This is a genomic window from Curtobacterium sp. 1310 (assembly GCF_017834105.1).
Lineage (GTDB): Bacteria > Actinomycetota > Actinomycetes > Actinomycetales > Microbacteriaceae > Curtobacterium.
The window spans coordinates 346,029-574,776 of record NZ_JAFICY010000001.1 but is presented as its reverse complement, the minus strand read 5'-3'; the positions used below and the strand labels follow the sequence as shown (position 1 = coordinate 574,776).

Here is a 228,748-nt window from a genome sequence, read left to right as displayed (position 1 = left end):
GCAGTCGTTCATCTACGACGCCTCGCAGCACTACCAGGAGCAGGGCATCCCCCTCGTCATCTTCGGCGGCAAGGAGTACGGCTCCGGCTCGTCGCGCGACTGGGCGGCGAAGGGCACGAACCTGCTCGGCGTCAAGGCGGTCATCACCGAGAGCTTCGAGCGCATCCACCGCTCGAACCTCATCGGCATGGGTGTCGTCCCGCTGCAGTTCCCGGCGGGTGAGACGGTCGAGTCGCTCGGTCTCGACGGCACCGAGGTCGTCTCGATCTCGGGGCTCACCGAGTTGAACGAGGGCCGCACGCCGAAGACCGTGCACGTCACCGCGGAGCCGAGCGAGCACTCGCCGGCCGGCAAGCAGACGGTCGAGTTCGACGCGGTCGTCCGCATCGACACCCCCGGTGAGGCGGACTACTACCGCAACGGCGGCATCCTGCAGTACGTGCTCCGTTCGCTCGTCTGATCCCTTCCACGAAACGCAACCGAGGCGGTTCCGCGCAGCGTCACAGCGCTGTGCGGCACCGCCTTCGTTGCGTTCTGCGGAGTGCGACCTAACGGACGGGAGGCGCGTGGCGGGGCCGCCACGCGCCTCCCGTCCGTGTCCCGGTCGCGCGGATAGTGTGGGGACCTGCCCCACGAAAGGAGCGCCCGTGAGCCTGCTGAGCAGCATCACGTCGCCGCGCGACCTCAGGCGTCTGTCCGACGCACAGATGACGGAGCTCGCCGCCGAGATCCGACGGTTCCTCGTCGCCGAGGTCGCGAAGACCGGCGGGCACCTCGGACCGAACCTCGGGGTCGTCGAGCTGACGCTCGCGATGCACCGCGTGTTCGACTCGCCGCACGACCCGTTCGTCTTCGACACGGGGCACCAGTCCTACGTGCACAAGCTCGTCACCGGGCGGCAGGACTTCTCGAAGCTGCGCGAGCGCGGCGGGCTGGCCGGCTACCCGCAGCGGAGCGAGTCGGAGCACGACATCGTCGAGTCCTCGCACGCGTCCTCGTCGCTGTCCTGGGCTGACGGGATCTCCCGCGCCTTCCGGCAGACCGGGCAGGACGACCGCACCGTCGTGGCGGTCGTCGGCGACGGCGCCCTCACGGGCGGGATGACGTGGGAGGCGCTCAACAACATCTCGGACAGCAACGACCGCCGCCTGGTGATCGTGGTCAACGACAACGGTCGGTCCTACGCGCCGACGATCGGGGGCATGGCGCGCTTCCTCAGCTCGGTGCGCACCCGCCGTGAGTACCGGGCGCTGTTCGAGAAGTCGCAGGCCGTCGCCTCGCGGTTCGGTGCGCCGGGTCGTGCGTTCTACCGGGGGGTCCGTGGCGGACTCCACGGGTTCCTGGCGCGGTTCACCAACAACGAGGCGCTCTACTCGAACCTCGACATCAAGTACATCGGGCCGGTCAACGGTCACGACCAGCGGGCCGTCGAGGCGGCGCTCCGGCAGGCGAAGGCCTACGGCGCGCCGACCATCGTGCACGCGATCACGGAGAAGGGCCACGGCTTCGAGCCGGCGCTCCGCGACCAGGCGGACCAGTTCCACGCCGTCGGGCACATCGACCCCGAGACGGGGGAGTCGCTCGACGTGTCGTCCGGGCCCTCGTGGACGTCGGTGTTCGCCTCGGAGCTGGCGTCGGTCGGTGCGGCCGACGAGCGGATCGTGGCGGTCACCGCGGCCATGCTGCGACCGACCGGGCTCCACCGCTTCCAGGAGCAGCACCCCGACCGGGTGATCGACGTCGGCATCGCGGAGCAGCACGCCGTGACGACCGCCGCGGGGCTGGCCTACGGCGGGCTGCACCCCGTCGTGGCGCTCTACGCGACCTTCCTCAACCGGGCGTTCGACCAGGTGCTCATGGACGTCGCGCTCCATCGTGCCGGCGTGACGTTCGTCCTCGACCGCGCGGGCATCACCGGGCCGGACGGGCCGTCGCACCACGGGATGTGGGACCTCGCGCTGCTGCAGGTCGTCCCCGGGATCCGCATCGCCGCACCGCGCGATGCCGCGACGCTGCGCGAGGAGTTCCGCGAGGCCGTCGCCGTGGACGACGCCCCGACGGTGCTGCGCTGGTCGAAGGGATCCGTCGGACCGGACGTCCCGGCGATCCGTCGGCTGCACGACGGCGTGGACGTCCTGCGGGACCCGTCCGAGGGGCAGGAACCCGACGTCCTGTTCGTCGCCGTCGGCTCGATGGTGCCGGTCGCCCTCGAAGCCGCCGGGCTGCTCGAATCGCAGGGCATCGGCGTCACGGTCGTCGACCCCCGGTGGGTCGTGCCGATCCCGACCTCGCTCATCGACCTCTCGCGCGACCACCGGCTCGTCATCACGATCGAGGACGGCGTCCGCGTCGGTGGAGTCGGGACCCGGCTGCGGCAGGACCTGCGTGCCGCCGGGGTCGACACCGGGGTGAACGAGCTCGGGCTGCCGGACGAGTTCATCGACCACGCCTCGCGGTCGCAGATCCTGTCGGACGTGGGGCTCACGGCGCAGGCGATCGCGCGGGACGTCATCGACCAGGTGGTCGGCACGAAGCTGCCCCAGGCGAAGCCGGCGCGGACTCGGGAGTCGGCCGACCACTGAGGTTGGTGCGGCGTCGGTCGGCGCGGCACCGGCGCGAGTCGCGGCACCGTTCGTCCTGCCGGCGCGTGGTTCGGCGTGCCGCAGCACAACCGGAAGCACCTCGCGCCACGGGTTCCCGTGGCGCGAGGTGCTTCCGGTTGTGCGGAGTGGCCGAGCCGGCGGCTAGCGCGAGGCGGGGCCGACGATCGCCGGGGTGTGGAACGTGCCGCCGAAGACGCGCTCCGAGGCGCCGGAGCGGTCGAGGTAGGGGCTGATGCCACCGGCCTGGAACGGGTAGCCGGCGCCGAGGATCAGACCGAGGTCGATCTCCTCGACGTGCTCGACGACGTGGTCCTCGAGCATGCGGTGCACCTCGTCCGCCAGGGCGTCCTCGAACCGCTGCTGCATCGTCGCCGCGTCGACCGGCTTCGCGTCCTTCTTCGACGGTGCGACGAGCTTCACGGCGGCGGGGTCGTACCCGGTGACGGTGCCCTTCTTGTCGCGGGTCAGGATCGTGCCGTGCTCCGCGATCCGCTTCAGGCCGTCACCGGGGTAGAAGCGCTCCGGCCACGCCGCGTGGTGCGAGTCGAGCACGTGCGCACCGACGGGCAGGCCGACGAGCTCGAGCAGCTCGAACGGCGACATCGGCAGGCCGAGCGGCGCAGCACCCTCGGCGACGATCTCGAAGGGCGTGCCCTCCTCGACGCCGCGCATCGCCTCGCCGAGCACCCGAGCGAGCACGCGGTTGACGACGAAGCCCGGCTGGTCGGCGGTGATGATCGCGGTCTTCTTGAGGGTCTTCGCGACCGCGAGTGCGGTGACGAGCGCTTCGTCCGAGGTCTTGTCGGCCCGCACCACCTCGAGCAGCGGCATCACGGCCACCGGGTTGAAGAAGTGGAAGCCGACGAGGCGCTCCGGGTGCTCGAGCACCGACGCCATCTCGTCGACCGACAACGACGAGGTGTTCGTCGCGAGGATCGCGTCGGGCGCGATGACCTGCTCGATCTTCCGGAAGACGTCCTGCTTGACCGACATCTCCTCGAAGACGGCCTCGATCACCCAGTCGGCGTCGGCGAACGCGTCGTACGACACCGACCCGCTGACGAGCGCCGTGATGCGGTTCGCGTCGTCGGGGGAGATGCGGCCCTTCTCGCGGAGCTTCTCGACCTCACCGGCGATGCGCGCGACCCCGGCGTCCACGCGGGCCTGGTCGACGTCGGTGATGACGACCGGGACGCCGAGACGGCGGGCGAACAGCAGCGCGAACTGCGACGCCATCAGCCCGGCGCCGAGGACGCCGACCTTCGTGATCTTCTTCGCCTCGACGCCCTCGGGAGCGCCGACGGGCTTCTTCGCGCGCTTCTGCACGAGGTCGAACGCGTACATCGACGCGGCGAACTGGTCCCCGGCGAGCAGGTCGGCGAGGGCGTCGTCCTCGTCGGCGAAGCGGTCGTCGAGCGAGCCCGACTTCGCTGCGGCGACGAGGTCGAGCGCACGGAAGGGCGACTTCGGGACGGCGCCGATCTTCGAGGCCACCTGCTGGCGCGCCACCTTGACCACGGTGCCCCAGGCGGCCTTCTCGAGCATGCCGGGTTCGTTCGCGCGCTTGACCTTCGTGCGGCCGCTGACGACCCCGTCGGCCCACGCGACCGCGGACGGCAGGAAGGTCACGGAGGGGATGAGCGCGTCGCCGATGCCGAGCTCGACGGCGGCCTTGCCGTCCATGAGCCGGTTGTTCTTGAGCGGGTTCTCCACGATGACGCGGAGCGCCTTCTCGGGACCGATCAGGCGGGGGAGCAGCGTGGCCCCACCCCAGCCGGGGATGATGCCGAGGAAGACCTCGGGCAGCCCGATGCCCTGCGCCGCCGAGGAGAACACGCGGTAGGTGCAGTGCAGGGCGATCTCGAGCCCACCACCGAGCGCGATGCCGTTCACGAAGGCGAACGACGGCACACCGAGGTCGGAGAGCTTGCGGAGCGTCGCGTGCCCGAGGGCGCCGAGCTCGTGGGCGACCTCGCGCGAGGGGAGCGCTGCCGCCTGCGACAGGTCGGCGCCGGCGGCGAAGCAGTACTCCTTGCCGGTGATCGCGACCGCCTGGATGCTCCCGGCGGAGGCCGCTGCGCGCAGCGTGTCGAGCACGTCGGACAGCTCGCGCATGGTGCGCGGGCCGAGGGTCGACGGGCGCTTGTAGTCCTTGCCGTTGTCGAGCGTGACGAGGGCGAGCGTGCCACCGGACGGCAGCGGCACGTGCTTGACGTACGAGTGGGTGACGACCTCGTCGGCGCTGAGCTCGGTCAGCTGGTCGATCGGGGTGGTGGTCATCGTCAGGCCGCCTTCCGTGCCGCGCTCTTGCTGAAGTTCGGGTTCTCCCAGATGACGGTGCCGCCCTGGCCGAGGCCGATGCACATCGTCGTGATGCCGTACCGGACGTCCGGCCGCTCGGCGAACTGGGCCGCGAGCTGGTTCATGAGCCGGACGCCGCTCGACGCGAGCGGGTGCCCGACGGCGATCGCGCCGCCCCAGGCGTTGACGTTCGCGGAGTCCTGGGCGATGCCGTAGTTGTCGAGGAAGGCGAGCACCTGGACGGCGAACGCCTCGTTGATCTCGAAGAGCCCGATGTCGTCGATCGTCAGCCCTGCCTTGCGGAGCGCCTTGTCGGTCGCGGGGACGGGCCCGACGCCCATCACCTCGGGCTCGACGCCCGCGAAGGCGAACGAGACCATGCGCATCTTCGTCGGCAGGCCGTGCTGCTTCGCGCCGTCCTCGGAGGCGAGGAGGCTCATGGTGGCGCCGTCGTTGAGACCGGCCGCGTTGCCGGCGGTGACCCGTCCGTGGGGCCGGAACGGTGTGCGCAGCGCAGCCAGGGCCTCCAGGGTGGTGCCGGGACGCGGCGGCTCGTCCGCCGTGACGATGTCCCAGCCCTCGCCGGTGTTCACCTCGACCGGGACCACGTCGGGCTGCAGCTTGCCGGCCGCCCACGCGGCGGCGTAGCGCTGCTGCGACTGGACCGCGAAGGCGTCCGTGCGCTCCTTCGTGATGGCGGGGAAGCGGTCGTGCAGTCGCTCGGCGGTGCTGCCCATGACCAGCGCGTCGGTCGCGACCATGCGCTCCGCGACGAAGCGCGGGTTCACGTCGGCGCCGAAGCCCATCGGGTGGCGGCCCATGTGCTCGACGCCGCCGGCGATGGCGACGTCGGCGGCGCCGAAGGCGATCGCGCCGGCGAGCGTGGTGACGCTCGTCATGGCACCGGCGCACATGCGGTCGATGGCGTAGCCCGGGACCGACTTCGGCAGCCCGGCGAGCATGCCGACCGTGCGGCCGAGGGTCAGGCCCTGGTCGCCCTGCTGGGTGGTGGCGGCCACGGCGACGTCGTCGACCGCCGCGCCGTCGAGCTGGCTGTTCCGGTCGAGCAGACCGCGCATCGCGTGGACCGCGAGGTCGTCGGCGCGGGTCTTCCAGAACACCCCCTTCTCACCGGCTCGTCCGAACGGTGTGCGCACACCGTCCACGAACACGACGTCTGCTGCTCTGGCCAATCCGGGCCTCCAGATCCTCTTCGATCGAGTCGGGGCACGTTCCGCCCCGACCGGCCGGGCCGAGCCCGGCGACGGTACCGACGCTATGCCCGCCGCCTGGGCGAGCGCATGCCGGTTGGGGTGTTCCTACGAGCCGGTGTTGCTCTCGGCAGCAGGCTGCTGTGCGGCGTCGACAAAGGCGTGCGCGATGATCGACGCCGTCTCCTCGACCTGCCACGGGCGGGCGTCGTGCCCGGCAAGGGCGGCTCCGACGGTCTCGGTCGCGATCGGTGTCGGCGGTTCCCAGGACACCACCCGGAGGGTCTCCGGGGTGAGCAGGTTCTCGACGGGGACGTCGAGCTCCTCGGCACGCGCGACGACGGCGGCGCGAGCGGCCTTGTAGCGGCGGTCGGCCTCGGGGTTGCGGTCCGCCCACGCGCGGGGCGGCGGGAGCGTGGCCTCGCCGGTGCCGCGGAGCTTCGGCAGGTCCTCGGTCGTGCGCCCCTCCTCGACGGCGGCCCACCAGCGGTCGAGTTCCGACCGGCTCGCTCGGCCGGTGAAGGCCTTCACGGCACTCAGCTCGGCCTTCGAGGTCGGGTTCGCCGCCGCTGCGGCGACGATGGCCGAGTCGGGCACGATGCGACCCGGGGCGGTGTCGACCTGGCGGGCGTAGGCGTCGCGTGCGGTCCAGAGCGACCGGGCGATCGCGAGGGCCCGGGCGCCGCGGAGCGCGTGCATGCCGGACAGGCGACGCCACGGCTCGGCCTTCGGGGGCTTCGGGGCGCGGGTCAGGACGGCGGCGAACTCCTCGGCGGCGATCCGCGACTTGCCGGCGGCGTCGAGCACCGCGGCGAGGGCGTCGCGCAGGTCGGGGAGCAGCTCGACGTCGAGCGCGGCGTAGACGAGCCAGGCCTGGGGGAGCGGACGCGTCGACCAGTCGGCGGCGGAGTGGGCCTTGGCGAGCGTGATGCCGAGGAGCTGCTCGACCACCGCGCCGAGACCGACACGGGGGAACCCGGCGATGCGGGCACCGAGCTCGGTGTCGAAGATGCGGGTCGGGACGAGGCCGACCTCCTGCAGGCAGGGCAGGTCCTGCGAGGCGGCGTGGAACAGCCACTCCTCGTCGACGATCGCGGCCTGCAGTTCCGCGAAGTCACCGATCGCGATCGGGTCGAACAGGAAGGCGCCCGCACCGCGGCGGAAGACCTGGATGAGGTAGGCGCGCTGCGAGTACCGGTAGCCGCTCGCACGCTCCGCGTCGACCGCGACCGGGCCGTGTCCGGCGGCGATCGCGTCGACCGCCTGCAGGTACTCGTCGCGGTCCTCGATCACGCGCACGGTGGCGTGCGCGTCCTCGAACGCGGGGTCGGCCGAGGCGCCCGACACGGCGTCGCGGGCCTGGCTGGCGGGGTCGGTCACTTCGTGGTCCTCCTCGGAGCCAGCAGGGTCACGCCGTCGGACGCCGGAGGGAGCCCCGCGAGCATCGCGACGATCTCCTCCCAGGCCTCGACGTGCGCGGTCAGGTCCTCGTCGCGGGGCGTCCACGAGGCCCGGAGCTCGAGCTGTGCGCCGTCGCCCTGGGCCGCGAGGTCGCCGTAGCCGCGCGAGATGATCTTGGTCGCCGTGCCCGACGCCCGGTCGTACGTCGCACCGTGGGCAGCGAGCGCGTCGACGAGCCAGCTCCACGTCACGTCGGCGACGAACTCGTCGACGCCGATCTCCGGTTCGAGCGGTGCCTGGGCGAAGGTCACGACGCGGAACGCGCCGCCCCAGCCCTCCGGTTCTGCGGGGTCGTACAGGGCGATGAAGCGGCCGGTCCCGAGGTCGGAGTCGATGCCGTGCACGGCGCCCGACACGTCCGCCGCGAGGGCGATCGAGTGCGGTGCGATGCGTGACGGCGAGGGGATCTCGGTGACGGTCGTCTCGGTGCGGGTCCGGCCCGGTGCGACGAACGCGCGCAGGCGTTCGAAGGCCTCGGGCTCTCGGGATTCGGACACGCTTGCAGACTAGGCTCCGGACCATGTCCCGATCAGCGCGACCCGCCGAGGACGTGGCCCAGGAGACCGCACGATCGGCCGGGGTCGTCGCGCTCGGCGCGGGCATCGCGGCCGCTGCGGTCACCACCGCGGTCATCGGCGGCTTCGTCGCCGCCGTCGCCCGAGCGGTCGTCACGCCCGACCGGAAGCGCGTCGAGCGTGTCCCGATCCACGCGGTCGACACCGGTCGGATGACCGTGACGCTCGAACGGACCGCCGACACCGAGCTGCAGGGGCGCTACAGCCTGTGGTTCGGCGGCGGTACCGGGCACATGCGTGTCGGCGAGGTGCTCGGCACGACCGACACCACGGTCACGCGTCGCATCATCGCGATCGACGCCGGCGACCCGACCGCGGCTCGGCGCGGGCGCTGGGGCGGGTGGTTCTACCTCACACCAGGCGAGCTCGACGTGCCCGTCGAGGACGTCGACATCCCGACACCGAACGGCGCCGCGCCGGCGTGGGTCGTCCGCGCCGACGACCCCGACGCGCCCTGGGCCGTGCTCGTGCACGGTCGAGGGGTCACCCGCGCCGAGACGATCCGCGCCGTCCCGGTCTTCCGCGCCGCCGGCTACTCGGTCGTCCTCGCGTCGTGGCGGAACGACGGCGTCGCCCCGCGCAGCGAGGACGGACGCTACGGCCTCGGCAGCACCGAGTGGGAGGACGTCGACGGCGTGCTCCGCTGGCTCACCGCGCAGCAGGCCCGGAGCGTCGTGCTCATGGGGTGGTCGATGGGCGGCGCGGTCGTCCTGCAGACCCTCGTGCGGTCGCGCTTCGCCGGGCTCGTCGACGGGATCGTGCTCGAGTCGCCGGTCGTCGACTGGCACGCGGTGCTCGAGTCGCAGAGCCGGGTCCTCAAGCTGCCGCGCCCGGTGCGCAAGGTCGCCCAACGCATCCTCCGCACGCCCGTGCTGCACCACGTCGCTGGGCTGCACCACCCGGTGGACCTCCGGGAACTCGACATGGTCGCCCGAGCCGACGAGCTCGACGTGCCGATCCTCATCCTGCACAGCGACGATGACGGGTTCGTGCCGTCGTCGGCGTCGCACGAGCTGGCGCGGGTGCGGCCGGACATCGTCCGGCTCGAGGTGCAGACGACCGCGCGGCACACGAAGCTCTGGAACCACGACGCGGACTGGTTCGACGCGCGGATCCTCGCGTGGCTCACCGAGGTGGTGCAGCCGACGGACGCGACGAGCGCGCGGTAGACGCGACCGACGGTCGGACGGGAGGCACGGTGTCAGCTGGCACCGTGCCTCCAGGCCGTCCTGGGTCAGGGTCGGTCGTCGTCCTGGTCGTGCCGCAGACGTCGCGCGATCGTCGTCGCGAGGACCGCGGTGCGGTCCGGTGTGAACGCGACGGTCGCGACCACTCCGGGAGCGTCGAGAGCGCAGAAGGGGAGGTCGTCAGCGTCGAAGCGTGCCACTGCGGCGACGAAGGACTCGAGGTCGAGGACCGTGAACCCCCGCTCGGCGGCCAGACCGTACTTGGTCGCGAACGTCTCCGCGGCCGCTCGAGCGCCCTGCTCGAAGAGTCTGACGCGGTCGTCGGGCGCGAGGAGTCGGACGAGTTCGAGGGCCCGGTCCGCGCCGGGTGCCGCGGTCGCGGCGAGCAGCGTCGCGAGTTCAGCGGCGCTGATGGTCTCGACCCCGGCGGTACGGTCGGTGACCGTAGCGGACAGGAACGCGCCGTCCGACGCCCGGAGCAGGACCGTGAGGACCTCGTCGCCGAGGTCGACCTGCCGGACCAGCACCGGGTCGTGCCCGAGCTCGTCGAGGGGCGTCACGAGGGCATCGTCGCGGGGCGTCCCCGCTCGTCTGCTCCGGCGGAGTGCGCGGGCGATCGCGGCGGCAGGGGCGTCGTACCCGAGCACGTCCGCGTCGTCCGGCACGGCGTCCAGGATCTCGTGGGCTCGGGTGGGACGTCGAGGCGTCTGGGGAGGGTCAGGCGGAGCAGTGGCACGCTCGTGCCGGAGGTCGTCACGTCATGCCTCCACGAGGATGCGGGGAGCAGCCGGAGCGTGTCGGCTGTGGCCGTGCCGACTACCGGACACCGTGACCTCCGTCGCCCTCGTCCGCGGCGCGGATGAGCTGGTCCGGCCGGGGGAGTTCGGCCGGCATCTCCGTCGTGAACCACGGGAGCTCGAAGGAGTCGATCCGGCCGTCGAGCATCCACACGAGGACTTCACCCGCGAGCGGTGCCTCGTCCGTGCGGTAGGCCAGCGATCCCGGCAGACGACCGTCGGGCAAGTCGGCTCGGGGTGTCTCCGCGAGCACGACGTCCCAGATCCTCGGAGCTGTCTCCTGGACGGCTCGCACCGCCTCGGCCTGCTGTCGGAGTTCCGCCGCTCCCGGCGCGGGGAGCGTGTCGAGGAACGCGAGCAGGAGCGACTGGACGCGGTACGCGGCGAGGTCAGCGTCTCGAGTGCCGATCGAGGGTACCGCGACCTCCGGACCGAACAGTCGCTCGAACGCTTCCGAGACGCCGATGACCGAGGGATCCAGGACCACGGAGGCCTCGCCGCTGTGGAAGAAGTCGATGCGGAGGACCGCCCGGGCCGGGTCAGCCGCGGCGCCGAACGGGACGCCGAAGAACTCGCCGTCGATCAGCTGGTCGTTGTCACGGACGAGCGTCAGCATCTCGTCGTGTGAGAACCACAGGCCAGGTGGCGGTGCTGCTCTGAGACGACGGTCCCACTCGTGCACGTTCACCGTCGATCCCGAGCGCACGACGATGTCGAGATCGGTGACGAGCCACCGGAGCGGTGGGACGGTCAGCGATGTGAAGACGTCGTGGAACGCGGGGAGCAGGTGTTCGTCCGACGGCCGTGTCCGGAAGGACAGAAGGCCGCTTTCGGTCTCTGGGTGGTGAAGCCAGATGGCAGGGCCCCCGCCCGGCATGATGATGATCCTGGTCGGGGGCGTCTCCGGTCCGATGTAGTGCCACGACTCGAACTCGGGGTGCGGTCCGGCGGTCAGACGCGAGCCGTCGGAGAACGTCATCGACAGCGTCGAGCCCGTGGCGTGCGCCTCGGTGACCACGAGCGTGTGCAGGCGGAGAGCCGGCACCAGCCCCGACTTGTCGCCCTCCGGATCGATCATCGTTGCGGTGTCCGGTGACCCACCAAGGGAGAACGGACACTCGAGGATGACGGTGGCGCCGTTCGAGAGCAGGAGTCGGAGCGCGTAGTCGACCCAGATGGCGTCGATCGTCTCTCCGACGAGGAGCAGGGGGACGTCCTCGATGGCCAGTTCGCTCATCGTTCGCTCTTCCGCGGGCGGTCCGGATTCGTGCGTGCTCGCTCAGAAGGTTGAGCGGCCAGCTCGTGCATCCGCGCGTCCGCCTCAGTCTTGTAGATCTCACCCCAGGCGATGCTCGCAGGCGAGTCATGGGCAGGCTGGTCGACGTCAGGCAGACAGATCTGCACGAAGTGCGGGAAGGCGGGGAACGTCCAGAGGTCTTCGTCCTCGAACCGACTCCACAGCAACAACTCGCTGATGCCGAGCGGGTGACCGAGCTCCTGACCGTGGACGGGTGGATCGCAGCTGACCATCAGCGCATGACGACCGTTCGGGAGCTCGACCGGTCGTTCGACCTCGCACCGGAAGACGGACGAGAACCGCAGGCTGTCCATGGACGAGAGGAAGAACACTTCTTGCATGTCAGAACTCCGGTCTGATGCTGAGATACACGATCAATCGAACAGCTTCGCCGACGCTATCCCCGGTCGGTGCCGAACTTCTTCGAAAGCCGGAAGCCAGCGACGGATGCCGTGATGTGCCTGGATGGCTTTCTCCAAGATCAGCGGCGAGTCGATCGCGCGACGGGGAATCTCCTTCGACTCGGATTCTGTCGCATGCCGAACCTCGGAGCCGCTGAAATTCGTGATCTTGACGCCATCGAGTTCGGCAGCCCCGTAGGTGAAGGCAGGCAGATACCGCTCAGAGTCGGCGGCAGCGTGTCCGATCATCTCCCACATTCCTGGTCGAAATCGGGAGTCGAAGATCAGCCGGGAAAACAGCGGTTCCGACCCCGTCAGATCGTCGAGTCTGAGCGACGGGTCCTCGTCAGTTCCGAAGATTCGGTCGAGGATGATGACGTAGAGAGCAGATATGTACTCGCTTACGACCTGGCCGGCCGAGCGGCGCTGGTCGTCGACGGGAATCGTGAACACGTCGCCGATGGACACGTCGGAGACGCTCCTCGCATTGTTCAACATCAAGCGACCGATGCTGTGGTGAGCCTCGAAAGCCCTCTCCAGTACCATTGGCGAGGCGATCGCGAGACGTTGACGCTGGCCCCGGTACAAGCCGAACTCAGTCCGGGAAGAGTTCCGACGATGATGGCATCGGCACCCAGCGCACCTTCTCGAGAGCGGGATTTCTGGGTGCCACACCGGCAGCCATCATCAGGAACTTCTCGATGAGCATGGGCGATCGCGTCGTTCTCGGAGGGATGGTAGCGGCTTCTTCGGCGGTCGCCGCGCGGGTCCTCGTCTCATCGAAGCTCGTAAGTCGGACGCCCCCGGTTTCTGGCAGCCCCCAGGTGGAAGCGGGCAGATACCGCCGATTGTCGGTCTGCGCCTGGGTGACCACTTCCCACATTCCCGGCCGGAATCGCGCGTCGTGGGTCCAACTGGCCACGATCGGCGGGTGCATCAGCGCGGCGAGCGCATCGGGGATCGCGACCGGATGCCGAACGAGGTGGTCGAAGACAACGACGAAGACCGCACCCTCGCCGACATGCAGAACTTGACCGACATAGGCGCGATCGTCGTCAATCTTCACACTGAAGACGTCGCTGACCCTGACCTCCAGGACGTCCTTCGAAGCACTCAATACGGATCCCCTCCTGCTGCTTGGTAGCGCGCCTCGCGCATCTGGTGTCGTTTGTTCTCGAGCAACCCATCAGGATTGCCCTTGTTGGTCGGACCGCCGAGACGCCCACGAGGCGTCGTGTCCGTTGTCCGTGAGCCAGTCCTGCACCGCCGTCACGAGGGACTGTGCGTGCAGCGTGCCCCAGCACGTGTTGCACCCCGACTCGTAGTCGGCCAGGGCGTTGCGGAACGACGACACCGCGCCGGACAGGGAGTCGTCGGCACCACGGGTGCTCGAGGCGAACGATCGGAGATCGGCCGGCACCGCCGACGACGTGCCCCCGCTGCCGCCACCGCCCGCCGGGATCGTGCGACTGCGGACCGAGACCGCATCGGCCTGGAGCTGGGGCTCCGGCTCGGGTTCCGGGGGCTTCGGGTCGTCCTCGGCGCCGAACCACGTCGACACCTCGTGCGCGGCACCGACGAAGAAGTTCTCCTCGCGCTCGCGCTTCCGTGCCTCCCACGCCTTGGCGTCGGCCCGTCGTCGGTCCTCCTGCTTCGCCGCCTCGCGCAGCTCGTCGACGAAGCCGACCAGGGACGACAGCGCGTCCGAGAGCTTGCTCGCGCTGCGGGAGGCGATGCCGGCGTTGTCGGCGAACACCTGCGAGAAGTACCCGCGGAACTCGCGTCCCGCGCTCGTCACCGCAGCGGCACGCGTCGCAGTCTGTCCGTTGATCGCGGACGCCAGGTTGCGCGCCGCGGTCGTCAGTGCGTCGGCGTCGCCGTACGAGTACCCCGTTGGATCGTTGCCGTGGACCTTCGCCATGTCGTCTCCCCCCGATGACACCTCGATCTTGGCACGGGAGGAGCGCGGATGACCATCGGAAGAAATGTCGTACGCGACCATCGAACGGACGGGAGGCGCGTGGCGGACCCGCCACGCGCCTCCCGTCCGTCGGTCAGCTCGGTCTCAGGCGGCGACGGCCGCCTGCACCTGCCGCTGCACCCGACCGAGCATGCCCACCATGCCCCGGATCCGCAGCGGGCTGACCGCCTCGGTGAGCCCGAGCGTCAGCGGGTAGTCCACCGGAACCGCCAGGACCTCGGGTGCGGACAACCCGGACAGTCCCTGCGCCAGGATCGACGCGAAGCCACGGGTGGTCGGTGCCTCACGGGGCGCCGTCGCGTGCATCCGGACCACGTCCGGCGCATCACCTTCGGCACCCACGGTGACGGTGATGAAGACGGGGGACTGGCACTCCTCGACCCGCTCGAGCTCGTCCTCGTGCCCCTGCAGCCGCTCGGGCAGCGCGGGGAGCTCGTCGGAGAACTCGAGGAGCAGCTGGAGGCGGTCCTGCTGCGAGAGTTCGAGGAAGTCGTCGCGGATCTCGGCGAGGGGACGGGGGAGTTCGGTGCTCATCGGGTGGGAACGGTACCCGGCTCGGTGCCCGTGGCGATCGGGACGCGCACGGCGCTGCCCCACTCGGTCCACGAACCGTCGTAGTTGCGGACGTTGTCGTAGCCGAGCAGGTGCTGCAGCACGAACCAGGTGTGGCTCGAGCGCTCGCCGATGCGGCAGTAGGCGATGACCTCGTCGGCGCCCCCGATGCCGGCGCCGTCGCGGTAGACGGCGTCCAGTTCCTGCCGGCTCTTGAACGTGCCGTCGGGAGCGGCCGCGGTGGCCCAGGGGATGTTCACGGCGGTCGGGACGTGTCCGGCGCGCAGGGCGCCCTCCTCCGGGTAGTCCGGGGCCGTGGTGCGCTCGCCGGAGTACTCGGGGGCGCTGCGCACGTCGATGAGCGGCTTGCCGAGGTGCTCGAGCACGTCCTCCTTGAAGGCGCGGACCTGTTCGTCGCGGCGCTCCACGACGGGGTACTCGACCGGGGTGACCTCGGTACGGTCGGTCGTGACCGCGCGGTCCTCGGCGATCCACTTCGCCCGGCCACCGTCGAGCAGCCGGACGTCCTCGTGGCCGAACAGCGTGAACACCCAGAGGGCGTACGCGGCCCACCAGTTGTTCTTGTCGCCGTAGATGACGACGGTGGTGTCGCGGCCGATGCCCTTGCCGCCGACGAGCCGGGCGAAGGCCTCGCCGTCGATGTAGTCGCGCTGGACGGGGTCGTTGAGGTCGGTGTGCCAGTCGATCTTCACCGCGCCGGGGACGTGGCCCGTCTCGTAGAGCAGGACGTCCTCGTCGGACTCGACGACCACGAGGTCGGGGGACCCGGCACCGGCGTCGAGCTGCTCCTGGAGCCACTCGGTCGACACCAGGCGCTCGGGGTGGGCGTAGGCGGCGAACTTCTCGGACGGGTCGACCGGTGCGGTCATCGGGGGTACCTCCAGGCTGCGGGACGAGCGGGGCGGGCGAGGCATAGGATCGGTCCTCGGTGCCCGCGGGCAACGGTACGCGGACGTACCGACCGCCACCTGCAACGTGACACCGCACGACATGCTTCCCGGAGGGGCCACACTTGCCTGCACACCTCGTCGACCGTGATCCGCAGGTGACGCCGCAGCAGATGGCCGCCGCGCTCGTCCCGCCGCCGCAGTTCGCCGACGCGTCGTTCGCCAGCTACCGGCCGGACCCCGAGTACCCGTCGCAGGCGGCGGTGCGCGACGCGGTCGAGGCCTTCGTCGCGACGCGGCCGGAGCCAGCGCGGCGCGGACTGTTCGGCCGCCGCCGCGAGCCGGTCCAGCCGGCGCGCTCCGGCGTGTACCTCGACGGCGGGTTCGGTGTCGGCAAGACGCACCTGCTCGCCGCGGCCTACCACGCGGAGCCGTCGCGGAAGACGTTCGGTACGTTCATCGAGTACACCGCGCTCGTCGGCGCGCTCGGGTTCCAGGGCACGGTCGACCTGCTCCGTGGGACGTCCCTGGTGTGCATCGACGAGTTCGAGCTCGACGACCCGGGCGACACGATGGTGATGACCCGACTCATCAAGGAGCTGTCCGAGTCGGGCACGCGTTTCGCGGCGACGTCGAACACCCCGCCCGGTGCGCTTGGCGAGGGCCGGTTCGCCGCGCAGGACTTCCTGCGCGAGATCCAGGCGATGTCCGACCGGTTCGAGACGATGCGGATCGACGGGCTCGACTACCGCCGTCGGGCCGTGGACGAGTCGGCGCGGGTGGTCGGGGACGTCGTCGGTGCACTGCCCGGTGGTGCGACGACGCTCGACGACTTCCGGGCGGTCGTGGACCACCTGGCGACCGTGCACCCGTCGAAGTACGTCGCGCTGGTGGACGGGCTCGACGCCGTCGGGCTCACCGACGTGCAGGCGTTCACCGACCAGACCGACGCACTGCGCTGGGTGGCGCTCGTCGACCGCCTCTACGACGCGCAGGTGCGCATCGTCGCGTCCGGTACGCCGCTCGACCAGGTGTACCCGCAGGCGATGCTCGACGGCGGCTACCGCAAGAAGTACCTGCGGGCCGCGTCGCGCGTGGTCGCGCTGTCCCGCGCGGCCGACTGAGCCACCGTCGGACGGGAGGCCCGTGGCGACACCGCCACGGGCCTCCCGTCCGACGCGCGCGTCCGTCCGGCCCTCGCGGCGTCCCGTCAGCGGTGTCGGACCCGTCATCCGGTGTCCGGAAACACACCGTTCACACGGGAGCCCCACGCGTTACACCCGCGAAACACATCGTGCTCCCTCGCGAAACGTCGCCTCGCCAGACTCGTCAGCACCCGAGGGCGGTCCCGAGAGCCGCACTGCAATCGCGAGAGGTGAACAGATGCTTGATCAGGGCAACACGGCATTCGTGTTGATCATGGCGGCGCTGGTGTTGTTCATGACACCCGGCCTGGCCTTCTTCTACGGCGGCCTGGTGAAGGCCAAGTCCGTCATCAGCATGATGATGATGTCCTTCGGAGCGATCGCCCTGGTCGGCGTCCTCTGGGTGCTCTACGGCTACGCGATCGCCTTCGCGAACCACGGCGAGGGCACGAACGTCGCAGGCATCGTCGGGTTCTTCAGCATCGACTGGAACCAGATCGGCCTCGGCCAGGCGTTCGAGGAGGCCAAGGCCTCGACGATCAACGCTGCGTACCCGTCGATGGCGTTCGTCGGCTTCCAGGCCACCTTCGCGATCATCACCGTCGCCCTGATCTCCGGCGCGATCGCCGACCGCGCGAAGTTCGGCGCGTGGATGATCTTCGCCGGCGTCTGGGTCACCGTCGTCTACTTCCCGGTCGCCTCCTGGGTCTTCAACCTCACCTCGGGCATGTTCGCCACGTGGGGCGTCATCGACTTCGCCGGTGGCACCGCGGTGCACATCAACGCCGGCGCCGCAGGTCTCGCCCTGGCGCTCGTGCTCGGCAAGCGCGTCGGCTTCGCCAAGGGCGCGCACAAGCCGCACAACCCGCCCTTCGTGCTCCTCGGTGCAGCCATCCTCTGGTTCGGCTGGTTCGGCTTCAACGCCGGCTCGGAGGGCGCCGCCGACGGCATCGCCGCCCTCGCCTGGGTGAACACGCTCGCCGCTCCGGCCGCCGCGATCCTCGGGTGGCTCCTCATCGAGAAGCTCAAGGACGGCAAGGCCACCTCCGTCGGTGCTGCCTCGGGTGCCGTCGCCGGTCTCGTCGCGATCACCCCGGCCTGCGCCGCGCTCACCCCGGGCTGGGGCATCCTGCTCGGCTTCCTCGCCGGTGTGGTCTGCTGCTTCGCGATCGACCTCAAGTACAAGCTCGGCTTCGACGACTCGCTCGACGTCGTGGGCGTCCACCTCGTCGGCGGCATCTTCGGCACGCTCTACCTCGGCTTCTTCGCCGACGACACCGGTCTCATCTACTCGGGCTCCTTCGAGCAGCTCGGCAAGCAGGCCGTCGCAGCCGCAGCCGTCCTGGTCTACTCGTTCGTCCTGGCCTTCGTGATCGGCTTCGCCATCGAGAAGACGATCGGCTTCCGCGTGAAGACCGAGGACGAGGTCGCCGGCATCGACACCGCGGTCCACGGTGAAGAGGGCTACGTGCTCTACGAGGAGCGCGACGAGACCCCGGTCGCGGTCCGCTAGACACCGCACCACCCGCATGACGACGGGCCCCGCGCACACAGCAGGCGCGGGGCCCGTCGTCCTGTGCGGTGCCGGTCACAGTGGTCGCGACCACGGCGCGTGGCGCCTGCCACGCACGGGAGGCGCGGTGCGGGGCGGACCCGCACCGCGCCTCCCGTCCGGTGGTCGCGACCACGGCGCCTGGTGCGCCGTGCTGTCAGGTCACCAGGCGTAGTCCTCCGGCGAGGTGTCGTGGCCCGGGAAGATCTCGTCGAGCCGGTCGAGGGCGCGCTGGTCGAGTCGGATGTCGACGGCGCGCACCGCGGACTCCCACTGCTCCATCGTGCGCGGGCCGGTGATCGGCGCCGTCACACCGGGCTGGTGCAGCAGCCACGCCAGGGCCAGCTCGCCCGGGGTGTGACCGAGCTCCTTCGCGAGCGACTCGTACGCGGTGAGCTGGTCGCGGTGTCCCTCGACGTACTCCGCGCTGCGGCCGGACAGGCGCCGGGAGCCGTTCTCGGTCTTCTCGATGACCCCGCCGAGCAGTCCGCCCTGCAACGGCGACCACGGGATGACCCCGAGGCCGTACTCACGGGCGGCGGGCAGGACCTCGCGCTCGACGTCGCGCACGACGAGGTTGTAGATCGACTGCTCGCTCACCAGGCCGAGGCTGCCCCGGCGTACGGCTGCCTCCTGCGCCTGCGCGATGTGCCACCCGGCGAAGTTCGACGATCCGACGTAGAGCACCTTGCCCTGCTGCACGGCGACGTCGATCGCCTGCCAGATCTCGTCCCACGGGGTCGCCCGGTCGACGTGGTGGAACTGGTACAGGTCGACGTGGTCGGTCTGCAGCCGACGGAGGCTCGCGTCGAGCGACTGCCGGATGTTCAGCGCGCTCAGCTTGCCGCCGTTCGGCCAGTCGGTCATCTCGCCGTAGACCTTCGTCGCGAGGACGGTCTTCTCGCGTCGACCGCCGCCCTTCGCGAACCAGCGGCCGATGATCTCCTCGGTGGCACCCTTGCCCACCGAGCCGCCGTAGCCGTTGGCGGTGTCGAAGAAGTTCACGCCGAGCTCGTGCGCCCGGTCCATGATCGCGTGCGAGTCGTCCTCGCTGGTCTCCGGTCCGAAGTTCATCGTGCCGAGCACCGCTCGTGACACCGACAGCCCTGTCCGTCCGAGGTGTGTGTAGTCCATGCCTCCGGTCTACGCGGGTGCGGGTGTGCGAACCAGGCCCTGCGGGTGCCGGTCATGCGCCCGGCGTAGAACGGGACGAGCCGTCCTCCACGGAGCGCGGCCGATGGACCCCACACGGAAGGACGCACCATGCCCGCGAAGGACGAGATCCCCAGCACCCTGCAGCGGTCGCCGGAGCACGCGCAGGACATCTTCGCCGAGACGCTCGACTCGGCGAACGAGACGTACGGTCCGGGAGAGCGCGCACACCGCACCGCCTACGCCGCCGTCAAGCACGAGTACGAGAAGGTCGGCGACCACTGGGAGGAGAAGGACTCCTCCGGTCCGTCGGACTCCGGCGCGGAGGGCACGCGCGGCTCCGGGGAGACCCAGGGCGGCGTCGACGCGAACGCCTCGAAGGCGCACCTGATGGAGGTCGCGAAGCGCCTCGATGTCAGCGGCCGTTCGAAGATGGACAAGGACGAACTCGTCCAGGCGATCAAGCGGGCGAACGACCGGGCGACGGCAGCGGCGCGGCGGTGACCGGACCGGCGACGGTCGCGTGGGGGTGACCGCGCCGGCAACGGCTGCGGTTGCGCGGCGTCCGGACCGGCTGTCGACTCGTTCGTGCATGCTCCGCCCGGCATGCGCCGTGGACCGAGGGGAGTAGCGTGCCGCGGGTGAACACGCCAGCACTCCGTGGCAGCCGGATCCTCGGCTTCGGCCACCACCAACCCGACCGGGTCCTCACCAACGACGAACTGTCGACGATGGTCGACACGAACGACGAGTGGATCACCACCCGCACCGGCATCAGGACCCGCCGGATCGCGGGCCCCGACGACAGCGTCGTGTCGATGGCGATCGAGGCCGGTCGGATGGCCGTCGCCGACGCCGGTCTCGAGCCCTCCGACATCGGGCTCGTGATCGTCGCCTCGACCACGCACCGCGAGCGGTCGCCGTACACGGCCGGACGGGTCGCCGCGGCGCTCGGGATGGCGAACGGTCCGGCACCCATCGACATCAACACGGCGTGCAGCGGCTTCGAGTACGCGATGGCCCTCGCCGACCAGTCGATCCGCGTCGGCGCCTCGGACACCGCCCTCGTGATCGGCTCCGAGACCCTGTCCAGCATCGCCGACTGGACGGACCGCTCGACATGCGTGCTCGTCGGCGACGGTGCCGGAGCCGTGGTGATCGGTGCTGCCGACACCGCGGAGATCGGACCCGTGTCATGGGGGAGCGTGCCGCACCTCAACGAGGCCGTGCTGGTCACGCGCGACCCCGAGTACTTCACGCAGCAGGGTCGGTCGATCTACCGCTGGGCGATCACGGAGGCCGAGGGACACGCCCGCGCGGTCGTCGACGCAGCCGGAGTGACGCTCGACGACATCGGCGTCCTCGCCTTCCACCAGGCGAACCTCCGCATCATCGAGCCGCTGGCCGAGGCACTCGGCGGCGGGGACAAGTACGTCGTGCGGGACGTGGTCGAGTCCGGGAACACCTCGGCCGCGAGCGTGCCGCTCGGGCTGTCGAAGGCGTGGCACCGCGGGGAGCTGCCGGAGGACACCCTGGCGCTGCTGTTCGGCTTCGGCGGGGGCTTCGCGCACGCCGGGCAGGTGGTGCGGACGCCGAAGCGGCGGTCGTGACCCGGTGACGCGCTGACGGAGGCGGCCCGTCGACGGACGCGGACCGCGCACGGATGGGAGGTGCGGTGCACGCTGGCACCGCGCCTCCCGTCCGTCAGCCGCTCGCCGTCAGCCGTGCGACGTCAGCCGCGCTCGCCGCGCCCGTCGGGTGCCTCGCGGTCGTGCTGGGGGTCACGGTGCGGCGTGTCCGCCCAGAGGTCCTCGTCGTCTCGCTCCTTCCGGCGCCACGGCAGCACTCGACGTTCCTTCTCGTCCGTTCGTCCGTCGCCGGCCGCTCGGTCCTTCGCCCCACGGCCGCGCTCCTTCGTCGGCTTCGTCTCGAGGACGACGGTGAAGTGCCGCGGTGGCAGTCCGAAGCCCTCGCGGGACGCCTGGACGACCTTCTTGCCGAGTGCGTGGTTGCCCAGGCCGCCGACGGCCGCGCCGATGCCGAACGGCAGCGCACGGCCGAGGACCGAGGCGCCCTGCCGCGCTGCGAAGCGCTTGATGAACTGGTCGCGGACCTTGCCACCGATGCCGCTCACCACCTGCTTCGGCAGGGAGGCCGTCACCATCTCGCCCCAGAACGCCGAGCGTGCCTGGCCCCCGGTGGCTTGACCGGCGAGCTGCTTGACGAGTTGCGTCCCCGGAGCGCCGAGGATGAGGGCCATCACGAGGGTGCGCGAGCGTTCCGGATCCTCGAGGGCGATGCCGTGCACCTCGGTCACCGACTGCGCGAAGAGTGCCGTGGCTTCGAGGAAGCCGACCGTCTCGGCACCGCTGAGGCCGAGCGCCGCTGCCATGCCGACACCGGGGATCACCGCACTCGCTCCCACGGCAGCGCCACCCGTGGTCACCGCCGTGAGGTACTGCCGCTCGAGGATCTGGATGACCTCGGCGGGGCTCGCATCCGGGTGGCGACGCCGCACGGCGTTCACGTGCGCGACCACCACGGGACGCTGCACGGCGATGACGCGGTCGAGCATCTTGGTCCACCCCGTGGGGTTCTCGGGTGTGGGGGTGCGGTCGTCGCGGGTGTCGGACTGGACCGGGGCGGGCGGCATCGGCACGATCGCCCCGTCGTTGTGCTGTCGGGCCATGACGCAGAACGTACGCCGACGCGGTGGGAGCTCCGCACTCGCAGTACGCCGCGCGCGCCGGCTCGGTGGTCGTGCAGGTCGTCGTCACCGGCACGGCACACCCGCTCGGAGGAGCTTCGCGCGCAAGCGCTCGGGTTCCATCAGGTCGGCCCAGACGACCCGGACGACCGTGCGGACCTCGGGGAACGACCGGATGAAGTCCTCGCGCTGCTTCTCCTGCCAGTGTGCGGCGGCGGCGTCCGCACCGTCGCCGTACTTCGCCCGCCCGTCGACCTCGACGACGACGCCCTGGTCCGGGAACCAGAAGTCGACGACTGCCGTCCGGTCTCGCGCACGGCTGAAGACGTGCTGCTGGACGGGCTCCGGCGTCCCGAGCAGTCGGAAGCGCACCCGGCACACCGACTCCGCCGGGGAGTCGGACAGCGCCGACCCCATCCCGAGCGCCGCCGCCGCCTTCGTCCGGCCCTTCGGTCCCATGAGCGTGCGTTCGTGCTGTAGACCTTCCGGCGTCGCCAGTCGCCAGCGCAGCACGTGGTCCACGACGGGCAGCGCGTGGAGCAGCGGGCGCGAGGCAGCGAGGTCGACTGCGGTTCGGCCCGGGGTCGTCGTCGGCCGACCACGAGCATCGTGGTCCCGAGACAGCGGACGACCTGCGCCACCGTGTCGGACGAACCAGGACGTGACCCGTGTCCCCGTTGCCGTCGGGTCGACGACGTGGACGCGCGGAGGCCAGTCGCCGACGACGGGCAGACCGAGGACCGCACAGGCCGATTCGTGGCTGAGGACATCGTGCTCCCGGAGCCGGGGGAGCGAGGCTCGGACGAGGAGGACGTGTCGCTGCTCAGGACCGAGCGCGGCGGTGGTGCCGCGGACGACGAGCACGCCCGGTCGTACACGTTCGTACGCCCCTCGTGCCGTCGCCCGCTCGAGTGCCCGTCGTTCGGCATCGGGCAGGCGTGCCGTCCGCACCAGTTCGACCTCGTCAGCTGTCCTCATGCGACGAGGATGCTCGACGGCCGATCAGGCCAGGGCTCGATCGGCGCACTCCGTGGAGGAGCCAGGTCGGACTCGTGCCTGTGCAGGAACGAGCCTGGTCGATACAGGCGCATGCTGCGACGGAGCACCTGTCGATCGACGCGCGGAATGTCGAACGATGCCCGCGCACAGAGTGCGGGCGCATGGGGCGACGTTGCGCGTGACGATCGACGCGTGTGATGTCGAAGAACGCGTGCAACCGTGAGAGCCCGCCCCAGCCCCGCCGCGCTACCGCCGCGCGAGCTCCGCGCGCAGCGGCAGGTCCTGGTCCTCGAGGATGAACTGGGCGCCGACGGCCGTGCGCGCGTGCACGACGACCGGGGCGAGCAGGTTCACCGTCGTGCCGGACGCCCCCGGGTTGGCGACCACGAGGAGCATCGCGTCGGCGGGGTCGGTCAGGCCGATCAGGGCCGCCTGCTCGTCGGTGAGCTCGGGCGCGTAGTCGGGCAGGTGCACCGCGGCGTCGAGCAGGAACAGCCGCGCGTCGTCGCCGTGCAGGGCGAAGAGCCCCTCGGCACCTTCGACGGGCTCCAGGGTGAACACGGGTGCCGGCGACAGCCCGAACGGGGGCGTGGGGAAGGTCAGGTCGATGCTCATCGGAGGTAGTCCATCAGGGTCGGCTGCAGGACCTTCGCGGTGACGGCGAGGGCTGCCTGGTAGGTGGTCTGCTGCACCTGCAGGTCGAGGACCGCACCGGCGAGGTCGAGGTCCTCGATGCCGGCGCGACGGGTCTCCAGCGCGACGGACGAGGTCTTCAGCGCGTCCTGCGCGCCCAGTGCCGCCGCGTGCCGCACACCCACGTCGGCCTGCGCCGCACGGAGGGTGTCGAGCGCCGCGTCGACGTCGTTGAGCTTCGGGTTCACGTTCACACCGTTCTGCAGGTCGGCGACGATGCCGTCGATCACCGCGAAGGCCGACGTCGCGCCGGAGCCGAACGCCGCGGCCCCCGGGGTGTCGACCCGCACGGTCTGGGCGTCGCCGACGCGTCGGGACACCGCGGTGGTCGCAGCGGCGAAGCCGTCGGCGCTCGTGTAGGCGGTCGCCTCGGTCGAGGAGCCGGCGAAGACCGACCGCGTGCCGTAGGTCGTGTTGGCGGCGGACTCGAGGTCGGCCTTGAGCGCCCGGAACTGCGTGATGAACGCGTCGCGGGCGGTGTCGTCCATCACACCGGAGTTCGCGGCCTGCACGGTCAGGTCCCGCACCGTCGTCAGCACCGCGTGGGCGCCGGACAGGGCGCTGTCGGTCGTCGCGAGCCAGCCCACTGCGTCGTTCGCGTTGCGCGTGTACTGCGCGGCGGCGGCCTGCTCCTTCCGCACCTGCATCGACGAGCCGGTGCCGACCGGGTCGTCCGACGGCTTCGCGATCGCCTGCAGCGTGGTGGCGCGCTGCGTGGCGTCGGCGACGCGGGCGGCGTTCGCCTGCAGCCGCTCCGTCGCGGCCGTGATCGACATCTGGGTGGTCACACGGGTGATCACGGTCAGCCCCTCCCGACGAGTCCGACGCGGTTGATGAGCGTGTCGAGCATCTCGTCGACCGCGGTGAGGACGCGCGCTGCGCCCTGGTAGGCGTGCTGGTAGCTGAGCAGGTTGACGTTCTCCTCGTCGAGGTCCACGCCGGCGCCGGACTGCTGCTGCGTGCGCGCGCTGGTGAGGGCGAGTCCGGTGAGCGTCGCCTCCGACGAGGCCGTCCGGGAGGCGCTGCCCACCCCCGCCACGAAGCTCGCCCAGGTGCTGTCCGCACCCCCGGCGACCGTGCCGAGTCGCGAGAGCGTGTCGGCGAACGAGTCGTCGAGTTGTCCCGCCGCGTTCCGCGTCGCCAACCCGTCGCCGCCGGTCGGGACGACCGAGAGGCCCTGCGCGGCCGGGGTGCCCGCGGCGAGGGCGAAGAACGGCGCTCCGGTGGCACCCGAGGGCGTGGTGCCCTTCGCGTGCTCGGTGTTCACGGTCTCGGCGAGTCGGGTCGCGACCCGGTCGTACGCGGCCGACGCCTCGGCGATGGCGCCACCCGTGCCGCCGGCAGCGGGGGCGAGGAGTGCGAGCGCGCCACCGATCGAGCCGCCGTCGAGCGTCACCGAGCCGGCACTGCCCGAGGTCCAGCGGAGGGACACGGCAGCGCCGTCGCCCAGACGCGCGCCACCCTCGAGCGCGACGGTGCGGACGGTGTCGCCCTGCACGAGCGGGTTGCCGCCGAGGAGGACGTCGACGGTGCCGTCGGTGTTCGTCCGGACCGTGCCACCGGCGAGTCCCGCGATCTGCTGCGTGAGCCGGTCGCGCTGGTCCTGCAGTTCGTTCGCGCTGCCACCGGCGGCGAGGGCCGACCGGATCTGCACGTTCAGCCCGGCGACCTGCTCCGCCGCGTCGTTGAGCTGGTCGACCTGGGTCGCGGCCGTCGAACGAACCGTCGTCCACTGCGTGTCGAGCGCCTTCGAGCCGGTGGCGAGGGCGGTCGCGACGGTGGTCGCGGCGGCGATCACGGACGAGGCGGCGCCCGCGTCGTCGGGGTGCGCGGCGAGGTCGCCCCACGCGGACCAGAAGACGTCGAGCTGTGCCGACAGGCCGTTCTTCCCGGGCTCGTGCAGGCCGTCCTCGATCGCCGAGAGCCCGGTCGCGCGGGTCTGTGCCCAGGCCGACGAGCCGGTCGCCGCACGGAGGCCGGCGTCGAGCGTCAGGGAGCCGAGGCGTGCGATGCCGTCGACGGAGACGCCCTGCCCGGCGAGGGCAGCGGTGCCGTGCACGAAGCCGGTCTGCACGGCGGGGACGGACGATTGCGTGACGCGCTGGCGCGTGTACCCGGCGGTGCCGGCGTTGGCGATGTTCTGCCCGGTGACGTCGATGCCGGCGCGCGCCGCGGTCAGGCCGGAGTAGGCGGTCGCGAGGGATCCGAAGGTGCTCACCACGGTGCTACAGGGTCCCCTCGAACAGGCGTGCGCCGTCGGGACGGGAGCCGGAGCTGCCCGAGGCGTCGTACGTGGACGCGTCGCCGACCGAGCCGGCGAGGGTCTCCTCGGTGGCCTGGGCAGCCGTCCGGAGGAAGCGGTCGTTCTCGTCGCGGAGCGCGCCGATGTGCGTCGTCAGCTCGACCATCGCGGCGAGGTGCGTCGCGAGGATCTCGCCCCAGGGGCCGTTCGGCGCGGCGGCGACCACGTCGCGCAGGGGAGCGTCGGGGTCGACACCCCACTCCTCGGCGACGGCGGCACTCGACGCGGCGCGCTCGAGCCCGGTGCTGCGGAGCCGTTCGAGGACCTGCTCGACCTCGCGGCTGGCGTGCGACACCCAGCGGGAGCGCCCGGCGGCGAGCAGGAGCTGCTCCTCCTCGAGCTTGAACGTGAGCAGTTCGAGCAGTTCGCGCTCGCGCCAGAGGACGGCGGACAGGTCGTTCACGCTCATGGCTCCTCCCGGTTCGGGATCGGTGTCGGCGACCAGCGGGTCGTGCCGGTCCGCCTTCCGGTGGACAGCGGGGACTATCGACGCCGGGCGGTCCGTCGTAAGCGGACCGCGGCGGTGGAAGCGAGCACGAGGCGGGCCGGTGCTGCTCGGCGGAGCGGTGCTGCGCCTCCCGGCCGTGCGCTCCCGGGGGACGCACCGTCACCCAGACCGGGGGACAGAACCGGCGGTTCGTGCCGGTTTGTCCGCCGAAGTGCGGACCGCTGGAACCCCGCGTCCCCCCGCACTGGGGACGTTCACAGCCTGCACCGGTGACTTCCCAGCCGATACATTCGAACCGCACCGCGGGGGACACTCCCGCACCGCGTCGCAGGGGCGCGGGTGCACCGCCCGGAGGGAACCGGGTGGTTCTTCGTCGACCGCACCGGCCTCCCGAGGGCCGGTGTCCGTCGCGCCCACGGACGGGTCAGTCAGCACGTCGACCAGGGGAAGCCAATGGACCGGAACGCACGCAACGCGATGATCGTGGAGCACCTGCCGCTCGTCGGCTACATCGTGTCGGACGTCCGTGCGCGGGCCACCCACCTCGACCGTGACGACCTGGCTGCCGTGGGCTCGCTCGCACTCGTCGCCGCCGCCGAGGCCTTCGACCCGGAGCTCGGCGTGCCCTTCGGCGCCTACGCCCGTACCCGGATCACCGGTGCGCTCGCGGACGACATGCGCTCGTCCGACTGGGCGTCGCGCGGCACCCGGAAGCGCATCCGCGAGACCCTCGCGACGCAGGAGGCACTGTCCGCCCGACTCGGTCGCTCGGTCGGCGTCCAGGAGATCGCCGACGCGATGGGCGTCGACCGCCAGACGGCCGCCGATGCCATGTCCGACGCCGCCCGGACGGTCGGCACGATCGACGAGACCGTGCACGACGTCATCGCGTCCGAGGACCCGCTGCCCGGTGAGGACCTGCTCGAGGCCGAGAAGCGCCGCTACCTGCGCGCCGCCGTCGCCGCGCTGCCCGACCGGATGCGCTACGTCGTCGAGAACGTCTACTTCGGCGACCGCTCGGTCACCGAGGTCGCGGCCGAGCTCGGGATCACGCACTCCGCGGTGTCGCAGCAGCGGTCCGAGGCGATGCGGCTCCTGCGGGACGGCCTCGCCGAGCACTACGGCGACGGCACCGCGGTCGAGCCGGTGTCGCGCACGACCGCCGCGCGGCGCAGTGCGTACCTGGCGCGGGTCGCGGCGAACGCCGCTGCCGGGGTCGCCCGCGCCGTGCAGGACGCGTCGGTGCCGACGGCAGTGGCAGCCAGCTGATCTTCGGCGGGACGATTTCCCGCCGACACCTAACGACCTCGGCGGACCTGCCGAGAGTCACGGATGTCAGCCCATGGACGGGCAGACACCACCACCCAAGGATTCACGGAGGAAACCACCATGGGTATGTCCATCAACACCAACCTCTCGGCACTCAACACGTACCGGAACCTCAACTCGACGCAGAACGACCTGTCGAAGTCCCTCGAGAAGCTCTCGACGGGTCTCCGCATCAACCGTGCTGCCGACGACGCTGCCGGTCTGACGATCTCCGAGGGACTCAAGTCGCAGGTCGGTGGCCTCACGGTCGCCGCCCGCAACGCGCAGGACGGCATCTCCGTCGTGCAGACCGCTGAAGGTGGCCTCACCGAGACCCACTCGATCCTCCAGCGCATGCGCGACCTCGCCGTCCAGGCGGGTAACGACTCGAACAACGAGACGTCGCGGGCGGCGATCTCCACCGAGGTCGGTCAGCTCCAGAAGGAGCTGTCCCGCATCTCGGAGTCGACCAACTTCAACGGCCTGAACCTGCTCGACGGTTCGAACAGCAAGATGAAGTTCCAGGTCGGCGCGAACGGTGACGCCAGCAGCCAGATCACGGTCGACCTGACCAAGGCGAACGTGGCCGACGTCGCGAAGTCGTTGTCCGTTCTCAACGGCCAGGAGTTCACGCCGGACGCCGACGCAATTGCGACGCTCGCCGGAGGTACCTTCACCTCGAAGGCGGGCGACACGACGACGGTGATCACGACCGACCCTCTGGCCAAGGGCTCCGGCGACGCGGGCGCGTTCAAGGACACCGGTGAGTACGCTGCTGCTCTGAACGCCGACGCGAAGTTCTCGTCTGCGTTCGTCGCGGTCGCGAACAAGGAAGGCACCAAGGTCACCATCAGTGCGAAGGACGGTGGCGACGTCACCTCCGGCGTCGAAGCCCTTGGCGATGGAGCGAAGTCGACGGCCGGGATCGCCTTCGGCACGGCAGCTGAGGCTCAGGCCGCCATCACCACGATCGACTCGCAGATCAAGCTGGTTTCGGCCGCTCGTTCGGAGCTCGGTGCGGTCCAGAACCGCTTCGACCACGCCATCAACGTGACGAACGTGGCCAAGGAGAACCTGACCGCTGCTGGTTCGCGCATCACCGACGTCGACATGGCGCAGGAGATGGTCAAGTACACCCGCGACAACATCCTGAGCCAGGCCGGCACCTCGATGCTCGCGCAGGCGAACCAGAGCACCCAGGGCGTGCTCTCGCTCCTCCGCTAGCACCACCGACGCCGTCGTCCGGAGGAGTTCGAGTCCTCCGGACGGCGGCGTCACCACACCCACGACCACCCCCGACGACAGGGAGCCCCGCGATGTCGACGTCGTCCGTCTCGGGCAACAGTCTCGCGATCGACGGTCTGGTCAGCGGTCTCAAGACCTCCGACCTGATCAACTCGCTGATGACCATCGAGCAGGTCCCGCAGACCCTGCTCAAGAACAAGCTCACCGACACCAACTCGTTCGTGTCGTCGCTGCAGACGATCAACTCGCTCGTGCAGACGCTCGCGACGAAGGCCGGCGACGCCGCCAAGGCCACGTCGCTCGACGTGTACGCCGCGAAGAGCTCGTCCACCGGGGTCACCGTCGCGACCGACGCCACGGCCTCGGCCGGCTCCGTCAGCTTCCAGGTCGGGTCGACCGCGGCGGCACACGTCGGCGTCACCGCCGCGATGTCGACCTGGGCGTCCGCAGCCGAGCCGCTCACGCTCGTCGGTGCCGACGGGAAGAAGACCACCGTCACACCGGCCTCGGGATCGCTCGACGACGCGGTCACCGCGATCAACAAGGCCGGCGCCGGTGTGACCGCGACGAAGGTCGCGGCCGGGACCGACGCCGACGGCACGAAGCTCTACCGCATGCAGCTCAGCGCGACGAAGACCGGCGCAGCGGCCTCCTTCACGCTCTACCGCGGCTCGTCCGACGACGTGACGGCCGGTACCGCGACGAACGTCTTCACCCAGCCGGGAGCCGCCGTCGTCACCCAGGGCAAGGACGCGAGCGTCACACTCTGGGCGGGGACCGCCGCCGCGCAGACGGTCACGAGCCCCACGAACACGTTCGACGACCTGCTGCCGGGGCTCGACGTCACGGTCACGCAGACCACCACCGACCCGGTGACCGTCACGGTCGCGCAGGACACCACGAAGGCCCAGGCCGTCGCGTCCGGGCTCGTCGACGCGCTCAACGCCATCACCTCGTACTACGCCACGAACACGGCGGTGACGAGCACCACGAGTCCGACCACCGGCACCACGTCGACGAAGGCCGGCGTGCTCACCGGAGACGGCACGACCCGCGACGCGGTGCAGCGCCTCACCACGACGATGTCGACGCCGGTCAACGGGAAGTCGCCGTCGTCCATCGGCATCGTCATCCAGAAGGACGGCACCTTCAACTTCGACGCCGCGGTCTTCCAGAAGGCCCTGGCGGACGACCCGCAGGGCACCCAGGCCATGCTGTCCGGCGTCGCGACGAACGTCGGCGCCGCAGCGACGGCCGCGTCGGACAAGTACACGGGGTCGATCACGACCTCGATCACCGGGCAGCAGTCGGTCGCGAAGGACCTGACGACGCAGATCGACAACTGGTCGGACCGGCTCACCGCACGACGGGCGACGCTGCAGGCGCAGTACTCCGCCCTCGAGACCAGCCTCAGCAAGCTCCAGTCCCAGTCGGCGTGGCTCTCCAGCCAGCTGGCATCGACGTCGAAGTGACGGGAACGACCATGAACGCCTTCGACCTGCAGTCCGCCGCCTTCCGTCAGGCCGCACAGCCCCGCACGGTGACCGACCAGCGCCGAGCGCAGTACACGAACGAGGCCGTGCTCTCGGCGACGCCCGCGCAGCTCGTCACGATGCTCTACGACCGGCTGCTCCTCGACCTGCACCGCGCCGAAGCCGCGCAGACGACGTCCGACTGGGAGGCCGCGCGCGAGCAGCTGCTGCACGCCCAGGCCATCGTCGGCGAGCTGTCGTCCACGCTCCGCATCGACGTGTGGGACGGCGGCGAGGGGCTCCTCGCGATCTACAACTACGCGTCGACGTCGTTGATCACCGCGAACGTGCACCGCGACGTGCAGGCGACGCGCGACTGCATCCGGATCCTGGAGCCGCTGCGCCAGTCGTGGCACGAGGCCGCCGCGGCCCTCCCGACGACCCAGGCGCCGCAGGTCGGCACCGGGGGAGCGCTCGGTGTCGCCTGACCCGCACCCCACCCCCGCCGCTGAGACCGCCGACGTTGCGTGGGCCGCGGTGCTCGACGCCCTCGAGCACGAGCTGACCACGATCGACGCGACCACGGACGGCACCGCAGCGATCGTCCTCGACGCGACCCCGTGGGTCGTCCCGACCACGCTCGGACCGGTGCCGCGCGCGCTGGTGGGTCGTGCCTCCCGGCTGCTGGCCGCGCAGCGCGACCGGATGTCGACGCTCGAGACCGAGCGACGGCAGACCCTGGAGCACCTCGGCGCGCTCCGTCAGGTCGCGGCGACGGACGAGCCGCGCGGCTCCGTGTACCTGGACGCCTCCGCCTGAGGCGCGCCTGCTCGAGCGAGCACGACGACAGATGCGTCGTCGCACGACAGCGGTTCCGTCGTGTCGGTCGTGGGCCGTCGCGCACCTCCGGCCGGGACGACAGATGCGTCGTCGGACGACAGCGGCTTCGTCGCACCACAGCGGAGCACGCGACGAGTGTTCAACGAGCCCCGCCGCCGCAGCCAGCCCCCGCCCCCCGTTCGGGGCGAGCCCTAACGTCCCCAGCGCCGCCGCCGACAGCGCCCTCCGAGCACGGATCGCTCACTCGTTCGGCCACGGATCGGCCACCGCCAATCGGCGACGTCGCACGACGTCGCACACCGAGGGGACGGGCCACCCGTGTTCGATTCCGTGACGAGCGTCGCGCTGCAGAGCGCGCTCGACGGGCTGTCGCTGCGACAGCGCACCATCGCGAACAACGTCGCGAACATCAACACGCCGAACTACCACGCCGAGAAGGTGCGCTTCGAGGACGCCCTCGCGCAGTCGATCGTGCACGGTGACGGGCACGCGACCGCGACCACCGCGCGCAGCCTCGAGCCGACGAACGAGATCGGCAACAACGTCAACCTCGACCAGGAGACCCTGTCGAACGTGGACACGGTCCTGCGCTACCAGTTCGCCACCCAGGCGGTCGGCGGCGAGGCGACGGCCCTCCGCGCCGCGATGCGGACGAACTCGTGACGACCTTCGACGCGATCGGCATCGCGAGCACCGGCATGACCGTGCACCGGAAGTGGCTCGACGCGATCTCGGACAACATCGCCAACGTCAACACGGTCCGCTCGATGGACGACTCCGCGTTCCAGGCCCGCTACGTCGAGGTCCAGGAGGGCGCCGGCACGTCGGGCGCCTACGTCAAGGGCGCGGCGTTCGGCAGCGCCGCCGGACGCGTGACCTACGACCCGGACAACCCGCTCGCGAACGCGGAGGGCTACGTCCGCATGCCGGACATCGACCTCGGCACGCAGATGGCGGACCTCATCATGGCCCAGCGCGGGTACCAGGCGAACGCCGCCGTGGTCGACCGTGCCAAGACCGCCTACGAGGCGGCACTGCAGATCGGGAAGAACTGATGCCCATCGACGCACTGAACGGTGTGACCACCAACGCGATGACCCGTGCGTTCGCCGGCGCCACGGACGCTGCGACCGGTGCCGGAGCGCTCGGCGGTGCCGCGGGCGCCGGCGCGGTCCAGCCGACCACCGGCGGCGACGGCTTCGCCGCGAGCCTCGGCAACGCGGTCGACGGGCTCCAGCAGCTGCAGAGCGACTCGAAGACCCTGGCGCTCAAGGCCGTCACGGGCAACCTCGACGACATCCACGACGCCACCATCGCGTCCACCCGTGCCCAGGTCACCCTCGAGCTCGTCACCGCCGTCCGCAACAAGGGCGTCGACGCGTTCAACGAGATCATGCGGATGCAGGCCTGATGCCCGCCGCGATGCAGAACACGTGGGGGCGGCTCGTCGCCTACGTGAAGGGCTTCTCCGCCGCGCAGCGCACCATCGCGCTGATCGGCGTCGCCGCACTCGTGCTCGGTGGGATCGCCCTCGCCAGCTGGCTCGGCAAGGCGTCCTACGCGCCGCTCTTCACCGGACTGGCCGCAGCCGACGCGAGCTCGATCACCGACCAGCTGACGACCGACGGTGTGCCGTACCAGCTGACCGACGGCGGCGCGACGATCCTCGTTCCGCAGGACAAGGTGTACTCGGAGCGGCTCAAGGCGGCGTCGAACAACCTGCCGTCGTCGAACGAGGGCGGCTACTCGCTCCTCGACAAGATGGGCGTGACGAGCTCGGAGTTCCAGCAGGACGTCACCTACAAGCGGGCGATCGAGGGCGAGCTGGCGAAGACGATCTCGTCGATGGACGGCGTGAAGGCCGCCACCGTGCAGCTCGCCATCCCCGAGAAGACCGTCTTCGTGTCCGAGGAGAAGGACCCGACGGCGTCGGTGTTCGTCGCGACCGAGAACGGCGCGCAGCTCACCACGGACCAGGTGCAGTCGATCGTGCACCTGACGAGCGCCGCGGTCGAGGGGATGCAGCCCACCGACGTCTCCGTCGTGGACCAGAAGGGCCAGACCCTCTCCGCGGTCGGTACCGGAGCGACAGGCAGCGGCGCCGACCAGGCCGCCGACTACGACGCGGCCACCCGGAAGAAGATCCAGGACCTGCTCGACACCACGCTCGGACCGGGCAACGCGAGCGTCGTGGTCTCGGCGACGATGAACCAGCAGTCGGGCACCCGGACGTCGGAGAGCTTCGCACAGCCGAAGGGCGGTGCAGTCGCCCTCAACGAGTCCAGCTCGACGGAGGAGTACGGCTCCGGGTCCGGTGCGGGCGCCGGTGCGACCGGCGTCCTCGGTCCGGACAACATCGCGGTGCCGAACGGGACCGCCGGCGGCACCACCACGAACGGCACGGCCGCCGGTGACGACGGCTACAAGAACGAGTCGGCGACGAAGAACAACGCCGTCGACAAGACCACCGAGACGACGCAGATCCCCGCCGGTGGTGTCGAGCGGCAGACCATCTCGGTCGCCCTGAACTCGCGCGCCGACTCGGTGCAGAACGCGAACCTGCAGAGCATCAACGACCTGGTGTCCGCCGCCGCCGGAGCCGACAACGCCCGGGGCGACCAGGTCCGCGTCGCGATGATGGACTTCGACGACTCCGCGGCGAAGGACGCCGCCAAGGCCCTCGAGGAGCAGCAGCAGGCCGAGCAGCAGCAGGCCATGTGGTCGGCCATCCGCACCGCCGGCATCGTCGTCGCCGTCCTCGCCGCCGCGATCGTGCTCGCGATCGTGCTGGCCCGCCGTGCCCGCCGTCAGTCGCGCGAGGCCGTCGACGTCGGTGAGCTCGACGCCTTCGCCGGTGAGACGTTCGAACTGCCCCTCGGTACCGACGACCTGGCGATCCCGGCCGTCGAGCCGCGGACGGTCGCGCTGCAGACGCTGCCCCACGACGACGCCCCGACCGAGGTGCTGACGACGGACGAGATCAGCGCCGAGCGTCGCCGGCAGGAGATCTCCGCGCTGGCCGAGCGCGACCCGAAGCGCACCGCCGACCTGCTCCGCGGGCTCCTCGACGACCGGTCGCCGGTGTGAGCGCGCTCGTCCCGGTCCCCGCCGGCGGGGGCACCACCGACCGCGCCCTGACCGGCGCGCAGAAGGTCGCGCTCATCCTCATGCAGATGGAGACCGAGCGCGCGGCCGAGGTGATGAAGCAGTTCACCGAGCTCGAGGCCGAGGAGATCAGCGCCGAGATCGTCCGGATGCGCCGCGTGGACGACTCCGTCGTGGACCGCACGATGAGCGAGTTCCACCGCATCACGCAGCGCGGCCGCGTGCAGAAGCGCGGCGGCAAGGACGCCGCGCTCGGGCTGCTCGAGGCGTCGTTCGGGTTCGAACGCGCCGCGGGCGTGATGGACCGGCTGGCCTCGAACCTCGCCGGGCAGTCGTTCGAGTTCCTCGACGACGCCGAACCCGGCCAGGTCGTCAGCCTGCTCGAGGGCGAGCTGCCCCAGACCATCGCCCTCGTGCTCGCGCACCTGCAGCCCGGGCAGGCGAGCGCGGTGCTCGCCGGGGTCGACGACCGTGTCCGCACCGACGTCGCCCAGGCCTTCGCGACGATGGGCACGGCGACCCCCGAGGCCGTCGGGATCGTCGCCGGCGTCCTCCGCCAGCGCGCCGGTGCCGTGGTCTCGCCGCGCGAGAGCGTCGAGGTCGTCGGCGGCATCGCGCCCCTGGTCGAGATCATCAACCGCTCGGACGTCGCCACCGAGAAGGCCGTGCTCGACGGCCTCGAGGCGCGCGACCCGGAGCTCGCGGAGGACATCCGCTCGCGGATGCTCACGTTCGAGGACATCGTCAAGCTCGAGTCGCGCGACATCCAGCAGGTGCTCCGCGGCATCGACTCGAAGCTCCTCGCGACCGCCATGAAGGGTGCGCCGACGCCGGTCGTCGAGACGATCCGCGCGAACGTGTCCGAGCGCAACCGCGAGCTGCTGGACGACGAGCTGCAGGCCATGGGCCCCGTGCGCGTCTCGCAGGTCGAGGAGGCGCGCGCCGAGGTGGTCCGCTCCGTCCGCGAGCTGGAGGCCGAGGGCACGATCACCGTCCACCGCGCCGAGGAGGACGAGCTCGTTGACTGACACCACCGTGCAGCGCGTCGCGTTCCCCGTGCTCGGGAGCGCGACGACCCGCGACCTCGCAGCGGCCGCCGACGTGCGCGGCCACGCCGCGGGCTACGCCGCGGGCCTCCGTGCCGCCCAGGCCGAGACCGCTGCGCTGCACGCCCGGCTCGAGGCCGAGCACGCAACGCGACTCGCGGCGCTCCAGGCCGAGACCGTCCGCCGTGTCCAGGTGCTCGACGCGGCCACGAACGCGATGCTCTCCCAGGTCGTGCCGGTGCTGGCCGACGCCGAGGAGTCCCTGGTCGACGCTGCGCTCGACCTGGCCGAGGCCGTCGTCGGACACGTGGTGCGTTCCGGGCGCCAGGACGACGCGACCGGCGAGGGCGACGGCCAGGAGGCACGCCCCACCACCGGTGCGGAGGCGACCGTCCGTCGGGCGCTCGCCTCGGTCGACGCCACCGTCGCGGTGGCCGTCCGGCTCAGCCCCGCCGACGCAGCCCGCGTCGCCGACCTCGCGCTGCCGGTCCCGGTCGTGCCGGACGTGGCGCTGCTCGACGGCGACGCCGTCGTGGACCTGCCGGACGGGCTGCTCGACCTCCGCATCGGCGCAGCGCTCGACCGTGCGCGCGCGGCGCTGGGCCGCTCCGCCGACCGGCCGGAGGCGTCCCGGTGACCGCGACCCTCCTCCGTCCCCGTGGGCTCGACGAGGCGATCGCCCTCGCCGCGCCGCAGCGCGTGGGCCTCGTCACGAGCGCGGTGGGCCTCGGGCTGACCGTCGCCGGGGTCGAGGCCCGGATCGGCGACGTCCTGACCGTCGGCACCGAGGGCAGTCCGCAGACCCCCGTCGAGGTCGTCGCCACCGATCCCACGGGTGTGCGCTGCATGCCGCTCGGACGCCTCGTCGCGGTGACCGCGGGCACCCCCGTCCGCCCGACCGGTCGTCCCGTGCTGGTGCCGACCGGTGCAGGGCTGTTCGGCCGGGTGCTCGACGGGCTCGGGCGGCCGATCGACGACCGTGGTCCGCTCGACACCGACGGCTGGGTGCCGCTCGACCACGCGACGCCGAACGCCATGGCGCGAACGCGGATCGACGCGCCGATGCAGCTCGGCGTCCGCGTGCTCGACACCCTGACGACCGTGGGTCGTGGACAGCGCATGGGCCTGTTCGCCGGCTCCGGCGTCGGCAAGTCCTCGCTGCTGTCGATGATCGCGCGCGGGAGCGACGCAGCCGTCAACGTCATCGCCCTGGTGGGGGAGCGCGGCCGCGAAGTTCGGGAGTTCCTCGAGGACGACCTCGGGCCCGAGGGCCTCGCCCGCTCGATCGTCGTGGTCTCGACGTCCGACGAGCCGGCCCTGATGCGCCTGCGCGCGGCGTTCGTCGCCACCCGGATCGCGGAGTCGTTCCGCGACGCCGGGCAGGACGTCGTGCTCATGATGGACTCGCTCACCCGCGTCGCGATGGCGCAGCGCGAGATCGGACTGTCCGTGGGCGAACCGCCCGCGACCCGGGGCTACCCGCCGTCGACCTTCTCGGTGCTCGCCGGGCTCCTCGAGCGCGCGGGCACCGACCGGGTCGGCAGCATCACCGGGCTCTACACCGTGCTCGTGGACGGCGACGACCACAACGAGCCGATCGCGGACAGCGCCAGGAGCATCCTCGACGGGCACGTCGTGCTCGACCGGAAGCTCGCCGTGACCGGGCACTTCCCCTCCGTCGACGCGCTCGGCTCGGTGTCCCGCGTCGCCTCGAAGGTCACCGAGCCGTGGCAGCGTGCTGCGGCCACCGCGCTCCGGAAGGTGATGGCGGCCCGCCGGAACGCGCAGGACCTGCTCGACGTCGGCGCCTACCAGCCCGGCACGAACCCGCTCGTCGACGCAGCGGTCACCCACCAGGACGCGATCGACGCGTTCCTCCGACAGGGGATGGACGACCGCGCCGACGCCGGGACGTCCTGGCGAGCCCTCGACGCCCTCGTCGCCCGACTGGGGGTGTCCGCCTGATGGCCCGACGCTTCCCCCTCGCCGGCCTGCTGCGTCTGCGGCACGCCGAGCAGGACCGCGCCGCCGCCGCCCTGGCCGCCGCGAACGACCGTGTCCGCGACGCCGCCGACGCCCGCATCGCCGCGCGGCGGAACCTGGCGGACCGCGAGCAGGAGCAGCTCGTCACGGACGCCGCGACGCTGAGCGCGCTCGCGGCCGCGCGGGCCTCGACCCGCGGGATGCTCGAGGAGCTCGACGCCGTCGCACGCACCCGTCGTGCCGATGCCGATGCCGCCCGGACCGCGTACTCCGCCGCCCGCCGTGCCGCGCTCGGCCTCGAGAAGCTCGAGGGCCACCACGACCACGAGCAGGCCGCCGCCGACCTGCGCGCCGAGCAGGACGCCCTCGACGAGATCGCGGCACGACGCCGCACGGAAGGTGGTGTCCGATGAGCGTCGACGCCGTGCTCTCCCGGATCGCCGAGATCCGCACCCAGATCGACGCCCTGCGCGGCGGTACCACCGCCTCCGCGGGCGGCTCCGCCTCGAACGAGGCCACGACCCGCGCGTTCGCCGACGCCCTGGCGACCGCGACCGGGACGTCGACGAGCGCCGGCGCCGCCGGCACCGCTGCTGCCGACGGGGCGTCCCGCACGCCGGCCACCTCGGTCGACGCGGGCCGCGGCACCCTGGCGACCGGCAGCGGCGCCACGGGGTCCGACGTGGTCGAGGACGCGAAGAAGTACCTCGGCGTGCCCTACGTGTTCGGCGGGACGACCCGGTCCGGCATGGACTGCTCCGGGCTCGTGCAGACGGTGTTCAAGGACCTCGGGGTGACCATGCCGCGCGTGGTGCCCGACCAGGCGGACATGGGGGTGCCCGTCGGGTCGCTCAAGGACGCGAAGCCGGGCGACCTCATCATCCCGAAGGGCGAGCAGCACATCGTGATCTACGTCGGTGACGGCAAGGTGCTGCACGCACCCCGACCCGGCAAGGACGTCCGGATCGTGGACAACTGGTACAAGGACTCCGACATCGCGACGATCCGCCGCATCGTGCCGAGCGAGGCCGCGGCTCCTGCGGCGACCCGCTCGGTCTCCGCAGCGGGTGCGGCGCAGTCGGTCACCGACCTGCAGACCGCGGCACTCCTGTCGGCGATGCGGGGGAGTGCTGCATGAGCACCGTGAGCACGACGACCCTCTCCCCGGCCCCCGCCGCACCGGGGAGCGCTGCGACCGCCGGGTCGACGACCTCGGCGCTGCCGTTCGGCGCCGCCCTCGCCGCGGTGCTCGCGCCGGCCGCGTCGAGCACGGCGTTCGGTGTGTCGGTGGGGACCGCGGGCGTCACCGGTGCGCCGTCCGGGACGGCCGCCGCCTCGGGTGCCCCCGCCACGGGCGCTCCGGCCTCGACCGCCGCTGCCCCGAACACCGCGGACACGACCACCGCGGACACGACGGCCGCTGTCCCCGCCACCGACCCGACGCTGCTCGGCATCGTGCCGGTGCCCACCGCCCTCGTCGCGGTCCCGTCGGCCAGCGCCGCCGCCGTGTCGGACGATGCGGTGTCGCCCCAGGTCGGGACCGCGGGGACGGACGGTGTCGCGCCCTCGGCCGGCAATGCACGACCGACCGGGGCCTCCGACCCGCTCGGAGTCACAGAAACGCGCGGGACCGCCGGTCCTGCCAGCACCGCGGACCGCGCAGCGACGGCCGGGATCGCTACGCCGGCACCGGTTGCCGGCTCCGGACCCGCCGTTGCGCGCTCCACCGGACCGCAGGTCGGCGTCGTGCCGTCCACGACCGCTCGACCTGCAGGAACGTCCGGCGCTCCCCGGCCCGGTGCGGCACAGCCCGCCGTGGTCCGTCCCGCTGCGGCGCCGCTCGAAGGCGACGTGTCCGACTCATCCGACGTGTCCGCGGGAACGACGCCCGTCCTCGCGACCACGCCGTCGACGACCGGTGCACCCGGCGCGCCCTCGACGACCGCCACCTCTGCGGCGACCGGCTCGACCGTCGCGTCCCCGTCGGTCCTCGGACCCGTCGCGGTGGACGGGGCGTCGAGCTCCGCCGCTCCCGGAGCCGCGACAGCCGTCGCCGTGACCGCGTCCGCGAGCACGACGACCGAGACCACCACTGCCGGGACCACCACGACCGGGACCACCACGACCGGGGCCACCGCGACCCTGACCGCCACGACCCTTCCCACCACGACGGCGAGCAGCCCGCTCGCGACGACGGACGCCGCGGCCGAGGCCGCCGGCCCCACGGCAGCGACCAGCGTGTCGTCGGCGCCGCAGGCCGGTCGCCCTGCCGACACCGCTACGGCGAGCACGGCGACCGCCGCCGCCCCGGTCGTGCAGACCGGACCGGCCACCGGGGCCCGGAGCGACCACGGGTCGGACCGGCGGACGGGCGGCCAGGGTGATCCGAGCCTCCAGGCCGTGACCGCCCCGCGCAGTGGCGAGACGCCGTTCGCGGTCCCCGCACCCGCGACGACCGGGCTCCCGACCGCGCCGGGCGCGGCGACGGCGAACGCCCCGGTGCCCCTCGCACAGCAGCTCGCGCGCCCGGTGTTCACGCTCGCGCAGGCCGGTCCCGGCGACCACGTCGTCACGGTGCAGGTCACGCCCGACGCGCTCGGTCCCGTCACGGTCCGCGCGCACGTGACCGCGCACGGGATGCACGTCGAGCTCTTCGCCGCGTCGGACGCCGGCCGCGACGCGGTCCGGCAGGTGCTGCCCGACCTCCGCCGTGACGCTGCCGGCAGCGGGACCACCACGACCCTCGACCTGTCCTCCCAGAACCACCCGGGCGCGCAGCCCGATCGCGACGACCGGCCGGCACCGACGGTGCTGCGCCCGGGAGTCGGCCTGGAGGCCCGCCCCACCCCGACCGCGCCGGTCACCACCCGGCCCACCACCGTCCGATCCGTCGGACTCGACGTCCTCGCCTGACGCGGACACGAGAAGGAGACCACACCATGCCCCTCGACGGCATCACCGGCTCGGTGGACGCTGCCACGCAGGCAGCGGCGATCGCCCAGACCGCCGGTGCGAAGAAGTCCCAGACGATGGACTCGGAGGTGTTCATGAAGCTGCTCGTCACGCAGCTCCGGAACCAGGACCCGTCCTCGCCGATGGACACCAACCAGATGATCAGCCAGCAGACGCAGCTCGCGACGATGGAGCAGATCACCAACCAGACCACGACGGCGAACGAGAACTTCTCGCTGCAGATGCGGATCGCCGCCGCGAACCTCGTCGGGAAGCAGGTCAGCTACACCGACGCGAGCACCGGGACCGCGGTCTCGGGCACCGCCACCGCCGTGTCGTACGCGAACAGTGTGCCGACCGTGACCGTGAACGGGAAGGAGGTCGACCTCGACGTGATCTCCGGTATCAAGCCCGCCTGACCCGCGGCCGCGCTCCTCGTCCCCCTCCTGTTCGTCCTCCCTCCACGAGTCTTCCCTCCACGAGTCTTCCTTCCACGAAAGGTCGCACCATGCTCCGCTCCCTCTACTCCGGCATCTCCGGTCTCCGTTCGCACCAGCAGATGCTCGACGTCACCGGCAACAACATCGCCAACGTCAACACCGTCGGCTTCAAGTCGTCGACCACCGTCTTCCAGGACACCCTGTCGCAGATGACCCAGGGTGCCGGAGGACCGCAGACCGGCCTCGGCGGCACGAACCCCGCGCAGATCGGCCTCGGCGTGCAGGTCGCCGGCGTCTCCACCAACTTCGCGCAGGGCTCCGCACAGGCCACCGGCAAGGCCACCGACCTGATGATCTCCGGCGACGGGTTCTTCGTCACCCGCCTCGGCAACGACAACGTCTACTCCCGCGCCGGCGCGTTCGACTTCGACGCCGACGGTCGCCTCGTCACCGCCGACGGCAAGATCGTGCAGGGCTACTCGGCCACGAACGGTGTGGTCAACGAGGGTGGCGGCCTGACCGACATCCGGCTGCCCATCGACGCCGCAGCACCCGCGGTGCGGACCACGACGGCCGGGGTCACGGGCAATCTGCCGTCCGAGACCGCCGTCGACGCCCAGAAGGTCCGCGAGGCCACCGTCTACGGCCCGGACGGCGAGAAGCGCTCCCTCACGCTGACCTACACGAAGACCTCGGCGACGCAGTGGAGCGTCCAGGGCCGCATCGACGGCGGGACGCTCGGCCCGGCGACGACGCTGACGTTCAACACCGACGGGTCGCTCGCCAGCGGTGGCCCCGTCACCGTCGGCGGGATCACCGTCGACGTCTCGAAGACGACCGGCTACGCGTCGCTCGACACCGCGTCGATCTCGGAGCAGAACGGCAGCGCGGCCGGCTCCCTGCAGGGGTACTCGATCTCGAAGGACGGCACCGTCGTCGGGTCGTTCTCCAACGGGTCCTCGCTGGCGATCGGCCGCATCGCCCTCGCCACCTTCGCGAACCCGGCCGGCCTCGAGAAGACCGGCGCATCCGGGTACCGCGCGACCGCGAACTCCGGCCAGGCCACCGTCGGCGCACCCGGCGACCCGGGTGTGGGACAGCTCGCCTCGGGCACCCTCGAGATGTCGAACGTGGACCTGTCGCAGGAGTTCACGAACCTGATCGTGGCGCAGCGCGGCTTCCAGGCGAACGCGCGGATCATCACGACCTCGGACGAGGTGCTGCAGGAGCTGACGAACCTGAAGCGGTAGGGGAGCGGGGCGGTCGGTCGCGGCCGCGCCGTCCCTGCTCCTGCACGGTGCGGGGCCGCCGCTCGGGCCGTGGCGAACCACGGCACGAGCGGCGGTCCCGCAGGCGCTAGCGGGTCCCGGCGCCGGGCGTGTCCCAGTACGACGGCTGTTCGTACTGCTCGGACCACCCGCGACGCATCCGCGTCGCCGCGCGGTCGAACGCGTCGACGAGGTCCGTGTCCGTGGTGAGCAGCGCCTGCAGGCGGAGCCCGTCGTACAGCGCCAGCAACTGCTGCGCGCCCCGGACCGGGTCCATGGTCGCCGGCTCCCGTCCGTCGCGGACGTCCGCTGCGAGCCCGTCACGGATCGACTGCCGGAACCGCCGGTAGGTGGACCGGTGGTAGTCGGCGCCCTCCACCGTCGGGTCAGCGGCGGACGCGAGACTCGCGGCGAGGAGTTCCATGAGTGCCGGCTGCTCCGCATGTGCAGCGAGCAGGGCGTGCAGGAACGGGACGGTGCCCTTCTCCGCCATCAACGGCACGAGCGGCGCCGCGATCGTCTGCGTCCACCGTTCGACGGTCGCGGCGAGCAGCGCCCGTTCCGTCGGGAACGCCGCACGGACCTCGTCGGCGTCCATGCCCGCGCGCTCAGCGACGACGTCGAGGGTGAACCGGGAGACGCCGCCGTCGTGGAGCGCGGCGATCGCCCCGTCGATCGCGCGCGTGCGCGGTGCTTCGTCCGTTTCGGCCGTCCGGCTCGTCAGGGGTGCCAGCGGGTGCTTCCGGAACCACTCCAACAGCCCTCGCGCCCGGGTCAGGCCGAACATGGGGTCGGCTGGCTGGCTGGGGCCGAACAGGTCACTGAATCCCGGGACCTGCTGCATCAGCGGATCGAGCGGCTGGAACGCCATCGACCAGTCCGGGAACGACCGCTGGGCGACGGGCTCGTCCGCCAGGATCCGGACGTTCGTGTGCCGAGGGTCACGGCGGACCTGTTCGAAGCGGACAGCAACGGTCTCGTCGTCGCCCTCGATGATCCCGAGGCAGTTGTCACCCTTGTGCGCCAGGATGCCCGTCACCCCGAGGGCCGTGTTCTTCTCCCGCCCGACCGCGAGGATCTGCGCGAGCTCGGTGTCCGTGATCGGACGGGTCTGTGTGCTGGTGTACACGATCGAACGCATCGGTGCTGGTCTCCCTGCCGTAGTGGAACACGGTGCGCTCTCGAGTGAACTGCCCTGTCTACTGCTCCGCAACCCCCCGACCGGGCGCGGACAGTGGTCATCCCGTGAACGCCCCCGTGCAGGAGTTGCGGACCGGCCGGAGACGGGCGGGACACGGGACACGGGAAGCAGTGCCTGGCTGCAACCCGAATGCAGCCAGACACGACACCGTCCGGATCACGAGTCCGGTACGGGGACCATCGAACCAGGCCGTGAGGAGGCCCTCGAGACCCACAACGCGGGGAGAACGACCGTTCCCCGGCGTGCCTCGCTCGTCGACAGATCGCCTCGCAGGTGCTCCGGCGTTCACCGCTCGCGGAGGATCCCGAGGAACTCGTCGGCCATGCCGAGGTGCTGTTCGAGCTTCGCGCGCCGCTGCTCGGTGTCGCGGATGTACTCGTCGAGCTGCTCGCGGAGACGCGCCTGCCCGGGTCCGTCACCGACGACCTCGAGGGCGTCGACGACGGCGAGCAGTTCGGCCATCTGTTCGAGGGAGAAGCCGAGCGGCTTCATGCGACGGATGATGAGCAGCCGGGCGAGGTCGGTGTCGGTGTAGAGCCGGAAGCCGCCCTCGGTCCGGCCGGACGGGTGCAGGAGACCGACCTCGTCGTAGTGGCGGATCGTCCGGTTCGACAGGCCCGTACGGTCGGCGAGCTCGCCGATGTGCATCGTCGTCGGTGCGGCTCGCTCCGTCATCGGCTTCTCCTTCGTGGTCCTGCTGGGCTCTGGCGAGCGTAGCGCCGTCGTGTCCCCGGCCCCTGTACCAGGTATCGACAACCCTTCCGTGGCGGTAGGGTTCGGGAGTCCCCAGTGAAAGCGAGCGTGGCATCACGTCCTCCCCGAACACATCTGACATCACCCTGCCCACCCCGGGTGCCGTCCCACCGGCGGATCCGACAGCGACGCCGCCCGGCCGGACGGCGAGGGGTGTACGTGGCTGGTTGCCGTGGGTCGCGGTGATCGCTGCGGGCGGTGCCCTGTCGGTCATGAGTGCGCCGGGGCAGACGGCGGGCCTGTCGGTGTTCACGGACCCGCTGATCCGGGAGCTGGGCATCTCACGGACGGAGGTGTCGACGAGTTACCTCATCGGCACCCTGCTGGGTGCGTGCGTCCTGCCGTTGACGGGTCGAGCGTTGGACCGGTGGGGCGTCTGGCGGATGACGATCATCATCGGGGTCGCGTTCGCCGTGTTCCTCGCCGCGTTGAGCTTCGTCGCGGGGATCGTCGGCCTGACGGCTGGGTTCGTCGGTGTGCGCATGGCCGGGCAGGGCGCGCTCTCGCTCGCCGCGACGACGCTCGTCGCCCGCAGCATCGCCGACCGACGGGGCCTCGCGCTCGGGATCGCGTCAGGGATCGGCTCCGGGGGGATCTCCCTGGTGCCGGTGTTCGTCGAGACCCTGATCGCGGGCACCGACATCCACGTCGCGTGGCGGGTGGAGGCGGTCGTCGTCGCCGCGGTCGTGATCCCGATCGGATTGCTCCTTCCGCGACGTACCGCCACTGCCCAGGGCAGGAAGTCCGCGGAAACTGCCGGTGGCGGGCCGGTGTGGACGCTCCGGGAAGCGGCCGCCACCGGCATGTTCTGGACCATCGCTGCCGGGCTCGCGGTGTCCGGGATGCTCAGCACCGCGCTGGCCTTCCACCAGGTCGCCGTCCTCGGCGAGCGGGGCCTCACCCCGGGGGAAGCGGCCGCGAACTTCCTCCCGCAGACCGTCACCGGCATCGCCGCGACCCTGCTCACGGGCGCGCTGTCGGACCGCATCCCGCCGAAGTTCGGCGTCACCATCGCGATGACGACCCTCACCGGCGCACTCCTGCTGCTCCCGATCGTGCACACCGGGTGGACCGCTGTCCTCTACGGGCTCGTCCTCGGCGCCGCCGGCGGAGCCCTGCGTGGCATCGAAGCCGCCGCGTACGTCCGGTACTACGGAACGGCGAACATCGGCGTGATCCGCGGCGTCGCGACCGGGACGAACCTCGCCTCGACCGCGTTCGGACCGCTGCTGCTCGCGCTCGGCCACGAGGTCGCCGGCGACTACACCACCCCGGTGCTGGTCGCCGCGATCCTGCCGGCAGTCGTCGCCGTCGTCTCCGTCTTCGCCCGCGCCCCACGTCACCCGGCACTGCACAGCTGATCGGCCAGCGGCACGCGAGTACCAGCGGCCGCCCGCGCGCGGGTCAGTGCGCGCGGAGTTCGTCGAGGAACTCGTCGACCATGTGCAGCTGCTCCTGGAGGCGCCCTCGTCGTGTCTCAGCGTCCCGGATGAACGCAGCGACCCGCGAACGGACCGCGGTCAGGTCGACGTCGGGCTGCGCTTCGTCGAGCATCTTCACCGCGTCCACCAGGATCCCGGCCTCCCCGAGGGAGAACCCGAGCGGTTTCGTCCGCCGCACCATCAGGAGTCGGGCGACGTCGTCCTCGGAGTACAGGCGGAAGCCGCCTTCGGTGCGGCCGGACGGGTGCAGCACCTCGGCGGCGTCGTAGTCGCGGATCGTCTTTACACTCAACCCGGTGCGCTCGGCGACCTCGCCGATGTGCATCAGGTACTCGTTCGACATCGTCACGTCGTCACCCTCCACTTGCGCAACAACCCTTCCGTTGCGTTAAAGTCGAACCATACCAACCTTCCCGCGACGGAAGGGTTGGATCCGGCTGGACGCTCTGCCGCCGCCGGCCGTGCGCGATGACGCGCCCCACGACAGCTCTCGCGGGCGCAGCGCCCGCACCCCCATCCGAAGGAGACCCGTGACCACCGTCACGCAGTCGGTGCCCGTCCAGGTGCACCACAGCCCCACCGTCCTGTCCGCACTGCGGAACCCGAAGATCCTGCTCCGTGAGGTCCTGGCCGGCCTCGTCGTCGCCCTCGCCCTGATCCCCGAGGCGATCTCGTTCTCGATCATCGCCGGGGTCGACCCCCGCGTCGGCCTGTTCTCGGCGTTCGTGATGGCTGTCGTCATCTCCTTCGTCGGCGGCCGCGCCGCGATGATCACCGGCGCCACCGGAGCCATCGCCCTCGTCGTCGCGCCCGTCGTCGAGGAACACGGTCTCGACTACCTCATCGCCACCGTCCTCCTCGGCGGGATCTTCCAGCTCGTCCTCGGCGGGCTGGGCGCGGCGAAGCTCATGCGGTTCGTGCCCCGGTCCGTGATGGTCGGCTTCGTCAACGCGCTCGCGATCCTGATCTTCACCGCGCAGCTGCCGAACATCATCGGCGTCTCCTGGCTCGTCTGGCCGATCGCCGCCGCTGGCATCGCGATCATCGTCCTGCTGCCACGCCTCACGAAGGCGATCCCTGCACCCCTGGTCGCGATCGTCGTCCTGACCCTGGTGACCGTGTTCGCGTCGATCGCCGTCCCGACCGTCGGCGACGAGGGCAAGCTGCCCGACAGCCTCCCGAGCCTGTTCATCCCGAACGTCCCGGTGAACCTCGAGACGCTCACGATCATCGCCCCGTACGCCCTCGCCATGGCGCTCGTCGGGCTGCTCGAGTCGCTGATGACCGCGAAGCTCGTCGACGAGGTCACCGACACCGGTTCCCGCAAGACCCGCGAAGCCCTCGGGCAGGGCGTCGCGAACATCGCCTCGGGCCTCTTCGGCGGCATGGGCGGCTGCGCGATGATCGGCCAGACGATGATCAACGTCAAGGCCTCCGGCGCTCGGACCCGCATCTCGACGTTCCTGTCCGGCGTGTTCCTGCTGGTCCTCGTCGTCGGGCTCGGCGACGTCGTCGCGATCATCCCGATGGCAGCCCTCGTCGCCGTCATGGTGATGGTGTCGGTCGGGACCTTCGACTGGCACAGCATCAAGCCCTCCACGCTCAAGCGGATGCCGGTCGGCGAGACGATCGTCATGGTCCTCACCGTCGTGATCGTCGTCGCCACCGACAACCTCGCCATCGGTGTGATCATCGGTGTGATCGCCGCGATGGTCGTCTTCGCCCGCCGCGTCTCCCACTTCACCAACGTCTCGCGGAGCATCGAGACGCTCCCGACCGGTGAACAACACGCGCTGTACACCGTCGAGGGTGAGCTGTTCTTCGCCTCCTCCAACGACCTCATCACCCAGTTCGACTACTCGGACGACCCCGAGCTCGTGATCATCGACATGACCAGGTCGCACGTGTGGGACGCCTCCACCGTCGCCGCGCTCGACTCGATCGAGACGAAGTACCACCAGCACGGCAAGCGGGTCGAGATCCGCGGCATGAACGACGCCAGCCGGGCCTTCCACGGCCGCCTCGCCGGGAACCTCGGCGCCGGCCACTGAGGCCGCTCCGACCTCCGCCCGGCCCCGACCCGGGGCACCGAGTGAACGGGCGGAGCAGCGAGGCCGGTTCCTGATCCACCGGCTTCGCGGCGGGCACCGTCACGTCGTCCACGGACGGTGCCCGCACCTCACGTCCACGGGAGCCAGCTGTGCCGAAACCACCCACCATCCACGACGTCGCCGCCGCCGCGCACGTGTCACACCAGACCGTGTCCCGCGTCCTCAACGGCGCCACCAACGTCCGACCCACGACCCGCTCGCGCGTCGAACACGCGATCCAGGCGCTCGACTACACCCGCGATGACCAAGCCGCAGCACTCGCCCGCCGCCCGCGGCGACGGACGACCGACTGACGACGGTCCCCCCCTGACGCCCACGGCCCCTCCGGCAACTCGCCGTCAGGGGCTGTTCGTGGCTCAGCACGGTGTCGTCCGGATCGACGCGTTGCTCGTTGACCGGCGAGACGTGCGGTGGGAGGCTCGCTCGATGCGAGGGAGTGAGCGAGCGCTGATGCTCCGGCCCACCACGCCTGACGACCTCCTCGAGGTGCGGGCACTGTTCCGCGATCCGGCGTTCGAGGGATGGGGCGGGCCTGGGTTCCGGTCCGACTCGCAGCTCCGGGAGAAGTACGTGGGCGCTCGTCTCCCGGACGTCGAGTGCTTCCTCGTCGAGGTCGACGACCGAGTGGTCGGCTTCACGCAGTTGTACGCGGATGGATCGGGCGCCGGTACGGACCTCATCCTGCTGCCCGCGGAGCGTGGTGCGGGTGTCGGTCGACAGGTGGTCGAGGCCCTGCTCGAGCGGGTCCGGGCGAGCGGCAGGACCCACTTCGTGGTCGACCCGTCACCCGAGGACCGCGGTGCGGTCGCGTTCTGGCGAGCTGTCGGCTTCCGAGGCCGAGGCACCATGGCGTACCCGCTCCAGGAGACGGACGAGCAGCAGAACGTGGTGAGGTGAGGTCGTGCGCATCCGATCAGTGGCAGTCGTCGTCCGTGACGAGCGGGTGCTCGTGATCGAGCGACGCAAGGACGGGCGGAGCTACTGCGTGCTCCCCGGTGGTGGCGTCGAAGCGGGCGAGGACCTCCGTGCGGCCTGCCGCCGTGAGCTGCTCGAGGAGACCGGGCTCGACGGTCACGTGGGCGACCTGCTCGACGTCCCCGTGGAGAGCGACACACCTGCCGTGTACTTCACGGTGCGGGTGAGCTCCGCGGAGCTGTCGCTCGGAGGCCCGGAGCTGCAGCGTGCCTCGGAGCGCAACGAGTACGCCCCGACCTGGATCGCCGCGACGTCGCTCGACGACGTGCACCTCGTGCCCGCTGAGGCGGTACAGGCGGTACGCCTCGTCCTGCGCGCCACCTCGCCATCGTCCGAGCCGCTTCGGTAGCCGACCGCCCAGCGGACGGTTCAGCCGTCGGGGCTGCGCCGGGCCAGGTCGTTGCGACGGGAGAAGTCCTCGAGGGCCGCACGGTCCGGCAGGAGGACCTTCGGTCGTCCGAACTCGTCGAAGGCGTGTCGGTACCGGAGCCGGTTCGTCCTGGCGGGTCCGAGTATGAACCGGATCATCTCCATGCGGAGACGGTCGCGAGTGCCCTCCAGGCTCCCGGCGCGGTCGGGTTCGAAGAGCGTCCGGCGGACGTACCGGACGACGCTCGCTGCCGGCGAGGCATCCAGGACCACCAGGCCCGTCGCCCGCCGGAGCCGCTCGGGAAGCCAGCGGGAGTAGTTGCCGTCGATGACCCACCGATCGGTGCGCACCACCTCGTCGTGCATCAGCTCGAACTCGTCGTCCGGGCGCTCGACCCACTGTGTCCCGGGCAGGTGCCGGTACTGGTCCAGATGGATCACCGGAAGGGAACGGACTCGGCCGACGGCCGCCGCGAGGGTCGACTTGCCGCTGTTCGACGGCCCCAGGATGCAGATCCGCTGGCCGAGGTCGTCGAGGTCCATGTCGCGAGTCTTCCACGGGCACGTCGACGGTCCGGCTGCCCTGGATCGTCGGTGATCACCCGTCGGGCAGTCCCCGGTCGACCCTGCCCCCGTACGGTGGACGGGTGTCATCGTCGCTCCGCAGCCCGGGGACCTCGCGTCCGAAGCTCCTCACCGTCACGTACGTCGTCGTGACCGGTGCCCGCAAGTGGCTCGCTCGCGGACTGACGCAGCTCGGCTGGCGCCCGGCCCTGCTGCCGTACTCCGGCTACGCCGACGCGCAGCAGGGCCGTGTCCTGGCCCGGGTGGTGCTCGCGCCGGCATCGGTCGACCCGGCCGCCCGACGTGGGATCGCCGCATGGCGTCGGCTGCTGACGGTGGAGCGCCCCGACGTCGAGGTCGAGGTCGAGCTCGGCGGTACGACCACGACGGCGATCAGCGACGAGCAAGGGCTCGTGGACGTGAGCGTGGCGCTCGAGCACTCGTCGGGGTCTGCTCCCGAGGACGCCGTCCTGCGGCTGCCGGGGCGAGCGCCGACCCGTGTGCCGATCCACGCCGTCGCAGGCGGGTCACACCGGGGCGTCGTCTGCGACATCGACGACACCGTGTGGGTCACGGGCATGTCGAACCCGCTCGCAGCCGCCCGACGGACGTTCTTCGGCAGGAGTGCGACGCGGAAGGCCGTCCCCGGCATGGCCGAGCTCGTGCAGGACGTCGTCCGTGGTCAAGGTCAGCCGACGGTCGTCTACGTCAGCAACGGTCCGTGGAACTTCGCGGGGATCGCCTCGCGGTTCCTGCAGCGCAACGGGTTCCCGGCCGGCACGCTGCTCATGACGGACTGGGGGATCACGCCGACGCACTGGTTCCGGGACGGGAAGGAACACAAGCGGTCCTCCCTCCTCCGGCTGCGCGAGGACCTGCCCGACGTCTCCTGGGTGCTCATCGGCGACGACGGCGAACACGACCCCGAGCTCTACTCGGCCTTCGCCCGCGACCACCACGACGCGGTCGCAGCGATCGCCATCCGTGAGGTGCAGGAGTCCACGTCGGGGCGTGAGCAGGTGACGCTGGTGCACGGCGTGCCCGTCGTCCGGGGCCGCGACGGGAACGCGCTGCTGCCGTTGCTGCGCCGAGCGCTCGAGCAGTGACCGGCAGGACGGCGACGTGGACGACTCCACCCGGCTCCTGCGACTCCTGACCCCCGAGCAGTCGTGGACCGAGGTCGTCAGGGACGCAACACGACCGCCCGACCTGACGGGCCAGCGCGACCGTCAGTGCCTCGGGCCCTCGCGGAGTTGGGCCCGGTACGTGCCCGGTGCCGTTCCGCAGGCCCGGGTGAAGTGCGCGTAGAAGCTCGACTGCGACCCGAAGCCCGCCGCGTGCGCGATCTCCGAGATCGTCAACGAGGTGGTCGCGAGCAACCGCTGCGACTCGGCGACCCGGCAGCGCGTCAGGTACTCGAGGATCGTCGCGCCGACGTCCTGACGGAACACCGTCATCGCGTAGTGCGGGTGCAGGTGCGCCGCGGCAGCGACGTCGGCGACGTCGATCGGGTCCCGGAACCGGTCGACGACGAACCGCACCATGTCGATCACCCGGTGCATCGCGTCCGCTGTGCCGTGTCCGTCCTCGGCGCGCAGGGCGAGGGCGTCACGGTGGTGGCGGAGGAGCCGCCGGACGAGCGCCTGGGCCTCGAGGTTCGCGATCACCTCGGCGCCGTCGTCCGCGAAGTCCCGCTGCCACGACCCCAGCATCGACTCGACGTCCCGACCGGCGGCAGCCGTGGGCACGACGACGGGCCGGTTGAGGAGCATGGCGCCCAGGTCGTGGTCGGGCAGCCCCCACGCCAGGACCTCGCCGAGCGGGATGTGCACCCAGCGGAACTGCCCGGTCCCGGTCGCGTCGCCGACGAGCTGGTGGGGTGTCCACCCCCAGAAGAGTGCGATCTCCCCGGCGTGGACGCTCACGGGCGCACCGCCGAACCGGTAGTCCAGCCGCCCCTCGAGGACGAGGTTGATCTCGAGGTCGTCGTGCCGGTGCGACGACGCCATGAGCGGCGCCGGGCCGCGATGGCTCCAGTACGCCGCTTCCACCGTCTCCACGTCGAGCACACCGCGAGCCTACGACAGCGCACCGCCCGACCGGCAGGGCCGGCACCGCCCGCTCGGCCGGGCGGGCACCCGTCGGGGAGCAGCCCGTCCGAGGATCCTGGAACCCTCCCGTCCGAAGCCGGAGGACCCGGGGGAGCCTCGCTTCCTAGCGTGACGACATGACCAAGATCACCATCATCGGCGCCGGCGGCTTCGTCTTCCCCTTCCGCCTCATCGGCGACCTCGTGAGCTTCCCCGCACTGCAGGACGCGACCCTGCACCTCATGGACCTCGACGCGGGCAGGGTCGCCCGCACCGCGACGGCCGCACGCGAACTCGTGGCCCACCACGGGCTCGGGGTCGAGGTCCTCGAGACCACCGACCGGCGCGAAGCCCTCGACGGCGCCGACGTCGTCATCATCACGTTCCAGGTCGGCGGGGTCGAGTCGTACCGGTGGGACGTCGAGATCCCGCGGAGGTACGGCATCGACCAGGCGGTCGGCGACACCGTCGGCCCCGGCGGCGTCTTCCGGTTCCTCCGGTCCGTCCGCGCCTACGAGGACATCGCCCGTGACGCCCTCGAGCTCTGCCCGGACGCCCAGTTCATCAACTACGCCAACCCGATGGCGATGGCGACGGCGTTCCTCAACGCGAAGGGCCTGCGCACCGTCGGGCTGTGCCACAGCGTGCAGGGGACGACGCGGATGCTCGCCCGGACCCTCGACGTGCCGTACGACGAGGTCGAGTTCGTCAGCGCCGGCATCAACCACCAGGCCTGGATCCTCGAGTTCCGACGCCGGGGCGGCGAGGACCTGTACCCGCGCCTCCGCGAGGTCATGTCCGCGAAGCACCGGCGGGGGACCGCGGCGTCCGACCTGCACGACGACGACGGTGACCACAGCGAGGCCGCCGTCGCCGCGAGCAACTACGAGGGTGGGAACGAACAGGTCCGCACCGAGCTGATGCGGTCCTTCGGGTACTTCGAGACCGAGTCCAGCCACCACGCGAGCGAGTACGTCCCGTACTTCCGGAAGGACCCGGAGACCGTGCTCGAGTACATCCCGGAGCGCTGGGACTACTACGAGATCTGCCTCGCGCACGACGAACAGGGCGACGTGGACGCCCAGCTCGAGAAGCTCAAGGCCGACCTGTCGCCGAGCGTGGAGTACGGCGCGTCCATCGTCAACGCGATCGTCACCGGCGTCCCCGCGGTCGTGTACGGCAACGTGCCGAACAGCACGGGCGTCATCCAGAACCTGCCGTCCGACGCCTGCGTCGAGGTCGCGTGCCTGGTCGACGGCAAGGGCGTGCAGCCGACGTCGTTCGGCGAACTCCCGCCCCAGCTCGCCGCGCTCAACCGCACGAACACCAACGTGCAGACGCTCGCCGTGCGCGCCGCACTCACGGGGGACGTGGCACACGTGCACCACGCGGTCGCGCTCGACCCGTTGACCGCAGCGCACCTGACCCTCGACCGGATCGCCGCGATGACCGACGAACTCCTGCACGCGCACGCCGCGCTGCTGCCCGAGTCCCTGCGTCCGGCGTCGGCGGTCACCCCCGGTGCGCCCGCGGGAGCCGACCGGGAGGCTCGTCCCGCGCTCGTCTGACCCCGCACGCCCGGCGCGGGGCCACCGTCCCCGCGCCGGCGCGGCCACCCGTCGGGTCGCGACCGCCGCACCGGTCGCGACCCCTCCACGCGGGGCGCGACGACGCGCCCGCGCAGGCCGCGCCTCCCGTCCGAACGCACACGGCACCACGACCTCGAAGGAGAGGACCATGCCGACCCGACCATCCCCCCAGCTGGCCAGACGGGGGTTCCTCGCGCTCGCCGGCATCTCCATGGCCGGCGCACTCGCGGCCTGCGCGGGGCAGGGGACCGCCGCGCACGGCGGCACCAAGCACATCCGCCTGTCGACCTGGAACATCCCGACCGACATCACCAGCTACCAGGCGATCGCCGACGAGTTCGTCGCCACGCACCCCGGCACGAGCGTCGCCGTCGAGGTCACGACGGGCCAGTTCCACCAGTGGTTCATCACCCGCCTCGCCGCCGACCTCGCCCCGGACATCATCCGGATCACCCCGCAGCAGATCGGTCGGTACGCCGCCAACGGCAGCCTGGTCGACATCAGCGGGCAGGTTCCCGCCGACTACCGGGCCGACTACACGGACCCGTTCTGGGCGATCGGCGCTCGGAACGACGGCGTGTACGGGGTGTTCCAGCACACCGACAACTTCATCACCTACTACAACCGCACCGTCATGGAACGCATCGGCGTCACGCCGCCGACCGCCGTCGCGGACGCCTGGACGTGGGACGAGTTCCTCGACGTCGCCCGCGAGGTCAAGCAGGTCACCGGGAAGTACGCCTTCGGCTACGGCTGGAGCGGACCGGAGACCGCGTACCGGTGGCTGCCCTTCGTGTACCAGAACAGCGGCGCCTTCCTCGGCGAGGACGGAGCGACCCCGTCGATGGACACCCCCGAGGCGATCGGTGCCCTCGAGTTCGGACGGAAGTGGTACGCCGAGGGCCTCGCCACCACGGGCAACCTCAGCAAGACCGGCGGCGGCGACGTCGCCCGGAACCTCTTCATGACGGGGCAGATCGGGATGATGCTCAACAACCCCGAGCCGATGGCACAGCTCGACGAGGAGATGCCCGACGACTGGGGCACCGCGCCGATGGTGCGCAACACCGGCGAGGCGAGCGACCTGGGCGGGAACGCCCTGGCGGTCACCAAGTCGAGCCGGTACCCGGAGCTCGCAGCGGAACTCGTCGTGATGATCACGAGCCGGGCGAACGTCGAACGCTTCTGCCACGACGGCAACTGGCTGCCGGCTCGGAAGTCCCTCGACGCCGCCGACATCGGGTACGCGACCCACTCCGACACCATGCAGCAGTTCATCGACCAGGGCGCGACGATCCCCCTGTCGATGGTGAAGGCCGAGAGCGGGCAGTACTTCGCATCGCTCAACGCGGTCTTCGCCGACTACCTCGACCTGTGTCTCCTCGGGCAGCTCAGCCCGGAGGACGCAGCAGACCAGATGATGGGGGCGATGCGCAGTGTCACTGCGAACTGAGACCGCGCCGGTGCACCCGGCGACGACCAGGCCGCCGACCGGCGGGCTCCGCGCCGGACGGCCCACCCGGTCGCGACGGGGCCGCTTCGTCCCGTACGTCTTCGTCGGTCCCGCGGGACTGCTCTTCCTGGCGTTCTCGCTCGTCCCGATCGTCATCGCGGTCCTGCTGAGCCTGCGCGACAGCAGCACCTCGATCGGCGACGGGGAGTGGATCGGGGGCGGCAACTTCGTCTCCATGGGCTCGGACCCGTTGATCGTGACCGCGCTGCGGAACACGCTCGTGTTCACGATCGGGACCGTCCCGACGTCGATGGCGATCGGACTCGCGCTCGCCGTGGCGCTCAACCGACCGCTGCCGGGTCGCGGGGTCTTCCGTGCGCTGTTCTTCGTCCCGATGGTCGCCGCGGGCGTGGTCGTCGGCGTCGTCATGTCGTGGATCTTCAACGGCGACTACGGCGTGGTGAACAACCTGCTCGAAGCCCTCGGGCTGGGACGGTCGCCGTGGTTGACCGCTCCCGGATGGGCGATGGCCACGCTGGTGATCGTCGTGGTGTGGACCCGCATCGGGTTCTGCATGGTGATCTACCTCGGTGCGCTGCAGTCCGTCCCCGCCGAGCTCAAGGAGGCCGCGGCGATCGACGGGGCGTCCCGCTGGGCCCGGTTCCGGACGATCACGTGGCCGCTCCTCCGACCGACCACGTCGATCCTCACGATCCTCAACGTGGTGTTCTCGCTGCAGGCGTTCGACGTCATCTACGTGATGACCGGCGGCGGTCCGGGCTTCTCCACCACCGTGCTCATCCAGTACGTGTTCCGGTCGGCGTTCATCGACGCCCGGATGGGCTACGCGGCAGCCCTCGGACTGGTGCTGGTCGCGATCCTGCTCGTGTTCACGCTGCTGCGGCAGCGGGCCGACCGCAAGGCGGAGGAGGTGCTCTGATGGCCGTCCTGGAGACCCGTGGTCGTTCGGCCGCACCGCGCGCCCGGAGACGTCACCGCCCGCGTCGGTGGTTGCTCGTCGCCGTCCTCACCGCACTGGCGGTCGTGATGGTGTTCCCGCTGTACTGGATGGTGGTGTCTGCGCTCACGCCCGGAGGGCAGTCGCAGAGCGGCTCGTTCTACCTGTTCCCCGCAGAGCCCTCGTTCGACAACTACGCCCAGGTGTTCAGCACCCAGCCGGTGTGGCGGTGGCTCGGCAACTCGGCGCTCATCACGAGCCTCGGCACCGCGCTGAGCGTCGTCGTGTCGCTCATGGCCGGGTACGCGCTCGCGAAGTTCCGGTTCCTCGGCCGCGGTCTGCTCTACGCCGCGTTCCTCGTCACGATCATGATCCCGATCCAGGTGACGATCGTGCCGAGCTTCCTCGTCGTCGCGAAGATGGGGCTCGTCGACTCCCCGTGGGCGGTGATCCTGCCGACGCTGTTCGACGTCGTCGGGATCTTCATCGCCCGGCAGTTCATGCTCGGCGTCCCGGACGCGCTGATGGAGGCTGCTCGACTCGACGGTGCGGGGGAGTTCCAGACGTTCTTCCGCGTGGTGCTGCCGTCGTGCGGGCCGCTGGTCGGTGTCCTCGTCATCCTCGGCTTCATGACCCGGTGGAACGACTTCCTCTGGCCGCTCGTCGTGCTGCAGGGCAACGAGAACCTCACCGTGCCGGTGGCGCTCTCGACCCTGACGAACAACCCGGCGTTCAGCTCCCCGTGGGGGGCCGTGATGGCGATCGCGACGGTGACCGTGCTCCCGTTGCTGGTGGTGTTCCTGGCCTTCCAGCGGCAGTTCGTGCAGGGCATCGCGTCGACCGGCATCAAGTAGGACCGGTGTCGGTGCCGCCCCCGCAGCGTGGCACCGACACCGTCCCGCCGCCCGGTCGGCCAGTCGTCAGGACCCCGCTGTCTCGAGCATCGCGAGCACGTGCGGCGCGCTCCACCGGAACAGCGCGTCCGACGGCGGCGACGCGAGGTCCTCGCCCCAGATCGCGACCGCCGCGCCCGACATCGGTGCGGCGAGCCGCGACCCGGAGTCACCGTCCCACGTCCGCAACGACCAGTGGGCCCGGAGGTCGGCCGCCGTGTACGCACTGTCGGCGGGGTCGAGGTCGGTCGGCACCTCGTACAGGTAGTAGGAGTCGTAGTTCAGCAGGTCGGTCCCCACCGCCGCCAGGTCGTCCGCGCCGGCTCGGTGGGCTCGGCGGTCGCGGCGCTCCGCCGGGTCCTCGGTGTCGCCGTCGAAGCTCCAGTACGTGACGTGGATGCGCGGGTCCAGCCGTCCGACGACGGCCCGGTCGATGCCGTCGTTCCAGGCCCAGACCTCCCGGTCACCGACGGCGGCGGCCATCGTGTTCAACCACCCGACCCGCTGGGCCGCCGTGGCGTCGTCGCCCCACTCGTCGCCGCCGATGTGCACGGTGCGGCTGGCCGGGAAGGTCCGGGTCACCTCGCGCAGCAGGTCTGCGGCGAGGCGGGCACTCGCCGGCGCCGTCACGTCGAGTTCGCTCTCGTCGGCTCGGATCCGGTCGACCCAGCGCGCACCGTGCCGGGCCTCGAGCAGGGCGAACGCAGCCGCCATGTGCCCCGGTGTGTCGATCTCGGGCACGATCGTGATGCCGCGCCGTGCCGCGTGGTCGGCGATCTCGCGCGCCTGCGCGGCGCTGAGGAAGGGACGGCCCGTGACCCGGCTGGTCCACACGCCGTCCTCGAGGTCGGCGTTCGCCGTGGTCTGCCCGAGCACCGCACTCTCGATGCCGACGTTCTGGTCGTCGGTCAGGTGCAGGTGCAGGAAGCGCCCACCGTCGTCCGCGAGCAGGTCGACGTACTGCTCGATGAGCGGGACCGGGTAGTACGCGCGAGCGACGTCGAGCATCACCCCGGTGGTCGGTCGTGCGGGTGCGGACCGGCCGGTCCTGACCGAGGCGGCCGACGCCCGGCACCCGGCCGCCGCGTACGCACCGGTGCAGGCGCGGACGGCGTACGTCCCGGCCGGTGCGCGTGCCGGTGCCCGGTGCGACACCCGGACGGTCGTGCTCGCCCCGGCAGCGAGCGATGGGATCCCGACGTGCCCGAGCGTGTACTGCCGGCTGCCGGCGGTCAGCGAGAGCCAGGCGTCGCGGGCCGGCTTGCGGGTCGTCGAGTGGTTCGTGAAGCGCAGCGTCGTCCGGACGGTCGTCCGGGTCGCCGTGACGCTGCTGGTCGCGGTGAGCTTCGTCGCGGTGACGCTGGGGGCGCGCCCCGCGGTGCCGGCTCCGGCAGGGTCGCCGCTCGGCACGAGCGTGTCGACACCCACCAGGACCGCCGCGCACGTGACGATCGTCAGGGCGAGCGCAGCGGCGCGAGCTGCGCGGCGGCGACGCGGGGGTCCGCTCTCCGCGGGTGCCCGCGACCCCTGGCCTTCCTCGTCGGATCCTGCACGCGCCACGACGTCCCACCCCTCGGTCACCGCGCCGTGCACGGGGGTCGTGCTGTGCGGTCCTGCTCCGACCCGGGTCGAGCAGACAGGCCCGACTGTAGCGGAGCGCGGACGCGCTGCGGGCGCTGCAGCCCGCCGAGGGGACGCCGCCCGGTCCCCGCGCGGGGAGACGACCTGCCGGTGACGGACGGGAGGCGCGCGGCGGGACCGCCGCGTTCCTCCCGTCCGGTGCGGTGCGGCACCCCACCGGACCGCACCGCAACGGCGGAGCACCCCGCTACGGAATCCCGCAAGACCGCAATGCGGTTCCCCTGTGCTTGTGGAGCGACACACCCGAGAGTACGTTCAGCCCAACGCTCAGCGTCGGAGTGGGACCACGGTCCCCGATCCGGGCTGGCGACATGCAGCGACGGGGGGATCCGGCGCTGTCCCGACCCTCTCCGCACCGCTGACCCAGGCGGCTCCCGCGTCACCCTGCGCGGCGTGCCGTCGTGCGGTGCTGCCGAGTGTCGTGTTCCGTACCCGAAACCGAACACCGCACGAAGGACCCGACCTCATGCACCCGCTCGTCCTCTTCGCGTCGCAGACCTCGACCCAGGTCGTGCTCGACAACATCGCCGCCTTCGGTCACGAAGCGCTCAAGTACTTCCCGATCGGCATCGCCGGCATCATCGTCTGGGCACTGTGGCTCTACCGCGTCGTGCTCTCGGCGCGCGCTCGTCCGGTCGAGAACGGCTTCCGCACGACGACCTCGGTCGTGGTGCCGTCCTTCCACGAGGACCCGGACATCCTGCTCCGCTGCCTCGACTCCTGGCGGGAGCAGCACCCGGACGAGATCATCATCGTCCTCGACGTGGCGGACACCGAGGCGTACCGCCGGATCGTGGCGGTGGGCGACCCCACCGTCAAGCCGGTGCTGTTCCACCACGTCGGCAAGCGGAGCGCGCTCGGCGAGGGCATCCGTCGGGCGAAGTACGACGTCCTGGTCCTGGTGGACTCGGACACCTCGTGGGAGCCCGGTCTCCTCGAAGCCGTGCAGATGCCCTTCGTCGACGAGCGCGTCGGCGGTGTCGGCACGCAGCAGAACGTCTACCAGCGGAACTCGAGCATCTGGCGCATCATCGCCGACTGGCTGGTCAACCTGCGGTACTTCAACTACGTCCCGGCGATGGGCGCGGCGGGTGCGGTCCCGATCCTGTCCGGTCGGACCGCGGCCTACCGGCGCTCCGCCGTGCTGCCGGTGCTCGACAACCTCGAGAACGAGTTCTTCCTCGGCCGCCGGTGCATCGCCGGGGACGACGGCCGTCTGACGTGGCTCGTCATCGCGTCGGGCTACAAGACCGTGCACCAGTCGTCGGCGAAGGCGCTGTCGATGTTCCCGGCGAGCGGCAAGGCGTTCTTCAAGCAGCGCATCCGCTGGAGCCGCAACTCCTACCGCACGTACCTGACGGCGATCGCCAAGGGGTGGGTCTGGCGGGTGCCCTTCGTGACGAAGATCACGGTGCTGCAGATCATCCTGACCCCGGTGACGATGGGCATCACGATGTGGTACCTGCTGTTCAGCCGCCTGGAGCTCAGCACCGTCGGCGTCCTGTTCACCATCGGCTGGCTGCTCTTCGGCCGTGCGGTGCGCGGGGTCTCGAACCTCAAGCGCCACCCGCTCGACCTGCTCGTGCTGCCGATGCTCGCCCTCGTCGTGATCGCGGTCGCCCTGCCGATCAAGGTGTACTCGTTCGTCACCATGAACAAGCAGGGGTGGCTCACCCGGCACGCCGACCAGGTCGGGGGTGACGGGCAGCAGGCTCGGACCCTCCAGCCGGAGACGACGACCGGTCGCCGGGTGGCCTCACCCGGTGTCGTCCTGCCGCAGGGTGCCGTCGCGGCGACCTCCGACGACCAGGCGGTCGCGGCATGAGCGCGCTGACGAAGACGACGCCGCGGCTCGCCGCGGGGCTGCTCGTCGGTGCCGGGCTCCTGCTCACGGGTGTCCTCGGCGTGCCCACCGCCGCCGTCGCGGCGACGACGTCCGCGGCCGCGGCCCCGGTGACGGGACGACCCTACGGGGGCGACCCGGACAAGGAGGCCCGGCTGGTGACGGCCGAGAACGACCGCATCTACAACGTCCGTGCACTGGCCTCGGCGGCGCGGTGGAGCGGCCTCGCGGTCTCGCAGCCGTACCGGCTCGCCACGGGCTCGTCGTACACACTCGTCCTCGTCGCCCGTGGTGCGGCGTACACCGTCGACGACCTCGCACGGCTCGCACCGTCCACGTTCGTCAAGCAGCCGGACGGCTCCTGGTTGCTCAGCGAGAACATCGTCGTCGAGAACGGCGCGACCCTGCGACTCGCGAGCCCCGACGGCCTGCGCATCCACCTCGCGAGCAACCACGAGGGCTTCGTGTCGATCGTCACCCAGGCCGGCAGCCTGCAGGTCGTCGGTTCGGCGAAGGCTCCGGTCACGATCGACGCCTGGGACCCGCAGGCAGGGCGGGTCGACCAGCAGACCTCGGACGGACGGGCGTACGTCCGGGTGCAGGGCGGGACCGCGACCCTGCAGTACGCGGCGTTCTCGCACCTGGGGTTCTGGAGCGGAACGACCGGCGGGGTCTCCCTGACCGGGACGAACCTCTCCACCCTGGACCAGGCCTCCGGCGACCAGCAGGGCAAGACCGAACGGACCACGAAGGACGTCTTCGGCAACGCCATCCTGCCGACCGGCGAGCTGCCGAAGAGCGGCAGCGCCACGGCGAGCGCCGGCGGCTACAGCTACGTGTCCGCCCTCGTGCAGCACGTCACCTTCGCCGGGAACGCCTACGGCCTCTTCCTGACGAGCGCGGACGGCGTGACGATGTCGGACGCCACGGTGGAGCACTCGCTCATCGACGGCCTCGTGCTGCACCGCTACGTCACGAACTCGACGTTCACATCGGTCCGGTCGACGGACAACGCGGTGGACGGGGTGAAGATGACGCGGGCGTCGACCGGCATCGTCCTCAGCCAGGTGACCGCCTCGGACAACGGTCGCAACGGGATCACGCTGAACGGCAGCGGGCTCGCGGCGGGGCCGAACGCGGCCGGCATGCCGACGACGACCTACGGCAACAACGCGCTCTCGGACAGCAACAGCTCCGGCAACGGGCGCTACGGCATCGAGGTGATCGGCGGGAAGAACGTCCGGATCAGCGGGTCGACGGTCGCACGCAACGAGATGGGCATCGTCGTCCGGCACGACGCCGACGACGTGGTCGTCCGCAACAACGTGGTCAAGGACTCGTCGCAGAACGGCATCGCCGTCCTCGACGGGCCCAGTCGCACCGAGGTCTCCGAGAACTCGGTCGACGGCGCGGACATCGGCGTGTACGTCCGGGACAGCGCGACCTCGTCGGTGACGAACAACGCGATCGACGATGCCCGCGTGCACGGGGTCACGATGGTCGGGGCGGTGGGTGGCACGGCCGTCGAGAACAACACGGTGGACGGTCGCGGGCCGAGCGCGATCGACCTCGCCCGGTCCGACGGAGCCGCCCAGCAGGGCAACACGACCGTCGAGTGGCAGTCGACGAAACCGTTCCTCGTCACCCTGCGCGCGGTGTTCCAACCGTTGACGGTGCTGTGGCTCCTGCTACTGACGGTGGTGCTGGTCGCGGCGATCGGCGGGACACGACGTCGACGTCGGGGACAGCGCGAGCTGCCGTACGCGAAGCAGGCACCGCTGTCCAGCTACACCCGCGGCGCGGTGGACCCGGCCTCGCTCGGTCTCCCGCCCGTGGCGGGCCGCGGCACGCACGCTGCCGAGCCGGGTGCGGTCGCACCCTCGGGGAGCTGACCGGTGACGCGACGACCCCGTCGCCTGCGGTCACACCTCGTCGTCGGCGCAGCGGGCCTGGCGGTCGGAGCGCTGGTGGTCGGCGGTGTGTGGGCCGCCACGAGCGGTGCGGACCGGGGGGACGAGCAGGCCGCTCGCCCCCGGCCGACGCCGAGCGTCGAGCAGACCCCGGCCGCGACGCCGAACGGTGTCCCGGACACCCGTGCGACGCCCGACGCGACCGCGACTGGATCGCCCGACGCCGGGACGGGACAGGCCTCCCCGGTCGACACGGCCCGGTGCGACGCCGCCGCGACGACGACGGTCAGCACGGCGAAGGCCCTGGAGAAGGCACTCGACGACGCTCGAGCAGGGGCCGTGATCCGGCTCGCGTCCGGCACGTACACCGGCCGGTTCGAGGCCTCCGCGGCCGGGACGTCGGACGCACCCGTGACGCTGTGCGGCCCGCGTGACGCCGTGCTCGACGGCGGCGACGTGGAGGGCGGGTACGTCCTGCACCTCGACGGCGCGTCCTACTGGCGGCTCGAGGGGTTCACGGTCCGCAACGGGCAGAAGGGCGTCATGTTCGACGACGTCCAGCACTCGACGGTCGACGGCCTCACGGTCACCGACATCGGTGACGAGGGGATCCACCTGCGCGCCGACAGCAGCGACAACACCGTCCGCGGCAACAGCGTCAGCAGGACCGGTCTCCGGAAGCCGCAGTTCGGCGAGGGCATCTACATCGGCTCCTCGAAGAGCAACTGGTGCAAGGTCTCGGACTGCCGTGAGGACCGCAGCGACCGAAACGTCGTCACGGGCAACACCATCGCCGACACCGCTGCCGAGAACGTCGACATCAAGGAGGGGACGACCGGAGGCACCCTCTCCGACAACTCCTTCGACGGTGTCGGGATGCAGGGCGAGAACCACGCCGACTCGTGGGTGGACGTCAAGGGGAACGGGTGGACCGTCACCGGGAACCGGGGCGTCCGCTCACCGCTCGACGGCTTCCAGACCCACGAACTGCTGTCCGGCTGGGGGACCGACAACACCTTCACCGACAACCGCGTCGACCTCGGCAACACCGACGGCGTCGCGTTCGCCCTCCGACCCGTCGAGGGCAACACCGTCTCCTGCGACAACACCGTGGTCGGCTCGAACGAGTTCAGCACCACGGCCTGCACCGACTGACACCCGACGGCCACCGCGGTCCGTCACCACCCACCCTTCGCGACCCGAGAGCGAGCCCTTCCCATGTCTGCTTCCGTCACACCCATCCCCGACACCGCGATGCCGCCGGTCGCCCACCAGCCCCGCCTGACCGTCATCGGCACGGGGTACCTCGGCGCCACCCACGCCGTCTCGATGGCCGTCCTCGGGTACGAGGTCCTCGGCGTCGACGTCGACCCCGCCAAGGTCGAGGCGCTGATGTCCGGCCGGGTGCCCTTCCACGAGCCCGGCCTGCCCGAGCAGCTCGCGCAGGCCCTGGCGTCCGGTCGGCTGCGGTTCACCTCGTCACTGCGCGAGGCCGCCGAGTTCGGCGACGTCCACTTCGTCTGCGTGGGCACGCCCCAGCAGCGGGGGTCGCACGCCGCCGACATGACGTACGTCGACTCCGCCTTCCGCGAGCTCGCGATGCACATCGACCGCCGCGCGCTCGTCGTCGGGAAGTCGACCGTGCCGGTCGGGACCGCCGAACGGCTCGCCGCGCTCGTCGCGGAGGTCGCCCCCGCCGGGACCGAGGTCGAGGTCGCCTGGAACCCGGAGTTCCTCCGCGAGGGCTACGCCGTGCAGGACACGCTGCACCCCGACCGGCTCGTCTTCGGCGTGCAGACGGCGTGGGCCGAGGCGCAGCTGCGTGCAGCCTTCCGCCCGGTCCTCGACGAGGGGACGCCGCTGGTCGTGGCCGACCTGCCGACGGCGGAACTCGTCAAGGTGGCCGCCAACTCGTTCCTCGCGACGAAGATCTCCTTCATCAACGCGATGGCGGAGGTCTGCGAGGCGGCCGGTGCGGACGTCAGCGTCCTGGCGGGCGCCCTGTCCCACGACACCCGCATCGGCGGCCGCTTCCTCAAGCCCGGCCTCGGCTTCGGTGGCGGGTGCCTGCCGAAGGACATCCGCGCGTTCTCGGCCCGGGCGCAGGAGCTCGGTGTCGGCCAGGCGGTCCGCTTCCTCGACGAGGTCGACGCGATCAACCTGCGCCGCCGCCAGCGGACCGTCGACCTGGTCACGGAGATGGCGGAGGGGGACCTGGCGGGCAAGCGGATCGCGGCGCTCGGCGCGGCGTTCAAGCCGAACTCCGACGACATCCGCGATGCGCCGGCGCTCGACGTCGCACGGATGCTCGACGAGGCGGGTGCCGTCGTCACCGTGTACGACCCCGAGGCGATGGAGAACGCCGCGCGCGCCTACCCGACCCTGCGGTACGCGCCGTCGCTCACCGCGGCGGTGATCGATGCGGACGTGGTCGTGCTGCTGACCGAGTGGGAGCAGTTCCGCACGGTGGACCCGCACGACCTCGGCGCGCTCGTCCACCACCGACGCATCGTCGACGGCCGGCACGCGCTCGACGCGGACGCGTACCGCGCGGCCGGCTGGGAGCACCGTGCGCTCGGCCGACCGTCCGCGTCCGGCACGGTGGAGATCGCGGTCGACGAGCAGGACCGCCTGCAGGCCACGGCCTGACGGCCGGACGTCTCGGTGGGGGTACCACCGAGGACGCGCCCGGTGCACGACGACGTGCACCGGGCGGTGCGGAGGAGGCGGCTTCGGGCAGTGCCGCCCCTCCGCGCAGGGTGCTGCTCAGGCGCCGAGCAGCTCGGCGGCCTCGCGCACCGCGGTCGGGGCTCCGGCGAGGTGCCAGTCGTGCCCGTGGGCCCGGACGACGGTGGCCGCGCCACCGGCGCCGTCGACGAGCGCCCGCCCCGGGAGCCAGTCCCAGTCGGCGCAGTCGGTCTGCACCCAGAGGCCGATGCGGCCCGCTGCGACGTCCACCAGGTCGCAGGACCCCGACCCGCTGATCCGGACCGTTGCCGCCGCTGCCAGGAGCGCCGTCATGGGCGCCGCCTCGGCGGCGCGCAGGTGCGAGCTGTTGAGGAAGGTCGCCACGCTCGTCGCGGCGAGGGTCACGTCCTGCACCGGCGGCACGGCCTCGCCGTCACGGGTCGTCACCCCGTCCGACGCCACCCACGTCTCGTCGGCGAGCGGACGACGGACCGCACCGACCCGGAGCACGCCGTCGACCTCGAGCGACACCGCGCTGCACCACGCGGGCAGGCCGGCGACGTAGTTGAACGTCCCGTCGATCGGGTCGACGGTCCACCGGCGTCCGTGGGTCGCCTCGGACCGGGTGCCCTCCTCGCCGAGCACCCCGTCGTCCGGGCGGTGCTCGAGCAGCATCCGACGGACGAGGTCCTCGGCGGCGCGGTCGGCGGCGGTGACGAGGTCGGCGGCCGAGGTCTTCCGCTCCGCGTCGGTCCCGTCCCGACGCATGTCGGCCGCGAGCCGGGCGGCGTCGGTCACGAGGGCAGCGGCGAGGGCGTGGTCGTCCATCCGGCAACGGTAGCGGGCGGAGGACGGACGACGCAGGCCCGACGTCGCAGCGTCAGGACGTCGTACGGGATCCGGTCCGAGCCGTCAGGACGCCGTCAGGACCGGCTCGGCCCCGAACAGTCCGCCACAGGCTGGTCGTCGTGGACACGAACCGAGACCGACGACCGCTCCCGACACGGCGCACCGGGTGGCACCCGTGGGGCCGGTGCACCGTGCAGCCCGTCTCCCGCGCACTGTGGAGCGGGCGCACGCTCGAGGTGCACGCCCCGGGGACCACCGCGGGCGAGCTCCTGCTGCTCCGAGCGCTCCAGGTCTGGGGTGCGGCCGGCGCACTCGTAGCGGTCGCACTCGTCGTGGCGCTGCACCGCGTGCCGGCGGTCGGCCTCGTCGTCGCCGTCCTGCTCTACGCCGCCGGTCCCGTCCTGCTCGTCCGGGCGACACGGCGGTTGCGTCCCGGGGTCAGACGCTTGACGGTCACGGTGTTCCACGGCAACGGTCAGCCGGAGGTGCACGGCGACGTCCGGCTCCTCGAGGCCTCGCTCGACCTGCTCTGCCTGGTCGAGGACGCCGTCCGTCGCGGGCAGGTGTCCCGCGTCGAGTACGAGCAGGTCTGGGGACAGGTGTGGCGGGCGATGCCCGAGCCCGCGGCGCGGGCCGCAGGCCGACCGCGGTCCGGCGAGGTCGCCCAGCGGCGTGGGACCCACCGGTGAACGGCGTGCCCGAGCCGACGGCGTCGGCGCCGCCGGATGCCGAGGTCGACGATCCGACGGTCGTGCTCGGTGACGACTGAGCACGCGGTCGGCCCGCGGGCCGGTCCGCACGACCGGGCACGATGGTGCCGCGGGGACCACCGGACGGGAGGCCCGTGGCGGCCCCGCCCCGCGCCTCCCGTCCGTCGTCCGCTACAGAACCGCCTTCGGCACCCGGTGCAGGGTCACCGCCCCGACCGCTGCGAACGGGTGCAGCGGTTCCGGGTCGCCGGAACCGGTCGGCCCGCCGAGCTTCGAGTCGCCGACCGCGCTGAGCACCGCGTAGGCGTCCTCGGCCGTCCACCCGTGGTCCTCGACGAGGAACGCGAACGCGTCCTCGTAGCCGCGTCGGACACTCTCCTGCACGGGGTCGCCGAGCCCGACGAAGAGCCACTCGTCGTCGGTCTCGATGCGCGGCGCACGGATCGGCCGACCGCCCTGCAGGAGGTCGACGGAGACGATCGCGGTGCCCTGCGCCTCGATCGCGACGAAGGACGACTCGCCCTCGGCCATGATCGCGTGGATGTCCCCGACCGACAGCAGGGCACCGGGCACCCGGACCGGCAGGTACACGGTCGAGCCGGGACGCGCCTCGGTGACGTCCATGTTCCCGCCCTCGGCGTACGCCGGCATGATCGTCGAGTTCGTCCCCGATGCCGGTGCGACGCCGATGCAGCCGATCATCGGTCGGACCGGGAAGGCGTGCCGGTCGGTGACGTGCACCACGCCGTCCTCGATCGGGCAGCGACGGGCGAAGACGCCCTCGGGCATGATGTGCTGGAGCGCGCCCGATCCCGGCAGCGACACCGACCACCCGTGGGTGGTGAGCTGGATGTCGTGGATGTGCACCGCGAGCACGTCACCGGGCTCGGCACCCTCGACCCAGACGGGGCCGGTGACCGGGTTGATCGGTGCCTGCAGCTGCGCCAGGTCGTGGTGCTCGTCGAGTTCGGCGTAGACGGCGTCCGTGGTCTCGAAGCCGATCGTCTCGCCGGTGCCCGGGGTGATCCGGAGCACCGGCTCCCGGTCGGCGGCGAACCCGGGCCGCCCCAGGGTGTTCGGCAGGAAGTGGTCGGGGGTGGTCATCGGTGGCCCTTCTCCGTGGTGGTGGTGTCGAGGCCGCCGACGGACCCCTCGCCCAGTGTGCCGGGCTCTTCCGACCCGACCTCGGTCGAGCGGCCGGTCCGGCGGTAGTAGAGGAACACCGCGGCGCCGACGACGAGCCAGACGATGCCGCCGACCTTCGCCTCGACGGCGGCGTTGAGCAGGACGTAGCCGATGATCAGGAAGCCGATGAGCGGCACGACGAGGTGCAGCAGCCAGTTGCGGGACCTCCCCTTCACGACGTGGTGCACGACGACCGACACGTGCAGGAGCATGAAGCCGAACAGCGCGCCGAAGTTCACGAGCGACGAGATGGTGTCGATCTGCCCGACGAAGAACAGCACGAGGATCGCGGAGAGCACCGAGACGACGATGATCGCGTTCTGCGGGACGAGCCTGCCGTTCAGCTTGTGCAGGAACGCGGGCAGCTGCCGGTCTCGGCTCATCGAGAAGAGCAGGCGACTCGTCGCGGCCTGGGCGGCCATGGCGTTCGCGATGCCGACGGCGAGCACGTTGACGGCGAAGAACGCGGTCGCCCACCCGCTCGAGGAGGCCTGCTCGACGATGGTGAAGAACGCGTTCCCTGCCTCGCCCTCCGGGAACGAGTCACGACCGCCCGCCAGCGCCGACGCGAGCCACGTCTGCAGCACGAACAGGAACGCGACGATGACGAGTGCCAGGACCATCGCGAGTCCGGCGCCACCGCGGCGGCCGGTGGACTCCTCGGACAGCGTCGAGATGCCGTCGAAGCCGAGGAAGCTCAGCACGGCGATCGACAGGGCGCTCGCGATGAGCGGTGCGGACACCTTCGACGGGTCCCACACCTGGTCGGTGCTGAACGAGGCGCCGGGCACGGTCCCGCCGGTCAACGCGACGATCGCGATGACGACGAAGATCGCCACGAAGACGAGCTCGATGAGCAGGAAGATGCGGTTCGCGAGCTTGAGGGACGAGACACCGAGCAGGTTGATCACGGTGTTGATCGCGACGAACACGAGTGCCCAGAGCCAGCGGGGCGTGCCGGGGAAGATGCCGACCATGCTCTCGGCCGCGAACACGTAGAGCAGCGTCGGGACGAGCAGGTAGTCGAGCAGGATCGCCCAGCCCGCGAAGAACCCGGCGGTGGGGTGGATGCCGCGACCGACGTACGAGAACACGCTGCCGGCGAGGGGGATCGACTTCGCCATCTGCGCGTACGCGAGCGCGGTGAAGATCATCGCGACGAGGCCGACCAGGTAGACGAGCGGCACCATGCCGCTCGAGGCGTTGTAGACGGTGCCGAAGATCGCCCACGGGGCGATCGGCACCATGAAGACGAGCCCGTAGACGAGCAGGTCGGTGGTTGAGACGGAGCGCTTGAGCTCCTGCTTGTAGCCGTAGGCCTCGAGCTGCTGCTGTGCAGAGAGCTCGCTGTGCTGCTGCGACATCGTGGTTCCGTTCGGGGAGACGGTGCGTGGGAAGGGGATGACGGACGGGAGGCGCGTGGCGGGGTGGGACGCGCTGGTCCGGTGGGAGGTGTCGGATGGGAGGCGCGTGGTGGGGGTGAGGACGCGCCTCCCGTCCGACGGACGGTCGGCCTGGTGGGCCGGGTCGGGTCAGCCCGTGGGCTGGTCGCTGAGTGCGTGGTCGTCGTGCTCGGCGAGGAAGGCCGCGACCACGCGGCGGAACTCCTCGGGCTGCTCCAGGTGCGAGCAGTGGCTCGCACCGGGGAAGACGTGCTGGCGGACGTCCGCGATGCGCTCGACGAAGGGCTGCCACGTGGCGGGCGTCGCCTCGTCGTGCTCACCGGCGACGACGAGGGTCGGGGTGACCACACGGTCGAGCCGGTCGATGACCGTCCAGTCGCGCATCGTGCCGACGACGTGGAACTCGTTCGGCCCGTTCATGGTGTGGTAGACCGTCGGCTCCTGCTCCATCTGGGTCTCAGAGTCGACGAAGTCCTGCGGCATGGGGACGACGCGGCACACGTGGCGCTCGTAGAACACCTGCGTGGCAGCGAGGTACTCGGGGTCGTCGACGGTGCCGGCGTGCTCGTGTCGGGTGAGGGCTGCCTGCACGTCCTCGGGCAGCTGCGCGCGGAGCTCGGCGGCGCCCTCGACCCAGAGCTGCATCGACGCGGGGGAGTTGCAGATCGCCAGGGAGCGGAGGCCCTCCGGCTGCCGGACCGCGATCTCGGAGCCGAGCATGCCGCCCCACGACTGGCCGAGCACGTGGTGGTCGCCGAGACCGAGGTGGTCCACGAGGGCCGCGTACTCGTCCACGAAGAGCTGCGGGGTCCAGTACTCCGTCGGGGCGTCGGGTCGGTGGGAGCTGCGGCCGCAGCCGAACTGGTCGTGGTGCACGACGGTGCGACCGGTCTCGTCGGCCAGTGCCGCGAGGTTCCGGAGGTAGTCGTGCGCCATGCCGGGGCCGCCGTGCAGGACCACGAGCGGGAGCGCACCGGGGGTCGGGGCGTCGGGTTCGGTGACGCGGTACCAGGTCTCGCCGTCCTGGAACGGCATCGTGCCTTCGGTGATGCGGGACATGACGCACAGCATGGACCGGGCAAAGGTTCTCTGCAATACCTTTTCTCGTCCTTTAACGTGGACGAAACGCAAGGAGGGGGCCGAGTGTCAGATCGCGCGACGGAGACCCGTGTCGACGAGGTCGAGGACCGGCTCGTCACCGCCGTGGCCGTCGGGGAGTACCTGCCCGCCTCCCGGCTGCCGCCCGAGCGTGAGCTCGCCGTGCTCCTCGGTGTCGGACGTGTGACCGTGCGCGCGGCCCTCGCGCGACTGGTCGACCGCGGCCTGCTCGAGACACGTCGAGGACGGGGCGGCGGGACCTTCGTCCGTTCGCAGTGGCCGGACTCGTCCTCCGACGCCGTCGCCCGGACGCTGCTCGCACGCTGGGCCGGCATCCGCGACACCACCGACGCGATCGCCCTGCTGCACGGCGCACTCGCCACCGCAGCGGCCGAGCGGATCACCGACGACGGCCGGACGACGCTGCGCACCCGGCTCGAGGACTTCCGCGCCGCCGCGTCCGGGCTCGAGAAGCAGCAGGCGGACGCGGTGCTGCACCGAGCGATCATCGACGCCGCCGGCAACGCCGTGCTCGCAGCGGCGCTCGCCGACCTCGAGTCGCAGGTGTCGATCGCGGCGCCCGCACACCTCTGGGGCACCGCCGAGGGCATGGCCGAGATGGAGCACCGTGCCCTGCTCGAGCACGAGGGGCTCGTCGACGCCGTCTGCGCCGGGCGGTCGGTCGACGCGGGGGTGCTCGCACGTCGGCACGTCGGCATCGACCTCGAACTGCTCGAGCGCGCGATGCTCCGGGCAGGGCAGGTCCCGACCTCCTGACGGCGTCCGTCGTGCATGATCGTCGCAACGGAGGTGCACGTGGCGGAGATCCTGGTGGTCGAGGACGACCCGGCGATGGGCGCGCTCGTCGAGCGTGGACTGGTCGGCGAGGGGCACGCGGTCACGGTGGTCACCGACGGCGTCGCCGCGCTCGTGGCTGCGGCCGCGCGGTCGTTCGACGCGGCGGCGATCGACGTCATGCTCCCCGAGATGACCGGGTTCGAGGTGTGTCGTCGGTTGCGCGAGACGGGCCAGGACTTCCCGGTGATCCTCGTCACCGCGCGGGATGCCGTCGACGACCGGGTCTTCGGGCTCGACGCCGGCGCGGACGACTACCTCACGAAGCCCTTCGCGATCGCCGAGCTCAACGCCCGGATCCGGGCGCAGCTCCGCCGCAGGTCCGCCGGTGCCGTGACCGTCGTGCAGGCCGGCGCCGTCCGACTCGACACCGTGACCGTCCGGGCGACCGTGGCGGGCCGGGACCTGCCCCTCAGCGTGAAGGAGTTCTCGCTGTTGCGGTACCTGGTGCAGGGGGCGCCGGAGACCCGGTCCCGGGCGGAGGTGCTGCGTGAGGTGTGGGGGAGCGCCGAGCACTTCGACCCCACGATCGTCGACCAGTACGTCAGCTACGTGCGGAAGAAGCTGCACGCCTCGGGCGCCGACGTGGCCATCCGGACCGTGCGGGGCGTCGGCTACGCGCTCGACGTCGTGTCCCGTCCGTGAGGCTCATGCGGCGGCTGTCCGTCCGCGCGCGCATCACGATCGGGAGCGTGCTCGTCGGCGCGGTCGTGCTCTCCCTGGTCGCGCTCGTGCTGCACGCCGAGGTGCGGCAGGCCACGCTGGAGACCGACCGGTCCCTCGCCGTCGGCGACGCGGCGCCGTTCGTCGCCGACCTCCGGGACAACCCGGGTGAGGCGCCCGACCGACCGGCCGACGGCGTCCTCGTGGGGATCCGCTCCTCGACCGGCGAGTGGATCGTCGACACGCTGCCGGACGACCTCCGCCGGTCGCTCCCGGACGGCGTCCCACGATCGACCACGACGCTCCGGCTCGGCGACGGGCACCGCAGCGCGACGCTCGTCGGCACACCGGTCGCGAGCGCCGACGGACGGTTCGTCGTGTGGGCTGCGCAGGACGGCCGTGCCGGGCACGAGACGGTCGAACGCGTCGACCGCTCGCTCGTCGTGGGGACCCTGCTCGCGCTCGTCGCATCGGGCCTCGCCGCCTGGCTGCTCTCGACCGTCGCGCTCCGACCCGTCGCGCGGATGCGTCGGACCGCCGAGGCGCTCAGCGGCGGGGACGCGACCGGGCACCTGCCCGTCGGCCCGTCGGAGGACGAGCTCGCCGACCTCGCGAGGACCCTCAACGCCTTCATCGACCGGCAACGCGAGAACGCGGTCCGCGAACGACGGATGGTGTCCGACGCCAGCCACGAACTCCGGACGCCGCTCGCGGCACTGACGGCACGACTCGAGCTCGCGCACCGGTCGTCCGGTGACGCCGCCGCGCTCGAGCGGGAGCTGGCGGCCGCCGAGTCCGACGCCGCGCGTCTCACCGCACTCGCCGACACCATGCTCGAGCTGAGCCGGCTCGACGAGACGCAGGCCACGCCGTCGACCACCGCAGCGGAGCTCGTGACGGAGCTGATGGGCAGTGTCGACCGGGCTCGGGCGCTCGGGGGGACCAGCGGGGTCGACTTCACCGTGGACGTGCCCGACGGTGCCGAACGGTACGGCATCACCCCCGCGGCGTTCGGACGGGTCGTCGACAACCTCGTCGCGAACGCGATCGCCGCGGGCGCTCCGGACGTCGAGGTCGGCATCACGTTGGTCCGGCAGGAGGACCGCGCACTGCAGCTGGTCGTCCGTGACGACGGTCCCGGTGTGCCGGAGGACTTCCTCCCGCGTGCGTTCGACCGCTTCACCCGTGCCGACGACGCACGGCGGGCCGTCCTCGGTGGCAGCGGACTGGGCCTGGCGCTCGTCCGAGGGCTCGCCGAGCGGGCGGGCGGGGAGGCCACGCTCGCGAACGCACCCGGCGGCGGCGCCGTCGCGGTGGTGCGACTGCCCGCGCGCTGAGGCCCGGGGACGGCCCTGCTTCGTTCGAGGTCTCGAACGAAGCAGGGCCGTCGTTCCGGGCTGCTTCATGGGACCGGTGTCGATGCTGAACGTCACCCGATCACCTGCTGGAGAGGAACGAGACGATGATCGACACCGCTCGCCCCACCCGACGTGCCGCGGCGGCTCCGCCGCGGCACTTCCCGGCACCGCCCGCGGAGCCCCTCGAGGTCGCCGCCCGGCGCCGTCGCCGATCCGGTCGCGGCCGTGCTGCGGTCACCGACCTGCTCGGTGTCCTCGCGTGGGCGTCCGCCGCCGTCGCCGTCGCGCTCTGGCTGGCCTCGCCGGGATCGCACTCGGTCTCGGGCGTCGGCGGCGTGCTCACCGACACCGGGATCGTCGCCGGTCTGGTCGCGACCGACCTGGTGCTCGTGATGCTCGTGCTCGCCGCGCGCGTGCCGCTGATCGACCGCGTGTTCGGCCAGGACAAGGCGATCGCGGTGCACCGGTCGCTCGGCGAGCCCGTGCTGTACCTGCTGCTGGCACACGGCGTGCTGCTGACGCTGGGCTACGGCGCGTCGTCGGGTACCGGCCCGATCGCCGAGACCGTCTCGCTCTTCTCCACGCCGGACATGCCGCTCGCGTACCTCGCCCTGGGGCTGTTCGTCGCGGTCGTGGTGTCGTCCCTCGTCGCGGTCCGGCGTCGACTGCCGTACGAGGCGTGGCACGTCGTCCACCTGCTCAGCTACGCCGCCGTCCTCGTCGCGTTGCCGCACATGCTCAGCGTCGGCAGCGTGCTCGGGCAGGGCACCTGGCAGCGGGTGTACTGGATCGCCGCGTACGCCGTCGCGCTCGGTCTCGTCGTCGTCCACCGCTTCGTCCGACCGGTGGTCGTGAGCCTGCGGCACCGCATCCGGGTGGTGGCGGTGGAGCCGATCGCTCCCGGAGTCGTGTCGATCCACCTGGCGGGCCGCGACCTCGACCGGCTGGGTGCCCGCGGCGGCCAGTACGGCGTCTGGCGGTTCTGGTCCGCGCGGACCTGGTGGCACGCCCACCCGGTGTCGTTCTCGGCCGTGCCCGGACGAGAGCGTGCCCGGATCACCGTGCGCGACCTCGGAGCGGGGTCCGCGCGCCTCGGGCGGATCCGGCCGGGTACCGCGGTGTCCCTCGAGGGCCCCTACGGCCTGTTCACGACCCGGGCCCGCACGGCCCCGTACCTCGCCCTCGTCGCATCGGGCATCGGGATCACGCCGGTCCGCGCGCTGCTCGAGGACACCGACCTGCGTCCCGGCGAGGCCACGGTGCTCCTGCGGGGGACCGACGCCGAGCAGCAGTACCTGTGGCAGGAGACCGCGGAGCTCGCTGCGGCGACCGGGAGCACCCTCTTCGCCGTGGTCGGGCACCGCGCGAGGTCGCAGGAGAGCTGGATGACGGAGGACGACCTCCGTCGTGGGGTCAGCCTGCGGTCGGTGTTCCCGCGGTTGCTCGAGTCCGACCTCTACGTCTGCGGGCCGCAGGCGTGGTCCGACCTGGTGGTGCGGGAGGCCCGGCTCGCCGGCGTCCCGGAGCACCAGATCCACCAGGAACGGTTCGGGTCGTGAGGGCCCGGGTGGTCGTCGGCGGCGTCCTGTCCTCGGTGGCGGTGCTCGCCATCGGGTGGCAGCTCGGCGGACAGCCGGCCGTGACGACACCGGCGCAGGGCACGACGTCGGGGAGCGGGTCGTCCGGCAGCGCCGGCTCGGGCGGGACCTCCGGCTCGTCGGCGTCGCCGGGACCGTCCGGCACCGGCTCGTCGGCGTCCGGCTCGTCTGCATCCGGCTCGTCCGGCGCGTCCGACTCCGGGACCTTCACCGGTGCCGCGGCGCAGACGCAGTACGGCGAGGTCCAGGTGCAGATCACCGTCGCCGACGGGAAGATCACCGACGTGACCCCCCTGCACCTGACCGACCGGGACGGCCGCTCCGTCGCGATCAGCCAGCAGGCCGCCCCGATCCTCCGGCAGGAGGCCCTGCAGACCCAGTCGGCGCAGATCCAGGCGGTGAGCGGCGCGACGTTCACGAGCGGGGGCTACACCACGTCGTTGCAGTCCGCGATCGACCAGGCCGGCCTGTGAGCGTCCTGACGTTCGAGACGATGGGGACCGTCGTGAGCCTCCGCGGTGCCACTCCGGAGGCCGCGTCCGCGGTCCGCGCCGTGTTCGCCGGGTACGACCACCGCTACAGCCTCTGGGACCCCGCTTCGGTGCTGAGCCGCATCGCCGCCGGGTCGCTCCGGCTGTCCGATGCGCCGACCGCGGTCCGGGACGTCTACGCGCTCGCCCTGTCGTGGCGGGATCGGACCGGTGGTGCCTTCACGCCCCACCGCCCGGACGGGGTGATCGACCTGTCCGGCGTCGTCAAGGCACTCGCGATCCGTGACGCCGGGGAGGTCCTCGACACCGGCACGGACGCCTGGATGCTCAGCGCCGGCGGCGACGTACTCGTCCGCGGCACCCACCGACCCGACGAGCCGTGGTCGGTCGGTGTCGTCGATCCCGGACGTCGGGACACCGTCGTCGGGGTCGTGCGGCTCGGCGGCAGCCGACGTGCGGTCGCGACCTCGGGGACCGCGGAGCGCGGGGAGCACATCTGGCGGCGGAGCGCGCCCGTGTTCGTGCAGGCGACCGTCGTCGCCGACGACGTCCTGACGGCGGACGTCCTCGCGACGGCCGTCGTCGCCGGGGACGAGGACGACCTCCGGCGACTGACCGCCGACGGAGACGTCGACGTGCTCGCCTTCACTGCCGACGGCCTCGTCTGGGCGACGCCCGGTGCGGCTCCCTGGGTGTCGTCAGCGCTCGGGCCGGGCGCTGTGCCCGTGGCGGGGCCGCTCGAGCAACCGCCCACGGGGCGGGCTCAGCTCGGCGTCGATCCCTCGAGCCGCGCCTCCTCGGCGTCGTAGCCCGCGCGCACCTGCCGGAGCACCAGGTCGTCGATCTCGTCGTCGTCCCGCAGCCGCAGCAGGGTGGCGGCCTTGTGCCGGACCAGGGCGAGCTCGAGCGCGACCGTCGCGTCGTGCCGCTGCAGCGTCGGGTGGTCCTCGTCGTCCTCCTCCCGAGCCTGGATCACGTCGAGGTGGGCCTCCAGGTCGCGTCGGACGCGGTCGATCGTCGCCCGGTCGGCACCTGCCCTGCGCGCCAGGCGGGGGAGCGCGTCGAGCGCTTCCTCGACCGCCGTGCGCTCGGCGTAGCGGCGTTCCTCGCCGACGGACTCGTCCTCGGGGAGCGCCGCGCGCCGCAGGACGGCGGGGAGCACGAGTGCCTGGCCGACGATGGTCACGACGACGACGCCGGCGGTGACGAACACGATGAGGTCGCGGTCGGGGAAGGCGCCCCCGGACTCGAGCGTGCGCGGCACCGCCACCGCCATCGCCAGGGAGACCGCACCGCGGAACCCGGCGAAGCCGCTCACCAGTCGGTCGCGTCGACCCTCCCGCGGCTCGCCGCCGAACCGCCGGGTGACGAGCCAGACGGTTCCTCCGATCGTGCCCTCGAAGGCGAACCGCACGAGCACGAGCACGACGGAGACCGCGAGCACGAGACCGACGCCGCTCCACAGCTCACGGGCGGCGAGGGCACGGGCAGCGACCATCGCCTCGATGCCGACGAGCACGAACAGCGCACCGTTGAGCAGGTACGTCAGGAAGGACCAGAAGGCGCGGACCTGCTGGCGGGTCTCCGCCCGGTCGAGCTTCGGAGCGACCTGGCTCACGACGATGCCCGCGGCGACGACGGCGAGCACCCCGGACGCGCCGACGGCCTCGGCGCCGAGGAACGCCGCGAACGGCACGAGCAGCGTGACGAGGTTCTCGAGCACGACCGTGTCGACCCGTCGGAGCACGAGCGAGCCGAGCCACGCGGCGAGGAGTCCGGCCGCGACCCCGCCGACGTACGACAGGACGAGCATGCCGGAGACGTTCCAGAACGTGAGCTCCTGCGTCCCGACGGTCACGGCGACCGCGATGCCGTACACGACCAGGGTGGTGCCGTCGTTCACCAGGCTCTCCGCGCGGAGGACCGTGACGTTCCGGCGGGGCAGCATCTTCGTGAGCACACCCACGGCCGTGGCGTCGGTCGGGGCAACCGCTGCGCCGAGCACCCAGGCCGGCCCCCAGGGCATGCCCAGCAGGTGCAGGAGCGTCGCCACGACGCCGGCGGTCACGACGACGAGCAGCGTGCCCATCAACACGATGCCGCGCAGGTTCTTGCGGATCTCCCGGAGCGACGTGGTGAGGCTCTCCCAGTAGAGCAGTGCGGGGAGGAACAGCAGCAGCACGGCCTCGGCGGGCAGTTCGACCCGACCGAAGGTGGGGACGAAGGCGAGCAGCGCGCCGATGACGAGCAGGAGCACGGGCGGCGCGATCCTGATGCGGTCCGCGACGGCAGCCGTCACGGCGATGGCGAGCCCGAGGGCCACCACCAGTTCTGGACCGAGCACGTGTCTCCTCAGGATTCGTTGCGACGCGTCAGTCAACGCCGAACGTGCTGCACGTCCTTCCCGATCGGTCCGGCACGGATGGTGGAGGGCGGCTATGCTCCACCTGTATGGGGGTACAGTTCGACGACGGCGCCGCGCAGGGACTCGTGACGGCAGCATCACACGCAGACCGGGTCCTCGCTGAGCAGGGGGCAGGGAGACGCAGCTCGGCAGAGTCGGCGTCGCAGGAGTTCCGGGGCGCGTACGCACGCCTCTTCCAACAGGCGTGCGCGACCGAGGCCCAGGATCGAGCCCGCTTGGCGTCGGTGCTCGACGACCTGGCGCGGCAGGTCCGGCTCGCCACGCAGCTGGCCGCCGAGGAGCGCGCTCGGCTCGCCGACGTCGCGGCCTGGGACGCGCGTGAGGCGGACCGCGCTGAACGACGGGACGACGACGCGGTGCAGTGGATCGCCTCGGGGGTGGAGGGGCTCTTCGACCCGCGGCCGACCGCGCCGCCCGTGCAGCCCCCGACGGTCGCCGTCGCGTTCTCGCCCACGCAGCGCACCAGGACCTCGACCGGCTCCGGATCCGCGACGAGCAGCGCCGACCCGACCGACCTCCGGAGCTTCGTGACGCACGCCCGAGCGGCCGACACCGCGCTCCGCGCCGAGGTGGACCGGGTCGGGACCGCGTGGTCGCGCTTCGTCGCCTCGTGTTCGTGGGTGCCGACCGGCGGCCCGGGGTTCGTCGACGGCGCTCGGCGCCTCGTGGACGAGAACGACGCGGACGCAGGATGGATCGAGCACGTCGCTGGCGCCTTCGAGCAGGCGGGCAACGGCACCCTCACCGACCGGGTCCTCGACCTCGTCGTCGCCGCCGCCCTCTCCGCCGAGGGTGTCGACCCCCTCGAGGTCCTGTCGCACATGGATCCGGAGGTCGGAGCGGCGTGGCTGGCGGCGAACCCGGACGTCCTCGACCGGCTCGTCGCGGATCCACCCGCGTGGGGGACGTCGTCGACGGTGCTGTCGGCGATCGTCGGAGCGGCCCGCGCCGCCGACCTGCCGCCGACCCGGTACGCCGACGTGCTGCAACGCATGTACGTGACCCGTGCGGCCGAGAAGGTCGGCATCGACATGGCGACGTGGCAGCTGGACCGTGGAGCTCCGGCACTGATGCCGCAGGTCGCCGGCTCGTACGAGTACTACGCGAGCCTGTACCTCGACGATCCCGCCTTCACGTGGGCCGGCATGGCGAACATGGTCGGCCCGGACTTCGCGGCGGGCTTCCTCGACCTGCACTCGTTCCGCGACCACATCCAGACGGCACGTCCGCTGGCGCCTCCGTCGATCCGACCGCTCATCGACCAGCTGGCCGGGATGGGCGACGACGAGATCGCCTTCTACGAACGCACGTTCCTCGGCATGCAGAAGGACATCTTCCTGGACGCTTCGACGATGCACGAGGCCTACCTCGACGGCGGCATGACGAGCATCGACGAGCTCCGTGCCGCGGGGCTCCTCCGCGGTGCGAACGACGACCCGGTCGACGCCGCGCTGTCGGAGCGGCAGACGTACTCCGCCTGGCAGGACATCGACGCCGGCAGGCGCACGGGGGACCAGGACCGCATCGCACAGGGCAACGAGACCCTGCTGCTCCGCGAGCAGCGCGACACCATCCAGGGCGCCTACCAGCAGATGCACGACCGAGAGCCGACCGGTGAGGCCCTCACGACGATGTTGGGGATCGTCGGCGACGCGTCCATCCCCGGAACCAAGACGCTCGGCCAGTTCGAGGGCGGCATCGACGTACCGGTCGACGTGAACCCCTTCAGCCCCGGCACACAGGGCTGGGTGGACCACTGGTACATCCCCCAGGGGAACATCTCGGAGTTCGATACCCGGTGGGACTACATCGAGGGAGACACGCTGCCCGCGTGGCAGCAGCTCGTCCAGGACGACCCCGACCGTGCCCGCGGACTCGTGGGTGGGTCGGTCCCCGATCGGATCCGGCAACGTCGGCTCGACAACCGCATCCCGGAACTCCTCGACAACCTCCACGACTCGGAGCTCGCATGGCACTGAACGCTCGTCGCCCAGGGATCGCGGCAGCGGTCGTCGCCACCGCGGTCGTCGCCCTGCTGTCGGGCTGCGCCGGCCCGCCACCGGGGGCCCAGTCCGACCCCTCCACCCGTCCCGACCGAAGCGAGACCGACGTGCAGCACAACGGCCCCACCCCGACCGCCATGCGCCTCGAGGACGGCGTGGAGGTCTGGGACCTCACCGGCACGCCGAGCGTCGAGGCGTTCGGCGTCGACACCGACGGCGAGTCGCCGGTCCGGAACGCGGTCGCCGCCTACAGCTCCACCGATGATCGACCGGCACGCTTCGTCCTCCCGGGCGACCGGGTCGTCGACCTGCCGGTCGGCGAGGTGATCGTCACCGTCGACGACTACCCGGACGGGCTCACCGACTCCTCCGGCGAGGTCATCACCCCGGCAGGTCGGTCGTTCGTCCTGCAGGTCGAGGGACCGACGACCTCCGGTGCGGCCGCAGGGGTCGCGGCCTACCGGGACGCGCTCGAGTCGGCCGACCTCCCGACGAACGGAGCGGACGAGCTGCAGGAGAAGGTCGAGTCGGTCCCCTCGATCGACGGGACGGAGACGAGCGGGCGGCTGGGCGCGAGCACCGACGTGCCCGTGCCGGACGGGATGTCCGCGGCGCTCAGCTCGCGGTTCCGTCCGTCGGACACGACGCCGACGTTCCGGATGCAGCTCTTCGTCTCCTGGGAGCCGGTGCCGATCCCCTGAACGGTGAGGGGCGGCACGGACCGCGATCGCGTCAGCCCGCCAGGGTCCTCCGCCGGGACCGTCGCGCCCATGCCCGCCACGGCAGCGAGCTGGCCAGCGCGAGACCGATGACGACGGTGCCGAACCAGGCGACGACCACCCCGGGGACCGGCACGAGCAGGCTCGTCCAGAGCAGCACCGCGAGGACCCCGAGGACGTACGCGGCCCCGGCCTTCAGGTACCGGAGGCGCTTGAGCGTCGCCGCCTGGTCCAGGCGCGACGTCGTCCGGGCGAGGAACACCGCGCCGACGGCGATGGCTGCGACCGCGAGTGCGGCCTGCTCGAGCGCACCGAGTCCGTCCACGCCGAGCACGCCCGACCCCGACAGGCTGTACACGCCGTCGAGGATCTCGAACAGCATGAAGACGACGAGCCCGCGTTCGAAGACCACCGTCGAGGCGTAGGCGTGGACCCGCCACGCGCCGCTCGTTCCGACCGCTCCGGTGTCCGTGCCGTCCACGCCCCGCAGCGCCCACCGGGCGATCCGCTTCGACACGAGGTACGCGCCGACGCCGGCCGCGCCGCAGACGGCGACCGGCAGCACCGTGTCAGGGGCCGACGCGTCGTGGCGTCCGACCAGGACGGTCGTGACGAGCACGCCGGTCGCAGCGGTGACCACGGACCAGACGCGCGGCCGCGCGACCCGGGCGAGCCGTGCCTCCAGACCGCCCAGCCAGGACCGCCGTGACAGGCGGTCGGTGTTGAACAGGTACTCGGCGAAGACCAACCAGATGAAGGCCGCGCCGAAGGCAGCCAGTGCGGGACGGACCTCGGCGAGGTGCGCCGAGAAGGACCCGGGGGCGAAGACGGCCTCGTCGACGGCGGACGCGGGGTCCGCCGCTCCGCCGACGGCGACGGCCGCGGGTGGCAGGAGCAGGCGCATCGCGAGCACTCCGGCGACGATGCCGAGCGACAGGAAGAGCCGTCGTGCGGGGGAGTGCAGCCGACCGGCGATGCCCGCCATCGGGACCGACGAGTCCGCGGCCATCGCGATCTCGAGCAGGGCGAGTGCGGCGAAGGCCAGGGCGGCTGCCGGGCCGAGGGTGACCCACGCGGCGGCGGCGGCGGCCGCCACGGTGAGGACGAGGGGGACGGTCAGGAGCGATCTCGTGGCCATGTCCCCATGCAGCACCTGTCGGCTGGATCGCGCATCCGTCCCGTCTGGCAGACGCGTCGGAGGCACCGGTGCGTTCTCCGGAACGGGTGACGGCCCGTCCCCACTTGCGGGGACGGGCCGTCGGGTGCGGTGACCGGAGAGGTCGCCCGGGCGGTGCTGAGGGTCAGTCGTGGAACGTCTCGATGGACGCGCCGAGCGAGTTGAGGCGCTCCTGCAGCTGCTCGTAGCCGCGGGCGATGATGCCGACGTTGCGCAGGACGCTCTCGCCCTTCGCGGCGAGCATCGCCAGCAGGATGACGACCGCGGGCCGCAGGGCGGGCGGGCAGCTGACCTCGGCGCCGGAGAAGTGCGTCGGGCCGGTCACGTCGAGGCGGTGCGGGTCGCGCAGGGTGACGCTCGCGCCGAGGCGGGTGAGGTCGAGCAGGTGGATCGCCCGGCCCTCGTACACCCAGTCGTGCACGAGCGTCGTGCCCTCGGCCATCGCTGCGATGACGACGAAGAACGGCAGGTTGTCGATGTTGAGGCCCGGGAACGGCATCGCGTGGATCTTGTCGATCGGCGCGTGCAGCTCGGACGGGTGCACCGTGATGTCGACCAGGCGCGTGCGACCGTTGGCGGCGGCGTACTCCTCGCTGACGTCGAACCGCAGGCCCATCTCGGCGAGGGTCGCGAGCTCGATCTCGAGGAACTCGATCGGCGCTCGGGTCACCGTGAGGGTGGACGCGGTGACGATCCCCGCGGTCAGGAGGCTCATCGCCTCGACCGGGTCCTCGCTCGGCCAGTAGTCCACGACCTCGTCGATACGGCTCTTCCCGGTGATGCGGAGCGTCGTCGAACCGATGCCCTCGACCTGCACGCCGAGCAGTTCGAGGAAGAAGCAGAGGTCCTGCACCATGTAGTTGGGGCTGGCGTTGCGGATCGTGGTGACGCCGTCGCGGGCGGCCGCGGCGAGGATCGCGTTCTCCGTGACGGTGTCACCGCGCTCGGTCAGCACGACCGACTTCGTCGGCACCTCGGTGTTCGCCACGTCGACCTCGTACCAGCCGGAGGTCGCCTCGACGTCGACGCCGAACGGCCGCAGGGCGATGAGGTGCGGTTCGACCGTGCGGGTGCCGAGGTCGCAGCCGCCGGCGTAGGGCAGACGGAACGAGCCGTAGCGACCGCTGAGCGGGCCGAGGAACATGAGCACGCTCCGGGTGCGCCGGGCGGCGTCGGCGTCGATCGCGTCCAGTCGCAGGTCCGACGGGGCGACGATCTCGAGGACCTCGCCGTCCTCCGACCACGTGACGGTGGCCCCGAGGCTGCGGAGCACGTCGATGATGCGGTCGACCTCGACGATGCGGGCCACCTTGTGCAGCCGGGTGACCCCGCGGTTGAGCAGCGACGCGCAGAGCAGTGCGACGGCGGCGTTCTTGCTCGAGTTCACGGCGATGGAGCCGCTGAGCTTCCGACCGCCCTGCACCCGGAGGTGGGCGCGCTGCGGGGCGCCGCCGATCGAGACGATCTGCTGGTCGAGCGCGTCGCTGATGCGCGTGAGCATCTCGAGCGACAGGTTCTGTCCGCCCTGCTCGATGCGGTTGATCGCGCTCTGGCTCGTGCCGACGCGTTCGGCGAGCTGGGTCTGGGTCATGCTGCGGCCCTTGCGGGCGCCCCGGATGAGGGCGCCGACCTCGCGCAGCGGAGCGGCGGCGGGCGCGGTGCCGGTCGGCTCGGCGGGCGTGACGACGGTGGTGGTGTCGGACATGGTCGCCACGGTAACACGCTCATGAGATAAAACAGGGGACATCGCCCGGCGATCATCCAGGATCGGATCGGGAATAACTCGTCCATGAGAGTTCAGGCCGGCAACCAGCCGCGGTCCTCGCCGCTCCACCGCCACATCGTCGAGGGGCCGAGGGCGGGTCGGGGGTCGCGCAGCCAGACCGTCGTGTCGGGGGTCCACCCGGCGATGACGCTCGCCGGGGTGCCGTCAGCCGAGTGCAGGGTGCCCTCTGCCGAGTCCAGGGTGCCGTCGGCAGAGTCCGCGGTGCCGTCGGCCGAGTCCGCGGTGCCGTCGGCCGAGTCCGCGTCGACCGGGATCGCGGTACCGGAGGCGCGAAGCCATCCCCGCAGGGTCAGGTGCACCGCGTCGTACCGCTCGGCGATCGCGGCCCAGTCCGGCACGACCCAGGCGCCGTCGCGACCGGTCGCCCGGTACCAGTCGTGGCGACGGGTCGTGGCCGTGACGTCGATCGGTGCCGCACGGCAGAGCGCGGCCCAGTCCTCGGCGTCGTCGACCACCACGATGCGCGCTGATGGATCGACCGCAACGGGGGCGACCGCAGCGCGCTCCCACCCGGTGTGGTCCTCGACCGCCCACAACCCGAGTGGCCCGCGGCCGTCGCGTTCGGTGGTGGTGTCGAGGAGCCCGCCGGGAGGGGTCGTCCACCACGTCCCGCTGATCGGCGCGGTGACCGGGTCGCCCAGGCCGTGGGAGCGTTCGTCCAGCAGCTCGCGCCGCCACTCGGCGAGCACCGCTGCGGCACGGCGAACGGCGCCGCCGTACCCGGACGTGTCCGGGGTGACGGTCCACTGTCGCGGAGCCGGAGCCGGAGCCGCAGCCGGGGCCGTGGCGAACAGCGCCTGCACGCCTGGGGCAGCCGCCACCGCCGTGGCGATCCGCTCGTGCAGCGACCGCGGGACGACGGTCCCGAGCAGGACGTCCTCGGCGTCCGGCTCCTGCCACCACATCGCCGACTCCGCTACGCGACCGAGGGCCGCGAGCACCTGGTCGAGCGTGGCCGACGCGGGGTCGGCAGCGTCGAACAGGGCCTCGACGGCGGTGACCACGTCGTCGTCCGACGGAGCCGGACGCGGCTCGGACGCTCCGGGTCCGAACAGCGAGACGCCGTCACCGCGGTGGACGGAGGTCCAGTAGGACGCCCAGAAGAGCGTGTCGTCGTCCGGCTGGTCGCCGACGGTACCGAGCACGACCTCCCAGCAGAGGCGCCGCCCCCGCGGCCCGGCGAGCAGGTCCTCGACGATGGTCACCACGCCAGGCTAACGGGGGTGCGACCGTCGCCGATAACGACCGGTGCACACCCACGGACGGGTCTGCATCCCGCCCCACGGACGGCGGCGGGACGATCGAGAACCAGGACGGGCCATGATCGTCGTCACACGACTCAACGGCAGCGCATTCGCTGTCAACCCCGACCTCGTGGAGCGCATCCAGGAGACGCCGGACACGACGCTCATCATGGTCGACGGCGCCAAGTACATCGTGCGCGAGTCCATGGCCGACGTCATCGGCCTCGTCGCCGCCTACCGCGCGCGGATCGTCGGCATGGCCTACGGCACCGACACCGCGGTGGACGCGACCGGACCGCAGCCGGTCCTCGCGCCCGTCGCGCCGCTCGTCACCAACGGACGACGCGACGCCGTCCGGAGCCAGGACGGGGGGCGCTGACCGTGGACATCGCAACGATCGTCGGCATCCTGCTCGCCTTCGGCGCCCTGTTCGGGATGGCGCAGATGGAGCACGTCGAGATGGCGGGACTCTTCCTGCCCGCGCCGATGCTCCTCGTCTTCGTCGCCACCATCGGCTGCGGCGTCGCGAGCACCACCATGAAGGACGCCCTCGCCGCGTTCAAGACCGTCCCGAAGGCGTTCACCGGCAAGGTCACCCCACCGCAGACGGTCATCGACGACGTGGTCGGGTTGGCCGAGACGGCCCGCGCCAACGGCCTGCTCGCGCTCGAGCAGGAGGCCGACAAGCACGACGACCCGTTCATGAAGAAGGCCCTGCAGAACATCGCGGACGGCACCGACGGCGACGAGCTCCGGATCCTGCTCGAGGACGAGATCGAGTCGAACGCCGCACCGATGCGGAGCGCCAGTGCGTTCTTCATGGGCCTGGGCGGCTTCGCCCCGACCGTCGGCATCATCGGCACCGTGGTGTCCCTGACCCACGTGCTGGCGAACCTCGGCAAGCCCGACGAGCTCGGCCCGCTCATCGCGAGCGCGTTCGTCGCGACGCTCTGGGGCCTGCTCACCGCGAACTTCCTCTGGCTGCCCTTCGGCGGCAAGCTCCGGAAGCTCGCGCAGCTCGAGGCCGACCGGCAGACCCTGCTGATGGAGGGCCTGCTCGCCGTGCAGGCCGGCAGCCAACCCCGACTGCTCGGTGAGCGCCTCACCGCGATGGTCCCGCCCGCAGCGCGCGGTGCCGGCGGCAAGGACGGGAAGACCGCGAAGGCCACCGCCGACGACCAGCAGCTGGCGGCCTGACCGTGAGCGCGAACCCCCGCGGGCGCGGGCGCGGCCGGAAGAAGGGCGGCCACGACGAGGCCGAGCACCCGGACGAGCGCTGGATGGCGTCGTACATGGACATGATCACGGTGCTCATGTGCATGTTCCTCGTGCTCTTCGCCATGTCGTCGGTCGACCAGGAGAAGTACATCGCGCTGAAGAACTCGCTCGCGACGGGGTTCGGCGAGGTGAAGTCCGGCAAGGTCGACACCGCCTCGGGCACGATCGTGTCGAAGTCCCAGGTGACGAAGGACGGCAAGGGGTACGCGACGGACAAGTCCGACGCCGACCACTCGACCGCCGCGTCCGGCGCCGACGACACGAACGTCGACCCGGCGTCGACCGCGGTGCCGCCGGTCGCGTCGAAGGCCGACCTGGCGGCGGCCCAGCGGGAGCTCGACGACCTCAAGGCGATCGAGGCGGCCATCCAGGGCAACCTCGAGCAGGCGGGGGAGTCGTCGAAGGTGCAGTTCGCCGTCGACGACCGCGGCCTGACGGTCCGGCTCGTCGGGAGCGAGACCTACTTCGCGACGAACAGCGCCGACCTGTCCGACCAGGCCCGCCGCATCATGGACGCGATCGCGCCGGTACTGAAGACCAGCGGACACGACGTCAGCGTCGAGGGCCACGCCGACCAGCGGAACTCGACCGCCCCGTACGCGACGAACTGGGAGCTCAGCGCCGCACGCGCGACCGGGGTGCTCCGCGACCTGGTCGAACGGGGCGGGATGCCGGCGGACCACGTGCAGAGCGTCGGCTTCGGGTCGAGCCGCCCGCTCGCGAAGGGCGCGAGCGACGCGGACAACACCCTCAACCGCCGGGTCGACATCGTCGTGCTGTCGAACCAGGACCAGGACGTCAGCGAGCTGATGCCCGCCCTCGCCACGGCGCAGGACGGAGCGCGACAGGGGTAGACCCCGGCGGGCAGGGCCCGCACCCCAGCGCGGACCGGACCGCAGGACGAGCGCCGACGAGCGGCCACGGGTCGCCCCGACGCCGGGTCCGCCGCCGCCCCAGAACGGGGCACAGCGCTGACGCCTGCCCGTCGCCGGTCGACAGACGCACCCGTGACCGACACCCTGCCAGCGCCCGAGGTGTACGACTTCGCGCGCCCGTCGACGCTCGCCCGCGAGCACGCACGGGTGCTCGAGCTCGCCTTCGAGACGTTCGCGCGGCAGTGGGGCACGCAGCTCACCGCGAAGGTGCGTGCCGTCAGCCAGGTGACCTGCGAGCAGGTCTCGATGACGACGTACGACGAGTACGCCGCGTCCCTGCCCGCCCTCACCGGCATGGTGCTGCTGCCGATCGCCGACACCGCGCCGAAGGGCGTGCTGCAGGTCCCGCTCGACGCGGCCCTGACGTGGGTGTCGCACGCCCTCGGCGCATCGAAGCCGCTGCCGACACCGGAGCGCACCTTCACGCCGATCGAGCAGGCCCTGGTGCGGAAGATCGTCGAGGACGCCCTCGACGACCTCCGCTACTCGTTCGGCGGGCTCCTCGCGCACGAGGTCACCACCGGCGGCTTCCAGTTCAACAGCCAGTTCGCCCAGGCCGCGCAGAAGGGCGACCTGATGATCGTCGCCGCGTTCTCGATCCGGGTCGGCGACCGCGTCGCACCCGGCACGCTCGCCCTGCCGGCGGAGGCCGTGCTGCCGCAGCTCGGCGAGGACACCACGAGCGTCTCGGCCGCCGACGCCCGCGCCCTGCTCGACGCGCAGCTCGCGAACGTCCCGGTCGGCGTCAGCCTGCACTTCGCGCCCGCCGCCGTGCTGCCCACGCAGGTGCTCCGGCTGGCCGTCGGCGACGTCCTGCCGCTGCCGCACCCGCAGCACCGCCCCCTGACCATCGCGGTCGACGGCGAACCCGTCGGTACCGCCGCCGTCGGCGCCAACGGCTCGCGCCTGGCCGGCATCGTCGTCACCACCACCGATCCGGAGCAGCACGCATGAGCGCCACCACCACCCTCCACGCCACCGCGGCCGAGTCGCTCGCGGCGCAGCTCCCGACGGCGGCACCCCTGACCGCCGTGCCCCTGCCGGGAGGCGCGACCCCGGTCGTCCTCGAGGCCGCCGTCGACGGTGTGGTCGCGTCCTTCGTCGGCGGACTCTCCGCGGACCTCGCGCTGGTCCTCACCGACCTCGGCGCGGTCGTCGCCGCGGGCGGCGCCGACGCCGGCCTGGTCGACGTCACCGACGTGCTCCGCCCGTCGCTCGAGGCCGCTGCCTCCGTGCTCGGCGTCGGTGTGCTCGGGGACGCCCGTCGCGAGTCGGCGGCCTCGCTGTTCGCCGACCCGGAGACGGTCGTCTTCGAGCTCACCGCGGGCGGGGTCCCCGGCGGCTGGTTCGCGCTGCGCGTCCGTGAGAACGGCACGGTCTCGGCACCGCTCGCCGCCGGCGCCGTCCCCGCCGGGAACCTCGGTCGCATCAACAACGTCGAGATGACGCTGACCGTCGAGATCGGTCGGACCCGGATGTCGGTGCGCGACGTGCTCGGCATGGAACCCGGCGCCGTGGTCGAGCTCGACCGCAGCGCCGGTGCCCCCGCTGACGTGCTGCTCAACGGCCGGTTGATCGCCCACGGCGAGGTCGTCGTCGTCGACCAGGACTACGCCGTCCGCATCACCAGGATCCTCGACGTCGCCGAAGCGGTCTGATCCGTGGACACCCTCTGGATGGCACTCCGGGTCGCCGTGTCGCTCGGCGTCGTGCTCGCGCTGATGTGGGTGCTGCACCGCCGTGCGACGAAGGGCGGTCTCGGAGCCGCGGTGAAGGCCCGGGGACGCCGGTCCGCCGCGGTCGAGGTCGTCGGTCGACAGGGCATCGGCGGCAAGGCGAGCGTCGTCGTCGTCGACGTCGAGGGGGAGCGTCTCGTGCTCGGCGTGTCCGAGCAGAGCGTCTCGCTGCTCCGGAGTGGTCCGACCCCCGCGCCGGAGCTCACCGTCGTCGCCGGGCCGGTCGCACTGCCGACCGCCCCGCGCGCCGTCGCGTCGGCACCCGAGCCCGCCGAGCCGACCTCCGCCGGGCCGACCACGGTGGCGGCCCCGTCCGCCGACGCGTTCCGTGCGGAACTCGAGCGACAGGACCACGCCGCCACGGGCCTCCCGGCCGACGCCGCGCCCGTGCTCCCGATGCGTCCCCGCGGTCCCGCGCGTCGTCCGGCCCGGACCGTCGTGCCGACCGCGCAGCAGCTCCAGGGCTCCGTGCTCTCCGCGGACACGTGGCGGCAGGCCGCCGCCGCGCTCCGAGGCCGGCGGGCCGGGTGACGGCCGCGCTCCGGACCGGCCGCACCGCCACCCTCGTCGTCCTGGGACTGGCGACGGTCGCCGGTCTCGTCCTCCTGACCACCACCGGCGCGCACGCCGTCGGCGTCACCGCGCCGACCGCGCCGGCGGCTCCGACGGCACCCGCGAGCGGTGACTTCAGCGTCAGCGTGAACGGGCCCGACGGTGCGCCGTCCTCGGCGATCGTCACGCTCCTCGGCATCACGCTGCTCAGCGTCGCGCCGGCCCTGCTGCTCATGATGACGTCGTTCACGAAGATCTTCGTGGTGCTCGCCATGACCCGGAACGCCCTCGGGCTGCAGGGGATCCCGCCGAACCAGGTCATCGCCGGGCTCGCGCTCTTCCTGTCCGTGTTCGTGATGGCCCCGGTGCTCGGGCACATCAACGACGACGCCCTGCAGCCCTACCTCGCCGGCCACATCGACTTCGCGAAGGCGGTCGAGGTGGGCACGAAGCCACTGCGGACGTTCATGCTGCACCAGACGCGCGAGGAGGACGTCGCGCTCATCACGCGCGCCGCCGGCCAGGCGAACCCGACGGACCTCGACGCCGTGCCCATGACGACCGTGATCCCGGCGTTCGTCATCTCGGAGCTGCGGAGCGCCTTCATCATCGGCTTCGTCATCTTCATCCCGTTCCTGGTCATCGACCTCGTCGTCTCCGCCGCGCTCATGTCGATGGGCATGATGATGCTGCCGCCGGTGATGATCTCGCTGCCCTTCAAGATCCTGCTGTTCGTCCTCGTCGACGGCTGGGGGCTCATCATCACGTCCCTCATCGAGAGCTACCAGGTGGTGCGCTGATGAACCAGCAGGCGGTCATCGACCTGACCCTCCAGGCACTCCTGGTGGCCGGCAAGCTCGCGGCCCCCGTGCTCGTGACCTCGCTCGTGGTCGGCTTCGCGATCTCGCTCTTCCAGTCGGTGACCCAGATCCAGGAGGTCACGCTCTCGTTCGTGCCGAAGGCGGTCGCCGTCGCGATCGCGCTGGTCGTCTGCGGCAACTGGATGATCGCCGAGATGGTCGCGTTCACCCACGTCGCGTTCGACATGATCCCGAAGCTGCTCGGGACGTAGCCGTGGACCTCGCCATCGACGCCGACCGGCTCGAAGCCACCATGCTCGCCGGGGTCCGGCTCGTCGCCTTCCTCGTGATCGCGCCGCCGTTCGCCTACAAGGCGTTCCCCGGCACGGTGAAGGTGATCCTCGGGCTCGGTCTGGCGATCGGTGTCGCACCGCGGGTCGGCCTCGGGTACACCGCACTCGACACCGGTGGGTTCCTGCTCGCCCTGCTCACCCAGCTGGTCGTCGGGCTCGGTCTCGGCTTCCTCGTGTACCTCGTGTTCGCCGCGGTGCAGTCCGCCGGCGGGCTGATCGACCTGTTCGGCGGCTTCACCCTCGCCCAGGCGTACGACCCGCAGTCCCAGGTCAACGGCGCGCAGTTCACCCGGCTGTTCCAGATGGCGTCGCTCGCGCTGCTCTTCGCCAGCGGTGGGTACCAGCTCATCGTCGCGGGGCTCGTGCGGTCGTTCGACGCGGTGCCGCTCGTCGCGGCCGACGGTTCGCCGGGCACCTTCGCCGTCGGCGGCTTCGCCTCGGTGCTCGTCGCGGCGGCCGGGCAGATGTTCCTCGCCGCACTGCAGATCGCGGGGCCGCTCGTCGTCGTCCTGTTCCTGGCCGACGTCGGCCTCGGGCTGCTCACCCGCGTCGCCCCGGCGCTCAACGCGTTCCAGATGGGCTTCCCGATCAAGATCGGGCTGACCGTCGTGTTCGCCGGTGCGCTCTTCATGGCGCTGCCGGCCGTCGTGTCGTCCCTGACCGGCGACGCCGTCGCCGCGATCACCGGGCGGGGGTGAGACGGCGTGTCCGACGGAGGGAGCGGCGAACGCTCCGAGAAGGCCACCCAGAAGCGGATGCAGGAGGTGCACCGCAAGGGGCAGCTCGGCCGCTCGCAGGACCTCGGCGCCTGGGTCGGCATCGCGACGGCCGCCCTGGTCATGCCCGCTGCGATCGGCAACGCCGCGGGTGCGGGGGAGCAGCAGCTCCACGCCGTGCAGCGCGTCATCGCGGACCCGACCGTCCCCGCGGTCCGGCAGGCACTGTCCGAGGCGCTCGGCTCCGTGGCCGGCACCGTCGGCCCGATGCTCGCCGTCGTCGCGGTCGCCGTCGCGGCGGTCTCCGTCGCGCAGGGCGGCGTGCACTTCCGGCGGATGGCCCCGCAGCCGGACCACTTCGACCCGGTCGCCGGGTTCAAGCGGGTCTTCGGCGTCCAGGCGCTCTGGAACGGCGTGAAGGCACTGCTGAAGACCGCCGTCGTCGGGCTCGTCCTGTGGTTCGCCGTGCAGTCGCTCGTCCCCGTCCTCATGACGAGCGGTTCGCTGCCGCTGTCGTCCGTGCTCGACGCGGCGAAGGAGGGCACCGGGACCCTGCTCCGTGCCGCCGTCGCCGCGGGTCTGGTGCTCGCCGCGGTCGACGTGCTGGTCGTCGTGCGCCGCAACCGCAAGCGCACGATGATGACCAAGCAGGAGGTCAAGGACGAGTCGAAGCGCACCGACGGCGACCCGCTCGTGAAGGGCCAGCGCCGGTCCCGACAGCTCGCGATGAGCCGGAACCGGATGATCGCAGCGGTCGGGGACGCCGACGTCGTCATGACCAACCCCACGCACTACGCGGTCGCGCTCCGCTACGAGCCCGGGAAGTCCGCACCCCGTGTCGTCGCGAAGGGTGCCGGGCCGGTCGCCGACGTCATCCGGTCGACCGCCGAGGAGTCGCGCGTGCCGATCGTCCGCGACGTCCCGCTCACCCGGGCGCTGCACGCGGCGTGCGAGCTCGGGCAGGAGGTCCCGGTCGACCTCTACACGCCGGTCGCCCGGGTGCTCTCGTTCGTCATGGCGCTGAAGGCCCGTGGCGCCGCCGCCGGGACGCACGCCGCGCCCACGCCGACCACGGCCGACGAGGTCGCGACCGTCCTCGACCCCACCACGCTCACCGGCGACGCCCGACCACGGCGCCTCCGCACCCGTCCGTCCACCACCGAAGGGGCACCCGCATGAACCGCAAGGACCTGCCCAAGCTCGCCGTCCCGGTCTTCATCGTCGGCATCGTCCTGCTGCTGATCCTGCCGGTGCCGTCGTTCCTGCTCGACGTGCTCATCATCCTGAACATCCTGCTGGCGCTGGTGATCCTGCTCACGACGCTGTTCGTGAAGAAGCCGCTCGACTTCTCGGTGTTCCCGTCGCTGCTCCTCGTCGCGACGCTGTTCCGCCTCGGCCTCAACGTCGCCTCGACGCGACTGGTGCTCGGCGAGGGCTTCGCGGGCGACGTCATCCAGGCCTTCGGGCACGTCGCGGTGTCCGGCTCGATCATCATCGGCGCCGTCGTCTTCCTCATCCTCGTCGTCATCCAGTTCGTCGTCGTGACGAAGGGTGCCGAGCGCGTCGCCGAGGTCGGCGCCCGCTTCACCCTCGACGCGATGCCCGGCAAGCAGATGGCGATCGACGCCGACCTGAACGCCGGACTCATCACCGATGCCGAGGCGAAGGAACGCCGTGCGGCAGTCTCCGCCGAGGCCGACTTCTACGGGGCGATGGACGGCGCGTCGAAGTTCGTCAAGGGCGACGCGATCGCCGGCATCCTGATCCTCGTCATCAACATGCTCGGTGGCGTCGCGATCGGCATGCTGCAGAACGGGCTCTCCGTCACCGACGCGCTGTCGAAGTACGGCATCCTGACCATCGGCGACGGCCTGGTCTCGCAGATCCCCGCACTGCTGATGGCCGTCTCGACCGGCATGATCGTGACCCGGTCGGGTGCGGAGACCGAGATCGGCGCGTCGGCGACGACGCAGCTGACGCAGTCGCGGAACGCGCTGGTGATCGCCGGGGTCGCCGCGATCGCGATGGGGTTCATCCCCGGCATGCCCGTCGTGCCGTTCCTGCTCATCGGCGCCGGGCTGCTGTTCGCCGGCTGGCGGCTCTCGCGGCAGGCGGCGCAGCAGGCGGCAGCGGCCGAGCAGCAGCAGGCGCTCGAGGCCGCGGCCCCCTCGGCGGACAGCCCGGAGGACCTGCTCGAGCAGATGCGTGTCCACGCCCTCGAGATCCTGCTCGCACCGGACCTGGTCGACATGGTGTCCGGGTCGTCCGACGACCTGCTCGGTCGCGTGCGTGCGCTCCGCCGGAAGATCGCCGTCGACATGGGCGTCGTCGTGCCGCCCGTCCGCACCCGGGACAGCATCGAGCTGCCCCCGTCGACCTACGCGATCCGCATCGCCGGGGTCGAGGCCGGTCGCGGGACCGCACCGTCCCGCAGCGTGCTCGCGCTCGGCGACCAGCTCGACGGGCTCCCGGGCACCACGACGGTCGAGCCGGTGTTCGGTCTGGCCGGCAAGTGGGTCCCCGCCGAGCTCCGGCACGCGGCCGAGATGACCGGCGCGACCGTCATCGACCGGGTCTCCGTGCTCGTCACGCACCTGCAGGCCGTGATCGGCGACAACGCGGCCCGGCTGCTCACCCGCGAGGACGTCAAGGTGCTCACCGAGGGCGTCAAGCAGGTGAACCCCGCGGCGGTCGAGGAGCTCGTGCCCGGCATGCTGTCCCTGGCCGAGGTGCAGCGCGTGCTCCAGGGCCTGCTCGCCGAGCGCGTGCCGATCAACGACCTCGGCCGCATCTGCGAGGCGCTGACGCTCCGCGCGAAGGTGTCGACCGACCCCGAGGGCCTGGTCGAGGCCGCCCGCGCCGCCCTCGGCCCCGCCCTGCCCGCCCGCCACGCCGAGGCCGGCACGCTCCGCGTCATCATGATCGACCCGCTGCTCGAGCAGTCGATGCTCGAGGGTCTCCGCCCGTCCGAGCAGGGCACCCAGATCGTGCTCGACGCCCACCGCATCGAGCAGGTCCTCGGGTCCCTGCGCGACGCCGTGCGCAGCGTCGAGGAGCAGGGCCTGTCCGCCGTGCTCGTCTGCGCCCCGCAGCTCCGACCGGCCGTGCACCGCATGGTGTCCGCGCAGGCGAACGGCCTGCCCGTGCTGTCCTACCAGGAGGCCACCGCCGCGGGCTCCACCATCGAGACCGTGGGAGTGGTCCGTGCCGCCGACCCGATCGCTGCGTAGCGGCCCGACGCTCGAGGCGGTCCGCGACGCCCTCCGCACCGAGTTCGGTGCGGGAGCCCGGATCGTCTCGGCCGAACGCGTGTCCACGCCCGGCATCGGTGGGCTCTTCCGCCGCACCCACGTCGAGGCCGTCGTCGAGGTGCCGGACCCGCTCGACCCGCCGACCGCCCGGGTTGCGATCGCCGACGGCCCGGCCACCCGCATCGGGATCGCCGCGCTCCTCGCCGACGCCGAGGCTGCCGAGGCCCGCATCGCCGCAGGCGACGGCACCGCGTCGACACGGGCGGACGCGTTCGCCTCGGTGCTCGACGGCTTCGCGGCCGACGGGATCGCCGCGGCCGCCCCGCGCCCCGGCCGCCCCGGGACGGACGTGGGTCGGGTCGACCCGGCCGCGCCGCGCCTCCAGGACGGCCCGTCGCCGGCCGTGCCGGGCACGGACGAGGACCACGGTCGGCCGGGAGGCCCGCTGCCGGTCGCGGGACCGGCTCCCGTCGTCCCGCTGGTCACCGCGGTGTCCGCCCCGGCGTCCGTCCGTCCGGTGCTGCCGGTCCCGGCCGTGCGGTCGGCCGACGGCGACCTCGTGCTGCTCGTCGGGCGTGCCACCGACGTCGACGCGGCGGCGGGGGTGTTCGCCGGACGGTACGCACTGCGCCCGACCGACGCCGCCGACCGGCGGGCGGGGATCCTCGCGCGCGCCGAGGGCGTGCGGAACGGCCACGCGCTGCTGGGCGTCTCCGCGTGGGACGACGCGACGACGATCGAGGGACTCGCCGCCGACCAGGTGTGGGTCGTGGTCGACGTCGGTCGGAAGACCGAGGACGCCCGGGCCGTCGTGGCCGCGGTCGCCGGGCGGGTACCCGTCGCGGGTGTGGTGGCCATCGGTGCGGGGGAGACCGCCACGCCGGAGTCCGTCCACCAGCTGGGCCTGCCGGTGGTGTCGCTAGGCTGACGGGGTGCTGGTACTCACGCGGAAGGTCGGCGAGCGGATCCTCGTCGGTGACGACGTCGTCATCACGGTCCTCGACAGCCGCGGCGACGGCGTCCGGATCGGCATCGACGCACCGCGCGGGGTGAAGATCCAGCGCGAGGAGGTCGTCCGCGCCGTGATCGAGGCGAACGCGGAGGCCGCTGCGGCGGCCGCTGCGTCCGGTGCCGAGGGCGCCGACGACGCCGAGGCGCGACTGCGCGCTGCGCTCGGCGACCGGGGACGGGCGTCGGACCAGGGCTGAGCGCCGCGGTGGCGTCCGGGCGGGCGGTGTCCGCCGGCTCGTGCGCAACGCTCGTGCGGCTCTGTGGCTGGGCGTCTGTGCGGCGGTGCGTCTGTGCGGCGGTGCGGCCGTGTGGCTGTGCGATCAGCCCGGCAGGCCGATCGCGGTCCAGGCGGCGAGTCCGGCCCAGCACGTGCTCGTGAGCGTCCCGACGATGAACCGCTCTCGCGCCTCGGCGGAGTCGAGCTCCGAGAAGCGACCGAGGCCCTTCACCGCGACGACCGCCGCGACGATCTCGAGCCGGCCCACCAGCACCGCGCCGATCACCGCGAACCGTTCGAGGAACCCGATCGCCGCCCCGCCCCGGAGCACCTCCGGGCGTCGACGCTCGACGGCGGGTTCGTCGGCGCGCGAGACCAGGATGCCGCCGTGCCGACCCCGCTCGACGCCCTCGCGCATGGCGAAGCCGAGCACGGTCCCCGTGACGGCACTCCCGGCGAGGACGCCGACGGCGACGACCGCGGTGGTGCCGAGCACGCGGAGCGCGGTCGTCGGTGCGGCGGGTGCCAGGTCGAGGAGCTCGGCGGCGAGGACGACCGCGACGACCACGACCGCCGGCACCGCGCGGGCGAGTGGCGGGACGCGGTGCACGGCGCTGAGCGCGGCCACCGCGAGCAGCACGACCGCACCGACCAGCCAGACCGTCATGCCGGGGTGTCCGCTTCGGTGAGGAGCCTCGCGAGTGCCGCGTGCACGGCGTCGTCGGAGCGCAGGTCGGCCGCGAGCCAGCGCTTCGCCACCGCCTGCGGGGTCACGCCGAGCAGCTCGGCGGCCTCGGTGCGCGAGTGGCCGGCGCGGAGGAGGTCCGCGAGCTCCCAGCCCTCCCGCGACCGGCGGCGACGGGCCCGGACGGTCTGGGCGACGAGGGGCTCGACGTCCGCGGTACCGAGCCGGCGACCCGGGGCGACCTCGAGGGCGAGGTGCTCGGGGACGTCCTTCGCGCGGTCGACCGCGGCGCGTGCCTGCACGAAGGCGTCGCCGCGCGCGGCCCGGGTCGAGCTCGGCACCGGTTCCTCGACGTCACCGATGCCGATGCCGATGCTCCAGCCGTCCGTCCGGGCGAGGGCGAACACCACGTCGAGCAGGGTCTCCGCGTCGTCGAGCAGGAACTGGAACTCGTCGCCGGCGGTCCGCTCCGGCGGGAGCACCACGTGCCCCGCGGACGCGGTCCGGACGACGTCGATGGCCTGCTCGACCCGGTCGTCGTCCGAACGACTGCCCACCTGGTCCACCGTCACCGCGTACATCGCACCTCCGCCGTCAACCCTACAAGGTTGATTCTTCCGATATCAACCCTGCAGGGTTGATCACGGACGCGGCTTCTTCTCCTGCTCCGGCAGCCGTCCCGCAGCGGCCTCGGCGGCGAACCACGCTGCCGCCTCCTCCTGCCGCGCGCGCTCCTCGCCCAGGGCGATCGGCGCGCGGACGAGCTCGGGGTCGTAGCCGAACGACTCGACGAGCTGCGGGACGACCGGGCGGAGCCGGGCCACGAGCCGGTCGACGTACGCCGACACCGCCCGGGCACGCTGCGCCGACAGGCGTCCGTGCACCAGGTGCCAGTCGAGGTGCTGCTCGACGAGCCCGAGGGCGAACAGGTCGCGGAGCCAGACGAGCACGCGGCGGGTGTCACCGGGCGCCACGGCCTCGATGGCATCGGTGAACGCATCCCACTGCATGAGCTCGGCGTGCGCCTTCGCGGCCTCGATGAGCTCGTGCTGCGAGCGGTTGAGGAGCTTCGCGGCCCGTGCCCGGTCCTTGCCGGCCGAGGCGAGGCGCACCCCGATCTCGGACACCATCGTGTCGACACGACCGGCCAGCAGCGCGCGCTGGGTGCGCGGGTCCTGCAGGTCCGTGACGCTCGCCGCGAGCGATCCCCGGTCGACGACCGTCTGCCCGAGTCGACGGATGCCGGACGCGTCGGCCAGCTTCGACGCTGCCTGCGCAGCGACGAACCGGGCGGTCGAGGCGGCGTCGCGCGGCGCCTTCGCGCGGAAGTCGGTGAGCAGGCGCTTGCCCACGAGCTGCAGCAGGATCGTGTTGTCACCCTCGAAGGTGACGTAGACGTCGAGGTCCGCGCGGAGGCTCGTCAGCCGGTTCTCGGCGAGGAACCCGGCGCCGCCGCAGGCCTCGCGGCACTCCTGCAGCGTGTCGAGCGCCGACCAGGTGGACATCGCCTTGAAGGCCGCCGCCTGCGTCTCGAGGTCCTCGCGGCGCTGCGGGGTGTCCTCGCGCCCGCTGAAGACGTCGTCGAAGGTCTGCAGCAGCTTCTCGTGTGCGAACGACTGGGCGAAGACGGTCGCGAGCCGGGGGATCAGTCGGCGCTGGTGACGGCCGTAGTCGAGCAGCACGCCCTCGTCGCCGCCGCCCGTCGGGAACTGCCGGCGTTCGGCGGCGTAGGTCAGCGCGATCTGCAGGCCGACCTTCTGCGCGACCACGGCGGCGCCGTCGAGCGAGACCCGACCCTGCACGAGGGTGCCGAGCATGGTGAAGAACCGTCGACCCGGCGACGCGATGGGGGAGGTGTACGTGCCGTCCTCGGCCACGTCGCCGTACCGGTTGAGCAGGTTCGTGCGGGGCACCCGGACGTGGTCGAACCAGAGCCGCCCGTTGTCGATGCCGTTCAGCCCGCCCTTGACGCCGTCGTCCTCGCCACCAACGCCGGGCAGGAACGCACCGTCGCCGTCGCGCAGCGGTACGTAGAACGCGTGCACACCGTGGTCGACGCCCTGCGTCACGAGCTTCGCGAACACGACGGCCGCCCGCCCGTGCAGCGCCGCGTTCCCGATGTAGTCCTTCCAGGCGCCCCGGAACGGCGTGTGCACGACGAACTCCTGCGTGTCCGGGTCGTAGGTCGCCGTCGTCGCGATGCTCTGCACGTCCGAGCCGTGCCCGGTCTCGGTCATCGCGAAGCAGCCGGGCACGTCGAAGCGGATGATCCCCGGCAGGAACTCGCGGTGGTTGCGCTCCGTGCCGAGGTGGTGCACCGCGGACCCGAACAGGCCCCACTGCACGCCGGCCTTGATCTGCAGGGACGGGTCCGCCGTCGTGAGCTCCTCGAACGCCGCGAGGTTCCCGCCGTGGTTCTCCTGGCCGCCGAACTCGGTCGGGTACGGACGCTGGATCGCACCGGCGTCGACGAGCACCCGGAGCTGCTCGAGGACGCGGGCCCGGTGCTCCGCGATCGGCTGCCCCTCGATCTTGTGCAGCCCGGGGTCGCGGGACAGGCGCCGTGAGATGCGCCGGTCCTCGGCCCAGCGGCCGAGCAGGAGCTCCCCGAGCAGCGTGGTGTCGATGCGGACGTCGGTGTCCGTCCCGCCCGTCGGCGTGCCGGCCGCCGGGTCGCCCGTGGCGTCGGCGTTCGGGGCCTCGGTCGTCGAGGTGGGGCGTGCGGGGGCGGTGTCGACCATGGGGAGCCTTCCTGAACTGCTCTGTCCGTGTTGCACTCCACACGTTAGGCACCTCGGCCGAGTGTTGCTCGAACGCCGTGCGGGCGCACAACGGCAGACCGCGGTGCCGGGCACGGGTGGTGGGAATCCTCCAAGGCCCGCCCGCGGAGGTTTGTACGCGCCCCGCTCCGATTCGGACGAGCGGGGTGCCCGGGGGCACAGTGGACGGATGTCTCGCACCACCCCACCCAGCGCTCCGGCGCAGCAACGCACCTTCTTCGGGCAGCCCTTCGAGCTGTCCACGCCCTTCGCGGTGGAGCTCTGGGAGCGGTTCTCGTTCTACGGCATGCAGGGCATCGTCCTGATCTACATGTACTACACCGTCACGCGCGGCGGCCTCGGCATCGACGAGGGCATCGCCAACGGGATCATGGGCGCGTACGGCGGCGCCGTGTACCTGTTCACGATCATCGGCGCCTGGGTGGCGGACCGGCTCATCGGCGCCGACCGCACCCTCTTCACCAGCGCGGTCGTCGTCATGCTCGGCCACATCGGGCTCGCGCTGATCCCGGGGGTCGCGGGCGTCGGGGTCGGCCTCGTGCTCATCGCCCTCGGCTCCGGCGGGCTCAAGGCCACCGCCACGACGATCGTCGGCGGGCTGTACAGCCGCGACGACCCTCGTCGCGACGCCGGGTTCTCGCTCTACTACCTCGGGGTGAACCTCGGGGCGTTCTTCGGTCCGCTGCTGACCGGGCTGCTGCAGTCCTCGCTCGGGTTCCACTACGGCTTCGGGCTCGCCGCGGTCGGCATGGCGGCCGGGCTCGTGCAGTACGGCATCCGCCGTCGGAAGCTCCCCGACTCGGTCCGGCACGTCACCAACCCGGTCGAGCGTCGCCGCCTGCCGCTCGTCGCCGTGCTCGTCGTCGTCGCGCTCGCGGTCGTCGTGGTCTCGGTGCTCACCGGACTGCTCACGGTGACGAACCTGCCGACGGTCGTCGTCGTGATCGTCATCGTGGCCACCATCGCGTACTTCGTGGTGATCCTGACCAGCGGGATCACCGCCGAGGAGCGTTCCCGGGTGTTCGCCTTCATCCCGCTCTTCATCGCGAGCGCCGTCTTCTGGTCGCTCTACCAGCAGCAGTTCACGGTCGTGACCCAGTACTCGGACCAGCGCCTCGACCGATCGCTCGGCGACTGGGTGATGCCCGTGTCGTGGGTCCAGTCGATCAACCCCGTGTTCATCATCGTGCTGTCCGGTGTCGCCGCCGCGATCTGGACGAAGCTCGGTGACCGCCAGCCCTCCACCCCGACGAAGTTCGCGCTCGGCACCGGGATCATGGGCATCGCGTTCCTGCTCTTCCTGCCGTTCTCGGGCACGGGCGAGAACGGCACGCCCCTGATCGCGCTCGTGGGCATCCTGCTCGTCTTCACGATCGCCGAGCTCCTGCTCTCCCCGGTCGGGCAGTCCGTCGCGACGAAGCTCGCGCCGCCGAAGTTCCAGACCCAGATGGTCGCGCTCTTCTTCCTCTCGGTGTCCCTCGGCACGGCGGCCACCGGGGTGCTCTCGCAGTACTACTCGCCGACGAACGAGGTCCCGTACTTCACCGTCCTCGGCCTGGTCGCCGTGGCGGTCGGGGTCGTGCTGCTCGTCTGCGCGAAGCCCGTCCTGCGCCTCATGCGCGGCATCCGCTAGCCCCGAGCCGCATCCGGTAGCCTGGACACGGCCACGACGGCCACCGCCACACCGGCCCCGCAACCCAAGGAGTCACCAATGCTCGAACTCATCGCAGGCGTCATCATCGGCATCGGCGTGCTCGGTGGCGTGGGCATGTGCATGGCCGTCGCCGCCATGCTGAAGAGCGGCAACGAGGAGTACTAGACCCCGTCCGCAGTGTCCGGCGTGACCGGCACCAACTGACGACCCAGGACGGTCGCGCGCTCGAACGGGCCGCGGCCGTCCTTCGTGTACGCGGGCTCGTCGAACGCGATGGTCCAGGTGCGCTGCGTCCCACCGAGCTGCACCCCTCCCGGAGCGACGATCACCCCGATCGGCTCGCCCTCCCACTGCTCGCCCCCGCGCTCGAGGTCGACCACCTGCACGAGGGCTCCGATGCCGAGGCCGCCGGGGTCGCCCGGGCGCGCTCCGTCGTCGGGGCGGGGGCTGCGAGTGCGACGTCCGAACACCCGGCCACCGTACCGCGCCCCGCACGGCGATCGGCGGACGCCGGTCCCGCACTCCGCCCCCCGCCTTCTGCCCTCCGCCCTCCGCCCTCCGCCCTCCGCTCGAGCGGGCAGGACACGCCGCCCGCAGGACGCCGAGCGGGCGGTACCTGTCGGCCGGCGGCCCAGACCGTGACAGATCCCGCCCGCTCGCGCCCGCTCGCACAGGCCGGCGGCGGGCCGGTGGCGGGCAGACGGCGGTGCGGCGGCGGTGCGGCGGGGTCGGCGCCGGCGGCGTCGGACGGGAGGCGCACGGCGGCGCCGCGCCGCGCCTCCCGTCCGACGAGTGGGCAGGACACGCCGCGCGCAGGCCGCCGAGCGGGCTTGATCCGTCGCCCGCCGGATTCGACTGTGACAGATCTCGCCCGCTCGCGGATGGAGCCCTGGTCACCGCCCCGACCCGCACCCGTCGTCGGCGCCCACCGCGGTCGCACGACGTGCCGTCCGCTCCCGCTCCGGTGGCAGGACCTGCCGTCGCGTCGGGAGGTGAGCGGCAGGTCGTGCGACCAGGACCTGCCTCCGAGTACCCGCCTGCCGCGCCGGCCGACCGGCCGCCGACCGGCCGCAGCGCCGCAGCGCCGCGGCGCCTACGCCCGGGCGATCTCCGTGACGGACGAGTGGCCCGTGTCGGGGTGCTTCCGCATCGACAGCAGGCGCTCCATCGACGGCTCGAGTGCGGTGACCTTGTCGAGCGGCGCGCTCACCACGAGCTGGAACCCGAGCCGGAGCCACGCCGTCACGGCACGCCCGGCGAACTCCGAGTCCGCCTTGATGAACGCCTCGTCGAGGAACACCGGCGCGAACCGGGGCCGCGGCCGGGTCTCGTCGCCGAGCTGGTAGCGCAGCGCCGCACCCACGATGAACGCCACCAGCTCCTGCGTCTCGCCACCCGACTTGTCCCCGAGCGAGGAGTACACGCCGAGGTCGTTGCCCTCGGGGTCGTACCGCACGGCCGTGATCTCCATGTGCCGGCGGACGTCGAGCACGGCGTCGCGCTGGGTCGTCCGTCCACGTGCTGCGGCCGGGTCGGGGCGGATGACCGCCATGAACCGACGCAGGCGTCGGAAGCGGGTCTCGAGCACTGCGTCGGTCAGCTCGGTGTCGACCGACGCCGACAGCGCGCGGAGCTCCCGTCGGAAGGCGGTGACGTCCTCGCGGGTGACCCGGCGGATCTGGATCTTCAGGCGGTCCCGGTTCGCACCGAACGGCAGCTCGCGCAGGATCTCGTTGACCGGTTCGAGCCGTTCCTCGATCTCGACGACCGCGCGGTCGAAGGCACCGGCGAGCGGGACGAGGTCCTCGCCGCTCCACTGCGACAGCCGCCGACGCCACTCGCTGCGGCGCGCGTGCAACCCGGTCGCGAGGATCTGGTCGAGGATCGCGTGGTAGTCCGGGTACGACGCGACACCGGTGCCGAGGTTCGGGTCGGGCCAGGCGTCCTGGTACCGCTGGAACGTCAGCGTGAGCGCGGTCGAGGCGGCCGCGGCGCCGTCGAGCGCCTGCGCGAGCCGTTCCTCGAGCCGGCGTCGCAGTCGGCGCGCGGCGTCGTCGAACCCGTCGATGCCGTCCGGGGCGCCGACCTCCTCGAACGTCTCGGCGAGCAGCCGGGACTGCTCGTCGTCCGGCAGCGACTCCGGGGTGTCCTCGAAGCGGGCGAGGATCTCGGCCGCGGCGTCCTGGCCGTCGACGAGCACCGCGTGGCGTTCCTCGAGCCGCGTGACGGAGAGCCGTGCACCGGCTCGACGGTCGGCGGCTTCGTCCAGGGCACGACGGAGCCGGGCGACCGACTCGCGCAGGGTCCGGAGCCCGTCGTCGGCCGCGAGCAGCGCCTGTCGCTCGGCGTCGAGCCGCGCCAGGGACTCGTCGAGCCCGGCGACGTCGATGCCGTCCCAGGTGGTGTCGACGACCTGCTGGTGTGCGGCGCGCAGGGCGTCGAGGGTCGCGATGTCCTGCGCGACGTCGGTGCGTCGGGCCTCGAGCGTCGCGAGGTCCTGCGCGATCGCGGCGAGCTCCCGCTCGACGGAGGCCATCCGGGCCTCGTTCGTGAAGCCGATGACGTTCGACTGGCGTCGGTCGCCGTGCGCGCCGCGACGGCCGTCCCGGAGTTGACCGGACGGGGTCACGCGGCGGCCGCCACCGCCGAGCTCCGCGGCGGAGTCGACGCACCGCGCGTCGATCCGGTCGGACTCGATGCGTTCGCGGACCCAGGTGCTGAACGGGGAGTCCTTGATGGTCAGCTTGCCGGAGACCATCGCCGGGTCGCCGTCGAGGTCGAGGTGCGGGCCGGTGGGCACGCCCTCGAACTGCACGCGGACCGGGAGCTGGAGCGCGTCGATCGCCTCGCTGAAGGACGACAGCTGGTCCTCGTCGACGAGCAGCGTGCGCGCGACGGGTGCCAGCACGGACTCGATGGCCGTCCGCCAGTGCTCCTCGGCCGGGAGCACGTCGAGCAGCTCGGCGACGAACGGCAGCGCGTCGGGGGAGATGCCGGCGGCCCGGGCCATCGCCAACCGCGCCTCGTGCATCGGCAGCGGCATCGCGCCCTGCCGGTGCTCGAGTGAGCGGCGCTCCTGGCGCAGGGTCCGCTCGCGGTCGAGGAGCGGGTACTCCTCGCGCGTCAGGGCGTCCCGACGGTCGTCGAGCTCGGCGCGTGCCGTCGCGTACGACCCGAGGAAGGCGTGCGACGCCGCCTGCGCCTCGGTGAACGTGCGCTCGGAGGTGAGCGTCAGCCCGAGCGCGGTGGTGCGCTCCTCGAAGGTCGCGCGCGCCCGGGCGACCGCGTCGCGCTCCCGGATCCGGCGGTCGATGCGGTCCTCGAGCTGTGCGAGGGCGTTGCCGCCCTGGTCACGGAGGCGTCCCTCCGCCTCGCGGAGCTCGACCTCGACGGCGGCGTGCCGGGCCTCGGTCGCAGCGACGTCGGCCCGGGCTGCGGTGCGCTCGCGTGCGTTGCGTTCGACCTCGGCGTCGAGCAGGGCACGCTTCCGCGATGCCGTCCAGTGCGCGAACGGCGAGACCTCGGCGCCGGTGGCGATGCCGTCCAGGGCGTCCGCCGCGGCCCTCGACCGGGCGATCTCGTCGTGCAGCTCGACGATGGGGGAGAGGATGCGGACCTTGCGCTCCTCGGTGTCCATCGCCTCGTACGCCTCGTCGAGCGCGGAGAAGTGCGCGAGGGCGCGGTCGGCCGCCTCGTACGTCCCCGGGGTCTCGAGCACGAGGGACTTGTAGAGCGCGTCGACCGTGGGCAGGTGCTGCCCGGCCTGGATCCGCGCGAGCAGGCGCATGGCCCGGTTGCCACCACCGGAGTCGCCGATCCCGAGCCGGGTCTGGAGCGTGTACGCGAGCTCCTGGTAGGTGTCCCGCACGACGAGCCCCGGCACACGTCCGGTCAGTTCGAGGTGGTGGAAGCGCGACGGCACGAAGTCCTCGAGCCGGCGGAGGTCGAACGTGTCGTCGACCGTCGCCATGGTCATCTGGATGTCGCCGACGCCCCGCGCCCGCTTCGGCACGAGGTACGCCCGCAGCACCGTGAAGCGCCGCTCGTCGTCGTTCCGGAAGGTCACGGCGACGGCGCCCCAGGTGGTCTGGTCGTCGCCGCGCAGGTTCACGTCGCGCAGGGCGCCCGTCTCCGGGTCTCGGCGCGTGTCCACCTTGCCGCGCAGGTACGTGAGCAGGTTCCGCTGGTCGGCGCTCCGCGCACGCCCGGTGGTCGCGTCGTTCGAGGCGCCGTTGAACGGCACGTCGGACGGCATCATGACGGCCAGGTAGGCGTCCATCAGGGTCGACTTGCCGGTGCCGGAGGCGCCCGAGATCAGCGTCGCGGTCCCGGACAGCTCGACCTGACGGTGGCCGTGGAAGCCGCCCCAGTTGACGACCTGCATCGACTCCGCCCGCCACTGCGCGACGGTGTCGAAGAGCGCCGGCAGGGCGCCGGTGTCGATCGCGGTGTCGGTCATGCGTCCGTCTCGCCTTCGTCGTCGGGGTCGGTCGGCTCGGCCGGGAGGCCCGTCACGGCTCCGTCGGTCGGCGCACCGCCGTCGGTGGTCGCGTCGCGCAGCCACCGGTCCAGTTCGCGGAGCTGCTCCAGGGGGAGCAGGACCTCGACGACACTGGCCACGCGGAAGCGGTCGGGATCGGTCGTGCGGATGAGGATGCGCGCGGTCACGAGTCGCTCGACGGCCTTCGCGACACGGGACTCGTCCCGGGTGCGGTCGGTGGTCGCCGGCAGGAAGCCGGACACGTGCCCGATGATCTCGGACCGGTCGACCACGACCTGGTCGAGGCCCGGCCGGGCGTCCGCGCGGAGGCGCATGCGCAGGTAGACGAGGACGATCGTCTCCTCACGCGTCCACGGCACGTCACGCAGCAGCGTCGGGAAGGCCCGGCGCTGGCTCTCGGACCGTGCCTGGCGCTTCCAGGCGACCTCGCGGTCGCGGTCGACGTGCAGTTCGAGGAAGAGGTCGTTCAGCCGCGACCGGAGCTGGTGCTCACCGTCGGTGATCGCGCGCCACTCGTCGGCGTGCGTCCGCGCGCTCACGTAGGTGTGGCGGAGCAGCGCGACCAGGGCGCGGCGCTGCGGCTCGTCGAGCCGGCCCTCGTCGCCCTCGAAGAGGGCGAAGCTCGACTCGTCGCGTTCCTCGTCCTCGTCGTGACGCTCGTCGAGGACGGGGTCGGAGCCCTCGGGGTCCGTCTCGTCGACGGGAGCCGTCGTGGTGTCGCTCACCGTGCCTCCAGGCCGTTGTCGTCGTCGTGCTGGTCGTCCGCCCCTGCGCCGGTCAGGGACGCCGAGGGCATGCGGAAGGTGACCGTCTCGCCGTCCGGTCGCACCGTGCGGTGCGGGACCAGGTGGGTGGCGGTCTCGAAGTCGTCGTTGCCGGTGAGCAGGTGCGCGAGGCCGAAGAGCTCGACCGGACGGCGCTGCTCGGGCGGCAGCGCGTGGAAGGCCGAGACGCTGTCCGGGGCGCTGCGGAGCGCGGCGCGGAGCTCGGCGAGCAGCGGTCCGCCGTGGCGGCGCAGCGACTCCACGTCGAGTTCCTCGAAGACGTCGTCGTCGGGCTCCTCGATCGGCGGTGGCACCGCCTCGTTGTCGGGGTCGTAGAAGCGCTCGCGCAGGGTGCCGACCTCGGCGGTCGCGGGGAGCAGTCCGAGCGGGACGCGGTCGCGGGCGGACCCCGAGTCGATCCACGCGGCGAGCCCGCGGTTCACCGAGCGGAGCACCGCGTCGAGCTCACGGTCGCGGACGACGTCGTGGGCCACGATCTGGTCGCGGAGCGTCGCGGTGAGCTGGCGTCGCTGAGCGAGCACGTCCTCGATGCCCTGGCGCAGGATGCTCACCGTGTTGCGGAACGCCCGGCGCTCGCCCGCCCCGAGGGACTCGGCGAAGGGGTGCGCGAGGATCGTCGCGATGTCGTCCCGGAGCCGGAGCAGCAGGGCGTCGTCGCGCAGCAGCTCGAACGCGCCCTCGAACGCCCGACCCTCGGGAGTCGCCTGCATGAGGTCGTCCGTCCGGGCCAGGTAGTCGTCGAGGATCTCGCCGATCGGACGGACCTCCTGCCGGAAGTCCTCGACGATCGAGCGGTGCATCGTCGCGACCGCCTCCTCGACGCGCTTGAAGTCGCTGGGCAGCTGCCGGATGAGGTCGGCCACGTTCGTGTAGCCGTCGTGCATCCGTGCGTCGTCGACCTCGGTGACCTCGCCGCGGGCGATCCGCTCGCGTTCGGCCTGCAGCTCCGCGATCTGGGCGTCGATGCGACGGACCTGCACGTCCGGGTCCGGCTCCGCGCTGGCCGCCCAGCGGTGCACGGCCTCGACGATCATCGCCAGGCGGCTCTCGCTGATGAGCGCCCGGTCGGCGCTCAGGGCGTCGACGAGGTTCAGTGCCTCGAGGGCGTGGCTCGTCAGCGAGTACTGCTCGTCGCCGTCGGGGGAGTTCGAGCGGACCAGCCACTGCGCCGCCACCCAGTCGCGACAGAGCGCGCGGCCGTTCGGGCGGGCGTCGGCCTCGTTCTCCCCGTGTTCGCTCGCGGGCACGCGGGCACCGGTGGACTGCAGGCGGGCGACGTGCTCCTCGACCTGCAGGTGCATGCGGTCGGCCGGGACGTACTGCACGTCACGGTCGAACACCGTGCGGAACACCGCGATGACGGCGGCGCTCGTCGGGCGGGACATCAGCCGGAGGGTCGGGCGGTCGAGCACCGCGCGCACGCGGGAGAACTCGAGGTCGACGTCGGTCATGGGTCCTTGCTCGCTGGTGTGTCGTGACGGTCCGGGCCGAGGAACGAGAAGAGCCCGACGCGTGTGCGCCGGGCTCTGCTCGGGTGTTCTTCAGGCCCTGAATGGGCACGTGGGCGATACCAGACTCGAACTGATGACCTCTTCGGTGTGAACGAAGCGCGCTACCAACTGCGCCAATCGCCCCCTGCACTTGCGTGCCAGTCGATAGTAGCGGACGTTCGGGCCTGCACCGAACACGGCGCGTCACCCGGGTGTGGCGCGGGTGCCCTCGGTGCCCGTGCGTCGTGCCTGGTGCCTTGTGCGTCGTGCTCGTGCGTGGTGCCTGGTGCGTCGTGCTCGTGCGTGGTGCTCCTGCTCGCGCTCGTGCTGATGCGTGCTGGCGCCGGGTGAGAACGGGCGTACCTGATGGGAACGGGCGTACCTGGTGCTCCGCGACGACCAGGTACGCCCGTTTCCACAGTGCACTGCGGCCGTCATGGGAAAGAACGGGCACTCGAAAAGCCCCGCGATCCGCATGAACGCGGGGGACACGCCCGGTGAACGAGGAGGATTTTGGCGGAAGGCGTCCGGTTCGTATAGAGTTCTTCTCGTCGCCGCGACAGCGGAGAGACAGGAGCGGCCCTCGGGTCGCCGAAATGCGGATGTGGCGCAGTGGTAGCGCATCACCTTGCCAAGGTGAGGGTCGCGAGTTCGAATCTCGTCATCCGCTCGAGTGTGGGAGTCTCCGGACGACCACGACTCACCAGAGGGTATCCCACCGTTCGGGTACTCACGGAGACGTGAACCTCGATGGTGGGGTGGCCGAGAGGCTAGGCAGCGGCCTGCAAAGCCGTCCACGCGGGTTCGAATCCCGTCCCCACCTCCAGCAACACCCTCCAAGATCCTGCACGACCCTGGTCAGCAGATCTCTGGGCGATTGGCGCAGCGGTAGCGCGCTTCCCTGACACGGAAGAGGTCACTGGTTCGATCCCAGTATCGCCCACCATCCGAGAACCCCCGCTCCGGCGGGGGTTTTCTCGTTCCTGCGGTCGGAACACGGGATCCGCGACGACACCCCTCCATCGCCCGTGGCCGTCGCCGAGGTGGTGGCCGTCGTCGGCCGGTCGGGAACGACTACTGGACGATGTGCAGTGCCCTGAGCCGGTCGACGGGGCCGACGGCCCAGCACCGCTTGCCGAGTCCGGAGGCGATGCCTGCTTCGACGTGCGCGGCAGCGCCCGCAGGGAGCACGAGCACGAACTCGTCGGCGGCCCGGAGCGCGGCGAGGTCCTGTTCGAAGCGCTTCCGCACCGCCGTCGAACCGAGCGCAGCGTCATCGGCACCTCCTGGGACCGCGAGGACGGCGGCCTCGTCGTCGTCCTCCGCTCGCACGAAGGTGCCCGGACCACCTTGTACGGTGTCGGTGACGAGGAGGATGCCGTGACCGTGGAACGGGTGCTCGCCGGTCCGTGCGTGGCGTGGCCGGAGGACAGCAGCTTCATCCGAGAGGTCCTGGACCGCACCGGTGACAAGTGGACCGTGCTCGTGATGACCACGCTCGGCGACCGGACCCTGCGCTACTCGGACCTGCTGGCGAGCATCCCCGGCATCTCGCAGCGGATGCTGACCGTGACACTCAAGGCACTCGAGCGCGACGGACTCGTGGTCCGGCAGGCCCCCGCGGAGATGCCGCCCCGGGTGGACTACGGCGTGACCGACCTGGGTCGGTCGTTGCAGGTCGCGGTGATGCAGCTGGCGCAGTGGGCTGCAGAGAACCACGCCGCCGTCGCCGCGAACCGGGCGCTGCACGAGCGGATCGGAGTCGGCCGGGCACGGTCCGTCGACGCGGACACGCACCCGGCCGGATGACCGCATGCGCCTACCCCTCGATGACGATCTCGTGGGTGGAGCGTCCGGTGTGGAGGTCCCAGTAGCGCGGAGCGATCTCGGACGGGGACAGGCTCGGCACGTGGTGGTCCGCGGGCTTGCTGTCGGTCACCCACACCCCGATCGCGACGTGCGCGACGTGGACACCGGTGTCGTCGGCGTCGAGGGCGGCACCGAGGTTGAGCGCCCAGTTGCGCAGCGCCGCACCGCCGACGGTGACGTTGCCGAACATCGGCGCCGGTCGGACCGAGCCCGCGCCGGTGGTGACGATGATCGTGCCGGCGCCGGCTGCACGCATCGCGGGCAGGACCGCCTCGACCGCGGACATCCCGCCGTAGAGGGAGTACTCGATCTGCGGCTGCACGTTGTCCGGGGTGGTCGACCGCACGTCTGCGGGGGCGAGGGCACCACCGGTGGTGTCGGCCGGGGAGTACTCCAGCACGTCGACGGACCCGAAGTGCTCGGTCGCAGCCCCGAGCGCTGCGGTCAGGCTCGGCCGGTCCGTGACGTCAGCGGCGAACCCGGCAGCGGTGATGCCTTCCTCACCGAGCTGCGCGGCGAGCCGGTCGAGCTTCTCCTGGGTGCGGGAGACCAGCGCGACGGAGAAGCCCTCGTGGCCGAACGTCCGGGCGATGGCGAGACCGAGGCCGGGGCCGGCTCCGATGATGGCGATGGTGGGCATGGGCTGCTCCTGTTCTGTTGCGGCCGCGGGCGGCTCGCGGCGGGTTCCTGACGGGTGGGCCTGCGAAGGTGCGTCCGAGGAGTCTGCGTCGCGACGAGAGCCCGTACAAAAGGCACATCGAGGTGCGCACACGTGCGGGTGGGCCCGCACGTCCCGGGCCGATCTGCGTACAGTGGACCCGCAAGGGGGAGCGCATGGGGGACATCCAGTACGACGAAGCGGCGGCGAATGCCGTCGTCAGGGCAGCCAGCGCGGCCGCCGATCGCCTGCGCGGGCAGGGGGCAGCGCGTCGGAGCGCCGCCGAATCAGCCCTGGACGACTTCCGCGGCGCGTACGCGAAGCGCTTCGAGGAGTCGGTGCAGATCGAAGCCGACGACCGGCCGAAGCTCACGTCCGCGCTCGACGACCTCGTCGAACAGGTGACCGAGGCCACCGCTGCAGCGGAGCAGGAACGGCAACGCCGTGAGCAGCTCGCGGCGTGGCAGCTCCGGCAGGACGAGCGGGACCGCCAGGTCGCGGCCGATCCGCTCGGATTGCGCGGGAGTCCGTCGCTCGGTGTCTTCGACTTCAAGCCGTCGGAGACGCCGATCGCTGCGCCGACCATCACTGTGGCATTCTCGGCGCGGGGTCGGACCCGCACCGGTGGCGGGACGGCAGAGGGGACGAGCTCAGCTGTCCCCGGTTCGCTCCGGTCCTTCGCGAGCGACAGCCGCGCCGCAGATCGCGCCGCGGAGGAGAAGCTCACGACGCTGCGGACCGCGTGGCACGGCTTCACCGGGAGCTGTGGCTGGGTGCGCATCGCGAGCGCGTCGTTCTTGGCGGGTGCGGACCGGCTGCTCGACGAGAACCGCGAGGATGCAGCGTGGCTCGAGCGGATCGCCGACGCCTTCGACCGGGCCGGTGGTTCCGGCGAGCTCTCGAACGCGACACTCGACATCGCAGCACCGGCCGACCTGCCTCCGGCGCTGCAGCAGATGCTCGATCCAGACCTGACCGCGAGCGAGGTCGCGGCACTCTGGGCACAGCTCGGATGGTCGTCCTCCCGCAGGCAGGACGTCCGAGCGCTGCCCCTGCCGGTACTCGCTCGCCTCGGTAACCTCGAGGGTGTCGCCTACTGGGCTCGCGACACGGCGAACCGCACCGTGCTCGACGCCCGGATCACCGAGGCTGAGCAGGAGGTGGAGGCGCTGCAGTCGACGATCGCGTACGACAACGGGACGGCTTGGGGTCGGGCGTCGGAGAACCTCGAGGCCCTGCGCGCGATCGAGACCGCGAGTCGACCGAGTGACGAGACGAAGGGGCGGCGATTCGTGATGGCGCTGACCGACGACCGCCCACCGCTGGCTGCTGTCTCGATCGGGGACCTCGACACGGCGCAGAACGTCACGTGGGCCGTTCCCGGAATGGGCACCACCGCGAAGGACATGGTGGGGTGGACCGAGGGTGCGCAACACCTCTACGACGCGCAGGAAGGGCTCGGACCTGCAGACCGGGCCGTCATCGGGTGGATCGGGTACGAGACGCCCCCGCAGCCCGTGATCAGCGGCAAGCTCGACTTCGGCGTGCTCGGGAGCGACTACGCCAAACCGGGCGGTGACAACCTCGCCGCTTCGATCAAGGGTCTCGACGCGGTCCGCGCCGGAGACATGCCGACGACGAACGTGGTCGCGCATTCCTACGGCACGACCGCTTCAGCGTACGGCCTGACTCAGGAGGGCATCCACGTGGACACCTTCACGTCCATCGGTTCAGCCGGGCTGCCGAACTCGGTCGACAACGCGGACGACCTGAACGCCGGCCATGTATACGCCGCTCAGGCACGCGATGTCTGGCTGATCGACCCGGAGAAGGGGGACCAGTGGGCCTGGACCGGTCGCTTGAGCGCCGAGCACGGCCAAGACCCCACGGATCCGGACTTCGACGCCACCGTGTTCGGAGCTGACGGCACCGAGGGCCTCAACCCGGTGGAAGACCACGGAACGCTCACGGAGTCGAAGCGCGGTTATCTCGACCAGAACACCGAATCCCTGCAGAACATCGCCTTCGCGACCACCGGACATCCGGAGGACTTGACGAAGCGCAAGGACCTCGGCCCGACACAGTTCCAGCAGTCCCTTCTGGAGAACCCGCAGTGGACCCTTTGAAACCACACGAACCGGCCCGCGTCAGCGGCAGACTGCGCAACGTCGTCGTCGTGCTGCTGGCGACCACGTCGATCCTGTCAGCATGCAGCGCTGACCCCGGAGGAGAGAGCATGAAACCGTCCGAGGCAAAGAAGTCGATCGTCGATGTGGTCGAGCACACGACGAAGTCGATCGGCGGCGACTGGAACGTGTACAGCGGTCCAGCGGCAGAGAGCTGCGACCGTCCCGGCGCTGGGTCTGGAGCTCGTTGGAGCTACATCGTCGAGCGGAAGGCGCTGGACGGAGTCGACCCGGCCGCTGATGTCGAACGGGTCGAGCAGGCCTGGAAGGATCAGGGTATTGCCGTCGAGCGCTTCGAGAGCGGATCGGCGGATCCCCTCCTCGGCGTTCGAGGTAGCGGGGGCCCGGTGACCTCGATCGGGTTCAACGCCTTCCCTCAGCGCTACAGCGTGACCGGCGAGTCGGTGTGCTTCGACGGGGATGTCGACGATCTCCGCGGCGCGGGCTGACGCGGCCGCACGACGTGACGACGACGCGCACGGGGCGTCTGGCCCGAAGGAGCACCGCAATCGCCGTGGTCGCAGTCTTGTCGACGACACTGACCAGCTGCGCTCGCAGCACAAGTTCTGACGGCGGTAGTGCAAACCCATCGGTTGCCAAGAAGACCGTCGTCGACGTGGTCGAGCGCTCGACCGCCGCGGTCGGCGGCAGTTGGCAGGTCTACCGGGGCCCCGCCGTGGAGCCGTGTGGCGATGCGCCGGAGCGCGTGCGGTACGTCTTCATCATGGAACGAACGGCCGCGGCGGAAGGCCAACAGGCGGACATCGATGCTGTGAAGGACGTTTGGAAGGACGAGGGTATCGAATTCTTCGATACTCGGACCGATGGCGACGACCCCGTACTCGGTATCCGCGGCAAGGGCGGCCCGGTCACTTCGATCGGTTACGACGCGCGCCCGGCCCGGTACAGCATCTCGGGCGTGTCCACCTGCGCGGTAGGTGACGCTTCGCATCTCCGCGACGAGGAGTTCCCGGCTGCCCGGTGACCGGCGTCGCGACGCGGGCTGCGGAACGTCGGACGGCGCGTTCAGCCGGGCGATGTGCTGTCCCGGTGTACGGACACGCGGAGCGCGGCGCGCACCGTGTTGGTACCGCCAACGGAGGGGGAACAGATGAAGGGCGACCAGCGTCGCGATCCAGGCACCGACCGGGACCGACGGACCTACCGGATCGTCTCCCGCATCGGCTTCACCGCTGCTCCGGCGATGTTCTTCCTGCCGCTCCTCGTCCCGATGTTCTCCGGCGGCTACCGGTCGTGGCCGATCGTCTGCATGACGGCGGCGTTCGCGGTGCTCGTCTCCGCGTCCTCGTTCGCCGCCATGGCGAGCACGCCACCTGACGGGAACCCCGGGGCGCACCAGCTGTGGGCGATCCCGGTCGCCGTCGTGGCCCTGCTGCCCGGGGCGGTCCTCTCCTCCGGGCTGTACCTGACGGTGGTCGCCCTGCTGAGCCAGGCAGCTGCGACAGCGCCGGGCTGACGGAAGACGCCCGCCTGACAGGACACGCCAGCCCGACGACGGGCGCGGACGGTGCTCGTCAGACCGGACGGTAGATCGCGATCGGGGGAGCGGACGGGTCGCCGTCGTCGTGCGCGTCGCCCGTGGCGAGCCAGGTGCGACCCTCGTGCTCGATGGTCGTCGGCAGGTTGCCGTGCACGAGGATGCGGACGGCCGGCGAGTCGCCGTCGATCAGGTCCACACCGTGTGCCTCGGTGCCACCGGGGTTGTCGTGCACGTAGCTCATGCCCCGAGTGAACCCGGTCGGCCTGGGAGTCCGGGACCGTCCGGCCGCTCGCAGGGTTCGGGTCGCCGCGATCGGCCGGACGAGGGGTGGGTGGCCCCCGGCGCCCTGCCCGGACGGACTCGGGGCACCGAGGAAGCATCCGGAGCCGACGGCGGCTCGGATCGGTCGGCGCCCAGAGGCTTGCGGTTTCCCGCAATCCCGCACCCGACGGCGATCGACGGTGCGTGCGACGCGCCCGGCTGCGCCGTGGATCTCGGTCGCGGGAACGGTTCGGGGTAGAGTGTGGGTGTACGCGGATGTGGCGCAGTGGTAGCGCATCACCTTGCCAAGGTGAGGGTCGCGAGTTCGAATCTCGTCATCCGCTCGGAACACGAAGGCCCTGGTCACCGACCAGGGCCTTCGTCGTCTCAGGCCCGGTCTCCTCGGAGAACCGGGACGACCAGGACTGTCACGCGCCGCCGAAGCGCTCTGCTCGCACGTCGGACAGGTCGTGGCCGAGCTCGCCGAGCCACCGCAGCACCTGCTCGACGAACGGGGTCGATCCGCAGACGTACACGAGCGCTCCGGACCCGGGCGGCAGGACGGCCCGGTCGAGTCGGTCCCGTGTGAGACGCCCCACGGGTTCGTCGGACCCCTCCGGAGCGCGTCGGCTGTACACGTGCGTGACCTCGAGCGGCGCGGCCGCGCGCAGGGCGTCCGCGAGCTCCTCGCGGAAGAACACGTCCTCCGGCGTGCGGGTGGCGTACAGCAACCGGAACGGCGTCCGGTCGGCAGCCTCGGCGTGTGCGGTGACCATCGGGAGCAGCGGGACGATGCCCGACCCGCCGGCGATCAGCTGCACGGGCCTCGTCGACGCGCCGGGTCGCCACACGAACCACCCGCCGAGGGGCCCGTGCACGTCGAGGGCGTCGCCGACCTCGATCGCGTCGACCAGGAACGGGGAGACCTCGCCGCCCTCGACCCGGTCGACCGCGAGCGTCACCCGGGTGCCCGCACCGGACGAGGCGATCGAGTAGGAGCGCGACGCCTGGTAGCCGTCCTCGGCGGTGAGGCGCAGGTCGAGGTGCTGCCCCGGGTCGTTGCCCGGCCAGGTCGGGACGTCGAGGACGATGCGGCGCGCGACCGGGGTCTCCGGTGCGACGGAGGCGACGGTGGCGGCGTGCCAGGCCGGCCGTCTGCGGGCGGGGGCCGACGCGCTCGGGGCGGTCCGCGCCTCCAGGCCGTCGACGGGGGAGGGACCGCTCACCAGTACCGCTCCTCCTTCCAGGGGTCGCCGTGCATGTTGTAGCCGGCGTTCTCCCAGAAGCCCGGCTCGTCCTCGGCCTGCATGACGATGCCGCGCACCCACTTCGCGCTCTTCCAGAAGTACAGGTGGGGCACGAGCAGGCGGGCCGGGCCACCGTGCTCGGGGATGAGGGGCGCGCCGTCGGCCTCGAAGGCGATCCACGACCGTCCACCGAGCAGCTCGGCGCGTGGCACGTTGGTCGTGTAGCCCCCGAAGCTGTGCACCGTGCAGAAGTCGAGCGAGGTCTCGACGTCCGCGAACAGGCGGTCGAGGGAGACGCCACGCCAGGGCATGTCGAGCTTCGTCCAGTGGGTGACGCAGTGGATGTCGACGGTGACGTCCTCGACGCCGAGGGCGTGCACCTCGTCCCAGGTCCAGGTGCGGAGCCCCGTCTCGGTGCGGATGGAGAAGCTCCAGTCGGCCGGCTCGATGTCGGGGGTGGCCCCGGCGGAGAGCACCGGCCAGTCGCGCACGAGGGTCTGTCCGGGCGGGATGCGCGGGTCGTCGCGGTCGTCGCGGCGGCCGCCGAAGCCCCGGGTGAACGTCGCCATGGAAGCTCCTCGTCTCGGTGCGGCGGCTTCCCGCCTTCCCGCTCGGTCCGGCGCTCCCGCGGACCCGCCGTGTAACGGATCGGTAAACACTGGAGCGCGTCGTCACCAGCGTACCGATGCCCTCGGATCGGTGCGCCCACGGGCATCGAGGGGGCGCCGGGCGGCCGTCGGGCCGAGGAGCGGGGCTCGCGCTCCGAGCCGGCTCCCTCTATCGTTCACCGGAACGATTACCAGGAGGGGTCACCCCGAATGCAACCCATCGTCCACGACGACCGCGACGTCCGCGGTCCCAGCCGGCGCACACTGCTGACCGGTGCCGCCGGGCTGGCCGGGCTCGGCCTGCTCACGCTCACCGGGTGCAGCTCCGGCGCGGCAGCCGGCACCGCGGCGTTGCCCGAGGCCGCCGCGACCGGCGCCACCCGAGCGGGGGGACGGCTCCGGGTGGCACGCCCCGCTGCCTCCGCCGCGGAGACGCTCGACTCGGCCAGCTCGCTGTCCGCCTACGAGTACCTCGGCGCCCTGTACAACCGGCTGGTCAGGCTCGACGAGCAGGGGACGACCGTGCCCGACCTGGCCGAGGAGTGGTCCGCGAACGCCGACGGCACCGAGTGGACGTTCCGTCTCCGGCGTGGCGTGCGCTTCCACGACGGCGCACGGTTCACCGCGGACGACGCGATCGCGAGCATCCGGCACATCCTCGACGAGGCGACCGCGTCGCCGCAGGCCGGGGTCCTCGGTGAGGTCATGGACGCCTCGTCGATGACCGCGGTCGACCCGTACACGCTCCGGTTCGCGCTCACGAAGCCGAACGCCGAGTTCCCGTCGCTGCTCACCGCCTACCAGTGCTACATCGTGCCGGCGGGCGCCGTCGCGGACATCGGCCGGACGGGCATCGGCACCGGTCCCTTCCGCCTCTCGTCCTTCACGCCCGCCGGTGCCGGGAGCGTCGAGGCGTTCGAGGACCACTTCGCGGGTCGCCCGACGCTCGACGGCATCGACTTCTTCTCCGTCCAGGACACCACCGCGCGCGTCAACGCCCTGCTCGCGGGCCAGGTCGACCTCATCTCGCAGACGAACCTCGACTTCGCCACCGCCCGGGTCGTCGCGGCCTCCGACCGCGCGACGATCGCCCGCTCCACGAACGCGCAGTGGTACACGATCCCGATGCTCGCGACGAGCGACGAGTTCGCCGACCCGAGGGTTCGACAGGCGATGAAGCTCGCGTACGACCCGCGCACGATCGTCGACACGGCCCTGCAGGGCACGGGGGCGCCCGGCTGGGACAACCCGGTGCCGCCGCAGCTCGCCGCCTTCGTCGACGAGCACCGCGAACACGACCCGGACAAGGCGCGCGCACTGCTCCGGGCCGCCGGTGCCGAGGGGCTCCGCACGTCCATCTACACGTCGTCCTACGAGTCGGTCTTCACCCCGTTGGCGGTGGCCTACCGCGACGCGGTCGCCGACGCGGGCATCCGGCTGACGATCCGGAACGCGAGCGCCGACTCCTACTACACCCAGATCTGGATGCAGAAGCCGCTCATGGTGAGCTACTGGTTCACCGGGCGACCGATCGACCAGCTGCTCAACCAGATCTTCCGCACCGGATCCTCCTACAACGAGAGCGCCTGGTCGAACCCGACCTTCGACACGCTCCTCGACGACGCCCGCGCCGAGATGGACGACGCGAAGCGCCGGACGCTCTACCAGGACGCCCAGCGGCTCGTCGTCGAGGACGGCGCCGACATGACCCCGATGTTCGGGGACCGCCTGGTCGGGCTGTCCCGCGACGTCGTCAACTACTCGGAGTACGGCTTCGAGTTCGACTGGCTCCGGATCGGACTGCGCCGATGAACGTCCTCGTCCCCGCCCTCCGTCGACTCGGCATCGCCGTGCTGACGGTGGTCCTCGCATCACTGTTCGTGTTCCTCGCGGTGCAGGCGCTGCCCGGCGACGTCGCGCAGCAGCTGCTCGGGCAGAACGCCACGCCCGAGGCGGTCCAGCAGCTCCGGGCGACCCTCGGGCTCGACGAGAACGTCTGGCTCCGGTACCTGCAGTGGCTCGCCGGCGCCGCACACGGCGACTTCGGCACGTCGCTCGTCAGCGGCGAGCCGGTGGCGCCGACGCTCCTCACGGCGTTCCGGAACAGCATGCTCATCGCCCTCCCGGCGATGCTGGTCGGCGTGACGCTGTCGCTCGCGCTCGGCGTGCTCGCGGGTGTCCGCCGCGGTCGTGCGACCGACCGGGTCGTCTCGACCGTCAGCCTCCTCGTGATGAGCGTCCCCGAGTTCATGGTCGCGACCGTCCTGGTGCTGCTGTTCGCGATCGGCCTGCCGGTGTTCCCGGCCGTCGTGCTCCGCGGGAGCGACGCCACCGTCGCGGAACTCCTGCCGACCGTCTGGCTGCCGATCGTCGTGCTGACGCTCGCGATGGCGGCGTACATCCTCCGCACCGCGCGCTCGTCGACCATCGACGTGATGGCGTCCGAGTTCGTGACCACCGCCGAGCTCAAGGGCCTGACGATGCGCAGGGTGGTGTGGAAGCACGCACTGCCGAGTGCGCTGCTGCCGACGCTCAACGTCATCGCGCTCAACGTCGCCTGGCTGCTCGGCGGGGTGGTGGTCGTGGAGAACGTCTTCAACTACCCGGGCATGGGCAAGCTCATGCTCGAGTCGGTCTCGAACCGCGACCTGCCGACCATCGAGGCGATCGCGCTCCTGAGCGCCCTCGTCTACGTCGTCTGCAACCTCGCGGCCGACCTCGTCGCCCTCGCACTCGACCCGAAGCTCCGTACGCGGCAACGCCGCACCCGGACCCGCCCGGTCCGCAGCACACGGAAGGCCCACGCATGACCGCCGTCGCCCCAGGCTCCCGCAGCGTCCTCGGCGCGGCCGTCGCGCCGTTCCGCAGCTCGACGGCACTCGGCGTCGGCCTCGCGTTCATCGCCGTGCACCTCGTGCTGGCGGTGCTCGCGCCCGTCATCGCCGGACACGACCCCGTCGCGACGGACGCCGCGGACGTGCTCGCCGGCCCGAGCTGGGCCCACTGGCTCGGCACGGACCAGTACGGACGCGACCTGCTGTCGCGCACGCTCAACGGCGGCCGGTACGCGCTGCTCGTGACCTTCCTCGCCACCACCATCGCCGTCGCCGTCGGTAGCGTCCTCGGCTGCGTCACGGCGTACGCGGACAACTGGTTCGACGAGGTCGTCATGCGCGTGGTCGACGCGCTGCTCAGCGTGCCCTCGATCCTCGCACTCCTCGTCGTCGTGACCGTCTTCGACGCCGGACTCTGGGTCATCGTGCTCGCGGTGACCGTCGTCTACGCACCCGCCGTCACCCGCGTGGTCCGTGGTGCCGCGCGGACGGTGATCACGCAGGACTACGTCACCGCGGCCCGCGCCCGCGGCGAGCGCGCCGTGTCGATCGTGTTCCGCGAGATCCTGCCGAACGTGCTCGACGTCGTCCTCGTCGAGTTCGCCATGCGGGCGTCCTGGATCGTCCTGCTCGTCGCGTCGCTGTCCTTCCTCGGCTTCGGGGCGAACCCACCGACGCCCGACTGGGGGCTCATGGTGCAGGAGAACCGGACGGCGCTGACCGTGGTGCCGCTCGGCACCCTCGCGCCGATCGTGGCGCTGGCGACGCTCGTCGTCGGCCTCAACCTCGCCGCCGACGGGCTGGCCAAGTCGCTCGGCGTCGACCGCGCACAGCAGGGAGCGGGCGCATGACCGACCAGCAGACCGTCCACCGCCCGCAGTCGGGGGAGCCCGAGCAGCGGCCGCTCGTGCGCGTCGAGGACCTCGCCGTGTCCTACGCCGCCGGGCGTCGCACGGTGCCCGTCGTGCGCGGCGTGTCCTTCAGCGTCGCCGCTGGTCGCACGCTCGGCCTCGTCGGTGAGTCGGGCAGCGGCAAGTCCACCGTGGCCCGCACCCTGCTCGCACACCTGCGCGCCGGGTCGCGCATCACCGACGGCCGCGTCCTCGTCGACGGTCAGGACGTCTTCGCCCTCTCGGCCGCGGGGCGTCGGGCGCTGCGGGGCGGGACGGCCTCGGTGGTGGCGCAGAACGCCGGGCAGGCGCTCACCCCGTCGATGCGCGTCGGGGAACAGGTCCGCGAGGCCCTGCGCGCACACGGCGAGCCCGACGGGCCCGACCGCGTCGTGGAGCTCCTGCGGCTCGTCCGGCTCCCCGACCCCGACACCATCGTCCGGCGCTTCCCGCACCAGCTCTCCGGTGGGCAGCAGCAGCGCGTCGCCATCGCCATGGCGGTCGCCGCGCGCCCGCGCGTCCTGGTGCTCGACGAACCGACGACCGCGCTGGACGTGGTCACGCAGGCGGCCGTCCTCGACCTCGTCGCCGACCTGGGCCGCGAGCTCGGCATGGCCGTGCTGCTCGTGAGCCACGACCTCGGGGTGGTGTCCGCGATGGCGGACGAGATCGCCGTCATGCGCGCCGGTGAGGTCGTCGAGCACGCCGCGACGGCGGCGCTCTTCGCCGCGCCGCAGCACGAGTACACCCGCGCGTTGCTCGCCGCGGTACCGGACGGCCGACGGCCGGAGCAGCGACGGCCGGAGCAGCGACGGCCGGGAGGCGCGGACCGCCCCCGGCGCGACGCGCGCGTCCCCGGGACGGTCGCCGACACCGCGACCGGCAGCGCGCCTCCCGGGTCGCCGGTCGAGCCGGCGGTCGAGCGCCGCGTCGTCGACGCCCAGGACCTGGTGGTCCGGTACCGACGCGGCCTGCCGGCCGCCGTCGACGGTGTCTCGTTCGCCATCGCGCCGCGCGAGACCCTCGCGGTCGTGGGGGAGTCGGGCAGCGGGAAGTCCACGCTCGCGACGACCCTCGCCGGCCTCGTGCCCGCCGAGTCGGGCTCGTTCACCTACGACGACGGCACGGTGCGCGGTGACCTCCGCGAACCGGTCGCGGCGCGGTCGCAGGAGCTCCGACGTGCCGTGCAGCTCGTGTTCCAGAACGCCGACACCTCGCTCAACCCCCGTCGCACCGTCGGTGCTGCCGTCGGTCGGCCGCTCCGGCTGTTCACCGGGAGCTCCTCGCGGGCGCGCGTCGGCGAACTCCTCACGCAGGTCGGACTCGGCCCGGAGTACGCCGACCGGCTGCCGGCGCAGCTGTCCGGCGGACAACGGCAGCGCGTGGGCATCGCCCGCGCTCTGGCAGCCGAGCCCCGGCTGGTGATCGCCGACGAGATCACCACGGCGCTGGACGTGCAGGTCCAGGCCGGCATCCTCGCGCTGCTCGACGACCTCCGCCGCGAGCGCGGGCTGAGCTGCCTGTTCATCAGCCACGACCTCGCCGTCGTGCGGGGCGTCGCCGACCGGGTGGCGGTGATGACCGGCGGGCGCATCGTCGAGGTCGGCCCGACCGAGCGCGTCTTCACCGGGACGAACCACCCGTACACGCGCACCCTGCTGCGGGCGACGCTCGAACCGGGGCAGACCGAGCTCCCCGACGTCGGCGACGGCGTGCAGCGCTGGCGGGACGCCCCGGGCTGGACGGACCACGGCGACGGACACCGCACGAGGAACTGGGAGGACGCATGAGCACCCCGCACCTGACCGCGATCGGTCCCGACCCGCGGCTGCCCGAGGGCGTCACGGTCCGGGACGAGTGGATCCCGATGCCCGACGGCGTCCGGCTGCACGCGCGCACCTGGGCTCCCGCCGACCCCGACGGACCGCTGCCGGTGCTCCTGGAGTACCTGCCGTACCGGCTCGACGACTGGACCGCCCCCCGCGACTCCGAACGGCACCCCTGGTACGCGCAGCACGGGTACGCGTCGGTCCGGGTCGACATCCGCGGCACGGGGTCGTCGGACGGCTTCTTCGACGACGAGTACAGCGAGCAGGAGCTCCGTGACGGCGAGGCGGTCATCGCGTGGCTCGCCGCGCAGCCGTGGTCCTCGGGTGCGGTCGGGATGTTCGGCATCTCGTGGGGTGGCTTCAACGCGCTGCAGCTCGCCGCACGGGCCCCGGCGGCCCTGCGGGCGATCGTCACGGTGTGCTCGACCGACGACCGGTACGACAACGACGTGCACTACGTCGGCGGTGCGGTCCTCGGCATCGACATGACGGCCTGGGGCGCCACCATGTTCGCCTTCAACTCGCGACCGCCGCGTCCCGAGGTCGTCGGGCCGGACTGGGTCGACCGGTGGCGGGCACGGCTGGACCGGAACCGGCCGATGACCCCCGTGTGGCTGTCGCACCAGGAGCGCGACGACTACTGGCGGCACGGCAGCGCGGGTGAGGACCACTCGGCGATCCGGGCAGCGGTGCTCGCGGTCGGCGGGTGGGCGGACCCCTACCGGGACGCCGTGCTCCGCCTGGTGGAGCACGTCGACGCACCGGTGAAGGGCATCGTCGGGCCGTGGTCGCACCAGTACCCGGACCGCGGTCTCGCGCCGGGGCCGTCCATCGGGTTCCTGCAGGAGACGCTCCGGTGGTGGGACCGGTGGTTGAAGGACGTCGACACCGGGGTCGAGGACGACCCGGCCCTCCGCGCCTGGATCAACGAGGGCGAGGCCCCCGCCACCCACTACGCCGAGCGCCGGGGCCGGTGGGTCGCCGCCGAGGCCTGGCCGTCGACCGCCTCCGCCGACCGCACGGTCCCCCTCGACCTGCTGCGCGGTGGTGGGGACGGCCCGGTGGTCGTGCGGTCGCCGCAGCACACCGGGGTCGACGCCGGTCGGTTCTTCCCGTTCGGCAACGCCACCGACCTGCCGCCGGACCAGCGCGCCGAGGACGGCCGCTCGGTGTGCTTCGACCTGCCCGTCGACGAGGCGTTCGACGTCCTCGGCAACGTCACGGTGCGCCTCACCGTGACGAGCGACCTCCCGCGGGCGACGCTCACGGTCCGGCTGTGCGACGTCGCGCCGGACGGGTCCTCCACACTCGTGACCCGCGGCGTGTGCAACGCCGCGAAGCGGGCCGGAGCCGACCGTGCCGACCCGCTCGAGCCCGGCGTGCCGACCGAGCTGGACGTCCGGCTCGTCTCGACCGGACACCGCTTCGCCGCGGGCCACCGGGTGCGGCTCGCGGTGTCCTCGTCGTACTGGCCATGGGTCTGGCCGCACGGTGCCGCGGCGACCGTGACGCTCGACCCGGCGACGTCGTCGGTCACCCTGCCCACGTGGACGAGGGCGACGGACGACGGTGTGCGGTTCGAGGAGCCGGTCCGGTCGACCCCCCTCGCGATCGAGCTGACCTCGCCCGTCGACCCGCTGCCGCAGCGGACCGTCACGCACGACGTGGAGACCGGCGAGTGGACCCTCGACGTCGACCCGGGGTACGGCGGCGGCCGCGTCTACCCGGACGGGCTCGTCTTCACCGAGGACGCGCGCGAGACGTACCGGATCCGACAGGACGACCCGACGAGCGCTCGTGCCACCTCGCGCTGGGCGATCGGGCTCGACCAGCCGGATTGGGCGGCACGGGTCGAGACGACGTCGGACGTGACCGCGACGGCCGACGCCTTCCACCTGGTGAACACCGTCCGCGCCTGGGCCCGCGACGGCGCGACCGGAGCGCCCGAGGTGCTCGTCGCCGAGCACACCTTCACCGACGAGGTCCCGAGGACGTCGGCGTGACCGGGGCCTCCCGCGTCCGGCAGCGTCCGGAGGTGCGCCGGGCGATGATCGTCGACGCGGCGCGCGCGGTCATCGTGCAGCGCGGCGTCGGCGCGACGGGCCTCCGCGACATCGCGGCGGCGGCGGACGTGTCGGTCGGCACGGTGACCTACCACTTCGGCAGCGTCGCGGAGATCCTGAACGAGGTCGTCGTGCTCGAGACGGAGCGCTTCTACGGTGCGATCGTCGCCGCGGTGGACGCCGAGCCGGACCCCGTGGTCGGACTCCGCATGCTCGTCGGACCACTGTTCGGCGACACCGAGCAGGTCCGGCAGCACTGGCGCATCTGGTCGGACTACTGGACCGCCGTCGCCCGACGGCCGGAGGTCGCAGCGGAGTACGCCGAACGGATCCGCGTGTGGGAGGCGTGCCTCGTCCGTGTGGTCGAGCGCGGGCTCGCCGACGGCGTGTTCCACACCGACGACGGCCCGGAGGTCGTGGCGCTGCGACTCGCGGCCTACAGCGACGGTGTCGCGACGCAGATCGCGCAGGGCGTCCCGACCCTCACCAACGCGGTCGCGCTCGCGTGGATGTGGCGGTTCCTGTCCCAGGAGCTGGGGATCGACGCGGCGACGATCGCGGGCGCGGGGCAGGGGACCCCTGACGAGGGCTGACGTGCCCCGATCCTGCCCCGCCGGAGCGGGGCAGCGCCGGAGCACGTCAGCGCCGGTGCGTGCTCGTCTCGTGGTCGTCGAACAGGACGTCGGGAGCGTCGACCCGGCGATCGGTCACGGTGGTCGGGCTCTCGAGGTGCACGGCGCCGGACGGAAGGATGCCCGCGCCGCCGAAGCGCTCCATCACCCGCCACTGCGCGACGACGTCCTCGCCGGAGTGCTGCGGGGGCAGGGCGTCCCAGAACCGGAAGCCCCCCACCTGTTCGAGGGCGTCACGGTCGTAGACGACGCACGCGCCGACCCAGGCGACCCGGTAGGGCACCCACCCTCCGGTCTCGACGTCGAGCTCCGCTGCGACGTGTGCCGGGTTCGCGGCGTTGTGCAGCGACAGTCGGTCGAAGCCGGGCGTCCCGCGGCGCACGACCTCGGGCACGACCGGGCCGTCCCACGGTTCGAACACGGCGGTCTCGTGCGGTCGACGGTCCTGCAGGTACGACAGGCCCTGGACGGCGCTGCCGACGAAGCCGCACCCCAGGTCGCGGAGCGCGTCGAGCATCCGGCGGACGGTGCCCGGTTCGAGCCAGACGTCGTCGTCGAGGTAGAGCACCGCGGGAGCGGTCGCGTGGTCGAGGAGGTGCTGGCGGTGTTCCGCCAGACCACGCCGTTCCGGGTGGGCGAGGAGCGTGACGGGACGGCCCTGTGCCTCCAGGACGCGGAGCATGGCGGCCACCGCCGGTTCGGAGGCGGCGTCCTGGCCCGCTGACTGGTCGCTGAGGACCAGGCGCAGGTCGACGTCGGTCTGCGCCGCGAGCCCGGCGAGCGTCGTCGCGAGCTCGGCCGGCCGCCCGACGGTCGGCACCAGGACGTCGACCTCGGCCGGACCGCGGTCGTCCGTCCGGGGGCGTGCCCAGGCACCGGACCAGCGGGCGGCGGTCACGGTGCCGGGTCGGGCTCGACGGCGGGTGCCGTGGAGTCCGCGGTGTCGGTCGCCGGAGCCGTGCCGGCGGCTGCGGCCGCGGCGGCGGTGGCCTCGCGGATGCGCCGCACGACCGCGGTCGTCGAGTGCTCCGGCACGTAGTCGACCATCACGACCTCACCGCCGTACGCCCGGACGACCCCGGTCTCCTCGAGCATCTCGGGGGAGTAGTCGCCGCCCTTGACGTAGACCTCGGGGCGCAGGCGCTCGATGAGCGGGATCGGGGTGTCCGTCGCGAAGACGGTCACGAGGTCGACGCAGGCGAGGGCGGCGAGCACGCCGGCCCGGTCCTCGGCGGTGTTGATCGGACGCTCCGGACCCTTCAGCCGGCGGACCGAGTCGTCGTCGTTGAGGGCGACCACGAGCAGGTCGCCGAGCTCGCGGGCCTGCCGGAGGTAGGTGGTGTGCCCGCGGTGCACGACGTCGAAGCAGCCGTTCGTGAAGACCACGCGACGGCCGGCGGCACGGGCGGCGTCGACGGCCAGGGCGAGGTCGTCGTGGTCGACCACGGTCGCGGCGGGGGCCGTCACGGAGTCGATCAGGGCCGCGGCGGTGCAGACCGAGGTGCCCGCCTCGCGGACCACGACGTCGGCGGCGGCCTGCGCCACCGCGATCGCGTCACGGAGCGGAGCACGCACGGCCAGGGCGACCGTGGCGGCGGCACAGAACGTGTCGCCCGCGCCGGATGCCTGCTGCTCCGACGCCGGCGTCGCGCGGGTTCGGAAGGCCTGGTCCGCGCCGGGCTCGAGCAGGACGGTGCCGTCGCGGTCGAGGGTGACGACCGCCGCACGGGCGCCGCTGCGGGCGAGGACCTCCTGCCGGGCGTCCACGACGACCGGCACCCGGGCCGAGCCGGCTCCGAGGTCGCGACCGAGCAGGCCGGCGGTCTCGCCGGCGTTCGGGGTGACCAGGTCGGGGTGCAGGTCGGCCCACCGCGTCAGGTCGTGGGCATCGACGACGACGGTACCGGGGCGGTCGCGGTCGAGGACGGGCACGACGTCCTCGGGTTGCACACCGAGGCCGTAGTCGCACACCACGGCGGCGTCGGCGCCCCGGACGGCGCGGGCGACGGCCTCGCCGAGGCGGGTACCGGCGTGCGCGTCCGGCGTCGCCGCGATCTCGTCGACGCGGACGACCACGCGGTCGCCGCCGACCACCCGCGACTTCGTGGTGGTGCGGGCACCGGCGACCTCGACCAGGTGGGTCGTGTCGACGCCGGCGGTCTCGAGCCGGTCGCGGAGGACGCGTCCGGACTCGTCGTCACCGATGAGTCCGACCATGCGGACACGGGCGCCGAGGGCGCGGGCGTTCACCGCCGTGTTCGCGGCGCCGCCCGGGACGGCGACCGTCTCGGTCACACGGACCACGGGCGCCGGGGCCTCGCGGGAGACGCGCTCGGCCTCCCCGACGGTCCAGCGGTCGAGGATGCAGTCGCCGATGACGACGACGAGCGGTTCGCGGTCGTCGACCGAGGCGACCAGGTCGCGGACGAGACGGACGTCGGCGGTCATCGGGTTCCTCCGGTGGTGCGTGCGGGGGCGGACTCGAGGTGCACGACGGTGGTGGTCGTCATCTCGTCGAGCAGGTGCGGGCCGTAGCCGAAGCCGGCGCCCGAGGCCCCGCGCGGCTGGGCGCTGCCGCCCGGTGCGCCGCCGAACACCGCGTTCACCTTGACGGTGCCGACGGGGAGCTCGGCTGCGGCGCGGAGGGCGTGACCGGTGTCGCCGGTGAGCACCGTCGCGGCGAGGCCGTACCGGTCGGCCGCGGCGAGGCGCAGGCCCTCGTCGAACGACTCGACGACGCGGACCGGTGCGAGGGGACCGAAGGTCTCCTCGGTCATCACGACCATGTCGTCGGTGCAGTCGGTCAGGACGGTGGCCGGGTAGAACGTGCCGACACCGCCGGGCGTCGTCCCGCCAGTGCGCACGGTGGCGCCGCGCTGCACGGCGTCGTCGACGTGCGCCTGCACCGTGCCGCGGAGCCGGTCGTCGACGAGCGGACCGAACTCGGCGGCGGGCGATGCCGTCCGTCGCTCCGCCTCGGCGACGAGCGCCGCGGTGAACTCCTCGGCGACATCGCGGTGCACGTAGACGCGCTCGACGCTCGTGCAGATCTGACCCGTGTTCGCGAAGGCGCCGAGCGCGACCTGTGCGGCGGCCCACGCGGGGTCCACGTCGGCGTCCACGACGACCGCGTCGTTGCCGCCGTTCTCGCGGATGACGTGCGCGCGCGTGCTCGCGGCGACCTCGGAGAGGCGGTCGCCGGTGGCGGTGGAGCCGACGTGGGCGTACACGTCGATGCCGTCCTGCTCGAGCAGCGCCTCGCCGGTCGAGGCGTCACCGTCGACGCCCACCAGGACGCCCTCCGGCAGGACCTCGGCCAGCAGCGTGTTCAGCCGGGCGATCGTGCCGGGGCACCGCTCGCTGCCCTTGTGCACCACGGTGTTCCCGGTGACGAGCGCGGCACCGAGGATCCCGAGCGCCACGGCCACCGGGTCGTTCCACGGCGTCAGGGCGAGCACCACGCCGCGGGGGTGGGGGACCGACCAGTCGGCCGCACCGAACTGCCCGCGGAGCGCCTCGCCGCGGTGGACCGGGCCGAGCTCGGCGTACTGCACGAGCGTCCCGATGCCGGCCTGCACGCCGCCCATCGCGTCGCCGGGCACCTTCCCGGTCTCGCGGGTGTTCAGGTCGGCGAGCTCCTGGGCGTGGTCACGGAGGTGCGCTGCTGCTGCGTGCAGCAGGGCTCCGCGCTCCGCCGGTGCGGTGCGCGCCCACGCGGGTGCGGCCGCCCGTGCGCGCGCGACAGCGTTCGCGACGTCCTCGCTCGTGGAGCGCGGGGTCGTCGTGGCGATCGACCCGTCGACGGGGTCGGTGACGACCATGTGGTCGGTGTCGGTCGCGGTCGCTGACGGGGTGGCGAGGGTCATGGTGTCCTTCCGGAGACGGGCGTACGGTTCCACGCTGCTCCCGGGGACCTGTGCGGGGTGCCGGTTTCGGGTGCTCGGTCCGGAGAGCGCACCGGTCGGGTCCGGGACGGCGTCGGCCCGGCAGCGCTCTCGGCTCGGTTCCGGTAGACGGGTGTGGTGCAACTGATCGGCAACGGTGGAGAACGCTTCGACGACGTCCGGGAGATCGCGGTGCTCCGCGGCGGTGGCCTGGGGGACCTGCTCTTCGCGGTCCCCGCGATCGAGGCGCTGCACGCCGCGTACCCCGACGCCCGCATCACGCTGCTCGGGAGCCCGCTGGCCTCGGCCGTCCTGCGCGGACGGACCGACGCGGTGCACGCGTTCGAGGAACTCCCGGTGTCGCCCGGGGTGCGGGACGCCGGGGAGGGTGCGCCGGCGCTGCACGACTTCGAGTCGCGGCTCCGCGGCCGGTTCGACCTCGCCGTCCAGCTGCACGGCGGCGGTCGGAACTCGAACCCGTTCCTGCTGCGCCTCGCCGCACCGCACACCGTCGGCACCGCGACCGAGGACGCCGAGGTCCTGGAGCGGTGGGTCCGCTACGTCTACTACCAGCACGAGGTGCTCCGCGGGCTCGAGGTCGTCTCGCTCGCCGGTGCCGCCCCGGTCACCCTGGACCCGCGCGTGCACGTGAGCGCCGAGGAGCGCCGTGCCGTGCGCGACCGCCTCGGCGTCGCCGGCCACCTGGTGGCCGTGCACCCCGGCGCGACGGACCCGCGGCGCCGGTGGAGCCCCGAGCGGTTCGCAGCCGTGGTGTCCGCGCGGCTCGACGCCGGCGACGACGTCGTGCTCGTCGGCGACGCGACGGACGTGCCGGCGGCGCAGGCCATCCGCGGTGCCGTGCCGGTGGCCCTGCACGACCGTCTCCACGACCTGACCGACGCCCTGCCGCTCGCGGAGCTCCCCGCGGTGCTCGCGGCCGCTGACGTCATGGTCGGCGACGACTCCGGCCCGCGGCACCTCGCCGTCGCGGTCGGCACCCCCACGGTCGGCGTGTTCTGGTTCGGCAACGTGGTGAACGCGGGCCCGATCGACCGCGGACGGCACCGGGTGCACATGTCCTTCGTCACGCGCTGCCCGGTGTGCGGCATCGACGTGACCCAGGTCGGGTGGACCGCTGAGCGCTGCGAGCACGACCCGTCGTACGTCGACGAGGTCCAGCCCGAGGCCGTGCTCACCGACGTCGAGGACCTCCTCGCGACCGTGCGACCCCGGGAGCGAACGGCCGCACCGGTCGTCTGAGCCGGCGCAGGAGTGCACCCGGACGCCGGCTCCGACCCCGTCGGGAACCGAGCGATCGGGCGGGACGTGCCACGCGCACTGCGCCGAGCGGGCGCGATCCGTCGCCGGGCGGCGCCGAGCGTGACGGATCGGGCCCGCTCGGCAGGGCGGGAGCGAGCGGGCAGACCCAGCGGGCAGACCCAGCGGGCAGACCGAGCGGACAGCCGGGCAGCTGGACCGAACGACGGGAGGCGCGGTACCGACCGGCACCGCGCCTCCCGTTGCGTCGTCAGCGGGGCCTACGGCCAGCTGGGCTCCGTCGCGGGCATGATCGACAGCTCGCGGATCTCGCAGCCGGCCGGCTGCGACAGCGCGAACAGGATCGAGTTCGCCACGTACTCCGGCTCGATGAGCTGCGCGTCCGGGCCCGGCTTGTACTGCTCGGTCCGGCCCTCGAAGAACGCGGTGCGCATGCCGGCGGGGATGATGTTCGTCACACCGATGCGCCCGGCGGTCTCGGCGGCCAGCGCCTGCGAGAAGCCGCGCACGCCGAACTTCGACGCCGAGTAGGCCGTGCCGTCGCCGACGCCCTTGAGCGCGAGCGACGACGAGATCGTCACGACGCGGCCGTGCGTCGCCTCGAGGGCGGGCAGCGCGGCGCGCACCACGGCGGCGGTGCCGAGCAGGTTGACCCCGACGATGCGCTCCCAGTCGCCCGAGGAGATCCCGCCGATCGGCGCGGGCTTGTCGATGCCCGCGGCGGTGACGACGGCGTCGAGTCCGCCGTGGCGCTCCGCGGCCTCGCGGACGGCGCGCTCGGTCGCCTCGGTGTCCGTGACGTCCACGGCGACGGCGTCGGTGCCCTCCGGGACGCCGTCGACGCGCAGGTCGAGGACGATGGGGGTGCCGCCGGCCTCGACGACCGCGGCGACGACGGCCGCGCCGAGACCGGAGGCGCCGCCGGTGACGAGGACGCGACCGATGGGGGTGGTGGGGACGGGCATGGACTTCCTTCCGGGAGTGGCGTGGTGCCGGTCCGTCGGCGGTGCCGACGGGACGTGTGTGGTGACCGGTGACGGACGGGAGGCCCGTGGCGGCGGTGCGCCGTGCCTCCCGTCCGACGTGTGGTCGGGGTGGGTCCTCAGCCGACCGCGGCGAGTGCCGCGGCGAGCCGCGTGGTGGACCGACCGGGGTGGAACGGGACGGTGACGACCCGACCGCCCCACTCGGCGAGTGTGGCTGCCTCTGGGAGCTCGCTCGCGGCGTAGTCGCCGCCCTTCGCCCAGACGTCCGGGCGGAAGCGGCGGAGGGCCTCGTCCGGGGTGTGCTCGTCGAAGACGACCACGGCGTCGACGCAGTCGAGCGCGAGCAGCAGCTCGACCCGGTCGTCCTGCGTCATGATCGGGCGCTCCGGCCCCTTGAGGGCGCGCACCGAGTCGTCCGAGTTGAGGCAGACCACCAGGCAGTCGCCGAGCGCCCGCGCTGCGGAGAGCGTGCGGGCGTGCCCGGCGTGGAGCAGGTCGAAGCAGCCGCCGGTGGCGACGACGGTCCCACCGGCGCTGCGGACGTCGTGCACGACGCGCAGCGCGTCGCGGTCCACGCCGGGGACGGGCACCGGAGCCGGGCCGTCGTCGGCGAACAACGCGGTCACGCCGCCGGCCGCGAGGTACTCCGAGGCAGCGAGCACGCCCGCGGCGACGGCCTCGGCGACGTCAGCACCCTCGGCGAGGGCGATGGCGACGCCCGCGGCGAGGCGGTCACCGGCGCCGCACGGGTCGCCGGCGGTGACGGACGGGGCCGGGACGAACCGGCTGTCCAGCGCGGCCGGCCGGGTGCCGTCCCCGCTGCGACGCGAGGCGACGAGTGCGCCGCGGTCGCCCATCGTGACGGCGACGGCGTCGACGTCCCAGGTCCGGACGAGCTCGGCCGCGGCGTCCGTGGCGAAGGGCACGCCCTCGCCGGACAGGTCGGTGAAGCGCCGGGCCTCGCTGGTGTTCGGGGTCACGACCGCGGTGCCCGCGACGGGGGAGGCACCCTTCGGGTGCGGGTCCCAGACCACGGGCGTCGTGCGGGCCACGGCGGCGAGGGCGGTACGGAGCCCGTCGGCGGCCGCGACGCCACGGCCGTAGTCGGCGACGACGATCGCGTCGGCGCCCTCGAGCGCCGCGGTCATCTCGGCGGTCGTGCCGGGGACGGGCGGGGTGGCGCACCCCTCGTCGATGCGGACGAGCGCGTGGTCGACCACGCGGACGCGGGTCTTCACCGGGGTCGGCGCACCGGACGGACCGGCGACGACGTGCACGTCGGGCAGCAGGGCGCGGATCTCGTCGGCACGGTCGTCGTCGCTCAGCACGGTGACGAGCGTCACGTCGTGGCCGTCGCGTACGAGCATCGAGGCGACCAGGCCGGCGCCACCGGCACGACGGTCGTCGGTCCGGACGTCGACGACCGGGACGGGGGCGTCCGGGCTGAGCCGTTCGCTCGTGCCCGAGACGTCGACGTCGAGCAGGGTGTCGCCGACGACGACGATGCGACGCCGGGTGCCGTCGCCGGAGCCCGGCGTCGCGCTGGCGGTGCGCTCCGTGCCGCTCACCGGCGGCCGCCGCGGCGGAGGGCCGGCTCCATCGCACGGCAGAGGGCGTGCACGAGGACGAGCTGCGCCTCCTGCACGTTGGCCGAGGGGCCCTCGATGCGGATCGCGTCGTCGACCGCGTCGGCGAGCGGGTTCGGCCCGGGGCCGGTCATCGCGATCGAGCGTGCACCGACGGCCCGAGCGGCCTCGGCCGCGCGGAGCAGGTTCGGGCTCTTGCCGCTCGTGCTCAGCAGCACGACGACGTCACCGGCGCGCGCGTGCGCCGTCACCTGGCGGGCGAAGACCTGGTCGTAGCCGTAGTCGTTCCCGATCGCGGTGACGGCGGAGCTCTCGGCGTGCAGGGAGATCGCCGAGTACGCCGGACGGTCCCCGTCGAAGCGGCCGGTCAGCTCGGAGGTGAGGTGCTGGGCCTCCGCCGCCGAGCCGCCGTTGCCCGCGGCGAGCAGCCGACGGCCGGCGACGAGCCGTGCGGCGATGTCGTCCGCCCACGCCGCGATGTGGTCCTTGTGGTCGACGAGCGAGGCGATCACGGGCACCGAGGCGGCGATGTGGTCGACGACGGTCCGGACGCTGGCGCTCTCGGTCTCCGGCTCACGCGTGCCGGTCTGCTGCTCGATGGTCATCGTGCGGTCCTCTCCGTCGGGTGCGGCAGCACCGCGGGCGTCGGGCGGGCGGTCCGTCCGGCGCGTCCGGGACGGGCGCCCGGGATGGTCGTGGCGGGGGTGATCCCGACGGGGTCGTTCGACACGGGTGCCGTGTCGGTCCCGGTGGCCGCGACGGCGGGCGTGGCGAGGCCGTTCGCGGCGCCGGCGACGAGGCGCTCGTACACGCGCTCGCTCTCGGCGGCGACCTTGTGCCAGGTGTACCGGGACTCGGCGCGCTCGCGACCCGCGCGTCCGTACGCGTCGCGCCGCTCGCGGTCGTCGAGCAGCGCGCCCACGGCGGCGGCCACGGCCTCCTCGTCGCGGGGCGGGACGTGCAGGCCGGTGGCGTCCTCCACGACGGTGTCGATGAGTCCGCCGACGCTCGACGCGACGACGGGACGACCGCACGCCATGGCCTCGAGCGGCACGATGCCGAAGGGCTCGTACCAGGGGGCGCACACGACGACGTCGGCGCTGCGGTAGACGGCGGGCATGTCGTGCTGCCCGAGCTGGCCGCGGAAGCTCACGTGCTCGCGCACCCCGAGCGACCGGGCCAGGGCGTCGAGGCGCTGGTACTCCGGGTCGTCGGCGAGGTCGGCTCCGGCCGTGCCGGCTCCGCCGACCACCACGAGCTCGGCCTCGCGGCCCTCGTCGAGCAGCTTCGCGAGCGCGGCGATGGTCGTGCCGACACCCTTCCGGCGCACCAGGCGCGACGCGGTGAGCACCCGGAAGGGGCGCCCACGCTCCTCGACGGGGCCGTCCGGCCGGAAGAGCTCGGTGTCCACACCGCACGGCACCACGGAGATGGCGTGCAGCGGCACGCCGAGGGTCTTGAGCTCGAAGGCCTCGTCGGAGCACGTCGCGACGACCTGGTCGACGCTCCGGCCCACGGCGGGCTCGATCCACTCGCGCTCCGCGGGACTCGTGTCGGCGGTGCCCTGGTGGCGACGCTTCACGACGCCCAGCGCGTGGAAGGTCTGCACGACCGGGATCCGGACGCCACCGGTGCGGGCGTGGACCTGCTTGACGGCCTCGAGCGCGGCGTACCCGGACATCCAGAAGTGCCCGTGCACCACGTCGGGGCGGTCGACGAACCACTCCGCCGCGAGCACCGAGGCGAACGTGTCCATGAACGGGAACAGGTCGTCCTTCGGGACGTGGCGGGCGGGCCCGGCGTCGACCTGCACGACCTCGACGCCCGGGCGCAGCAGCACGCGGACGGGCTGGTCGGCGTCGTCGCGCCGCGTGTACACGGTCACCTGGTGGCCGCGGTCCGCGAGGGCCGCGGACAGCTCGGCGACGTGCACGTTCTGTCCACCGGCGTCGACTCCGCCGAGCACCGCGAGCGGGCTCGCGTGCTCGGACACCATCGCGATCTTCATCGGAGGCTCCCTTCCAGCGCGGCGTCCGCCGCGCGTCCGCGTCGCGCACCACGCGCGACGGCGTCGTCGAGGAGGTCGTCCCAGTCCGCCAGGTACCGGCCGAGCGCGTGCCGCTCGAGCGCGGCCTCTCGGGCGACGGCACCGCGGCGACGGGCCTCCTCGGGGTCCTCCAGGAGCGTCCTGGAGGCACGGACCAGCTCGTCGACGTCGGTCGCGATCGCGCCGGCCTCGGCGGGCACGGTCCGTGGTGCGTCGGTCGTCGCGAGCACGAGGACCGGCATCGCCATGTGCATCGACTCGATCAGCGACAGGCCGAGCGACGTCCAGCGGTTCGGGTGCACGTACGCGCGTCGTTGCGCGAGTGCGGCGTGCATGGGGTCTGCGGGGACGTCGCCGAGGGCGACGACGCGGTCGCCGAACCCGAGTTCGGGGAGCCGGTCGGTGCCCATGCCCCAGAGGTCGACGGGTGCGACCTCGGCGAAGCGGGGGAGCAGGTCCGTGCCGACCACACGGCCCCGGCGGACCGGTTCGTTGATGACGACACCGAAGCGCTCGAGCGCGCCGGTGTAGAGCGGGCCCGGGTCGACGACGCCGTGCTCGACCACCGTCGTGCGGGTCGTGCCGCAGTCCCACATGAGGGCGTTCCAGTGCGTGACGTGCGCGATCACCAGGTCGTCGCGGTCGCGCATCGGGTGCAGGCTGCTCGGGACGTCGACGCGCGGGGCGTTGTGCTCGACGAAGACCACGGGGACCTCGCGGCCGCGGAGCAGGCGACGGGCCTCCTCGAGCTCCTCGGTGCGCTGCACGACGACCACGTCGACCTCGGCGTCGGCGAGGTCGGCCGGGTCGATCTCGATCGCGTTCGCCGGCCAGTCGCGGCCGCCCCGCCCGAGCCCCCAGCCGTCGCGGGCCGGTGTGGTGGGGATGAGGTACTCGTGGGGGCCGCGGACGAAGGCGTCCATCCAGCCGCCGTGCACGTGCCACACGAGGATCCGCATGCAGGGCCTTTCGACGGTTCGGTGCCCCTCCGGACAGCTGCCCCGCCGGCGCTCGCGCGCGCTGCGCAGGTGCCGGGAAGAGGAGCAGGAGGAGCAGTGGCGCACGCTACGGGAGCACTGCTGGTCCTCCTCGCAGCTTCTCCTGCTTCATCCGCTGAGCGCACTGCCGTCCGCGACGGCGCCGGGTCCGGTGCCGCGCGCCAGCAGGCGTCCGTGTGCGTCGAGGACGTCCTGCACGCGCACTCCGGACAGGCACGGGTGGCCCGGGACCGGGCACTCCCGGGCACGGCTCAGGCGGCAGGCGGCGGTCTGGTCGCCGAGCAGTTCCACCTCGGGTGCGTACGGGGCCCACTTCACCGCCGGCACCACCGGCGAGAACAGGCTGACGATGCGCGCACCCACCGCGGCGGCGAGGTGTGCCGGACCGGTGTTGCCGACGACGACGACCTCGGCGCCGGCGAGGACCGCGGCGAGCTCGGCGGGCGACGTCCGACCGCCGAGGTCGACCGCGGTGTCGCCCGCGACGGCGGCCGTGAGCGCCCGCTCGCCGGGGCTGCCCGTGACGACCACGGGGATCCCGCGCTCGGCGTAGGCCGCGACGAGGGCACGGTGGTGCTCCTCCGGCCAGGAGCGCGCCGGGACGCTCGCGCCGGGGTGGACGACCACGTAGCGGTCCAGGGCGGCCACCTCGGGTGGTGCGACGGCGTCGATCCGCACCACGAGCCTCCCGTCGTCATCCGCCGGCAGGGCGAACCCGGCGGCCTCGGCGATGCGGAGGGCGCGCTCCGGCTCCGGGAGGTCCTCCGGCAGGTCCTCGCCCGGGCGGAGCCGCACGTCGAGCAGCGACCCGGGGTGGTCGACCGACGCACCGGAGACCCGGGGCACCCCGGCCAGGCGGAGCAGCAGGGCGACCGGCAGGGGCGACTGGTGGAACGAGGTGAGCACGACGGCCTCGTCGGGCTGTTCCTCGGTGACGAGCGCACGGAACTCGCCGAGCAGCGCGTCGTCGATCGGCCGCGCGGTCTCGGTCACCCAGGGCGCTGCCCAGACCCGCACCCGGTCGACCCCGGGCAGCAGGTCCGCGGCCGGGGAGCCCTGGGGGCCGCAGAGCATCGTGACGTGCGCGGCCCCCGCGGCGACGGCGCGCACGGCGGGGCCGGCCACCAGGACGTCGCCGAACGAGTCGAGCCGGACGACCAGGACGCGCGGACCGGTCCGCTCGTCGGCCGTGGTCGACTCCGCACCCTCGGGACCGCGCTGCTCGGCGCGGCTCACGCCCGGGCCGCCGGGACCCGGGCCAGCACGAGGGAGACGGCGTCGTCGAGGGAGCCGGCGACGGTCTCCGCCGCCTCGACCTCCTCGGCGCGCGTCCGCGGCGTCGGCACCAGCACGCCCTGCGCACCCGCCGCCGCCGCCGCACCGACGTCGGCGCCGATGTCCCCGACCACCACGATCTCGGACGGGTCGAGCCCGAGCCGTCGCGCGGCGTCGAGCACCATCCCCGGACGCGGCTTGCGGCACGCACACCCGTCGCCGGCGTCGTGCGGGCAGACGCACCAGACGTCGAACGGGCCGACCAGCTCGTCCACGCGGGCGTTCGTCGCGTCGACCTGCTCGCGGGTCGCCAGGCCCTTCGCGATCGCCGACTGGTTCGTCACGACCCCGACGCGCAGACCGGCGGTCCGGGCGCGCTCGACCGCGCGGTGGGCGCCGGGCACGGGGACGACCTTGTGGGGGTCGGCGTTGTACGGGACGTCGATGACGAGGGTGTCGTCACGGTCGAAGAGCAGACCGCGGACGGCGCGGTCCTTCGCGAGAGCCATGCTCCTTGGTACCGTCCGCCGGCCGGGAACCGGCCCAGGCGCGGCCGGATACCGTCGGACCGTGACCGCCGTCCCCGCCCTGCCCCCGTCCGACGGACGCCCCGACCTGCTCGTCCTGCGCGCCATCAAGCTCGGGGACGCGCTCGTCGCCGTCCCCGCACTGCACGCGCTCCGCCGGGCGTTCCCCGGCCACCGGATCACCCTGGCGACGACCGCGTGGCTCGCCCCGGTCGTCGAGCTGCTGCCCGTCGACGTGCACCTCGCGCAGCACGGGCTCGACCACCCGATCGCCGCCCCCGCCGGAGCGGTCGACGTCGCGGTCAACCTGCACGGTGCCGGGCCGGAGTCGTCCGACCTCGTCGCCGCACTCGGTGCCCGGCGCGTGATCGGCCACGCCGACCCGACCCACGGGTACGAGGGCCCGGAGTGGCCGGACGACGTCCACGAGCGGGAGCGCTGGGCGGACCTGCTCACCTGGCACGGCATCCCCGCCGACCCCGACGAGGTCGCCATCGCCCGCCCGGCCGCCCCGTCCGCCGCGCCGGGTGCCGCGGTCGTGCACATCGGCGCCTTCCACGGTGCGCGGCACTGGCCGACCGACCGCTTCGCAGCCGTGGTGCGAGGGCTCCGCGAGCGCGGCCTCGACGTGGTCCTGACGGGAGGCGCGGACGACGTCGAGCGCGCCACCGCCGTCGCGCAGTCGGCCGGCTTGCCGCCGGAGGCGGTCCTCGCGGGCGCGCTGGAGCTGCAGGCCTTCGCCGGCGTCATCGCATCGGCATCGCTCGTCGTGACCGTCGACACGGGGGCGGCCCACCTCGCCTCCGCCTACGGGATCCCGTCCGTCGTGGTGTTCGGGCCGGCGCCGCCCGAGGCCTGGGGACCGCCCGCCTCCGGTCCGCACGTCGTGCTCACCGACGCGTCCGTGCGCCGCGGGGACGTGTTCGCGGAGGACCCGGACCCGGCGCTCCTGGCCGTCGGCGTGGACGACGTGCTCGCCGCCGTCGACTCGCTCCCGGTCGCCCCCGTCACTTCGCCGTGAACCCGCCGAGGGGTCGTCGGTAGCGTCGAGGCGTACCTGTCCTGCTCGAAGGGAGCGCCCCGTGTTCGAAGCCGCCAACATCCGTGACTGGATCGGCCTGCCCGTCGTCGACGAGACCGAGGACAAGATCGGCACGCTCGAGAGCATCTACTACGACACCGCGACGTCCGATCCCGCCTTCGGCGCCGTCACCACCGGGCTGCCCGGGTTCCAGAAGCTGCTCTTCGTCCCGCTCGTCGGTGCGACGGTGGCGCCGAAGCACCTGCTCGTGACGTTCCCGAAGAAGCTCGTCAAGGACGCCCCGACCATCCCGACCGACGGTGAGCTCGAGGCCTCGACCGAACCCGTGCTGTACGAGCACTACGGCCTGCAGTACCAGACCGGCAGCAACGGGGAACGGCGCCTGGGTCGTCGCTGACACCGGCACCCGGGACGGGCAGGTAGCCTTGCCCGTCCCGTCGTCGCGTCCACCCGGAGGACCCCCTGCAGCGCACCACCCGCTCGAAGCGGTCGACCGCCGTCGCCCTCGTGCTCGCGGTCCTCGCCGCGGTCGTCGTCGCGCCGTCGGGCCCGGTCGCGGTCGCACCGACCGACGGCGCCGTCGCGGCGCCGATGTGGCCGGTCCCGGAGCCGTACCCGGTGACGGACGACCCGGCCGAGACGCTCGCCGACCTGCCGCCGGGCAGCGAGTACGTCGCACTCGGCGACTCCTACTCGGCCGGCTACGGCCTGGGCGACCCGACCCGGCTGCCGACGAGCGCCTGCGCGCAGTCGGCGCGCGACTACCCCCACCGGCTCGCGGCGCGCTTCGGACTCGACCTGACCGACGTGACGTGCGCGGGGGCGACCAGTCGTGACGTCGTGTCGGGGTACCAGTTCCGCGGGGTGCCGCCCCAGGTCCGGGCACTGTCCGAGGACACCCGGCTGGTCACGCTGACGATCGGCGGCAACGACGCCGACCTGTTCGGCACCGCCGCATCCTGCCTGGCGCTGTCCTCCCGCGGCCCGGTGTTCTCCGGTCGGGACGCCCCGTCGTGCCGCAGCACCCTCGTGCACGACGGGGTGGACGACCTCGACGTGCGCATCCGGTCCCGGGTCGCGCTCGGGATCGCGGACACGCTCGCCGCGGTCCGCCGGGCCGCGCCGAACGCGGTCGTGGTCTTCCTCGGCTACCCGGCGATCTTCCCGGACGCGGCCCACACGCCGGCGCGGGGGTGCTTCCGCTCGGCGCTCGACCTCGGCTCGCTCGTGGGGTCCTTCCCGCGGGACACCTACCCGTTCACCGACGGCGACGTCCGGTACCTGCACGGGGTCCAGGAGTCGCTCGACGAGGTCTCGGCGTCCGCTGCCGAGGCGGCCGGCGTCCCGTTCGTCGACGTGTTCGCCCGGTCGCAGGCGCACTCGGCCTGCGCGACCGACGACCCGTACGTCGCGGGCGTCTCGCTCTCCGGGGCGGGCGACCTGAGCCGCATCGACATGGTGCCCGGGGCCCTGCACCCGAACGGGCGCGGGGTGGCGTGGTTGACCGGGCAGGTGGCCTCGGAGCTCCGCCGGCTCGCGGACTGAGCCGTGCACGGCCGCTCGTCGTAGGGTCGATCGGTGGTCACCAGCGCCGGACTCCTGCTGCACCGTCGGTCGCCCGTGGACGGCACCCCGGAGGTCTTCGTCGCGCACATGGGCGGACCGTTCTGGCGTCGACGCCCGCGCGCGTGGTCGATCCCGAAGGGGCTCGTCGAGGACGGTGAGGACGCACTCGACACCGCGCGCCGCGAGTTCGCCGAGGAGATCGGGGTCCCCGCACCGACGGGACCCGTGCTCGACCTCGGCGAGGTCCGCCAGGCCTCCGGGAAGCGCGTCCGGGTCTTCGCGGCACGGGCCGACGACTTCGAGGTCGACGAGGTGCTGAGCAACACGGTGCAGGTCGAGCTCCCGCGCGGTTCCGGTCGGTTCGTCGCGGTCCCCGAGGTCGACGACGCCCGCTGGTTCGGCGTCGAGGAGGCGCGCGGGGTGCTCGTGTCCGGCCAGGTCGTCGCGCTCGACCGGCTGCTCGCGGTCCTGGAGGGCCGGTGATCCGCGACCCGCACCGGGGCTGTCCCTCGTCCGCGCTGCCCGGATAGCCTGAGCAAGCGTCGGGTATTCGTCGGCGCCGACACAGGGGAGCACACATGCGCAGATGGCGCTCCGTCATCGCCGGCGTCATCGCCGTCGCACTCGGGGCAGGACTGGCGGTGAGCGGCGTCACGAGCGCGACGGCCGCGACCACGGGGAACTGGGCCACCGTCACGGTGGACGGCACGAGTCGTGCGTACACCGGCTCGATCGCGCTCCCGGGGTTCCCGGACACCACCTTCACGTCCACCTCCCGGCAGGCCACGGTCGTCTCCGGCGCATCGACGTGGCAGGGGGCGTCGACGCCGCCCGGCACGGTCTACGGCACCAGTCGCGGTGCGACGTACCTCAACCAGCGGCCGGCGGCGGACGACGCGCGGAGCCCTGCCGTCACGACCTGGACGTTCGACGGTGGGACGCCAGGGGCCGGCGGTTGGTCCTTCGTCCTGGGCGACGTCGACGCCGACCAGGCGACGATCTCGGCGACCCTCGCGGACGGCACCCCAGCCACCGTGGACCAGCTCGGCTACGCGGGTTCGTACAACTCGTGCTCGACCGTCTCGCCCGGCGGGTGGAGCTGCCCGCGCGATCCCGGAGGCGTGGCGGCGGGTCAGGACCTGCCGTCCTGGGACCCGGCCACGGGGGTGCTGCGGGGCAACGACGCCGCGAACGACACCGCCGGCGCGAGCGCATGGTTCACACCGACGGCGTCGCTCGCGACGCTGACCATCGCCTACCAGCAACGCAGTGGCCTCCCCGTCTACCAGACCTGGTTCGCGAACCGGACCTCGTCCCTCTCCGGCACTGCGGCACTCGACGGCGAACCACTGGTGGACACGCTCGTCACCGTGACCGCTCCGAACGGCACCGAGTACACGACGACCACCGGTGCCGACGGTGCGTACGCGTTCCCCGCGCTCACCCAGGCCGACGGGTACCGGGTGTCGATCGCGACCCCGGACAACGCGGCGGTCGACCGCGCTCCCGCGGTGGTCGACCTCCGGACCGACGTCACGGACGCCGACTTCGTCCTCAGCACGGTCCCGGGGACCGTCGACCTCGACGGCTCGGTGGTCGACGCCGACGGCCGCCCCGTCGCCGACGCCGAGGTGACCGTCACGGACACCTCGGCGCTGCCCCTCGCCACCGTCGTCACGGACGCGGACGGGCGCTGGCGTGCCGTCGGCCTGCCGGCCGGCACTGCGGTCGTCGCGACGGTGAGCGGTGCCCCGCCGGTGTCGGGCTCGACCGGTGCCGACGGTGCCCCGGTGGCTGCGCTCGACCCGATCGTCCTGCCGATCAGCGTGGGGACGATCACGGGCCGCGTGACGCTCGACGGCGGCGCCCCCGCCGCACCCGCGCTCGTGGAGGTCCTGCAGGGCGGTGGCGTGGTGGCCACCGTCGAGACGGACGCCGACGGCACGTACGGTCTGGCGCTCCGGCCCGGCACCTACACCGTCCGTACCGAGGCCGCGGTCGCCGGTGCTCCGGAGCCGACCGAGCTGACGGTCGAGGTCACCGCCGACGGCACGGTCCGAGCGGACTTCCCGTTCACGACGCCGGTGGCGGTCACGGTCGGGCAGGCCGGTTCCGTCCGCTACGAGGACGGCACGCCCGTCGTGGACACGACCGTCACCGCACGGCCGGTCGAGGCCGGTTCGGGTGCCGTGGTCACGGTCGAGACGACCGCCGACGGCGGGTACTCGCTCGCCGGGTTGACGCCGTCGACGGAGTACGCCGTGAGCGTCGAGGGGGCCCCCGTCCGGACGGTCACGACGCCCGCCACGGGGACCGCCGCCGACGCCGTCGACTTCGTCCTGCCCCTGCCGACGGTCGACCAGCCGGGCACGGTCAGCGACGCGGACGGCGCCCCCGCCGCGGCCGTCCCGGTCGTGGCGACGCTGACCGGTGACGACGACGGCGAGCCGGTCAGCACGACCACCGGCGACGACGGCACCTTCGTGCTCGAGGGGCTCCGCCCGCTGACCGAGTACACGATCACGGCCGGGACCGGCCCCGAGCAGTCGGACCCGGTGGTGGTCACGACCGCCGCGGTCGGCGGCACGCCGGAGCCCGTGCGCCTCGTCCTCGCCGAGGTCGCCGTCACGCCGGAGCCCACCCCGACGGTGACGCCGCAGCCGACCGACGGCCCGACCCCGAGCGCGGCACCCGTCGCGGGCGGTACCGGCACGGGCGACGGTGGTGGCCCGACCGGTGGCGGACTGGCCTTCACCGGAGCCGACGTCACCGCCGCGGTCGCCGTCGCAGCGCTGCTGCTCCTGACCGGCGGCGGGTTGCTGTCGGTCCGCGCGGCACGTCGTCGACGGTCGGTCCCGCAGGACTGACCGCACACCCGGCCGTCGGGCTCGGGGCTCCGGGCTCCGGGCTCCGGGAGACGGGAGCGGGGCGGGTCGACACCGGTCGGCCCGCCCCGCTCCCGTGTCCCGGGCTCAGCGCCGCCGCTGCGTCCGCACGGATCCCGTCGCGGTCGACACCGTGCCGGTGGCGACGCCGATCGACCCGGTGATGGTGGCGATCGCACGGCTGACGACCGGCACCGAGCTGGTGACGACCGCGAGCGAGGACGTGATCGCCTCGACCGACGTCGTGGACAGGTGCTCCTGCGCGTGCGTGTGCACCGGGAAGCCGCGCCGCGCCGCGAGCACGACGCCGAGCGAGCCGATCAGCACGACGGCGCCGGCGAACGGCAGGTACTGCAGGCCGACCGCACCGAGCGCCTGCCCGCCGACGGCTGCCCCGCCCGCGATGCCGATGTTCGACGCGCCGTTGACGAGGGCGCCGGCGATGTCGGGGGAGACGCCGCCGGTGCGGATCGCCGCGGCCATGAAGAGGGTGCCGGTCGTGCCGTTCGCCGCCATCCAGACCCCGGCGACCACCATGGTGCCGAACAGCGAGCCGTGCACGAACGGCAGCACGGCGAAGGCGGCGGCCATCACGGCGACGGCGGCGATCAACGTCTGCCGCGGTGCCCGGTCGACGAAGGTGCCGGCGAGCCAGAGGCCCACGATGCCGGTCCCGCCGAGCACCAAGAGCGCACCGCTCACCATGCCGGCGTCGAGCCCGGCGTCGATCGCGTACGGGCCGATGTAGGTGTAGACGACGTAGTGCCCGGCGAAGAGCAGCAGGTCGGCGACGACGACGGAGAGCAGTCCGGTGCGGGCCCACGCGCGGGGTGAACCGACGTGCGGGGACGCGGTCCCGCTGACCGCCGGCAGGAACGCGACCGCGACCAGCGCGAGGACGGCTGCGGCGAGCGCGACGGAGCCGACGGCGGGGCGCCACCCGATCGTCTGCGCGACCCAGGTGGCCAGCGGCACGCCGAGGACGAAGCCGAGCGAGCTGCCGGAGTAGACGAAGGCGATCGCGCGTCCGGCCAGCCGCGGGGGCACGATCCGCGTCGCGTAGGCCGACGCGACCGAGAAGAAGAGCGCGTGTGCGACGCCGCCGACGACGCGACCCGCGCAGACGACGGCGAAGCTCGGCGCGACCGCGACCAGCACGTTCGAGACGGCGTAGCCGACCAGGGTCGACACCAGGACCGCCTTGCGGGGGAGCCGCGCGGTGAGCGACGTCAGCGGGAGGGCGAGGATCGCCACGGCTGCGGCGTAGACGGTGACGACGAAGCCCATCGTCGACTCGCTGACGCCGAGGTCGCGGCTCATCGTGCCGAGCAGCCCGACCGGCATGAGCTCCGTGGTGATCGCGAAGAAGGTGGCGAGCCCGAGCACGGCGATGCCGACGATCGAGCGGTTGGTGACGGTGATCGGCCGCGTGCTCGTCGACACGGCCGAGGTGGTGGTGTTGGTGGACACGCTGCTGACCTCCTCCGGGGAACGCCGGAGCGCGCGTCGGACCGGCCGTCGTGACGGCGGTGCGCGGTGCGCGCTCGCGGTGGGTGTGGTCCGGGTCGAACGACCCGGTCGGGTTGTGACGACTCCACGGCGAGTGCGCACATCCAGTGTTGCACGGAGCATCCGGATCGCGCGAGGGGGTCGCCGAAGAATCTTGTAGCGCTCCAACGAGATGCTCGGACGAGCATTCCCGATCAGTTCTCGTTCGTCACCGTGCCCTGCACACCGCCGCCGCGCAGGGTGACGGTGAGCGTGCCGCTCATCGACTGGGCGGAGAGCGAGACGTTCCCGTGCAGGGCGTCCTCACGCGGGTAGCAGGCGGTGGTCGACTCGAGCCGGTTCGCGGTCGCCACCAGGCAGATGGTCTCGCGGTCGGTCCCGACCCCGGCCCACACGTTCCACGGGGTCTCGAAGGCGCTGCCGTCCAGGGCCCGGTTCGTGAACACGAGCCGGGTCGTGCGGAGGCTCACGGGCGCCTCGACCGGGCCCGGCAGCTGGTCCGCGGAGGTCTGCGGGATGTCCAGCAGCTCCTTGAGGGTGATCGCGCCGGGTGTCGGTGTCGTGCTGGGCGCGGCGGCCAGCTGCCCGTCGGTCGTGCCCACCAGCGTGCCCGCCGCGAACGCCAGGCCGACGACCGCCGCCGCGCCGAGCGCGATCCAGGCGCGCGGCCGCGCGGTCCAGAGCAGTCCGCTCACCCGCGTCCGCCACGCGGGCCTCCCGGCCTGGAGGTCCGCCCCGCCCCCGGCGCGGACGGCACCCGGCCCCGTGGCCGATTCCTGCTCGCCCTCCGGCCCGACCGGGTCGGCGGGCGCCGACGCACCGGCCGAGCCGGGCCCGGTCCGGATCGGCCCCGCCGCCGGTGTCGGTCGGTCAGCGGTCGACGCAGCGACTGACGACCGTCCGGCCTCGCTCGTCGTGCGGTCCGCCGGACGTCCGTCGTCGGTCGTCGTCCCGGCCGGCGGCGTCGCACCCGCGACGGTGCTGCCGTCCCGGAGCCCACGGAGTTCGAGCCGGGCGCGCGCAGCGTCCTCGGCCGCGACCCCGGCGCCCCACGCAAGGGCCTCGAGTCGTGCCCGTTCCGCCGTGACGTCCTCGTCGGCCATGCGCACTCCCGGTCCGGACGCACCGGACACCCACATGCTCCCACCCGGACGACGGCACGTCCGCCCCCCGAGCGGGAGGTGTCCAGTCCCCGAGGCGTAGACGGGTGGCATGAGCACCGACGCAGGAACCGGGCACGACGCCTCCGGCCACGACCAGACCCGGCACGACGCCGATCCCGAGACGCTCGAGCCCCTGAGCCACGACACCCAGTCCGGCGAGGCCGACTACGTGGCGACGAGCCCCGGCTGCAGCGGGACCGAGCGGCACGTCCCCACCCCCGACGAGGAGCAGGGCCGTGGCACCGAGTACGACCCCGTCGACCAGGGGCCCCAGCAGGAGGGCCAGGGCGGCTGAGACCGGCCGCCCCGCGCCCCCTGCCCGGCTCAGCGGACGATCCGCCGCAGCACCGCGCGCTCCCCGAGGGTCCAGGCGGCGCTCGTGACGACGTAGAGCGTCGCGGCGAGCGGGACGACCGCGGCGAGGACGACCGACGCGAAGGGCGCCCAGCGCGCCAGGGCAGCCGCGGGACCGGCCCCGGGCGTACCGGCGGCCGGCTCCGCCGTCGGGTTCCAGTGCACGGTGGCCCGGCGCGACGCCTCGACCACCACCGCCATCACGACGAGCAGCACGAGCACCACCCAGGCGTGGCTCCACAGCGGCGACGCGAGCGCCACCAGGAGCGTGTGCCCGAGCGGGATCCCGACCAGTGTCGCGTCGAGCAGGGCGTTCGCGGCACCGGCGACCGACGCGTGCGTGAAGAGCGCGTACACGAGCGAGAGGACCGGAGCCTGCGCGAGCACCGGGAGGCACCCGGCCAGCGGGGAGACGCGCTCGGAGAGGTACAGGCGCTGCACGGCCTCCTGGAGGCGTCGCGTGTCCGCACCGTGGCGCCTGCGGAGGGCGGCGAGCTGCGGGGCGAGTCGACGCCGGTCGCGCTCGGCCCGGACCTGCAGGACGGCGAGCGGGACGAGCACGATGCGCACGCCCAGGGTGAGCGCCACGACGGCGAGCGCCGCTGCGGCGCCACCGGCGACGGGGGACAGGGCTGCGGTGAGCGCGGTGAGCAGGTCGACGCCGGCGCGCAGCAGGTCGCCGACGACGGGCAGGGTGGTGATGTCCATGACGTTCCGTTCGAGTGGAGGGGTCCGTGACGACGTGACCCGACCACCCGCGGGCGGTCAGGCCGGGGTCGGCGCTCCCGGTGCTCGCGACCGCACCTGGCCGTCGGCGTCGGGGTGGCTCCACGCGATGCGGGTCGGCCGCTCCACCGCTGCGCCCGTCCGCTCGGAGCCCTCGGCACCCGGATCGACACCGAGCGCCGTCGCGAGCAGCCGGACGACGAGCACCGTGACGGCGACGGCGGCGAGGCCGAGTGCGGCGACGGCGAGCAGGGGCGCCGGGGAACCCGACGGACCGAGCAGGCCGGCATCGCCGATCTGCAGCACCGCGAGGGCGCGCAGCAGGAGTTCGACGACGGTCATGGTCCGTTCAGCGTAACCCCCGCGTGCCGTCGAGGACCGGCAGTCCCGGACGGGCAGGATCGCAGGCATGACCGCAGGATCGCCGAGCACCCCAGCGACCCTCGCCCTGGAGCGGGCGGGGATCCCGTTCACGCCGCACGTCTACGAGCACCACGAGACCGCGACCAACTTCGGTGAGGAGGCCGCCGCGGCACTGGGGCTCCGTGAGGACCAGGTGTTCAAGACGCTCGTCGTCTCGGTGGACGGGCAGCTGGCCGTGGCGGTCGTGCCGGTCGCGAACCGCCTGGACCTCAAGGCCATCGCAGCTGCCCTCGGCGGCAAGAAGGCGACGCTCGCCCAACCTGCCCTCGCCGAGAAGCGGACCGGGTACGTGGTGGGCGGGATCAGTCCGGTCGGACAGAAGACCAGCCTGCGGACGGTCGTCGACGAGACCGCGCTCGAGCACCCGAGCATCTTCGTCTCCGGCGGGCGCCGCGGGTTCGACATCGAGGTCGCGCCGGCCGACCTGGTCCGCGTCACCGGCGCCTCCACGGCGGCCATCGCGAGGACCTGAGTCGGTCTGACGCAAGTTTCTTCATCCGCCGGGAATGGAGCGGGTCCTCCAGCGTTGCATTGAGTCGAAGGCACTCAAGTTCCCAGGAGGTCCCTTTGCCAGCAACGTTCGGCCCGACCGGTGGCGACGACGCGTTCGACGCGTTCATCGCGCGGCTCATCGCGGCCCAGCAGTCCGGCGCCCAGCGATCCGTCCCGCTGGGACGCCCGGTCGACATCACGCGGCTCCTCAGCCGACGTACCCACGAGGTGCTCCAGCACACCGCCGAGTACGCCGTCGCACAGGGCCAGCACGAGATCGACGCGCTGCACGTCCTGCACGTGCTCGTGCGCACCGAGCCCTTCACCGCGGTCCTGCGCACCGCCGGTGTCGACCCGGAGCAGTTCGCCGCCGAGGTCGAGCAACGCCTCCCCGCGCCGACGGAGCCGCGTCCCGGGCGCACCGGGCAGCCCGCCCTGACCGGGACCGCACAGCGGATCCTGCTCGAGGCGACCCAGGCCGCCAAGGCCTTCGGCAGCACCTACACCGACCCCGAGCACGTCTTCTTCGCGCTCGTCACCGACCAGGACACCGTCACGGGGCAGCTGCTCGCGAGCGCCGGTGTCACCCCGCAGCACCTGCAGGAGCACGCCCAGCAGGCCGCGGCAGCAGCACGAGAGGGGCGCCCGATGCCCGGAGCCACCGAGACCACCGCCGACCCCACGAACGGCACGACGAGCGACACCCCGACGCTCGACCGGTTCGGCACCGACCTCACCGAACGCGCCCGCGAGGGACGCATCGACCCGGTGATCGGCCGCGCCGACGAGATCGAGCAGACCGTCGAGATCCTGCTCCGCCGCACGAAGAACAACCCCGTCCTCATCGGTGAGCCCGGCGTCGGCAAGACCGCGATCGTCGAGGGGCTCGCCCAGCGGATCACCGACGGCGACGTGCCCGCGCTGCTCCGGGGCAAGCGGGTGGTCGCGCTCGACCTCGCCGGCATGCTCTCCGGCACCCGGTACCGCGGCGACTTCGAGGAGCGCCTGACGACGGCGATGGACGAGATCGCGGCGCACGCGGACGAGCTGATCGTCTTCATCGACGAACTGCACACCGTCGTCGGCGCCGGGGGCGGTGGCGAGGGCGGCTCGATGGACGCCGGCAACATCCTCAAGCCCCGCCTGGCCCGCGGCGACCTGCACCTGGTCGGCGCGACGACGCTGCGCGAGTACCGCCGCATCGAGAAGGACGCCGCGCTCGAGCGGCGCTTCCAGCCGGTCCGGGTGGGGGAGCCGAGCATCGAGGACGCCGTCGCCATCCTCGGCGGCCTCGCCCCGCGCTACGCCGAGCACCACGACGTGACCTACACCGACGACGCCCTGCGTGCCGCGGTGGAGCTCTCGCACCGGTACGTGACCGACCGGCACCTGCCGGACAAGGCAATCGACCTCATCGACCAGGCCGGGGCACGACGCCGTCTCGCCCTGTCGGGCGACGTCGACGTCGAGGCGCTCCGTGACCAGGTCGCGGAGCTGCAGGCCGACAAGGACCGCGCGGTGGCCGAGGAGCTGTACGAGGAGGCGTCGCGCCTGCGCGACGAGATCGACGGACTGGAGGCGCAGATCACCGCCGCCTCGCAGGGGGACGCGAGCAGTGCCTCCCGGCCGTCGACCGCCGACCGCGTGATCACCGAGGCAGACGTCGCCGAGGTCGTGTCGCGTGCCACCGGCATCCCGGCGACCCGGATCTCGCAGGGTGACCGCTCGCGCCTCGCCGCGCTCGAGGACGAACTCCACGAGCGCGTCGTCGGCCAGGACGACGCCGTGCGCGCCATCGCGACCGCCGTCCGACGCAGCCGGACCGGCATGGGCGACCCTCGTCGTCCCGTGGGCAGCTTCCTGTTCCTCGGCCCGACGGGCGTCGGCAAGACCGAGCTCGCGAAGGCCCTGGCCGGATCGCTCTTCGGCGACGAGTCCGCCATGCTGCGGTTCGACATGAGCGAGTTCGGCGAACGGCACACCGTCTCCCGCCTGGTCGGTGCCCCTCCCGGGTACGTCGGTCACGAGGAGGCCGGGCAGCTCACCGAGCGCGTCCGTCGCAACCCGTACTCGGTGGTCCTGCTCGACGAGGTCGAGAAGGCGCACCCGGACGTCTTCAACCTGCTGCTGCAGGTGCTCGACGACGGCCGCCTCACCGACGGACAGGGACGGACGGTCGACTTCCGGAACACCGTCGTCATCATGACGTCGAACATCGGCTCGGAGTTCCTCGCATCGCGCTCCGGTGCGCTCGGGTTCTCGGCCTCGGCGGACGGCGGCTACTCCGAGGAGGACCTGCGCGCCCGTGTGATGGGCAGGCTGCGCGAGTCGATGCGGCCCGAGTTCATCAACCGCATCGACGAGATCGTGCTCTTCCGCAAGCTGTCGCAGGAGCAGCTGCGGTCGATCGTCGACCTGCTGCTGCAGGACACCGCGCTCCGGCTCCTCACCCAGGGGATGACCCTGGCGGTGTCCGAGGCGGCGACCGACTGGCTCGCCGAGCACGGGTACGAGCCCGAGTACGGCGCCCGTCCGCTCCGTCGACTCATCCAGCGCGAGGTCGACGACCGCATCGCGACCCTGGTGGTCGACGAGCAGGCGCACGCCGGCGACACCGTCCGGATCGACCTCGAGGACGGCCGGCTCGTCGCCCGGGCGTCAGCCCCGGCGACGGTCTGATCCGACCCGCTCACACGGAACGGCCCCGGCACCCCAGCGGTACCGGGGCCGTTCCGCGTCCTGCGACGTCCTCGTCTGTTCTCGGATGCAATTCCGGAAATGTTCGAGAAAGGGGTTGCGCTCGCATTCCCGACGCCGATAGTGTTCACGAGCATCACCGGCTGTACGAGACCGAGAGGGGGCCGACAATGATGATCGCCATGACGAACCCGTTCCGTGGAATCCGTGGGATCGGCGGCACCCCGCTCCGTTCGCACTGACGCGGGACGTCCCGCTCCAGCCGTTCTCCTCGATCGACCGAGGTCCCGCTCGTCGCTGCCCTGAGCACGCGGTGGTGCGGTCCCGATCGTCGTCGCACAGCCCCGCTGTGCCGCACCACACACGCCGTGCAGGCCACGGCTGCCCGTCCAGCTGACGGACGCCCGTCCGGTTGACGGACGCCCGTCCTGCGGACGGCAGCCGGGGGCGCGGCGTGGTGGATCGAGATCGGACCGCGAGCGGCGGACGTCTCTCCGACGATTCCACTCGGTGACCCGATCGGTCACCGACAATGCAGCCGCGCGCATTCCTGCGCGCCCTGCCGATCATTCTCGCCCGCATTCACCGGGCGTTCTTCGCGAACCCGTTCCCGACGCATCCACGCGGTCGGCGGTCGGGATCTCCGTCATGCCCTCGGGCACCCACGAAAGGCACCATCGTGTCGAACGACATCGACGTCCGTCCCCCCGACACCCGCGCGGTGCGCCGCCGGGTCACGCTCGCCGACCGCATCGCCCTCCGGATCGGCATGTCGCTGATCATCTGGAGTCGACGGACGCACCACGTGCGTCCGTCGGTCGACCACGCCACCCGTCAGCGGCTCGACCGGGAGCGGCGCGAGCGCGAGCTCGAGCTGCTCGTGCGGAGCGCCGCGATGCGCATGTGGCGCTGACGCGCCGCCACCCGGCCCGGCTGCGCCGACGCGGCGGCGCGCGTCCGGAGCCGCAGCCGCAGCCGCAGCCGCGACAGCGCCGCGCGCACGGCCTCCGCACAACCAGAAGCACCTCGCGCCATGCGATCGCATGGCGCGAGGTGCTTCCCGTTGTGCTCCGCGACGAACGCCACACTCGCCGCGCCCGCCGCACCTAGGGCACCCGCCCCGCGCGGGACCGCGACCCCGCGCCTACCGCTTCCGGTTGGCCACCAGTGCGACCGCGTACGACGGGAACCACGTCCCCGCCGCCGGCCCACCGTTGCAGGTCCCGTCGCTCGCCCCCGGCGTCTTCACCCAGAGCAGGGCGTCGAGCCGGGTCGTGCCCGCTGCGACGTGGGGCTTCCCTCCGAGACCGGCCCCGGTCGGGTTGCACCAGGTGCCGAGCCACCCACGACCGTTCCTCGACACGTCGACGACGTACCGTGCTCCACCCGTCATCGCGCTGAGCCGCTCGGCGTAGGCCCGCTCACCGTCGACGCCGTAGAAGTTCGCGACGTTCGTGAAGAACCCCCGGGCCTGGGCGACACCGGCTTCCCGCAGGTACGTCGCCTGGAGCTCCGCGGGGTTCCAGTCCTCGTTCCCGCCGTCCAGGTAGGTGGGGACCCCCGCGGCGGCGTACACGCGCACGGCCGCCGCGATGAGGCCCGGCCGTCGGGCTCGCTCGGCGGTGCACGTGCTCAGGTGTGCCAGGGAGTCCGGCTCGACGATCACGACGGCCCGGTGCCCCTGGAGGTCGGCCGCGATGCGACGGTTCCACGCGGCGTACCGGGACGGGGAGAGGCCGCCCGCCGAGTACCCGCCGCAGTCGCGGTTCGGGACGGCGTACGTGACGAACACCGGCGTCGTGCCCGTCTTCTCCGCGGCGGCGAGGTTCCGCGCGATCACCCGGTCCAGCGCGTCGCCCGTGTACCACTCGCCGAGCCAGATCGCGATCGGCTGCTGCGCGATGGTGCGGGCCGCTGCGGCCTCGGTCGTCCTCCCCGCCGCGCTGAGCGCCGCCGCGGCCTGGGCGGGCTGGCTGTCCGGCTGCCGGTACAACCCACCGGCGAAGACCTGCCCGGGCGTCGCGGAGTGGAGGGCAGCGCGCGGCAGCGGCGCGGTGGACGCCGCCGTCGCAGCCGCGGGGAACGTCACGGTGCCCCCGACCACCGCCGTCGCCACGACGGCGAGCGCGACCATCGTCCTGATCCTCGAGTACATGGTCCCCGTCCTGTGTCCGTCCGCTGCCGGGACGTCCCTGCCGTCCCGCTCCACCTGCCGCAGACCATCAGAACCCGCGGGGCGGCGTCGGGGCGATCTCCAGAACGAGGGACAGGCGACGGACGGCCGGGCGCGTGCGGCGCCTGCGGTCGCGTACCGTTGTGCGGTGACCGAAACCGCAGCTGCACTCGTCGAACGCCTGACCGCCATCGTCCCGGACTTCCCGAAGCCCGGGATCCTGTTCCGCGACGTGACGCCGGTGTTCTCCGACCCCGTGGCGTTCGGACGGGTCTGCGAGGCCCTCGCGGCGCCGTTCGCGATCGGTGCGGGCTTCCAGGCGGTCGCCGGCATCGAGGCCCGCGGCTTCGCCCTGGCCGGGGGCATCGCGGCCCAGCACCAGGTCGGCGTGCTGACGGTCCGCAAGGCCGGCAAGCTGCCCGGCGAGGTCCTGAGCGAGCAGTACGCGCTCGAGTACGGCGAGGCAGAGCTCGAGCTCCGGCCGGGCCAGCTCCCGCAGGGCACGCGCGTGCTCGTCGTCGACGACGTCCTCGCGACCGGGGGCACCGCTGCGGCGACGATCACGCTCCTCGAGCGTGCCGGGTACGAGGCGATCGGCTTCGCGTCGCTGCTCGAGCTCGACGGGCTCTCCGGTCGGGAGCGCCTCGAGCCGCGCCTGCCCGTCACGACGCTCGGCCGCGTCCCCGCCTGAACCGCTGCCGCCGGCCTGAACCGCTGCCGCCGGCCTGGACCGCTGCCGCCGGCCTGGACCGCTGCCGCCGGCCTGGACCGCCGCGGCCGCGCCTTCACCGCCGCGGCCGCGCCTTCACCGCCGCGGCCGCGCACTAGTCTTGACCCACCCCTGAACCAACCGAGGAGCACCACGATCGTGACCGACGCAGTCGCACCAGAGCCCGCAGACCTGCCCCAGGCACCCGAGCCCCGCACCGCGACGACGGCCACGACGGGCACCGAGCTCTTCGACGGCGTCCGCGGTGTCGTCGCGATCCGCGTCGGCGGGGTGCTCAAGGACCTCGCGGCCGACGTGGAGGCGGGGGAGACCGTCGAGCCGGTGACGCTCGACGAGCAGGACGGCCTCGACATCCTCCGGCACAGCGCCGCACACGTGCTCGCGCAGGCCGTGCAGCAGATCAACCCGGACGCGAAGCTCGGCATCGGCCCGCCCGTCACCGACGGCTTCTACTACGACTTCGACGTCGCCGAGCCCTTCACCCCCGAGGACCTCAAGGCCATCGAGAAGGGCATGGACCGCATCGTCAAGCAGGCCCAGCGCTTCCGGCGCAAGGTCGTCACCGACGACGAGGCCCGCGAGCTGATGACGGGGGAGCCCTTCAAGCAGGAGCTCATCGGCCTCAAGGGCGCCGCGGCCGAGGGCGACTCCGGCGAGAGCGTCGAGGTCGGGGCCGGCGAGCTCACGGTCTACGAGAACGTCGACCCGAAGTCGGGCGAGGTCGTGTGGCAGGACCTCTGCCGTGGCCCGCACGTCCCGCACACCCGGTGGATCGGCAACGCGGCGAAGCTCATGCGCGTCGCGGCGGCGTACTGGCGCGGCTCGGAGAAGAACCCGCAGCTGCAGCGCATCTACGGCACCGCCTGGCCGGACAAGGACCAGCTCAAGGCGTACCTCGTCCGACTCGAGGAGGCCGCGAAGCGCGACCACCGCAAGCTCGGCGCGGAGCTCGACCTGTTCTCGTTCCCGGACGAGATCGGCTCTGGCCTGGCGATCTTCCACCCGAAGGGCGGCATCATCCGCCGCGAGATGGAGGACTACTCGCGCCGCCGGCACGAGCAGGAGGGCTACTCCTTCGTCTACACGCCGCACATCACGAAGGGCGACCTGTTCGAGCAGTCCGGCCACCTCGGCTGGTACAAGGACGGCATGTTCCCGGCCATGCACATGGACGAGGCCCGCGACGAGGACGGCAACGTCACCCGACAGGGTGCGGACTACTACCTCAAGCCGATGAACTGCCCGATGCACATCCTGGCGTACCGCTCGCAGGCCCGCTCCTACCGCGACCTGCCGCTCCGGATGTTCGAGTTCGGCACGGTCTACCGCAACGAGAAGTCCGGCGTCATCCACGGCCTGACCCGCGTGCGCGGCATGACCCAGGACGACGCCCACATCTTCACCACGCAGGAGAAGATGAAGGAGGAGCTGACCACGACGCTCGAGTTCGTGCTCTCGCTCCTCCGCGACTACGGGCTGGACGACTTCTACCTCGAGCTCTCCACGAAGGACCCGGAGAAGTACGTCGGCGACGACGAGGTGTGGGAGATCGCCACGAACACCCTGCGCGAGGTCGCCGAGGAGTCCGGTCTCGAACTCGTCCCGGACCCCGCCGGTGCGGCGTTCTACGGTCCGAAGATCTCCGTCCAGGCCCGCGACGCGATCGGTCGCACGTGGCAGATGTCGACCGTGCAGCTCGACTTCAACCTGCCCGAGCGCTTCGAGCTCGAGTACACGGCCCCGGACGGCTCGCGGCAGCGTCCCGTGATGATCCACCGCGCCCTGTTCGGCTCGATCGAGCGCTTCTTCGGCGTCCTCACCGAGCACTACGCGGGTGCGTTCCCGGCGTGGCTGTCCCCGGTGCAGGTCGTCGCGATCCCGGTCGCCGCGGAGTACGGCGACTACCTCGACGAGGTCGTCGCGAAGCTCCGTGCGCACGGTGTCCGCGCCGAGGTCGACCACTCGGACGACCGGATGCAGAAGAAGATCCGCACGCACACCAAGGCGAAGGTGCCCTTCCAGCTGATCGCCGGTGGCGACGACCGCGACGCCGGGGCGGTCTCGTTCCGCTTCCGCGACGGTCGCCAGGACAACGGCGTGCCGGTCGACGAGGCGGTCGACCGCATCCTCACTGCGATCCGCGACCGCGCACAGGTCTGATGGACCGCACGGGAGGCTCGGAGTCCGTCCCCGGGACCGGTCACGTCGTCGACGTGGCCGGTCCCGGGGCCCCGGCCGACTCCGGGAGGCCGGCCGGCTCCGCGATCCCGGCCGACCCCGGTCCGCCGGTCGTCGACACGGGCGGTGCCGCGGGCACCGGCAGCGCGGACGACCCGCTGGTGATCCGCGACGCGGCCACGGGTGCGGCGGTGCCGGACGCCTTCCAGCGCCTGTGGAACCCGCACCGCATGGCCTACATCGAAGCCGGGCGCGAAGGTCGGGGCCGCGGGCACGAGGACGACTGCCCGTTCTGCGAGGCACCGCGGAAGTCCGACGAGGACGCCCTGATCGTCGCCCGGGGTGAGCACGCCTACGTGCTGCTCAACCTGTTCCCGTACAACAACGGGCACCTGCTCGTCTGCCCCTACCGCCACGTCCCGCTGTACGACGAGGCGACCGCCGAGGAGATCCGGGAGATCGCCGAACTGACCCAGACCGCGATGCGCGTACTGCGTGCGGTGTCGCACTGCGACGGCTTCAACATCGGCATGAACCAGGGCGAGATCGCGGGCGCCGGTGTGGCCGCGCACCTGCACCAGCACATCGTGCCGCGGTGGGCGTCGGACTCGAACTTCTTCCCGATCATCGCCCGGACGAAGTCCATGTCCCAGATGCTCGGTGACACCCGCCGGCTCGTCGCCGACGGCTGGCCCGCTGCGGACTAGACTGTCGGCATCATGAGCGACAGCACCAGCACCTCGGGCACCAACGGCACCTCGATCACCGGCTCCGACCGCGTCAAGCGCGGCCTGGCCGAGATGCTCAAGGGCGGCGTGATCATGGACGTCATCGACGCCGAGCAGGCCCGCATCGCGGAAGAAGCCGGCGCGACCGCCGTCATGGCCCTCGAGCGCGTCCCCGCCGACATCCGCGCGCAGGGCGGCGTGGCCCGCATGTCCGACCCGTCGATGATCGAGGAGATCATCGCCGCCGTCTCGATCCCCGTCATGGCGAAGGCCCGCATCGGCCACTTCGTCGAGGCGCAGGTGCTGCAGGAGCTCGGCGTCGACTACATCGACGAGTCCGAGGTGCTGTCGCCCGCCGACTACGTCAACCACATCGACAAGTGGAAGTTCACGACGCCCTTCGTCTGCGGCGCCACGAACCTGGGCGAGGCACTCCGTCGCATCACCGAGGGCGCGGCGATGATCCGCTCCAAGGGCGAGGCCGGCACGGGTGACGTGTCCGAGGCCACGAAGCACATCCGCACCATCTCGAAGGAGATCGCTGCGCTCCGCCACCTCAAGGAGGACGAGCTCTACGTGGCCGCGAAGGAGCTCCAGGCCCCGTTCGACGTGGTGAAGGAGGTCGCGCAGACCGGCAAGCTCCCCGTCGTGCTCTTCACCGCCGGTGGTGTCGCCACCCCGGCCGACGCCGCGATGATGATGCAGCTCGGTGCGGACGGTGTGTTCGTCGGGTCCGGCATCTTCAAGTCGGGCGACCCGGCGAAGCGCGCCGCGGCGATCGTCAAGGCCGTGACCTTCCACGACGACCCGAAGGTCATCGCCGAGGTGTCCCGCGGTCTGGGCGAGGCCATGGTCGGCATCAACGTCGCCGACGTCCCCGCTCCGCACCGCCTCGCCGAGCGCGGCTGGTGAGCGCCCGACCCCGCATCGGGGTCCTCGCGCTGCAGGGTGACTTCCGCGAGCACATCGCCTCGCTGACGGAGCTCGGCGCCGACGTGGTGCCGCTCCGTCGGCCCGAGGAGATCGAGGCGCTCGACGGCGTCGTGATCCCCGGCGGTGAGTCGAGCGTCATGGACAAGCTGTCCCGGACGTTCGGCATCGCCGAACCGCTGAGCGCAGCGATCCGCGGGGGACTCCCCGCCTACGGCACCTGTGCCGGGATGATCATGCTGTCCTCCCGGATCGCCGCGGGCATCCCGGGGCAGCAGACGCTCGCCGTGCTCGACACGACCGTGCGCCGCAACGCCTTCGGCAGCCAGAACGACTCCTTCGAGACCGACATCCCGATGCCGGCACTCGGCGAGGCCCCCGTGCACGCGGTGTTCATCCGCGCCCCCGTGGTCGAGGAGCACGGCGCCGGCGTCCAGGTGCTCGGTGCCCTCGCCGACGGGCAGGTCGTCGCCGTGCAGCAGGACGCCGTGCTCGCGAGCGCGTTCCACCCCGAGGTCGCCGGCGAGGACCGCTTCCACCGCCGCTTCCTCGACATCGTCCGCAGCGCCTAGGTCCTCCCGACCCGCAAGACGCAACGTCGGCGGTTCCTCGCAGCGGCATCGCACTGCGCGGTGTCGCCGACGTTGCGTTTCGCGCAAGGGGGCGGGGCGGCGGTGATCCGCGCCTCCCGGCCGGTACACTGGTCCGGATCTTCCGCTAGACGCAAGGAGCACCGTGTCCGGGCATTCCAAGTGGGCAACGACGAAGCACAAGAAGGCGGTCATCGACCAGCGCCGTGCGAAGTCGTTCGCCAAGCTCATCAAGAACATCGAGGTCGCCGCGAAGATGGGCGGCGCGGACCTGTCGGGCAACCCGACCCTGGTCGACGCCGTCCAGAAGGCCAAGAAGACCTCGGTCCCGAACGACAACATCGACCGCGCGATCAAGCGCGGCGCCGGCCTGACCGGTGAGTCGATCGAGTACACGACGATCATGTACGAGGGCTACGGCCCGAACGGTGTCGCGATGCTCGTCGAGTGCCTCACCGACAACAAGAACCGCGCTGCGGCCGAGGTCCGGACGGCGATGTCCCGGAACGGCGGCACCATGGCCGACCCGGGCAGCGTCGCCTACAACTTCTCGCGCAAGGGCGTCATCTCGGTCACGAAGACCGACGGTCTCGACGAGGACACCGTCATGACGGCCGTCCTCGACGCGGGTGTCGAGGACGTGGTCGACCAGGGCGGCGGCTTCGAGGTCATCACCGAGGCGAGCGACCTCGTCGCGGCGCGCACGGCGCTGCAGGACGCCGGCATCGACTACGACTCGGCCGATGCCGAGTTCGTCCCCGGGGTGAAGGTCCCGGTCGACGCCGACACCGCCCGCAAGGTCTTCAAGCTGATCGACGCACTCGAGGACAGCGACGACGTGCAGAACGTCTACGCCAACTTCGACATCCCCGCGGAGGTCCAGGCCGAGCTCGACGAGGACGAGGACTAGTCCGGTGCTCCGTGTGCTCGGGGTGGACCCCGGGCTCACCCGGTGCGGCGTCGGCGTCGTCGAGGTCGCACCGAACCGGCGCGCACGACTCGTCCACGTGACGGTCGTGCGCACGCCCGCGGACATGGCGTTGGAGCAGCGGCTCCTGCGCATCGCCGACGGCATCGCTGCCGAGATCGACGACCACCGCCCCGACGCGGTGGCGGTCGAGCGTGTCTTCGCACAGGCGAACGTCCGGACGGTCATGGGCACCGCGCAGGCGGCGGGGCTGGCGCTGCACGCCGCCGCCGCCCGTGGGCTGCCCGTCGGGCTGCACACGCCGTCGGAGGTCAAGGCGGCGGTCACCGGCTACGGGAACGCCGACAAGCGCCAGGTGCAGACGATGATCGCGCGGGTGCTGGGGCTCGACGAGGCCCCGAAGCCCGCCGACGCCGCGGACGCGCTCGCCCTGGCGGTCTGCCATGCCTGGAGGCTCGGATCACCCGACCGGGTCGGTCCCGGCCCGTCGACGCTCACCCCGGCACAGCGCGCCTGGCGGGACGCGCAGGCCGGGGTCGCGGACACGCCGCTCGCGCGTGCCGCTGCCGCGGCATCGCGTCCGGGTGCCGCCGCGCGGCGGGCCGGCGCCGTCGGTGGGCGGCCCTAGGCTCGTGGGCATGATCGCGAGCCTCCGGGGAACCTGCATCGACGTCTCCGGATCGGCCGTCGTGGTCGAGGTCGGGGGAGTGGGGTACGCCGTCACGGTCACCCCGGCGCACGCACTGACGATGCGCCACGGCTCCGAGGTGTTCCTGCGCACGGCGATGATCGTGCGCGAGGACGAGCACCTGCTCTTCGGCTTCGAGTCGACCGACGCGCTCCAGGTGTTCGACCTGCTCCGCAGCGTCTCCGGCGTCGGGCCGAAGTCGGCGCTCGGTGTCCTCGCCCACATGGACCCGGCACAGGTCGCGAACGCCGTCGCGAGCGAGGACGACTCGGCGTTCCGCAAGGTGTCCGGCATCGGCCCGAAGACCGCGAAGCTCATCACGGTCGCCCTCTCCGGCAAGCTCGTGGCCTTCGAGCAGGCGCCTGCGTCCGCGACGGCCGCGGGTGGCAGCGCGCACCCGGCCGCGCTCGACGTCGTGTCGGCGCTCGTCGGACTCGGCTGGCGCGAAGACGCGGCACAGTCCGCCGTCGACGCCGTCGTGGCGAGCGACCCGGGTGCCGCTGCGATGGGCACGCAGGCCCTGCTCCGCGCCGCGCTCGGCACCCTGCGTCCCGCGGGGGCCGGCCGGTGAGCGGGATCACCTCGGCGGGAGCCGAGTCGCAGGAGGAGCTCGCCTTCGAGGGCGCGCTCCGACCGAAGTCGCTCGACGAGTTCGTCGGGCAGCGCAAGGTCCGCGGCCAGCTCGACCTCCTGCTCAAGGCGGCGGCCATGCAGGAACGCACCCCCGACCACATCCTCATGGCCGGTCCGCCCGGGCTCGGCAAGACGACCCTCGCGATGATCGTCGCGCACGAGTCCGGTCGGCCGCTGCGGATGTCGAGCGGCCCCGCGATCCAGCACGCCGGCGACCTCGCCGCGGTGCTGTCCTCCCTCGTCCCCGGCGAAGTGCTCTTCATCGACGAGATCCACCGGATGGCGCGCTCGGCGGAGGAGATGCTCTACCTCGCGATGGAGGACTTCCGGATCGACGTGATGGTCGGCAAGGGAGCCGGCGCGACGAGCATCCCGCTCGACCTCGCGCCGTTCACCCTGGTCGGTGCGACCACGCGTGCCGGGCTGCTGCCGAACCCGCTCCGCGACCGCTTCGGCTTCACCGCGCACCTCGAGTTCTACGAGAAGGACGAACTCGAACAGGTGCTGATCCGCGCGGCGCACCTGCTCGACCTGCGCATCGACCGGATCGCCCTGCGCGAGATCGCCGGTCGTTCCCGCGGCACCCCGCGCATCGCGAACCGCCTGCTGCGCCGGGTGCGCGACTACGCCCTCGTGCACGGCACCTCGGACGGGATGGCCGCCGTGCAGGGGGCGCTCGACCTGTACGACGTCGACGAGCTCGGGCTGGACCGGCTCGACCGCGCCGTCGTCGAGACGATGCTCACGCGGTTCGACGGTGGCCCCGTGGGCCTGAACACCCTCGCCGTCTCCGTGGGCGAGGAGTCCGAGACGATCGAATCGGTGGTCGAGCCCTTCCTGGTCCGCGTCGGACTCGTGACCCGGACGCCCCGCGGGCGGATCGCGACCCCGCAGGCCTGGCGTCACTTCGGGATGTCCCCGGGCGAGGGAGCCGGCGCACAGCCCGGTCTGTTCGACGACTGATCCCGTATACGATATTCTGATCCCGGCTGCCCGAGTGTCATGGTCGGCCCGCACGGACTCAGGCGGTTGCCCGATCGCGGACACGCCCGTGCCCTAGACTGCTACGGCCCGAAGCCGAGCAGCGACCGCTCCGGCTGGATCCGAGCAACCAGAGAAGGCACCGCCCCCATGGACCAATCACTCTTCCTCATCGTCATCATCGTGGCGTTCGCCGCGTTCATGTTCTACAGCAGCCGCAAGCGCAAGAAGCAGCAGGCGGAGCTCCAGACGAAGATGGTCCCGGGCTCCCGTGTCATGCTCTCGTTCGGCCTCTACGGCACGCTCGTGTCCGTCGACGACGACAAGGTCACGGCGGACGTCGAGGTCGCCCCCGGCACCATCGTGACGGTGCACCGCCAGACGCTCTCGCGCGTGGTCGACGAGGACGCGTCCGACGTCGAGACTGCCGTGGTGGCCGACGACGAGACCACCGCCCCGAAGCCGGTCACCGAGCTCAACGGTGAGCCCGTCTACGGCGAGCGTGCCGACGAGACCGACCCGACGAAGCGCAAGACCGAAGACTGACGCCCTCGGCCGCCGGGTCCACCGACCCGGCGGCCACACCCCTGCCGCCGTCCGTGAGGTCGTCGGTCCTGAACAGAAAGACGAGACGACCGGTGGCACGATCGACACCCGTCAAGAAGGCGCTGCGCTCGCTCACCTGGTTGGTGATCATCATGGCTGCCCTGGCCGGCCTGAACACCGCCGCGTCGGTGCTCGCCGCCAACAGCAAGGACGACACCGACGAGTGGTTCGCCGGCGCGAGCTGGGTCCCCGAGTTGGCGCTCGACCTGCAGGGCGGCACGCAGCTGACCCTCGCGGCGCAGAACACCGAGGGCGGTTCCGTCACCTCGCAGCAGTTGAACCAGGCGGTCAACATCATCCGCCAGCGCATCAACGCGACCGGCGTCTCCGAGTCCCAGATCAACACGCAGGGCACGAACAACATCGTCGTGTCGATCCCCGGCAAGCCCGACAAGGCGACGATCGACCGGATCGAGGCAGCGGCGAAGCTGACCTTCCGACCGGTGCTCTACACCGAGGCGGCCACGAACACGGCGGTCGGCGGCAGCGATGGCGGGACCGCCTCGCCGACGCCGTACTCGCCGCCGGCATCGCTCGACGCGACCCCGAGCGCGAAGCCGACCAACGGCAGCGACCTGTCCCAGGTCACGCCGGCGCTGCAGGACCTGTACACGAACTACAACTGCGCGGCCCCGGACGACGTCACGACGGCGCCCGACGACGAGCCGCTCGTCACGTGCGACCAGGACGGCGCCGCGAAGTACATCCTCGGCCCCGTCGAGGTCTCCGGTTCGGGCATCAGCAACGCGACCTCGGGTCTCGCCACCGACTCCCAGGGCGCGACCACCGGGCAGTGGGCCGTCAACCTGACGTTCTCGGGCAAGAGCTCGGACGACTTCCGCGACGTCACGAGCCGCCTCGTCAAGCTCCCCGCGCCGCAGAACCAGTTCGCGATCGTGCTCGACGGCACCGTCATCACGGCGCCCGCCTCGAACGCGGCCATCACGAACGGCAAGGCGCAGATCACCGGCAACTTCACCGCCGAGTCGTCCAAGACCCTGGCCGACCAGCTGAAGTACGGCGCCCTGCCCATCAACTTCCAGGTGCAGTCGAACGAGAACATCTCGGCGACGCTCGGCACCGCGCAGCTCGTCGGCGGTCTCGTCGCCGGCCTGATCGGTCTGATCCTGGTCGTGATCTACTCGATCATCCAGTACCGGGCGCTCGCGTTCGTCACCGTGCTCTCGCTCGGCGTCGCGGCGGTGCTGACCTACCTCGTGATCGCGATCATGTCGTGGCGTGTCGACTACCGACTGTCACTCGCGGGCGTGGCCGGTCTCATCGTGGCCATCGGCATCACGGCGGACTCGTTCATCGTGTACTTCGAGCGCATCCGTGACGAGCTCCGCGACGGCCGTGGTCTCGAGAGCGCCGTCGAGTCGGGCTGGAAGCGCGCCCTCCGCACGATCCTGGCGTCGGACTCGATCAACTTCCTCGCCGCGGTCGTGCTCTACATCCTGGCCGTCAGCGACGTGAAGGGCTTCGCGTTCACGCTGCTCCTCACCACCCTGATCGACGTCGTCGTGGTCGTGCTCTTCACGCACCCGATGATGCAGCTCATCGCCCGGAGCCGGTTCTTCGGCGAGGGACACAAGTTCAGCGGACTCGACCCGTCCGCCCTCGGCGCCGTCTACCGAGGCCGGGCGCAGTTCCGCGCCCCGGTCGTGGACGGCAAGCGCCAGCGCAGCGCGGGCGAGGCCCAGCGCCGCCAGACGATCGCAGAGCGGAAGGCCCAGCAGGCCTCCGGCGACAACGGCTCCACGCCGGACGGGAAGGACGACTGATGGCCAGCTTCAGCCAGTTCGGCAGCGACCTCTACACCGGGAAGCGTTCGTACGACATCGTCGGGCGCCGCAAGACCTGGTACCTGATCGCCCTCATCGCGATCGTCGTCTCGTTGGCGGTGCCGTGGCTCCGCGGCGGGTACCACCTCGGCATCGAGTTCACCGGCGGGTCCGAGTTCACGATCTCGAACGCGAAGGACCTCGACCAGTCGGTCGCCACCCGAACGGTCGAGTCGATCGTCCCCGAGGGCGTGCCGCGCGTCTCCCAGGTCGGCCAGGACGGTATCCGCGTCCAGACCGAGCAGTTGACGGACCGCGAGACCAGCGAGGTGCAGGACGCCCTGGCCGAGGCCTACGGCGTGTCGGACGACCAGGTCGCCTCGACGTACATCGGCGCGACCTGGGGAGCCGACGTGCTCGCGCAGGCGATCCGCGGTCTCGTCATCTTCCTCGCGCTGGCGGCCGTGGTGATGGCCGTCTACTTCCGCACGTGGAAGATGTCCGTGTCCGCCATGGTCGCGCTGCTGCACGACCTGCTCATCACCGCCGGCGTCTACGGCATCGTCGGGCTCGAGGTCACCCCCGCTGCCGTCATCGGCTTCCTGACCATCCTCGGGTACTCCCTGTACGACACCGTCGTGGTGTTCGACAAGGTGCGCGAGAACACGTCGCAGGAGTCGCACCGCACCTTCGTGCAGTCGGTGAACCTCGCCGTGAACCAGACGCTCGTCCGGTCGATCAACACCTCGGTCGTGGCGCTGCTGCCGGTCGCCGCGATCCTCTTCATCGGGTCGTACGTGCTCGGCGCCGGCACCCTGCGGGACATCTCGCTGGCACTGTTCATCGGCATCATCGTCGGCACCTACTCGACGATCTTCATCGCGTCGCCGATGTACGCCCACCTCCGCGAGAACGAGCCCAAGGTCAAGGAGGCCGACGCGAAGAAGACGCGGGCGGCCGAGAAGCGCCAGCGCGAGGTCGACGCCGCGGCCGAGGTCGCCTGATGGCGGTCGAGGTGCACGACGTCGACGTGGCCGAAGCCCGACGCCGGCTCGACGGGGGCGCGCGGTTGTTCGACGTGCGCGAGCAGGGGGAGTGGGACGAGGTGCACGCCCCGGAGGCGACGCTCGTCCCGATGTCCGAGCTCGTGGCCCGCTGGCAGGAGATCGACGGGGGTGACCAGCCCGCCATCGTCGTCTGCCACTCCGGCGCCCGCTCCGCGCGGGTCGTCGCCGCCCTCGAGCAGTCCGGGGTGCCGGCGGTGAACCTGACCGGCGGCATGGTCGCCTGGGAGCAGGCGGGCGAGCCGGTCGTGCGCGCCGGATCGTTCGGCGACGCCCAGGGCGAACCGCGTCACGAGCACTGACCGGACGCGCGTAGGCTTGCCTGACCGTACCCGGACACCGGTCGCAGGAGGCGCATCATGACGGACACCCGTGAGTCCTCGTCGCAGGGTGCGCCCACGCCCGGCGCGAGCCGTCCCGGGTCCGCGCCGCGGCCCTCCAGTCCGCTGAACGCGACGACCACCGGCAACCTCGGTTCCCTGCGGTCGCTGCTGCCGCGCCTCTTCTCGCGCGCGCAGCCCGCAGGGGCGGTCGACACGCTCATCCGTACCGTCCGGTCGCACCACCCGAAGGCCGACGTCACGCTCATCGAGCGGGCGTACTCGGTGGCCGAACGCGCCCACGACGGCCAGAAGCGGAAGTCCGGCGAGCCGTACATCACCCACCCGGTCGCGGTCGCGCAGATCCTCGCCGACCTCGGGATCGGCACGATCACGATCGCCGCGGCGCTCCTGCACGACACGGTCGAGGACACCGACTACCAGCTCGACCAGCTGCGCGCGGACTTCGGCGACGAGATCGCGATGCTCGTCGACGGTGTCACCAAGCTCGACAAGGTCAAGTACGGCGACAGCGCGCAGGCCGAGACCGTCCGCAAGATGGTCATCGCGATGTCGAAGGACATCCGCGTCCTCGTCATCAAGCTCGCCGACCGCCTGCACAACGCGCGCACCTGGGGTTTCGTGGAGTCCGCGTCCGCGTCGCGCAAGGCCAAGGAGACGCTCGAGATCTACGCGCCCCTGGCGCACCGGCTCGGCATCCAGATGATCAAGCTGGAGCTCGAGGACCTGTCGTTCGCGGTCCTGCACCCGAAGCTGTACGTCGAGATCGACAGCCTGGTCAAGGAACGGCAGCCGAAGCGCGAGCAGTTCGTGCAGAACGTGATCGGCACGCTCAAGAAGGACCTGAAGGCCGCGAAGGTCCGCGGCGAGGTCATGGGCAGGCCGAAGCAGTACTACTCGATCTACCAGAAGATGATCGTGCGCGGGCGCGAGTTCGACGAGATCTACGACCTGGTCGGCATCCGCGTGCTCGTGCCGACCGTCCGCGACTGCTACGCGATGCTCGGCTCCGTGCACGCCCGGTGGACCCCGCTGCCCGGTCGCTTCAAGGACTACATCGCGACGCCGAAGTTCAACCTGTACCAGTCCCTGCACACGACGGTGCTCGGACCGCAGGGCCGTGCCGTGGAGATCCAGATCCGCACGCACGAGATGCACCAGCGTGCCGAGTTCGGTGTCGCGGCGCACTGGAAGTACAAGCAGCGTGCCCAGGGACGGGACGTCGACGCCTCCTCGACCACCGACGACCAGGACATGGCGTGGCTCGCCCACATCACCGACTGGCAGGCCGAGACGAGCGATCCGGGCGAGTTCCTCGATTCGCTCCGCTACGAGATCGGCGCCAAGGAGACGTACGTCTTCACCCCGCAGGGCAAGGTCATCGGCCTGCCCGCCGGTGCGACCCCGGTCGACTTCGCCTACGCGGTCCACACCGAGATCGGGCACCGCACGATGGGTGCCAAGGTGAACGGGCGCCTCGTCCCGCTCGAGAGCACGCTGTCGAGCGGTGACGTCGTCGAGATCTTCACCTCGAAGAACCCGGACTCCGGCCCGAGCCAGGACTGGCTGACGTTCGTCCGCAGCCCCCGTGCCCGCAACAAGATCAAGCAGTGGTTCACCAAGGAACGCCGCGAAGAGGCCATCGAGCAGGGCCGTGACGCGATCGCCCGGGCGATGCGCAAGCAGAACCTCCCGCTGCAGCGCATCATGAGCCAGGACTCCATCGCCGAGGTCGCCTCGTCGATGCGGTACGACGACGTCTCCGCGCTCTACGCGGCGGTGGGCGAGGGCCACGTGTCCACGCAGTCCGTCATCGAGAAGGTGCTCGGCAACGTGCAGACCGAGGCCGAGACGGACGAGCCCGAGCTCGCCTTCCCGCGACAGGTCACGAGCCGCCAGCTCCGGAACAGCGACAGCGGTGTGCTCGTCCGCGGCGCGCCCGACATCCTGGTGAAGCTCGCGAAGTGCTGCACGCCGGTGCCCGGCGACCAGATCGTGGGCTTCATCACCCGCGGTCAGGGCGTCTCCGTGCACCAGGCGTCGTGCACGAACGTGAAGTCACTGATGAACGAGCCGGACCGGATGATCGAGGTCGAGTGGGCCCCGTCGTCGAAGTCGGTGTTCCTCGTGCAGATCCAGATCGAGGCGCTCGACCGCTCCGGGCTGCTCAGCGACGTCACGCGCGTCCTGACCGACCACCACGTGAACATCCTGTCCGCGACGGTGTCGACGTCCTCGGACCGCCTGGCGCTCAGCCGGTTCGTGTTCGAGATGGGCGACACGACGCACCTCGACCGGGTGCTGAACGCCGTGCGGCGGATCGACGCGGTCTACGACGTGTACCGGGTCAGCGCGGGCTGACCCCGGCCGGCGCCTGATCGGGTGTCGCGGCGATCGCCTGGTCGAGACGCCGGGCCGCCTGCCGCACCATGGGGATCGTCCCGAGCGCTGCCAGGCGGCGCCGGACCTCGCCGACCCGCACCACCCCGATCGCCACGAGGCCGCGCAGGGCATCGCGCGCGGACGCGTCGAACGCGCCGGGCGCGCGGAGCAGGTCCACCGCGGTGCGCTCCGGCGAGGTCACCCGGATCGGGCCCACCAGCACGGTGTCCTCGGCGGGGAGCCGGACCTCGCGCAGCCGCACGTCGGGGTCGACACGGATGCGGACGGTCGGCGGGACACTCACCTCGACCGGCGAGGGCGGGCGCGACGTCGCACCCCAGATCCAGGCCGCGGACCGCCCGCTCGCCACCACACGGTCGTCGGGCACGCGCCACGCGTGCGCGGCGGCGCGGAGGGCGGGCGTCTGCGGTTCCGCGGGGGAGGCCCAGCACCACCCGACGGGGACGAGCTCGCCGGAGAGCACCGCAGCGCGGAGCTCCGTCTCCGGCCAGTCGTCGCTGGTCAGCAGGCGGGGTGTCGGCACCCGCTCATCCTGCCGGACGGACGATCACCGCGGTCGGGCCTGTGGAGAGGACGCCGGCCTCGGCCGAGCACGAGCACGAGCGCGCGCCCGTGCACGTGCGCCTGCGGGGCGTCAGCGCAGCACGTCGGCGCGGTGGACGAGCGCTGCCGCCCCGATGAGCGGCCCGTCCTGGGACAGCGCGGTCGGCACGATCCGGACCTTCGTCACGAAGCCGAACTCGACCCGCTCGGCCACCGCCTCGCGGGCGTACTCGAACAGGTCCGGCGTCACGTGCGAGAAGCCGCCGCCGATCGCGACGACCTCGAGGTCCACCAGGCTCGTCGCCGCCGCGACGGCCTGTCCGAGCGCCCGCCCGCTCCGCCGGACCGCCGCCACCGCGATCTCGTCGCCGGCCGCGTACGCGGCGGAGAGCTCCTCGCCGGTGCTCCCGGCGAAGCCCTGTCGCTGCGCCCAGGCGACGGTCTTCGGCCCGCTGGCGACCGCCTCGAGGCAGCCGGTACCGCCGCAGGCGCACGGGTCGTCGAAGCCGCCGCACTCGACGTGGCCGATGTGTCCGGCGTTGCCGGTGGGTCCGCTCACCGTGCGCCCGTGCAGGATGAGACCGCCGCCGACGCCCGTCGACACGATCATCCCCATGACGTGGTCCGAGCCCTGCGCCGCACCGACCCAGTGCTCGGCCAGGGTGATCGCGAGCCCGTCCATCCGGAGCGTCACCGGCACCCCCTCGGGGACCAGGGCCGCGACCCGGTCGCGGAGCGGCCACCCGCGCCACACCGGCATGTTGAGGGGCGAGACGAGGCCGTGCTCCTCGTCGACCGGACCGGCCGCGCCGACCCCCACGCCGACGAGCCGGGCGTCCGCCGGCAGCGTCGCGAGGGTCGCCGTCACGACCTGGTCGACCGCCGCCTGCAGCTCGTCCGCACTCCGCAACGGTCCGGTGGGCTGCCGGTGCCGGGTGCCGGGCAGGACGACGCCCTGGTCGGTGACGAGGGCCGCCTCGACCTTGGTGCCGCCGAGATCGACGGCCAGCGCGATCGCGGACGAGGGGGACAGGGGTGCGGTGCTGGACATGCGCGCTCCGATGCGGCGGTCTGGAGGCCCGGCTCACCGTGACGACGTGACCTCGCGTCGGTGCGAGCCGGCCCCGGCGGTGTGGTCGGGTCGGTCGTTGCTGGTCCGGACGTCCGGACGGACCGGGTCGGTCCGGAGGGACCGGGTCGGTCCGCTCGGGCCCGGGTGGGGCCGCTCGCGCGCGCGGGCGGCCGAGACGTCAGTAGGAGGAGGTGTCGTCGCCGAGTGCCGACGCGGTGCCGGTGGACGCACGGTGTGCGACCTCGTCGAGGATGCGTGCCGAGGCGCTCGTGCCGATGCGGTCGGCACCCGCCCGGACCATCTCGAGCAGCGTGTCGAGGCCGCGGACGCCGCCGGATGCCTTGACACCCGTGTCGGGACCGACGGTGTCCCGCATCAGGCGGATGTGCTCGGCCGTCGCGCCGCCGGCGGCGAACCCGGTCGACGTCTTCACGAAGGCCGCGCCGGCGCGCTGGGCCGCTCGCGATGCGGCGACGATCTCGTCGTCGGTCAGGAACGCGGTCTCGAGGATGACCTTCACCACGGTGTCCCCGGCGGCGTCGACGACCGCACGGACGTCCTGCTCGACCCGGTCCCAGTCACCGGAGCGCGCTGCGCCGACGTTCTGCACCATGTCGAGCTCGAAGGCGCCGTCGGCCAGGGCCTGCAGCGACTCGGCGACCTTCGCGGCGGTGGTCGTGGTGCCGTGCGGGAACCCGATCACGGTGCCGACGCCCACCCCGGTGCCCTGCAGGCGCTCCACGGCGTGCGCGACGTCGCTCGGACGGACGCAGACGCTGAAGACCCGGTGCGCCGCGGCCTCGTCGAGCTGCGCATCGACGTCGGCGCGGGTGAGCTCGGGCTTCAGGATCGCGTGGTCGATGAGGGCGCGCACGGCGTCGGCGCCGAGCTCGTGCTGGTCGGCCCGGTCCTGGTGTGCGGGGATCGCTGCGTTGTCCACCCGGAAAGCCTACCCGGAGGCGACGCGCGTACCGTGCCCTCCATGCAGGTCCTCGTCACCGGTGCGACCGGGTACATCGGCGGACGACTCGTCCCCCGCCTCCTCGAGGCCGGGCACGACGTCCGTGTCTTCGTCCGCACGCCGCGGAAGCTCCAGGACGTGCCCTGGCACGACGACGTCGAGGTCGCCGAGGGCGACCTGCAGGACGCCGAGGCAGTCCGGTCCGCCGTCCAGGGCGTCGGGGCCGTCTACTACCTCGCGCACGCGATGGGTGCCGACGGCGACTTCGAGCAGGCCGAACGGGACGCCGTCGAGACGATGGCGCGCGAGGCCCACGACGCCGGTGTGCGCCGCTTCGTCTACCTGGGCGGGCTGCACCCCGACGGCGAGCTGTCGAAGCACCTCCGGAGCCGGAAGGAGGTCGGGGACGTGCTCCTGGCCTCCGGCGTGCCGACGATCGCCTACCAGGCCGGTGTCGTGATCGGCTCGGGGAGCACCTCGTTCGAGATGATCCGCCACGTGACGGACGTCCTGCCCTGGATGCCGGCACCCCGCTGGGTCCGCAACCGCACCCAGCCGATCGCCGTCCGTGACGTCCTGTACTACCTCGTCGAGGCGCTCGGCATCCCCGCCGACGTCAACCGGACGTTCGACATCGGTGGTCCCGACGTCCTCAAGTACGGGCAGATGCTGAACGGCTACGCGGTCGAGGCGAAGCTGCCGCAGCGCCGCTTCACCGTCCTGCCCGTGCTGACCCCGGGTCTCTCCGCACACTGGTTCAACATCGTGACGCCGATCCCGCGGAAGCTCGCGACACCGATCATCGAGTCGCTCCAGTTCGAGTGCGTGCAACGCGAGCACGACATCGACCGGTACGTCCCGCGTCCGGAGGGCGGACTCACCTCCTACCGCCGTGCCGTCCGGCTGGCCCTGACGAAGATGCGGAAGGGCGAGGTGCAGACGAGCTGGCGCAGCGCCACGCTCTCCTCGACCCCGGCGGACCCGCTGCCGAGCGATCCGGAGTGGGCCGGGCACACCGTCTACGTCGACGACCGGAAGCGGCACTCGAGCGCGAGCGCGGACGACGTCTGGGGCGTCGTGGAGTCGATCGGCGGCGAGAACGGCTGGTACTCCTTCCCCCTGGCGTGGGTGGCGCGCGGCTGGATGGACAAGGTCGCCGGCGGGGTCGGCCTGAACCGCGGTCGACGCGACCCCCACCGCCTGGAGCAGGGCGATGCACTCGACTGGTGGCGGGTGGAGCGGCTCGAACGCGGGCGCTACCTGCGGCTCCGCGCCGAGTTCAAGTCGCCGGGACGCGCCTGGCTCGAGATGCGGGTCACCCCGAGCGACGACGGCGGCAGCGACTACCACCAGCGGGCGATCTACTTCCCCCAGGGACTGCCCGGACGCCTGTACTGGTACGGCATCCTGCCCTTCCACGGCATCATCTTCCCCGGCATGGTCGAACGCATCACGGCGGCGGCCGAGCGCGAGTCGCAGCACACGGAGTCGACGGGGCGGAACTGGACCCAGCAGAATGGGCCGCAGGAACCGGTACACGAGGAGGCAGCATGACCACCGAACACCCCACCGTCCTGTTCCTGGGCGACAGCATCACCGAGCAGGGTTCCTGGGACCAGTGGCTCCCGGGCGAGCGCACGAGCAACCAGGGCGTCGGCGGCGACACCACCGACGGGGTGCTCGCGCGACTCGACGCCGTGATCGCCGAGCAGCCCGAGGTGATCGTGCTGCTCATCGGGACGAACGACTTCGGGAACCACCGGTCGAGCGTCGAGCACGTCGTCCGCGGCGTCGAGTCGATCCTGGTGACGCTCCGCCGCGAGCTCCCCGGCGTCCGTCTGCTGCTCGTGTCGATCCTGCCCCGCCAGGCCGACTGGTGCGCCAAGATCGAGGAGGCGAACCGGCACCTCCGTCAGTTCGTCGCCACCTGCCACGCCCAGTACCTCGACCTCTGGCCGGCCCTCGCGGAGGACGACCACCTCGCCGACCGCTACACCGAGGACGGCCTGCACCTCACCGCCGACGGCTACCGCGCGGTCGTCGACGAGCTCGTCCCGGCGCTCGAGCGCGTCCGCGGGCTGCCGCCGATGTCCCGTCCGATCCAGGCGATCGACCTCGAGGAGGCCGGCGCCTGATGGCACGGAAGGGTCGGCCCCCCGCAGGCTCGTCGCTGCAGGGGGTGCCGACGCACCGCCCCGACGAGCGCCCGGCGACCACCGCGGCGTCGGCCGACGGGATGCCGCCCTTCACGCGCCCGGCACTCGCGCCGTCGCTGCTCGCCGCGGTCGTCCTCATCGCCTTCGTCGCGGTCCTCGACTCCTCGGGCTTCGTCTTCGTCCGGTGGGGCGTGACGGTGCTCGCGCTGATCGTGCTCGTCTTCGCCGTCCGGGGCCGCTCCTGGTGGGCCGTCGCGCTCACGGCCGCGATCGCGGTGTGCTGGAACCCCGTCGTGATCGTGCCGATCCCCGGCCAGGTCTGGGCGGGCCTCCAGCTCGTCGCTGCCGCGGCCTTCATCCTGACCGGCATCGCCGTCAAGGTGCCGCGCGGGACGGACTCGGGGCGCGCCTCCCGACCGTGACCGCGCGGCGCTCGCGCGCGCCCGCCGGACGGTAGGATCGCAGGAGCCGGGCACAGGGCCCGGCTGACGCGATGCGAAGGGCATGGATGAGCCACGAGACCGAGCCGGCGACCGAGAGTCCTCTGCTGAACCCTCGACCGTCCTCCGGCGGTCTCGACCGACCTGACGTCGTCGTCCGCAAGGGACGCCTGACCCTGGTCAACGGGCACCTGACGCCCCAGCAGTCGATGATCGAGGACCTGTTGTTCCTCGACGACGCGCTCACCGCCGGCGACGTCGACCACCTGCTCATCCGCGGCAACGACCGACGTCCGGTCGTCGCGGTCGACGAGCGCGACCGGCAGCGTGCCGAGAGCGCGATCATGGCCGCCGCGGTCAACGAGCCGTTCTACGCGAAGCCGCCGGGACAGCCCGCCGTGCTCGTGGTCGACGACGGTCTCGGATCGGTGGACGAGCCGGTGCTCCGGCTCTTCCGACCCCGGCTCGAGCCGATGGGACGCCTCCGCTACGGCGCCGAGACGAGCGTGCAGCTCGAGTTCTGGCGCGTGACCGACACCGAGGTGCTCGCCCCCGTCGAGAACGCCCTGATGCGCCGCAGTCTCCCCGTCGAGGAGTTCGAGCTCGTCGACATCGAACGCTACGGCCGCACCTGGCGCACCGTCGAGCACATGTTCGACGACCACGTGTCGGACATCCGGTTCCCGATCGACATCGTCTTCTCGTGGGTCGACGGCAACGCGATCGAGTACCAGCGGGCACGTCAGGCCGCGCAGGCGAACGCCGTGCTGGGGGAGGGCGACGATGCTCCGGCGCGCTTCCGACAGATCGACGAGCTGAAGTACGCGCTGCGCTCCGTCCACACCTTCGCGCCGTGGATCCGCCAGATCTACATCGCCACGGACTCGCCGGCGCCCGCGTGGCTCGCCGACCACCCGAAGGTCCGGATCGTCCGGAGCGAGGAGTTCTTCGCAGACCCCTCGGTGCTCCCGACGCACAACTCGCAGGCCGTCGAGTCGCAGCTGCACCACATCCCGGGCATCAGCGAGCACTTCATCTACTCGAACGACGACATGTTCTTCGGGCGGATGGTCGAGCCGTCGGTGTTCTTCAGCCCGGGGTCGGTGTCGAAGTTCATCCTCGCGACCACCCGCATCGGGCTCGGGACGAACAACCCGGCACGGAGCGGGTTCGAGAACTCCGCCCGCGTCAACCGTCGCCTGCTGCAGCAGCGCTTCGGCGCGGTGACCACACGGCACCTCGAGCACGCGCCCACACCGCTGCGCGCCTCGATCATGACCGAGATGGAGCACGAGTTCGCGGACGAGTTCCGCGCGACGATGGCATCGCGGTTCCGCGCGGCCGAGAACATCTCCGTGACGAACTCCCTGTACCACTACTACGCGCTGCTCACCGGTCGGGCGATCGTGCAGGAGAACGCTCCGGTGCGCTACGTCGACACGACGATGCAGTCCGGGCTGAAGGCGCTGGAGGACCTGCTCAAGAAGCGGAACGTCGACTTCTTCTGCCTGAACGACGGGAGCTTCCCGGAGGTCTCCGACGACGAGCGCACGCGGCGCGTGACGGACTTCCTGGAGAAGTACTTCCCGTTCCCGGCGCCGTGGGAGCAGGACGCGCAGTAGCCCCCAGCGGCCCGGTCTCCCTCGTGGCGGCGAGCGGGCCAGCCCTGGCGCCGCCGAGCGAGCGGGCCATTCCTGTCGCGCTGGGCGCGCTGGCGCGACGAGTCGTGCCCGGCGGACGACCGGCGCGCGGCATGTCGTGCTCGCTCGGCGGGCAGGAGTGGCCTCAGCGACGGACGGGAGGCTCGGCGCGCGTCCCACAGGGGCGTCACCCGCATCGCGGTGTGCGGCCTGCAGCGACGTCAGGCCGTCATCGGCGGACGACCGTCAAGGACGGACAGCCGTCGAGGACGGACAGCCGTCAGCGGCGGACGGGGGAGGTGGGCACCGTGTCGAGGGTGAACACCGGGATGCTCGAGGTGACGGGCGCCGGCTCGACGGCGGGGGCGATGGTGATGCCGGCCGCCGCGAGACGTGCCTCCGTCTGCTCCGACGACACCGGCTCCCCGACCGTGGAGTAGTGGCCGATCGGCACCACCGAGTGCACGACGTTGTTCCCGTACACGTGGACGAGGTTGAACGACTGCGCGCCGTCCTGCCCCCGGGTGCCGCCCTGGTACTCGGTGAGGTCCTGCGTGTAGCAGGTGGCACTCGCGACGGACACGGGCACGCCCGCGAACACGGCGCTCGTCGAGTAGTGCAGGTGTCCGGCGATGATCGAGATGACGTCCGACCCCTCGATCACCTCCGCGAGGGCCGCCTGGTCGCGCAGTTCGACGAGGACGGCGAGGTCCTGCACGCTCGGCACGGGCGGGTGGTGCATGGCGAGGATCGTGCCGTGCGGCGCCGCCTCGGACAGCACCTCGGCGAGCCAGTCGAGCTGCGCGGGGGAGACCTCGCCGTGGTGTGCCCCCGGCACGCTCGTGTCGAGGGTGATCACGCGGAGGCCGTTCACGTCGTAGACGAAGTCGACCGGACGATCGGTCGGCTGCAGCCCGAAGAGCTCCTGGCGGAAGGCACCGCGCTCGTCGTGGTTCCCCATGGCCCAGATGACCTGCGCGCCGATCCGGCGGGCAGCCGGCTCGACGATGTCGCGGATCCGGACGTAGGCACCGGCTTCGCCCTTGTCGGCGACGTCGCCGGTGACGACGATGGCCTCCGGGTGGGTGCCGGAGGCCTCGATGTCGGCGACGATCGCCGAGAGCCGTGCTGCGGAGTCGACGTCGCCGTAGAGCGCGCCGTCACCCGCCACGAGGTGGGTGTCGCTGAGGTGGAGGAGGAAGTGGTTCGGCCTGGGGTGTTCGGCCGTCCGGCTGTCCATCGGTCTCTCGTTCCGTTGGCGGATGCGTGGTGCAACACGTTGCCACACCGTCGATGACGAGTCCAGCACGCCACTCTGAATGCACGGTGAACCGGGAGTGGCGAGTCTGCACCAGAACAGGCGAACGAACGAGCCCCCCGACCACGGTGTGGTCGAGGGGCTCGTTCGTTCTTGCCGAGGAACCTAGTGGTTGCCTGCGCCCAGCGCGGGGGCCTGGGCCTGGTGGTCGCCCTCCAGTTCCGGGCCGTGGTGCGCGGCGTGCGCTGCCTCGAGCTCGGCCTTCGTGACCGGCGCGATGCGGTCCTCGAAGAAGAAGCGGGACAGGTTCGCACGGACCTTCTGCACACCGGTGATCCGACCCTTGGCGTCCGGACGGACCATGAGCGGCTTGTACTCGTTGAACTGCAGGAGCTTCCAGCGCTCGTACTCGTCGAGCTGCTCGTGCACCTCGATGTACTCGCCGTGCGGGAGCCGGACGATGCGACCCGACTCGTAGCCGTGCAGGACGATCTCGCGGTCCTTCTTCTGCAGCGCCAGGCAGACCCGCTTCGTGATCCAGAAGGCGACGAACGGACCGAGGACCGTCGTGGCCTGGATGACGTGGATCACGTGCTCGATCGACACCATGAAGTGCGTCGCGATGATGTCCGACGAGGCAGCGGCCCAGAGCGACGCGTAGAGCGTGATGCCCGCGGCACCGAAGGCGGTACGGGTCGGAGCGTTGCGCGGACGGTCGGCCAGGTGGTGCTCACGCTTGTCGCCCGTGACCCACGCCTCGAGGAACGGGTAGGCGAACATCGCGATGATGAGCGCCATGAGGACGGCGATCGGGACGAGGATGTTGAACGACACCGTGTAGCCGAACCACACGACCTCCCAGTGCGGCGGCACCAGACGGAGCGCACCGTCCGCGAAGCCGATGTACCAGTCGGGCTGGGTACCGGCGGACACGGGGGAGGGGTCGTACGGGCCGTAGTTCCAGATCGGGTTGATCGTGAACAGCGACGCGATGAGGGCGAGGATGCCCGCGACGATGAAGAAGAAGCCACCGGCCTTCGCGGCGAACGCCGGCAGGATCGGGACGCCGACGACGTTCTCGTTGGTCTTGCCGGGGCCCGCGAACTGCGTGTGCTTGTTGATGACGACGAGCACGAGGTGGACACCGAGCACCGCGACGAGGATCGCCGGGAGCAGCAGGATGTGCAGCGTGTAGAGGCGGCCGACGATGTCGGTGCCCGGGAACTCGCCACCGAACAGCAGGTAGGCGATCCACACGCCGATCACCGGGACGCCCTCGATCATGCCGACGATGATGCGCAGGCCGTTGCCGGAGAGCAGGTCGTCGGGGAGCGAGTAGCCGGTGAAGCCCTCGGCCATGGCCAGGACCCAGAGCACGAAGCCGAAGACCCAGTTGAGCTCACGCGGCTTGCGGAAGGCACCGGTGAAGAACACGCGGGCCATGTGCAGCATCACCGAGGCGACGAACAGCAGGGCGGCCCAGTGGTGGATCTGTCGGACGAACAGACCACCGCGGATGTCGAACGAGATGTTCAGGGTGGACTGCAGCGCGGTCGACATCTCGACGCCCTTGAGCGGCACGTACGAGCCGTTGTAGACGACCTCGGTCATCGACGCCTGGAAGAAGAACGTCAGGAAGGTCCCCGACAGCAGGACGACGACGAAGCTGTACAGCGCGACCTCGCCGAGCATGAAGCTCCAGTGGTCGGGGAAGATCTTGCGCCCGACCTCCTTCACCAGGCCCGAGATGCTCGTGCGCTCGTCGATGTAGTTGGCGGTGGCCCCGATGAGTCGGGACCCGCGCGTCGGCTCGGGCCGTGTGGCCGTGGCCGGCGCGCTCGTGGTGGTGGTGCTGGTCATCAGCGTTCACGCTCCCAGAAGGACGGTCCGACCGGCTCGTGGAAGTCGCTCTGTGCGACCAGGTAGCCGTCGTCGTCGATCGCGATCGGAAGTTGGGGGAGGGGACGTGCAGCCGGGCCGAAGATGACCTCGCAGTTGTTCGAGACGTCGAACGTCGACTGGTGGCACGGGCACAGCAGGTGGTGCGTCTGCTGCTCGTAGAGCGCGACCGGGCACCCGACGTGGGTGCAGATCTTGGAGTAGGCGACGATGCCGTCGTAGCCCCAGTCCTCGTGCCCCGCGGAGGGGTTGAGGTCCTTCGGGTCGAGACGCATGAGGAGGACGGAGGCCTTGGCCTTCTCCTCGAGCATGTGCTCGGAGTCGAGCATGCCGTCCGGGATGACGTGGAAGACCGAACCGATGGTGACGTCCGACGCCTTGATCGGCAGACCCGTCGGGTCCTTCGTCAGTCGCATGCCGGACTTCCAGAAGGTGTGGCGCAGGAGCTCGTTCGGGTCCTCCGCCGGGGCGAAGTCACGGACGAGGACGACACCGGGCAGCGGGAAGGCCACCAGGGCACCGATCATCGAGTTGCGGATCAGCTTGCGACGGCTGAACCCGGACTCCTTGTCGGCGAGCTGGAACGCCTCGACCGCCTTGGCACGGGTCGCGTCGGTGCCACGGGTGCTGTGACGCAGTTCCGTGATCTCGCGGTCCACGACGAGCGACTTCGACCAGTAGACGGCGCCGAGGCCCAGCGCGAGCAGGGCCAGGGCGATCGCCAGACCGAGCCAGAGGTTGCCGGCACGGACCGTGCCGAAGTCCTCGGGGTCGATCGGGAAGGCGATGTACGCGGCGATCGCGAGGACGCTGCCCACGATGGACAGGTAGAAGAACGTGGCGACCTGACGCTCGGCCAGACGCTGCTTCTTCGGGTCGACATCGGTGCGGCGCGCGCGGTGCGGCGGCTCACCCGGGTTCTCGAACGGGTCCGCGGGGACGACCGCGATCCCGGCCGACGTGCTGGTCGCGCCGTGCTTCTCGACAGCCGAGGACGAGTTCACTGCCTCGTCGTCGTGCTCTGCCATGGTGTTCCCTTCAGTGTCGTTCGACACGGACGATCAGTTGGACTTCGCGGTCAGCCAGACGGTCATCGCGACGACCGCGCCGAGTCCGAAGATCCAGATGAACAGACCCTCTGCCACCGGGCCGAGGGAGCCGAGGGCGAACCCGCCCGGCGACTTGTTGTCCTGCACGTACTTGAGGTACGTGATGATGTCGGCCTTCTGCTCCGGCGTCAGGTTGAGGTCGTTGAAGACCGGCATGTTCTGCGGGCCCGTGACCATGGCCTCGTAGATGTGCTTGCCGGAGACCGACTGCAGGTTCGGGGCGTACTTGCCCTCGGTCAGCGCACCACCGGCACCGGCCACGTTGTGGCACATCGCGCAGTTGATGCGGAAGAGCTCGGCACCCTCGGCAGCGTCGCCGCCACCGTTCGTGAGCTCGGAGGAGGGGATCGACGGGCCGGGGCCGAGCGACGCGACGTAGGCGCCCATGGCGTCGATCTGCTCGTCCGTGAACTGGGCGGGCTTCTCCTCGGCCTGGGGGCCCTGCGCGGCCATCGGCATGCGACCGGTCCCGACCTGGAAGTCGACCGACGCGGCGCCGACACCGATGAGGGACGGACCCTCGCCGGTGCCCTGCGCGTCGAGACCGTGGCAGGTGGCGCAGTTCGAGGCGAAGAGCTTCTCGCCCTCGTTGACCTTGGACTGGCTGGACACCGCGGAGGTGGTGCTGTCGTCGGCGTTGGCCGTCGAGCTGAACAGCGCGTACGCACCGCCGGTGGTCATGAGACCGACGACGATGAGCGAGACGGTCGCCATCGGGGAACGGCGGCCCTTCTTGGACTTGCTTCTGGTGAACATGCGGTGGGGGGTGTCCAGTTCCTACTTGAGAAGGTAGATGACAGCGAAGAGGCCGATCCAGACCACGTCGACGAAGTGCCAGTAGTACGACACGACGATCGCGGTGGTCGCCTCCTTGTGCCCGAAGTTCTTGGCGGCGAAGCCGCGGCCGAGGGTCAGGAGGAAGGCGATGAGACCACCCGTGACGTGCAGGCCGTGGAAGCCGGTGGTCATGTAGAACGCGGAACCGTAGGCGCTCGACGAGAGCGTCACGCCCTCGTGCCAGAGGTTCGCGTACTCGAAGATCTGGCCGCAGACGAAGATCGCGCCCATGCAGTACGTGACGAAGAACCACTCCGTCATGCCCCAGTCCTTCGGGTTCCAGCTCGTGCGGTGCACCTGGAAGCGCTCCGCGGCGAACACCGCGAACTGGCAGGCGAAGCTGGACAGCACCAGGATGATCGTGTTCACCGAGGCGAACGGCACCTCGAGCTTGGCGGTCTCGGTCGCCCAGAGCTCGGGCGAGGTGCTGCGCAGGGTGAAGTAGATCGCGAACAGGCCGGCGAAGAACATGACCTCGCTGCCCAGCCACACGATCGTCCCCACGGCAACGGCGTTCGGCCTGTTCAGGACCGGACCGCTGGCGGATCTGGAGAGAGGGGTGCTAGTCACGTCCTCCATTATGGCCGAAACCACTGACAGTGTTTTCGCAGGACACTGGCGGGTCGTTCGAACTCAGTACGATCGAGCCATGTCCCACGCACTCTCCTGGCCTGCAGTGATCAGCGCGCTCATGGCGCACGAGGACCTCTCGATCAGGCAGTCCACGTGGGCCATGGAGGAGATCGTCCAGGGACGTGCGACCGCCGCACAGATCGCGGCCTTCGCGGTCGCGCTCCGCGCCAAGGGGGAGACCGTCGACGAGGTCGTGGGCTTCCGCGACGCCATCCTCGACGCCGCCGTCCCGCTGGACGTCGACCCGATGGCGCTCGACATCGTGGGCACCGGCGGCGACGTCGTCGGCACCGTCAACGTCTCGACGATGGCCGCGATCGTCATCGCGGCCGCGGGCGTGCCGGTCGTCAAGCACGGCAACCGCGCGAGCTCCTCGAAGTCCGGCTCGAGCGACGTGCTCGCCGCGCTCGGACTCGACCTCACGATGGACGCCGCGCGTGTCGCGGACACCTTCCGGCGTGTCGGTCTGACGTTCGCGTTCGCGAGCGCGTTCCACCCCGGCTTCGCGCACGCGGCACCGGTGCGGCGCGAGATCGGGGTGCCGACGGTCTTCAACTTCCTCGGCCCGCTGGTGAACCCGGCACGGTGCGAGGCGAACGCCGTGGGCGTCGCACAGCTCGAGCTCGTCCCGATCATCACGGGCGTCTTCCAGACCCGTGGCGCGACGGCGCTCGTGTTCCGCGGCGACGACGGCCTCGACGAGCTGACCACGACGGGCCACTCCCACATCTGGGAGGTCACGGGCGGCCGCGTCACCGAGCACGACCTCGACCCGCGCGACCTCGGGATCGCCCGCGCGCGAACCGAGGACCTGCTCGGCGGCGACCCGGAGCACAACGCCGCCGTCGTGCACCGCGTGCTGGCGGGGGAGACCGGTCCGGTCCGCGACATCGTGCTGCTCAACGCCGCCGCCGGCCTGGTGTCCTTCCGCCTCGCCGAGGACCCCGAGCAGGCGGACCGACCGATCCTGCAGCGCTTCCGCGAGCAGCTCGCCGTCGCAGCCGGGGCCGTCGACTCCGGCGCCGCCGCGCGGAAGCTCGCCGACTGGGTCGGCGCCGCGCCGGCGGCCTGAGCAGCCCCGCGCGGGACGCCGGCGTCGGCGCGAGCCGCACCGGAGACGACGAGACGCCCCCGGATCCGGGGGCGTCTCGTCGTACGGGCGGCGTCCCGTGGCGAGCAGACGGACACGAGGACGCCGCTCCGGACGCACCACCGCAACGGCCTGGAGGCGCGGCACCGGCCCGTGGGACCGGCACCGCGCCTCCGTGCGGTCACCTCGTCAGTGCGTCAGCGCACGTCCTCGTCGACCCAGTCGAAGGTCTTCGTGACGGCCTTCTTCCACAGGCGGAGCTGGCGGTCGCGCTCGGCGTCGTCGAGCTGCGGCTCCCAGCGCCGGTCCTCCTGCCAGTTGGCGCGGAGCTCGTCGAGGTTCGCCCAGAACCCGACGGCCAGACCGGCGGCGTACGCGGCTCCGAGGGCGGTGGTCTCCGCGACGACCGGACGGACGACCGGCACGTTGAGGATGTCCGCCTGGAACTGCATGAGCGCGTCGTTGGCCGTCATGCCACCGTCGACCTTGAGCTCGGTCAGGTCCACGCCGGAGTCCGCGTTCACGGCGTCGAGGACCTCGCGGGTCTGCAGCGCCGTCGCCTCGAGGGCGGCACGGGCGATGTGCCCCTTGTTGACGTAGCGGGTCAGGCCGACCAGGGCACCGCGGGCATCCGGTCGCCAGTACGGCGCGAACAGGCCCGAGAACGCCGGGACGAAGTACACGCCGCCGTTGTCCTCGACGGTCTTGGCGAGGGCCTCGACCTCCGGGGCGCTGCCGATGATGCCGAGGTTGTCGCGGAGCCACTGGATGAGCGAGCCCGTGACGGCGATCGAACCCTCGAGGGCGTAGTGCGTCTCCTGGTCGCCGAGCTTGTAGCCGACCGTGGTGAGCAGCCCGTTCTCCGACCGGACGATCTCCGTGCCCGTGTTGAAGATGAGGAAGTTGCCGGTGCCGTAGGTGTTCTTCGACTCGCCCTGGTCGAACGCGGCCTGACCGAACGTCGCGGCCTGCTGGTCGCCGAGGATGCCGGCGATCGGGACCTCGCGGAGCAGGCTGGAGGACTCGACGTGGCCGTAGACCTCGGAGGAGCTGACGATCTCCGGGAGCATCGACTTCGGCACCCCGAAGTCGGCCAGGATGTCGTCGCGCCACTGGAGCGTCTCGAGGTCCATGAACAGCGTGCGGGACGCGTTCGTGACGTCGGTCTTGTGGACGCCGCCGTCGGTGCCACCCGTCAGGTTCCAGAGGACCCAGGTGTCGGTGGTGCCGAAGAGCAGGTCGCCCGCCTCGGCCTTCTCGCGCGCACCCTCGACGTTGTCGAGGATCCAGGCGATCTTGGTGCCGGCGAAGTACGTGGCGAGGGGCAGGCCGACGATCGCCTTGTAGCGGTCGGTGTCACCGTCGGCGAGCTCGTCGACGATCGACTGCGTGCGGGTGTCCTGCCAGACGATGGCGTTGTAGACGGCCTTGCCGGTGTTCTTGTCCCAGACCACGGCGGTCTCGCGCTGGTTGGTGATGCCGACCGCCGCGACGTCGTGGCGGGTGATGTCGGCGCGGGACAGGGCCTGGCCGATGACCTCGCGGACGTTGTCCCAGATCTCCGCCGGGTCGTGCTCGACCCAACCGGCACGCGGGAAGATCTGCTCGTGCTCCTTCTGGCCGACCGACTTGATCGAGCCGGAGTGGTCGAAGACGATGGCGCGCGTCGAGGTCGTGCCCTGGTCGATGGCGACGATGTAGTCGGCCATGGGTTCTCCTTGGGTTGCGTTCGGTGTGGTGGACGGGTGGTCGTCAGGAGACGACGGGGAGCAGGAAGGTCGAGGCACCGGCGGCGAGGGCGCCACCGACGAGCGGGCCGACGACCGGGACCCAGGCGTAGGACCAGTCGCTGGAACCCTTGCCCTTGATCGGGAGGATCGCGTGGGCGATGCGCGGGCCGAGGTCACGCGCCGGGTTGATGGCGTAGCCGGTGGGGCCACCGAGCGAGACACCGATCGCGATCACGAGGAAGGCGACGGGGACGGCACCGAGCTCGGCCGGGGTCTTGCCGTTGGTGAAGGCGAGCACGACGAACACGAGCACGAAGGTGCCGATGACCTCGGTGACGACGTTCCAGCCGTAGCTGCGGATGGCCGGGCCGGTCGAGAAGACACCGAGCTTGGCGGCCGCGTCGGGCTCCTCGTCGAAGTGCTGCTTGTACGCCAGCCAGACGATGACGGCACCGATGATCGCGCCGATGAGCTGGGCGATCCAGTAGAGGAACATCTCGCCGACGGTGATGTTGCCGAGCAGCGCCTGCGCGAGGCTGACCGCGGGGTTGAGCTGGCCGCCGGAGCTGTAGGACACGGTGACGCCGGCGAAGACCGCGAAGCCCCAGCCGATCGTGACCATGAGGAAGCCGGCGCCGAAGCCCTTGGACTTCGTGAGGGACACGGCGGCGACGACACCGCCACCGAGGATGATGAGCAACGCCGTGCCGACGAGCTCTGACATGAAATTGACGCCGATGCCGTCCATCGGTGACCTCCAGTGCGAGTGGTGGGGGTCCGGTGGCTGCTGCGTCCGGCACTCCCCGTCGAGTGATTGGGGCCGAGCATAGTGAGGCGGATCGTCGCGACGCGATCACGCAACGAGTCGAGTCCGCGAAACTGCACGAACGTGCACGAGCGGTGTGCGGTCCGGCATCCCGCACCGGGGCCGCGGGAGCATGGTCCTGCACGAACGTGCACCGGAGACGAACGGGCGGTCGCTGTAGGGTGAACGCACTCCGGTCGACGACGGCGGTGTGGATCCGCCCGCGGTCGACCCCCGTCCTCGTGGAGGTCCGTCATGAAGAAGCTCATCAACGATCCGCACGACGTCGTGACCGAGACCGTCCGTGGGTTCGCCCGGGCGCACGAGGGGCACGTCGTCCTGGTCGAGGACCCGATCCACCTGCACCGCGCCGACGCCCCCGTCCGCGGCAAGGTCGGCATCGTGAGCGGCGGCGGCAGCGGGCACGAGCCGCTCCACGCCGGGTTCATCGGCCACGGCATGCTCGACGCAGCCGTGCCGGGGCCGGTCTTCACCAGTCCGACCCCGGACCCCATCGTCGCCGCGACGAAGGCGGTGGACGGGGGAGCGGGCGTGCTCCACATCGTGAAGAACTACACCGGCGACGTCCTCAACTTCGAGACCGCGGCGGAGCTGGCCGAGCTGGAGGACATCCGCGTCGAGTCCGTCGTCGTCGACGACGACGTCGCCGTGCAGGACTCGCTCTACACGGCAGGACGCCGCGGCGTGGCCGGCACCGTCGTGGTCGAGAAGTGCGCCGGCGCCGCAGCCGAGCGCGGCGACGACCTCGACGCCGTCGCGGCGGTCGCCCGCCGCGTCAACGAGGTCACTCGGTCGATGGGCCTGGCCCTGGGCTCCGGCACCGTCCCGCACGCGGGGGAGCCGTCCTTCACGCTCGCGGACGACGAGGTCGAGCTCGGGATCGGCATCCACGGCGAGCCCGGCCGCGAGCGCATCCCGATGGCCGCGGCCGACCAGCTCGTCGACCGTGTGCTCGAACCGGTGCTCGCCGACCTCGACGCGCCTGCGGGCTCGCAGCTGCTGCTCCTCGTGAACGGGATGGGCGGGACCCCGCTGTCCGAGCTCTACATCGTCTACCGGCGCGCCGCCGAGGTCCTCACGGACCGTGGCCACCACGTCGCGCGTAGCGTGGTCGGCGACTACGTCACGTCCCTCGAGATGCCGGGCTTCTCGATCACCGTCACGGTGCTCGACGAGGAGCTCACGGCACTCTGGGACGCCCCGGTGGAGACCCCGGCGCTGCGCTGGGGTCGCTGACCACCGTCCACCATCCAGGAAGGAACACGAATTGGCGCTCGACACCGCATGGGCCATCGACTGGGTGCGCCGCACCGCCGCGACGATCGACGACCACCGCGCCGAGCTCGTCACGCTCGACCGTGAGATCGGCGACGGCGACCACGGGGAGAACCTCGACCGCGGGTTCCGCGCCGTGCTCGAGACCGTCGACGGCGGCTCCTTCGACACCCCCGGCGCGGTCTTCAAGGCCGTCGCGACGAAGCTCATCTCGACGGTGGGCGGTGCCGCCGGTCCGCTCTTCGGGACCGCCTACCTGAAGGCCGCCCAGGCGGCCGGCGACGCGACCGAGCTCGACGCCGACACGCTCGTGGCCGTGCTCACCGCCGCACGCGACGGTGTCGTCTCCCGTGGCAAGGCCGAGGTCGGCGACAAGACGATGGTCGACGCGTGGTCCGCGGCCGTCGACGCCGCGACCGCCGCTGCGGCGGCCGGCGACGGGCCGGAGCGCGTGCTCGAGGCCGCCGCCGACGCCGCCGTGACCGGCGCCGAGTCGACCGACCCCCTCGTCGCCCGCAAGGGCCGCGCCAGCTACCTCGGGGAGCGGGCGATCGGACACCGCGACCCCGGTGCGCAGTCGACGGCGTACATCCTGCGCGCAGCGGTGGACGCCGCGTGACCGTCGGGATCCTGGTCGTCTCGCACAGCGCGGCGATCGCGACCGGCACCGTCGAGCTCGCCCGCCAGATGGCCGCGGACGTCCCGATGGTGGCCGCCGGCGGCACGGACGACGGCGGCATCGGGACGTCCTTCGAGGCGATCGCCGACGGCATCCAGGAGCTCGCGCCGGCGGACGCCGTCGTCGTGCTCTGCGACCTCGGCTCCGCCTACCTGACCACCGACACCGCACTGGACTTCCTCGACGAGGCCGACCGCGACCGGGTGCACGTCTCGCAGGCCCCGCTGGTCGAGGGCACGGTGGCCGCGGCGGTCGCCGCGCAGACCGGCGGCGACGTCGACGCCGTCCTGGCCGCTGCGTCGTCGGCCGCACGGTCCGCGGACGACGACGAGAGCGCCTCCGACCCGACGGGGGACCGGCCGGGAGGCACGACACCCGTCGACGACGCGGATCCGAGCGACGGGGCGGTCACCGAGACCGTCGAGCTGGTCAACGAGAGCGGGCTCCACGCCCGTCCGGCGGCCGAGTTCGTGAAGACCGCGGCGAAGCACGAGTCCCGTGTCCGCGTGAACGGCGTCGACGCGAAGAGCCTCCTCGCGATCATGGCGCTCGCGCTGCCGCAGGGTGCGAGCGTGACGATCGAAGCGGTCGGACCCGACGCGCAGGAGGCCGTGGACACGCTCGTCGCGCTCGTCCGCTCCGGCTTCGGCGAGTGACGAGCGCCGCCGCGCGCGCCGAGGGGGCGGGCGCGGCGGAGGTGCTCAGCGTCCGGGTGTCACGAACTCCTGCAGCCCGGTGACCCGGAGCAGGTCCAGCTTCGCGGCGTCCTCGCTGCCGGGCACCGCCGTGTAGACCACGATCCGCAGGTCGCTGCCCGGCACGCCGAGCACGTCGCAGTCGATCTCCACCGGGCCGACCGGGGTGTGCACGACCTTGCGACCGGTCCGGTGCTCGGCGATGCGCCCACCGTGCCAGCGCCGCTCGAACTCCGGGGACGCACGGCGCAGCCGTGCCACCAGCTCCGCGAGACGCCGATCCGCCGGGTACCGGCCCAGGGCGGAGCGGAGGTCGGCGACCAGGTCGCTCGAGAAGTCCTCCTGGTGGGGGTCGTCCCACTCGACGCCGTCGTGCCCCTGCGTGAAGTGCCGCCACACGAGGTTCGCCTCGAGGCCCGTCCAGCGCCCGGGGTCGCCGGAGACCGTGGCCCAGAGGTCGTTCCACAGCACGATGTCGTGCGCCGCCGTGAACACGGCCAGCGGGACGTCCCCGAGCCGGTCGAGCATGCGGTGCACGCCGGGCGGGACGTGGCGGGGGACCTCGCCCCGCGAGGGCACCGCGGCGCCCGCGACCCGGAACAGGTGGTCGCGTTCGGCCTCCGTGAGCCGGAGCGCGGTCGCGAGTGGAGCCCGGCGGTGCGCCGACCCGGCCCCGCCGGCAGTCCGACCTCGGCCGGACGCACCCGGTCACGCCAGGCGCGCAACACCTCCGCGAACTCGCTCATGCGACCATCATCACCCGGTTCGGGCAGGCGGTCCTGGTACTGCCGGTCCCACCGTCGACCGGTGCCTGGGAACCCGACGGCGACGCGGGCATCGTGGACGGCATGACCACCACACTCATCACCGGGGCCAACCGTTCGCTCGGCCTCGAGACCGCACGCCGACTCGTCGAGGCCGGGCACACCGTGTACGCCGGCATGCGTGACCCCGCCTCCGGGGACGAGGCGCGCGCCCTCGGCGCGCACGTCGTGGCGCTCGACGTCACCGAGCAGGCGAGCGTCGACGCCGCGCTCGCGTCGCTGCCGCAACTCGACGTGCTCGTGAACAACGCGGGGGTGCTCGGGACTGCGTTCGGCGTCGACGACCTCGACGCGGACGCGATGGCCGACGTGCTCGACACGAACGTCGTCGGGGTCGTCCGGGTGACGCAGGCGGCCCTGCCGCTGCTGCGTCGCTCGTCGAACCCGGTGATCGTCAACGTCGCGTCCGGTGTCGGCTTCGCGCGCTGGCTCACCACGCCCGGTCGTGACGAGCACCCGGTCCCCGCGGTGCCGTACGCGGCGTCGAAGGCGGCGCTCATCGCCGCGACCGTGCAGTACGCGAAGAACCTGCCCGGGTTCCGCGTCAACGCGACCGACCCCGGCTACACCGCGACCGCGTTCAACGGCTTCGGCGGGCACCAGACCGTCACGGAGGGCACGGACGCGACGGTGGCGCTCGCGCAGGTCGGTCCGGACGGACCGACGGGGGAGTTCCACGACCGGACCGGCCGCATCGAGTACTGACCGGACGCGGGACGGGAGGCGCGTGGCGGGTCCGCCACGCGCCTCCCGTCGGTCGGTCTGCCAGGATGACGGCATGCGCGCAGTCCGGTACGACCGCTTCGGTTCCATGCCCGTCATCGTCGAGCTCCCGACGCCGGAGGCACCCGTCGACGGCGTCGTCGTCACCGTCCGTGCGACCGGGGTGTGCCGGAGCGACTGGCACGCGTGGAAGGGCCACGACGACTCGGTGTCGTTGCCGCACGTGCCGGGCCACGAGTTCTCGGGGACCGTGTCGGCCGTCGGCGACGACGTCATCGGCTTCGCCGTCGGCGACCGGGTGACCGCGCCGTTCGTCTTCGCCTGCGGTACGTGCGAGCAGTGCCGCGACGGGGCCACGCAGGTGTGCACCCGGCAGCAGCAGCCCGGGTTCACGCTGCCGGGCTCGTACGCCGAGGCGGTGGTGGTGCCGCATGCCGACGTGAACCTCGTGGCGCTGCCCGACGAGGTCGGCTTCGCCGAGGCGGCGGGGCTCGGCTGCCGGTTCGGCACCGCGTACCACGCGCTGCACGCACGGGGGCGGGTCGCCGCAGGGGAGTGGGTCGCCGTGTTCGGCTGCGGCGGTGTCGGACTGTCCACCGTGCTGGTCGCCGTGGCAGCGGGCGCACGTGTGATCGCCGTCGACGTCTCGCCGGCAGCGCTCGAGCGGGCGGCGGCACTCGGCGCGACCACGCTACCGATGGGCGATGACGTGGCGGCGACGGTGCACGGTGTGACCGGAGGGGGCGCGCACGTGTCGGTGGACGCCTACGGCAGCCGGGCGACCTCGCTCGCCGCGGTGGGCTCGCTCCGTCCGCGCGGTCGGCACGTGCAGGTCGGCCTGTTGCTCGACGACGAGGCCGTGCCGGTCATCCCGATGGGCAGGGTCATCGCCGACGAGCTCGAGCTGCTCGGGAGTCACGGGATCGCAGTGGGGGAGTACGCCGCGATGCTCGACGACGTGGTCGCCGGTCGGCTCCGTCCCGCCGAGTCGATCGGACGGACGATCGGGTTCGGCGACCTGCCCGATGCGCTCGAGGCGATGGACCGGCCGGCGACCGGGTCGGGGATGACCGTCGCGGTGTTCTGAGACGCCGCCGTCCCGGTCATCTGCGACCTGCGGACAGCCGGTGTGTCATCTGACATACTGCGGAGATGACGTGGGGAAGCGGAGCGGGCGTCGAGCTCGCGGAGCTCGCAGTGATCGACGACTGTCGGCTGACGGTGCCACCGGGCGTCGACCGGGCGGACGGAGTCGTCCGCTCGTTCGTGGCGCGGATCCCACCGGGGGCGTCGACGGGGTGGCACCGGCACGACGCCTGGCAGACGGGGATCGTCGCCCGGGGGCGACTGCGACACCGGACGGCCGACGTCGTGCAGTACCACGAACCCGGTCAGGTGCTCGTCGAGGCACCCTTCGTCGACCACGAGGCGACGAACGTGTCCGACGAGGAACTGGTGCTCGTGTTCGTCGCGGCGCAGGTCGACGACTGCCCGCTGGTCACGCCGAGACCCGCGCCCTGACGCAGGGCGGGGCGATCAGGGGAGCCGCACAGACGGGAGTCCGCCCGTCTCGAGTCACCTGAGTTGACATAATATGCATTATCGGCGCTTAGCGCTGAACAGCTATGCAGCCGGTGAACTCGCGTCCACGGACCGTTCTCGTCGCACGACGCGCCGCCGTTTGTCCGCCGTGGGTGCACGACATGCCGCTCACGATCAACGTGAACGGCATGTCGTGCGACCTGGGCGTCGTGACCGGCGGCGCATCGTGGCCGGATCCGCGGTGGCGTTGCGGGTCCGGCCGACCTGCGCGGTCGGCGGCGACGGCCGGGTCGTCAGTGCTCGGGCGTCTCGTCGCCGGTGGGCACGTCGTCGGCGTCGATCTCGAGGGCGGCCTGCTCGCTGCCGTCCTCCTCGACCTCGGAACGGTCGGTGTCCGGCTGCTCCGGCTGCTCGGCCTGGGTGGTCTCTTCTGCGGGGTCCGGCTGGCTGTACGTCATGGCGGGGACGCTACTCGGCACGGCCTGTGTCGGTCCGGGCGGTGCGGTCGTCGACGGTGACCGGACAGACGGACGGGAGGCGCGTGGCGGTGCCGCCACGCGCCTCCCGTCCGGTGGTGCTACTGGTTCTGCAGCATCTGCGTCGCCAGCACGGCGCCGAAGATCATGAAGATGATCGCGATGACGATGCCGATGACGCTCAGGACGATGCCGGCGAGGACCATGCCGCGGTTCAGGCCCCGGCGACGCGCGACGAAGCCGAGGATCAGGCCGACGATGCCGGCGATCAGACCGATGATCGAGAACAGGAAGCCGAAGACGACGGCGACGATGCCGAGCACCAGCGACCCGATGGCGAGGCCGTTGCCGCCGTTCGTCGCGGGTGCCGCGCCGGGCGTGTTCGGTGCCGGCGGGAAACCGTTCGTGGACATGGGAGCTCCTCGTGTCAGGGCCGCTGGCACGGGTTGCGTGCGGCCGTCAGCGCACACGGTAGGCGCTTCCTGCGAAGTGCGTTCACATCAGCTGTACGCACCTGGTGCTGCCGGATCAGACGGCACGGTGCTGCCGGACCAGGTCCGGGAGCTCCACCGGCTCGAAGGGCTCGTCGGTGGCGTCGAGCTCCTCGGCGGTCCACCACCGCGAAGCGAGGATGTCGACGCGCTCGTCGTCGGTCCACTCGGCATCGGACAGCTCGAACCCTGGCGTCCGGACGACGTAGAACTCGCTGTGGCCACGGTCGTGGTCGGCCAGGTCCCACTCGACCGTGAAGTCCCAGCTCCACACGGGGTCGCCCGGATCGTCGACGACGACGCCGGTCTCCTCACGGAGCTCGCGGACGGCGGCGTCGCGGTGCGACTCCCCCGGGTCCACGCCGCCACCGGGGGTGATCCACCGGTGCGCGTGGTCGGACGACGGCGACCGCGTGTCCATGAGGAACACGCGGCCGTCCGGGTCGAGCAGGAGGATGCGGGAGGTCAGACGGAGGCCGGGCTTCGCTGTCATCCGCCCGAGGCTACCCGTCGCGCCGTGCCCCGCCCCGTGTCAGGCCGTGAAGCCGCTCGTGTCACCGACGAGCTTCGTGTGGTCGGCCGGGATCGGCTCGACGGCGGCCAGGGCGATCTCGGCCGCGAACTCGGACACGCTGTAGAGCTTCCCGACCTCCTGGCGCCGACCCTCGATCGCACCGGGGTTCAGGCGGTTGAGCAGCGTCGCCGTGATGGTGCCCTCGATCATGTCGCCGGAGACGGTCACGAACTCGATGCCGGTGGCCTCGAGCTGCGGGATGAGCTCGCGCAGGGCGAGTTCGCCGGCGCGCTTGCTCTTGGCGACGGGGACGTACTCGTCCATCGTCTCGGCGGTCTCGACGAAGTGGGCCTGGTGGCTCGTCACGAAGACGACACGCGAGCCGGCCGGCATGTGCGGCACGGCGGTCTGCAGCATGTCGACCTGTGCGTCGCGGTTCAGGCGGAGTGCGTAGTCCTCCCCCAGGTCGGCCTCCATGCCGCCGGAGGCGTTGAGCACGAGCAGGTCGATCCCGCCCCACTCGGCCACGACGCGGTCGACCATCGCCTGGACGGAGTCGTGGTCGGTCAGGTCGGCAGCCACGGCGATCGCGGAACCGCCGGCAGCGACGACCTTCTCGACGATCTGCTCGGCGCGCCGGGCCTTGTTGCGGTAGTTCACGACGACCTTCGCGCCGGCCTCGGCCAGGTAGCCGACGGTGTCGGCGCCGATACCGCGCGACGACCCCGTGACGAGGGCGCGCTTGTCGGCGAGGGATCCGGGGGCGAGGGGGTTCGTCACGGGCGTGTTCTCCAGGTCGCTGCTGTGGCCGGTCGGCCGCCGACGAGCCTACCAACCACGCGGCCCGCGCCGGGCGAGCGTCGGCCGCACCCGCGCGGACCCGAGCGTGACTTGATATGTTGAACGGAGTTGGACCGGCCGTCGCGACGCTGCACGCCGGAGCGCGCGATGCAAGGGAGGGAGATCGCGTGAACATCGACTGGATCCAGACCGTCGTCTGGATCGGACTGACACTGCTGCTGGGCGTGGTCGAGATCTTCACGCTCGACTTCATCTTCCTGATGCTCGCCGCGGGCGCGGCCGGGGGTCTGATCGCAGCGCTGGTCGGCGCGCCGTGGTGGCTCTCCGCGATCATCGCGGCCGTCGTCGCACTCGTGCTGCTCTCGCTCGTCCGCCCCCGGCTGCTCGTGGCGCTCGGCCGGAACGCCGACCCGCACCGCACCAACATCGAGGGGCTGATCGGCCTGCGCGGCACCGTCGCGGTGGCCTTCACGTCGTCGTCCCCCGGGCAGGTCCGTCTCGCGAACGGCGAGACCTGGAGCGCCCGGCTCGCCGCAGGCTCCCCCGACCGCACACCACCGCTCGGCACCCCCGTGGTCGTCGAGTCCATCGAGGGGTCGACCGCGGTCGTCCGCCTCGGAGAAAGGGCCACCTCGTGACCATCTCAGCCGGGACGATCGCCCTGATCGTCCTCGTCCTCGTCGTCGTGATCTTCGTGATCGTCGTCCTGTCCCGCGCGATCCGGATCGTGCCCCAGGCGACGGCCGGGATCGTCGAACGACTCGGCAAGTACCACAAGACGCTCAGCCCCGGACTCAACATCCTGGTGCCGTTCATCGACCGGCTCCGCCCGCTCATCGACATGCGCGAGCAGGTCGTGTCCTTCCCGCCGCAGCCGGTGATCACCGAGGACAACCTGGTGGTCTCGATCGACACCGTCGTCTACTTCCAGGTGACCGACGCACGCGCCGCCACCTACGAGATCGCGAACTACCTGGGTGCGGTCGAGCAGCTCACCACCACGACGCTCCGCAACGTCGTGGGTGGCCTCAACCTCGAAGAGGCGCTGACCAGCCGCGACAACATCAACGGCCAGCTCCGGGTCGTCCTCGACGAGGCGACCGGCAAGTGGGGCATCCGGGTCGGTCGTGTCGAGCTCAAGGCGATCGAGCCGCCCGTGTCGATCCAGGACGCCATGGAGCAGCAGCTCCGCGCCGAACGGAGCCGTCGAGCCGCGATCCTGCAGGCCGAGGGCACCAAGCAGTCGGCGATCCTCGAGGCCGAGGGCCAACGGCAGGCCGCGATCCTCGCCGCCGAGGGTGACGCGAAGGCCCAGGTGCTCCGCGCCGAGGGTGAGGCGCAGGCCATCGCGACCGTCTTCGACGCGATCCACACCGGTGACCCGGACGACAAGCTGTTGTCCTACCAGTACCTGCAGACCCTGCCGAAGATCGCCGAGGGCACGGCGAACAAGCTCTGGATGATCCCGAGCGAGTTCACCGAGGCGCTGTCCGGCATCGCCAAGGGCTTCACCGGCGGGCGGACCGGCAGCGGTCCGGTCGCGGGGGCCGGTGGGGGCACGGACTTCCTGTCGCGCATCTCGAAGCTCGCGAACGAGAGCCTGGCGAACACCGCGACCGCGGACGGCGCGGCGGCGGCGAACCCCCGACCGGACGCCACCGCGGCCGACATCGTCCCGGACGCGGCGCTCGACGAGCGGCTCGAGGAGTCGAACCGCAGTGTCGACGCGCGCCTCGCCGCGGCCGACGAGGCCTCGCAGACCGCGCTCGGGGACGACCGCCAGCCGTAGGTCTCCCCGCACACGACGACGCCCGCCCCGGATCTCCCGGGGCGGGCGTCGTCGTGTCGGGGGTGGTGCTCAGGCGCCGCGACGTGCACGCAGGAACGCGAGACGCTCCTCCAGGAGCTCCTCGAGTTCCTCGCGCGAGCGACGCTCGAGCAGCATGTCCCAGTGGGTCCTCGGCGCCTTGACGTCCTCGGCAGCGACCTCGACGGGGATCCCGTCGTCGCCGAGCAGCCGTCCTTCGCGCCCCGTCCGGGGTTCCGACCACGTCTGCGGTACGTCCGCCTCGGCGGAGAAGACGACGTCGAACGTCTCCCCCGACTCGGTCTGGTAGACCGCGCGCTTCCGGTCGGAGAGCTCGACGCCCTCCTCGCTCTGGAGACTCTGGCTCCCGAGCCGCATCCCGCGGAGACTCCGATCAGCCATGTGTGTGCTCCTCTCGCTCGTCTGCCCTCCTCAACACTGTCCCACGCGGGATGCATCCCGACTGGGCGCATTCACAGAGCGTTCCCAGTGGGAGGTGGCGGTGTTCAGGAATCGCGGCGGAGCGACCGTGTCGATCGACGGCCCCACGGTGCGCACGCGAGCAGGGCGAGGAGGGCCCCGAGCGACACCAGGAGGGTGACCGACCCGGAGACGATCGTGGCGGGGGTCGTCCCGGTGCCGAGCGGCACGTCCGTGACCATCGAGGTCGCCGTGTACTCGGGGACGCGGTCGATGGTCCGCCCCGACGGGTCGATGACCTGGGACGCACCGACCGTCGAGATGTTGACGAGCGAGCGACCGGTCTCGACCGCCCGGAGCCGGGCGATCTCGAGCTGCTGCAGGTTCTCGTCGGTCCCGGAGAAGTCGGCGTTGTTCGTCTGCGCGAGGATGACCTGCGCTCCCCCGCGAGCCATGTCGGACGTGAGTCCGTCGTCGACGATGTCGAAGCAGACCGCGATCCCCGCCCTGATGCCGGCGACATAGAGCACGTTCGGCCTGGTGCCCGGCGTGTAGTCGCGCTGCAGCAGCCCGATGAGCGACGGCGCGAGCTTCGAGAAGAACCAGCGGTCGGGCACGTACTCGCCGAAGGGGACCGGACGTTTCTTGTCGTAGGACGACTGCCAGCCGTCGGCGGTCCACACGAACGACGTGTTGTGCAGGACGCCGGACGGTGTCTGCGTGATCGCCCCGGCGACCATCGGCGCCCCGACCGTGTCGACCACGGAGTCGAGGGCGCCTGCGACGGCCGGGAAGCGCCGCGGGTCGGCCTCGGCGGCAGCCTCGGGCCAGACGACCAGGTCGACACCGCGCGCCTCGACGTCGGTCGCGGCGACCTGCGCGGCCAGGACCTCGCCCGGCTGGGCGCGGTCGAAGTACCCGGCCGGACCGTTGCCCTGCACGGCCTCGACACGGATGCTGCCGTCGACGCGGGTGGGCCAGGCGGGCACGGCCAGGACCACGGCGACCAGGAGCCCGGCGGTGGCGACGCGCGTGGACGCGGCGACGACCGAGCCGGGTGTGCGAGGCACGACGAGCGCGAGCGACAGCACGACCGCGACGCAGTAGACGACGACGAACGTCACGCCGAGCACGCCCACGTACGCCGCGAGGTGCGTGAAGGGTCCCTGCGACTGGGACAGCCCGACGCGTCCCCACGCGAAGCCCTCGTACGGCCAGCTGCCGGAGAACCACTCGCGTCCGGTCCAGAGTCCGGCGACGACGGCCGGGAGGCCCCACACCCGCCAGGCGGTCGACGGCAGGACGCGCGCGACCCAGCGGTACGCAAGGGCGATCGCCACGCTGCCGAGGGCGAAGTACGCGGCCTCGAACAGCGCGAGCGCCAGCCACGGGACCGGACCGAGGTACCGCCCGGCCCAGGAGATCGCGGGCAGCCAGAAGGCCGCGCCGGCCACGTACCCGAGCCAGGCTGCACGTCGGGCGCGCTGCCCCATCGCGGCGAGCAGCATGCAGGCCATCGCCGGGTAGGCGAGGAACCACCAGCCCGGGGACGGGAACGACAGGGCGAAGAGCAGGCCGCCGACGACCGCGAGCGGGAACGCGAGGCGCAGCGGCAGCGCGGCGAACTCGTCGCGCCGCCCGTCCGGCAGGATCCCGGTCCCGGTCGGGGACACCGTCGACGCCCGCGAGGCGGCGCGGACGACGCGGCGTCCCGTGGTGGAAGCGCCGGTCTGCGGGCGCGTGGCCGCGTCGGGGACGTGCACCGGGCCTCCCGTCAGACCGTCGCGTAGGCGACGATGCCGCGGCGCACCGCGTCCGTCGCCCGTCGCGCGGTCTGGGCGAGCTCCTCGTCGCCGGCGTTCCGGACCTGGTCCAGCAGGTCGATGACCTGCTTCGACCAGCGCACGAAGTCGCCAGCGGGCATGTCCAGGGTCCGGAGCACGTCGTCGAGCGCGGAGCCGGACGCCCAGCGGAACATGCCGACCGACATCGCCGGGGTCGGCGGCTGCGAACCGGCGAGCCGCGCATCGCGCTCGATGTCGTCGAGCCGCGCCCAGATGGTCAGCGTCTCGTCGAGCGCCGGCCGGAAGGCTCCGCGGGGCAGGGCGTGCTCGGTCCCCGGGGCGTCCTCGCGCCGGGGCTGGTACACGATGGTGGCGGCCATGGCGGCGAGCTGCGCCGGGGTCAGTTCCTTCCAGACGCCGGCCTCGAGGCACTCGGCCACGAGCAGGTCGCGCTCACCGTAGATCCGCTGCAGGCGACGTCCGCCCGCGGCGACGGTCGCTTCGTCGTCCCCGGTGGCGACCAGGTAGCCGAGCTGCAGGAGCACGTCGGTGACCCGGTCGAACGTCGTCGCGACGGCACCCGTGCGGGAGCGGATCTGCTGGACGAGCTTGTCGTTGGCGCGCTTGAGCTTGTACCAGCGCTCGGCCCAGCGGGCGTGCGCCTCGCGGTCCGGGCACGCGTGGCAGGGGTGGCGCTGCATCTGCCGACGGACCTCGGTGATCGCCGCCTGGCGCTCCTGCCGGGCGCCGTGCGAGGCCTCGCGACCGCCGGGGACGTTCGTGCGCTCGAGGTCCGACAGGCGACGGCGGAGCGCGGCGTACTCGGTGAAGTCGCCGAGGTGGCACTGCATCGCGCGCTGGTAGCCGTCGAGGGACTCCTGCTGCGACCGGACCTTGCGTGCGAGGTCGACGACGGAACGGTCCGCCTGGAACTGCGCGAACGAGGTCTCGAGGACCTCGCGCGTCCGCTGCCGACCGAACTGCTCGATGAGGTTCACGGCCATGTTGTACGTGGGCTTGAACGACGAGTTGAGCGGGTACGTGCGACGGCTCGCCAGCGACGCGACGGCCTGCGGGTCGAGGCCGTCCGACCACTGGATGACCGAGTGGCCCTCGACGTCGATGCCACGGCGTCCGGCGCGACCGGTGAGCTGCGTGTACTCCCCCGGCGTGATCGGCACCCGGGCCTCGCCGTTGAACTTCTCGAGCTTCTCGAGCACGACCGTCCGGGCCGGCATGTTCACGCCGAGCGCCAGGGTCTCGGTCGCGAACACGACCTTGAGGAGCTTGCGCTGGAAGAGGTCCTCGACGACCTCCTTGAACGCGGGCAGCAGGCCGGCGTGGTGTGCGGCCACACCGCGCTCGAGGCCCTCGAGCCACTCCCAGTAGCCGAGCACCGCGAGGTCCTCGTCGAGCAGGGTCCGGCAGTGGTACTCGGCCGTCTCGCGGATCTCGTTGCGCTCGTCGGCGGTCGTCAGCGAGATGCCGGACCGGAGGACCTGACGGACGCCCTGGTCGCAGCCGTTGCGGCTGAACACGAAGAAGATCGCCGGCAGGAGCATCCGCTCGTCGAGCACCTTCGCGATCTGCTCGCGGTACATCTTCTCGGTACGAGGGCCCCGGCGCTCGGGGTAGCCGCCGCGTCCGCGACGACCACGGTGGCCGCCGCCGTGCCGCTCGCTGCGCGAGGCGCCGCCGACGAGTCGGAGCAGCTCCGGGTTCACCCGGTTCGTGGCCGCCGCACCGCTCGAGTCGAACAGGTCGACCATCTTCGAGCCGACGAGCACGTGCTGCTCGAGCGGGACCGGCCGGTCCTCGGACACGATGACGTCGGTGTCGCCGCGGACGGTCTGCAGCCAGTCGCCGAACTCCTCGGCGTTGGACACCGTCGCGCTGAGGGAGACGAGCCGGACCTCGGTCGGCAGGTGCAGGATCACCTCTTCCCACACCGCTCCCCGGAACCGGTCCGCCAGGTAGTGGACCTCGTCGAGGACGACCCACGCCAGGTCGTCGAGCAGGTCGGAGTCCGCGTAGATCATGTTGCGGAGCACCTCGGTCGTCATCACGACGACACGGGCCCGCGGGTTGACGTTCGTGTCGCCGGTGAGGAGCCCGACCTCGGACTCGCCGTAGTCGGCCACGAGCTCGTTGTACTTCTGGTTGCTCAGCGCCTTCATCGGCGTCGTGTAGAAGACCTTCGCGGTGGGCTGCCGCATCGCGAGCCAGATCGCGAACTCGGCGACGATCGTCTTGCCGGCACCGGTCGGTGCGGCGACGAGGACGCTCCGGCCCTGGTCGAGTGCGTCGCAGCCGGCGACCTGGAACGGGTCGAGGTCGAAGCGCAGATCGGAACGGAACAGCTCGAGGTTGCGCGAGCGGTTCCGGACCTTCGCCGCCTGGTAGCGCTCGGCGGCAGTGGGTCCGGCGGTCATCAGCGTGCGTACTCCTCGTCGAGCTTCGCCTGCTGCTTCGCCAGCCTGCGGTCGTGGAGCCAGGTCACGAGACACGCTGCTGCGTAGAGCACCGTCATCGGGATCGCCAGCAGGAACATCGAGATGACGTCGGCCGACGGGGTCACGATCGCGCAGAACACCAGGATGCACACGATCGCGACGCGCCACGACCTGATGATCGAGCTGGCCGACAGCACCCCGACGAAGTTCAGCAGCACGAGGAACACCGGCAGCACGAACGCGATGCCCACGGCGACGATGAGCTTGATGACGAAGTCGTAGTACGCCTTGGCGTCGACGATCGACGTGTCCTGCGCCGACACGAAGCTGCCCAGGATCCCGACGATGTGCGGCAGGACGTACCAGCCGAACCAGCAGCCCGCGAAGAACAGCGGGATCGCGGTGCCCAGGAACCCGAACACGTACTGCTTCTCGCGCCGCACCAGCGCCGGGACGATGAACGCCCAGACCTGGTAGAGCCAGACGGGGCTCGAGATGACGACACCGATCGTGATCGCGATCTGCAGTCGCAGGTCGAACGCGCCGGTGATCTGGGGGAAGTTCAGCTCAGCCGTGTGGCCGCCGACCTCGGCCAGCTGGGTGACCGGCTGCCGCAGGGCATCGAGCACGAACGGGGTGAGGAACCACCCGCCGACCGCGCAGAGCGCGACCGCGACGACGGCCTTGAAGAGACGGTTCCGCAGCTCGATCAGGTGCTGCCCGAGCGACATGCGACCCTCGGTGTCCTTCTCCGGACGGCCTGGTCGCCTCGCTCGCCCGCTCGCGGTCGTCGAAGCCATGGCCCGATCCTACGGGACCGGGGCCGACAGTCGGGCCGTCGGCGGCGGACCCACAGGCGGACGACCGGACGGGAGGCGCACGGCGGGCCCGCCCCGTGCCTCCCGTCCGTCAGGGTGAGGGGCGGGCGCGGTGCGCGCGCTACTCGGCGGCCAGGGCTGCTTCGGCGAACGCGCGGACGGCGGCACGGGCCGCCGGCGGGTCGAGGACGACCGCTCGGCCCGGCAGTCCGGCCACCAGCCGGACGACCCCGTCGAAGCCGTTCGATGCCGCGAGCCGGATGCGGACGCGGCCGTCTGCGTCCTCGGCGTCGGCGGTGTCCGCCAGGAAGTCCGCGACGAGGGGCAGCGCCGAGCAGTCGAGCTCCACCGTGACGATGACGTCGCCGCCGGACTGCTGGAAGAGCGTGTCCGGGATCACGACGTCGCCGATGGTCTTCTCGGCCGGGCGGTCGTCCACGCGCACGCTCGTCATCCGGTCGAGCCGGAAGGTCCGGAGCGCCTGCCGGTCGAGGTCCCAGGCACGCAGGTACCAGTCGGTGTCGATCGACTCGACGCGGAGCGGGTCGACACGGCGGGTCCCGCCGCGGGTGCGCGGCCCGGCGTACTCGAACGCCAGACCGCGACCGTCGGCGACGGCACGGCGGATGGTGGCGAGCGCCGCGTCGTGCAGGTCCTGACCGACCGCGACGTTCGACGCCGCTCCCCCGGCACCGCGGGAGAGCTTCGCCATGAGGGACCGGATCGCGTCCCGGTCGGCGGCCTCGGGCAGCGCGGACAGGTACTGCAGGCCGGCGATCAGGGCCGAGGCCTCACGCGCCGACAGCCGGGGCGAGTCGTCGATCGCCACGAGGTTCGTCAGCACGATCATGTCGTTCTGCTCGAAGTCGTCCCAGGCGATGTCGAACAGGTCACCGTGCTGGTACTGCATCGTCTCGCCGGGCACCCCGGACACCGCGATGAGCTCGACCGCACGGCGGATGCGCTGCTCGGGGACGCCGAAGTGCCGTGCGGCCTCGGCCACGGACACGCGCTCGTGGTCGATGAGGTACGGCACGAGGACGAGCAGGAACGCGAGCTTGTCCTGTGCCTGGAGCGGTCGCTGGTCAGGCACGGGTACCTCCGGCGTCGGCGGTCTGGTCGGCGTCGGTGGTCCGGTCTGCGTCGGCTCGGCCGGCCTCCGCGTGGTCGGCGACGAGGGCGCGCAGGCGGGCGACCACGAGCTCGCGGACCGCGGCGGGCTCGAGCACCCGGACCTCGGGACCGAAGGCCGCCAGTTCCTCGGCGAGGATCTGCGGGTCGACGTGGTGCACGACGAGCACGCCGTCGTCGTCGACCTCGGTGCCGCGTCGACGCTGGAGCCGGCGCTCGGCATCGGAACCGGGCACGACCGCGATCCGCGCCGTCCGTTCGGCCCACACCCGGTCCAGCTCGGTCAGGGCACGTTCGGCGGCGCCGGCGGGAGCGGGGTGCTGCCCGACCTGGTGCACGCTGACCGGCCCGACGATCCGCGAGAGCAGGTAGTTCTTCGTGCCGCCGGTGGAGAACTCGTGCGCTGCGAGCATCCAGCGACCGCCGTGCTGCACGAGCGCGAGCGGTGCGAGGTCACGTCGGCGGGGCGCGTGCTCGCCCGGCGTGATGTAGTCGAAGCGCACGGCGGCGCCACGGTCGAGCGCTGAACGCAGGGGCTCGAACGCGGTGTCACGGGCGCGGAGCCGGGGCGAGTAGGCGGCCATGCCGGCGACGCCCTGCGCCGTGGTCGTCCCACCGTCGTCGGCACCGGCGGACCGGACCTTCAGCAGCGCCCGTCGTGAGTCGGTGGACAGTGCGCCCTCGCGCCAGGCCATCGCCGCGAGCGACAGCAGCGCGGACTCGTCCGGGGTGAAGCGGACGTCGAGCGGCAGGTCGTACTCGCCCTTCGGGATGCGGTACCGGAGCGTCTGGTTGTTGCCGGCGGCACCGGGCGTCTCGATCGTCTCGAGCGGGATGCCGAGGTCGCGGACGTCGTCCTTGTCGCGCTCGAACTGCCGCTCGAGCGACGCGTTGTCCCCACCGGACGTGTAGCGCTGCCGGTAGCCCTGCACGTTGGCCAGGATCTCCGCCTTGGTCAGCCCGGCCTCGGTCGAGAGCAGCGCGAGCACCAGGCTGAAGAGCCGCTCCTCGGCGGGGACGCGGGGGGCTCGGGTGGCTGGCACGAGCCCGATCCTACGGCAGCGCGGGTGCACCGGAGTGCACCCGCGCGCGGTCGGTGGACGGACCGTCGAGGGTCAGGCGGGCATCTTCCCGAGCACGTCGATGACGTACGCGGTGGTGCCGTCCTGCTGGTGCACGATCGCCAGGACCTGGTCGCCGACACGGTGGCCGAGGACGGCGTTCCGCACGCCGTCGATGACCTGGCCCTTCGCGAGCGGGATCGCCTGTGCGCCCGAACCGTCGGTCCAGCTCGAGCCGACGACGGACGAGTCGCCGTTGCTGCCGGCCCACGAGACGGCCGTGTACTTGATGACCGCGGTGTCCTTCGCGGTGAGCTCCGCCCCGGACCCCTTGCGGAGCAGGTGCAGCGCGTCGTCCTCCGGGGCGCTCCACGACGGGATCGTGATGCCGGGCGCACCCGACGGCGCGAGGACGACGGCGGGCATGCCGTCGCCGGCGAGCTGCGGCGTGCCGGTCGCCCGGGCGTCGAAGGCCTGCTTGACGTCCATGACCGCGATCACGGCGTCCTCGGCCTTGCGTGACGTGCCGGACGCGGCGGTCGCGCTCCCGCTCAGCTCGCTCTTCGGCAGGGCGACGGCGAGCCGGTCGCCCACGTGGGCGCACTCGAGCGCGGTGCCCAGGGGGCCGTAGTTCGCAGCGCCCGCGGTGATCGGCGCGGTCTGCCCGGAGTACCCGCTGGTCTGCGCGACCTGACCGGTGCTGCCGTCGACGAGGGTGTACTCGACGAGGACCGGCGTCCCCTCCTCGATCTGGCGGCCGTCGCCGGAGCGCAGGACCGACACCTGCGTGTCCGTCGTGGTCAGCCCGGACGGCACCGACACCTTCGGCTCCTTGCCGAACGCACCGGACGCCGTCACCGCTGCCGATGCGGCACCGGGAGCCGGGCAGGAGGACGCGGTCGTACCGGCCCCGCTGGCGGCGCACCCCGTCAGGGACGCGGCGAGGCCGATGGTGACCAGGAGTGCGGGGATGGTGCGCACGGACCCTCTTTCCGTTCGGTGCTGGACGGGCATGCGTAGCCTAGCGGTCGCCGTCGGCGGCATCGTGCGAGGCATCCGGGGTGCCTTCGGCGCCGCCGTGCGCGATCCCCTGCGCGTCCGTCCCGGCCTCGGCAGCGGCGACCCTGCGGGCCTGGGCCGCTGCCTGACGGGCGACCTTCCGGAGCTTCTTGTCGCTGGCGGACCGCTCGCCGACGGCGCCGGGGGTCCAGGCCTCGACGTCCTCGTCCGAGAACTCGGCCTTGCCTGCACGACGCTTCAGGTTCGGCAGCACGACGCCGTCGGCGAGGCGTCGGGCGGTCACGAGGAACCCGGTGTGGCCGACCATCCGGTGGTCCGGACGGACGGCGAGACCCTCCACGTGCCAGGTGCGCACGAGGGTCTCGCTCGACTGCGGGTCCGTGAAGCGCCCGGTGTCCCGCAGCGCCTCGGCCGTGCGGGACAGCTGCGTGACGGTCGCCACGTAGCAGACGACGAGCCCGCCGGGGACGAGCGCGTCCGCCGCGGCGTCGACGCACTCCCACGGCGCGAGCATGTCGAGGACCACGCGGTCGATGCTCTGCGGTCCGGTGGCGCCGGGGAGCTCCTCGACGAGGTCGCCGACGGTCACCGACCAGTTGTCCGGCACGGCGCCGAGGAACGTGCCGACGTTGCCGCGCGCGATGGCGGCGAACTCCTCGCGGCGCTCGAACGACTGCAGCCGGCCGGTCGGACCGATCGCCCGGAGCAGGAAGAGCGAGAGTGCTCCCGAGCCGACGCCGGCCTCGACGACCCGGGCGCCCGGGAAGACGTCCGCGAAGGCGACGATCTGGGCGGCGTCCTTCGGGTAGACGATGGCCGCGCCCCGGGGCATCGACATCACGTAGTCGTTGAGGAGCGGCCGGAGCGCGAGGTACTCGTCGCCGGTGCTCGCCCGGATCACGGAGCCGTCGGGCTGCCCGATCACGTCGTCGTGCCGGAGCACGCCGCGGTGGGTGTGGTACTCGCCGGCGGTCTCGAGCGAGAGCGTCGTGAGCTTGCCCTTCGGGCCGGTGAGCTGCACGCGGTCACCGGCGCGGAACGGACCGCGCGGCGGGGTGTGCGGGGCGCCACCGGCGGTGTGCGGCAGGGCGACGACGTCGTCCTGCGAGGGCTGCTGGGTCTGCTCGGTCATCGGCTCGCCGTCTCGGTACGGGCCGCGAGGGCCGGGCTGGTCAGTTCGACGAGGCGGTCGACGTCCACGTCCGCCAGCGTCGTCAGGTGCACGTCGCCACCGGCGATCTCGGACAGCGGCACGATGTGCTCGACCGCGACGGTGACGGCGCCGGAGGCCACGGCCGAGGCGACCCCGGTGGCCGAGTCCTCGATCGCGATGCACGCGGTGGGGTCGACCCCGAGCTGCGCCGCCGCGGCCAGGTAGGCGTCCGGGTGGGGCTTCGGACGGTCGACGTCGTCGCCGGCGACGACCACGCGGAAGCCGCGGGCACCGAGGGCGTCGGCGGTGACGAGCGCCATCGTGCGGCGGGACATCGTCACCAGCGCGGTCGGGATGCCGCGGTCGTGCAGCTCCTCGACGAGTTCGCGGGCGCCGGGACGCCAGGGGAGCTCACCGCCCTGCAGGCGCTGCGTCACGTAGTCGGTCATCCACAGGACGATCTCCTCGACCTCCATGTCGACGCCCCGGTCGCGGAGGATCTCACCCGACCGCTCGAGCCCGCTCCCGACCAGGGAGAGGCCGTCCTCGTGGGTCCACTCGGCGCCGTACCGGTCGGTCAGCTCGACCTGGGACTGCTGCCAGATCGGTTCGGTGTCGATGATCGTGCCGTCCATGTCCCACAGCACGGCTGCGGGGAGGACGCGTTCGGGGTGCTGGGCGGTCACGGGCGACGAGTCTACCGGGGCACCGACCGGCGCCGCGGTTCCGCTCGGGGCGGACGGAGGGGTGCCCGCGGGCGGCTCCGGCATATCCTGGGTGATCGACCGTGTCCGGCCGCGCGCGATCACCGTGCGCGCCCCGCTCCACCACCAGGAGGCCCCTCCGTGCCACAGCACTCCCCCTTCAGCGACGGCCGGCTGCTCGTCGTCGCCTTCGAGGGCTGGAACGACGCCGGCGAGGCTGCGAGCGGCCTCGCCCGCCGGATCGTCGACGCGCTGGAACTCGACGAGCTGCGCGAGATCGACGGCGAGCGGTACGTCGACTACCAGTTCAACCGGCCGGAGGTCGGCACCGCGGAGGACGGTTCCCGAGCCATCCGCTGGCCCCGCATCGTCCTGCACGGGCCCGGCGCCGAGGGGCGTCCGGTCATCGGCGCGGCCGGTTCCGAGACCGAACGCGACGTGTTCGTCCTGGTCGGGCCGGAGCCGTCCCGGACCTGGCGGGGGTTCTGTGCGGAGGTCATCGACCTCGCCGACGTGTACTCGATCGACGCGGTGGTGCTCGTCGGCGCGATGCTGGCGGACGTCCCGCACACCCGACCGATCTCGGTGTTCGTGTCGAGCGAGAACGCCGGTGTCCGTGCGGCGTTCGACGTCGACCGGTCGACGTACGAGGGACCGACCGGCATCCTCGGCGTGCTCTCCGACGCGATGGACACCGCGGGGCTCACCACGCTCTCCCTGTGGGCCTCGGTCCCCCACTACGTGCACAACTCGCCGTCGCCGAAGGCCACCCTGTCCCTCCTCGACAAGATCGAGGAGCTCGCCGACGTCACGGTCCCGCGGGGCAGCCTGCTCGACGAGGCCACCGAGTGGGAGGAGGGCATCGACGCCCTCGCCGCCGACGACGAGGACATGGCGAGCTACATCGGCCAGCTCGAGCAGGCCCGCGACACGGTCGACTCCCCCGAGGCGTCGGGGGACGCGATCGCGCAGGAGTTCGAGCAGTACCTCCGCCGGCGCGAGCGCAAGGACGGCAAGGACGGCGGCACTGCCGGCGGCGAGGGTCCGTGGCGGCCCCCGCAGCCGCCGCAGCAGTAGTCGCGACCACGGGACGGACGGGAGGCGCGGTGCCGGCTGGCACCGCGCCTCCCGTCCGTCCCGTCGTCGGCACGCGCTCCGGTCGCACGACGTGCCGCTCACCTCTGGGGTGAGCGGCACGTCGTGCGACCGCGACGGCCACCGGCGGCACGTCGCGCGACCGGGAGAGCGCCTGCCCGAGCCCCCGGTCTCAGGCCAGGCGGATGCCGAGCAGGGCGTCGACGAGGTCGACGAGCTCCGGTGTCGCGCGGGTCCCCGCGGCGATCGCGGTGTCGACCGCGGCGACCGCACCCGGTGTGTCGAGGTCGTCGGCGACACGCGCGCGGATGCGGGCGATCGCGTCGGCGGCGTCGTCCTCGTGACCCGGAGCGTCACCGGACGCCCAGGCGTCCCACGTCGCGAGCCGTGTGGTCGCGCTCGTCAGTTCGCCGTCGAACCACTCCCAGTCGTCCGAGTACCGGTGCGACAGCAGCGCGAGCCGGACGGCCCTCGGGTCGGCGCCGTCGTCGAGCAGGCCGCGCACGGTGACGAGGTTGCCGAGCGACTTCGAGATCTTCGACCCCTGGTAGGCGATCATCCCGGTGTGCACGAAGGCGTTGGCGAGCGGCTGGTGCGCGAGTGCGGCGGCGTGCCCGGCGCTCATCTCGTGGTGCGGGAAGACGAGGTCGCTGCCGCCGCCCTGCACGCTGATCGGCAGGCCGAGCTTGTCGCCCGCGATCACGCTGCACTCGATGTGCCAGCCGGGTCGTCCCGGGCCCAGCTCGGTGTCCCAGCTCGGCTCCCCGGCGCGCTCGGCACGCCAGAGCAGCGGGTCGAGCGGGTCGCGCTTGCCGGCGCGGTCCGGGTCCCCGCCCCGCTCAGCCGACAGCACGAGCATCGTCTCGCGGTCCAGGCGGCTCTCGTCGCCGAGCGTCCACGCCTCGGTGGGGCGGTTCACGTCGAAGTAGACGTCGTCGCCCTCGGAGTCGTCGGTCGGCACGTCGTAGGCGTACCCGGTCTCCTGCAGGTACGCGACGGCCTCGGCGATGCGCTCGACCTCGTCGGTCACCGCGACGAAGTCGTCCGGCGGCAGGACGCGGAGTGCCTCCATGTCGCGGCGGAACAGGTCGATCTGCGAGGCGGCGAGCTCGCGCCAGTCGATGCCGTCCCGCTCGGCGCGCTCGAGCAGCGGGTCGTCGACGTCGGTGGTGTTCTGCGCGTACTCGACCTCGAGCCCCGCGTCCCGCCAGGCGCGACCGAGCGTGTCGAACGCCAGGTAGGTCGCCGCGTGGCCGAGGTGGGTGGCGTCGTACGGCGTGATGCCGCACACGTAGAGCGTCGCGCCCTCCGCGCCGTGGGTCGGGTCCACGGGCCGCCCGGCCGCGGTGTCGTGCACCACGGGTCGGGGCGCGTCACCGGGGACGGACGGGACGGACGGGACCTGCCAGGCCCTCACGGCTGGATCACTCCGAGCGACAGCAACACGATGAGCACGATACCGAGTGCGATCCGGTAGACCACGAAGGGCATGAAGCTGCGCTTCGAGATGTAGTTCATGAACGCGGCGATGACGACGAACCCGACGACGAACGCGACGACGGTCGCCACCAGCGTGTCGACGAGACCGAAGGGCGCGCCGTGGTCGCCGAGGCTCGTCGCGGCCTCGTAGAAGCCGGACAGGAAGACCGCGGGGACGGCGAGCAGGAACGCGAAGCGCGCCGCGGCCGGTCGGGTGTAGCCGAGGGCGAGTCCCATCGACACCGTGGCGCCGGAGCGCGAGACGCCCGGGACGAGCGCCAGCATCTGGGCGACGCCGATGAGCAGGCCGTTCCGGAACGTCATCTGCTCGATCGGACGGACCTTGCGCCCGACGACGTCGAGCACGCCGAGCACGACGCCGAAGACGATGAGCACGATCGCCACGATCCAGAGCGACCGGAACGTGGTCTCGATGGAGTCCTTGAGCAGGAGTCCGGCGACCCCGATCGGGATCGTGCCGAGGATCACCAGCCACCCGAGCCGCACGTCCGGGTCGCCCTTCGGCACGTCGCGCCGGACGACCGAGCGGAACCACCGCCCGACGATCCGGGTGATGTCCTTCCAGAAGTAGATCAGCACGGCCGTCTCGGTGCCGAGCTGCGTCACCGCGGTGAACGCAGCACCCGGGTCCTTCGCATCGGGCAGGAAGAGCCCGACGATGCGCAGGTGCGCGCTGGAGGACACGGGCAGGAACTCGGTGAGTCCCTGCACGAAGCCGAGGAAGATCGCCTCGAGGATGTGCATCGAGCGGGGCCTTTCGTGCCGGTCGTCGCGGGTCGCCGCCGAGGGGCGACCCGGCAATGTATCAGTACGTGGCGAGCAGGTCGCCGAGGACGCGCCGCCCGAAGGCGAGGGCGTCGAGGGGCACGCGCTCGTCGACGCCGTGGAACATCGCCGGGAAGTCGACGTCCTCCGGCAGCTGCAGCGGGACGAACCCGTACCCGGCGATCCCGAGCCGCGACATCGCCTTGTTGTCGGTGCCGCCGGACAGCAGGTAGGGCAGCACGGGCGCCCCGGGGTCGTGGCGCTCGAGCGTCCCGCGCACGGCGTCGACGAGGGGTCCGCCGAAGTCCTGCTCGAGGCCGACGTCCCGGTGCGTCATCACGACCTCGACGTCGTCGCCCGCGAGTTCCCGGACCCGCTCGAGCACGGTCTCCTCGTCGCCCGGCAGGCAGCGGAGGTCGACGAGGGCCTCGGCAGCGTCCGGGATCACGTTGTGCTTGTACCCGGCGCGGAGGACCGTCGGGTTGGTCGTCGTGTGCAGCGCCGCGTGGATGAAGCGCGAGGCGGACCCGGTCGCGAGGGCGACCTCGTCCGGCCCGGTCGTCACGGGGTCGACGCCGAGGAGCCGCGCGATCTCGCGGACCATCGCCTCGGTGGTGCCGGAGAGCCGGACCGGCCACTCCTCCGCTCCGATGCGCGCCACCGCGGCGGCCACCTTGGTCACCGCGTTGTCCCGCATCACGTGCGAGCCGTGCGCCGCGGTGCCCCGCGCGACGAGCTTGATCCACATCAGGGCCTTCTCGCCGGTCTGCAGCAGGTAGGCCCGCTGCCCGCCGAGGGTCACCGAGTACCCGCCGACCTCGCTGATCGCCTCGGTCGCGCCGGCGAAGACCTCCGGGTGCGTGTCGACGACGTGGTGGGCGCCGAGCACCCCGCCGGCCTCCTCGTCCGCGAAGAACCCGATGACGAGGTCACGCTCGGGTGCGCCCTGACCTTCGACCACGTCGCGCAACGCCGTCAGCATCATCGCGTCCATGTTCTTCATGTCGACCGCGCCGCGGCCCCAGAGCATGCCGTCGCGCACCTCGCCGCCGAACGGGTCCACCGTCCAGTTCGCGGGGTCGGCCGGCACCACGTCGAGGTGCCCGTGCACGACGAGCCCCGGCTTGTCGGCGTTCCGCCCCGCCACACGGGCGACGACGCTCACCCGGCCCGGCTCCGACTCGAAGAGCTGCGGCGCGAAGCCCAGGTCGCGCAGCTCCGCCTCCACGTACAGCGCCGCCTCGGTCTCGCCGACCGACCTGCCCTCGCCCCAGTTCGTGGTGTCGATGCGGATGAGGTCCCGCGCGATGGCGGCGGTGGCCTCGAGGTCCGGCTCGGTCGGCTGGGCGTCGCTCATGCCACCAACGCTACCGGCAGCCCGCGACGCACCCGCGTACGCCCCCTGCTCGCCCGTCGTTCCGGGGGACTCGCCCGGGATGCGCGCCCGTGTTCATCGTGCGTTCAGAGCCGTGCTAGTGTCTTCTCTCGGCAGGAACCCCGGGAAAACAGCCCGGAACGACAGCCGAACAAGTGCAGAACACCCTGTCCGGGTGGCGGAATTGGTAGACGCGCTAGCTTGAGGTGCTAGTGCCCGTATTAGGGCGTGGGGGTTCAAGTCCCCCCTCGGACACAAGAAGAGAAGAGCCCCCTGGCCTGTCGGCCAGGGGGCTCTTCTCGTCCGTGCTCGCCCGGCGAGCATCGCGGGCCGATGACCCGTTGCACGCGCATCGTGCGACATCACCGCTGTCGAACGACGAGCGCGTTGTCGCAGGAGGCGCGCGGCGCGAGGGCCTCCGCCCCGCGTCTCAGTGACGCCGCAGGCGACGCACGACCAGCACCAGGCCGCCGAGGGCGGCGAGCCAGCCCCAGTTCGCCACGACCGGGTCGAGCAGCTGGTGGCGCCCGTCCCGTCGCGAGGAGCCCAGACGCGTCGAGACGAGCCGGTTGCCGAGCTCGGCGCGCCACCCGGTCTCGTGCACGACCCGGTCCGGTCGGCCGCGGAGTGCGTCCGTCACCCGGTGGGTGGCCACGTCGATCCGGTCGCCCAGCACGAGGAGCAGCCAGTGCGCCAGCCGTCCCTCGCTGTACCGGGCGTAGGCGTACCGCTTCACGACCCCGGCGAGCCCGGACAGCGGTTGCGCCGTCCCGAACACGGGCGTGACGTGGGCGTGCTCGATCGACCGCTCGCGGCCCTCGCCGCCGGGCTGTGGCTCGGGGACGTCCCAGTGGGCACCCGAGGCGAGTCCGACCTCGCGGGAGAGCTTCGGCACCGACGGACGGTCGGCCGGGTCGAGGTCGCTCCCCCACCCGGGGATGCGCTCACGGAGCTCCGCCGACGGAGGCACACGTCGGGGCGGGTCGGCGATGTAGGGCGTGTGGTCGGTCACGGGTGTCTCCTTCACGGCACGATCACCGTCTTGATGCAGTCGTCGAGCTTCGCCGAGAACAGGTGGTAGGCCTCGTCGATGTGCTCGAGCGGGACCCGGTGCGTGATGATGTCGCTCGGACGGAAGTGTCCGGCCTGGATGTGCTCGAGCAGCCGGGGCCACTGGCGCTTGACCGGCGCCTGGTTCGTGTGGATCGTCAGGCCCTTGTTCATGGCGTCGCCGAACTTCACCGCGCTCGGGATCGGTCCGTACGCGCCGACGGCGGAGATCGTCCCGCCCTTGCGCACACCGTCGATCGCCCAGTTGAGCGCCGTCGGTGACCCGCCCTGCAGCTTGAGCTTCGACGCCGTGACCTGCTGGGTGAAGTTGCCGTCCGCCTCGGCACCGACGGCGTCGATCACGCTGTCCGCTCCGAGGAAGTCGGTCTGCTGCTTCATCTCGAGCACGACGTCGTCGACCTCGGCGAAGTTGATGGTCTCGGCGTGGGCGAAGGTGCGCGCCTTCTCGAGCCGGTACTCCAGCTGGTCGATGACGATCACGCGGCCGGCACCCATGAACCACGCCGACCGAGCAGCGAACAGCCCGACCGGGCCGGCGCCCAGCACCACCACGGTGTCGCCCTCGCGGATCGAGGCGAGCTGTGCGCCGAAGTAGCCCGTGCTCAGGGCATCGGTCATCAGGAGGGCGTCCTCGGCGTCCAGCCACTCCGGGATGACGGACGGGCCGACGTCGGCGAACGGTACGCGGACGCGCTCCGCCTGCCCGCCGTCGTAGCCGCCCGTGGTGTGCGAGTACCCGTAGATGCCGCCGACGGCCGTCGCGTTCGGGTTCACGTTGTGGCAGTTCGAGAACAGCCCCCTCGCGCAGAACCAGCAGGAGCCGCAGTAGACGTTGAAGGGCACCATCACGCGGTCGCCGACGGCGAGTGACGCCACCGACGAACCGACCTCCTCGACCACGCCGATGAACTCGTGGCCGAAGGTGTGCCCGACGCGGGTGTCGGGCATCATGCCGTGGTACAGGTGCAGGTCGGAACCGCAGATCGCGGCCCGTTCGACCCGGACGACGGCGTCGTTCGGGTGCTCGATCCGGGGATCGGGCTTCTCCTCGACACGGACCCGGTACGGTCCGCGGTAGGTCATGGCACGCATGGGCGCTCCTCTCGTTCGTGGAGCCCACGCTCGCCTCGGTGCCGTGCGAGGCGATCCAGGACCGCGCGATCTGAGCAGAACGACCGGGACCGTCGACGACGGACCGGCGAACGGACGGGAGGCGCGGTGCCCACCGGCACCGCGCCTCCCGTCCGTCCGTCCGTCACGAGGTGACGTCGACCTGTGTCAGCTCTTGGAGGCCTCGACGAAGTTGCGTCGCGGGTCGGTCTCCTTGATGAGGCTGGTCGCGTCGCGGCCGGACACCGCACCGGTGATCCAGCCGATGACGATGCGGACCTTCCGGTTCAGCGTCGGCATCGCGTACACGTGGTACGAGCGGTGCGCGAGCCAGGCGAGCAGGTTCGTCATCTTGACGCCCTTGATGTTGCCGGCGCCCTTGCCGACGCCGTACGAGGCGACGGTGCCGATCGACGGGTGGCGGTACTCCTCGAGCGGCTTGCCCGTGATCGTGGCGACCACGTTGTCCGCGGCGACGACGGCCTGGCGGACGGCGTTCTGCGCGTTCGGCGGGTAGTACGCCGGCTGCTTCTCGGCGGTCAGGTCGGGGACCTGCGCGACGTCGCCGAGGCCCCAGACACCCGGGACGACCTCGTGCGTGTCCTCGGCTTCGACCTGGAGCTTCGCGTTCGCAGCGAGGTGGCCCTTCGGACCACGCGGCAGGTCCGTGGCGTCGAGGAGCGGGTTCGGCTTGACGCCGGCGGTCCAGACGAGCAGCCCGGTGGCGAACTCGTCGCCGTCGGAGAGCTTGACGACCCCGCCCTCGGCGCTCGGCATGGTGGTCTTCAGACGGACGTCGATGCCGCGGGCACGGAGCGACTCGAGGGTCCACTTCGAGAGCTCCGGGCCCACCTCGGGCGCGACGCGGTCGAGCGCGTCGATGAGCACCCAGCGCGGCTGCTCACCGGCGAGCGACGGGTAGGTCTTGATGGCGGCCTGCGAGACGTCGAAGAGCTCACCGATCGCCTCGACGCCGGTGTAGCCACCGCCGACGAAGATGCTCGTCAGCAGACGGCGACGCTCGTCCTCGTCACGGGTGGCAGCGGCCTTCGCGATGTTGTCGAGGAGCTTCGCGCGGACGTAGGCGGCCTCCTCCACGGTCTTGAAGCCGACGCCGTACTCCTCGAGCCCGGGGGTCGGGAACGTGCGGGTCACCGAGCCGAGCGCGACGACGAGCTGGTCGTAGCCGAGCGTGCGGTCGTCGCCGCCGGCCGTGGCGATGGACACGGTCTTGTCCTTCGACGAGATGCCGGTGACCTTGCCCTGGATGACGCGGGTCTTCTTCAGCGCGCGACGGAGCTCGAAGGTGACGTCCTTCGGGGCGATGTGCCCGCCCGCGACCTCCGGCAGGAACGGCAGGTACGTGTAGTACGTGTTCTGGTCCACCAGCGTGATCCGCATCGGCACGGTCGCGGCGTGCTTCTGGAGCTGCTTGACCGTGGTGTAGCCGGCGGAGCCGCCGCCGAGGACGAGGACGTGAGGGATGGAGTCTGCCATGCACCCGGTCTACCGGAAGAACCCCTGTGACGTCACCAAGCCGCGCCGCCCGGTCCGTGCACCGCAACCGGATCGCTCACCGGGCGATCACCGTCCGGGCGGACGGTCCTGCAGGCGCCACCAGGCGGTCTCGGCCAGCTCGGGGCCGGTGTGGACGCCGTGCTGGGTGCGACGGGACTCGGTGAGCGAGAACCGGCGCAGGCGGTACCCGCCGCCGAAGCGGTCGATGATCGCCTCGGGTGAGGACTCCGGCGTGCGCTTCACCAGCCACGTGCGGTCGTCGACGGGCTCGATCACCGTCGGTTGCCGATCCGCGAGCGCAGCACGTCGATCCGCTTCTGGATCTGTTCGATGCTCGCCTGCGCCACGGCCGGCCCACCGCTGATCCGACGGAGCTCGGCGTGGATGGCCCCGTGCGGTTCGTTCGCGTGCCGGGACCAGATCGAGACGAGCCGTGCGAGCTCGGTCCGCTGCTCCTTGATGGTCTGGTACATCGGGCGCGACTCGTCGGGCTTGCTCTTGGGGAGGCCGTCCTTCGCCGCGCGGCCCTTCGACCGCTTCGCCTGGGATGCCTGACGGGCCCGCAGGAGATCGCGCACCTGGTCGGGTTCGAGGAGCCCCGGGATGCCGATGAAGTCGAGTTCCTCGAGCGAGCCGACCTCGCCCCCGGTGCCGAACTCGCCGCCGTCGTAGAGCACCCGGTCGAACGACGCCTGCGAGTCGAGCGCCTCGAACGGCTGCACCTCGAGCAGGCTCTCGGACGCCCGGTCCTCCTTGTTGGCCTCGGCGACCATGGCGTCCTCGGGGTTGTACATCCCGTCGTCGCTGTCCTTCGGCCGGTCGAGGGCGTGGTCGCGCTCGAGCTCGAGCGACGCCGCGAGGGCCATCAGCCCGGGCACGCTCGGCAGGAACACGCTCGCGGTCTCGCCGCGGCGGCGGGCCCGGACGAAGCGCCCGATCACCTGCGCGAAGAACAGCGGTGTGCTCGCGCTCGTGGCGTACACGCCGACGCAGAGCCGGGGAACGTCGACGCCCTCGGACACCATGCGGACGGCGACCATCCAGCGCGAGGTGTCCTCGGCGTACGCCTGGATCCGGCTCGATCCGGCGGCCTCGTCGGAGAGCACCACGGTCGGTCGCTCGCCGGTGATCTGCTGCAGGATCCGGGCGTAGGCGCGCGCGGTCGTGGTGTCGGTCGCGATCACCAGGCCGCCGGCGTCCGGTACGCCGCGACGGACCTCGGTCAGCCGCTTGTCGGCGGCCGACAGCACGGCGGGCATCCACTCGCCCTCCGGCGAGAGCGCGGTCCGCCACGCCTGTGCGGTGATGTCCTTCGTGACCTGCTCGCCGAGGGACGCCGACATCTCGTCGCCCATGCGCGTCTTCCACCGCATCTGCCCGGCGTAGGCCATGAACAGCACCGGGCGGACGACGCCGTCCTTGAGCGCGCGGCCGTACCCGTAGTTGTAGTCGGAGATCGAGGTCCGGATGCCCTGCTCGTCGGGGGCGTACTGCACGAACGGGATCGGGGCCGTGTCCGACCGGAACGGGGTGCCGGAGAGGGACAGCCGACGGGTCGCCTTCGTGAAGGCCTCGCGGATGCCGTCGCCCCAGGTGAGTGCGTCGCCGCCGTGGTGGACCTCGTCGAGGATCACCAGCGTGCGACCGCCCTCGGTGATCTTCTGGTGGACCTCGGGGTTCATGCCGACCTGCGCGTAGGTGATCGCCACGCCCTGGTAGTGCCGCCCGAACATCCCGTCGCCGTTCTTGAACATCGGGTCGATCCGGATGCCCACGCGGTCGGCAGAGTCCGCCCACTGCCGCTTGAGGTGCTCCGTCGGGGCCACGACGACGATGCGGTCGACGGTGCCGCGGGCGAGGAGCTCCGTGGCGAGGCGGAGCGCGAACGTGGTCTTGCCGGCGCCGGGGGTCGCAGCGGCGAGGAAGTCGCGCGGCTCGGTCTCGAAGTACTTCGTGAGCGCCTCGACCTGCCACGCACGGAGCTTCGACGCGGTCCCCCACGCAGCCCGCTCCGGGAAGGCCGGTGACAGGTGCTCGGCGGCCGCGTTGCCGGCGTTCTCCGCCTGGACCACGGCCTCGTCGTGGGGTCGGGCAGCGCCCGGCGCGGCCGGTTCACCACCGACCGCGGATTGCTCCCGCGTCGCCCGGTCGTCGCCGTCCGGGGCGTCGCCCCACAGCGTCGCGGGCTGCTGCTGGTCGTCGTACTCCGCTGCGCTCACTTCACGCGATCCTACCGTCAGGCCGGGTCCTGCCGGGCGTGCGGCGGACGCTGCTCGGGCGTGCCGCGCACGAGCGAGGCGGGCCGGAGCACGCCGGCACCGAAGCGTGCGGCGACCGCGTCGACCGTCGTCTCGGTCTCCCGCCACGGCGCGTCGTCGTCCCACAGCGCGTTGCTCGCCGCTGCCGGGACGAGGTTCTCGCCGCGCACGCCGATCAGGCGGATCCGGTTGCCGGGCCGGTGCAGGACGTCGTAGAGCTCGACCGCCTCGTGGTGGAGCCGCTTCGCCACGTCGGTCGGTTCGGCGAGCGTCCGGGACCGGGTGAGGGTGCTGAAGTCGGTGTACCGCACCTTGAGCGCGACCGTGCGGGCCTGCACGTCGGCGCGGCGCAGGCGCACGGCGACCTTGTCGGCCAGGCGCAGGAGCTCGCGGGCGACGTCGTCACGCTCGGTCAGGTCACGTCCGAAGGTGACCTCGTGCCCGATCGACTTCTCGCTGACGCCGGTGTCGACCACGCGCGGGTCGCGGCCCCAGGACAGGTCGTGCAGGCGCTGTCCGCCGGCGGGTCCGAGTGCGGCGACGAGCGACGGCAGCGGCGTGTGGGCGAGGTCCCCGACCGTGCGGATGCCACGGCGCTCGAGCTTCTCCTGCGTCGTGCCGCCGACGCCCCAGAGCGCCGCGACCGGTTGGGGGTGCAGGAAGGCCACGGTGTGCGCGGCCGGCACGACGAGGAGCCCGTCCGGCTTGGACCGGCTCGACGCGAGCTTGGCGACGAACTTGGTGGAGGCCGCGCCCACCGAGCAGTGGAGACCCGTCTCGGCGAGGACCGCGGCGCGGATGGCGGTGCCGATCTGCCACGGGGTGCCGTAGAGCCGGAGCGCACCGGCGACGTCGAGGAACGCCTCGTCGATCCCGAGCTTCTCGACCTTCGGGGTGAACTGCCCGAAGACGCGCATCACCGCGGCCGACTTCGCCGCGTACTTCTCGAAGTGCGGCTCGACGATGACGGCGTTCGGGCACCGGCGCTTCGCCACGGCCATCGGCATCGCCGAGTTCACGCCGTAGCGACGGGCCTCGTACGTGGCGGCGGTGACGACGGAGCGGTCCGAGTCGTGTCCGACGATGACGGGGAGCCCGCGCAGGTCGGGACGGTCCAGCAGTTCGACGGAGGCGAAGAAGGCGTCCATGTCGACGTGCAGGACCGTCGCCGTCACGTCGTCGACCGGACGCTCGGAGACGAGCCGGTTGCGTCCGTCCTGCTTGCTCACCCGGCGATGATGCCACGCACCACCGACACCCGGGCCGGGCTCCGGCTCAGGCGAGCGGCCCGAGCTCCGCGGCGGCGATCGTCCGCGCCGCCGCGTCCCGCGTCGACGGGTGGTACTGCCCCGCACGGACGTCCCGCGCGAGCCGGGCGAGTTCCGACGACGCCCGGAACGCCGAGCCGCCGGCGAGCCGCAGCGCCTCGTCCACGACGTGCTGCGCCGCGTCCACCGTCCGCGCCTTGGTGCCGACGAGCAGCGGGAACCAGCGGGGGCCGAGGTCGTCCAGCTCGTCGACCGACCGGGCCAGGGCGGACACCTGCAGGGCGACCGCGTCGACCGCGCCGCGCAGGTCGGCGACCGCACGGCGGACGTCGGGGTCCTGCGACCGCGGGACGCCGTCGCGCCCGCGTCGACCGGACACCGCTGCGACGGCCAGTCCGAGCGCCCGTTCGGCGATCCCGACGTACACCGACGCCACGAGCAGCTCGAACGCCGCGAACACCCCGAAGACGAGCGGGTCCTGCGTCGGACCGACGGGGAGCACCCGGACGATCCGCGACGCCGGCACGTGCACGCCGTGCAGCAGCGTCGTCCGGCTCTGGGTCGCGCGCATCCCGAGCGTGTCCCAGTCGTCGAGGTGCTCGACGTCGCCGTCGGACCGCAGCACGAAGCCGTGCACGAGCCGTGGCTCCGGACCACTGGTGTCCTTGCCGAACACGCTGAGGACGTCCCACGCCGGGGCGAGCGAGGTGGACACCTTCGTGCCGGTGAAGCGGTAGCCGCCGTCGCCGTCCGGCTCCGCCGTCGTCGACGAGTCGAACAGCACGGCGTCGTTGCCCGGTTCGCTCACCCCGAAGGCGAGCAGGTGGTCGTCCGCCGCGTGGTCGGTGACGGTCTGGAGGAACGACCCGCCCCGCGCCGTGACGGCGCGCGCCGCCTGCACCCACACCTGGTGCATCCCGAGCCCGAGCGCGGTCGCCGGCGCGGCCTGCGCGAGCCGCCGCTGCAGGGTGCTCGTCGCGGCGAGGCCGAGCCCAGCGCCGCCCTGCTCGACCGGGACGCCGATGCGCAGCCAGCCGGCCGCGCGCAGCTCCTCGAGGTCCTCGGCGCAGAACGCGTTCTCGGCGTCGTACCGCGGCGCGCGGGCGGCGATCCGCTCCAGCAGGTCCTGCGACAGCGTCCACCCGGGTTCGTCGGCCAACGTCATGCCACGAGACTACGGTCGGAGGCGTGTCAGCTCGTCATGCGTGGTCCAGGTACGTCGCGATCGGTGACTCGTTCACCGAGGGGATCGGTGACCCGGACCCCACCGTCCCCGGCGGCAACCGTGGGTGGGCCGACCGCGTGGCCGAGGTCCTCGCCGGACGGGCGGACGGGTTCGCGTACGCCAACCTGGCGATCCGCGGGCGCCTGCTCGGGCAGATCGTCGACGAGCAGGTCGAGCCGGCCCTCGCGCTCCGCCCCGACCTCGTGACGGTGTCCGCGGGCGGCAACGACATCATCCGCCCCGGTTCGGACCCCGACGAGCTCGCCGAACGGTTCGACGGCATGGTCGGGCGGCTGCGGAGCGACGGCGCCACCGTGGTGCTCTTCACCGGCCCCGACGTCGGCATGACACCCGTGCTCGGCATGGTCCGCGGCAAGACGGCGATCTACAACGAGAACCTGCACGCGATCGCGCTCAAGCACGGTGCCCTCGTCGCCGACATGTGGGCGCTCCGGGTCCTCCGCGACCCCCGGATGTGGGCGCCGGACCGCCTGCACCACTCCCCGACCGGCCACGCGACCGTCGCCGCGGCCGTGCTCGACGCCCTCGGGGTCGAGCACGGGCTCGACCCGGTGACGCCGGAGCCGCTCGAGGCCAGACCGTGGCGCGAGGCCCGCGTCGAGGACCTCGGGTGGGCGCGCGAGTACCTCGTCCCCTGGGTCGTGCGGCGCATCCGGCACACGTCGTCCGGCGACGGCATCAGCGCGAAGCGGCCCGACCTGCAGCCCGTCGAGGTGACGTCCGACACGCCCTGACCCGGGATGCACCCTCGGTCGGAGGCCGCACCCCGGTGTGCGCAGCGCGGTGTCCGCCAGGGGGCGCGATCGGTCAGTCGACCGGGCGGCGCAGCGTGAGCGGCCCGTCGTGCAGCGGCTGCGTGGTCCACTCCCCCGTCGCCGTCCCCGCGGTCGGGTCGAGCCGGAGCCGGGCGGCGTGCGGGGTCTCGACGAAGCGGACGACGACCTCGACGGTGCCGTCGGGTCCGGTCGCACCGCTCGCGGCGAGCGGCCCCTCGACCGACCACGCGCCCTGACCGACCGGGACCGACAGCAGCCCGCCGTCGACGTCGACCGTGAGTCGCCAGCCCTCGGCGTCGGACTCCAACCGGAGCCCCTCGAGCACGCCGTCGGACTCGTAGGCCCCGGCCACGGCGTCGGCCAGGCGACCGCCCTGCACCGGGGGCAGCCCGAGGGAGGCGAGCCGTGCCTCCAGACCGGGGTCCGCGTCGACACCGGCGGCCGTGCCCGCAGCGCCCCCGTCGCCGTCCTGCGGCGCGATCGCCGGCAGCAGGTGCTGCCAGGCCGCGTCGAGCACCGCCTGCATGTCGAGCGACTGCCCGGTCAGGGCGAGCACGACGTCCTGCTCCGGCAGCACGACGCAGAACTGGCCGTACGCGCCGTCGCCGCGGAAGCCGTGGCGGGCCATCCAGAACTGGAAGCCGTAGCCCTGCCGCCAGTCCGCGTTCTCCTCGTGGGGGTTGTCGACCTGCGTGCTCGTGGCGGCGTCGACCCAGTCCTCGTCGAGGATGCGCTGCCCGTCCCACACACCCCGCTGCAGGTACAGCTGGCCGAGCGCTGCGACGGCGGCCGTCGGCGCGTACGCACCGCTGAACCCGAGCTCGGCGCCCGTGTCGTCGCGCTTCCACGCGAGGTCGTCGATGCCGAGCGGGTCGAGCAGGCGCGGGCGCAGGTAGTCGACGAGGGACTCGCCGCTCGCCCGGCGGACGATCGCGGCGAGCGTGTACGTGCACGGCTGGTTGTACGCGAAGACCGTGCCGGGTTCCTCGTCCGGCGGGGTGAGGAGGAACCCGCGGACCAGGTCCTCCGGGTCGGTGGCCTCGGCCCGCTGCAGGGTCTCCTCGCGGTGCCCGGACGCCATCGCGAGCAGGTGGCGGACCCGGATCCGGCGACTGCGCTCGTCGGTGACGTCCGCGTCGAGCTCCGGGAAGCACGACAGCACCGTGGCGTCGAGGTCGACGAGCCCCTCACGGACGGCGATGCCGACGGCAGCGGCGGTGAAGCTCTTGCTGAGCGAGTAGAGGAGGTGGACGCGGTCCGCGGCGTAGGGGGCCCACCAGCCCTCGGCGGCCACCCGGCCGTGTCGCAGCAGCACGATGCTGTGCGGCTCGACGTCCGGTGTCGACTCGAGGGCGTCGAGGAACGCGGTGATCCCGCGGGCGTCGATGCCGAGGGCGGACGGGGTGCTGCGCGGGAACGTCGTCGTCACGCTCGAGAGCCTACGCGGCGAGCCCCCAGCGCTGCGGTGGCGACGCGGGGTCGAGCGACGTGGAGGCCGCGCGCGGGGCTGCGCCGGCGACGGCTGCCGACGGGCTCGTCTCGACGCCGCGGAACGGGTTCGTCCAGCGCCACCAGAGCCCCGGGTCCTCGATGGAGCGCTGGAGCTCGAGCGGCACGGTCACGGGGTCGTGGTGCTCGATCGAGAACCGTACGGAGCCGACCCGCTCGCCCCGCTCGCCGAGCGTGACGCTGTCGAGCCGGGTGCGTGCGGTGACCGTCGTGTCGCCCCAGACCAGGACCTCGGCGGCATCGGCGGCCACGGCGTCGGCGTCGTCCCGCCAGGGCGTCGAGTAGGTGCCGAAGGTCTGGCCGGCGTGCGTGAGCGTGACCGTCTGGAAGTTGTCGGCCACCGAGCGGAGCAGGCGGCGGACGTCGACGTCGAGTGACGGGTGGTCCCTGCCGCCGAGCATGACACCGACGACGGTGACCTGCCGGCCCCCGCGCTGGTACGTGGCGGCGAACAGCAGGCAGGCCCCCGCCTCGTCGAGCGTGCCGGTCTTGATGCCCTCGATGCCGTCCATCCCGAGGAGCTTGTTCGAGTTCTCGATCTCGCCCGCCCCGGGCACGGTCACCTGCTCCGTCCCGACGATCTCCTTCACGACGGGGTCAGCGAGTGCGAGCTGTCCGAGCCGCACCAGGTCGGTCGCCGTCGAGCGGTTCGCGGGGTCGAGGCCGGTCGGCTCGTGGATCGTCGTGTCGTCCAGCCCGTGCTCGTCCAGCCAGGCCGAGGCGGCGCGCTCGTAGCCGTCCATCGACCCGAAGGCCCACAGCGCGAGTGCACCGGCGTAGTTGTTCGCCGACTTCATGAGCATGACCTGCATGGTCTGGTGCTCGGACAGCCGCAGGCCGTCCGGCATCGGCGCCACCTCGCCGTTCTGCGCCAGGTACTCGGCGTAGAGCGCCTGCATCTGCGCGTCGAAGCGGATCGTCGGGCCGGACTCCCCGCGGTCGAGCGGTCTCGCATCGAGCACGACCAGGGCCGTCACGACCTTGGTGATGCTCGCGATCGAGCGGGCCTTGGTGTCCCCGCTGGTGCGCAGGCTCTCCGGGAACCCGGTGGCCTGGACCGCGGTCGCCCCGTAGCCCGGGAACCGCAGGTCCGGCAGGGTCGAGGTCGGGGCGGAGTACTTCGTCGTGGTGGCGCTCGCCGGCGCGAACGGCACGACGGCGACGGCCACCAGGTACCCGACGGCGAGCAGGAGCACCGCGACGACGCCGATCGTCACGGGCCTCCTGACGGCGGAGCGGGGGCTGCGGACGACACGGGGCACGGGAACCGAGGGTACCGGGCAGTCCCGGGGTGCCGGCCGACAGCGAGCCGCCGGTCGTCCCCCGACCGTCGTGTGACGAACACGTAAAACATCGCGCTCCGGGATCCGTGCGTCGCCCGGCAGCCCCTAGCGTGCTGGACATGCACCACGGAACCACCCCGGGCGCCACGCGTGGCGGCCGCACCACCGCCCCGTCCACCGGCCCGGCCACCGACCCGGCCGAGGGCAAGAAGACCGCACCGGGCCCGGCTCCGGCTCCGGCTCCGGCTCCGGTCACGGTGCTCCAGCCCGACACCGGCCCGGTCCGGTCGTCGCGGTACCTGCCGGCCGAGGCCGACCGGGTGCTCTGGGGACGGCTCCCGAACGGCGACGACCGCCCGGTCGTGACGCTCGCTCCCGGTGACGACCTGACGATCGACACCGTGAGCCACGAGGGGCTCCTGCCGGACCAGGACAGTGACCCCGTCGCCTTCTTCGGCCGCCACGGCGTCGCGCCGGAGCACGTGCTCGCCGACGCGGTCGCGATCGCCCGGACCGGTCGCCGCGACCCGGAGCGGGACGGCCCGCACGTGGTCACCGGGCCGATCGCCGTCGACGGTGCCGAGCCGGGCGACGTCCTGACCATGACCGTGCTCGAGACGCTCCCCCGCGTGCCGTACGGCGTGGTGTCGAACCGGCACGGCCGCGGAGCCCTGCACGGCGAGTACCCGGTCGACGGGCGCACCGTCAGCGTCTTCGCCGACGTGGTGCCCGCCGATGACGGGCCCGGCGACGACGGACCCGGCGACGACCGGCTCCTCGGACGCATCCCGCTCACCGAGCGCGGCGACCGGTACGCCCGGTTCCCGCTCGCGCCCTTCCTCGGCATCATGGGCGTCGCGACCCCCGGCGAGCGGCTGCACTCGGTCCCGCCCGGACGTCACGGCGGCAACATCGACGTCAACCTGCTGCAGGCCGGTGCGCAGCTCCACCTGCCGGTCCTCGTGCCGGGTGCCCTGGCCTACGTCGGCGACCCGCACTTCGCACAGGGGGACGGCGAGGTCGCGCTCACCGCCATGGAGGCCTCCCTCCGTGCGACGGTGCGCTTCGACGTCACGCCGGCCGCCGAGGCAGCGCAGCAGTTCGGGGAGCTCGTCTGGCCGCTCGTCGAGACGCGGGACCACCTGGTGCCGACCGGACTCGACCCCGACCTCGACGAGGCCGTCCGGGCCTGCGTCCGGCACGCGATCGCGATCCTGGGCGCGCGGTACGGCATGGAACCGCACCTGGCGTACGCCTACCTCAGCGCGGCGACGGACTTCGACGTGTCGCAGGTGGTCGACCTGGTGACCGGGGCGCACGCCCGCATCCGCAAGGCCGACTTCGCGGACGTCCGGTGAGCGCCGCACGGCAGACCGGTGGTCCGACCGCACACGCCGGACTCCTCGACGCCCTCGACGCCTACGAACGGGCACTCGCCGACGACGACCTCGCGGCGCTCGACGACGCGTTCGTCCGCTCCGCCGACACCCTGCGCGGCGACGACCGCGGCCTGCTCGTCGGGCACGACGCGATCAGCACCTTCCGCGGTGCGCGAGGTGGAGTAGCACCGCGCCACCTGTCCCGCACCGAGGTCCGGGTGCTCGCCGAGGACCTCGCCCTCGTCGTCTCCGTCGCCGCGTTCCGCGACGGCGGCTCGGGTCTGCAGACCCAGCTCTGGCGCCGTCAGGCCGACACGTGGCGCATCGAGGCGGCACACGTCACCGGGCGGACCCGACCCCTCGACACCACCGTGTGGCGCGTCGTCGGTGACCCGCTCCTCCCGCCGACCGGCCGCGGCCGTCTCGACGGCGCCACAGTGGCGGTCAAGGACCTGTACGCCGTCGCCGGCCACCGCGTCGGGGCCGGCAACCCGACGTACCTGCAGGAGTCCGTGCCCGTCCCCGCCTCCGCAGCGGCGGTCGCCGCCCTCCTCGACGCCGGCGCGTCGGTCCGCGGCATCGCGCGGACGGACGAGTTCGCCTACGCGCTGACCGGACGCAACGAGCACCACGGCACCCCGCCGAACGGCGCCGACCCGTCGCGTGTGCCGGGAGGCTCGTCCAGCGGATCAGCGTCGGCCGTCCGTTCCGGGGTGGCGGACGTCGGACTCGGCACGGACACCGCGGGATCGCTGCGGATCCCCGCCTCGTACCAGGGGCTCTGGGGCCTGCGGACGACCCACGGCGTCGTCGACCCCGCCGGGCTGCTGCCGCTCGCGCCGTCGTTCGACACCGTCGGGTGGCTGACCAGGGACGCCGACACCATGGTCCGGGCCCTCGACGCCTCGGTGCCGCACGGGTCGCACCCCGTGTCGGAGGCCGGGGTGCCGGTCGTGCTCGCGGAGCTCCTCGCCGCCGCGGACCCGGCGACGCAGGGCGCCTTCCACGCCGTGGTCGGTGACGTGCCGGTCGTGACGCTCGCCGACCTCGGGCTCCCCGCGCTCGACGACCTCCGCGACCTCCTGCGGCTCGTGCAGGGTGTCGAGGCGACGGCGGCGCACGGGAAGTGGATCGCGGCCCACCCCGGCGCCCTCGGGGCCGTCGTCGGGCAGCGGTTCGCCGCGGCCGCCGCGAACCCGCCGGACCTCGTCGCGGAGGCCCTCCGGCGCTTCCCGGGGGTCCGGGCGGCGATCCGAGCGGCCCTGGTCGACCGGGTGCTCGTCACGCCGACCGCTCCGGGCCCGGCCCCGTCGCTCGGCGCCGGCGCGGAGGAGCTCGAGCGCGTCCGCACCGCGACGACCACCATGACCGCGCTCGCGAGCGTGGGCGGGGTGCCCTCCCTGAGCGTGCCGGCGCTCACCGTCGACGACGCACCCGTCGGACTGTGCCTGACCGGCGGGACCGGCACCGACCGAGCACTGGTGACCACGGCGGACCGCTGGCTGCGCGACGGGGTCGGCACGGGCCTCCCGGCCGGCGCTGCCTGAAGCGGTACGCCGGGCCGTCGACGAGCGGTCAGCTGGTCAGGTGGTCGGACGTGCAGCGCGCTGCGCGTGCGTGACCGCCCAGAGCCCCACCGCGCTCGCCGCCGCCACGTTGAGCGAGTCGACGCCGTGCGCCATCGGGATGCGGACCGTCGTGTCGGCGGAGGCGATCGCGGCGTCGGTCAGGCCCTGCCCCTCCGTGCCCATCACGAGCGCGACCCGCTCGGGGACGTCGGCGACGAACGCGTCCAGGTCGACCGAGCGGTCGGTGAGCGCCATCGCGGCGAGGTGGAAGCCCTGCGCGCGGAGTTCCTCGCCGGCGGCCGGCCACTCCCCGATGCGGGTCCACGGCACCTGGAGCACCGTGCCCATGCTCACCCGGACGCTCCGGCGGTACAGGGGGTCCGCGCAGCGCGGGCTCACCAGGACCGCGTCCGCCCCGAGGCCGGCGACGCTGCGGAACACCGCGCCGACGTTGGTGTGGTCGACGACGTCCTCGAGCACCACGACGACCTTCGCGTCCCGGACCACGTCGGCCACCGACGGCAGCTCCGGTCGGTGCATCGCGGCGAGGGCACCCCGGTGCATCCGGAAGCCGGTGAGGTCCTCGAGCAGCGCATCCGGTCCGACGAAGACCGGGCCGTCGTGGTCCGCCACCAGGGGCAGCACGCTGTCGAGCCACTTCTCCTGCACGATGACGCTCCGCGGGACGTGCCCTGCGCGGACCGCGCGCTCGATGACCGTGTTCGACTCGGCGATGTACAGCCCGCCCTCGGGCTCCGTGACCCGCCGCAGCGCCACGTCGGTGAGGCGGGCGAAGTCGTCGAGTCGGGGGTCGTCGAGGGAGTCGATGCGGACGGGGTGCACGGGGCTCGTTTCGTGGGAAGGCGGCTGGGCGTTCGGCTGTTGAGGGTACCGTGGACGACGTGCTGACCGACCCGATGACGGACGAGCTCGACCGCGTCGTGGAGCTGCTGACGGGCAAGCGCGTCGCCGTGCTCTCCGGCGCCGGGCTGAGCACCGACTCCGGCATCCCCGACTACCGCGGCGCGGGCCGGGTGGTGCGGAAGCCGATGACCTTCCAGGAGTTCCGCTCCGACCCGGCGAAGCGCCAGCGCTACTGGGCCGGTTCGCACCTGGGGTGGCGCACCTTCGCCGCCGCCCGGCCGAACACCGGTCACCGCGCGCTCGCCGCCCTCGAGGACGCCGGCATCGTCACCGGGGTCGTCACGCAGAACGTCGACGGCCTGCACCTCCGCGCCGGGTCCCGGCGGGTCGTGGAGATCCACGGCTCGATGGACCGCGCGGTCTGCCTGACGTGCGGGCAGGTGTTCTCGCGCGCCGACCTCGCCGGCGTGCTCGACCGCGAGAACCCCTGGATCGACGAGCCGGGCACGGTGCAGCTGCAGCCGGACGGCGACGTCGAGATCACCGACGTGGAGCGCTTCCGGGTGCCCGACTGCTCGGTGTGCGGCGGGGTGCTGAAGCCGGACGTCGTGTTCTTCGGCGAGTTCGTGCCCGCCGAGAAGTTCCGCGAGGCCGTCTCGATCGTCGCGGACGCCGACGCGCTGCTCGTCGTGGGCTCGTCGCTCACCGTGAACTCCGGCGTCCGACTGGTCGACCACGCCACCCGGCGGAAGCTCCCGGTCGTCATCGTGAACCGGGGAGCCACCCGCAGCGACCGACGCGCGGTGGCGAAGCTCGACGCCGGCACGACCGAGACACTCGAGGCCCTGGCTGCGCGGCTCGTCCCGTCCGGCGCGGCGTCGGCTGCACCGGAGCCGCCCGCTGCGGAGTCGTCCGCTCCGGTGATGGCTGCTCCGGTGTCGGCTGCTCCGGTGTCGGCTGCTCCGGAGCGCTCTGGCAGGATCGACGGGTGACGACGCTCCTCACCCTGGTCCGGCACGGCGAGACCGACTGGAACGCGCAGCGGCGCATCCAGGGATCGACCGACATCCCCCTCAACGACACCGGGCGTTCCCAGGCCGCGGCCACCGCGCTGCTCCTCGGTCGCCGACGGTTCGACGCGGTCGTCGCGTCACCGCTGTCACGCGCGTTCGAGACCGGCGCGATCATCGCCCGCCACCTCGGGCTGCCGGAGCCAGCCACCCACCCGGGTCTCGCGGAGCGCTCGTACGGCGAGGCCGAGGGGCTCACCGACACCGAGGTCGCCCAGCGCTACCCGCACGACGACGTCCCCGGACGGGAGTCCCGCTCCGCGCTGCTCGCACGGGCGACCGAGACGCTGGCCGAGATCGCCGTCCGCTTCGACGCGGGGTCGGTCGTGGTCGCCACGCACGGTGCCGTCATCCGGGCCGTCGTCAACGCCGCGGCTCCCGGCACGGCGGACCGGTACACGACGCCGATCCGCAACGGGTCCGTGCACTCCTTCCGCTGGGACCCCGAGCGGTTCCGTGCCGAGCTCGTCCGCTTCGACGACCCGCTCGACGAGGTCTCGGAGCAGACGGGCGATGAGTCCTTCGCCGAGCAGAACCCACTCGAGCGGCGGTAGCGCGGGCGGCGGCCCGTCGCGCACTGTGGACCGGCACCGGACGGTGGACCGGTACCGGACCGTTACCTGCGGCTGCGCGAGCGCGGCGACCCGCTCGGACTAGGCTCCGGTCCACGGGCGGCCCGACCACCGTCCGGTGGTGCTCGCACCCGTGCGCGAGGAGGGGCCGTGACGAACCAGGGACCGGTGGACGACCGAGTCGACTCGTCCGACGACCTCGACCGGGCGTTCGGCCCGGACACGGCCTCCGTCACCCGGCCGTCCACCGGCCAACGACTCCGACGCGGCACCGTCATCACGCTGTCCTTCGTCGCGGTCGGCGTCGTCATCGCCGTCGTCCTGTCGACGATCGTCGGCAGCATCCAGACCGGGGTCGGCGGGGTGTTCCCGCGACCCCAGGCAGCGCTCGACCGGTTCCGGACCGCGGCGGCCGACGTACCGGGCGTGCTCGCCGTCCGTGACGAGGAGACCACGCGCGACTCCCTCGCGGCCTACCGGGTGTCCGCCGTCGTCGAGGCGTCACCGGACCTGTCGCCCGGTCAGCAGGTCGACCTCGTCCGCGCCCTGAGCGCCGCGGCGGCCGACGCGGACGGCAGCGGAGTCGTCGTGTCGGCGGAGGCCCGCTTCGACACCCTGGTGGTCGGGGTCACGACGGACGCCGAGGTCACGCGACAGCGGCTCGAGGTCGCTCGCTCGGTCGCGGCGATCGGCGGGGTCGTCGCGGTGCGCAGCGACTGGGGTCCGGGGGCACCGTCGGACGAGCCGGACGCGCAGCGCGTCGAGCTCGCCACGGTCGGCACCGGTGTGGCCCTCGCCGCGATCATGGACGTCGCACAACGTGAGACGCACGGGGTCTTCCCCGGCGCCGAGGTGACCTCGCGTCAGCCGTCCTGACGACACCGCTGCTGTCGGCGCCGCCACCACTCGTGCGCCGGTCCCGGTCAGCGCTGCTCTCGGTCCTGCACCGCGCGCTCGACGGCCCGGGTCACCTGTTCCGCCGAGTCCTGCCACCGGAACCGGGCCGCCCGCTCGAGCGAGGCCCGCGATGCCTCGTCCCAGCGGTCCTCGAGTCGCCGCACCGCCGCTGCCACCGCGGACGGCGACGACGGGTCGAAGTACTCGGCCGCGTCCCCGCCGATCTCGCGGAAGATCGGGACGTCGCTGACGACCACCGGGGTCCCCACACCCATCGCCTCGACCAGGGGGATGCCGAAGCCCTCGTCGAACGAGGCCGTCGCCAGCGCCGTCGCCCCGCGCAGGGTCGCCAGGTACTCGTCGTCGGAGGCACCGTCGTGGAAGACGATCGCCCCGGTCGGCGCCAGGGCCTCGAGCCGTCGTCGGTCCGCGTCGGACACCCGCGACATGCAGTGCAGCGTCCAGTCGGCTCCGAGCAGGGGCAGTGCGGCCGCGAGCGTCTCGACGTTCTTGTACGGCATGAACGACCCCATGTAGACGAGCGTCCGCGCACGGCTCCCGTCGGGCTCGCGGGGCACGGCCGGGTCGGCCGCGTTGTACGCCACCGTGACGGGGCGCTTCGTCAGACGGTGTCGCTCGATGAGCCCCGCGGTGGTCTCGGACACCGTCACGACGCCGTCCGCGCCGTTCAGCAGCAGGCGTTGCGGCGCCCAGCTCAGGTGGAAGAGCCGCCAACCGAGCCGGATCGGCCACGAGAACTCCCGCGGAGGCGTGCGGTTCCGGTAGTAGATGAGGTCGTGCAGCGTGAGCACGAGGGCGTAGCGGCGGCCGCGGGACCCCATGGTCTGCATCGGTGAGAAGACCGCGTCGAGACCGAGCCGGTTCACCGTCCGGGCCACGAGCGGCTCCCCCGCGTCCGTCGGGGCCGGGATGCGTTCCCACGGGATGCCGTCGGGCAGCGACGCGAGCTGCCGTTCGTCGTGCACGAGCAGGACGTGGTCGTGCCGGTCGGGCAGGTGCGCGACGACGCCGGCGGTGAAGCGGCTGATGCCGTCGTGCCGACCGATCCGGACGTACCGGCAGTCGATGCCGATCCGCAGGCGCCTCACGACGCGGACTCCCCCGGGGTGCCGCCGGCCGACGGTGACGCCGCCGACGTGTCGGGAGCCTGCTGCGGTGCGGTGGACCTCGTCCTGCGCGGGTTCCCACGTCCGGCACGACGGCGGGCCGTCGGCTCGGCCATGCGACGGAGCACCGCGTCGGCGGCGGCTCCGGGCGTCTCGTAGTGCACGAGGTGTCCCACGTCGGGCACCACGACGAGCTCGGCGTCGCGGAGTCGGGAAGCGAGTGCACGCTGCTCGGGCAAGGCCGTGATGTCGTCGTGCTCCGCGGCGACCAGCAGCACGGGGACGTCGATGCGGTCGGCGTACTCGGACACGTCGTGCGTGACCGAGGTGCGGAACGCCTCGAGCACGCTCGTGCGGTCCGCGAACGCCGAGAAGTACCGGTCGTGCTGGTCGTGCACCCATCGCCGCAGGTCGCGGTCGCGTGACTTCAGCATGGCGAGACTCATCGCCCGCACGATCGCGCGGTTCCGGAGCAGCCCGAGTCCGAGCGGCCTGGGGAGCACCGCGCCGGCCCGGTAGTAGCCGATCGCGATGCCGGTGCCGACGGCCCGGGGGCCCTGCAGCGCGGGTGCCGCGATCGGGTTCACCAGCACGAGCAGCCGGGTGTCGAGGCCGGCCGCGACGGTGGCCGCCGTGACGATCGACCCGAAGGAGTGTCCGAGCACCACGGTCTCGGGACCCAGGGCGAGCGCGCGGTGGAACCCGGTGAGCCACCCGACGTAGGCGTCGACGTCGGAGACCGGCAGCGGGTCGGAGATCCCGAAGCCGGGCAGGTCGGGGACGACCACGCGGACGCCCCGGAGGTGGGCGGCGATCGTCTCGAGCCCGTGGTGGTCGCCGCGGAACCCGTGCACGGCGAGGACCGTCTCGGTGGCGTCGGCCGGCCCGTACTCCCAGTAGTGCGTGGTGCGGCCGTCGAGGGTCACGGCCCGGTGCACGACCGGCGTCGCGGCGACGAGCGACTGGTACGGGGAGATCACGGGTGGTTGCATCGCGGCCAGTCTACGAAGCGGCGACCGGGCGGGGTGCGCCCCGCGCCCCGCTGTGGAGGACGACGGACGGGAGGGACGCTGTGGAGGGGTGTCGCGCCTCCCGTCCGGCCACGTGACGCGGTCGTCACGGCGACCCGCGGACAGCAGCAGCAGCACGCGCCTACTGTGGCCGTGGTCGGGCCACGCCGCCGGCCCGCCGACGACGAGGAGCACGCTTGACCTTCACGGCCCCGATCCAGCTGCCCGGCCTGACCCTGGACCCGCAGTGGTACAAGCGCTCGGTCTTCTACGAGTGCATGATCCGCTCGTTCGTCGACTCGAACGGCGACGGCATCGGGGACATCCAGGGCGTCATCGGCAAGCTCGACTACCTGCAGTGGCTCGGCGTCGACGCCATCTGGCTGCCGCCGTTCTTCCAGTCGCCGATGCGCGACGGCGGGTACGACATCTCCGACTACCGGGCGATCCTGCCCGAGTTCGGCACGCTCGACGACTTCCGCGAGCTCGTCACGAAGTCGCACGAGCGGAACATGCGCATCGTCATCGACATGGTGATCAACCACACCTCCGACCAGCACGAGTGGTTCCAGCAGTCCCGCGAGGACCCGGACGGCCCCTACGGCGACTTCTACGTGTGGCGTGACACCGACGAGCACTACGAGAACATCCGCATCATCTTCGTGGACACCGAGGAGTCGAACTGGACCTTCGACCCGGTCCGCCGGCAGTTCTTCTTCCACCGGTTCTTCTCGCACCAGCCCGACCTCAACTTCGAGAACCCGGCCGTGGTCGAGGCCGTCTACGACGTCGTGCGGCACTGGCTCGACCTCGGTGTGGACGGGCTGCGGCTCGACGCCATCCCCTACCTCTTCGAGTCCGAGGAGGGCAACGGCGAGGGCGAGCCGGAGACCCACGAGTTCATCAAGAAGCTCCGGGCCATGGTCGACGACGAGTACCCCGGGCGTGTCCTGCTCGCCGAGGCGAACCAGTGGCCGCGTGAGACCGCCGCGTTCTTCGGCACCGACGAGGAGCCGGAGTGCCACATGGCGTTCGACTTCCCGGTGATGCCGCGCATCTTCTACTCGCTCCGCGCGCAGCACGCCGCCGAGCTCAAGGCAATCCTGTCCGAGACCCTCGACGTCCCCGAGAAGGCCGCCTGGGGGGTGTTCCTCCGCAACCACGACGAGCTCACGCTCGAGATGGTCAGCGAGGAGTACCGCCAGGCGATGTACGGCTGGTACGGCTACGACCCGCGCATGCGGTCGAACATCGGCATCCGTCGTCGCCTCGCTCCCCTGCTCGACAACTCACGCGCCGAGCTCGAGCTCATCCACGCCCTGCTGTTCTCGCTGCCCGGGTCGCCGTTCCTGTACTACGGGGACGAGATCGGCATGGGCGACAACATCTGGCTGTCGGACCGCGACTCCTCGCGCACGCCGATGCAGTGG

216 protein-coding genes and 6 tRNA genes (2 of these 222 only partly in view) are annotated in these 228,748 nt (G+C 72.2%); 122 read left to right on the top strand and 100 right to left on the bottom strand.

Translation table 11 applies throughout. The features are described 5' to 3' along the window. Both JOD95_RS02660 and dxs read left to right on the top strand, forming a co-directional pair. Window positions 1–460: the final stretch of an aconitate hydratase gene (locus JOD95_RS02660; protein WP_066654071.1), read on the top strand. 2,378 nt of this gene lie to the left of the window's left edge; only the last 460 of its 2,838 coding nucleotides appear in the window; the start codon falls outside the window, past its left edge; the stop codon is at window positions 458–460. A 187-nt stretch (window positions 461–647) separates the two neighbouring features. Beyond that, entirely contained in the window at window positions 648–2,582 is a 1,935-nt protein-coding gene (gene dxs / locus JOD95_RS02655; protein ID WP_209682833.1) for a 1-deoxy-D-xylulose-5-phosphate synthase, read from the top strand. 162 nt (window positions 2,583–2,744) lie between these two features. On the opposite strand, the gene JOD95_RS02650 is transcribed toward dxs, so the two are convergent. The 4 genes from JOD95_RS02650 to JOD95_RS02635 all read right to left on the bottom strand — a co-directional run bounded on the left by JOD95_RS02650 (window position 2,745) and on the right by JOD95_RS02635 (window position 8,073). Then, complete coding sequence (locus JOD95_RS02650; protein WP_209682830.1) at window positions 2,745–4,883, bottom strand: 3-hydroxyacyl-CoA dehydrogenase NAD-binding domain-containing protein; 2,139 nt, start codon at window positions 4,881–4,883, stop codon at window positions 2,745–2,747. A 2-nt stretch (window positions 4,884–4,885) separates the two neighbouring features. Further along, entirely contained in the window at window positions 4,886–6,097 is a 1,212-nt protein-coding gene (locus JOD95_RS02645; protein ID WP_209682827.1) for a thiolase family protein, read from the bottom strand. A 126-nt stretch (window positions 6,098–6,223) separates the two neighbouring features. Next, window positions 6,224–7,462 carry an HRDC domain-containing protein gene (locus tag JOD95_RS02640; protein WP_374109574.1) on the bottom strand — a complete coding sequence of 413 codons (1,239 nt, stop codon included), beginning with the start codon at window positions 7,460–7,462 and terminating at the stop codon, window positions 6,224–6,226. A 29-nt stretch (window positions 7,463–7,491) separates the two neighbouring features. Then, a complete protein-coding gene (locus JOD95_RS02635; RefSeq protein WP_066654075.1) occupies window positions 7,492–8,073 on the bottom strand; it encodes a DUF3000 domain-containing protein in 582 nt (193 codons plus the stop codon). A 23-nt stretch (window positions 8,074–8,096) separates the two neighbouring features. Here JOD95_RS02635 and JOD95_RS02630 point away from each other — a divergent pair, with 23 nt between their 5' ends. Beyond that, entirely contained in the window at window positions 8,097–9,320 is a 1,224-nt protein-coding gene (locus JOD95_RS02630; RefSeq protein WP_209682824.1) for a S9 family peptidase, read from the top strand. 65 nt (window positions 9,321–9,385) lie between these two features. Here the strand turns inward: JOD95_RS02630 and JOD95_RS02625 are convergent, their stop codons facing one another. From JOD95_RS02625 to JOD95_RS02590, 8 genes are all read right to left on the bottom strand, one after another. Continuing rightward, window positions 9,386–10,003 (bottom strand): hypothetical protein, encoded by a 618-nt coding sequence (locus tag JOD95_RS02625; protein ID WP_209682820.1) that lies wholly within the window; start codon window positions 10,001–10,003, stop codon window positions 9,386–9,388. A 151-nt stretch (window positions 10,004–10,154) separates the two neighbouring features. After that, entirely contained in the window at window positions 10,155–11,372 is a 1,218-nt protein-coding gene (locus JOD95_RS02620) for a DUF6188 family protein (RefSeq protein WP_209682817.1), read from the bottom strand. Beyond that, window positions 11,369–11,773: a hypothetical protein gene (locus JOD95_RS02615; RefSeq protein ID WP_066654078.1), complete on the bottom strand. Its 405-nt coding sequence runs from the start codon at window positions 11,771–11,773 to the stop codon at window positions 11,369–11,371. Before JOD95_RS02615 ends, JOD95_RS02620 begins: the two co-directional genes overlap by 4 nt. A 33-nt stretch (window positions 11,774–11,806) precedes the next feature. Continuing rightward, entirely contained in the window at window positions 11,807–12,301 is a 495-nt protein-coding gene (locus JOD95_RS02610; protein ID WP_158407751.1) for an Imm26 family immunity protein, read from the bottom strand. A 127-nt stretch (window positions 12,302–12,428) separates the two neighbouring features. Further along, window positions 12,429–12,950, bottom strand: coding sequence for a hypothetical protein (locus JOD95_RS02605; protein ID WP_066654081.1), 522 nt, complete (start codon window positions 12,948–12,950; stop codon window positions 12,429–12,431). Between the two features lie 69 nt (window positions 12,951–13,019). Then, window positions 13,020–13,754: a hypothetical protein gene (locus JOD95_RS02600; protein ID WP_066654082.1), complete on the bottom strand. Its 735-nt coding sequence runs from the start codon at window positions 13,752–13,754 to the stop codon at window positions 13,020–13,022. Window positions 13,755–13,898: 144 nt separating this feature from the next. After that, complete coding sequence (locus tag JOD95_RS02595) at window positions 13,899–14,348, bottom strand: SufE family protein (protein ID WP_209682813.1); 450 nt, start codon at window positions 14,346–14,348, stop codon at window positions 13,899–13,901. After that, on the bottom strand, window positions 14,345–15,256 hold the full coding sequence (locus JOD95_RS02590) for a sulfurtransferase (protein WP_066654084.1): 912 nt from the start codon (window positions 15,254–15,256) through the stop codon (window positions 14,345–14,347). Before JOD95_RS02590 ends, JOD95_RS02595 begins: the two co-directional genes overlap by 4 nt. A 191-nt stretch (window positions 15,257–15,447) precedes the next feature. Here JOD95_RS02590 and zapE point away from each other — a divergent pair, with 191 nt between their 5' ends. Together zapE and JOD95_RS02580 are read left to right on the top strand one after the other, a co-directional pair. Beyond that, on the top strand, window positions 15,448–16,398 hold the full coding sequence (gene zapE / locus JOD95_RS02585) for a cell division protein ZapE (RefSeq protein ID WP_081985283.1): 951 nt from the start codon (window positions 15,448–15,450) through the stop codon (window positions 16,396–16,398). 259 nt (window positions 16,399–16,657) lie between these two features. After that, on the top strand, window positions 16,658–17,932 hold the full coding sequence (locus tag JOD95_RS02580) for an ammonium transporter (RefSeq protein ID WP_209682810.1): 1,275 nt from the start codon (window positions 16,658–16,660) through the stop codon (window positions 17,930–17,932). Window positions 17,933–18,133: 201 nt separating this feature from the next. Here the strand turns inward: JOD95_RS02580 and JOD95_RS02575 are convergent, their stop codons facing one another. Beyond that, window positions 18,134–19,105 carry an aldo/keto reductase gene (locus tag JOD95_RS02575; RefSeq protein WP_066654088.1) on the bottom strand — a complete coding sequence of 324 codons (972 nt, stop codon included), beginning with the start codon at window positions 19,103–19,105 and terminating at the stop codon, window positions 18,134–18,136. Window positions 19,106–19,234: 129 nt separating this feature from the next. Between JOD95_RS02575 and JOD95_RS02570 the strand changes: the two genes are divergently transcribed. Both JOD95_RS02570 and JOD95_RS02565 read left to right on the top strand, forming a co-directional pair. Then, the gene (locus JOD95_RS02570; RefSeq protein ID WP_209682807.1) at window positions 19,235–19,627 is read left to right on the top strand and encodes a ChaB family protein; all 393 of its coding nucleotides are present in this window, start codon (window positions 19,235–19,237) and stop codon (window positions 19,625–19,627) included. A 137-nt stretch (window positions 19,628–19,764) separates the two neighbouring features. After that, window positions 19,765–20,733, top strand: coding sequence for a beta-ketoacyl-ACP synthase 3 (locus JOD95_RS02565; RefSeq protein WP_209682805.1), 969 nt, complete (start codon window positions 19,765–19,767; stop codon window positions 20,731–20,733). A gap of 122 nt (window positions 20,734–20,855) precedes the next feature. Here JOD95_RS02565 and JOD95_RS02560 read toward each other — a convergent pair whose 3' ends face one another. The 6 genes from JOD95_RS02560 to JOD95_RS02535 form a co-directional block, all read right to left on the bottom strand. Continuing rightward, window positions 20,856–21,812 carry a hypothetical protein gene (locus JOD95_RS02560; RefSeq protein WP_209682803.1) on the bottom strand — a complete coding sequence of 319 codons (957 nt, stop codon included), beginning with the start codon at window positions 21,810–21,812 and terminating at the stop codon, window positions 20,856–20,858. 84 nt (window positions 21,813–21,896) lie between these two features. After that, window positions 21,897–22,289: a hypothetical protein gene (locus tag JOD95_RS02555; protein WP_209682801.1), complete on the bottom strand. Its 393-nt coding sequence runs from the start codon at window positions 22,287–22,289 to the stop codon at window positions 21,897–21,899. A 786-nt stretch (window positions 22,290–23,075) separates the two neighbouring features. Beyond that, a complete protein-coding gene (gene fliW / locus JOD95_RS02550; protein ID WP_209682800.1) occupies window positions 23,076–23,444 on the bottom strand; it encodes a flagellar assembly protein FliW in 369 nt (122 codons plus the stop codon). Next, entirely contained in the window at window positions 23,441–24,322 is an 882-nt protein-coding gene (locus JOD95_RS02545) for a flagellin (RefSeq protein WP_209682797.1), read from the bottom strand. Before JOD95_RS02545 ends, fliW begins: the two co-directional genes overlap by 4 nt. Window positions 24,323–24,324: 2 nt before the next feature. Next, on the bottom strand, window positions 24,325–25,740 hold the full coding sequence (flgK, locus tag JOD95_RS02540) for a flagellar hook-associated protein FlgK (RefSeq protein ID WP_209682794.1): 1,416 nt from the start codon (window positions 25,738–25,740) through the stop codon (window positions 24,325–24,327). 7 nt (window positions 25,741–25,747) lie between these two features. Beyond that, window positions 25,748–26,233 (bottom strand): flagellar protein FlgN, encoded by a 486-nt coding sequence (locus JOD95_RS02535; RefSeq protein ID WP_066654099.1) that lies wholly within the window; start codon window positions 26,231–26,233, stop codon window positions 25,748–25,750. A 492-nt stretch (window positions 26,234–26,725) separates the two neighbouring features. On the opposite strand from JOD95_RS02535, the gene JOD95_RS02530 reads away from it, so the two are divergent. From JOD95_RS02530 to JOD95_RS02450, 17 genes are all read left to right on the top strand, one after another. Continuing rightward, complete coding sequence (locus tag JOD95_RS02530; protein WP_209682792.1) at window positions 26,726–27,541, top strand: sigma-70 family RNA polymerase sigma factor; 816 nt, start codon at window positions 26,726–26,728, stop codon at window positions 27,539–27,541. A 120-nt stretch (window positions 27,542–27,661) separates the two neighbouring features. Beyond that, window positions 27,662–28,804 (top strand): flagellin, encoded by a 1,143-nt coding sequence (locus JOD95_RS02525; protein WP_209682789.1) that lies wholly within the window; start codon window positions 27,662–27,664, stop codon window positions 28,802–28,804. 92 nt (window positions 28,805–28,896) lie between these two features. Continuing rightward, window positions 28,897–30,297, top strand: coding sequence for a flagellar filament capping protein FliD (fliD, locus tag JOD95_RS02520; protein ID WP_209682786.1), 1,401 nt, complete (start codon window positions 28,897–28,899; stop codon window positions 30,295–30,297). An 11-nt stretch (window positions 30,298–30,308) separates the two neighbouring features. Further along, a complete protein-coding gene (gene fliS, locus JOD95_RS02515) occupies window positions 30,309–30,785 on the top strand; it encodes a flagellar export chaperone FliS (protein WP_235426581.1) in 477 nt (158 codons plus the stop codon). Further along, entirely contained in the window at window positions 30,775–31,116 is a 342-nt protein-coding gene (locus JOD95_RS02510; protein ID WP_209682784.1) for a hypothetical protein, read from the top strand. Before fliS ends, JOD95_RS02510 begins: the two co-directional genes overlap by 11 nt. Before the next feature lie 339 nt (window positions 31,117–31,455). Next, window positions 31,456–31,800 (top strand): flagellar basal body protein, encoded by a 345-nt coding sequence (locus JOD95_RS02505; protein ID WP_066654107.1) that lies wholly within the window; start codon window positions 31,456–31,458, stop codon window positions 31,798–31,800. After that, a complete protein-coding gene (locus JOD95_RS02500; RefSeq protein WP_224442989.1) occupies window positions 31,797–32,192 on the top strand; it encodes a flagellar basal body rod protein FlgC in 396 nt (131 codons plus the stop codon). Before JOD95_RS02505 ends, JOD95_RS02500 begins: the two co-directional genes overlap by 4 nt. Continuing rightward, on the top strand, window positions 32,192–32,548 hold the full coding sequence (fliE, locus tag JOD95_RS02495) for a flagellar hook-basal body complex protein FliE (RefSeq protein WP_144411290.1): 357 nt from the start codon (window positions 32,192–32,194) through the stop codon (window positions 32,546–32,548). The genes JOD95_RS02500 and fliE overlap by 1 nt, the downstream gene beginning before the upstream one ends. Beyond that, on the top strand, window positions 32,548–34,224 hold the full coding sequence (gene fliF / locus JOD95_RS02490; protein WP_209682781.1) for a flagellar basal-body MS-ring/collar protein FliF: 1,677 nt from the start codon (window positions 32,548–32,550) through the stop codon (window positions 34,222–34,224). Before fliE ends, fliF begins: the two co-directional genes overlap by 1 nt. Further along, window positions 34,221–35,270 carry a flagellar motor switch protein FliG gene (gene fliG / locus JOD95_RS02485; protein ID WP_209682778.1) on the top strand — a complete coding sequence of 350 codons (1,050 nt, stop codon included), beginning with the start codon at window positions 34,221–34,223 and terminating at the stop codon, window positions 35,268–35,270. The genes fliF and fliG overlap by 4 nt, the downstream gene beginning before the upstream one ends. Then, window positions 35,263–35,925: a hypothetical protein gene (locus tag JOD95_RS02480; RefSeq protein ID WP_144411291.1), complete on the top strand. Its 663-nt coding sequence runs from the start codon at window positions 35,263–35,265 to the stop codon at window positions 35,923–35,925. Before fliG ends, JOD95_RS02480 begins: the two co-directional genes overlap by 8 nt. Beyond that, window positions 35,922–37,253, top strand: coding sequence for a FliI/YscN family ATPase (locus JOD95_RS02475; RefSeq protein WP_066654112.1), 1,332 nt, complete (start codon window positions 35,922–35,924; stop codon window positions 37,251–37,253). The genes JOD95_RS02480 and JOD95_RS02475 overlap by 4 nt, the downstream gene beginning before the upstream one ends. Further along, window positions 37,253–37,684 carry a hypothetical protein gene (locus tag JOD95_RS02470; RefSeq protein WP_066654114.1) on the top strand — a complete coding sequence of 144 codons (432 nt, stop codon included), beginning with the start codon at window positions 37,253–37,255 and terminating at the stop codon, window positions 37,682–37,684. The genes JOD95_RS02475 and JOD95_RS02470 overlap by 1 nt, the downstream gene beginning before the upstream one ends. Beyond that, on the top strand, window positions 37,681–38,409 hold the full coding sequence (locus JOD95_RS02465) for a C40 family peptidase (protein ID WP_066654116.1): 729 nt from the start codon (window positions 37,681–37,683) through the stop codon (window positions 38,407–38,409). Before JOD95_RS02470 ends, JOD95_RS02465 begins: the two co-directional genes overlap by 4 nt. Then, window positions 38,406–40,184 (top strand): flagellar hook-length control protein FliK, encoded by a 1,779-nt coding sequence (locus tag JOD95_RS02460; protein ID WP_209682775.1) that lies wholly within the window; start codon window positions 38,406–38,408, stop codon window positions 40,182–40,184. The genes JOD95_RS02465 and JOD95_RS02460 overlap by 4 nt, the downstream gene beginning before the upstream one ends. A gap of 26 nt (window positions 40,185–40,210) precedes the next feature. After that, complete coding sequence (locus JOD95_RS02455) at window positions 40,211–40,642, top strand: flagellar hook assembly protein FlgD (RefSeq protein WP_209682772.1); 432 nt, start codon at window positions 40,211–40,213, stop codon at window positions 40,640–40,642. Between the two features lie 89 nt (window positions 40,643–40,731). After that, window positions 40,732–41,913 carry a flagellar hook protein FlgE gene (locus tag JOD95_RS02450; protein ID WP_209682769.1) on the top strand — a complete coding sequence of 394 codons (1,182 nt, stop codon included), beginning with the start codon at window positions 40,732–40,734 and terminating at the stop codon, window positions 41,911–41,913. 106 nt (window positions 41,914–42,019) lie between these two features. Here the strand turns inward: JOD95_RS02450 and JOD95_RS02445 are convergent, their stop codons facing one another. Next, window positions 42,020–43,072: a BLUF domain-containing protein gene (locus tag JOD95_RS02445; RefSeq protein WP_209682767.1), complete on the bottom strand. Its 1,053-nt coding sequence runs from the start codon at window positions 43,070–43,072 to the stop codon at window positions 42,020–42,022. Between the two features lie 345 nt (window positions 43,073–43,417). Beyond that, the gene (locus JOD95_RS02440) at window positions 43,418–43,807 is read right to left on the bottom strand and encodes a MerR family transcriptional regulator (RefSeq protein ID WP_209682764.1); all 390 of its coding nucleotides are present in this window, start codon (window positions 43,805–43,807) and stop codon (window positions 43,418–43,420) included. A 290-nt stretch (window positions 43,808–44,097) separates the two neighbouring features. Between JOD95_RS02440 and JOD95_RS02435 the strand changes: the two genes are divergently transcribed. Continuing rightward, on the top strand, window positions 44,098–45,246 hold the full coding sequence (locus JOD95_RS02435) for an MFS transporter (protein ID WP_209682761.1): 1,149 nt from the start codon (window positions 44,098–44,100) through the stop codon (window positions 45,244–45,246). Window positions 45,247–45,289: 43 nt separating this feature from the next. Here the strand turns inward: JOD95_RS02435 and JOD95_RS02430 are convergent, their stop codons facing one another. Further along, complete coding sequence (locus JOD95_RS02430; protein ID WP_209683378.1) at window positions 45,290–45,670, bottom strand: MerR family transcriptional regulator; 381 nt, start codon at window positions 45,668–45,670, stop codon at window positions 45,290–45,292. 187 nt (window positions 45,671–45,857) lie between these two features. On the opposite strand from JOD95_RS02430, the gene JOD95_RS02425 reads away from it, so the two are divergent. The 4 genes from JOD95_RS02425 (at window position 45,858) to JOD95_RS02410 (ending at window position 48,762) form a co-directional block, all read left to right on the top strand. After that, window positions 45,858–47,378, top strand: coding sequence for a SulP family inorganic anion transporter (locus JOD95_RS02425; RefSeq protein ID WP_209682758.1), 1,521 nt, complete (start codon window positions 45,858–45,860; stop codon window positions 47,376–47,378). A 149-nt stretch (window positions 47,379–47,527) separates the two neighbouring features. Then, window positions 47,528–47,731 carry a LacI family DNA-binding transcriptional regulator gene (locus tag JOD95_RS16135; RefSeq protein ID WP_066654131.1) on the top strand — a complete coding sequence of 68 codons (204 nt, stop codon included), beginning with the start codon at window positions 47,528–47,530 and terminating at the stop codon, window positions 47,729–47,731. A 157-nt stretch (window positions 47,732–47,888) separates the two neighbouring features. After that, the gene (locus JOD95_RS02415; protein ID WP_209682755.1) at window positions 47,889–48,335 is read left to right on the top strand and encodes a GNAT family N-acetyltransferase; all 447 of its coding nucleotides are present in this window, start codon (window positions 47,889–47,891) and stop codon (window positions 48,333–48,335) included. A gap of 4 nt (window positions 48,336–48,339) precedes the next feature. Then, on the top strand, window positions 48,340–48,762 hold the full coding sequence (locus tag JOD95_RS02410; RefSeq protein ID WP_209682752.1) for an NUDIX domain-containing protein: 423 nt from the start codon (window positions 48,340–48,342) through the stop codon (window positions 48,760–48,762). A 20-nt stretch (window positions 48,763–48,782) separates the two neighbouring features. Here JOD95_RS02410 and JOD95_RS02405 read toward each other — a convergent pair whose 3' ends face one another. Beyond that, window positions 48,783–49,325: a hypothetical protein gene (locus JOD95_RS02405; protein ID WP_209682750.1), complete on the bottom strand. Its 543-nt coding sequence runs from the start codon at window positions 49,323–49,325 to the stop codon at window positions 48,783–48,785. Window positions 49,326–49,429: 104 nt separating this feature from the next. Between JOD95_RS02405 and JOD95_RS16810 the strand changes: the two genes are divergently transcribed. Then, a complete protein-coding gene (locus JOD95_RS16810; RefSeq protein WP_209682747.1) occupies window positions 49,430–50,452 on the top strand; it encodes an App1 family protein in 1,023 nt (340 codons plus the stop codon). 123 nt (window positions 50,453–50,575) lie between these two features. On the opposite strand, the gene JOD95_RS02395 is transcribed toward JOD95_RS16810, so the two are convergent. Next, window positions 50,576–51,415: a helix-turn-helix domain-containing protein gene (locus JOD95_RS02395; protein WP_209682745.1), complete on the bottom strand. Its 840-nt coding sequence runs from the start codon at window positions 51,413–51,415 to the stop codon at window positions 50,576–50,578. A 158-nt stretch (window positions 51,416–51,573) separates the two neighbouring features. On the opposite strand from JOD95_RS02395, the gene melA reads away from it, so the two are divergent. From melA to JOD95_RS02375, 4 genes are all read left to right on the top strand, one after another. Continuing rightward, on the top strand, window positions 51,574–53,004 hold the full coding sequence (gene melA / locus JOD95_RS02390) for an alpha-galactosidase (protein ID WP_066654137.1): 1,431 nt from the start codon (window positions 51,574–51,576) through the stop codon (window positions 53,002–53,004). A 169-nt stretch (window positions 53,005–53,173) separates the two neighbouring features. Beyond that, complete coding sequence (locus JOD95_RS02385) at window positions 53,174–54,478, top strand: ABC transporter substrate-binding protein (protein ID WP_235426583.1); 1,305 nt, start codon at window positions 53,174–53,176, stop codon at window positions 54,476–54,478. After that, window positions 54,462–55,418 carry a carbohydrate ABC transporter permease gene (locus JOD95_RS02380; protein WP_209682743.1) on the top strand — a complete coding sequence of 319 codons (957 nt, stop codon included), beginning with the start codon at window positions 54,462–54,464 and terminating at the stop codon, window positions 55,416–55,418. Before JOD95_RS02385 ends, JOD95_RS02380 begins: the two co-directional genes overlap by 17 nt. Continuing rightward, entirely contained in the window at window positions 55,418–56,290 is an 873-nt protein-coding gene (locus tag JOD95_RS02375; RefSeq protein ID WP_245171085.1) for a carbohydrate ABC transporter permease, read from the top strand. The genes JOD95_RS02380 and JOD95_RS02375 overlap by 1 nt, the downstream gene beginning before the upstream one ends. Window positions 56,291–56,356: 66 nt before the next feature. Here JOD95_RS02375 and JOD95_RS16805 read toward each other — a convergent pair whose 3' ends face one another. Beyond that, a complete protein-coding gene (locus JOD95_RS16805) occupies window positions 56,357–57,889 on the bottom strand; it encodes a family 20 glycosylhydrolase (protein WP_209682740.1) in 1,533 nt (510 codons plus the stop codon). A 547-nt stretch (window positions 57,890–58,436) separates the two neighbouring features. Here JOD95_RS16805 and JOD95_RS02365 point away from each other — a divergent pair. From JOD95_RS02365 to JOD95_RS02350, 4 genes are all read left to right on the top strand, one after another. Continuing rightward, window positions 58,437–59,795 (top strand): glycosyltransferase, encoded by a 1,359-nt coding sequence (locus JOD95_RS02365; RefSeq protein WP_209682738.1) that lies wholly within the window; start codon window positions 58,437–58,439, stop codon window positions 59,793–59,795. Continuing rightward, window positions 59,792–61,705: a right-handed parallel beta-helix repeat-containing protein gene (locus tag JOD95_RS02360; protein WP_066654144.1), complete on the top strand. Its 1,914-nt coding sequence runs from the start codon at window positions 59,792–59,794 to the stop codon at window positions 61,703–61,705. The genes JOD95_RS02365 and JOD95_RS02360 overlap by 4 nt, the downstream gene beginning before the upstream one ends. A gap of 3 nt (window positions 61,706–61,708) precedes the next feature. After that, entirely contained in the window at window positions 61,709–62,878 is a 1,170-nt protein-coding gene (locus tag JOD95_RS16800) for a right-handed parallel beta-helix repeat-containing protein (RefSeq protein WP_066654146.1), read from the top strand. A gap of 63 nt (window positions 62,879–62,941) precedes the next feature. Further along, a complete protein-coding gene (locus JOD95_RS02350; RefSeq protein WP_209682735.1) occupies window positions 62,942–64,372 on the top strand; it encodes a UDP-glucose/GDP-mannose dehydrogenase family protein in 1,431 nt (476 codons plus the stop codon). 117 nt (window positions 64,373–64,489) lie between these two features. Here the strand turns inward: JOD95_RS02350 and JOD95_RS02345 are convergent, their stop codons facing one another. Continuing rightward, entirely contained in the window at window positions 64,490–65,239 is a 750-nt protein-coding gene (locus tag JOD95_RS02345; RefSeq protein ID WP_209682732.1) for an inositol monophosphatase family protein, read from the bottom strand. Between the two features lie 140 nt (window positions 65,240–65,379). Between JOD95_RS02345 and JOD95_RS02340 the strand changes: the two genes are divergently transcribed. Beyond that, window positions 65,380–65,949 (top strand): DUF6611 family protein, encoded by a 570-nt coding sequence (locus JOD95_RS02340; RefSeq protein ID WP_209682729.1) that lies wholly within the window; start codon window positions 65,380–65,382, stop codon window positions 65,947–65,949. Window positions 65,950–66,141: 192 nt separating this feature from the next. Here JOD95_RS02340 and JOD95_RS02335 read toward each other — a convergent pair whose 3' ends face one another. The 3 genes from JOD95_RS02335 to JOD95_RS02325 all read right to left on the bottom strand — a co-directional run bounded on the left by JOD95_RS02335 (window position 66,142) and on the right by JOD95_RS02325 (window position 69,617). After that, entirely contained in the window at window positions 66,142–67,074 is a 933-nt protein-coding gene (locus JOD95_RS02335; protein WP_209682727.1) for an acetamidase/formamidase family protein, read from the bottom strand. Then, window positions 67,071–68,519 carry an APC family permease gene (locus tag JOD95_RS02330; protein WP_245171083.1) on the bottom strand — a complete coding sequence of 483 codons (1,449 nt, stop codon included), beginning with the start codon at window positions 68,517–68,519 and terminating at the stop codon, window positions 67,071–67,073. The genes JOD95_RS02335 and JOD95_RS02330 overlap by 4 nt, the downstream gene beginning before the upstream one ends. Before the next feature lie 168 nt (window positions 68,520–68,687). Then, window positions 68,688–69,617, bottom strand: a complete 930-nt coding sequence (locus JOD95_RS02325; RefSeq protein ID WP_245171081.1) for a proline iminopeptidase-family hydrolase — start codon at window positions 69,615–69,617, stop codon at window positions 68,688–68,690. Window positions 69,618–69,701: 84 nt separating this feature from the next. On the opposite strand from JOD95_RS02325, the gene JOD95_RS02320 reads away from it, so the two are divergent. The 6 genes from JOD95_RS02320 (at window position 69,702) to JOD95_RS02295 (ending at window position 75,430) form a co-directional block, all read left to right on the top strand. Continuing rightward, window positions 69,702–70,433 carry a FadR/GntR family transcriptional regulator gene (locus tag JOD95_RS02320; protein WP_209682724.1) on the top strand — a complete coding sequence of 244 codons (732 nt, stop codon included), beginning with the start codon at window positions 69,702–69,704 and terminating at the stop codon, window positions 70,431–70,433. Between the two features lie 15 nt (window positions 70,434–70,448). Next, window positions 70,449–71,156, top strand: coding sequence for a response regulator transcription factor (locus JOD95_RS02315; RefSeq protein WP_066654164.1), 708 nt, complete (start codon window positions 70,449–70,451; stop codon window positions 71,154–71,156). A 5-nt stretch (window positions 71,157–71,161) separates the two neighbouring features. Beyond that, entirely contained in the window at window positions 71,162–72,511 is a 1,350-nt protein-coding gene (locus JOD95_RS02310) for a HAMP domain-containing sensor histidine kinase (protein WP_245171351.1), read from the top strand. A 125-nt stretch (window positions 72,512–72,636) separates the two neighbouring features. Beyond that, window positions 72,637–74,091, top strand: a complete 1,455-nt coding sequence (locus tag JOD95_RS02305; RefSeq protein ID WP_209682719.1) for a ferric reductase-like transmembrane domain-containing protein — start codon at window positions 72,637–72,639, stop codon at window positions 74,089–74,091. After that, a complete protein-coding gene (locus tag JOD95_RS02300) occupies window positions 74,088–74,603 on the top strand; it encodes an FMN-binding protein (RefSeq protein ID WP_209682717.1) in 516 nt (171 codons plus the stop codon). Before JOD95_RS02305 ends, JOD95_RS02300 begins: the two co-directional genes overlap by 4 nt. Then, window positions 74,600–75,430, top strand: coding sequence for an FAD:protein FMN transferase (locus tag JOD95_RS02295; RefSeq protein WP_251160253.1), 831 nt, complete (start codon window positions 74,600–74,602; stop codon window positions 75,428–75,430). The genes JOD95_RS02300 and JOD95_RS02295 overlap by 4 nt, the downstream gene beginning before the upstream one ends. On the opposite strand, the gene JOD95_RS02290 is transcribed toward JOD95_RS02295, so the two are convergent. Further along, a complete protein-coding gene (locus JOD95_RS02290; RefSeq protein WP_307810348.1) occupies window positions 75,385–76,965 on the bottom strand; it encodes a Na+/H+ antiporter in 1,581 nt (526 codons plus the stop codon). The genes JOD95_RS02295 and JOD95_RS02290 overlap by 46 nt on opposite strands. 107 nt (window positions 76,966–77,072) lie before the next feature. Here JOD95_RS02290 and JOD95_RS02285 point away from each other — a divergent pair, with 107 nt between their 5' ends. Further along, window positions 77,073–79,025, top strand: coding sequence for a hypothetical protein (locus JOD95_RS02285; RefSeq protein ID WP_209683418.1), 1,953 nt, complete (start codon window positions 77,073–77,075; stop codon window positions 79,023–79,025). Beyond that, window positions 79,016–79,750: a hypothetical protein gene (locus tag JOD95_RS02280; protein WP_066654178.1), complete on the top strand. Its 735-nt coding sequence runs from the start codon at window positions 79,016–79,018 to the stop codon at window positions 79,748–79,750. Before JOD95_RS02285 ends, JOD95_RS02280 begins: the two co-directional genes overlap by 10 nt. A 31-nt stretch (window positions 79,751–79,781) precedes the next feature. On the opposite strand, the gene JOD95_RS02275 is transcribed toward JOD95_RS02280, so the two are convergent. From JOD95_RS02275 to JOD95_RS02265, 3 genes are all read right to left on the bottom strand, one after another. Further along, window positions 79,782–80,906 (bottom strand): DUF475 domain-containing protein, encoded by a 1,125-nt coding sequence (locus JOD95_RS02275; protein WP_209682714.1) that lies wholly within the window; start codon window positions 80,904–80,906, stop codon window positions 79,782–79,784. A gap of 163 nt (window positions 80,907–81,069) precedes the next feature. Continuing rightward, entirely contained in the window at window positions 81,070–82,650 is a 1,581-nt protein-coding gene (locus JOD95_RS02270) for a UDP-N-acetylglucosamine 1-carboxyvinyltransferase (protein ID WP_209682713.1), read from the bottom strand. 92 nt (window positions 82,651–82,742) lie between these two features. Further along, entirely contained in the window at window positions 82,743–83,936 is a 1,194-nt protein-coding gene (locus tag JOD95_RS02265; RefSeq protein ID WP_209682711.1) for a hypothetical protein, read from the bottom strand. Window positions 83,937–84,051: 115 nt separating this feature from the next. Between JOD95_RS02265 and JOD95_RS02260 the strand changes: the two genes are divergently transcribed. The 13 genes from JOD95_RS02260 (at window position 84,052) to csrA (ending at window position 94,804) form a co-directional block, all read left to right on the top strand. Then, entirely contained in the window at window positions 84,052–84,354 is a 303-nt protein-coding gene (locus JOD95_RS02260) for a flagellar FlbD family protein (protein WP_066654183.1), read from the top strand. A 2-nt stretch (window positions 84,355–84,356) separates the two neighbouring features. Then, a complete protein-coding gene (locus tag JOD95_RS02255) occupies window positions 84,357–85,172 on the top strand; it encodes a motility protein A (RefSeq protein WP_066654185.1) in 816 nt (271 codons plus the stop codon). A gap of 2 nt (window positions 85,173–85,174) precedes the next feature. Continuing rightward, window positions 85,175–86,107 carry a flagellar motor protein MotB gene (locus JOD95_RS02250; RefSeq protein ID WP_066654186.1) on the top strand — a complete coding sequence of 311 codons (933 nt, stop codon included), beginning with the start codon at window positions 85,175–85,177 and terminating at the stop codon, window positions 86,105–86,107. Window positions 86,108–86,260: 153 nt separating this feature from the next. Continuing rightward, window positions 86,261–87,142 (top strand): flagellar motor switch protein FliM, encoded by an 882-nt coding sequence (locus JOD95_RS02245; protein WP_066654188.1) that lies wholly within the window; start codon window positions 86,261–86,263, stop codon window positions 87,140–87,142. Beyond that, the gene (gene fliN / locus JOD95_RS02240) at window positions 87,139–87,846 is read left to right on the top strand and encodes a flagellar motor switch protein FliN (RefSeq protein WP_066654190.1); all 708 of its coding nucleotides are present in this window, start codon (window positions 87,139–87,141) and stop codon (window positions 87,844–87,846) included. The genes JOD95_RS02245 and fliN overlap by 4 nt, the downstream gene beginning before the upstream one ends. 3 nt (window positions 87,847–87,849) lie before the next feature. Continuing rightward, the gene (locus tag JOD95_RS02235; protein WP_209682710.1) at window positions 87,850–88,455 is read left to right on the top strand and encodes a FliO/MopB family protein; all 606 of its coding nucleotides are present in this window, start codon (window positions 87,850–87,852) and stop codon (window positions 88,453–88,455) included. Further along, window positions 88,452–89,276, top strand: coding sequence for a flagellar type III secretion system pore protein FliP (gene fliP / locus JOD95_RS02230; RefSeq protein WP_209682708.1), 825 nt, complete (start codon window positions 88,452–88,454; stop codon window positions 89,274–89,276). Before JOD95_RS02235 ends, fliP begins: the two co-directional genes overlap by 4 nt. Beyond that, entirely contained in the window at window positions 89,276–89,548 is a 273-nt protein-coding gene (locus tag JOD95_RS02225; RefSeq protein ID WP_066654192.1) for a flagellar biosynthetic protein FliQ, read from the top strand. Before fliP ends, JOD95_RS02225 begins: the two co-directional genes overlap by 1 nt. Window positions 89,549–89,550: 2 nt before the next feature. Beyond that, a complete protein-coding gene (locus tag JOD95_RS02220; RefSeq protein WP_307810345.1) occupies window positions 89,551–90,327 on the top strand; it encodes a flagellar biosynthetic protein FliR in 777 nt (258 codons plus the stop codon). Window positions 90,328–90,333: 6 nt separating this feature from the next. Continuing rightward, complete coding sequence (locus JOD95_RS02215; RefSeq protein WP_209682707.1) at window positions 90,334–91,524, top strand: flagellar biosynthesis protein FlhB; 1,191 nt, start codon at window positions 90,334–90,336, stop codon at window positions 91,522–91,524. Beyond that, on the top strand, window positions 91,521–93,575 hold the full coding sequence (locus JOD95_RS02210) for a flagellar biosynthesis protein FlhA (RefSeq protein WP_209682704.1): 2,055 nt from the start codon (window positions 91,521–91,523) through the stop codon (window positions 93,573–93,575). Before JOD95_RS02215 ends, JOD95_RS02210 begins: the two co-directional genes overlap by 4 nt. After that, entirely contained in the window at window positions 93,550–94,524 is a 975-nt protein-coding gene (locus JOD95_RS02205; RefSeq protein WP_209682701.1) for a hypothetical protein, read from the top strand. The genes JOD95_RS02210 and JOD95_RS02205 overlap by 26 nt, the downstream gene beginning before the upstream one ends. A gap of 4 nt (window positions 94,525–94,528) precedes the next feature. Then, window positions 94,529–94,804, top strand: coding sequence for a carbon storage regulator CsrA (gene csrA / locus JOD95_RS02200; RefSeq protein ID WP_066654202.1), 276 nt, complete (start codon window positions 94,529–94,531; stop codon window positions 94,802–94,804). Between the two features lie 123 nt (window positions 94,805–94,927). Here csrA and JOD95_RS02195 read toward each other — a convergent pair whose 3' ends face one another. The 3 genes from JOD95_RS02195 to JOD95_RS02185 form a co-directional block, all read right to left on the bottom strand. Beyond that, on the bottom strand, window positions 94,928–95,491 hold the full coding sequence (locus tag JOD95_RS02195) for a hypothetical protein (protein WP_066654204.1): 564 nt from the start codon (window positions 95,489–95,491) through the stop codon (window positions 94,928–94,930). Then, window positions 95,488–96,066: a DNA-binding protein gene (locus JOD95_RS02190; RefSeq protein ID WP_209682698.1), complete on the bottom strand. Its 579-nt coding sequence runs from the start codon at window positions 96,064–96,066 to the stop codon at window positions 95,488–95,490. Before JOD95_RS02190 ends, JOD95_RS02195 begins: the two co-directional genes overlap by 4 nt. 84 nt (window positions 96,067–96,150) lie before the next feature. Continuing rightward, the gene (locus JOD95_RS02185; RefSeq protein WP_209682695.1) at window positions 96,151–98,250 is read right to left on the bottom strand and encodes an acyl-CoA dehydrogenase; all 2,100 of its coding nucleotides are present in this window, start codon (window positions 98,248–98,250) and stop codon (window positions 96,151–96,153) included. A gap of 208 nt (window positions 98,251–98,458) precedes the next feature. On the opposite strand from JOD95_RS02185, the gene JOD95_RS02180 reads away from it, so the two are divergent. Beyond that, window positions 98,459–99,922, top strand: a complete 1,464-nt coding sequence (locus JOD95_RS02180) for a peptide MFS transporter (protein ID WP_209682692.1) — start codon at window positions 98,459–98,461, stop codon at window positions 99,920–99,922. Between the two features lie 182 nt (window positions 99,923–100,104). Here the strand turns inward: JOD95_RS02180 and JOD95_RS02175 are convergent, their stop codons facing one another. The 5 genes from JOD95_RS02175 to JOD95_RS02155 all read right to left on the bottom strand — a co-directional run bounded on the left by JOD95_RS02175 (window position 100,105) and on the right by JOD95_RS02155 (window position 106,863). Then, the gene (locus JOD95_RS02175; protein WP_245171077.1) at window positions 100,105–100,413 is read right to left on the bottom strand and encodes a hypothetical protein; all 309 of its coding nucleotides are present in this window, start codon (window positions 100,411–100,413) and stop codon (window positions 100,105–100,107) included. Between the two features lie 623 nt (window positions 100,414–101,036). Further along, entirely contained in the window at window positions 101,037–104,402 is a 3,366-nt protein-coding gene (locus JOD95_RS02170; RefSeq protein ID WP_209682689.1) for an ATP-binding protein, read from the bottom strand. Further along, window positions 104,399–105,169, bottom strand: a complete 771-nt coding sequence (locus tag JOD95_RS02165; RefSeq protein ID WP_066654213.1) for a DUF4194 domain-containing protein — start codon at window positions 105,167–105,169, stop codon at window positions 104,399–104,401. The genes JOD95_RS02170 and JOD95_RS02165 overlap by 4 nt, the downstream gene beginning before the upstream one ends. Further along, entirely contained in the window at window positions 105,166–106,680 is a 1,515-nt protein-coding gene (locus tag JOD95_RS02160) for a DUF3375 family protein (RefSeq protein WP_209682687.1), read from the bottom strand. The genes JOD95_RS02165 and JOD95_RS02160 overlap by 4 nt, the downstream gene beginning before the upstream one ends. A 110-nt stretch (window positions 106,681–106,790) precedes the next feature. Then, window positions 106,791–106,863 (bottom strand) — tRNA-Val (locus tag JOD95_RS02155). A gap of 454 nt (window positions 106,864–107,317) precedes the next feature. Here JOD95_RS02155 and JOD95_RS02150 point away from each other — a divergent pair. The 3 genes from JOD95_RS02150 (at window position 107,318) to JOD95_RS02140 (ending at window position 107,665) form a co-directional block, all read left to right on the top strand. Then, window positions 107,318–107,389, top strand: a tRNA-Gly gene (locus tag JOD95_RS02150). A gap of 82 nt (window positions 107,390–107,471) precedes the next feature. Then, a tRNA-Cys gene (locus JOD95_RS02145) sits at window positions 107,472–107,545 on the top strand. A gap of 45 nt (window positions 107,546–107,590) precedes the next feature. Further along, window positions 107,591–107,665, top strand: a tRNA-Val gene (locus JOD95_RS02140). A gap of 128 nt (window positions 107,666–107,793) precedes the next feature. On the opposite strand, the gene JOD95_RS02135 is transcribed toward JOD95_RS02140, so the two are convergent. Continuing rightward, window positions 107,794–108,051 (bottom strand): hypothetical protein, encoded by a 258-nt coding sequence (locus JOD95_RS02135; RefSeq protein WP_209682684.1) that lies wholly within the window; start codon window positions 108,049–108,051, stop codon window positions 107,794–107,796. Window positions 108,052–108,099: 48 nt separating this feature from the next. Here JOD95_RS02135 and JOD95_RS02130 point away from each other — a divergent pair, with 48 nt between their 5' ends. After that, the gene (locus JOD95_RS02130; protein ID WP_209682681.1) at window positions 108,100–108,528 is read left to right on the top strand and encodes a helix-turn-helix domain-containing protein; all 429 of its coding nucleotides are present in this window, start codon (window positions 108,100–108,102) and stop codon (window positions 108,526–108,528) included. Window positions 108,529–108,538: 10 nt separating this feature from the next. Here the strand turns inward: JOD95_RS02130 and JOD95_RS02125 are convergent, their stop codons facing one another. Then, window positions 108,539–109,228: an SDR family oxidoreductase gene (locus JOD95_RS02125; RefSeq protein ID WP_209682678.1), complete on the bottom strand. Its 690-nt coding sequence runs from the start codon at window positions 109,226–109,228 to the stop codon at window positions 108,539–108,541. Window positions 109,229–109,422: 194 nt separating this feature from the next. Between JOD95_RS02125 and JOD95_RS02120 the strand changes: the two genes are divergently transcribed. The 4 genes from JOD95_RS02120 (at window position 109,423) to JOD95_RS02105 (ending at window position 112,909) form a co-directional block, all read left to right on the top strand. Further along, window positions 109,423–111,372: an alpha/beta hydrolase gene (locus JOD95_RS02120; RefSeq protein ID WP_209682675.1), complete on the top strand. Its 1,950-nt coding sequence runs from the start codon at window positions 109,423–109,425 to the stop codon at window positions 111,370–111,372. Continuing rightward, a complete protein-coding gene (locus JOD95_RS02115; RefSeq protein ID WP_209682672.1) occupies window positions 111,360–111,881 on the top strand; it encodes a hypothetical protein in 522 nt (173 codons plus the stop codon). The genes JOD95_RS02120 and JOD95_RS02115 overlap by 13 nt, the downstream gene beginning before the upstream one ends. A gap of 167 nt (window positions 111,882–112,048) precedes the next feature. Then, window positions 112,049–112,417, top strand: a complete 369-nt coding sequence (locus JOD95_RS02110; protein ID WP_209682669.1) for a hypothetical protein — start codon at window positions 112,049–112,051, stop codon at window positions 112,415–112,417. Between the two features lie 126 nt (window positions 112,418–112,543). After that, the gene (locus JOD95_RS02105) at window positions 112,544–112,909 is read left to right on the top strand and encodes a hypothetical protein (protein WP_209682666.1); all 366 of its coding nucleotides are present in this window, start codon (window positions 112,544–112,546) and stop codon (window positions 112,907–112,909) included. A gap of 58 nt (window positions 112,910–112,967) precedes the next feature. Here the strand turns inward: JOD95_RS02105 and JOD95_RS02100 are convergent, their stop codons facing one another. Beyond that, entirely contained in the window at window positions 112,968–113,174 is a 207-nt protein-coding gene (locus JOD95_RS02100) for a hypothetical protein (RefSeq protein WP_066654223.1), read from the bottom strand. Between the two features lie 292 nt (window positions 113,175–113,466). Here JOD95_RS02100 and JOD95_RS02095 point away from each other — a divergent pair. Next, window positions 113,467–113,538 (top strand) — tRNA-Gly (locus tag JOD95_RS02095). 84 nt (window positions 113,539–113,622) lie between these two features. Here the strand turns inward: JOD95_RS02095 and JOD95_RS02090 are convergent. Then, window positions 113,623–114,420 (bottom strand): FAD-binding oxidoreductase, encoded by a 798-nt coding sequence (locus tag JOD95_RS02090; RefSeq protein WP_307810344.1) that lies wholly within the window; start codon window positions 114,418–114,420, stop codon window positions 113,623–113,625. Next, window positions 114,417–115,010 (bottom strand): molybdopterin-dependent oxidoreductase, encoded by a 594-nt coding sequence (locus JOD95_RS02085; protein WP_209682664.1) that lies wholly within the window; start codon window positions 115,008–115,010, stop codon window positions 114,417–114,419. The genes JOD95_RS02090 and JOD95_RS02085 overlap by 4 nt, the downstream gene beginning before the upstream one ends. 249 nt (window positions 115,011–115,259) lie before the next feature. Between JOD95_RS02085 and JOD95_RS02080 the strand changes: the two genes are divergently transcribed. The 6 genes from JOD95_RS02080 to JOD95_RS02055 are packed head-to-tail and all read left to right on the top strand — an operon-like array spanning window position 115,260 to window position 123,258. After that, window positions 115,260–116,861, top strand: a complete 1,602-nt coding sequence (locus JOD95_RS02080) for an ABC transporter substrate-binding protein (protein WP_209682662.1) — start codon at window positions 115,260–115,262, stop codon at window positions 116,859–116,861. Further along, window positions 116,858–117,859: an ABC transporter permease gene (locus JOD95_RS02075; protein ID WP_209682659.1), complete on the top strand. Its 1,002-nt coding sequence runs from the start codon at window positions 116,858–116,860 to the stop codon at window positions 117,857–117,859. The genes JOD95_RS02080 and JOD95_RS02075 overlap by 4 nt, the downstream gene beginning before the upstream one ends. Continuing rightward, window positions 117,856–118,734: an ABC transporter permease gene (locus JOD95_RS02070; protein WP_209682656.1), complete on the top strand. Its 879-nt coding sequence runs from the start codon at window positions 117,856–117,858 to the stop codon at window positions 118,732–118,734. The genes JOD95_RS02075 and JOD95_RS02070 overlap by 4 nt, the downstream gene beginning before the upstream one ends. Continuing rightward, window positions 118,731–120,563: an ABC transporter ATP-binding protein gene (locus JOD95_RS02065; RefSeq protein ID WP_209682654.1), complete on the top strand. Its 1,833-nt coding sequence runs from the start codon at window positions 118,731–118,733 to the stop codon at window positions 120,561–120,563. The genes JOD95_RS02070 and JOD95_RS02065 overlap by 4 nt, the downstream gene beginning before the upstream one ends. Continuing rightward, on the top strand, window positions 120,560–122,605 hold the full coding sequence (locus JOD95_RS02060; protein ID WP_209682651.1) for a CocE/NonD family hydrolase: 2,046 nt from the start codon (window positions 120,560–120,562) through the stop codon (window positions 122,603–122,605). The genes JOD95_RS02065 and JOD95_RS02060 overlap by 4 nt, the downstream gene beginning before the upstream one ends. Next, entirely contained in the window at window positions 122,602–123,258 is a 657-nt protein-coding gene (locus JOD95_RS02055; protein WP_251160230.1) for a TetR/AcrR family transcriptional regulator, read from the top strand. The genes JOD95_RS02060 and JOD95_RS02055 overlap by 4 nt, the downstream gene beginning before the upstream one ends. 46 nt (window positions 123,259–123,304) lie before the next feature. Here the strand turns inward: JOD95_RS02055 and JOD95_RS02050 are convergent, their stop codons facing one another. The 3 genes from JOD95_RS02050 to JOD95_RS02040 are packed head-to-tail and all read right to left on the bottom strand — an operon-like array spanning window position 123,305 to window position 127,163. After that, window positions 123,305–124,195 carry a glycosyltransferase gene (locus JOD95_RS02050; RefSeq protein WP_209682648.1) on the bottom strand — a complete coding sequence of 297 codons (891 nt, stop codon included), beginning with the start codon at window positions 124,193–124,195 and terminating at the stop codon, window positions 123,305–123,307. Next, the gene (rfaE2, locus tag JOD95_RS02045) at window positions 124,192–125,745 is read right to left on the bottom strand and encodes a D-glycero-beta-D-manno-heptose 1-phosphate adenylyltransferase (protein ID WP_209682645.1); all 1,554 of its coding nucleotides are present in this window, start codon (window positions 125,743–125,745) and stop codon (window positions 124,192–124,194) included. Before rfaE2 ends, JOD95_RS02050 begins: the two co-directional genes overlap by 4 nt. After that, complete coding sequence (locus tag JOD95_RS02040) at window positions 125,742–127,163, bottom strand: aldehyde dehydrogenase (RefSeq protein WP_209682643.1); 1,422 nt, start codon at window positions 127,161–127,163, stop codon at window positions 125,742–125,744. Before JOD95_RS02040 ends, rfaE2 begins: the two co-directional genes overlap by 4 nt. Window positions 127,164–127,319: 156 nt before the next feature. Here JOD95_RS02040 and JOD95_RS02035 point away from each other — a divergent pair, with 156 nt between their 5' ends. Next, complete coding sequence (locus tag JOD95_RS02035) at window positions 127,320–128,441, top strand: glycosyltransferase family 9 protein (RefSeq protein ID WP_209682640.1); 1,122 nt, start codon at window positions 127,320–127,322, stop codon at window positions 128,439–128,441. A 278-nt stretch (window positions 128,442–128,719) separates the two neighbouring features. Here JOD95_RS02035 and JOD95_RS02030 read toward each other — a convergent pair whose 3' ends face one another. The 7 genes from JOD95_RS02030 to JOD95_RS02000 all read right to left on the bottom strand — a co-directional run bounded on the left by JOD95_RS02030 (window position 128,720) and on the right by JOD95_RS02000 (window position 135,860). Continuing rightward, complete coding sequence (locus JOD95_RS02030) at window positions 128,720–129,424, bottom strand: SDR family oxidoreductase (protein ID WP_066654246.1); 705 nt, start codon at window positions 129,422–129,424, stop codon at window positions 128,720–128,722. A 137-nt stretch (window positions 129,425–129,561) separates the two neighbouring features. Further along, the gene (locus JOD95_RS02025) at window positions 129,562–131,013 is read right to left on the bottom strand and encodes a PfkB family carbohydrate kinase (protein ID WP_209682638.1); all 1,452 of its coding nucleotides are present in this window, start codon (window positions 131,011–131,013) and stop codon (window positions 129,562–129,564) included. Then, window positions 131,010–131,636 carry an SIS domain-containing protein gene (locus JOD95_RS02020; RefSeq protein ID WP_066654250.1) on the bottom strand — a complete coding sequence of 209 codons (627 nt, stop codon included), beginning with the start codon at window positions 131,634–131,636 and terminating at the stop codon, window positions 131,010–131,012. Before JOD95_RS02020 ends, JOD95_RS02025 begins: the two co-directional genes overlap by 4 nt. Beyond that, the gene (locus JOD95_RS02015; protein WP_081984840.1) at window positions 131,633–133,039 is read right to left on the bottom strand and encodes a glycosyltransferase; all 1,407 of its coding nucleotides are present in this window, start codon (window positions 133,037–133,039) and stop codon (window positions 131,633–131,635) included. The genes JOD95_RS02020 and JOD95_RS02015 overlap by 4 nt, the downstream gene beginning before the upstream one ends. Beyond that, complete coding sequence (locus tag JOD95_RS02010; RefSeq protein ID WP_209682634.1) at window positions 133,036–134,037, bottom strand: glycosyltransferase; 1,002 nt, start codon at window positions 134,035–134,037, stop codon at window positions 133,036–133,038. The genes JOD95_RS02015 and JOD95_RS02010 overlap by 4 nt, the downstream gene beginning before the upstream one ends. Before the next feature lie 147 nt (window positions 134,038–134,184). Next, window positions 134,185–135,237 (bottom strand): glycosyltransferase family 9 protein, encoded by a 1,053-nt coding sequence (locus JOD95_RS02005; RefSeq protein WP_209683365.1) that lies wholly within the window; start codon window positions 135,235–135,237, stop codon window positions 134,185–134,187. Window positions 135,238–135,308: 71 nt separating this feature from the next. Beyond that, a complete protein-coding gene (locus JOD95_RS02000; RefSeq protein WP_066654254.1) occupies window positions 135,309–135,860 on the bottom strand; it encodes an HAD-IIIA family hydrolase in 552 nt (183 codons plus the stop codon). A 61-nt stretch (window positions 135,861–135,921) separates the two neighbouring features. Here JOD95_RS02000 and JOD95_RS01995 point away from each other — a divergent pair, with 61 nt between their 5' ends. From JOD95_RS01995 to JOD95_RS01975, 5 genes are all read left to right on the top strand, one after another. Continuing rightward, window positions 135,922–136,899, top strand: coding sequence for a glycosyltransferase family 9 protein (locus tag JOD95_RS01995; protein ID WP_251155473.1), 978 nt, complete (start codon window positions 135,922–135,924; stop codon window positions 136,897–136,899). 61 nt (window positions 136,900–136,960) lie between these two features. Continuing rightward, window positions 136,961–137,317, top strand: a complete 357-nt coding sequence (locus JOD95_RS01990) for a PRC-barrel domain-containing protein (protein ID WP_209682631.1) — start codon at window positions 136,961–136,963, stop codon at window positions 137,315–137,317. Window positions 137,318–137,427: 110 nt separating this feature from the next. Further along, a complete protein-coding gene (locus JOD95_RS01985) occupies window positions 137,428–138,465 on the top strand; it encodes an SGNH/GDSL hydrolase family protein (RefSeq protein ID WP_066654256.1) in 1,038 nt (345 codons plus the stop codon). A gap of 33 nt (window positions 138,466–138,498) precedes the next feature. Continuing rightward, a complete protein-coding gene (locus tag JOD95_RS01980) occupies window positions 138,499–138,969 on the top strand; it encodes an NUDIX domain-containing protein (RefSeq protein WP_251155474.1) in 471 nt (156 codons plus the stop codon). A 95-nt stretch (window positions 138,970–139,064) separates the two neighbouring features. Continuing rightward, entirely contained in the window at window positions 139,065–141,353 is a 2,289-nt protein-coding gene (locus JOD95_RS01975; RefSeq protein ID WP_209682629.1) for a carboxypeptidase-like regulatory domain-containing protein, read from the top strand. 105 nt (window positions 141,354–141,458) lie between these two features. Here the strand turns inward: JOD95_RS01975 and JOD95_RS01970 are convergent, their stop codons facing one another. Then, the gene (locus JOD95_RS01970) at window positions 141,459–142,841 is read right to left on the bottom strand and encodes an MFS transporter (RefSeq protein WP_209682627.1); all 1,383 of its coding nucleotides are present in this window, start codon (window positions 142,839–142,841) and stop codon (window positions 141,459–141,461) included. A 233-nt stretch (window positions 142,842–143,074) separates the two neighbouring features. Next, the gene (locus JOD95_RS01965) at window positions 143,075–143,983 is read right to left on the bottom strand and encodes a hypothetical protein (RefSeq protein WP_209682624.1); all 909 of its coding nucleotides are present in this window, start codon (window positions 143,981–143,983) and stop codon (window positions 143,075–143,077) included. A 109-nt stretch (window positions 143,984–144,092) separates the two neighbouring features. Between JOD95_RS01965 and JOD95_RS01960 the strand changes: the two genes are divergently transcribed. Further along, window positions 144,093–144,338, top strand: coding sequence for a hypothetical protein (locus JOD95_RS01960; RefSeq protein ID WP_209682622.1), 246 nt, complete (start codon window positions 144,093–144,095; stop codon window positions 144,336–144,338). A gap of 29 nt (window positions 144,339–144,367) precedes the next feature. On the opposite strand, the gene JOD95_RS01955 is transcribed toward JOD95_RS01960, so the two are convergent. Both JOD95_RS01955 and JOD95_RS01950 read right to left on the bottom strand, forming a co-directional pair. Next, window positions 144,368–145,105 (bottom strand): membrane protein insertase YidC, encoded by a 738-nt coding sequence (locus JOD95_RS01955; RefSeq protein WP_209682620.1) that lies wholly within the window; start codon window positions 145,103–145,105, stop codon window positions 144,368–144,370. A 57-nt stretch (window positions 145,106–145,162) separates the two neighbouring features. Beyond that, complete coding sequence (locus tag JOD95_RS01950; protein WP_209682619.1) at window positions 145,163–145,465, bottom strand: hypothetical protein; 303 nt, start codon at window positions 145,463–145,465, stop codon at window positions 145,163–145,165. A gap of 67 nt (window positions 145,466–145,532) precedes the next feature. On the opposite strand from JOD95_RS01950, the gene ybaK reads away from it, so the two are divergent. From ybaK to JOD95_RS01935, 3 genes are all read left to right on the top strand, one after another. Beyond that, window positions 145,533–146,018: a Cys-tRNA(Pro) deacylase gene (gene ybaK, locus JOD95_RS01945; protein ID WP_066654277.1), complete on the top strand. Its 486-nt coding sequence runs from the start codon at window positions 145,533–145,535 to the stop codon at window positions 146,016–146,018. 95 nt (window positions 146,019–146,113) lie between these two features. Continuing rightward, window positions 146,114–148,717, top strand: a complete 2,604-nt coding sequence (locus JOD95_RS01940) for an ATP-dependent Clp protease ATP-binding subunit (protein ID WP_209682616.1) — start codon at window positions 146,114–146,116, stop codon at window positions 148,715–148,717. 697 nt (window positions 148,718–149,414) lie between these two features. Next, window positions 149,415–149,648 carry a hypothetical protein gene (locus JOD95_RS01935; RefSeq protein ID WP_209682613.1) on the top strand — a complete coding sequence of 78 codons (234 nt, stop codon included), beginning with the start codon at window positions 149,415–149,417 and terminating at the stop codon, window positions 149,646–149,648. Between the two features lie 231 nt (window positions 149,649–149,879). Here JOD95_RS01935 and JOD95_RS01930 read toward each other — a convergent pair whose 3' ends face one another. Further along, window positions 149,880–150,890, bottom strand: a complete 1,011-nt coding sequence (locus JOD95_RS01930) for a glycoside hydrolase family 6 protein (RefSeq protein ID WP_209682611.1) — start codon at window positions 150,888–150,890, stop codon at window positions 149,880–149,882. A gap of 166 nt (window positions 150,891–151,056) precedes the next feature. On the opposite strand from JOD95_RS01930, the gene JOD95_RS01925 reads away from it, so the two are divergent. The 14 genes from JOD95_RS01925 (at window position 151,057) to JOD95_RS01860 (ending at window position 165,450) form a co-directional block, all read left to right on the top strand. Then, window positions 151,057–151,599 (top strand): adenine phosphoribosyltransferase, encoded by a 543-nt coding sequence (locus JOD95_RS01925; protein ID WP_066654284.1) that lies wholly within the window; start codon window positions 151,057–151,059, stop codon window positions 151,597–151,599. Between the two features lie 210 nt (window positions 151,600–151,809). Next, entirely contained in the window at window positions 151,810–153,798 is a 1,989-nt protein-coding gene (gene thrS, locus JOD95_RS01920; RefSeq protein ID WP_066658210.1) for a threonine--tRNA ligase, read from the top strand. A gap of 176 nt (window positions 153,799–153,974) precedes the next feature. Further along, window positions 153,975–154,523 (top strand): HIT domain-containing protein, encoded by a 549-nt coding sequence (locus JOD95_RS01915; RefSeq protein WP_245171292.1) that lies wholly within the window; start codon window positions 153,975–153,977, stop codon window positions 154,521–154,523. 12 nt (window positions 154,524–154,535) lie between these two features. Further along, window positions 154,536–155,456 (top strand): pyridoxal 5'-phosphate synthase lyase subunit PdxS, encoded by a 921-nt coding sequence (gene pdxS, locus JOD95_RS01910; RefSeq protein WP_066654286.1) that lies wholly within the window; start codon window positions 154,536–154,538, stop codon window positions 155,454–155,456. Further along, window positions 155,453–156,046 carry a pyridoxal 5'-phosphate synthase glutaminase subunit PdxT gene (gene pdxT / locus JOD95_RS01905; RefSeq protein WP_209682605.1) on the top strand — a complete coding sequence of 198 codons (594 nt, stop codon included), beginning with the start codon at window positions 155,453–155,455 and terminating at the stop codon, window positions 156,044–156,046. The genes pdxS and pdxT overlap by 4 nt, the downstream gene beginning before the upstream one ends. Window positions 156,047–156,209: 163 nt before the next feature. Next, window positions 156,210–156,974, top strand: coding sequence for a YebC/PmpR family DNA-binding transcriptional regulator (locus JOD95_RS01900; protein WP_209682603.1), 765 nt, complete (start codon window positions 156,210–156,212; stop codon window positions 156,972–156,974). Window positions 156,975–156,978: 4 nt separating this feature from the next. Beyond that, window positions 156,979–157,620 (top strand): crossover junction endodeoxyribonuclease RuvC, encoded by a 642-nt coding sequence (gene ruvC / locus JOD95_RS01895; protein ID WP_235426326.1) that lies wholly within the window; start codon window positions 156,979–156,981, stop codon window positions 157,618–157,620. A gap of 10 nt (window positions 157,621–157,630) precedes the next feature. Further along, on the top strand, window positions 157,631–158,251 hold the full coding sequence (gene ruvA, locus JOD95_RS01890; RefSeq protein WP_209682601.1) for a Holliday junction branch migration protein RuvA: 621 nt from the start codon (window positions 157,631–157,633) through the stop codon (window positions 158,249–158,251). Then, window positions 158,248–159,276, top strand: coding sequence for a Holliday junction branch migration DNA helicase RuvB (gene ruvB, locus JOD95_RS01885; protein WP_209682599.1), 1,029 nt, complete (start codon window positions 158,248–158,250; stop codon window positions 159,274–159,276). The genes ruvA and ruvB overlap by 4 nt, the downstream gene beginning before the upstream one ends. A 168-nt stretch (window positions 159,277–159,444) precedes the next feature. Continuing rightward, window positions 159,445–159,840 (top strand): preprotein translocase subunit YajC, encoded by a 396-nt coding sequence (gene yajC / locus JOD95_RS01880; RefSeq protein WP_209682597.1) that lies wholly within the window; start codon window positions 159,445–159,447, stop codon window positions 159,838–159,840. 92 nt (window positions 159,841–159,932) lie between these two features. Next, window positions 159,933–161,684 (top strand): protein translocase subunit SecD, encoded by a 1,752-nt coding sequence (gene secD / locus JOD95_RS01875; RefSeq protein ID WP_209682595.1) that lies wholly within the window; start codon window positions 159,933–159,935, stop codon window positions 161,682–161,684. Continuing rightward, the gene (gene secF / locus JOD95_RS01870; RefSeq protein WP_066654302.1) at window positions 161,684–162,688 is read left to right on the top strand and encodes a protein translocase subunit SecF; all 1,005 of its coding nucleotides are present in this window, start codon (window positions 161,684–161,686) and stop codon (window positions 162,686–162,688) included. The genes secD and secF overlap by 1 nt, the downstream gene beginning before the upstream one ends. Continuing rightward, window positions 162,688–163,050, top strand: a complete 363-nt coding sequence (locus JOD95_RS01865; protein ID WP_081984848.1) for a rhodanese-like domain-containing protein — start codon at window positions 162,688–162,690, stop codon at window positions 163,048–163,050. The genes secF and JOD95_RS01865 overlap by 1 nt, the downstream gene beginning before the upstream one ends. A 57-nt stretch (window positions 163,051–163,107) precedes the next feature. Further along, complete coding sequence (locus JOD95_RS01860) at window positions 163,108–165,450, top strand: bifunctional (p)ppGpp synthetase/guanosine-3',5'-bis(diphosphate) 3'-pyrophosphohydrolase (RefSeq protein WP_245171075.1); 2,343 nt, start codon at window positions 163,108–163,110, stop codon at window positions 165,448–165,450. Here JOD95_RS01860 and JOD95_RS01855 read toward each other — a convergent pair. The 3 genes from JOD95_RS01855 to deoC form a co-directional block, all read right to left on the bottom strand. Then, window positions 165,437–166,015 carry a type IV toxin-antitoxin system AbiEi family antitoxin gene (locus tag JOD95_RS01855; protein WP_209682593.1) on the bottom strand — a complete coding sequence of 193 codons (579 nt, stop codon included), beginning with the start codon at window positions 166,013–166,015 and terminating at the stop codon, window positions 165,437–165,439. The genes JOD95_RS01860 and JOD95_RS01855 overlap by 14 nt on opposite strands. A gap of 111 nt (window positions 166,016–166,126) precedes the next feature. Beyond that, on the bottom strand, window positions 166,127–167,086 hold the full coding sequence (locus tag JOD95_RS01850) for an ROK family protein (RefSeq protein WP_066654306.1): 960 nt from the start codon (window positions 167,084–167,086) through the stop codon (window positions 166,127–166,129). A 199-nt stretch (window positions 167,087–167,285) separates the two neighbouring features. After that, a complete protein-coding gene (gene deoC / locus JOD95_RS01845) occupies window positions 167,286–168,047 on the bottom strand; it encodes a deoxyribose-phosphate aldolase (RefSeq protein WP_374191714.1) in 762 nt (253 codons plus the stop codon). A 42-nt stretch (window positions 168,048–168,089) separates the two neighbouring features. On the opposite strand from deoC, the gene JOD95_RS01840 reads away from it, so the two are divergent. The 4 genes from JOD95_RS01840 (at window position 168,090) to JOD95_RS01825 (ending at window position 172,286) form a co-directional block, all read left to right on the top strand. Then, window positions 168,090–169,622: an SDR family oxidoreductase gene (locus JOD95_RS01840; RefSeq protein ID WP_209682590.1), complete on the top strand. Its 1,533-nt coding sequence runs from the start codon at window positions 168,090–168,092 to the stop codon at window positions 169,620–169,622. Continuing rightward, window positions 169,619–170,203 (top strand): GDSL-type esterase/lipase family protein, encoded by a 585-nt coding sequence (locus JOD95_RS01835; protein WP_209682587.1) that lies wholly within the window; start codon window positions 169,619–169,621, stop codon window positions 170,201–170,203. Before JOD95_RS01840 ends, JOD95_RS01835 begins: the two co-directional genes overlap by 4 nt. Next, the gene (locus JOD95_RS01830; RefSeq protein ID WP_245171073.1) at window positions 170,203–170,646 is read left to right on the top strand and encodes a DUF6804 family protein; all 444 of its coding nucleotides are present in this window, start codon (window positions 170,203–170,205) and stop codon (window positions 170,644–170,646) included. The genes JOD95_RS01835 and JOD95_RS01830 overlap by 1 nt, the downstream gene beginning before the upstream one ends. A gap of 86 nt (window positions 170,647–170,732) precedes the next feature. After that, window positions 170,733–172,286 carry a stealth conserved region 3 domain-containing protein gene (locus JOD95_RS01825; protein ID WP_209682584.1) on the top strand — a complete coding sequence of 518 codons (1,554 nt, stop codon included), beginning with the start codon at window positions 170,733–170,735 and terminating at the stop codon, window positions 172,284–172,286. Window positions 172,287–172,584: 298 nt separating this feature from the next. Here the strand turns inward: JOD95_RS01825 and JOD95_RS01820 are convergent, their stop codons facing one another. From JOD95_RS01820 to JOD95_RS01800, 5 genes are all read right to left on the bottom strand, one after another. Further along, window positions 172,585–173,544: a phosphodiesterase gene (locus JOD95_RS01820; protein WP_209682581.1), complete on the bottom strand. Its 960-nt coding sequence runs from the start codon at window positions 173,542–173,544 to the stop codon at window positions 172,585–172,587. Between the two features lie 183 nt (window positions 173,545–173,727). After that, on the bottom strand, window positions 173,728–175,422 hold the full coding sequence (locus JOD95_RS01815) for a ubiquinol-cytochrome c reductase cytochrome b subunit (RefSeq protein WP_066654312.1): 1,695 nt from the start codon (window positions 175,420–175,422) through the stop codon (window positions 173,728–173,730). After that, a complete protein-coding gene (locus JOD95_RS01810) occupies window positions 175,422–176,489 on the bottom strand; it encodes a ubiquinol-cytochrome c reductase iron-sulfur subunit (protein WP_066654314.1) in 1,068 nt (355 codons plus the stop codon). Before JOD95_RS01810 ends, JOD95_RS01815 begins: the two co-directional genes overlap by 1 nt. A gap of 33 nt (window positions 176,490–176,522) precedes the next feature. Beyond that, window positions 176,523–177,326, bottom strand: a complete 804-nt coding sequence (locus JOD95_RS01805) for a cytochrome c (RefSeq protein ID WP_066654316.1) — start codon at window positions 177,324–177,326, stop codon at window positions 176,523–176,525. Window positions 177,327–177,347: 21 nt separating this feature from the next. Next, on the bottom strand, window positions 177,348–177,986 hold the full coding sequence (locus JOD95_RS01800; protein WP_058727853.1) for a heme-copper oxidase subunit III: 639 nt from the start codon (window positions 177,984–177,986) through the stop codon (window positions 177,348–177,350). Between the two features lie 70 nt (window positions 177,987–178,056). Here JOD95_RS01800 and trpD point away from each other — a divergent pair, with 70 nt between their 5' ends. Further along, a complete protein-coding gene (gene trpD, locus JOD95_RS01795; RefSeq protein ID WP_209682579.1) occupies window positions 178,057–179,112 on the top strand; it encodes an anthranilate phosphoribosyltransferase in 1,056 nt (351 codons plus the stop codon). A gap of 215 nt (window positions 179,113–179,327) precedes the next feature. On the opposite strand, the gene glpK is transcribed toward trpD, so the two are convergent. After that, window positions 179,328–180,839 carry a glycerol kinase GlpK gene (glpK, locus tag JOD95_RS01790; protein WP_209682576.1) on the bottom strand — a complete coding sequence of 504 codons (1,512 nt, stop codon included), beginning with the start codon at window positions 180,837–180,839 and terminating at the stop codon, window positions 179,328–179,330. Window positions 180,840–180,882: 43 nt separating this feature from the next. Beyond that, window positions 180,883–181,608 (bottom strand): MIP/aquaporin family protein, encoded by a 726-nt coding sequence (locus JOD95_RS01785; protein WP_209682573.1) that lies wholly within the window; start codon window positions 181,606–181,608, stop codon window positions 180,883–180,885. 312 nt (window positions 181,609–181,920) lie between these two features. Here JOD95_RS01785 and dhaK point away from each other — a divergent pair, with 312 nt between their 5' ends. From dhaK to dhaM, 3 genes are read left to right on the top strand one after another with little or no spacing between them, the layout of a single operon-like run. Continuing rightward, window positions 181,921–182,922 carry a dihydroxyacetone kinase subunit DhaK gene (gene dhaK, locus JOD95_RS01780; RefSeq protein ID WP_209682570.1) on the top strand — a complete coding sequence of 334 codons (1,002 nt, stop codon included), beginning with the start codon at window positions 181,921–181,923 and terminating at the stop codon, window positions 182,920–182,922. A 31-nt stretch (window positions 182,923–182,953) separates the two neighbouring features. Beyond that, the gene (dhaL, locus tag JOD95_RS01775; RefSeq protein WP_066654325.1) at window positions 182,954–183,580 is read left to right on the top strand and encodes a dihydroxyacetone kinase subunit DhaL; all 627 of its coding nucleotides are present in this window, start codon (window positions 182,954–182,956) and stop codon (window positions 183,578–183,580) included. Beyond that, on the top strand, window positions 183,577–184,296 hold the full coding sequence (gene dhaM / locus JOD95_RS01770) for a dihydroxyacetone kinase phosphoryl donor subunit DhaM (protein ID WP_066654328.1): 720 nt from the start codon (window positions 183,577–183,579) through the stop codon (window positions 184,294–184,296). Before dhaL ends, dhaM begins: the two co-directional genes overlap by 4 nt. A 45-nt stretch (window positions 184,297–184,341) precedes the next feature. Here dhaM and JOD95_RS01765 read toward each other — a convergent pair whose 3' ends face one another. Continuing rightward, window positions 184,342–184,863, bottom strand: coding sequence for a hypothetical protein (locus JOD95_RS01765; protein ID WP_245171071.1), 522 nt, complete (start codon window positions 184,861–184,863; stop codon window positions 184,342–184,344). Window positions 184,864–185,183: 320 nt separating this feature from the next. Between JOD95_RS01765 and JOD95_RS01760 the strand changes: the two genes are divergently transcribed. The 3 genes from JOD95_RS01760 (at window position 185,184) to JOD95_RS01750 (ending at window position 187,403) form a co-directional block, all read left to right on the top strand. Continuing rightward, window positions 185,184–185,864, top strand: a complete 681-nt coding sequence (locus JOD95_RS01760; RefSeq protein ID WP_209682567.1) for an SDR family NAD(P)-dependent oxidoreductase — start codon at window positions 185,184–185,186, stop codon at window positions 185,862–185,864. 73 nt (window positions 185,865–185,937) lie between these two features. Beyond that, entirely contained in the window at window positions 185,938–186,969 is a 1,032-nt protein-coding gene (locus tag JOD95_RS01755) for an alcohol dehydrogenase catalytic domain-containing protein (RefSeq protein ID WP_209682564.1), read from the top strand. A 65-nt stretch (window positions 186,970–187,034) separates the two neighbouring features. After that, complete coding sequence (locus JOD95_RS01750) at window positions 187,035–187,403, top strand: cupin domain-containing protein (protein ID WP_209682561.1); 369 nt, start codon at window positions 187,035–187,037, stop codon at window positions 187,401–187,403. A gap of 314 nt (window positions 187,404–187,717) precedes the next feature. Here JOD95_RS01750 and JOD95_RS01745 read toward each other — a convergent pair whose 3' ends face one another. From JOD95_RS01745 to JOD95_RS01730, 4 genes are all read right to left on the bottom strand, one after another. Continuing rightward, window positions 187,718–187,882, bottom strand: a complete 165-nt coding sequence (locus JOD95_RS01745) for a hypothetical protein (protein ID WP_158407754.1) — start codon at window positions 187,880–187,882, stop codon at window positions 187,718–187,720. Between the two features lie 119 nt (window positions 187,883–188,001). Then, window positions 188,002–188,313 (bottom strand): DUF4190 domain-containing protein, encoded by a 312-nt coding sequence (locus JOD95_RS01740; RefSeq protein WP_066654336.1) that lies wholly within the window; start codon window positions 188,311–188,313, stop codon window positions 188,002–188,004. Window positions 188,314–188,428: 115 nt separating this feature from the next. Beyond that, window positions 188,429–188,884, bottom strand: a complete 456-nt coding sequence (locus JOD95_RS01735) for an NUDIX hydrolase (RefSeq protein WP_066654338.1) — start codon at window positions 188,882–188,884, stop codon at window positions 188,429–188,431. Between the two features lie 39 nt (window positions 188,885–188,923). Continuing rightward, on the bottom strand, window positions 188,924–189,685 hold the full coding sequence (locus tag JOD95_RS01730) for an SDR family oxidoreductase (RefSeq protein WP_066654340.1): 762 nt from the start codon (window positions 189,683–189,685) through the stop codon (window positions 188,924–188,926). Between the two features lie 188 nt (window positions 189,686–189,873). On the opposite strand from JOD95_RS01730, the gene JOD95_RS01725 reads away from it, so the two are divergent. Beyond that, the gene (locus tag JOD95_RS01725) at window positions 189,874–190,344 is read left to right on the top strand and encodes an NfeD family protein (protein WP_066654342.1); all 471 of its coding nucleotides are present in this window, start codon (window positions 189,874–189,876) and stop codon (window positions 190,342–190,344) included. After that, entirely contained in the window at window positions 190,341–191,495 is a 1,155-nt protein-coding gene (locus tag JOD95_RS01720; RefSeq protein WP_066654344.1) for an SPFH domain-containing protein, read from the top strand. Before JOD95_RS01725 ends, JOD95_RS01720 begins: the two co-directional genes overlap by 4 nt. Before the next feature lie 69 nt (window positions 191,496–191,564). On the opposite strand, the gene JOD95_RS01715 is transcribed toward JOD95_RS01720, so the two are convergent. The 9 genes from JOD95_RS01715 to JOD95_RS01675 all read right to left on the bottom strand — a co-directional run bounded on the left by JOD95_RS01715 (window position 191,565) and on the right by JOD95_RS01675 (window position 202,039). Next, window positions 191,565–191,915 (bottom strand): RNA polymerase-binding protein RbpA, encoded by a 351-nt coding sequence (locus JOD95_RS01715; RefSeq protein WP_058727838.1) that lies wholly within the window; start codon window positions 191,913–191,915, stop codon window positions 191,565–191,567. Window positions 191,916–192,019: 104 nt separating this feature from the next. Beyond that, window positions 192,020–193,696, bottom strand: coding sequence for an apolipoprotein N-acyltransferase (lnt, locus tag JOD95_RS01710; RefSeq protein WP_307810343.1), 1,677 nt, complete (start codon window positions 193,694–193,696; stop codon window positions 192,020–192,022). An 11-nt stretch (window positions 193,697–193,707) separates the two neighbouring features. Continuing rightward, window positions 193,708–196,149: an RNA helicase gene (locus JOD95_RS01705; protein WP_066654346.1), complete on the bottom strand. Its 2,442-nt coding sequence runs from the start codon at window positions 196,147–196,149 to the stop codon at window positions 193,708–193,710. After that, complete coding sequence (gene tatC, locus JOD95_RS01700; protein WP_066654351.1) at window positions 196,149–196,901, bottom strand: twin-arginine translocase subunit TatC; 753 nt, start codon at window positions 196,899–196,901, stop codon at window positions 196,149–196,151. The genes JOD95_RS01705 and tatC overlap by 1 nt, the downstream gene beginning before the upstream one ends. A gap of 208 nt (window positions 196,902–197,109) precedes the next feature. Next, window positions 197,110–198,081, bottom strand: coding sequence for a YafY family protein (locus JOD95_RS16795; protein WP_209682558.1), 972 nt, complete (start codon window positions 198,079–198,081; stop codon window positions 197,110–197,112). Further along, window positions 198,074–199,162, bottom strand: coding sequence for a YafY family protein (locus JOD95_RS01690; RefSeq protein ID WP_209682555.1), 1,089 nt, complete (start codon window positions 199,160–199,162; stop codon window positions 198,074–198,076). Before JOD95_RS01690 ends, JOD95_RS16795 begins: the two co-directional genes overlap by 8 nt. A 72-nt stretch (window positions 199,163–199,234) precedes the next feature. Beyond that, window positions 199,235–200,161, bottom strand: coding sequence for an FKBP-type peptidyl-prolyl cis-trans isomerase (locus JOD95_RS01685; RefSeq protein WP_209682553.1), 927 nt, complete (start codon window positions 200,159–200,161; stop codon window positions 199,235–199,237). Window positions 200,162–200,201: 40 nt separating this feature from the next. After that, window positions 200,202–201,332, bottom strand: coding sequence for a tRNA (adenine-N1)-methyltransferase (locus JOD95_RS01680; RefSeq protein WP_066654362.1), 1,131 nt, complete (start codon window positions 201,330–201,332; stop codon window positions 200,202–200,204). Next, window positions 201,329–202,039, bottom strand: a complete 711-nt coding sequence (locus JOD95_RS01675) for an HAD family phosphatase (protein ID WP_251155500.1) — start codon at window positions 202,037–202,039, stop codon at window positions 201,329–201,331. The genes JOD95_RS01680 and JOD95_RS01675 overlap by 4 nt, the downstream gene beginning before the upstream one ends. Window positions 202,040–202,198: 159 nt before the next feature. On the opposite strand from JOD95_RS01675, the gene JOD95_RS01670 reads away from it, so the two are divergent. Next, a complete protein-coding gene (locus JOD95_RS01670) occupies window positions 202,199–203,134 on the top strand; it encodes a proteasome assembly chaperone family protein (RefSeq protein WP_209682550.1) in 936 nt (311 codons plus the stop codon). A 190-nt stretch (window positions 203,135–203,324) separates the two neighbouring features. On the opposite strand, the gene mshC is transcribed toward JOD95_RS01670, so the two are convergent. From mshC to JOD95_RS01655, 3 genes are all read right to left on the bottom strand, one after another. Further along, on the bottom strand, window positions 203,325–204,569 hold the full coding sequence (gene mshC, locus JOD95_RS01665) for a cysteine--1-D-myo-inosityl 2-amino-2-deoxy-alpha-D-glucopyranoside ligase (protein ID WP_209682547.1): 1,245 nt from the start codon (window positions 204,567–204,569) through the stop codon (window positions 203,325–203,327). Further along, window positions 204,566–205,396, bottom strand: coding sequence for an undecaprenyl-diphosphate phosphatase (locus JOD95_RS01660; RefSeq protein ID WP_209682544.1), 831 nt, complete (start codon window positions 205,394–205,396; stop codon window positions 204,566–204,568). The genes mshC and JOD95_RS01660 overlap by 4 nt, the downstream gene beginning before the upstream one ends. Before the next feature lie 61 nt (window positions 205,397–205,457). Then, window positions 205,458–206,774, bottom strand: coding sequence for a M20/M25/M40 family metallo-hydrolase (locus JOD95_RS01655; protein ID WP_209682541.1), 1,317 nt, complete (start codon window positions 206,772–206,774; stop codon window positions 205,458–205,460). A gap of 187 nt (window positions 206,775–206,961) precedes the next feature. On the opposite strand from JOD95_RS01655, the gene JOD95_RS01650 reads away from it, so the two are divergent. After that, window positions 206,962–207,047: transfer RNA gene (locus tag JOD95_RS01650), tRNA-Leu, on the top strand. A gap of 175 nt (window positions 207,048–207,222) precedes the next feature. On the opposite strand, the gene JOD95_RS01645 is transcribed toward JOD95_RS01650, so the two are convergent. The 7 genes from JOD95_RS01645 to JOD95_RS01615 form a co-directional block, all read right to left on the bottom strand. Then, entirely contained in the window at window positions 207,223–207,804 is a 582-nt protein-coding gene (locus JOD95_RS01645) for a hypothetical protein (RefSeq protein WP_245171069.1), read from the bottom strand. An 11-nt stretch (window positions 207,805–207,815) separates the two neighbouring features. After that, window positions 207,816–208,955, bottom strand: a complete 1,140-nt coding sequence (locus JOD95_RS01640; RefSeq protein WP_209682538.1) for a zinc-dependent alcohol dehydrogenase — start codon at window positions 208,953–208,955, stop codon at window positions 207,816–207,818. A 186-nt stretch (window positions 208,956–209,141) separates the two neighbouring features. After that, window positions 209,142–210,470 (bottom strand): NAD(P)/FAD-dependent oxidoreductase, encoded by a 1,329-nt coding sequence (locus JOD95_RS01635; protein ID WP_209682536.1) that lies wholly within the window; start codon window positions 210,468–210,470, stop codon window positions 209,142–209,144. An 87-nt stretch (window positions 210,471–210,557) separates the two neighbouring features. Further along, window positions 210,558–210,767, bottom strand: coding sequence for a hypothetical protein (locus tag JOD95_RS01630; protein ID WP_066654373.1), 210 nt, complete (start codon window positions 210,765–210,767; stop codon window positions 210,558–210,560). Beyond that, window positions 210,764–212,563, bottom strand: a complete 1,800-nt coding sequence (locus JOD95_RS01625) for a DEAD/DEAH box helicase (protein WP_209683346.1) — start codon at window positions 212,561–212,563, stop codon at window positions 210,764–210,766. Before JOD95_RS01625 ends, JOD95_RS01630 begins: the two co-directional genes overlap by 4 nt. Window positions 212,564–212,727: 164 nt before the next feature. After that, entirely contained in the window at window positions 212,728–213,978 is a 1,251-nt protein-coding gene (dinB, locus tag JOD95_RS01620) for a DNA polymerase IV (RefSeq protein ID WP_066654375.1), read from the bottom strand. 46 nt (window positions 213,979–214,024) lie between these two features. Next, the gene (locus JOD95_RS01615; protein WP_209682533.1) at window positions 214,025–215,182 is read right to left on the bottom strand and encodes an acyl-CoA dehydrogenase family protein; all 1,158 of its coding nucleotides are present in this window, start codon (window positions 215,180–215,182) and stop codon (window positions 214,025–214,027) included. A gap of 23 nt (window positions 215,183–215,205) precedes the next feature. Between JOD95_RS01615 and JOD95_RS01610 the strand changes: the two genes are divergently transcribed. Next, on the top strand, window positions 215,206–215,997 hold the full coding sequence (locus JOD95_RS01610; protein ID WP_209682530.1) for an SGNH/GDSL hydrolase family protein: 792 nt from the start codon (window positions 215,206–215,208) through the stop codon (window positions 215,995–215,997). Between the two features lie 73 nt (window positions 215,998–216,070). Here JOD95_RS01610 and JOD95_RS01605 read toward each other — a convergent pair whose 3' ends face one another. Further along, window positions 216,071–217,468, bottom strand: a complete 1,398-nt coding sequence (locus tag JOD95_RS01605) for a serine hydrolase (RefSeq protein WP_209682527.1) — start codon at window positions 217,466–217,468, stop codon at window positions 216,071–216,073. Between the two features lie 10 nt (window positions 217,469–217,478). Beyond that, window positions 217,479–218,810 carry a D-alanyl-D-alanine carboxypeptidase family protein gene (locus tag JOD95_RS01600; RefSeq protein ID WP_209682524.1) on the bottom strand — a complete coding sequence of 444 codons (1,332 nt, stop codon included), beginning with the start codon at window positions 218,808–218,810 and terminating at the stop codon, window positions 217,479–217,481. A gap of 140 nt (window positions 218,811–218,950) precedes the next feature. On the opposite strand from JOD95_RS01600, the gene JOD95_RS01595 reads away from it, so the two are divergent. Together JOD95_RS01595 and JOD95_RS16790 are read left to right on the top strand one after the other, a co-directional pair. After that, window positions 218,951–220,189 (top strand): acetamidase/formamidase family protein, encoded by a 1,239-nt coding sequence (locus JOD95_RS01595; protein ID WP_209682521.1) that lies wholly within the window; start codon window positions 218,951–218,953, stop codon window positions 220,187–220,189. After that, window positions 220,186–221,757 (top strand): AtzH-like domain-containing protein, encoded by a 1,572-nt coding sequence (locus JOD95_RS16790; RefSeq protein ID WP_209682519.1) that lies wholly within the window; start codon window positions 220,186–220,188, stop codon window positions 221,755–221,757. The genes JOD95_RS01595 and JOD95_RS16790 overlap by 4 nt, the downstream gene beginning before the upstream one ends. A gap of 36 nt (window positions 221,758–221,793) precedes the next feature. Here JOD95_RS16790 and JOD95_RS01585 read toward each other — a convergent pair whose 3' ends face one another. Next, window positions 221,794–222,621, bottom strand: a complete 828-nt coding sequence (locus JOD95_RS01585; protein WP_066654382.1) for an RNA methyltransferase — start codon at window positions 222,619–222,621, stop codon at window positions 221,794–221,796. Window positions 222,622–222,695: 74 nt separating this feature from the next. Between JOD95_RS01585 and JOD95_RS01580 the strand changes: the two genes are divergently transcribed. From JOD95_RS01580 to JOD95_RS01570, 3 genes are all read left to right on the top strand, one after another. Next, complete coding sequence (locus JOD95_RS01580; protein WP_209683344.1) at window positions 222,696–223,634, top strand: Sir2 family NAD-dependent protein deacetylase; 939 nt, start codon at window positions 222,696–222,698, stop codon at window positions 223,632–223,634. Continuing rightward, the gene (locus JOD95_RS01575; RefSeq protein WP_066654386.1) at window positions 223,631–224,266 is read left to right on the top strand and encodes a histidine phosphatase family protein; all 636 of its coding nucleotides are present in this window, start codon (window positions 223,631–223,633) and stop codon (window positions 224,264–224,266) included. The genes JOD95_RS01580 and JOD95_RS01575 overlap by 4 nt, the downstream gene beginning before the upstream one ends. A 168-nt stretch (window positions 224,267–224,434) precedes the next feature. Then, window positions 224,435–225,160 carry a hypothetical protein gene (locus JOD95_RS01570; RefSeq protein ID WP_066654388.1) on the top strand — a complete coding sequence of 242 codons (726 nt, stop codon included), beginning with the start codon at window positions 224,435–224,437 and terminating at the stop codon, window positions 225,158–225,160. 47 nt (window positions 225,161–225,207) lie between these two features. Here JOD95_RS01570 and JOD95_RS01565 read toward each other — a convergent pair whose 3' ends face one another. Both JOD95_RS01565 and JOD95_RS01560 read right to left on the bottom strand, forming a co-directional pair. Then, window positions 225,208–226,281, bottom strand: a complete 1,074-nt coding sequence (locus tag JOD95_RS01565) for a glycosyltransferase family 1 protein (protein ID WP_066658246.1) — start codon at window positions 226,279–226,281, stop codon at window positions 225,208–225,210. Window positions 226,282–226,286: 5 nt separating this feature from the next. After that, entirely contained in the window at window positions 226,287–227,300 is a 1,014-nt protein-coding gene (locus JOD95_RS01560; RefSeq protein ID WP_209682516.1) for an alpha/beta fold hydrolase, read from the bottom strand. A 215-nt stretch (window positions 227,301–227,515) separates the two neighbouring features. Between JOD95_RS01560 and treS the strand changes: the two genes are divergently transcribed. Next, window positions 227,516–228,748, top strand: partial view of a maltose alpha-D-glucosyltransferase gene (gene treS / locus JOD95_RS01555; protein WP_066654389.1) — the 5' portion only. The gene runs 480 nt beyond the window's last position; 1,233 of the gene's 1,713 nt are visible here — the first part of the coding sequence; the start codon lies at window positions 227,516–227,518; its stop codon lies off the right edge, out of view.

What these genes read in the sequence shown, in the direction of transcription:
- JOD95_RS02650 (WP_209682830.1), bottom strand. Translation starts at nt 4,883, where the DNA reads ATGACCACCACCCCGATCGACCAGCTGACCGAGCTCAGCGCCGACGAG.
- JOD95_RS02630 (WP_209682824.1), top strand. Translation starts at nt 8,097, where the DNA reads ATGTCCCGATCAGCGCGACCCGCCGAGGACGTGGCCCAGGAGACCGCA.
- JOD95_RS02620 (WP_209682817.1), bottom strand. Translation starts at nt 11,372, where the DNA reads ATGAGCGAACTGGCCATCGAGGACGTCCCCCTGCTCCTCGTCGGAGAG.
- JOD95_RS02615 (WP_066654078.1), bottom strand. Translation starts at nt 11,773, where the DNA reads ATGCAAGAAGTGTTCTTCCTCTCGTCCATGGACAGCCTGCGGTTCTCG.
- JOD95_RS02600 (WP_066654082.1), bottom strand. Translation starts at nt 13,754, where the DNA reads ATGGCGAAGGTCCACGGCAACGATCCAACGGGGTACTCGTACGGCGAC.
- JOD95_RS02595 (WP_209682813.1), bottom strand. Translation starts at nt 14,348, where the DNA reads ATGAGCACCGAACTCCCCCGTCCCCTCGCCGAGATCCGCGACGACTTC.
- JOD95_RS02590 (WP_066654084.1), bottom strand. Translation starts at nt 15,256, where the DNA reads ATGACCGCACCGGTCGACCCGTCCGAGAAGTTCGCCGCCTACGCCCAC.
- zapE (WP_081985283.1), top strand. Translation starts at nt 15,448, where the DNA reads ATGGCCGCCGCGCTCGTCCCGCCGCCGCAGTTCGCCGACGCGTCGTTC.
- JOD95_RS02580 (WP_209682810.1), top strand. Translation starts at nt 16,658, where the DNA reads ATGCTTGATCAGGGCAACACGGCATTCGTGTTGATCATGGCGGCGCTG.
- JOD95_RS02575 (WP_066654088.1), bottom strand. Translation starts at nt 19,105, where the DNA reads ATGGACTACACACACCTCGGACGGACAGGGCTGTCGGTGTCACGAGCG.
- JOD95_RS02570 (WP_209682807.1), top strand. Translation starts at nt 19,235, where the DNA reads ATGCCCGCGAAGGACGAGATCCCCAGCACCCTGCAGCGGTCGCCGGAG.
- JOD95_RS02560 (WP_209682803.1), bottom strand. Translation starts at nt 21,812, where the DNA reads ATGGCCCGACAGCACAACGACGGGGCGATCGTGCCGATGCCGCCCGCC.
- JOD95_RS02555 (WP_209682801.1), bottom strand. Translation starts at nt 22,289, where the DNA reads ATGGGACCGAAGGGCCGGACGAAGGCGGCGGCGGCGCTCGGGATGGGG.
- fliW (WP_209682800.1), bottom strand. Translation starts at nt 23,444, where the DNA reads ATGAGCATCGACCTGACCTTCCCCACGCCCCCGTTCGGGCTGTCGCCG.
- JOD95_RS02535 (WP_066654099.1), bottom strand. Translation starts at nt 26,233, where the DNA reads ATGAGCGTGAACGACCTGTCCGCCGTCCTCTGGCGCGAGCGCGAACTG.
- JOD95_RS02530 (WP_209682792.1), top strand. Translation starts at nt 26,726, where the DNA reads ATGGACCGGAACGCACGCAACGCGATGATCGTGGAGCACCTGCCGCTC.
- JOD95_RS02525 (WP_209682789.1), top strand. Translation starts at nt 27,662, where the DNA reads ATGGGTATGTCCATCAACACCAACCTCTCGGCACTCAACACGTACCGG.
- fliD (WP_209682786.1), top strand. Translation starts at nt 28,897, where the DNA reads ATGTCGACGTCGTCCGTCTCGGGCAACAGTCTCGCGATCGACGGTCTG.
- fliS (WP_235426581.1), top strand. Translation starts at nt 30,309, where the DNA reads ATGAACGCCTTCGACCTGCAGTCCGCCGCCTTCCGTCAGGCCGCACAG.
- fliE (WP_144411290.1), top strand. Translation starts at nt 32,192, where the DNA reads ATGCCCATCGACGCACTGAACGGTGTGACCACCAACGCGATGACCCGT.
- fliF (WP_209682781.1), top strand. Translation starts at nt 32,548, where the DNA reads ATGCCCGCCGCGATGCAGAACACGTGGGGGCGGCTCGTCGCCTACGTG.
- JOD95_RS02470 (WP_066654114.1), top strand. Translation starts at nt 37,253, where the DNA reads ATGGCCCGACGCTTCCCCCTCGCCGGCCTGCTGCGTCTGCGGCACGCC.
- JOD95_RS02465 (WP_066654116.1), top strand. Translation starts at nt 37,681, where the DNA reads ATGAGCGTCGACGCCGTGCTCTCCCGGATCGCCGAGATCCGCACCCAG.
- JOD95_RS02460 (WP_209682775.1), top strand. Translation starts at nt 38,406, where the DNA reads ATGAGCACCGTGAGCACGACGACCCTCTCCCCGGCCCCCGCCGCACCG.
- JOD95_RS02455 (WP_209682772.1), top strand. Translation starts at nt 40,211, where the DNA reads ATGCCCCTCGACGGCATCACCGGCTCGGTGGACGCTGCCACGCAGGCA.
- JOD95_RS02450 (WP_209682769.1), top strand. Translation starts at nt 40,732, where the DNA reads ATGCTCCGCTCCCTCTACTCCGGCATCTCCGGTCTCCGTTCGCACCAG.
- JOD95_RS02445 (WP_209682767.1), bottom strand. Translation starts at nt 43,072, where the DNA reads ATGCGTTCGATCGTGTACACCAGCACACAGACCCGTCCGATCACGGAC.
- JOD95_RS02440 (WP_209682764.1), bottom strand. Translation starts at nt 43,807, where the DNA reads ATGACGGAGCGAGCCGCACCGACGACGATGCACATCGGCGAGCTCGCC.
- JOD95_RS02435 (WP_209682761.1), top strand. Translation starts at nt 44,098, where the DNA reads ATGAGTGCGCCGGGGCAGACGGCGGGCCTGTCGGTGTTCACGGACCCG.
- JOD95_RS02430 (WP_209683378.1), bottom strand. Translation starts at nt 45,670, where the DNA reads ATGTCGAACGAGTACCTGATGCACATCGGCGAGGTCGCCGAGCGCACC.
- JOD95_RS02415 (WP_209682755.1), top strand. Translation starts at nt 47,889, where the DNA reads ATGCTCCGGCCCACCACGCCTGACGACCTCCTCGAGGTGCGGGCACTG.
- JOD95_RS02405 (WP_209682750.1), bottom strand. Translation starts at nt 49,325, where the DNA reads ATGGACCTCGACGACCTCGGCCAGCGGATCTGCATCCTGGGGCCGTCG.
- melA (WP_066654137.1), top strand. Translation starts at nt 51,574, where the DNA reads ATGACCAAGATCACCATCATCGGCGCCGGCGGCTTCGTCTTCCCCTTC.
- JOD95_RS02385 (WP_235426583.1), top strand. Translation starts at nt 53,174, where the DNA reads ATGCCGACCCGACCATCCCCCCAGCTGGCCAGACGGGGGTTCCTCGCG.
- JOD95_RS02375 (WP_245171085.1), top strand. Translation starts at nt 55,418, where the DNA reads ATGGCCGTCCTGGAGACCCGTGGTCGTTCGGCCGCACCGCGCGCCCGG.
- JOD95_RS02365 (WP_209682738.1), top strand. Translation starts at nt 58,437, where the DNA reads ATGCACCCGCTCGTCCTCTTCGCGTCGCAGACCTCGACCCAGGTCGTG.
- JOD95_RS02360 (WP_066654144.1), top strand. Translation starts at nt 59,792, where the DNA reads ATGAGCGCGCTGACGAAGACGACGCCGCGGCTCGCCGCGGGGCTGCTC.
- JOD95_RS02350 (WP_209682735.1), top strand. Translation starts at nt 62,942, where the DNA reads ATGTCTGCTTCCGTCACACCCATCCCCGACACCGCGATGCCGCCGGTC.
- JOD95_RS02345 (WP_209682732.1), bottom strand. Translation starts at nt 65,239, where the DNA reads ATGGACGACCACGCCCTCGCCGCTGCCCTCGTGACCGACGCCGCCCGG.
- JOD95_RS02335 (WP_209682727.1), bottom strand. Translation starts at nt 67,074, where the DNA reads ATGACCACCCCCGACCACTTCCTGCCGAACACCCTGGGGCGGCCCGGG.
- JOD95_RS02330 (WP_245171083.1), bottom strand. Translation starts at nt 68,519, where the DNA reads ATGTCGCAGCAGCACAGCGAGCTCTCTGCACAGCAGCAGCTCGAGGCC.
- JOD95_RS02325 (WP_245171081.1), bottom strand. Translation starts at nt 69,617, where the DNA reads ATGTCCCGCATCACCGAAGGCACGATGCCGTTCCAGGACGGCGAGACC.
- JOD95_RS02315 (WP_066654164.1), top strand. Translation starts at nt 70,449, where the DNA reads ATGATCGTCGCAACGGAGGTGCACGTGGCGGAGATCCTGGTGGTCGAG.
- JOD95_RS02310 (WP_245171351.1), top strand. Translation starts at nt 71,162, where the DNA reads ATGCGGCGGCTGTCCGTCCGCGCGCGCATCACGATCGGGAGCGTGCTC.
- JOD95_RS02305 (WP_209682719.1), top strand. Translation starts at nt 72,637, where the DNA reads ATGATCGACACCGCTCGCCCCACCCGACGTGCCGCGGCGGCTCCGCCG.
- JOD95_RS02285 (WP_209683418.1), top strand. Translation starts at nt 77,073, where the DNA reads ATGGGGGTACAGTTCGACGACGGCGCCGCGCAGGGACTCGTGACGGCA.
- JOD95_RS02280 (WP_066654178.1), top strand. Translation starts at nt 79,016, where the DNA reads ATGGCACTGAACGCTCGTCGCCCAGGGATCGCGGCAGCGGTCGTCGCC.
- JOD95_RS02275 (WP_209682714.1), bottom strand. Translation starts at nt 80,906, where the DNA reads ATGGCCACGAGATCGCTCCTGACCGTCCCCCTCGTCCTCACCGTGGCG.
- JOD95_RS02270 (WP_209682713.1), bottom strand. Translation starts at nt 82,650, where the DNA reads ATGTCCGACACCACCACCGTCGTCACGCCCGCCGAGCCGACCGGCACC.
- JOD95_RS02260 (WP_066654183.1), top strand. Translation starts at nt 84,052, where the DNA reads ATGATCGTCGTCACACGACTCAACGGCAGCGCATTCGCTGTCAACCCC.
- fliN (WP_066654190.1), top strand. Translation starts at nt 87,139, where the DNA reads ATGAGCGCCACCACCACCCTCCACGCCACCGCGGCCGAGTCGCTCGCG.
- JOD95_RS02225 (WP_066654192.1), top strand. Translation starts at nt 89,276, where the DNA reads ATGAACCAGCAGGCGGTCATCGACCTGACCCTCCAGGCACTCCTGGTG.
- JOD95_RS02210 (WP_209682704.1), top strand. Translation starts at nt 91,521, where the DNA reads ATGAACCGCAAGGACCTGCCCAAGCTCGCCGTCCCGGTCTTCATCGTC.
- JOD95_RS02195 (WP_066654204.1), bottom strand. Translation starts at nt 95,491, where the DNA reads ATGACGGTCTGGCTGGTCGGTGCGGTCGTGCTGCTCGCGGTGGCCGCG.
- JOD95_RS02185 (WP_209682695.1), bottom strand. Translation starts at nt 98,250, where the DNA reads ATGGTCGACACCGCCCCCGCACGCCCCACCTCGACGACCGAGGCCCCG.
- JOD95_RS02180 (WP_209682692.1), top strand. Translation starts at nt 98,459, where the DNA reads ATGTCTCGCACCACCCCACCCAGCGCTCCGGCGCAGCAACGCACCTTC.
- JOD95_RS02170 (WP_209682689.1), bottom strand. Translation starts at nt 104,402, where the DNA reads ATGACCGACACCGCGATCGACACCGGCGCCCTGCCGGCGCTCTTCGAC.
- JOD95_RS02160 (WP_209682687.1), bottom strand. Translation starts at nt 106,680, where the DNA reads ATGACCGACGTCGACCTCGAGTTCTCCCGCGTGCGCGCGGTGCTCGAC.
- JOD95_RS02125 (WP_209682678.1), bottom strand. Translation starts at nt 109,228, where the DNA reads ATGCCCACCATCGCCATCATCGGAGCCGGCCCCGGCCTCGGTCTCGCC.
- JOD95_RS02120 (WP_209682675.1), top strand. Translation starts at nt 109,423, where the DNA reads ATGGGGGACATCCAGTACGACGAAGCGGCGGCGAATGCCGTCGTCAGG.
- JOD95_RS02105 (WP_209682666.1), top strand. Translation starts at nt 112,544, where the DNA reads ATGAAGGGCGACCAGCGTCGCGATCCAGGCACCGACCGGGACCGACGG.
- JOD95_RS02100 (WP_066654223.1), bottom strand. Translation starts at nt 113,174, where the DNA reads ATGAGCTACGTGCACGACAACCCCGGTGGCACCGAGGCACACGGTGTG.
- JOD95_RS02085 (WP_209682664.1), bottom strand. Translation starts at nt 115,010, where the DNA reads ATGGCGACGTTCACCCGGGGCTTCGGCGGCCGCCGCGACGACCGCGAC.
- JOD95_RS02080 (WP_209682662.1), top strand. Translation starts at nt 115,260, where the DNA reads ATGCAACCCATCGTCCACGACGACCGCGACGTCCGCGGTCCCAGCCGG.
- JOD95_RS02075 (WP_209682659.1), top strand. Translation starts at nt 116,858, where the DNA reads ATGAACGTCCTCGTCCCCGCCCTCCGTCGACTCGGCATCGCCGTGCTG.
- JOD95_RS02070 (WP_209682656.1), top strand. Translation starts at nt 117,856, where the DNA reads ATGACCGCCGTCGCCCCAGGCTCCCGCAGCGTCCTCGGCGCGGCCGTC.
- JOD95_RS02065 (WP_209682654.1), top strand. Translation starts at nt 118,731, where the DNA reads ATGACCGACCAGCAGACCGTCCACCGCCCGCAGTCGGGGGAGCCCGAG.
- JOD95_RS02060 (WP_209682651.1), top strand. Translation starts at nt 120,560, where the DNA reads ATGAGCACCCCGCACCTGACCGCGATCGGTCCCGACCCGCGGCTGCCC.
- rfaE2 (WP_209682645.1), bottom strand. Translation starts at nt 125,745, where the DNA reads ATGACCGCCGACGTCCGTCTCGTCCGCGACCTGGTCGCCTCGGTCGAC.
- JOD95_RS02040 (WP_209682643.1), bottom strand. Translation starts at nt 127,163, where the DNA reads ATGACCCTCGCCACCCCGTCAGCGACCGCGACCGACACCGACCACATG.
- JOD95_RS02030 (WP_066654246.1), bottom strand. Translation starts at nt 129,424, where the DNA reads ATGCCCGTCCCCACCACCCCCATCGGTCGCGTCCTCGTCACCGGCGGC.
- JOD95_RS02020 (WP_066654250.1), bottom strand. Translation starts at nt 131,636, where the DNA reads ATGACCATCGAGCAGCAGACCGGCACGCGTGAGCCGGAGACCGAGAGC.
- JOD95_RS02015 (WP_081984840.1), bottom strand. Translation starts at nt 133,039, where the DNA reads ATGAAGATCGCGATGGTGTCCGAGCACGCGAGCCCGCTCGCGGTGCTC.
- JOD95_RS02010 (WP_209682634.1), bottom strand. Translation starts at nt 134,037, where the DNA reads ATGCGGATCCTCGTGTGGCACGTGCACGGCGGCTGGATGGACGCCTTC.
- JOD95_RS02000 (WP_066654254.1), bottom strand. Translation starts at nt 135,860, where the DNA reads ATGGCTCTCGCGAAGGACCGCGCCGTCCGCGGTCTGCTCTTCGACCGT.
- JOD95_RS01975 (WP_209682629.1), top strand. Translation starts at nt 139,065, where the DNA reads ATGCGCAGATGGCGCTCCGTCATCGCCGGCGTCATCGCCGTCGCACTC.
- JOD95_RS01965 (WP_209682624.1), bottom strand. Translation starts at nt 143,983, where the DNA reads ATGGCCGACGAGGACGTCACGGCGGAACGGGCACGACTCGAGGCCCTT.
- JOD95_RS01960 (WP_209682622.1), top strand. Translation starts at nt 144,093, where the DNA reads ATGAGCACCGACGCAGGAACCGGGCACGACGCCTCCGGCCACGACCAG.
- JOD95_RS01955 (WP_209682620.1), bottom strand. Translation starts at nt 145,105, where the DNA reads ATGGACATCACCACCCTGCCCGTCGTCGGCGACCTGCTGCGCGCCGGC.
- JOD95_RS01950 (WP_209682619.1), bottom strand. Translation starts at nt 145,465, where the DNA reads ATGACCGTCGTCGAACTCCTGCTGCGCGCCCTCGCGGTGCTGCAGATC.
- ybaK (WP_066654277.1), top strand. Translation starts at nt 145,533, where the DNA reads ATGACCGCAGGATCGCCGAGCACCCCAGCGACCCTCGCCCTGGAGCGG.
- JOD95_RS01930 (WP_209682611.1), bottom strand. Translation starts at nt 150,890, where the DNA reads ATGTACTCGAGGATCAGGACGATGGTCGCGCTCGCCGTCGTGGCGACG.
- pdxS (WP_066654286.1), top strand. Translation starts at nt 154,536, where the DNA reads ATGAGCGACAGCACCAGCACCTCGGGCACCAACGGCACCTCGATCACC.
- ruvA (WP_209682601.1), top strand. Translation starts at nt 157,631, where the DNA reads ATGATCGCGAGCCTCCGGGGAACCTGCATCGACGTCTCCGGATCGGCC.
- yajC (WP_209682597.1), top strand. Translation starts at nt 159,445, where the DNA reads ATGGACCAATCACTCTTCCTCATCGTCATCATCGTGGCGTTCGCCGCG.
- secF (WP_066654302.1), top strand. Translation starts at nt 161,684, where the DNA reads ATGGCCAGCTTCAGCCAGTTCGGCAGCGACCTCTACACCGGGAAGCGT.
- JOD95_RS01865 (WP_081984848.1), top strand. Translation starts at nt 162,688, where the DNA reads ATGGCGGTCGAGGTGCACGACGTCGACGTGGCCGAAGCCCGACGCCGG.
- JOD95_RS01860 (WP_245171075.1), top strand. Translation starts at nt 163,108, where the DNA reads ATGACGGACACCCGTGAGTCCTCGTCGCAGGGTGCGCCCACGCCCGGC.
- JOD95_RS01850 (WP_066654306.1), bottom strand. Translation starts at nt 167,086, where the DNA reads ATGTCCAGCACCGCACCCCTGTCCCCCTCGTCCGCGATCGCGCTGGCC.
- JOD95_RS01840 (WP_209682590.1), top strand. Translation starts at nt 168,090, where the DNA reads ATGCAGGTCCTCGTCACCGGTGCGACCGGGTACATCGGCGGACGACTC.
- JOD95_RS01835 (WP_209682587.1), top strand. Translation starts at nt 169,619, where the DNA reads ATGACCACCGAACACCCCACCGTCCTGTTCCTGGGCGACAGCATCACC.
- JOD95_RS01830 (WP_245171073.1), top strand. Translation starts at nt 170,203, where the DNA reads ATGGCACGGAAGGGTCGGCCCCCCGCAGGCTCGTCGCTGCAGGGGGTG.
- JOD95_RS01825 (WP_209682584.1), top strand. Translation starts at nt 170,733, where the DNA reads ATGAGCCACGAGACCGAGCCGGCGACCGAGAGTCCTCTGCTGAACCCT.
- JOD95_RS01820 (WP_209682581.1), bottom strand. Translation starts at nt 173,544, where the DNA reads ATGGACAGCCGGACGGCCGAACACCCCAGGCCGAACCACTTCCTCCTC.
- JOD95_RS01815 (WP_066654312.1), bottom strand. Translation starts at nt 175,422, where the DNA reads ATGACCAGCACCACCACCACGAGCGCGCCGGCCACGGCCACACGGCCC.
- JOD95_RS01810 (WP_066654314.1), bottom strand. Translation starts at nt 176,489, where the DNA reads ATGGCAGAGCACGACGACGAGGCAGTGAACTCGTCCTCGGCTGTCGAG.
- JOD95_RS01805 (WP_066654316.1), bottom strand. Translation starts at nt 177,326, where the DNA reads ATGTTCACCAGAAGCAAGTCCAAGAAGGGCCGCCGTTCCCCGATGGCG.
- JOD95_RS01800 (WP_058727853.1), bottom strand. Translation starts at nt 177,986, where the DNA reads ATGGAGGACGTGACTAGCACCCCTCTCTCCAGATCCGCCAGCGGTCCG.
- trpD (WP_209682579.1), top strand. Translation starts at nt 178,057, where the DNA reads ATGTCCCACGCACTCTCCTGGCCTGCAGTGATCAGCGCGCTCATGGCG.
- glpK (WP_209682576.1), bottom strand. Translation starts at nt 180,839, where the DNA reads ATGGCCGACTACATCGTCGCCATCGACCAGGGCACGACCTCGACGCGC.
- JOD95_RS01785 (WP_209682573.1), bottom strand. Translation starts at nt 181,608, where the DNA reads ATGGACGGCATCGGCGTCAATTTCATGTCAGAGCTCGTCGGCACGGCG.
- dhaK (WP_209682570.1), top strand. Translation starts at nt 181,921, where the DNA reads ATGAAGAAGCTCATCAACGATCCGCACGACGTCGTGACCGAGACCGTC.
- JOD95_RS01765 (WP_245171071.1), bottom strand. Translation starts at nt 184,863, where the DNA reads ATGCTCGACCGGCTCGGGGACGTCCCGCTGGCCGTGTTCACGGCGGCG.
- JOD95_RS01760 (WP_209682567.1), top strand. Translation starts at nt 185,184, where the DNA reads ATGACCACCACACTCATCACCGGGGCCAACCGTTCGCTCGGCCTCGAG.
- JOD95_RS01755 (WP_209682564.1), top strand. Translation starts at nt 185,938, where the DNA reads ATGCGCGCAGTCCGGTACGACCGCTTCGGTTCCATGCCCGTCATCGTC.
- JOD95_RS01750 (WP_209682561.1), top strand. Translation starts at nt 187,035, where the DNA reads ATGACGTGGGGAAGCGGAGCGGGCGTCGAGCTCGCGGAGCTCGCAGTG.
- JOD95_RS01745 (WP_158407754.1), bottom strand. Translation starts at nt 187,882, where the DNA reads ATGACGTACAGCCAGCCGGACCCCGCAGAAGAGACCACCCAGGCCGAG.
- JOD95_RS01740 (WP_066654336.1), bottom strand. Translation starts at nt 188,313, where the DNA reads ATGTCCACGAACGGTTTCCCGCCGGCACCGAACACGCCCGGCGCGGCA.
- JOD95_RS01735 (WP_066654338.1), bottom strand. Translation starts at nt 188,884, where the DNA reads ATGACAGCGAAGCCCGGCCTCCGTCTGACCTCCCGCATCCTCCTGCTC.
- JOD95_RS01715 (WP_058727838.1), bottom strand. Translation starts at nt 191,915, where the DNA reads ATGGCTGATCGGAGTCTCCGCGGGATGCGGCTCGGGAGCCAGAGTCTC.
- JOD95_RS01705 (WP_066654346.1), bottom strand. Translation starts at nt 196,149, where the DNA reads ATGACCGCCGGACCCACTGCCGCCGAGCGCTACCAGGCGGCGAAGGTC.
- tatC (WP_066654351.1), bottom strand. Translation starts at nt 196,901, where the DNA reads ATGTCGCTCGGGCAGCACCTGATCGAGCTGCGGAACCGTCTCTTCAAG.
- JOD95_RS01680 (WP_066654362.1), bottom strand. Translation starts at nt 201,332, where the DNA reads ATGACCGAGCAGACCCAGCAGCCCTCGCAGGACGACGTCGTCGCCCTG.
- JOD95_RS01660 (WP_209682544.1), bottom strand. Translation starts at nt 205,396, where the DNA reads ATGCACATCCTCGAGGCGATCTTCCTCGGCTTCGTGCAGGGACTCACC.
- JOD95_RS01655 (WP_209682541.1), bottom strand. Translation starts at nt 206,774, where the DNA reads ATGAGCGACGCCCAGCCGACCGAGCCGGACCTCGAGGCCACCGCCGCC.
- JOD95_RS01640 (WP_209682538.1), bottom strand. Translation starts at nt 208,955, where the DNA reads ATGCGTGCCATGACCTACCGCGGACCGTACCGGGTCCGTGTCGAGGAG.
- JOD95_RS01635 (WP_209682536.1), bottom strand. Translation starts at nt 210,470, where the DNA reads ATGGCAGACTCCATCCCTCACGTCCTCGTCCTCGGCGGCGGCTCCGCC.
- JOD95_RS01615 (WP_209682533.1), bottom strand. Translation starts at nt 215,182, where the DNA reads ATGACGTTGGCCGACGAACCCGGGTGGACGCTGTCGCAGGACCTGCTG.
- JOD95_RS01595 (WP_209682521.1), top strand. Translation starts at nt 218,951, where the DNA reads ATGCACCACGGAACCACCCCGGGCGCCACGCGTGGCGGCCGCACCACC.
- JOD95_RS01580 (WP_209683344.1), top strand. Translation starts at nt 222,696, where the DNA reads ATGACGGACGAGCTCGACCGCGTCGTGGAGCTGCTGACGGGCAAGCGC.
- JOD95_RS01560 (WP_209682516.1), bottom strand. Translation starts at nt 227,300, where the DNA reads ATGCAACCACCCGTGATCTCCCCGTACCAGTCGCTCGTCGCCGCGACG.